The sequence below is a fragment of the Vibrio sp. THAF64 genome, assembly GCF_009363455.1.
GTDB classification, from domain to species: domain Bacteria; phylum Pseudomonadota; class Gammaproteobacteria; order Enterobacterales; family Vibrionaceae; genus Vibrio; species Vibrio coralliilyticus.
This window is the reverse complement of sequence record NZ_CP045355.1, coordinates 1,896,678-2,127,363: the sequence shown is the minus strand read 5'-3', so window position 1 is coordinate 2,127,363 and position 230,686 is coordinate 1,896,678. Positions and strand designations below refer to the sequence as shown.

The following is a 230,686-nucleotide window of genomic DNA, read 5'->3' as shown; positions in this document are numbered from 1 at the left end:
ATGCTCTAGGTGTTTATATTGATGTTGACTGACCGCAATGAGGAGTAAAGCTTTCTCATCTAACTGGCTCAAGCTATGTGAGTTTGGGAGTACTTCGATGGAGTTGTGAGCGCGTAGCGTCTCAAGTTCTTCTTCATCGGGTAGGAAGCTCTGGAAGTAGACTTTGTTTAAGATTTTGTTTTCTACTAACTCAAGTTCTTGCAGGGACTTGCAAATATTTCCTTCAAATAGACCATAGTCGTAAAGCGAACATATCATGCCTGATCGGATGTCGCATAGTGAATCAATGTCTATATCATCCAAAGCAACGTTTTGAAGTTCTTCAATAAAAGCATTTAGTTCATTAGATGAAATGCTTCCTGTTTCAAAATAAAGTGAGCTGCCCATATAGTATAAATGAGTTACCTCATTCTTCGTAGAGATAAAATTTACGTTTCGACTGAGTTTCATTATAAAGCCTTTATATCTTAGGGCAGCTAAGTAATTAAATATTAACTAATATTTAGCAAACACATGTGCAGCACATACCTGCTGCTTTCTTCGTTACTTTCTTAGTTTTAACTTCTGTGTTTCTTTTCTTCTTATTTAGTTTTTCAATAGTAGTCATTGTTTTTCTCCAAAAATTAATAAGGTTATGTTGCGATGATTAAACATCGGGTGAATAAAATCACTCTAATAGGATTGGAGTCAATAAAATAAATCTATTAACTTAGGGTTGATTTTAATAACTCGATATATATGCAAAATATCACTGTTAATAATAATTTTTTTGTTTTTAGTGTTATATTTATTTTTGTTATTAGTATGTGCATGAATTATATTTACAATTTTTATTGGTAAGGTGTGAGCATTTGGTTTTTATATTTTTTGTAAATTAAAATTAGATTTTTATTATTTGTTTTGTTTATTTTATTTACGTTATTATTTTTGAAAGATATAGATGTTTGTAATTAACATTAATTTTTAACCCGTATATTTAGATAAAGGTAATTCCTATGATATTAGTATTAATATCCTTATTTGTTTTTTAACAACTAATCACAGGTTTTATAATAAGCCCTATAAAAATATTATGCCTATGGAAAGATATTTTTGGGACAACAAACCTCATAAGGAAAATAATGAAACGTACTATATTGGCTTTATCCTTCCTGTTTGCTACAGCTGCGCAGGCCGACAATCAATGGTCTAAGTATTTGAGTCTTACCTATGGTGGGTTTTCTAACCTAGACTCTGATGGTTTTATGATGACAACTGGTGAAGGACGTGCACCTTTACCGAGTATGCAGCAAGATACGAACCACCGACGTCATCCCATCTATGACTTTACCTCAAAGATCGATGAAAATGGCGAGGTAAGTTGGCTAAAATCATTTGAGCAAAGCAGCTATTACCAAGGTATGGATATTGTCGAGTCTGGCGGAATATACTACCTAGCACTATCCTCGCATCACAACCTTGACTCTCAGTTACTTCTGATAAGTAAAGATGGGGTTGAGATTGACCGAGTCACTTCTGAGAACGCGGAATATCGTTCTTTAGAATCAGATGGTGCTGATGGTGTGATCATTACAGGTCAATATCCGAGCGAAGGAAATGGCTTTGTCGCGCATTATTCTGCTAGCGGGGAAATGCAAACTTGTACCATTGAGGTTGGTGAAGGTGTCACACTAAATAGTTCTGCTTATCAAGATGGTATCGCTATTTCTGTGGGCCATTCCGATTCAAGAGGCGTTATATATGCGACATCATTTTCTGCCGGCGAATGCTACTCAGAGCTGGTTTATGAGGAACCCGCTGCCTCTAATGGGTTTACGGATATCATTATCAGTCAATCACAGCTTTATGTAGCTCACGATTCCTTCGTTACAAAACTTGATGAAGACTACAACATGATTTGGTCGATAAACTATGAGGGAAATATCATTAATGGTTTATCGCAAGGGAGCCAAAACAACATTCTAGCTGCGGGTATGAAAAATGGGGATTCTTGGCTGCTAACCTTTGATACCGATGGGGTAATAGGTATAGATGAAACCTATGCTTATGATGAGTTTGATGACTACGCCAATAGTGTTCTAGAGCGCCCAAGTGGCGATGGTTATATGCTTACAGGCAAGTTTAGCGATAACTCCTTCTTCTTATCTGTTGATGAGAATGGCTATATCGAAGATCTTACACCAGAAGATATCACTCCAACTGGCGTGAGTCGTTAAACCTATGCTTTATTGATTCATATGGGTACGTGTAAAACGTACCCTTTTATTTGGGATACCTAACTATTGGTTTCTCTTATCAACGTAATTATCTAACTTTCCCAACTGTCTAGTATCAGTGTGTAACCCTGTCTAAAAGCAAATTTAAGAGATCAGAGATTGCTCATCTTGCTCACACCCGACTGTGATCGTCCTGATAGTTTAAGTACTCCACACATAAATCGTGAAACGCTTGTGCCTGCGGAGAAATAGTGCGGTCGCTGAGTGTGAAGATACCGATTTGTCTTTCCAATGGCGGGTCGATAAGTGGTATCCATACCAATCTGGTTTCATTGGTAGGGAAGGCCAATTTCGGCAGGGTTGTGACACCGATGCCCAGTTCTAATACGGAAAACAGCGAGGTAATGTTCTCTACCGAGTAGAGGGCTTGCTGACTTAGAGCTCGGGCAGGCGTCGGATCAAGCAAAGTGCAGGTCCCGTTACGAATAAATGGCTGCTTGAGCAATGTTTGCCACTCAATGCCTTCTCGGCTAGTCGCAATCGGGTTATCACTCAAACACACCACACCAATCGGGTCCGATAATAAAGGCGTGAACGTCATGTTGTCATCATCGAGATGAGACGGGTTTCCCAGTGCTAAATCAACCTCGCCAGAGAGTAATCTCGCTTCGACCCCTGCGGCATTGTCATCGATCAAACTGACTTCTACGTTTGGGTGTTGCTCGCAGAATGCCCCTAAAACGCTCGGAATGAGTTTAGCGGCAACAGAGGGAACACTGGCAATTTTTACCCTTCCTTGCTGGCCGGCTGCAGCAGCTCGCAAATCATTGTCTAGCGCTGTGTAGATATTGAGAAACTGAACGATCTTCGGCAAGCAGATTTCACCAAATGGGGTTAACTTGGCTTTGTTACCCGCTTCGAATAATGCTTGTCCCAATATCTTTTCCAGCTCTTTTATTGATGTGGATAATGCGGCCTGAGAACGGTTGGCTCGATGTGATGCTGCGCGAAAACCGCCTTCTTCGACCACCATCACAAAATGCTTTAATTGTTGAAATTTGATGCTCAACTCGGACTCCTTACCATCCCTTTATTCACCATAGTCTCAGTAAGGTGATAAGTTTTTTTTATCGAATGTAAGAAATTTACCGTTCGATTTATCGTCTGTCAAAGTGCAAGATTTAACTATTGCGAAACAATTTTGTTACAAAAGGTTGAGGGCACGTGAATACTCAAACTCAAAAACACCCAGTCAAAACATCACTGTTCGCCTCTAAGGCTCCTCTGGAATGGGCGATTGTTAATAATGGCACTCTCTATACCGCGCAAATCCCGATTGATGCCACTGGTACTGTCGTGGAAGGGGGTATCGAAGCGCAAACCCGTCAGACATTTAACAACTTGGTGCACACCCTAGAATGCGCAGGCGAGTCACTGGACTCTGTTCTACAAGTGCTGATTTACGTGACTGACCGCGAATATCTCAAAACGGTTAATCAAGTTTACGCCGAGTACTTCAACGCGCCGTACCCAAATCGCGCTGCCATGGTCGTTGCTGGCCTGGCAAGAGAAGAGATGTTGGTGGAGTTTGTCGTTTACGCTTCAGCGAGCCAAGACCAGTAACCCCTTATTACGAATAACAGCCTGATGGCGAGTAAAGCCGTCAGCAAGAACAAAGGAAGCAATCATGACATCATTAAACAACGTTCAGGCCGAAAAATCGCTCTACATTGGCGGCGAATGGCAATCAGGCATCAATACCGTTGCCAACATTAACCCATCCGACATCAGCGAGAATCTGGGTGATTTTGCTCAGGCGAGTGAAGCTCAGGTTCAACAAGCTATTCAGGCGGCTAAGCAGGCTCAACCGGAGTGGGAAAAAACACCCATCGAGCGCAAGCAGGCGGTACTGCAAGCGATTGGTGATGAACTGATTGCCCGTTGCGATGAGCTAGGAAAGCTACTATCGAGTGAAGAAGGCAAGCCGTTTGCTGAAGGTCGCGGTGAAATCTACCGTGCAGGCCAGTTCTTCCAATATTTCGCTGCTGAAGTGTTGCGTCAGATTGGCGATAACGCTGCCTCCGTCCGTCCAGGGGTCTCTGTTGAAGTGACTCGCGAAGCCGTAGGCGTTATCGCCATTATTTCTCCTTGGAACTTCCCGACTGCAACCGCTGCTTGGAAGATAGCGCCAGCGCTGGCATTTGGTAACAGCGTTGTTTGGAAACCTGCCAACTTGACGCCAGCCAGTGCCGTGGCACTGACTGAAATTGTTCATCGTCAAGGGCTGCCAGCAGGCACATTTAACTTGGTATTGGGTAGCGGTTCTCAAGTTGGTAACACACTGATTAATTCAACAGACGTGAATGGTGTGAGCTTTACTGGCTCCGTCGATACAGGGCGCAAAGTGGCGGCGGCAACAGCACCAAACTTTGTTCGGTGCCAGCTTGAAATGGGCAGCAAAAACGCCCTAGTTGTTGCCGATGATGCAGACATTCAAATTGCAGTTGAAGCAACCATCGCGGGTTCATTCTCCGGCGCGGGTCAGAAGTGTACAGCCTCTTCACGTTTAGTGGTGATGGACGGGATCCATGACGCTTACGTAGAAGCGCTGATCAAACGCATGAGCGAACTTAAGGTAGGCCATGCGTTGGAAGAAGGCATCTTTATGGGCCCTGTCGTCGATGGCAATCAGCTAGAGGCAAACTTCGAGTGGATTGAGAAAGCACGTCAAAGCGGTGCTGAGCTAGCGTTTGGTGGCGAGCGTTTGAACCTCAAACACGATGGCTACTACATGTCGCCAACGTTATTCCTCAACACGCAAAACAGCTGGGAAGTGAACCAGGAAGAGGTTTTTGCACCAATGGCGAGCGTGATTCGAGTTGCTGACTTAGATGAAGCGATTGCCGTCACCAACGATACTCGCTTTGGTCTGACTGGCGGGATTGTGACGCAAAGCCTGCGCACGAGTGCCATCTTCAAGCAACAAGCGCAAACTGGCTGTGTGATGGTCAACCTACCGACAGCAGGGACAGACTACCACGTTCCATTTGGTGGCCGTAAAGAGTCTAGTTTTGGTCCTCGCGAGCAGGGTCAGTATGCCAAAGAGTTCTACACCGTAGTGAAAACGGCATATCAACGTCCGTACTAAGTCTGCATTGGGCAACCGCTGCGCTGCCCGACATAGAGCGGTTCTAAGAATTATTGAGGAATGGTTATGTACCAACAACGAATCATCATTGATGGACTTCAGTACTGCAACTGGGACAGAGAGTATTTCCAAACTCTCAAGGCCAGTGGAATCACCGCAGTACATGCGACCATTGTTTATCACGAAAATGCACGTGAAACCCTGAGCCGATTTGCTGAGTGGAATTTACGTTTTGAACAAAACTCCGATCTCATCATGCCCATCTACTCAATGGCCGATGTGGAAACCGCTAAGCGACAAGGCAAGGTCGGTATCTTCTTTGGTGCGCAAAACTGCTCGCCAATTGACGATGAAATTGGCCTGATTGAGGTGATGCGCCGCCAAGGTTTGCTGATTATGCAGCTGACCTATAACAACCAAAGTTTGCTTGCGACCGGATGCTACGAGGCGAACGATACGGGCATTACTCGCTTTGGTAAGCAAGCCATCGCGGAAATGAACCGAGTGGGGATGATCATTGATATGTCCCACAGCGCGGAACGTTCGACGCTGGAAGCGATTGACCTTTCTTCCCGCCCGATTTGCATTAGCCATGCGAACCCGAGCTTTGCTCACGATGCGCTTCGTAACAAATCCAACACAGTGATTAAAGCGCTGACCGAGCGTGGTGGCTTGATTGGCTTCAGCCTCTACCCATTTCACTTGCCAAACGGCAGCCAATGTTCACTAGAAGACTTCTGCCAGATGGTGGCGAAAACGGCCGAGCTATTCGGTGTTGAACACCTTGGTATTGGCAGCGATTTATGCCTCAACCAACCACAACAAGTGTTGGAGTGGATGCGCAATGGGCGCTGGTCTAAGGCGATGGATTATGGCGAAGGCTCTGCAAGCAATTCGGGCTGGCCGGATGCGCTGCCGTGGTTTAGCGGAAGTAAAGGGATGGAGAACATCTACAACGGATTAATTCGTCATGGATTCAGTGAGTCCGAGGCGGGACAAATACTGGGTGATAACTGGTTTAACTTTCTGAAAGAAGGACTTGAGCCTATTTCATAAACCTTAACCCAAACATGGAGCAGCCCACCACAACAACTAAAACAAGGTGGGTCGTTGAATACACTCGTGTAGCTGGCCTGATGGCCACTACCGAAAAACTTCTGGAGTCAGCATATGTCTGATTTAACCAATAGCATGAAAGCTGCCGCAATGAACATGGCATCTGACAAATCACAGGCTAAGCACAATACGTGTGCCAATGAAAATTCGCCTGACAAGCTTGGGCTGAGCAATCCCGCTTTCTGGTATAGCGGTGGGTTCATCGCTCTGTTTGTTGCTTTAGCGCTCTATGATGGCGAACTGCTGTCTAATCTGGTCAATGCAGGATTTGGCTGGTCAGTGAAAGTGTTTGGTCCATACTGGCAGTTGCTACTGCTTCTCACCTTTCTTATTGGCCTTGGGCTCGCTGCAGGGCGAACAGGTAAGGTGATACTCGGTGGCACAACCAAACCCGAAATGGATACTTTCCGCTGGACTGCGATCATCTTCTGTACCTTACTCGCTGGTGGTGGTGTGTTCTGGGCTGCGGCAGAGCCAATCGCCCATTACGTTAGCCCACCGCCTCTCTATGGCCCACAAGATAACCCTCAACAGTTAGCCGTCAACTCACTGTCGCAATCCTTTATGCACTGGGGATTCCTTGCATGGGCCATTGTTGGCAGCCTGACAGCTATTGTGGTGATGCATCTTCATTACGATAAAGGTCTGCCGCTGAAACCTCGTATTCTTCTCTATCCGGTTCTTGGTGAACGTGCATTAAAAGGCCATACGGGTGCGATCATTGATGCGTGCTGCATCATCGCGGTTGCTGCAGGGACGATAGGTCCAATTGGTTTCCTAGGTCTACAGGTTAGCTACGCGTTAAACGCATTGTTTGATATTCCCGACGGCTTTACCACTCAGCTGATCATTATTCTGTTTGCCATCGCACTTTATACTTTGTCTGCTCTGAGTGGTCTGAATCGTGGAATGCAGATGCTTAGCCGTTACAACGTAATTTTGGCTATCGCCCTGATGATCTACATTCTTCTATTTGGCCCAACGAACTTTATCTTCAACGGCTACATTCAGGGTGTGGGCAGCATGCTCGATAACTTCATCCCAATGGCGACTTATCGTGGGGATGAAGGCTGGCTTAGCTGGTGGACGGTCTTTTTCTGGGGATGGTTCCTTGGCTATGGACCTATGATGGCAATCTTTATTGCGCGCATTTCCCGCGGTCGCAGTATCCGCCAGTTAATCTCGACTATTAGCATTGTGGCACCACTGGCGACTTGCTTTTGGTTCACTATTGTTGGTGGTTCTGGTCTGGCATTTGAAATTGCCGAGCCGGGCAGTGTCAGTAAAGCTTTCGAAGGTTTCAACCTGCCAGGTGCGCTATTGGCGGTTACTCAACAACTACCGTTACCTATGGTGGTGTCGGTGCTGTTCCTTATCCTGACGACGATCTTCATCGTTACAACCGGTGACTCTATGACGTACACCATCAGCGTGGTGATCAGTGGAGAAACCGAGCCTAATGCCATCGTTCGCACATTCTGGGGTGTCGCCATGGGTGTGACAGCGCTGATTCTGATTTCACTGGGTTCAGGCGGAATCTCCGCATTGCAGTCTTTTATCGTGATCACTGCGGTTCCGGTGTCATTGATACTGCTGCCATCACTTTGGAATGCGCCACAAATCGCAATCAAGATGGCGAAGGCGCAAGGGTACTAGGGGCTGTTGACCTTTTGAGCTGATTTTTGCAGCAGTTTGTGGGTTCTTTATACAAGGCAGAGGATTTGAAATGTAGTTGCCCTACCTGATAAGCCGATAACGCAGTAGAAAGGAACCACAAACGCTGCCCAGAGGGTTCGGCTAAAAGCGTTTTACTCTTTGTTGAGAGGTGTTTTGCTTAGGTCACTAGGCGACAAACCTCTCGCCGCGACTAAAACGCTTTTATCTCGAACAAAATTTAACCGCAAAAGGTCAACAGACCCTAGTGACTACTTATTAACAACTAATAACGTGAACAGTGTGCGGAAATTGTCCGCACACTCCAACCATTCTTACAATAACAACAGGTGGTGAGCAAAATGGATGCACATCGTTCTACTTACACTGAAACATCGCTGCGCAATGCAGAGGTGGTCATGGCGCCAGAAAGGCTAGGAGCTATGCACCAAAATCGAATCAGTTTTGTACGCAGTCTGATTCGTAAAATGGCTAGACAACAATGGCAGGTGAGTCGTCATGATTGGCAACTTTGCCCGCAAGGGTTTGGCCATGTCATTTACCGACTTAACACCCCACACCATGTTTATCATCTCGTGGTGTTTTGTGATCAGATTGCAGACGAAGAGCGCAATGACAGAGTCATCGCGGAAAGATGGGATGTCACGTTTGCCTTGGTTTACGGTGATGTTGATGTGAGTTTGCTTGAACAGTTGCGTGCCAATGTTCCGCTTCAGGAAGCTGGGCGCAACCCGAACAATGTGTTGGTGCTGGCAAGAGCAAACAAAAGTGTACGAGTGTTCGAACATATTGTCTCGGCGCTGGCTAAAGGCCTTCAACCACAAGGCGAAGAGCTGGCACAGGTGGGTTATATCCTCAGAACAACAGCCGTGTATGGCAACGGTAAGTTTGGGATTGCGGACTTCAAGCTCCTGGAGAACAATCCGGACTTCAGTCTGTCCTTCAGTGCGCAGATGTGTGCTGTGTACCTGCTGCGCGAGTTCAGTCTCGATTGGGTGCATTACCTTGCACGTCAGCAAGGTGGCAATAATGCAGTTGAGCTAGACCGAGGACTGCAACGCTATCTTGGCGTCGGCAATGCCACCGGGTTGGGTATGGCGCCTTATTTGATTAATCACCCATGTATCGTTGATCAATGGATGACGGCGCGTGAAAGTGCTTTAGCGCAGGTTCTAGCAAGCCCATGCGATTCGGAGATGCTTGAACCTTTGAGTCAGCTATTGAATAAAGCCATCAAACATTTAGATCAGGTAGTGACCATCAATCCGCATCAGGATACGTTGAATCAACAGGCGATTGCTGAGCTGACTCTTATTCATAAAGATCTGGCGAACATCACTTCACAGCAGCCCAACTGGCAGAGTGTGATGGAGGGTTTGACGACCTACAGTTTGGAAACTCAAGAGATTGTCACTTCTTGTTTGATTGAGCTTTACCCAGAACTGGTTAACCGTTTTGAAGAGCAAATGAACACCGACGAAACGTTGTCTGTTGCTACCGGCAAAAGCGTTGGTGATTTGCTTAGTGTGTTAAACGATAAGTATCGCTGGGCGATTGACGCCGATTACTCGCTGGCAGAAAACAACTATTGGTTCTGGTATCGCTCTCAGGATAAAGAAGAACCGAGACTTGGGGTTCGTGGGGAGGAATCCGGTGAAGACCGAGAGCTGCCGCTCGATATTGGTCGTCAGGTCAACCGCCTGTTTACCGCAGCCTCTCAGCAGCCGAGTGAGATGTCACTGGCTCAGTTTCTATTACAACACCCTCAATATCGCTCTGTGGCGCGTCGAGTCTGGACCTTGGGCCATCGCCAGATGGGCGATATTCAGATGAACGTGTTACGTAAAGATGCACTGCCTATGCATTTGCTGCGCTGTAAGCTGTCTTTCTTTGGTGCGACGAAATTTGATCCCCGCTCAGATCGCTGGGTACGGGTGACCTTCTTTCAAGGTGCGCCTTTGCTGGACGAAATCGACTCAGAGCAGCACAACGATAATTGGATTTTCCCTTTGATGCCAACCGAAAGTGAGATCCAGAGTCGTCAGTCGAACAAGGTTCAAGGGAGAAACGCATTATGATCGTGTCACACAATGAGCTGGTTGCAGCAGTCAATAAAGCGTTCTTAGGCGCACGTCGTATGTGTGGTGAAGCGGATGTTATTGCCAATATGGTGGCCGATTTACAAATGGCGGGGCTGCATGGTGTTCGTCACTTTAATAATGCCAGTCGTTTTCTCGGTTTAGACTCTGACTGCGCGGTGTCGATTTCACAACGTTCTGATGAGAGCCTAGAGGTGGATTTGCACAATAGCAGTGTGGCTTGTCACTTACCTGCCGTGTTGGATTTTGCGCTGGAGAAAATGGCCCAGTCTAAAACCATTACTATTGAGCTTAAGCAGTGCCATAACCGTTGGCTGGCGTATAGCGAGTTAGTGAAGTTGGCAGCTAAAGGTATCGCGTGTCGTGCCCGCTGGACCAATGGCACCAGCCCTAAAAATGTATTGTACGTGTTAAATCGAGGCCAAGTTGCACCGGAACTGTATTTCTCAGAGGAGAGCCGTGGTTCGATAGAAAGTGAACACTCGATGACGATTGAATTAGCGGTAAGTGATTTTGATGTCAGTGCTAGTTCGCAAGGCTACAACGTGTATGTTGACGCTAAGGAGCTCGTCGATGCACAGCAGTCCTCATGGCGAGAGGGTATTTTCGTTGAAGACGAAGAATGGGAATTACTAAAGCAGACCGCGACTGTATTTCTGGTCGAGAATAGCGAACGTTCAAGGCAGGGTGCCGGAGAGCTGGTCTAATACTGAAAAAGCCAAGGTCAAGACCTTGGCTTTTTCATTCAATCACACATCCAATGGTGGCATGCCATGTAAAGACGCAAGTTGTGAGAGTGAGAGATTGCTTTTCGCCAATGAACTGCGGGAGGCGACTGCTGGTTTTACCGCGGCGGGTTTCACTGCGAATTCGTGTCCATCCAGTATGCCTTTACCCTCCTTGAGTTCATTAAGTCGAGCGTTAACCACGCCATCGGTGCTGGAGAAATCAATTTTGTAACTGCCGACGTACTCCTGAACGTATTTGGTCGAGAGCGATTTAAGCTTATCAATGTAAACCACGGCTTTATCATACTCGCCCTGAGATACAGCATCTAACTTAGGCGTAAGCAATTGTGCAAACTTCATTGGATGGCCGACAAAACCACTGCCCATAACGAGTGCGGCAACAATTGGAGTAGTCACTACCGCATTCTGAAACCACTCAGAAAACATCTTGTGATCACTGACCAAGCTGCCATTGGCGGTGCGATTGTGCCATTCTTTTTTGGCACGTTTGAGGACTTTGTCGAGTAGAGCGCGCTGAACAAAAAAGTCGACCAATTTGATAATACGTTCTAAAACAGCAACGATAAGGCTGATGATAGAACCAATGCCGGCGGCAGTGGCTCCCGCGATCCCAGCGACGCTAAGCGCAACACTTTTGATGCCACCTAGAGCGCCAGTAGCAGAGTGGCGAGCCAACGCTTTGGATATAATGCTAGGGTGGCCGCCCAGTAGCTCGACACCACGACCTTTATAGATTTGAGTAATGAGGTCTTTCGATTTCAGAACTGACTTTTTGACTGCTGAATAAAGAGAAGAAGCACTTCTTACATGCCCCCAACCAGGAATCAGATCCGCGAAATTACCGGCAAATTTACTGATCAGCCAGCTCCCAACCTCGGCTAGCCACTCCAGACCATGCAGTAAATCACCATAAACATGGCTGACTTTGTTGAGCAAGGTGCGGAAAAAATCAGACAAAAGGTCTTTGATACCATTCTTCATTGAAGTGGTGACTTCCGCGACTTTTGAAGCGGCTTTCGAAATCTTTTTCGCTGCTTTGCTATTTTTGAGCTTAGTCATGGTCTCAGTGTTGTTGAGTAGGCCCATGGCAGCATCTTTGAAGTCTGTGAAGGGTTCGGTGCCTACAACAAATGCACTAAAAAAGTGTGCATTCGAAATTTTGGCAACTTTAGTAATTTCTGTACTCGCTAACATGTACATGGCGCCCATGCGAGCATCCGCCATTTGTGCAACCTGAACACCGCGCGCAGTATTAGAAGTATTACCAAAGATTTTGTCTTTGATGAGACGTTTAAGTAGTTTGACTTGCATAGAAACCTCCACTTAACGATGTTGAACGCACCGGGTCATCTTTGAACAGACATAGCCGAGGCTTGGGGATGTATTAACTACATTAACGAAAATGAACTCGGTGATCTTCGACTTTTGGTTGAAACTTTCTAATTAGAGGTACGACCACTAAGTTTCAAGGGATAACCACTCTTTATCCATAAGTGCTGAGAATATAAAACGTTACAGGCAGTGTAAAGATGGCGAGAAAAGTCTGGTGAGCAATGATAGATGCCATAGCGTGGCTGTTACCGCCGAGCTGTTTTGCAAGAATGTAAGCGGAAGGGGCGGTGGGAACTGCCATCATGATGGTAACAATCGCGAGTATCATGCCTTCAAGCCCAAGCGAAAGCGCGAACACAAAAGTCATTCCCGGTTTAATAAGCAGCTGCATCACAGAAGCAACGACGACCATTTCTTTGAATGATTCATTGCGGTCTGTTTTCAGAGCTGCGCCAATAGCAAGCAGTGCTAACGGCAGTGCACATTTGCCTAATAAACCAAGGGTTACATTGATTTCATCGGGTAGAGACAGCGGGCTTAGATTAACCGTTAATCCAATCACGCAACCAAGAATAAGGGGGTTGCGCGATAGGCTGATAAATATCGATTTCCAGCTTTTCACTTCCTGACCATAAAAAGAAAACACCAAAAGACACAGCACGTTTACGGTGATGATGATTACTGACATCGATATAGCGGCGGCAACGATGCCAGACTCCCCAAACAAGTTGTAGACGATGGCCAACGCCACAAAACTATTAAAGCGCACGCCTCCTTGAAATATTGACGTAAAAGACGCTGGGTCAACAGAGCGCACATAGCGTTGCCAGACGATGAGTAAAACACTGCAGATAAGAAGGACGACAACCAAGACGCTAGCAATGCTGAACCATGGCAGATCATCCAATGGTTTGTTGCCAAGCGAGTAGATTAATAAAGCGGGAGTGAGGAGAAAATAGGTCAACTTGGCCAATTCGTCCCAGAATGAATCGTTAAAACGCATTAAGCGACGAATCAAATAACCCAATAATATGATGAACATGACCTGCAGTAAGGCCGAGATAGCAGCTGACATATTTTCTCCTTTCTTCATCCAAGAGTACAAAGAAAGAAGGCGAAAAAATAATTATGGATTTTTAACAAAAACGTAAAATTAATTTATGGGTAACAACTCATCGAGCAAGACTTGAACTAGCTCTTTTCTGCTGTGATGTTCTCTCTGGTACAAACCCATGTTGCGGTGCAGTCGTGGTATACCAAAGGGAACGAGTTTGTATTCTTCTCGTAGTTTGTTTGCTCTGGCTTCCCCTAAAGCCATAACGGTAACTCCCAGTTTTTCCTGCACCATGATCAACGACGCTTGGAGGGAATCCAGTTCCATCACAGTATCTGTGATCAAATTCCTACGTTTGAGTTCGTTATCAATCATTGTGCCAGCCCAAGCTCGCGCGTCCAGCTTTATAAATGGGTGGTTTTTGAGTAAATCGCTATCGGAAGTTTCGGCTGTATCCTTATGAGCGACAACGTAAAAAGGTTCTTGCTCTATGGTCGTCCAGCTAAAGCCAGTCGGTATCTTCCGTTGTGGTTCAGTAATTAAAACCGCGTCCAATTCTCCGGTCTCAACCCGCTCAGCCAAATCGACTGACATACCTCGAAATACTTTAATCGAGAGCTTGGGATATTGGCGACGAATTGAAGCTAGGGCAGGGCCAAGTGCGCCAACCTGAACACTAAATACTGACCCTACCAGTAGCTCGCCGCTGTAGAGACCGTTTTGACCTAAACCGTCGCCGAGAGAATCATACATTGATAAAATTTGCTCCGCTCGTTGCATGACTTTTTCGCCATCACGAGTAAGAACCAAATTGCGACCGATCTTCTCAAACAGTTTGGTATCAAGTTCCGTTTCAAGTTGTTTCATTTGGGTACTGACCGCCGCCTGCGTTAAACCTATTCTGTCACCTGCTGCAGAAAAACTGCCGTGGGCAATAATCGCCCGCAAGGTTTTCAACGCTTTGATGGACATAAATAAAGTACTCCAAACTTTAACCAAAAACGACTTTGAGAATAACATAGCTGGCTGAGATATTGTCTGAACTTGCGAGTAGGTTTATGTGGCTGACTCAGATGATAGTGAAACCAAAACGAACAAGTAGTAACATTTCGGCTGTTTCGCAAAATTTGTTGAAGAGAAAAGAGTCGCCAATGTTGTTACCTACAAAGTACGCCATTACCCGTAATGAGAAGAGTCTAGATGAGTTGGCGCAATTACTTGTTTTGCAAGGCGTTGACAGTTTGTGCCAGGTACGAGCCAAGTCGTACAGTCTATCGTCTCTAAAGCAAGCAATTGCTCCCTATGTGAAAGGGATTGTGTTGGTCAATTCTGCTTCCTATGACGGCTCGGATGTAGCTCCTTTTTATGGCGTGCACTTTACCTCAAAAGACCTCTCAGATAAGGCTTTGATTCAGTCAGTTCGTCACAGCGGCGCGCAATATCTGGCGGCATCGTGTCACAATGAGCAGGAGATTGAGCTGGCGAATAAAGCAGGGTGTGATTTCATTACTATTTCGCCAGTGGAAGCGACGAACTCTCATCCTGATGCCACTCCGATTGGTTGGCAGCGCTTTGCGGAGCTATCCAAATTGGCGAACATGCCAACCTTTGCCCTCGGTGGGCAAAGTACCCATAACGTAGAACATGTACAAAGCTACGGTGCGCACGGCGTTGCTGGGATTTCAGACTTTTGGAAGGTTGAGAAATGAAAAAGGCTGGTGAATTCACCAGCCTTAGCGTTTAGCCTAAATAGCGATTCTTGAGGTGATCTTTAAAGAATTGCGCGTTGAGAGTGTCGCCTGTTGATTGCTTCACTAACTGATCTGTTGTGAGTAAGCTTCCCTTGCTCCAGATATTGTCTGATAGCCAGCTAAAGATTGGCGTTAAATCGCCAGCTTTAATGGCTGCATCAACATCAACTGTTTGCTTCATTGCTGCCATAAACTGCGCGGCATACATGGCCCCTAATGTGTAAGATGGGAAGTAGCCAAATGCGCCGTCGGTCCAGTGGATGTCTTGCATACAACCGTTCTTGAAGTTGTCTTTGGTCGATAATCCAAGGTAAGCCTGCATTTTTTCATTCCACAATTCAGGGACGTCAGTGTGTTTGATCTTACCGTTGATCAGGTCGCGCTCAATCTCGTAGCGTAAAATAACGTGAGCAGGGTAGGTAAGCTCGTCGGCATCAACACGAATGAAGTCTTTTTTCACGCGGGTGTATAGTTTGTGGAAGTTTTCCTGCGAGAATAGAGCTGGGTTATCGCCATCGAAATGCTTGGCCGCAAAACCTGCCAGATGAGCGATAAAGGCGTCGCTGCGCCCGACCTGCATTTCAAAAAATAGCGATTGAGACTCGTGAATACCCATAGAGCGAGCTTCACCAGAAGGTAATCCAGCTAGAGATTTTGGTAGTCCTTGTTCATAACGAGCATGACCCGTTTCGTGTACAATGCCCATCAGCGATTGAACGAACTCGTTTTCGTCGTAGCGAGTCGTAATACGCACATCCGATGGTACACCGCCACAGAATGGGTGCACACTCTCATCCAGACGACCATGTTCAAAGTCGAACTGCAGTAGCTTCATCACTTCGAGACCAAGTGCTTTCTGCTTGTCTGTTGCGAATTTACCTTCAGGTTGAATAAACTGCTCAGAAGATTGCTTTTCAATCACTTCATCAATAAGTTCTGGCAACCAGCTTTTCACATTGCTAAACAAGGTGTCTAGGGAAGCGGAGCTGGTGCCGGGCTCGTAGATATCCAACATGGCATCGTATGGAGTGAGTCCGTTTGCCTCTGCTCGGATTTGCGCTTCTTCCTGAGAAAGTTTCACTACCTCAGCCCAGTTCTTCTCGAACCCAACCCAGTCATTGTCACCACGTTGTGTACGCCATGCATGTTCACATTTGGAACCTGCAAGGGATTTAGCTTGCACCAGTTCTTCTGGGAGAAGGTTGGCTTGCTGCCACTGGCGTTTCAACTCGCGAAGTGTCGCCTTGTCATCTGTATTGAGTGATTCACCTTCGGCTTCTGCAAACCAGTCTGCCAGTTGAGGCTGAGTATGAAGGCCGTGAATATGAACCGAGAGTTCCGCCATGGCTTCAGAGCGAGCTTGGTTACCGCCGCTAGGCATAACTGCTGCTTGGTCCCAACCACAAATAGAAGCAAGGTGGCTGAAATGAGAGATTTTTTTAGAATGTGCTTTGAGTTTTTCGAATGCGCTCATGGGTCGCCTTCCGTGACTATTTAGGAGAAGGAAAGTGTATCAACCTCGCGTAGTCAGACCAAGTACTATCCGGTTACATCCTTTGGATTGAGTCTCTGTTAAATCACACTATTTCGAGCATTTAGTGATTTAAATGTTATTGGTATGGCGGAAAAGAATTCCGTTTCGTTGTTTATTCACTGACGTTTTGATGATAGAAGAGGATTATCAAATGGCCTCGATGAATTCGAGAAGAGGCATAGAAAGGAGTAGATGTGATTAACAATATGGAAGCGTTTCTGATCGCCATTACCATTTTAACGCTAACACCGGGTCTGGACACTGCGCTGGTGCTACGCAATTCTTCCCGAGGTGGAGTGAAAGATGGCGTTGCCACCAGTCTAGGTATTTGTTTAGGTCTGTTTGTCCACGCGACGTTTTCTGCAATTGGTATCTCCGCTATTTTGGCTCAGTCGGCAGAACTGTTTAATGCAGTAAAGATGGTTGGTGCCGCTTATCTTATATGGCTGGGGGCGACAACTTTAAGAGAGGTCTGGAAAGGAGATGTGGCTCTGTCGAATATGGAGTCTCATACGCATAATCTGGATATGAAACGCTCTCTTCGAGAAGGCTTTCTGTCAAATATTCTCAACCCGAAAACAGCAGTTTTCTATCTCGCGTTCTTGCCGCAGTTTATCAATCCCGAGGGTTCGGCATTTTTGCAATCCAGTTTGATGGCGGCTATCCACTTTGTGATTGCCATGATTTGGCAGTGTGGCTTAGCAGGTACTTTGAACTCAGCAAAGAACCTACTTAAAAGCCCTAAGTTTATGCGCCGAATGGAAGCAACAACAGGAGTGGTTCTCGTTGGCTTAGGTGTGAAACTTATAGTGGAAGAATAAAAAAACAGCGGCTTAAGCCGCTGTTTTTTTATTGGTTAGCTCTGCATCTGAGGTTGCTTTAAGTTATCGACAGCGGCTGAGAAATACGCTTTCGTTTCCTCAATCACGACATGACGGAGCAAGATCAAACCGATCAGGTTAGGCACCGCCATCAAGCCGTTAACGATATCAGCGATAATCCAAATCATATCGAGGTGTAGGAAAGCGCCTGATGCCACCAAAGCAAGGAAGATAACCTTGTATGGCAGAACGGCTTTGGTGCCGAACAAAAATACGACACAGCGCTCACCATAGTAGTTCCAACCCAGAATGGTTGTGAAGGCGAAGAAGATCAAACCAACGGAAACCAGAATAGGGCCAAGCGTTTCAGCATTCAGGCCAACAGCAAAAGCGTGAGTCGTCATCGCTGCACCAGCAAAGTCACTTTGCCATGCACCAGTCAGGATCAGTGCAAGACCTGTCATCGTACAAATGATAATGGTATCGAAGAAGGTACCTGTCATCGAAATCAGACCTTGTCTCACACACGAATCGGTTTTCGCAGCCGCTGCTGCCATGGGAGCACTGCCAAGACCCGATTCGTTAGAGAAAACACCACGAGCAATACCCGACTGGATGGCTAGCATGATGCTTGCACCAAGGAAGCCACCTGTTGCCGCCGTTTGTGTGAAAGCAGACACCAGAACTAGCTCGATAGCATTGAACAGTTGATCGCTGTTGATGACAATCACGCTCAAACAAGCCAATACGTAGAACAGCGCCATCGTTGGAACGACTTTGCCTGCAACTTTAGCAATTGACTGAATACCACCCAGCGTGACAAACGCGACTAGTACCGTCAGTACCACTGCGGATGCTTCTCGCGGCACGCCAAAAGAGATCTGGCTGGCGTCTAGAATCGCGTTTACCTGAGGGAAAGTACCAATACCGAAGCAGGCAACACCCAAAGCGAAGAAGGCGAATAGCGAAGCGAGCGTACGAGAACCCACCCCATATTGGAGGTAGTACATTGGTCCACCAACCATCTGGCCTTTGTCATCTACCTTGCGGTATTTAACAGCCAATAAGCATTCCGCGTATTTAGTCGCCATTCCGAACAGAGCAGCAAGCCACATCCAGAACAGTGCACCCGGACCACCGAGTTTTATTGCGGTTGCGACACCAACAATGTTACCTGTACCGATGGTGGCAGAAAGCGCGGTACAAAGAGCGGCGAAGCTTGAAACATCACCTGGTTTTTTGGAATCATCTTTGCTGAAAACCATTTTCAGTGCAGTCGGCAGGTGTCGAAACTGAAGTAAGCCTAAGCGAAAAGTAAAGTAGACACCGGTTCCCACTAACAGGATAAGTAGTGGTGGACCCCAGACAAAGCTGTCGATAGTTTTAAGTAAAGATTGAAGGTTATCCATGATTTCCCCTTAATTGATAAAGCATTACTAAGGAGAAGAGTGAAAGGGCAGAGACGACGAGTCTCAACAAACGCTACAGGCAGCAAAGCGATCATAGCTAGGTTGTTCTTTTCACTCCTCTGTCCTTTTGCCTGAGAGTTTCACCACACACCTGATGGTGTGAGGTTTGCTCCTTCGGCGACCGATTTAACGGTTCTCTCCAGAGGTTCCTCCAACTACAGTCCTCGCTGTTTTCACAGCACCTGAAAGATTTACTTCTTCGGTAGGTTATTTCGTCCAAATGTTAAAATTTGGTTAATAACCACTCTCCTGTAGTCTTCATCGGAACGATTGCTCGTAAAGTGAGCAAAAGTTGGTTGATAGCACTGGTTGCTACCAACGTGTGAACTCTATCATTATTTTTGTGTAATTCAATTAGTTTTTTGCATGAATAACAAAATGGGGGAAATGAGGATAATTAGAGCCTTTGAAAGCTTCAAAGGCTCTTAGTTAAAACTCATTCTTTGTTTTGAGTACGGATGCTAAAGATGGAATTTTCATCCACGAAGTCATACTCAAGTTGCGAAGGGGTAACGTCACAGACTTCGGAGACAGGTGTTAAGGTGCCGCTCGTACCATAGCGAAGATCAAATTGAATAAATCGACTAAAGACATTGTCTTGATCTCCTCTAGGAATCTCCTCTATGTACATTTCAGTATCGCGGCAGCTTCCTGAGATGGTCATGATGGTGGGAAACATAATCGGTTCCGAAATAGTAAAGTCTTCGAGCGTGACATCTCGATATGTTCGATTGAGGTCAATGGGTTGACTGGTGTAAATCGCCCCAGCAAATTTTTCTGCGTAAAGGCTGCCACTCCAACCTCTTGGAACAGGTAAGGTGTATGCGCCATTAGCGTCTGTTTTAGCGCTGGAGAAGTAACCTCTTACATCTGCGTTTTGGACAGGGATGCCATCCTGAGAGTATACGTATCCTTCAATGTTTACTTTTGAAGTAGGGCGCGTAAATAGGTGTGAATTGCTAATATCACCAATCAATAAAGTGCCTGATTCAAACCCAAAACTGGAACCATACCTACTGTTCCCGTCTCCAGTCTGAAAGATTTCAGCCAGCTGCCAAGACAACTCTTTACCTTTTTGGATATCGAAACGATAAACTTTCCCTAGTGCGTCATCACCAATCATGAAGGTGGTCCGATCTAGCTCCACGTCATGACCAAAATAGCCTGTTTCCGTATCGATATCCGCTTGATTGATCGTCTGCTGAAGGCTCCAAGATTCGTAAGGATGACGTCTCATGAAGACATGCACGTACGACGTTGTGTAACTACTTACGACTAAAAAGTGCTTATTCACATCAAAGGCGAAACCAAACTGACTGGATTGAGTTGGGGTCTTATCCGGCGACTCAATAACATCACCTAAGTGCCAAGTATTAAGATCTCGACTGCGGAAAATAAAGATACGCTCTGCTGACGATTCGCTGATGTACAACTCGTTGGCATAACGGCGAACAGTAAACCCTAAAGACTGATAAGTAGGGTCGGGAAAGCTGTTGACGTCTAGCTTATCGACCAGTTGCCATTCCCCAGAGTTTCTGAGGTATACATAAACGCTTCTTTGCTTGGGATCGGAAATTGTGAGTAGCTGGTCATCAAGGTAAACAGACTCACCAAATTGAGAAAGTTGTGGGTCAACGTCGTCCGGCAGTTCGATTGTGCTAGATAACGTCCAGTTTGGTTTGAATGCGTTCTCGCGCTCGTACAGCCAAACTTTGTGCTCAGAGTTGGAACCGATAGCAATAAAGCGGTCTGTGTTGTAGACGTACTTATCGGTATATCCACTGCCGGTAACCGGAAGCTTTGGACCAAACTTCCAAACGCCAAAATCTTTAAAAATAATTTGGTTTTCGATGACGCCGACGTTACGCGAAAGTGACGTTGTTCCTGATACCTTGTCGATTTTTTGATAATCGGATAAATCAGGAAAATTGGGTGATGCATTTGTACCTAATGAAAGTAGGGCAGCGAGTAATGCTAAATATCGCATGGAGGTCTCTCCTCACTAATGAAGTAGTAATTCATGGTGGAATGAGACTTACAACAAGTTGACTACGAACTAACTTAAGTTCTCGATGAACATCAGAGCAGGCGAAAAAGTTGAATCTCGTCGCTCTGAAGAAGTCATACTACATATAAAACAATCATCATATCAATAGTGTTTTGAGTATTTATACTAAGTGATATATATGTAATTTTAACCCATTAAAATAATTGGAATTCAACTGGTTTAAAACTGTTGAGTGGAGTGTGTCGAGGGGGTTAAGTTGAGTTCGGTTTTAAAGACTCTATAGTGTCTTTTTGACTTTATTGTTGTGATGTCTTATTGACACTATTTTTGTTGGTTTGATTTCTATTGTATTGATTATACGGAGATTTTAAAGTTGGCAAGAAGAATGCAATGTAGAGAGAAAAACAAAATAATCTAGTGAGGTCTCTATGTTTGTTCAACCAACTCGCACTACATTCAAAACACTTTTGACTGTTTCAAATATTGGACTGGTCGTCACTTTTCTCGCACTGGTGGTCAGCGTGCTGATTTCGTATCCATACGCTAACTCCTTCAGCCTGAATGCTCAAATTGCTGCGCATATCAGTACCATCGTAATAGCTGCATTTTTGAAAGTGAGTTATGTCACCCGATGCTTGGCGCAATACAATCTAGGTTTAGAAGTGAAATAGATATGACATAGCAATAGCGCCCTAAGTAGGGCGCTATTGCAAAGCTTAGAAGTAGTTCGCGTCAACCAGCTCGCTTACTTGCACTGATTTCACATCAGCGCGAGCATCCAGCCATTCAGCGACTTTTGCTTGTTGTTCTTCTGTTACGCTTTGGTATCTTTCTGAGTGACAGATAAAGCCTTCAAACAACTCAAGACCACCGCCGCCAAAGCTTAGACCAAGCGCATCAATGTAATCAATGAACTCGTCAACAAACGCGTCGTAGTTGTCAAAGTCAGTGATCGTTGTTTCACAGCTGACTTCGAATCCAAGCATCGCGAACTCACCCAAAAATAGCTTCTTCTGGATACGACGTTTCTTATTTTCTAACTTAAATGGTTTCATTATTTTGCCTCAAACTTTCGAGTTAGCTCCTTATACCTCAAATTCTATGCAAGCCCAAATATAATTCTGTTAAAGGGGTAAAATTCTAATGTTGTTTGGGAAAGGTCGCGTTTTGTTACGATTAAACCACGTGGAAGTGGAGGAAGCGGGAATGGGAGTGTATATAATTAAATCAAATGGGTATAAAACAAACCTAACTCTGACCCAATGCTCTTAAAAAATGGTATAAATGAACGAGTTAACAGGCCATTGAGGTTCGCGCAGAGTCTGGCTAAGGAGACGGTATGACAAGATTGATTGCGATTGTTTTTTTGGTGGCATTGGCGTTTGTTCTGATCCGGTATCGAACCAACGAAAAGCTGCAAAAATATGTCGTTGTTACTCTGATCTCCGGCTTTTTAGTTTATACCGCCACTTTGGTGGTAACCGAACTCATGCGCTAAACCAGTAGGAGCAAAGAAGTGAACAACGAGTCTGAAATGGATAACAATGATGATGTGGTGGTTATCGAAGAAAGAGATAAGCGCAGTTATTTATACATCATTATTGCTGGTGTCTTAGGATTAGCACTAGGTGGGTTAGTTGGCTCCGTCGTCACGGCCGGTAAATGGCAAAATGCCTACAATGGGCTGGAAGAAAAATATCAGTTACTTGTAGAAGACAAAAAACAGCTGGTTGTTGAAGTCGAAGATAAAGTGGCGAAAGTGGATGATGAAATCGCAGTTAAGCTGCAACAAGCCATCGAGGAGCAGCAGCAAGAGCACGAAGATGCATTGGCAGCTCTACGTTCAGAGGTTTCTGAGCTGGAAAAAGTCAATTTATCCCTTGAGGAACAACTGAATCAGCAGAAGCAGAAGATTGCTGAAGCGAACCGAGAGAATAATCAACTGAATCGACAGGCTGATATGCAAGCGACGATGTTTGAGCGATCACGAGAGTTATTCCAACAAGAGCTCAAAGTTAAGCAAGAACTGGAAGCACTAGAAAAAGAACGCGAAGAGCTCGAACCTAAAGTCAAACAGCTGAAAAAAGATTGTGATTTGTACCTATCAGGTACGTCATGGGATGCAAAATCTGACTCATGTGATAAGCAAGATGAAGCAAACTCTCGCTTAAGTCAGGTCAATCAGATGATCAGAGTGCATCAGATGGATCTAAAACAAATGAAGGCACTTACAGACGAATTAGGTTTGCAGTAACATCGCGCTGAAATTGTTATTAAACCTCCCACTAGGGAGGTTTTTTTATATCAAAAGTAGGCAATTAATAGATTTGTTACTAATTTTAATGGATAGACCAATAACCTCGACAAACGTGCTTATGCGGTTAAGGAAGCGGCGTGCAGAAGAATAATGGTACAGAGTGGGTAAAAATCATTGCTAACCTTGCCTTTCTCTGTGCGGTAGGGGTTGTCTCCTATGGGTTGGTAAATCAGGACCACAGCTGGTCACGCATTTTCTTTATTTTTCCGATACTCATGATCTTGGCTTTGATTGCAAACGATCTCACGTTGCGCCACTTATTTGCCTTTTCTTCAGTCGCGATGTTCCTAATTGGTGGGTTGGTTCAGCCATTTGAAATCGGTTCTGTCAGAGACGCCTTAATACTCATTCCACTCTGCTACATCGTACTTTTCCCAGGGACTTTGTGGCCAATCGCCGTTGGGGCGGCGCTAGTGAATGGTTATCTATACCAATTAACTTCAACGGACTTACAGCTATTTATTGAGGTAGCGACAGAAGTCAGTGCGATTACTGTGTTCGCGACCATCATGGCGTATTTTTATGTCAAAGTGCGTGAGCAGGCTATGGCTTACAAGCAGGAGAGTGTGACGGATTACCTGACCAAGCTGCCAAACCTTCATGCTTTCTATAGTGATATCAAACAAGTAAACAAAGACAACGCAGAGCATTTTGGCTTATTGCACATTGGGCTTGATGGGTTCAAGAACGTCAATGATCGTTTAGGATATCGCCATGGTGACATATTACTAGTGGCGTTTGCCAACCATATCAATGAACTCATTGGAGGGTACGGAAAACTCTATCGCCTAGGAGGTGACGAGTTTGTTTTAATCGCTGAATCCCATGATGTCGAATTGGTTTTAGATGAGACGATTGAAATCTTGCTTAGACATAAGAAGACTCTTTTCAATGTTAACAACACTTCTCACAGGCTTGGTTTTTGTATAGGTATAGCATTCGCCAGAGACGCAGTCGATAATCTCGATGTTTGGGTTAAAAATGCCGATTTTGCTTTATTTAAAGCTCGCTCTGAAGGCGCGGGTTCTGTGTGTTGGTTTGATGACGAGTTGCTTGGTGAAACAATTAGGCAGCATCAAATTGAAACTGAAATTAAAAACGCGCTGGTTAAAAACCAGTTCTCCTTGTATTACCAACCTAAAGTTTCGGCGACGACTTCAGAAGTGGTCGGGGCAGAGGCGCTGGTCCGTTGGAAACATCCTCAGCTAGGTTCAATCACTCCTGCTGAATTTATTCCAGTGGCTGAGAAAACGGCTCAGATAGTTCCCCTTGGGCACTGGGTTTTACGAGAGGCCTGTAATCAGATCAAAGAGTGGCATGATGCTGGTGTAGATTTGTGCGTGTCCGTCAATGTCTCAAACGTGCAGTTCGATCACACTGACCTGTTTAAAGTGATTTGTGAAATTTTGCGTGAAGTTCGTTTACCTTCACATCTACTTCAGATCGAAATTACCGAATCTGCTTTGATGAGTGACCCAGATGCAGTGACCGATATATGTGGGCAGTTGAGAGCACTGGGGATCTCTGTGGCGATTGATGATTTTGGGGTGGAGTATTCCTGTTTGCGTTACTTGAAACAGCTCCCCGTTGATGTACTTAAAATTGATAAGTGCTTTGTTGATGAATGCGCGATTCATGAAGCGGATCGTATGTTACTCAGAACAATCGTCCAGATGGGTCACAGTCTGAATATTAAGGTTATTGCTGAAGGCGTTGAAGACGAACAGCAGCTAGAGGTACTGCGTCAGGAAAACTGCGATGAGTATCAGGGCTACCTTTTCTCCCAGCCTCTTTCAGGTAAAGAGTTCTTTTCGCTCTTTAATGTCAGCTCTGACTCCAGTAAAGCCTCGGCATGAAGTGGATTGTCAGGTAGAGTATCTCGGTTGTTCGTTAACTGAGCCCTGCAATGCCGTCAGAAAACCTTGTTATATCTCTCCCTTCGCTTATTCACAGAATTGGTGGTGACGCGAACAAGCAGTTGCGTATTGTCGCTAAACAGCACGATTGTGAGCTCAAGCGTGTTCGTCGTTCGAGAAACTGGCAACTGATTGGTCAACCCGAGGCGCTACTCGACCTGTTTAATAATCTATCTGAGCAATCTACAGAATTCGACTTTGTGTTAAGCAAGTTGAATGTACAAATCAGTCAAAGTGTTAAACCACGTGAATCCACTGAAGAGCGCCTTAAGCGCATACTGCTTGCCGACCCGACAATCACGCTCACCGAGTTGATGGAACGCACTGGTTGTTCACTCTCAGAAGCTCGTACCGCTAGATTTGAGTCTGAAATCTTATAACTTAGTTCAGGTTATCTAGAGGGCTGGTGGTTCCTGCATAGTGTTGACCGATAACATGGGTGTAGATCTGTGTCGTCTTTACGTCATTGTGACCCAGCAGTTCTTGAACACTGCGAATGTCTCTTCCTGCCTGCAATAGGTGTGTTGCAAAGCTATGACGAAACGTGTGGCAAGTTACCTTTTTATTGATGGTCGTTTTTGCGACGGCACGACTCAACGCTTTTCTAATCACACTGCTATGAAGGTGATGACGAGAAGGATGATCACTATTGTATTGACTATGCGAAATAGAAGGAGAGGGGAAAATAAACATCCAAGCGAGTTTACGAAATGCGTTCGGATATTTTTTATGGATTGCGTAGGGGAGTGAGGGGCCGATCCCGTGTTTGTTGTCGGCAATTTGAACTTGCTCGGCCTGTTCAATCAACAGTTTCAGGACATCGACACACTGTTTACTAAGTAATGTCTGCCTGTCCTTTTTTCCTTTTCCATCTCTAACTGTAATGGATGGATTACTCAAATCGATATCTTGAACTCTCAGCCTTAAACATTCTGAAATTCGTAATCCACTTCCATAAAGCAGCTCGACGATAAGCTTTTCCTTTCCGTTTAGATGAGAAAGAACCTGCTTGACTTCATTTGGTGTTATTACAACGGGTAACTGCCTTTGCTTGGTTGCGTGGCGAAAGCCCAATTCTCCCAGTTCAATTTTGAGGAAGGCTTGATAAAGGTAAACCAGAGCATTTAGCGCTACTTTTTGTGTATTGATTGCCACATTGCGAGAGTTGGCTAAATAGGACAGAAATTGAATGACTTCCTCTGATCCCATTTGCATAGGGTGACGTTTTTCGTGATAGAAAATATAAGACCGAATCCAGTACAGGTACGATTTTTCCGTTCGAATACTGTAACCACTTAGTCTCATGTGCTCACATACTTCTCTAAGAAAAGGACTTTTCTCAGGCATAACGCTTCATCATCTTTCTAGGCATTGTGTAGATGCGTTCATTTATAGCGTGTTTCCCGACAACAAAAGTATGACTTTAGGATTAATTATGTTGAGTTATCTAGGGTAACTTTTGAAAGGGAAGTTGATGCTTAACATAAAGCACAACCTGCACGGAATGTTTCTGATTTCACTAAATTGCTAATTACCTTTGGTTAAGAAAGGAATCATTTTGTATAATTCCTTTTATTTTTCAGCTACTCAGCACCAATTCTAAGCAAATTATCATGCCTTTCTTTATTCTTATCGCGCTCCTTTTTGTTCTATTAACCCTCTTTGCCTTGTACTTCTATTTTGAAGCTAAACGGAAAAAGGAAGCCCAAGACGCGAAAAAAACACTGACCGTGCGTGTCGAAAAAATGAAAAAGCGATTCAAATCAGAAACTCAGCAATGGGTGTTTTCTGGTGCCTTATCGAAGCAGGATGAGAGCACGATGATTCGATTGCCGAACTATTTTTTTGTTTTTCAGCCGATAACGCCTGAAAATGTAGAACATTACGAACAGTCATTAGAAAGCGTGTTATTGACGGTTAATGAAAAGGTGTTGCTTGTCCCTAATGATAGTGATGACGTCACTGCGCCTTGCGAGCCATTGTGTCAGTTTGTTCAGTCTCTACCATCTGCTGCTCAAGGTTACAATGCAAGTTTTTATCGTAATGATCTGCCTGTTCTCATTCAAAAGCTAAGAGATGCTGAGATTGAGCCATTAGATGAGCAGAGCCAAGAAGAGACAGAAGTTGCCTAAGAGCTTTTCATTCAAATGGAGAGCGCGTTATAGATTAAACCTGTCACATTTTACGATGTAACAACCTATAGCTATTTGTAAATCAATTGGTTTCTTCAATTGAGTATTTACATACCTTACCTGTGATTAATAGCATTCGTTAATTGATTTTAGGTTATTAATAACAAATGGCTATAGGTTGATGTAATGAAAACAAAACTTCTGTTGGCTCTTCCCTTTCTCTCATTCGTCGCTGTTGCGAATACTAATCCTCACTTGGAAACGTTCAATACTCAAGTAAGTCAGACGTTATATAAAGGTCAGCGCTTGAATATCCCTGTTAACCTTTCACTACCTGCAGACAGACGCCACTTGGCAACGTTAGGCTATGACAACAACCAGCCGTCTTCAATGGATTGTAAGATTAGTATTTACGATAGTGCGAGTACGTTACTGCACTATCTAGACTGTCGCGCCGGTATTGGTGAGCACACATTTGCTACGCCTATCGCTTACTGGCAGGATAATTATCGAGCTGTTATCTCTTTGTATAATGCAGATTTTTCTCAATCGAGTCAGCGATTTGAAGGGAATTTTCGTTTTAACTTTGGCGAAAGCTCGCGTATAGACAACGATCATCTACCGACATGGTGGAAGAAAACTTATAACTCAGTTGGACTCGATGCTAATACAGATTATGACGGAGACAGCTTTAGCTTAATTCAAGAGTACTTTGGTAACAGCAAACCGAACGATGCAAGCAGCTTTCCTGACCATGACCCCGTGATTGATTTTGACGAAACACACTCGGCAGGAACATCAATGTATGTCCGTTTTGGTCAGGCAGTGACGGATTGGATTGAAATTACCCCAACTTATAATAAGAAAGTGAAGTCTTTAGAGTTGGTCGTTGAAACAAATGACAACGCTCGAAATCAATCTGTTGTTGCATTCGTTCATGATGAAAATGGTAACCGCGTATATCCAAGCTATCTGAAATTCCCAGGCCGACAGTCTGTTGCTTTGGAACAACCGGTTGATGTAGAGAAGCTGAAGATAAAACTGGTTGCAAGGCACTACTCATCAAACATTTATGCTCACTATAAAGTGAAACTGAATGCCACGTTTACAGAGTAAGCTTTGAACTTCTCGAGAGAGCGCCAATGGGCGCTCTTTTTGATTGTTAGCCCTGCATTGACTTTTTGGAGTACGAGATTTTTAGCATTGTTAATGTCGGGTGATGAAACATCGATAAAACTGAGCTGCAATCTTTTGCTCTGAATTAGAAACAACGATAAAGTGCTGCCTATATAGCCACCAGACTCTCTGCCATGAAGGTGGACCATTAAAATTAAGAAGGAAATTTTGTGTCAGATACCGTGATTAGTATTAGGCCCGCTAAGCCGGATGAGCTGGAAACCATTCATGCTCTTGTGGTATCCAACGATGAATGGACAAAGTTCAATGGACCCTATTTCCCATATTCGCATCCTTCACTTGAACAGTTTGAAAGAGGGTCTTTTCAACGAATGATAAAAGGTGAAGATCTTCAATTGGTGACGGTAAATGATGCCCCTGTTGGTACCGTGAGTTGTTATTGGGAATGTGAAGAAACACGCTGGCTCGAAGCTGGAATTGTCGTTTACGACTCTGCTTTTTGGGGAAAAGGAATAGCAGCGACTGCAATTCCTCTTTGGGTTACTTATTTGTTTAAAAACAAGCAAATAGAGCGAGTTGGGATGACAACGTGGTCCGGAAACCCTCGCATGATGTCACTTGCACTCAAGCTCGGTTTTCAGCAAGAAGCTCGACTGCGAAAAGTAAGATACTTCAATGGCGAGTATTATGACTCAGTTAAATACGGAGTATTGCGTTCAGAGTGGCAAAAACTCCACTCAATAAGTTAACCAATTACTATCTACATGTTTAATGGTGACTTTTATGGAAACACAGAGGATTAAATTAACCCCGCCTTCTTTAGAATATTCAGAATCCATGTTTACTGTTATTGAAGATAGCAAAGAGGAGTTTGCTCCTTTTCTCCCTTGGGTCACAGATTCACTAACATTGGCCGATATCGAAGAAAACACCAAAACTGCGTTAGTGAACTTTGAGCAGTTTGTCGATGAGTTTTGGTTCAACATTATCGAAAAAGCGACTGGGCATTTTATCGGTGCAATAGGCTTTATTGTTAGAGATAAAAGTCTCCCTTATTTCGAGATCGGATATTGGCTACGCACCTCAGAGACAGGAAAAGGGTACGTTACAGAAGCTGTTAGTCTGGTTGAGCGATACGCATTTCAGGTTCGTTGTGCGAGGAGACTGGAAATAAAAATGGCTGAGTCAAATACTAAAAGCCAGGCCGTGGCAACGCGGTGCGGTTATCACTTTGAAGCTTGCTTGGTCAATGGCAGACGACTACCTAGTGGTGATTTGGATAACACCTTAATCTATGTGAAAACACATTTATAGCCATTTTGAGGTCAAGCTAAACTGGCCTTAGCTTGACGAAAAAAGCGATACCAATCTTGGTATCGCTCTAAGAGGGCGTTGCATGAGTCCGTTATCTATCAAGTCCGCAGTGGGGCCCCCAATTTGCCCTTGAGCTAACTTTTAAGAGCACAGACACACGCAACAATCTTTAAATTCAGTTTTCACCCACAAGTCATTACTGGCCGAGGCAAGTGTCACCAATACGGGCAGGTGCGATCTTATCCAGCACTTGGTTGAGCTCTTTCCAATCACTTGCCATCTTGTTGGCTTGCTCTTTCGTTAGAACCGCACCATTTGCAGCTATACGATCTTCTTCAACTTTGGTGTAGTGGAAAATCGTCATGTCGACAGAAGCGTCATCTTTATATGCTTCTTCCATATTCACGATGTTTTTCTTACTGTCATCAATAAATACGACGCTGCTGAAGCTCTGGCCTGTTTTATCCAGAATATAATCCAGCATTGTGCCCTTGTTCATACCTGTCGTCATCATGATGCCGTTGATGTAGCTCAGAGGACGCTTAGGGTTATCAATGTAAACAGGAAGCTGATCAGAACCCTTCTCTTTGAGTGCGGTACGTGTCATGTCGTACTGGTTGCGAATCATTTCACGCTCAGTTGCATAGCGATAGTTTGGTGAACGGGATGTCAGAGCCATGACGGTTAGCCCCTTGTCCTGCCAACCGCTTACCGTTGCTGGAACGTCGTCTTCAATGATTTTCATTGGTACTAATTCGTAGAGTAGGCCAATTGAATCTTGGAAAAGACAGTCGACTTTATCGCCTTCCGCAGGTTTTACATCCAGTTTACCTCGTTGCCATTGGTACCAAATGTCGCCACCGATATCAGAAGTAGAGGTCAGAAGAGTGTTATCTATATCAATAACAATCAGCGGTTTCTCACCTTGTTTCGTCAATTGATTTACTTTCGCAGCCACATCCTGAAACTTGGTTGTTTCCTTCACGACTACGTCTGCCATTGCATTGCTTGCAAATGAAAGAGCACAAAGTGCTGCTACTTTTTTTAGCATCATATGGAAAATCTTCCTTAGATTGGTTCTTCTTTGGCGACCTGATGAACGCCAAGTAATATAATGGTTATGTTATAACATTGCAAAAAATATCGCAGATTGTCGATCGAATCTAATTTTCAAACTAGATCGGCATCACACTAGAAAAGGTTTTCTGGCAAAGAAGCGAAGGAACAAGTGCGCAAACCATTAATCAACACAAAGCGTTATATTCTGAAGCGTTGGTTGTTTTGCGTTTGAAGGGAAATGGTTTAGCTTAGTGGTGAGAAGCCAACACAAGGTGCGTGAAAAGTGAAAATCAACACAATGAGAATCCCATGTCGTTGTTTAATCGAGTCAGAAAAGTTCTACACGGAAAAACTTGGACTTAACAAGGTGTTCGGTTCACCAGAAGAAGGGTTCATCGGTTACCAGTTGGAGAACGTTCAGGTGTTGCTGGAGGGAGAAGAAAGCGGTGAGTTTGAAGCGGGGCGATTTTTAGGTTTTAGCCTGGAAGTCAAAAACATCCATAGCTTCTACGAGACCTTAACAGCAAAAGACGTTGAATTTACGGGGCCGCCTGAAAAACAGCTCTGGGGCGGATTGATGACTCATATCGTAGACTGCAACAAGAATAGCTTCTCCATCGTGCAAGTTGATTTGGCAGAATAATGAGTCGTTGTGTCAGAAAATATTTTTTGGTTAAGGGTTAAGAAATGGAACTTACCTTATACGTGTCTGCTTTACTTCTGATTGCCATTTCGTTCATTCATTCCTACCTTGGTGAACGCTATATCCTGATGCGGCTATTCAAACGAGACAATTTGCCTAAGCTTTTTGGGAGCGATGACTTTACCAAACGCACTTTACGTTTCGCTTGGCACCTAACCTCTGTCGCTTGGATAGGGTTTGCTGCCATTGTTTTCAGCCTCACTCTACCTGGGTTTAGTCAATCGACAGTCGTAAAAATAATCGCGATCACATTTGCTATCCATTGTGTAATGGCTTTTTGGGGCTCGAAGGGCAGGCACCTTTCGTGGATTGTATTTGGAACAGTGAGTGTTCTGCTCTTTTTCTATTTAATGGCTTAGATAAGGAATCTTTATGCGCCAACAATATCATTTTCGCCAATCTGAGCAGGGTTTATTGGCGTGGGATGTTCTTAGGTTAATCGAAATTACTAAAAAGCTTCCCATTATAGACGTGCCTATCTCTGATATTAGTGAGCTGGATGAAGAGTTTTGGTATGAACTCGGTGGGGCGAAACCGACTTGCCGAAGTGTTCTGGAGCATGCTGCTTTAATTAACTATGTGGATTTATCCTATCCAATCATATTGTGTCATCAGGGAAGGATAATGGATGGTATGCATCGAGTATGTAAGGCTCTACTCATGGGGCAAAACTCGATACGTGCGGTTCAGCTTCCTGAATACGTTGAACCTGACTACATCGGTGTAGATCCAGAAGATCTGCCATATGACGACGAAACAACCCGAACCTTCCAATTAATTCTGATTAAGCGCGCTCGTCTCTTGGCGTTCCCTAGCATTACTAATACAATTCTCACTTTTTGAGGGAGAGCACGTATGTTCATTAATGAAGAAGAAAGAGATGCACTTTATAAAGTGATTTTTTCCCGTCGGGATGTACGTCGCGATTTCATTCCTAAAGCGATTCCAGAAGATGTGTTGTTGAGAATTCTTACCGCTGGGCATCATGCACCCAGTGTAGGTTTTATGCAGCCTTGGGACTTCATTCTTGTCACCGAAGAGGAAACCAAGAAGGCGATCAAGCGGGGATATGAGAAGGCTAGGGTCGAATCAGCCGAGCAATTCTCCGAAGAGAAACGTGAACAATATCGTAGCTTCAAACTTGAAGGCATCTTGGAAGCACCGCTTGGAATATGCGTCACATGTGACAGAGAACGCAATGGCCCTGTGGTTATAGGGCGGACAATTAAGCCTGAAATGGACCTCTATAGTACGGTTTGCGCCATTCAGAATATGTGGCTGGCAGCCAGAGCAGAAAACATTGGCCTTGGCTGGGTTAGCATTATTCATGATGAAGTGCTTAGAAACGTGCTGGGTATTCCTGAAGACAAGGATATTATTGGCTACTTGTGCTTAGGTTATGTGTCAAAATTTAATGATAAGCCCGAGCTTGAAGAGTTTGGCTGGCTCAAGCGAGAAGAGCTCAACCAGCTGATTCATAAAGAAAAGTGGTCACAGTAAGTGGCCGCCTCATTTTAATTCTGTATACTTATTCAAGGCTTTAAATGGCCTAGCACTCCAAATTCCTCCATCTCCCCTTGATTTGTCCTTGAACAAATTATGAGCGCTTTACTCGGTTGTCAAACCGATAACTAGCTCACTTATTAATAAGCCTAATAGTTATGCCGATCACAATAATCGTGCTGATTACTTTCCTTGATTAAATTATCACTTCAGGATGGGATCGATCCCATGGGATTGTTCCCATAAATCATAAAATATACAAACTTGAGTGAATCAATTGAGCTTTAACGCTACAAGGAAAGGATTATGAAACTATTACCTATTGCCAGCGCACTTTCCGTTGCCATCCTGTCAACCAGTACATTAGCCGCCACTTCTCCCGTCGAATTTTATGGCTACATGCGTGGTGGTGTCGGGCTGAGTAATGAGGGCGGTTCTAACAGCAAGTGGGAGGTAAACAAAGTCGGTCGTCTTGGAAACGAAGATGATCTGTATGGTGAATTTGGCCTGAAAAAAGAAGTGTATGCAGAAGACGATGTGTCATTCGTTGTTGACTCGATGCTTAAATACTGGGAAGGGCAAGACCAAAACTCCAAAGATCGCAGTGTTGAGTTAGCACAGCTGAACGTTCAGGCAACAGGTTTATTTGAAGATAAAGACATCACTATCTGGGCGGGTGAACGTTACTACCAGCGTCACGATGTTCATATCGTAGATAACTACTACTGGGATGTCAGCGGTATCGGTGGTGGTGTTGAACACATTAATATGGGGCCGGGTAAGCTGTCCGTTGCGCTTTTACAAGATACTGTGGCTGGCGATCTAGATGACGGTCAGGAAACGACGGCTGTTATTGCCGATGTTCGATACGCTGGTATCCCAATGTGGGAAAACGCAGATCTGGAAGTGGGCTTGGATTATCACGCAGGTAACGAACGTAGTGGTCAGTCTCTGGATGCTGACAACAGCCTGATGTTTACGGCAAGCCTTCAACAATCATTAGACAATGGTTTCAACAAAACAATCCTACAGTTAGCGAACTCTGGTTACGCGGAGCAAATGACGACATTTGGTCATGGTAATGGTCTGGTTCGTGATGCTGCAAACAACGATGCGAAAGGTTACCGCCTGATCAACTGGGGTGTCGTTTCTGTCGGAGACAAAATTGAATTTGGTCACTCCATTCGCTATGCCGCAGCTACAGATGTGGATGGCACCGCGACGGATGATTCCACACTCAGCGTTGTGGTTCGCCCGCTATACAAATGGACAGATAGAATGCGTACCATTCTGGAAATTGGTGGTTTCTCAGAAAAGATCAATAACGTAGACAGTGCGGGCAGCAAGTTTACTGTTGCACAGGCTTGGGTACCTAAAGCGGGCTTTTGGTCTCGACCTGAGATTCGCGTATTCGCTACATATCTGAATGATGCAGAAAATGATAATGCTTTTGGTACTGGTAAAGACACAGAAATCAGTGTTGGTATGCAGGTAGAAGCTTGGTGGTAAGCGCTTCGTAATCGACTGATTTTTCTTGCTGGGCGGGATCGAGTTATCCCGCCTAAACTCTTCAAGGTAGCTCTTCTCAGATTTCACTTCTTTCTTGATAACACATCATTGCTGTACCATTAGTTTTTCGCTAAGTCGCAATAAAATAAGATTTATCCTTTCAGCCAATAGGAATTCAATGGAACGTTTTATTGTATTTACAGGTGGGCCCGGATCAGGGAAAACATCGGTAATTGAACACCTGCAAAATCTGGGGTACAAGACCGCTGACGAAATTGGTCGACGAGTGATTCAACAACAGGTTGAGAGCGGTGGCAATGCCCTTCCATGGTTGGATAAAACCGCTTTTCGTGACGCCATGGTTTCAGAAGAAGTCGACAAGTATCGTCGAATCGGTGTTGGGGAAGAGTTCGTATTTTTCGATCGAAGTATTGTCGATAGTTACGGTTATAGCTTATTAGAGGACTTGGCCCTCACTGAGAGTCTCACGCAGCACTGCAATCAACTCAGGCACAATCTACAGGTGTTTGTTTTCCCTCCTTGGAAAGAGATATTTTCCAACGATGCGGAAAGGAAGCAAGACTTTGCTGAAGCCGTGGCCACTTATGAAAAAATGCGCGAAGCGTATCAATTGTTTGGCTACACCTTAACGGAAGTACCGAAAGGTAGCATTGAGCAACGATCACGATTTGTTCTTGAGGCGCTAAGCTCTCGTTAACCTCAATCTATAAGTGACTGAAGAGATAAGTATGACTTACGAGCAGTTTAATCAGTTTTGTTCTGAGCTTCCCGCGACTACCCATATCGTGCAATGGGGGGATTCTCATGTTTGGAAGGTGGGAGGAAAGGTATTTGCTATCGGCGGTTGGGGCAAATCGGACAAACCCGCCTTTACGTTTAAAACCTCCCCGCTAAATTTTGATTTTCTCAGCGATCATGACGGGTATATTCCTGCGCCTTACTTTGCGAACCGAGGAATGAAATGGATTCAGCAAGTGGAAACGTCAGGTGAACTCGATGAAGAGCTGGAGTACTACCTGCGAGAGTCTTATCGGCTGGTGGCTTCAGGTTTGAGTAAACGTAAGCAAAGTGAACTTGGGTTGAATCTGGAAGCGAAAAGTTAGCATCCTGTCATTTCCTTTCTCCAATCTATACTTTGTTTCTCGCGGTTGTTAGGATCCGCATTCGCGGCTGCACATGGATACAACTTACGAATTAAGTGACTCATTATGAATGTAGAAAATGTGCTTCCTGAAAATTTCGCAGAGATGCTGGATGTTTGGGAAAACTCAGTCCGAGCGACTCATGACTTCATAACAGAAGAAGATATTGAGTTTTTTAAACCTATTATCATTGAAGAAGCTTTTCCGGCCGTCACACTGAAGTGTATAAAAAACGAAACCGGCAACATTCTCGGCTTTGTGGGTGTTCATGAAGCAAAAGTAGAAATGCTGTTTGTGTTAGACGCCGCGAGAGGCAAGGGAGTGGGGAAAGCATTATTGCAATATGCCATTAAGCATCTTGGTGTAAACAAAGTAGATGTGAATGAGCAAAACCCAATGGCGGTCGACTTTTATAAACACATGGGGTTCCATGTTGAGTCGCGCTCGCCTGTTGATGATATGGGAAAACCATTTCCAATTTTGCATATGACGCTCTAAGTCTCGGTTTGTCGTCACTCAATCTGTTAGAAGAAACGCTCAAAGCTAATAACTTTGAGCGTTTCCGTATATATTCATTATTTACAGTGACTTATATAGCCTAAGTGATAGGTTATTTACGCAATTTAATTTTCATATAAGGAACCTAATGGCTGTTTTAAAGATTCTTACCGCACCAGACCCAAAGCTAAAGATAAAAGCTGAAAAAGTATCGGACATTCAATCCGTTCAGACCCTAATCGATGACATGCTGGAAACGCTCTACGCGACAAGTAATGGAATTGGTTTGGCGGCAACTCAAGTGGGCCACCGTGAGGCTATCGTGATTATTGATCTGTCGGAGAGCCGAGATCAGCCACTGATATTAGTGAATCCAGAAGTAGTAGAGGGTAAGAATCGAGCGATGGGACAAGAAGGGTGTTTATCCGTCCCGGATTATTATGCTGATGTTGAGCGTTACACATCCGTTGTCGTTGAAGCTCTAGATAGACACGGCGAACCTGTGAGGATTGAAAGTGATGATTTTCTTGCGATTGTCATGCAGCATGAAATTGATCACTTGGCAGGTAATCTGTTTATCGACTATCTTTCTCCATTAAAGCAGCGTATGGCATTGAAAAAAGTGAAAAAACACATCAAAACAATGGCAAGCTAAACATGACAAAATGATAAATACTGGGAGTGTACTTAATGCAGCCTTTTGAATGTGTGTCATTTCTTTTAGTGGATAATAACCAAATACTGCTGGAAAAGAGATCGATACATAAAGCGAGTGACCCTGGCTTAACCTGTATTCCCGGTGGACATATAGAAGATGGCGAAACTCAGCCACAAGCTCTGTGCCGTGAGCTAAAAGAAGAATTGGATATTACCGCCAATAAGTATCACTACTTGTGTTCTTTGTACCATCCCACCTCTGAGCTACAGCTACTGCATTATTACGTGGTGACTGAGTGGCAAGGTGAGATTAAAGCACTGGAAGCGGAAAGCGTAAGTTGGAAAAAGCTTGAATCAGATTCAGTTTCGATTGAGGCCGATAAGCGAGCGATAGAAGAATTCAAACGAGTGAATCATCATCTTTGTTAGTGACTTGAGAGGGGGGACTATGAACCAAGCTGAGGCATTGTTACCTCTCTTCTGGCGTGAATCCCATGAAGAGCTGCGTGAGCTTAAAAATATAGACGAAACGGTGCAGGCTAGTGACCGGTATGAAGCGTGGTTAAATGAAAAACGTCCGCTCACGTTTTGCGATATTCAAGATACGCATTGGATTAAATCCTGCACTGGCGGCTACATAACGGAAGTCGTCTTTCATGCTGATGGAACGTTAGAAGAGTACCGTTTGTTTGACCGATTTCCGACTCAAGGTCATTGGCAACTGCACGACGGTATTCTGCACGTGGAAATTTATAAAGCGGAGAACCGCTACAAATTTGCCGTAGTAGGCTGCCAAGCCGTCAATATTCATTCCGCCATCGAATACAAAAACGGTGAGCTACACTCATATCTCAAGCTCGCTCAGGTTAAGCCAAACTAGTGTTTTAGAGGTAGAGGAATCTTCCCTATGTCAAAAGGCCTCATTCTACTGACTTCTGCCGTATTCTTTTTCTATGGTCTGGCGTTCGCTTTTGCCCCAGTCAGCATGCTTAGCCATGCGACCGGTGGGTATGCGACATCCGCATCTATGTTAGTTGACATGCGGGCAACCTATGGGGGCATGTCTGTCGGTGTCGCGCTTATCCTGTTCCTGCTTTCGCAAAAACCATCAACACTCGCCACTGGCTTGCTGGCCGTCATTTTTGTCAATGCGAGTATGGCAACAGGGAGAATCATCGGCTTGGTGAGTGATGGTGAAGCTAACAGCACGATGCATTTCTATCTCATGTTGGAAGTTGGAGTGTCGCTGCTTGCCCTGTATCTGTTTAAATCGGAAAAAGCTGGGGGCTGATATGCCAATAGCACATTGTACAATCTCGCCAGATTTGGTTTTCAAGGTAGAGACTGGTGAAGTTATGGAACGCTGGGGCAGTTTGTCTGAGCAGCCTACCACAGATATGACTATTAATTTTGTTCGGGCGAATCGACAAGAGGGGAGGCCGTACCTAATCATTGCCAACCTTTTCTTACCGTCAGTCTGGTCAGAAAAATCAGTGAGCGCGCTACAGTTGGGGTTGGCTAAAGCCCTATCGGAGAGTTTTTCTGTCGAGTCCCAAAACGTATTGGTTATGACAACGATTTTAAGTTCAGGCTTCGTGGTGGAAAATGGACGCGAAGTGACTTGGTAACGTCGCGCCCAGATTTTAATCTTCGTTATGAAGTTAGTTCTTCATATTAAGAATGAGTACCGCTGCTAACGCTAGAAAGGCGGTCATCATCAGGAAGACATCGTTGTAGGCCATGATCGCGGCGTCGCGTTGCATTGTACTGAGTAAACTGGCTTCAGCTTGCATCATGGCTGTTGCGGCGTCACTTCCAGATTGCATAAAGAAGGCTTGCTGCTGGTGCAGCGTGTCCCAACCTAATGTACTCACCGACGGCAGAGATTCTTTAATATGTGCGAGGTGTTCACGGGTTTTGTTGTCGAGCAAGGTCGCAATAATAGCAATGCTAAAAGCACCGCCAAGGTTACGCATAACATTGGTCAGTGTTGAGGCATCTGGAGTGTCAAGCTTGCTGATGTTTTTCATCGCGACCAGAGATAACGGCACCATAATGAACGGGCTGCCAATTGCTCGTAGAATCATCGACAGAATGAGCTGGTGACCACCAAAATCCATCGTCATGTGAGTATTGACGTAGCAACTCAAGCCAAACATCGCGAAGCCAAAGGTAACTAAATACTTAGGTTTGATGATTTGAGTCAGCTTCGGAACCAGCGGAAAGATCAGGAGCTGAGGAAAGCCCATCCACATCAGGACTTCACCAATCTCCATCGCGTTGTATTGCTGGATCTGAGTTAGGTAGAGAGGCAGTACATAGATTGAACCTAGTAAGGCCATGCCCAAAATCAGATAAGCAATACACGACATGGCAAATTGCCCATCACGCAGTAATCTCAAGTTCACTAGTGGTTTCTTGTGCTGTAACTCATTGATAACGAAGTACACTAAACTCACGGCGGAGATAATGCTTAGCGTAATGATAAAGCTAGAGCTGAACCACTCTTCACGGTTTCCTTCTTCCAATACTACTTCGAGGCAGCCCAAACCTAACGCCATAGTCACAATGCCGAACCAATCGGCTTTTTTGAGGGTATTTAGATTTAGCTTCTCGTCATCCAAACCATAGCGAATCATTGTAATCACCAGAAGCGCTGGTGGAATGTTGATATAAAAGATGTAATGCCAGGAAAGATTTTCTGTGAGCCAGCCACCAAACGTTGGACCAATGGACGGAGCAAACGTAGCGGTAACACCGAACAACGCCATACCGACGGCTCGCTTGTTAATCGGAAGTAGCTGAATAACCAGAGAGAAGGCGAGAGGAATTAATGCACCGCCACTAAACCCTTGCATTGCACGGAAGACGATCATCGAGGTCATGTTCCATGAGAAGGAACAAAGCAGTGATGACAGTGTGAAGATTGCTGTAGTCCAAGTCAGGTAACGACGCTTGCCTAGGGCTTTAGACAACCAGCCACTGAGTGGAATAGCAATCATTTCTGCGACTAAATAGGACGTCGAAATCCATGAGCTCTCATCCAGAGTCGCAGACAACGCACCTTGTATGTCTTTCAGTGACGAGTTGGTGATCTGTATGTCGAGAATGGCCATGAAGGCACCAATCAAACCACCAAATAAAGCGATCCAGTGGCGTGTTGGCACTTCATTCTCTTGAGCTGAAGGTGCGTTTAAGGTTGCTTCCGACATGGATTAACCTCTTGTGTCTATGGTTGCCACAACCGATAACCCCGGTAGCAGTCGGCCTTTCAACGCTTGTTGGTCAGGGATGGTGATCTTAACTGGTACTCGCTGGACGATCTTGGTGAAGTTACCCGTCGCGTTCTCCGGAGGTAGTAGCGCAAACTTAGCCCCTGTTGCTGGCGAAAAGCTGTCTACGATGCCTTCTAATGGTTGCCCCGGAAAGGCATCCAGCTCTATCTCAACTTTTTGCCCCTGATGAATGCCACTCAATTGAGTTTCTTTGAAGTTCGCTTCTATCCAGACGTCACTTGTCGGTACCAAGCTCATTAATGGTGTACCAGCTTGAACCAACAGACCTTCACGTACACTGCGCTTGCCTACGATACCATCTACCGGCGCGTAGATTTTGGTGTAGTCTAGGTTGAGCTGGGCTTGCTCTACGGCTGTTTGAGACTCAACAATGGATGCTTGAGCTTGTTTAATGTCGCTATCGATGACCGCGAGTTGATCGTGAGCGGCAACCAGACTGGCTTTTGCTTCATCTAGTTCGGCCTGAGTAACTTTTTGTTGCGCCAGCATGTTGTCGACTTCATCTTGCGAAGCGTAATTGCGTTTAAGAAGGCTACGCGAGCGTTGTACTTGCTGAACAGCGCGGTCATATTCTGCTTTTGCTGAATCTACGCGGCTTTCTGCTTGATGGATTTGACTTTGCTGCAAGGTTTGCTGCGCTTTCAAATTTTCAACGCTGGACTGTGTGACGGTAAGGTGCGCCTTCGCTTGTTCGAGAGCAGTGCGGTAGTCACGGTCATCAATTTGGACTAACAGATCGCCCTTTTTGACTTTTTGGTTGTCACTGACAAAAGAGTGTTCAATGTAGCCAGCCACTTTAGGGCTAATCGTAGTGATCTCTCCCTGAAGGTAGGCATTGTCGGTGGATTCGAAATACTGACCGTATCCAAACCAGTACCCACCGCCCAGTAGCCCTAGTGACAGCATAATGGCTGTCGCGATAAGAGGGGCTTTTCTGGATTTTGCTGGCTTAGTCTCGGTATGTGTATTCGTCATTATTTTTCTCGTATTCAGTTTTCGTCTTCGGCAGATGTTACAAATTGTAAATGATTTGAATTGATTGATAAGATAGGAAAAAAGAGAAACACTGTTGCAAAAATTTAACTAATGAAGGCGTGAGGTGATGAGATGGATTTGAATGCGATTGCTGTTTTCGCACAAGTTGTTGATTGTGGGAGTTTTACTCATGCAGCGGATGCACTGAATATGACCAAGTCAACTGTGAGCCGAAAGTTAGTTGAGCTGGAAAAGCATCTAGGCGTGCGCTTGATCACGCGTTCAACGAGAAGTTTAGTGTTAACACCGGAAGGTGAGCGGTTTTATCAATCCAGCCTGCAAATGCTGGAGATTATGAATCAGGCTGAGCTTGAAGTATCTGCCAATCAGGATTTGATTCGCGGGCCTTTAAACGTGGTGTTGCCAGTAGAGTTAGGCCATCAAATCATGGGCTCATACATCAATGCGTTTTTAAAAGAGTACCCAAGTGTGACGATTAACCTTGAATTGTCGAATCGAGAAGTCGATATCATCGCAGAAGGCATTGACTTGTATGCGCAAATTGGTGAGTTAGAAGACTCTGCTTTGGTTTCTCGCCCACTGACGAAATCCCAGCGCGTACTGGTTGCCAGCCCAGAATATCTTGAGGAGCATGGAGGAATTGAGTCTCATCGTGACTTAATTCCACCGCATCAAATGGTTGAGGTATTTAACCGCGCGGTGAGGTTGCCTAAGTGGCATCTGATTCCGGAAGACGGAGACTCCTTGCAAATTGACCTGCCACACCGATTACGAGTCAACACCATTACCGCCTGTCTGAAAGCCTGTCTGGACGGGCTTGGCATCGCAGTATTACCTGAATTCATTTGCCGAGAGCACTTTGCCAGCGGGCGACTTATTCAACTGCTTCCTGAGTATCAAATGCCAGAAGTGCTTGTGAGTTTGGTCTACGCAGATAGGCAACTCATGCCGAAGCGTAAAAAGGTCTTTATCGACTTTTTATTAGAGGCATTCAGCAAAGACCTTGCTGCACGCGGGTGAGCCAAATTCGCAAGCCTCTGTTATATCTGCTGGACTAGACTCTATTTAGAAGGATTGATAAAGGTAAGGTCTGCGAATGAGGTTGAAGCCTTGGCTTGTTAGTGTGGTACTACTGATGGTTACTTCAGTTTCCTACGCCAGTGATAGTAAACGAATTAAAATAGTTAGTCAGGAATGGCTTGGATACACCAATAGCGACGGCACAGGCCTTTACTGGGAGATCGTTAAAGCCGTTTTCCAACCTTTGAATGTTTCCCTTACCCTAGAAGTATTGCCATGGAAACGAGCCAAGCATCTTGTCCGAAAACAGGAAGCCAGCGCTTATTTGGGCGATTACTTTTATCCAAACGCGGATGCGTTTCTATATCCACAGTGGCACCTTAGTGTGGAAGAAGATGTAATTGTTGTGTTTGCTCGAGGCTCGCTTGATTGGGAAGAGCAGCAGCTTTCATCATTGGTAAATAAGAAGGTCGCTTGGGTTCGGGGTTATGGCTTTGAGAAGGGCTTCCTTAAAGATATTCCGCTTGAATTGGTAGAGGTAGACAGCGCCGAGCAAGGGATGAAACTTCTAAAAAAGGGCAGAGTGAGCGCTCTAATAGATTATCCATCAAGCATGGCTAGTTCAGAATTGTTAGCGACAGACGCGTTTGTTACTGAAGTTGCCAAGAAAGGGGAGAAACTTTACGTCGTATTTTCTAACACCGAGTCATCAAACACACTCATTGAGATGTTTGATACCCATATGCCACAACTTATCCAGTCTGGTGAACTAAAACAAATTTATCTTACTCATGGTCAAGATTATGAGGCTTACATGTCATCGATTGGGGAGTGAGTACAAATAAGTAGAAATTGCCCCAGAGGGGACTGAGGCAATCAAAATGTATATGTGGCTACTATATTGTTGTCGCCTTCAATTCACCCACAGAAAGATCGCAAGACTTCATCATGGCTAAATTAGTCTCCCACGCGTTTGCATCTAACTTAACTAGAGAGCTAGATAAAAATGTGGAGTAGATAACTAAACTAGTATCCACAACGGATAACCCTAGCTTGGTCATTTCTCGGGAGATATCCGCACATGCTGTGTTCATATCTTGGATACCGTCGCGGTTTAGGCTTCCTGATGCAAAAGCCGTCAGGTAGGTTTTGTCATTCAACCGTTTTACGCTAGGCAGTTCACCGATCAAACTACTGACTGAAACTTTATTGCTGTCATTAAGTTTGTAGAGTTCGGTATCAAGAACGCGGTGATAATCCCTATTTCGCTTAAACTCACCAAACACTGCTTCCTTAGCTTTGGCGTAACTTTCAAAGCAATTCTTGCCTTTGATGGCATTTGGTTGGCCCGAAGAGTCCTTACCACATACATGGTAAGGGTATATCGCGCTGATTCTTGGAGCGTCGAATCTAACTGACCATATACCTACGGTTGCCAATTTTTCCGCTTCCCAGTCGGTTTTTTCGTCCTTCGGAAGTTTCATCTTCAGCGTATAGGTATCACCGACAGACCAGCTGTCCATTCTAAGCCCGAGCGTTTTCGTTTCAATCAAGCTTTCTGAAAATGCATTCGCTATCGCTTTATCTATTGCCGCAGATTTGTCTGACACAGATTGCTTGTTCAGAGACGTAATCAAACTTGATGTTGGTGACACGATAGAAACAGCGCCAATGGCTATATCTAACGCTTTGGCTGAACTAAAACTGGTATCTTCATTTCCAGTGAAGCTGTAATCGAGCGTAGCGTGAGTGATGTTTTGTGGAACAAGGAATAGTGGCTCAGTAGTATGGTCATCAATGATATAGCGTTCCCAACGAGAGCCGACTTCACTAGAGCTTGTTTCATCAATACTGAGCAGAGACACGGTTGTTTTGTAAACGCCAAGGTCAACTTTGGCAGAGGCATTTAATGTGACGCGCTTGGGGAAGAAAAAACGAGTTAGCCCCCATCGCTTCTTGTATTCGAGGTCTTTAATCACACAGCTTTTATCTTGGCTACAAGTGTCATTGTCATAGGCCGTATATATCAGCAACTTTGTATAAAGACCGTTTAAAGGTATTCGCTCATTTTGTTCGTTAACTGATTTTGACGTATCAATGAATCTGACGGTGTTCAGAAATATGTCGACGTCATGACCACTTGCGGAAATAGGGTTAGGCGTTAGAGGAGCACTCTCTTGTCCATTCTTTTGAGATGTAGGGTTCTGAGGTTCATTTATTTGAGCAGATTTTTGTGCATAGTCGGAACTGGCGCATCCATAGACGAATACCGACAGCATGAGAACTCGTAGAATTGCGAACATAACATGGTCCAGCTTATCATTAACCAAAAGACACCTAAGGCATAGTGCGGTTAATGGTATATGTCAATGGTTGCGCATTTTTTGTGTGAATAAATTGCTACCGAGTAGGGCAGGGCTCTTGCTAAACCAGTAATAATACCGCGCCGTTGCTAAGCGTTGGCGCGGCACAAAGCTTAAGAGCGTTGTAGAGGATGTGCTGTTGTATGAGTCAGAGCGTTGAGACTGCTGCCTTGCGCAGCGAGAAACTGCTCGAAGTGAGGCAGTAAAGGCCCTAAGGTCTCAGCGACAGATGCTTTGATGGTATCGACAACCACTTGAGTTCCACGGTCAATTTCAATGTTAACTCGGTCGCCAACCAACTTGCTACCCAGCGTCGTCTGTCGTCGGGTCTCGGGAATAAGCCAGACTTCAAACCACTGAGCTTGATGATCGACAGCGGACACGGTCAAGCTGGCACCATTGATGGCGATGTATCCTTTTGCAAACACATAAGAGCTCAAGATTTCAGGGAGCCCAAAACGCAGACGATAATTGCTGTCTATTGCTTCGATTAAGACAACCGGAGCTTGCGCATCGATATGCCCGGACAAAGGATGACCACCAATCTCGGCGCCGTCTTTGGCAGCCCGTTCCACATTGACGAGTGAGCCGACCTGCTCGCGACCGAGAGTCGTAATCTGAATGCTCGGTAGGACAACATCAAAAGACGCTCGGGTGTCACTGATTTGGTCTGTGACCGTTAAGCAGACACCGTCAACGGCTACACTTGCTCCGATGGTTAAGTCCTTACAAAAGTCATCGGCAAACTCAAGCTCAAAGGTTCGAATTCCTCCGCGATCGTCAATCCGTTGGATCGTCGCGATGGAGGAGACAATTCCTGTAAACATAGGCGTTACTCCTTACGATCAGCTGGCTAAAGCGCTGGTGTTTTGTAGTCGATAGGCGACGATGTCTTCGATCGTTAATACCGGCATCCCATGCTCTCGTGCGAACTCAACAATCTGTGGAGCGCGAGCCATGGTGCCATCAGGGTTTGTTACTTCACATAGAACGCCAGAAGGAGCTAAGCCCGCTAGAGTCATTAAGTCGACCGTTCCTTCTGTGTGGCCGCGGCGACTTAAAACGCCACCAGAGCGTGCACGTAAGGGAAATACATGCCCAGGGCGCGCCAAATCCTGCGGCTTTGCATCTGGCGCAATAGCGGTCTGGATAGTGGTGACGCGGTCATGGGCTGAGACGCCGGTGGTAACGCCTTTTTTAGCTTCAATTGAAACTGTGAATGCCGTCTGATTCGCACTGTCGTTACTGCTAACCATAGGCGGTAAATCGAGTTGAGTGGCTTTGTCATCCGTTAAGCACAGGCAGACAATCCCGCTGCATTCTCGAATCATTAGTGCCATTTGCTGGGGTGTGAGATGTTCAGCAGAGTAAATTAAGTCACCTTCATTTTCTCTGTTTTCATCATCAAGTAATAAAACGCCTTGTCCGCGCTTTAGAGCATCAAGAGCCGCGTTGACGCGGTCGATAGGAGTGCCAAATTCGGCAAGTAAAGATGTCTGATTCATGGTGTTTCCTTATCGTTTACCAGAATCAGGGCAATATGGGATAGAAGACAACGCAAAATGCACCAGCGTTTCGCAATGAAACATCTGGTGTGCATCAATTCTCTCTCATCCGGACTATAACCGTCGGCTCTGGCATCTCACCAGATCTGCTGACCTCGACGAATCGAGCGCTCGCGGGCTCATCTTGTTAAAGATATACCGCCGGTGGGGAATTTCGCCCCGCCCTGAGAATAAATATATGTATTAAGTACCCATTGTTATGGGCGGCCTTAGCATAGTGCATTTCGGGATTGCAGGGAATGGAAAAGTGACACAGAGTCTTTAGAGGCCGAGTGAGCAATTTGGACTCTTTCGTAAACAAGGTGCATCTAAGAAATTGGTTCTTGATCTCAAGTTAGGTTGAGGTTTTATCCTGCGTTTTCTTAGTTTCAAGGAGGCCCAGAGATGGGCCATCGCTGAGCACAGGATTTTGATAAGGAGCAACTATGATCCCAAGGAACTCAACATTGCGTGTCGCTCGACCAACGAACGATCTAGATACTCTCACCAATATGTATATTAACGGCTTAGGCTTTGAATTGCTGAGCAGCTTTACCGACCATGAAGGCTTTAGTGGAACCATCATCGGTCATCCAGCTCACCCCTATCATTTAGAATTTACACACCACTACGGCAGCCATGTAGGGCCTGCACCAAGTCAGGATAATTTGCTGGTGTTTTACGTACCCGACGAAAGTGATTGGAAGCGTTGCTGTCAGAATATGCTCGGTGCGGGTTTTCAGAAAGTGACCTCATTCAATCCTTATTGGGAAAACGTTGGATGTACTTTTGAAGACATCGATGGTTACCGCGTTGTATTGCAGCGTCAGGTTTGGGAGGCGTAATGGGCAATTTAGAGCATGTAAAATTAGATCGAGATATGCGAATCGCGATTGTACTTGGCTCGTCAAAGGCAGATGGCAATACACATCAATTCGCTGAAGCTGTTGCTGCGGTTTCCGGGGGGCGCGTGTTTGACTTGTCAGATTATGACATCACATATTACGACTACAAACATCAGAACGAATCCGATGATTTTCTTGAGTTGATGCGTACATTGGTGGATGCAGACCATATAGTTTGGGCGTCCCCTGTGTACTGGTATTCGATGTCAGCTCAGATGAAAGTGTTTTTTGACAGGTTGTCGGACTTGACGGAGAACGACAAGCTTTTAGGTCGGCGATGGGCAGGAAAAAGCATGTCGGTCATTTCTACGGGCTATCAATCTACGTGTCCATCGTGTTTTATTGAACCATTTGTGATGACCGCTCGGTATTTTGATTTAGATTTCAGAGGCCACCAATATCTCTCTATTCAAACGGAAGCTGATCTTACGCATATAGAATCGGCTGCTAGAAAAGCGGCAGCGCATATCAACAGCCAGCAAATTCGTGAGAAAGACGTCAGCGTACAATAACTGTGAAAGCGTTCAATCTGGGCGTTGAAACTTTCGCCCAGATTGAAGCCGAGCTATTCGTAGTCGCTAATGATAAGTGACTGTTAAAACGGGGCCCATTCCCAGTTCGCGGGAGCTGATATCAAGACCATTGAGGCTCTTGGGTACAATGATAAGCCCAGTGTTTTCTCCGTTAAGCCAAGATTGAAGTAAGCCCGAGTTGGTCAAATCGATACGGTAAACACCAGTCTCTTTTGGTGAGAAGGTGGTTAGGTAGTCGCCAGAACCGCCATTATCGTAAATCGATTGCCAGGTCGCCGTCTGCTCATTCCAATTTTGATTGACGCGATACAATTCAAAATTGCCAGTCGAAGCATTGGTCACGTGTAATGCCAATATCACTGAATCGAATTCAACGCCTTCAGGTAATGCAGAGACATCAAACTTCATCAGCGCATTGGTTTTTCCATATTTGGTATCAAGCAAGTCAGCAAGTAAGCCGTCTGCATGATTGTTGAAGCTTTCAGAAGCTTTGCTGGAGGCGATAAAGGTATCGTCGCTGGTTGGTAACGATAATGAGTTAACAGGTGCCTCACAGTCTTTGCGTTCGTTGTAGCTCACGACTAGTGCTGGTGGTGTACCTGTTTCGCTTGAATCAAAGTCAAGGCCATCTGTCGTACCGGCTGACGCGATGACTAGGCCAAAATTGCCATCATGCTCCCATAAGTCGAGTAGGTGGCTGTCGGTTAGATCAACATCGACCGTTCCCGTTGATGATGGTATGAATTGGGTCAGTGTTCTTCCGGCGATTTGTTCACCATCCACTGAATTCCAGGTCGCCGATGAGTCTTTCCACTCCTCTGCAGCGACATGAACGCCATACTCTCCATAAGATTTGTTGGTGACTTGCAATTCAAGCTTAACACCGGCTATATCGACACAAGTTGGAATGGATGAAACGTCAAAGGCCATTAGGCTCATAGTTCGGCCATAGGTAGAATCAGATGCATCGGCGAGCAAGCCATCTTCGTGTCCATCAAAGTTAGTGTCTGGCTGTGATTGTGCGACAAAAACATCTTGTGTGGCGGATAAGCGAATGAACGAAGGGGAGGTATCAGGATCTTGATTTTTAAGTATCGAGAGACGATCCGCGGATTGAACCAATTCCATCGTTTCTCCGACTTCGTTGAGTGACCACCAATTCACGTTCTCTGGTAAACGGAGGCTATCCGCTTCTCTCTCCTCTCTTGTCAGCGTTGAAGCTGAAGTATCAAACTGCGCAGTTCGGACGGTCATGGAGTCTTTCAATACTTGAATGACTTTTACTTGCTGAATACTTGCTGCGTCTAGAGTCCAGCTTTTAGGGTCATTAGCAGAGCGGGCTGCTGCCCCCCAACTGCCTTCACCGATGTACACTGTTCCTCCGGTTGGCGAACTAACAAAGTTGTTACCGTCCGGTTTTAGTTCTCGGGTCGCTTTGGTTAAGTGACTATCTGATTCGACAACGAGATTCATACTGTGCTGGTAAAACAACTCTGCCCACCAGCTAAACAGATCTGGGCTATCAGACTTGGATGAAACGTGAGGAAACATTGGTCTGTGGTATTGTGCCACGCGCCAGATATTCTCTTCGCCATGAGTGGCCAAATCCTGTTCTAGCCATTCGTTCATTTGGGAGGCATAGCTTGACCAGCCACTTTTGCGAAACTGGCTGTTCAGTGTATAGATGCGAAGTAATGGCGAAATGTTAACAACGTTGTAGGTATCAAAAGGATTACACTCGCCATTACCGTCAGCATCGACTCCAAACACTTTACACAGCGTTGAGTAATCGTAATCTTCGTGGTTGCCGTGGGTTGGAATGAATGGGTAGGTACGTTTGTACGCTTTGCCATCTATCTGGTCACTGGAAAAGGTCAATGCCCAATCTTCTAAGTACTGAGCCATTTGCGACGCGCTGTTTTGGCTGGTGTAATCGCCGCCGTGAAGGATGAATAAGGGGCGAACCTTCGCTACTAGCTGATTCCCCATTCTTCGGTTGGTCCACCCTGTGCGAGTATCGCCCCCAGCGATCATGACAAACTCACTATTGTCTATAGGAGCGGTGCGGAACCAAAAGCGCTCACCACAACCTTGTTGGTCACAGACACGATAGTAAACGGGGGAATCCGGCATCAGGTTATCCAATCGGACAAAATAGCTGAGTAAGTCGCCAGCAAATACATGATCGTAGCTAGGTTGTTTGGTTAGCCATGTGGCTTCATCGGTTGACGTTCCATATTGCACATAGGGTTGTTCACTCTCGCCGTTAGGCGAGAATCCAATGACCGCTTCTCGCGCAGGGTCACCGTCCCAGACTACTCGATGATATTGTGTCGCGGCTCCCGCATTCAGGCTCGTGAGCCCGGCTACGGCTAAAAGTGACAATGTTGCAATCCTTCGAATCATAATAAAGTCCATAGTTTATGGGTTAGAGTCGGTCTAAACTGACCATGAAAATTCGACTACCGAGCTTGAGTGACCAAGATTAAAAAGGCGGCATTTCGATAGGGGAGGGTTTTCACTTGGCCATCACGAAAGTCAACGGCGTTTGCCCCTTCGCCCAATCGAGAGTAAAAGCCGCTTAAAGGAATCGAATGGTCTGCTGTCCAATAATCACCTTTGCGCACCCTAGGAAAAAATCCGCCACTGATTTTGGCCTGCCCATTTGGAACCGAGAGGTTAATCAGTGTGGAGAGCTCGTCCGTTGTGGGGACTCGCCAATCACTGCGGCCACACAAGGATTCGGCGTTGGTTCGAGTGACATGGTCGAAACTGTCGCAGCGACCATCGTCAAAGAAACAATCGCCGCGATCTGGGACACCTCGCGTGCCATCAAACCATGAGTACGACCAATACGAATCATGGATGTTTTCAGAGTCTGTTTTTACTTCCCAGAGTAATCCCGTTTTCTTATCCAACACGCAGCTCCAAGGCCCACTCCAGATATCGATTGGTTGACCTCCCATAGTTATCTTTTGCCATCGTGATGGTTGTGGTTCTTCTTGCTCAATAGGGTTGAAGTAAGCGATGACTACTAAGCTTGAAATCAAAGTAGCGAGTATCGACAGTCGTTTGATCATTGTGTTACCTCAAGTGCTAAACGTATGCCTTGAGCATGTCGCGTGTGTGCTATTTGGGAATGGTCAAAAGCGGCAACCCAAAGGCATACACCATCACGTATTGCAATGTCCTGAGCTGATCCTGTATCTAATTTTCGAGCGATTTCGAGTGACCATGCTCCGTTGTTCCACTGCCCAAATGCACGGACATCACCTCGGTCACCTTCAAACTGATTGGAGTTATGTAATACCGAAGGAAGGGTCGTCTTGAGGGGAGATTGCTCAATGTTATGTGAGTAAACCTTAGTGTCGTGCCAGCTCAGGTAAGGAGCGTGATTCGTAGATTGGTTGATAGACGAAAAAGAGCCGGTTAGGTCTGTATTAGGCAGTCGTTTCGGGGTGACGCCATTAGGTGAATACCACTGCCAATTCATGACGTAAGCCCCAGATTCTTTGCCGTCAGTCATATAGCCAGCGGTATAGCGCCTCTTAGCTGGGTCAACTTGCTGAGGAGTAGTGAACGAATTGTCATCCGCCTGATACATGCCATTGGTTCGTACAGCCTTCCAATGCCATAGATCACGAAGGCTGTTATCTGGCGAATAGTGATAACCTTTGCCGTGCCAATTGGCAGGTTTTCCTTCTAGTGGCTTAGGCCCAAGGTGAGCGGTTCCATCGGCGCCTAGGTTGCATGAATTGGAGATCATGATTGCAAGTTTGTCTTCATAGAATTGCTTTTCGTCGAAGCGATAAAAGCCGTCTTCTTGGACTTGCCAACCTTTGTCTGTTTTAACCAAAGGGAGGTGATCCAGACTTTCGGTTGGATCATCCCAAGTGATGTGGAAGAAAATATCCTGCTGGTTCTGGAGCGCTTTGATACTGATGCGAGTATACCCATTTTCAAACCCTTCTCCACCATAGGTTTCTACGTAGGTCGACGGTGTATTTTGCCAAATGGGCTCTTCGGCAATGCCATCAATGTTGATAACTTGCTCTGAAGGTAGGGTTGTGGCCGTCAGCACCGCAGAGGAAGTCAGAAAGATGCCCGCCCAAGGGAGAAGGGTAAGCGTTAATACTGCTAATATTTGCAGTATTTCATGCTTGGTTATTCGAGTTGAAAAGATAGTGAGAAATGTCGCCACACCATATTGGAGAAAGTAACCGCCAGCGTGCAGAAATAAGTAAAGTAGTGCCCCGTGTGCAAGATAAAAGTGAAGCTTGCTTGCATCACCTGCGTAACCGCTAAGTAGCAGCCACCCAGTCACAATTAATGCAGGGAAGAGCACGTAGCTCACTTTAATGAAGCGTTTGTTAAATGCGTTGATGCCTCGACGCTGGCTCGATTTAACACTCGGCTTGAGCTTCCAACGATAAATACAATATGAGAGCGCCAAAGCACTTAACGCAATACCGGAATAGATGTGGATGGAATGCAATTGCCCTTGAGGAAGCCACACCGAGAAGAAAAGCCATTGCGGATGGCTTACTGTTGCAATGCGAAAGCCTGTTAAAAGATTCATCAGAACACACAGCATGGCAAAGCCATGCAGCACGACCCAAAGTAGTGTCCGTTTCATTAACCAGATTGAGCAAGTTGATAAGGGTGAGCCAACTTTAAAGTAAATGATTCAAAAGGATAGGATATGAATCACATATGAATAATGTTTAATATGAATTTCTTGTCGTTGTAACAATTGGGCGATGGGGAACCAGTCAATGCTATCACTCAAAAAGGCGGCCAACATCGCGATTTCCATGCTTGGAATCTTTTAGCTCATGGCTTATCTAGTATCAATAACTTATATGCGCTTGATGGGACAACCTATCAAAGGACGCCAGAACTTTCGTTCCGGCGCCTTCCATTTTAGGCAGTGAGATCAGCGGTTTGTTTATGGTTGGAGAAGGTTTTCCATACCATACGCGGTGTAGATCGTCTGCATGGCTTTTTCTGTTGAGGCGTTAATCTCGCCTATTACTGGGTTTAAACCTGTTCCGTCAACAACCGTTCTAAAAGTACGTTCTTCCGGTATGGTTTCTATCAGTTTCAATATTGCATCAGCAACCATTTGAGGGTTTGGAGCGTCTTCTGCATCGTGGCTCTGCTCAGTCCCTGCCCACATCTGCTCTGGTGCATTGGCATGTTCGCCATAACTTTGTGAAACGGCTGTGTCACTCGACTTGAGTAAATTGGCGCCGAAGTCTGTGCCAAACCCGCCTGGCTGAACAATCAGCGATTGAATTCCAAACTGAGTGAGCTCGGCGCGATAGTTTTCGACCAGACCTTCAACCGCATGCTTTGAAGCGTTATAAGAGCCCAGGAAAGGCAAAACGAACTTACCCAAAATGCTGGATATCTGAATAAGAGTGCCTTGCTGCTGTTTTTTCATATAAGGCAAAACAGCTCGCGTTAGTCTTTGAACACCAAAGACATTGATATCAAACACTTTCTTGAAGTCGTCGATGGTGAAGCTTTCCTGCCAACCCAGAGTTCCGACACCTGCATTGTTTATGAGGATGTCTATTGTTCCTGTTTTTTCTAGGGCATGCTGCACACCTCGAGTCACGCTTTCATCATCGGTAACATCAATGTCAACGATCATGACGCCTTTCGCTGCAAACTCGTTGGCGATGGAAGCATTGCGGCCTTGCGGGTCGCGCATTGTCCCAATAACGGTGTAACCATTGTCACTAAGTGTATTTGCGGTCAGGTAACCGAAGCCTGAATTGACACCTGTAATAAGTACTGTCTGAGTCATAATATGGTTCCTAATATATAGATTGTGTAAGTTGTGGACTGAATAATGAACGATTTACTTGTCCAGCAGCTCTAACATGGCTAAAGCGACACCTGTCGATGATTTGTTGTTCTGACCTGTGACTAGCTCTCGGTCGACAACAATATGTGGCTGCCAATCTTCTGCACCACGAGAGTAGTTGCCGCCTGCTTTTATTAATGCGTCCTGCGGCCAGTAGTACAACTCATCGCCTCCTAGGTAATACTGAGTAGCTACTGTTTCTTCGGAGTTGCTGAATGTGGTCATGTTGTAGTCGTCATAGATCCAACCTTTGGCTGGTTTTGCTCCGGAACCACTCTTCATTTGCGTTTCGAATTCTTTGCTGTTGTCTAGTGACGAAAGGAGAGCCACAGGGCCATGGCAAACCAGCCCAGTAGGTTTTGATTCAGCATTGAAGTAGCGTAAAAAATCACCTAACTGATCGTTGGCAACCAAATCGCCTAATGGTGCGTGACCACCAGGTACAAACACTGCGTCATAATTTTCAATCCCAATTTGTTCAACGCGTGAGAAGCTAAGTACTGGGCTAAGCTCGGAATTTGTTAGTTGGAGTTTGTTCAGTAATGCTTTGTGTGCTTCGTAGTTGGCCTTACTTTCATCTAAGAAGTGGCCAGGAGTATCCGAAACGGGATCAAGCGTTGGTGCTTGTCCTGTTGGTGATGCGAAAGTCAGTGTGTGCCCTGCGTCCAAAAAGATTTTCACCGGTTCCATCAGCTCATTGAGATAGAAACCAGTCTGGTAGTCGTAGCCACCTTTTAACTTCATCTCAGATACGTCAGATAGAACGACTAAGATATTGTCAGCCATGGTTACAGGGCTTGCGATTAAGGCTGCTAGGGTAAGAAGCTTTGGTGTTTTCATGTTGTTCCCTCATTAGATTACGTTGGATTCGAGATAAGAATATGTCTGCCCTATTCATTAATGAAATTAATTGGGGTAATCTAGGTATGAGTATTTTTAATGGGATGTAATGGATGTCAAACATTTCGGATATTGAGCTGAGCCAACTTAGGCTGCTGCAAATTATCTTTGAAACCAAAAATCTTACCCAAGCAGGAGAGCGGGCAGGGCTAACGCAATCGGCTGTGAGTCATACGCTTAAAAAGTTGCGTCACAGTTTTAATGACTCTCTAGTTATCCGCCAGGGTAATAAAATGGTCTTAACACCCAGAGCGGAGTCACTTCAAACATCCTTAGGACGTTGGCTGAACGACTTTGAGAGAAACATTCTTTTCCAAGAAGTATTTGATCCCTTGACGTCTGATCGCACTTTTTACATCGCCACCAGTGATCTGGTTGAACATATCCTCGCCCCCCATTTAAGCCGTCATTTTGGGCGAATAGCACCGAATATCCGGATTGTTTTCAGGAAAATTGAAAAACGAGCATTGGCTAGTCAGATAGAGAGTGGGGAAGTGGATTTTGCGATTAGTGTTATAGACTCAACCCACCCTAACTTAATGGTGAGGACGCTTTATCGAGATGATTTCGTTTCGGTAGTGAGAGCAGGGCACCCATTATTAAATTCAAAGATAAAAGCTAAGGACTTTTGCCAGTACCCCCATGTTCTCGCTAGCACAGGCAATGATAATCGTGGCATGGTTGATGATGCACTTGAAGGTTTAGGGCTATCACGAGTGATGCAATACAAGGTCGCGAACTTCTCTAGCGCACCATACATTGTCGAATCAAGCGATGCGATCCTGACCGCGCCCAGAACGTTTGTCGATTTGATTGCAGGTAAGTTTAATGTGTCGTCTTTTACGCCCCCTGTTGAGCTTGAAAGCTACGCCATGAAAATGTACTGGCATATCAAAAATAAAGACGATCAGGCTAACCGATGGTTTAGAGAGCAAATTTCGGAGATTACCGCAGCAGCAGAATGACTAATGAACGCGGCTGATCGTTAGTTTGCATATCGTGACAGTAAAACTGGTACGCGATAGAGAGGTTTTATGATTCAGGTGGCCTCTCAATAGGAAGGCCATCTTAAATGGGGGGATTCACTGATTTATTTTGGTCATCCTCTTTTTCAATTCTCTTTGAAGAGTGTTGATAGCGTAAGGCTTCATTGTTTTCCAGTTTTGACACTCTTCGCGTGTTCGAGCACACCCCAAACACCAACCTTTTGGACCTGAAAAGTCACACATATCAATACACGGGCTTTTTTGTTTCTTCATATCATCCCTTACTTACATGTAGCGGTTCGGTCATAGTCTCTGTAGTACTTTCTCAATGCTGGCTTCCAGCATTCGAAGGCGATTGAACTCTTCAAATAGCCTCTGTTCGAGATTTTTAAAGTTCAGAGGCAGCGTACGCTGGCAAATACCATAGCTATTATCCAGAGCTTTATAACCTTTCCAGCCTTGGATTTGCTCACCTTCTAGCTCCTTTAACTGGCGAATAAATTCAGATTGAGATGGGCAATCTTCCTCAGCGTGAACGCATACCGGAAACTGTTTTTGCTTGATCTGCGGTGCTTCGATGAAGGTCTCAAAATGGACACCGCCTTGGTTGTGATTGAACCAATTTTCTTTGTAAAGCTGAAGGTAATTTCCGCGATTGTAAATTCCCCAGCCGTCATCAAACCAGCTTGCTTGCTGGAGCATTTTCTCAAGGTTACGGAAGACACCTTTAACATCTTTCATCGGTTGATTCTCTTGTTTTACTTCGATAGCAGATACAAAGCTCAGTGCGTTATGGGGGAGAGCCTTGTATCTGAAATAAACTATACTCCCCCATAGTATAATATACTACCCCCTAGTATAATGTGAGTGCTACATTATCAGGTAGAATCTCGCCACTGAATAAAGGGAGTGAGTAAGCCATGTCACACATAGCGAAAGATCAAAAGAAGCTCAAAGCACGGGTAAGCAAGATACAAGGTCAAGTGAACGGCTTAAAAAAGATGTTGGATGAAGAACATGAATGCCAAAACGTGCTCCAGCAAATAGCGGCGATTCGTGGTGCGGTGAATGGCCTGATGCGTGAAGTGATCAAAGGCCATTTACAGGAGCATGTTGTACTTGAAGAAGACACTAAGCAGCGAGAAGAAGATATGGATATCGTGCTGAAAGTGCTGGACTCCTACATCAAATAATCTTGCTCAAACGATCCCATTGAAGCTTTAAACCGAGGCTGCTCGTTACATTCCTCTTCAGAAAATCGCCTTCTTCCTATGTTTGACATAGAAAAAAGCGCTGATTGCGATGAACAGAAACGTAAAGTAATAGAAAAATGAAGAGAGTGAGGCGATGAAGTCGATGTGCTGTTCTATCTCCTGCTCAGTATAATTCTGAGACACCAGCTTATAGTAGTAGGCGTATAGAATACCGATTGAGCCGTATCCTAAGTTGAACATTAAACCTTTGAAACTCAACACCGTTGCTCTGTTGTGAGACTCAGTCTTTTTATTGAGGTGATAACTAATGAAGATGTTCATCGTCATGATAATAAAGATGAGTAACAGGGCAGGGATTACCCCATAGATTGACCACCCTAGGCTGATCCAATAGTACGTTGCCATGCTTGCTAACCCCATGATCGCAATAAACCTTTTGGGGGCGATACGTTCCGCTAGTTTACGACTCTGCCCAGCCAATAGGATTTGCAAGACGCTTATCCCCGCACCGATGAAGCCGAAATAGATAATCGGAATATCTATTGCGCGATAGTATTGGCTGTTCATCGTTAAGAACATCCGCGATGTATGCTCGAACAAGCTGTAGTAGAGCAATATGAATAATACGTAAGGGGTGGAAAGCACCCACTTACCCGTATTCAGTGTTAATTTGAGGCTGGCGATTGTGGTGGCAAATTTGCTGTCGTGCACAGGCAATGCACTGTTGTCTTCTTCCATATTTATTGCGGCATAAAAGGCGATAAGCGCAACGAACAGAGTGGCATAGACTGGAATCCGCATGATGTCTTGTGTCTTTTCTGGAGCGTCGAGGCCAAGGAGGTTAAACACCGACGCCATAAAGTTCACGTCATACATGGCTGCGCCAATTAGGGTGACCAAGATCCCCACGCTAGAGGAAATACGCAGTTGGATCTGCAGTACTTGCGGCCAGACGTCTTCTTTCCCTTGTTCTTTGAGTGTGTCGTAAGCCAAAGCCTCGTCGGCGCCACTCGCTAATGCCATCGCCAAGCCACTCAACACTCGGTTAATCAAAAAGACAAAGAAAACAATAGTAGGGTTACCCGTCGGCACGAAAGCGATCATGGCGATCTCTATAAACATGACCACCGAAGATAACACCACCAGCTTTTTACGCCCCAAGGTATCAGCAAAGGCGCCAGATGGGACTTCTGCAAGAACAATGGTCGCCGCCCAAACGACGTTAAGCATCGCGAACTGAGACAGGGTTAAGCCATAATCGAGATAGAGTAGGGTGAATACAGGGTAGTAAAAACGCGCAAAGTAACTGCTCCGAAAGATTAAGAAGCTGCGGACATTACGGATATGAAGAATTTCTCGGAGCGTCATGAAGCATTCAACATTTTGATGATCTTAAGATTATGTATATACCTTTTGAGGCTCAATGGTAAAGGTTTTGTGCTTGATTTAATTAGATTATTGCCACGTTTAACCCGTAAGTGAAGGAAAGCGCGTTCAGAACTTGTCTCGCGATGAAACCGCTTTCCAGTTGAATGGCCGTTATTCATCCATAGTAAGTGGTGTATTTGTCAGCATAGATAGTAGTCTTGCTACTCGTTTCCTCATATCACGTCTATCGATAATCATATCGATTGCTCCATGATCCAAAAGAAACTCACTTTGCTGGAAATCTTCGGGCAATGTCTCACGTACGGTTTGTTCGATTACACGACGCCCAGCAAAGCCGACTCTTGCCTTTGGTTCGCCAATATTAATGTCTCCAAGCATCGCTAAGCTTGCGGAGACACCACCGTAAGTTTGGTCAGTGAGTATTGAAATGTAGGGTAATTTAGCAATTGAGAGTTGTTTCAATGCTGCACTGGTTTTAGCCATTTGCATTAACGCCATCAAGGACTCTTGCATCCGAGCGCCGCCACAAGCCGAAAAGCAAACCAAACCGCAGTTGTTCTCTATCGCAGTGTTAACAGCTTGAACAAACCGAGCACCCACCACGGAACCCATCGAGCCGGCCATAAATGAAAACTCAAAGGCGCAGGCTACAACAGGTAGGCCCATAAGCTCACCTTTCATTGCGATTAACGCATCTTTTTCGCCTGACTCTTTTTGAGCCAAAGCAATACGGTCTTTGTATCGTTTTTGGTCTTTAAAGCACAGCGTATCTCGTGGTTCATGATGACTCGCAATTTCAACGTTTTCCCCTGCATCTAAGAAGCGATCAAGCCGACAGCGTGCTTTCATTCTCATGTGGTGATTACAGTGAGGGCAGACGTCCAAGTGAATTTCCAGCGTTTTGTAGTAAAGAACTTGATTGCACTGAGGGCATGTTTTCCATAAGCCTTGCGGTATTTCTGATTTTCCAGCACGGACAATATTCTTTTTATGTATTAGCTTTTCAAGCCAACTCATGAGTCACCTTTAGTTGTTTAATCCAGTTCATGCATTGTATAAACCCAAATTAGGCAATAAAGTGTGATTAATGAGTTAGTAAATCCAATTTAATGAGATAATCGATCGTGCTTGAGAAAATTGAACAGCAATGGCTGACAAGTTTTCACTCTGTATATGAAAACATGAGCTTTAAACGTGCATCCGAGTTTCTCCAGTTGCCAACTTCCAACGTCAGTCGCCACATCAGTATGCTCGAAGAGCGGCTTGATACACGACTATTTGATAGGACGACTCGAAAAATAGCTCCGACAAACGCGGGAGAACACCTATATTTGCTGACGCAGCCGTTAATGAGCAAATTGAACGATGCACTTGAAGAGGTCACTCGCCACTCTCAAGAAGCTGTTGGGCAGCTTAGGGTATTGATGCCAGACTCACCGCCATTAGCGAATGCAGTGGTCAGCTTTTGCGAGCAGTACCCATCCATCTCATTGTGTTGTGATACGAGCATCAGCCCTAAAGAAGATTTGTTCGATGGGTTTGATATTATCTTGAAATTCCATCGCGGACGTCTTGAAGATTCAAATCTGGTTGCGAGAGAGATTAAGCGCTGGCCGAGTGTTGTTGTTGGTTCTCCTAAACTGCTAGAGCGGTACCCGACACCTTTTCAGACGACTGATTTACAACACATTCCATGCATCAGCAGCCTGACCGCAATAAACGGAACTCCGTGGGTTTTCAAAAAAGGTTGCGGCGAACTTAGTACTCAGAAAGTACGATCTTCGTTTAAGGTCAACAGTGGTCATCTGGCGAAAACGGGTGCTATATCTGGGTTAGGGCTTGCGATACTACCAATTGAAACGTGCCAAGCTGAAATCAACTCAGGTGCTTTAAAGATCATAGAAATGGAGTACCAACCCGATGACTTGGTGCTTTATGCCTTTTACGCATCAAGAAAACACGTAGCCAATAAGATTCCTATGTTTATTGAGCATATTAAGCAGCATGCGAATTTTGGTAGCTGAACAGCGTTCTAATTCGCATGATGTATTCGAATTTGGCTGGCTGAAAGTAATATGGTCATGAGTGTAAGCAAGGGAACCCCGAAAATCATAGGTTATCCAAACATTGGCGTTCCCAAGCTGAGAGACTATGAAGGGCAGGGGGACATACCTTCAGTCCGCCAAACCTTGTTCATATCATTTTGCCTCACGTAACGAAGTTAAATTAGAATTCGTAGAACAGACGTACACGAGCACCGAAATCATCTTCTTCAGCAAAGACAGATGCGTCTGATTGCTGATCCAACTTGTTGTCGACGGTTGTGTAGTATGTACCTAGAAGAATCGAAAAGTCTTGTACCTCCAGTACATCACGGAAAGCGTAAGATGCATACCATGTTGATACGTTTACGTCGCCTTCAGCCCACGAAGAAAACTCTTTATCTTCATACTCATTTATCGAGTGAATGTAACCCAATCCAAAGTTATTCCACAGTGCATTAACGCCTGCTGATAAGTTATTTTCGTCAACGGCATCTAAGTACGCAACGTTGGCATTTACTGTCCAATCACCGCTCGTCCAGTTACCTGTTAAGCCATAACCTGTACGATCCGAGATATCCACGCCATCAGCGACAACTGCGTTAGAAACGAGGTTGGTTTCAACCGAAGCAGCTACTTTGAAATCACCTATTTGGTAAGCCACAACTGGACGAACTAAAAACGAATCTTTGCTCGATTCGATCTCTTTACCGTGGTACTTGCCGTCAAGGCCGTCATCGAACAAATTAGAACGATCACCAAGCATAGCGCCAACTTCAATGTAGAGATCACCAAATGTTTGGCTATACATGATTTGTCCGTCAGCGCCACGGCCACGGGCTTCTTTTGCTTGGTATGAATATGCAGCTCCATCTGAATACAGATCATTCGCTGTATCACCTGAGTATTCTAGGAATACATCAAGGCCAACAGGGAACATGTCGTAAGCTTCAAATCGCCCCGCTTTAATTGCCCAGCCATCTTTTTTACCAAACTCAAAGTACGCATCATCCAATGCAATATTGCCTGTGCTCTCAAACAGCGGCTGCGCTTTCACACCTACATAGTGTCCCTTACTTGTGTATTTTTCGCCTGCAAACTCAATTAGAACGCGGCCGTCTTGGTTAAACTCACTGTCGTCACTAATGTGTGATTCACGATCTTGGTAGTTGAAGTTCAGCTCCACATTACCACCAACAGAGAAGTTGCCTTCTTCAGTATCAACAATGCTGATTCCAGCGTTTGCTGTCGTTGCGGCCATTACTGCAGCCGCAGCAAGCGACATTTTTAATGTTAAACCCTATATTTTGGCAATAAGAGGCCCTCCCCGACGAGGGCCTTATTTTTTGTTTTGGAATAATTTACTGGTGGCTAGCGAGTAGCCTGTATCGCAGACATGTAATGCAGTGTGCCACTTGCCTGATTGAGAGAGACTAGAGACAACTCATCGATGAAGATTCGAGAGGTGAACACTGTCTTGCCGTTGTCAGCAAAAATTTCAATCGCTGAGTTATCGACAAAGACGCGAATGGTTTGCGCTTGCTCTAGACGATGAGCATAGCGAACCGTGCCGTATGCTTCTGCATGTAGGTGAGAGACTTGAGTACGGTCTAGAATTAACTCATCTTGATCGCCTCGGAACACCATCTGCTCACCTTTCTGGTTAGCCAGAGTCAAAGTGAAAGACTCATTTACATTCAACTCTATCTCGAATGCTCGTGACGTTAGCTCTAGAGCTTCAGAGTCCTCGACATCAATCGAACTTTGGCGCAGTGCTGCAAGCTCTTTCAATGGTTTTTGAATTAGGTAGTCGCCATCGATGATCAACTCACGTGGTAGCGTAAGCATATGCGCCCAGCCGTTTTTATCCGTCGGATAGTCGCTCTTTGAGTTACCCAACCAGCCAATAAGGATGCGACGTTGCTGGTTGTCCAGATACGTTTGTGGTGCGTAGAAATCAAAGCCTTTGTCTAGCTCTCGATAGCCTTGGTTTTTGAATACTTTCGATTCAAAATCAATAGGTTCACCCACCATATAAACCACAGAAAATACGTTTTTAAGGTCATATTTATTCTCTGAGCTCACGCCCTGTGGTGAGAAAATATAAACCCCATTTTCATCCGTCTCGTAGTAGTTTGGGCACTCCCACATGTAGCCAAAATCTTCTAACCCCACATCGATATCACCTTGGTGATGGTAGTCATCAATGTCGCTACCGCGGTAGTATGCCAACGTGCCCTTTTCGTTATGACCTTGAGCGCCAATCAGCATGTGATAATCGTTGTCACGACACACCAACACAGGGTCACGAATCTCTGCGGTATATGCGCTCGGATCGAAGTCAACCACGATACCTTTCTTTTCCACATTACCTTGCTTGTCCATAATCGCGAGAACTTGAGTCGGATGACGTTGGTCATTCTCCTTTTTCAAGTTCGCTGTGTAGAAAATGTACAGCTGGTCATCGTGTGGTACACCAACACCGGTATAACAACCATGATGGTCGTAATCTTGGTCTGGGTACATCGCGATACCGCGGTCAGTAAAGTTCACGAAATCTTTGGTCGATACGTGGTACCAGTGCTTTAACCCGTGCACTGGGCCAAGCGGGAACCACTGGTAGAAAATGTGGTGCTCGCCATTGAAGTAACTCAAACCATTCGGGTCATTCAACAAGCCGTGCTTTGGTGCAATGTGGTAGCTCGGATAAAACGGGTCAGCTTGTGTTTTGTGCTCAATATCCGCCAAATACTCCTCGCTCACCTCATGAATTCGGACAAAGCGGTTTTGACGATTAGAAAAATCCATAACAACTCCAGAAAATGCTATTCACTCAAATTAGTGGTGAAAAATTATTTAGGCTCTTTGTAAAGTAGCTTTGTTAGCGCGAAAGCAGAGGCTGCGCCGACTAGCATCACAAGAACATACATTCCTAGACCGCTGCCAAGATAAAGTAGGACACCCGGTAGCATGGTTGCGCCCGTACCCGCTGAGCCGATACCCGCAATTGCGCCCAAACAGCCACCTAGCGCACCACCAACACAGCCGTATAAGAAAGGTTTTACGCGAGGTAAGGTAATCGCGAACATGGCTGGCTCAGTAATGCCAAATAGAGCTGGCAGTGCGGCACCAAACATTCCCGTGCGTTTAACCTTGTCTGTCTGCATCGACATCACTGCCATTGCCGCTCCAAACTGGCCAGCGATTGCAGCGGTACCCAATGGGTTGATGTAATCAAAGCCTGTATCCGTCACCATGGCGATGGTGATCGGCACGATGGTATGGTGCATACCTGTTACCGCCATAAACTGGATAGCGCCACCGTAAATCAAGCCGCCAATGCCGTATGGGATTTGTAAGAAATAGAGCACAGCTTCGGTAATCAGCTTCTCAATACCGAGTAGGATTGGACCAACGAATACTAAGCCTGCGATCAAAGAGACCAACAGAGTGATAAATGGCGTCAGAATGAGGTCCAATACTTCAGGGATATATTTGCGTGATGTACGCTCAACTAAAGCAGCAAACCACCCCATGAACACAGCGGGAAGAATTGAACTCTGTAAACCAGTAACCGCAATCTCAAAGCCCATAAACGGAATTATCATCGCTTCTGCGTTACCGAAAGCGACATCCCATTTACTCGCCAGTTGTGGAGCGACCAGCATCAAGCCCAATACAATACCGAGCACCGGATTGCCACCAAACACGCGCATCGCCGACCAAGTCACCAATACTGGGATAAAGATGAAGGCAGTATCGGTTAAAACTTGAGACAACGTATTAAGCTGTGGAGAGAGCTCAATCCCGAAACCGTTAACCAACAACCCACGCAGCCCCATAAGCAAACCGGTCGCAACTAGGGCTGGAATAATGGCGACGAAGATGTCAGAAAAAGTACGAGTTACCGTTTGGAAGGTGCTTACTTTGTCATTTTTCTCTTCTGCTTGTGGCGTTTCTTCAATGGCTTCATTGCCTTTTATGATGGCAAAAACCTTACCCACAAAGCCCGTACCCAAGATCACCTGGTGCTGACCATTTTGGAAAAAGTACCCGTGTACGCCTTGCGTTGCGCTGAGTCCTTCAGCGTCGACTTTTTCATCATCCTTGGCCACAACACGCAGTCGTGTTGCACAGTGATTCAGTTGTACGATATTGCCCTCACCTCCCAGTAAGGACATGACTCTATCCGCTACAACTCTCGCATCTCGCGCCATAAATTTCGTCTCCAAAGAGTGCAAAGAAATAACAGCCTGTATTTAACTTGTATTTATGATAATACAGGTAAGATACAGGTTGTATTTTTGGTTGTTGTTTTTTGTTATTCGTCACACTTGTTGTTTACCTGAAATGCATAAGATTGCTTACCTTCAAAAACCTATAGATAAAAAAATAGCCCACAAACGTGGGCTATTCGACATTCTCTAAACTCGGGCGGTTATCTCAAAGTCATACAGACTAGACTTATAATAAACCGTTGAGTATTCGTATATTTTCTGCTCTTCATAGAAGTTCTGAGAGTGGTTGATCAAGATGGGGTCAAGCTCTCCAACATCCAAAAATTGCTGAACCGTCACGTCGGGCAACGCGGGCAACAGTTTCTGTTGCGTCTTGACCATCTCAATACCGTGACGACTCAAATATTCGAACTTTGATCCCTTGAGATCGTCTTTTGTTAGGTTGGGAAGTAGTACTCGTGGGATGTAGAACTCTTCAAATGAGACGACTTGGTCGTTAACCAGTCTTAAACGACGAGCAAAATTAACGGGCTCACCAACAGCGATATTGAGTTTTTGAGCGACAAGCTCATCTGCAGGCTGCACCTCAAAGGCATCGACAATATTGGTCGCTTCTAGACCCGCACCAGCTGCCTCTTGCGCCAATCCAGACATAGATAAGAAGTCATGACGCAGCTTATTGGATTTAACAAAGCTACCTTTGCCCTTTTCGGAAAATATATAACCGCCATCATTGAGCTGTTGCAACGCTTTACGCACCGTAACACGACTGACTTTCAACAGCTCCACCAACTGATTCTCAGACGGTAGCTTACTGCCTGCTGGATAAGTGCCTTTATCAATCTCGCGCTTTAACTCTCCCGCGACTTGAATGTACAACGGTTGCAAATTTTTTTGCTCAAATAACTCAGTCATAATTCCATAAAAACTAAGGGGGGTAGGGGCATCTTACTTAAGGTACGAGGGAATACCAAGTCTACCCGGTGAGAGAAAATGACGTGTATCCTAACAAACAGTGGGTAGATTACCTGAAGAAAGTATATTTAAATCAAAATTGTTCTGACTCAGAGGTGCCTTGGTAAGGGGGGGCATTTCCTAGCGGTACCACGCTGAGTTTGCTTTACGATGACAAAGACATGGCTACTAAATTGGAAATGTGAGATTGTGAGGGGCCAAAAACGGTGAAACCCCGATGTTGGTAGTAAGCACAATTGTAGGGGATTGATTTTAAATGTTTTCATTACTTTATAGAGCATTTCGTATCTTAAAGTGACGTCTTAAATGCGAAAATGCTCTAATTAGTAAAAGCTTATAAATCAATCGGTTGTAATTTTGCTATTACTGTATAAGTCCACCCTATAGCGACTGGCATCGGCCACTTTACGCATCTCTTCTTCATTTGCTTTTGTTGCCAATTGCCGCGCAAAACAAATCTTACCGAAAATTTCATGCATAGTTTTTCTTAAGCAATTTTCATTATTTGAAATGTGAGGAGAAGAACATGGCAATCCGATACTTAAGACCGAGTCAGTACATTGAGGAGTTTTATCCAGGATCTGGTATGTGCAGCGCCACGATCATTAATTGGATAAAAATTGGGAAGTTGGGCGGTACGAGAACCCCAACGGGCCGATACCTAGTTTGTATAGACGAGGATGTTGGGAACCCAGCCGATCGAATTTCAGAATTAGTCAGATTTCTGGAGTCGTGATGGTAGGTCGAGCAAGAAGTAAAGAAACGGCTCACTACCCAGCATTTCTTGTACGAATGAGCCACAGGGGAGAGCTGCGCTTTCGCTTTACAACAGTTGAAGGTGTTAAGCGACTTTTCCCTAGTGGCACAACTGAGCAAGAGGCGATTCAAGCGGCGTATGTTTATAACATGCAGAACAGGCCAGAATTGACGCAAGACTTCGATCTTAATGAGCCAACCCAATTTCAAAGAGCTATCTCTAAAGGGCGTAGAGATAAGTTTAATAAGCCATTAAAAGATTGGCTTCCTGTCGTGTTGGCCCGTGTCAAAGCGGAAGAGAAACTCTCAAAAGACGTATTTCGAAACTTAGAACGTGACTGCGAAAGATTGGAAGAGCACATGGGTAAGTGCTTAACAAAATCGCTGAAGTTACAGCATATCAATGAGCACATTGGTAAATACTATGCTGAGCTTAATAATCGACAGCTAAATGGAAAAATCAGCAATCTGAAAAAGATATTTTCCTATTTGGCTGATGAGAGTGCGATAGAGAGTAACTTTGTTCTTAACAAGAAACAGAGACGTTTATCGAAAGAGGATTACACCAAAGCGCGTCACAACTTAGACTACGAAAGCTATCTTCAAATCTATGAAGCGGCGCCACTGTTCTTGAAGGTCGCGATGTCTTTAACCCTAGAGACAACTCATGCTGTACGTGAGATTTACCGATTGCGTTATCGAATCAAGAAGGCCAGAGAAGGCGTATGCGGCATCCTTTGGAATCCAGAGGGTAGGGTGGAATACATTGACGGCCAACCCATCTATGGCACGCTGTATATCCATCGCCAGAAAGTCCAAAAGTCGGAGACTTCTGCGGTAGCGATTCCAGTCACGCAGGCGATCAAAGATATTGTCGATCTATCGAAAACCTCAAGGTTGCACTGCCCATACGTGGTACATAGAAAACCTCGCCAGTTGCAGCGAGGTATCTCTAAGGAAACGGATCATCTTTATCAGGTTCACCATCACAATATCAGTAAAGAGTTCAGCAAAGTAAGGGACTCATTGGGCCTATACGATCACCTTAAGAAAGCCCTTCGACCAACCTATCACGAGATTCGAGGTTTGTCGGCCAGAATGATTGAAGAGCAAGGCATAAGCGCAACTGAGCGGATGGCCCATGCCAATGCTGATACAACGAAGATTTACACGAGAGAAAATGATATTCGCTGGAATCAGGTTCCAGCGATCGAGGTTCAGCCAAAAGTGAGTTAGTGCAATAGCGCTCTTCATCTAAGTAGATCAGAAAGATTATATTGAAGAGCTGACTAGGAAAAATGGCGGTGTAATTTTGCCAATTGTTGTTGCACTTCAAACTTGATACTAAGCTTGTTCTATCAGTAGGCACGGTTAAATGCCAACGCCATATACAGTTAGCCTGTTGCCTAAAGAGGTCTTATTTATGATGTTCTTTACTACGCGAATGCTCGGTATACCTTTTGGAAATGAGTTGATGTATATGAAGTCCTGTTTTACGAACAAGATACCAATCTATCGCTGCTAAAATAACCAAGCCTATTATAGTTCCCATCTAAACCCCTCCTTACACATCGAATCATAACTCTATCAAACCACTGATAAGTTAGATAAGACAGAACGCAATTTTTGATGAGCTGCGATGTTTTTCAGAAAAGTTAGCGTCTATTAAGGGATAAAAGCCTCATTTTTAGTAAAGATACATGGTGATATTCGTTGAATACCTAAAGTGTCCATACTTACAAGTTTGAGAAAAAGCATAACGCCCTGTTAAGGTGTGAGCAACGCAATGCCTAAGCTCCCGCATGCCACCTAAAACACAAAACGCAACGCATAGCAAAAATGCTAAGCGTTGCGAATCACTCTTAAACAGTTTGTTATAGCTCGGAGTTAGTCCTATTTACCTGAAAAAACCCTTACAATTAACCTCTTATACAAAGAGAACACCCTACCCATTGCTTTTCTTGTTGGCTCCATTCCTGAAAATGTAGCCAAAAGCATCAACATCAAAATTATTACTGTGTCAAATTCTTTAAATGGGCTATAACCTAATTGATTGGTATAAAATAAATAAAAACCAAGCATTAGTGATGAAAACGATAGTATCATACCTCCGATAAGGGAGTCGTCGTCCCTTAAGCTGAGCCCTCTGAAATCATTAAAGCTAAGTTGTCTACGTGAAGGGCTTCTTATAAGCGAAGGATATAGTTTGAATAACCCATGCCAAATTTGAGTTGCAAACATGCTATTAATATTCGGGAGTTCACCGACCAAAAAACTTTTGGTCGCATCAAGATCAAAAGGTACTGAAGATAAGTATTGAGATTTAAAACTAGCAGTTCCTGAACGAGCAATCGTACTAGGGTCATCAAAAACTTTATTTACAAAAAAACCAGACAATTTACTGGATAGTTCGTTATCATATAGTGTATCAACTAGGTATTGGGTGGCTTGAAAAGAAGTAGTGTCAGTTTCAGCTACTATTATTATATCGTCTACAGCTGAGCAAACAGCTAATGATTCACGATCTATTCCTCCGCGACAGTCTACTATTATAAAATCATAAAGATTAGAACCATACTCTATTAGATTTTCAAAAGTAACAGATAAGCTATGACTTTCGTAAAAGTCTCCACCATTTTTTAAGTATCTTCGATGGTCTCCAACGCCTAAAAACTTAGAACGTTCAAAATTATTCATATCTTGAACGACGCGCTCAATCATAGAGAAGTCATAATGATATTCTTCTTGAGTTAAGTTGGTAAGCCCAACACTAATATTTGAAACTGTATTAAGTCCCATATAATAAGTTAAACCAGCAGTCCCCAAATCACCATCAACGAGTAACGTTCTATAACCTAAGGAATCTAAGATTGTCGTCATAGTTGAGGCAATCATTGTTTTGCCACTACCACCTTTTCCACTAACCAAAGCAATCGTTCTACATGGTGCGTCATGAAGTTTAAGGTCATTCATTATTTATCTCCGCCGTTGGCTAGCTTCTCGATCATTTCATTATACTTATCTTTGTCTACAAAAGTGCTTGAAGAACATTGCTTGAATACATAGTGGATAATAAACAACGCTCCGGAAATTGAGACGCTAAGTAATGAGGAAAAAAATACTATTGAATGAAATTGTCCAGGATCTACACCAAATTTTGTCTTTACAATTGTATGTACATCAGCGCCACCAATCATAGCCACAGATAAAAAAACGATAAAAAGACATGCAAAGCCTAATATCACCTCGCCTCCGCTTGCTTCAACATTGAATATTCTAAGAGGTATTTTGAGGAGTTGCTTAGAATCAGCGCCGTAATTAATAGGCTTACTTAAAAGCTTACCTGTCACAATGACAGCAACGGGCATTAAAATCACCCAAGAGAAAATAAACTTAATCAGTGTTTCTATCCACTGTAAGTCAAAGTCACCTATCGTATCTTTGGGCATGTAAAGCTCAATTTAACTATTTAAAAAACAATACCTTACCATCAAAGATAACGAGTATCAATAACACCAGTACAATTTGATGCATAGAGCTATAACTATTGTTAGTTGTCGCTTCGTAGGTTTAATCTTTACATTTAGGAAGTTATGCGCCACGACGCGTGCTAACAATCAATATGCACATGGATTCACTTTGTGAAAATTTGGAATGAAATTCCGTATAAGGTTTTGTTATCAGATTCAGTACGGAGTTTGTTCACTAGTCCTGTCACTCCAAGCATGGAGTGACAGGACGGATAGCGCCCGCCATTACTACTTTCCGAGCCGATTCTCAGAATTATCAGCGAATGACGCCGAACCCAAACTGGCGCTGAGAGCGTCATTAAATTTGAATACTCAGCACTCATCGCACACAATGAAATGGAATTAAATACGCAGCCATTGCTGCATAGCCTACTTGTAAAAGAAACCAATTAATTACCAGCGCATTCTTATCTCACCAGCCCTACGGGCTTCTGGGGATTAAGCAATTGCACATGGCTTACAGTCATTCAATTGTTCGGAATTTCTGACCGCACAGTAGTCTCACTCCATTACCTAATTGTTTCATAGAAGTGATAGGCGTTTTGTCGAAATGAACGGGAGTAACAACACTAATCTGAAATCGCATTGATAACTAACTACTGCACCCGTGAAATAAGAACCTTCGAATGACAAGAGAAAGAGCCGACAACACACGGCTCTTTATTTTTCATTTAACAAGAAGAGGGTTAGCGCATGGCTACTAATTTCTATTACCAAATTACCCGTTTACTACACCGAAACCCAGATGGCTCGAAAGCCACTCAAGCAGAGAGAAAGAAAGTGCTCAAGCTGGTGGACAGTCAACTGAAAGAGCTGAATGTACGAAACTTAGAGCTAAAGAACTTTGGCCATCGACACGCTGTGAAGCTATTAACTCATTGGCAATCGCAAGGCTTATCGGCAGGTACAATAAAAAACCGAATGTCTCACCTAAGATGGCTATCAGAAAAAATTGGTAAGCCTGGCCTTATACCCGCTAACAATGCATCTCTCGGTATTGAAAAGCGCCACTACGTTACAAACATCAATCGGTCCCGCCATATATCAGATGAGCAGTTATCTAGGCTCAATAACCGCTATTTAGAAGCGAGTTTCAGATTACAGGCCGCCTTTGGTCTTCGCCGAGAAGAGTGCATGAAGATAATACCGCGCTTTTCGGATAAAGGTGATCACTTAGTCCTGACTAAAACTAAAGGCGCTAGACCCCGAGCCGTACCAATCAGAACCCAAGCGCAGCGTGAACTCATCGACTCGATAAAAAAGTGGGTGGGGGATGGATCACTTATACCGAAAGAGGATACGTATAAAATTCATCTAGGTAGATACGAACGAGCGTGTATCAAGATGGGGCTCGCTCGTGCACATGGCCTGAGACATGCGTATGCGCACCAGCGATATCTTGAGTTGACGGGTAATAGCGCTCCTGCTGCGGGAGGCCCGTCAACGAAAGGGATGCGTGGTGCAGACAAGCAGCGTGACTATGAAGCCAGAATTATCATTAGCGAAGAGTTAGGGCATAGCAGAGAGGAAGTGACTGCTGTTTATCTAGGGCGTTGAATTAACGGTTAGATCCCAACAACCGATCTTAAAAGTGTTCTAGGTTAGAACACTTTTTATCGTTTTCCGGAGTAGCAGGGTGTTCAAAGTCAGAATGTTTTAGCTGTTTATCTCAGTTTTTCTAGCTTGTTCTTGTCCCAAAATGGTTTGGAGTAAATGATCAATTGATTCATCTCCCTCTTATTTTTCATGACTACGACTTATCTAAATGAATCGCGAGTCATTCTATAAAAGACGCAAAAAAACTAAGCGTTGACCCACTGCACGCCCTTTAACTTTCAACAATCGTACACAGAAGTACATCAGCATTAATAACCATTAGTATCAGTGCATTTTTGTTCATAATAATGTAATCTGAGCGCAGTTTGACAAACAATACAATAGTTCAACTGGTTCAATGTCGAATCCGGTTATGTATTGTTCAGAGAGTTATCAGAGTAGCGAGCAGCATGTCACTAAAAATCTATCCAGAATACGCCCTAATCAAACGTTTAAAAAAGCACAAAGGCAGTATTACATTTGTTCTTGGCTCTGCTTTTAGTCAAAAAGACAAAAGCGGATGCGGTATCCCAAACGTAGACGGTGTAATCCAGTTCATTGAAAATTTCATCGAGCGTGAAGACCCAGAAGATCTAGAGTATTTTAGAAACCAGTTAAGCACGAGCAAACATCAAGAGCGCTACCAGGTAGCATTTGACACCGTATCAAGTATTTATGGTCAAGATGCTGTTAATGAAATCATTGCAGATGTTATAAGGAGCAATGAGGACGAAAGCGGCAAACAAAGAATTCCCAAAGCCGTCAGTGACTTCGTAACAGCGATTAAGAATAAAAACATCAATGTTACGAACATAGTAACAACAAATTTTGATACTTTGCTGGAAGAAGAATTCAAGAACCAAGAGATTAAATGCAACTCTTACAGTCTTGTTAATGACACTCTCTTTCCATCTAATGCGAATGACTTTGTCAATATTTTCCATCTTCATGGCAAGTGGGATCAAGATACTATGCACACGGTGAATCAACTACAAGTAGTTCGCGAGCGTATCGAAATCTCGCTACAAAACCTTGTAAAAGATGACCTTGTTGTTGTCATGGCTTATGGCGGATGGGAAGATAGCTTTACTCGCTCTCTTGCTAGAGCTGTAACTAATCCAGCACTCGATTACCAAATCCTTTGGACGTTCTATGAACCTCAAGAAGAGATTATACAGGCATCACGTCAGGAGTTATTTGCAGAATTAAACGATGCGATAATTCGTGCCCGAGTACATTTTTATAAGGGCGTTGATTGCAACTCAACGTGTGACAAACTTTCTGAAGTTAATGAAGTAAAAAAAAAAGAAATGCTAAGCACGAGTTAGATCGCCAACTGCTTGAAGATCTGAATTTTTATCCTATCGAGAACAGGGGATATAACCGCAAGGTTAGAAATAAAACATATTTGGATGCGATAGAGCATTTGAACAATAATAATGCATTATCGATACTCGCTCCTTTAGGGTATGGCGTGTATGATTTTATCTCGTCTTTCAAGCATGATACTGCACTGCATAAGTTCAAATTTCTTCGTATCGATTGCTCTGAGGCACTAACAAAGGCACAAATTGAAAGTCAGATAAAAACCGATACTTATCAAACACTTTCTCAGCTCATTCTAATTTGTTGCGCTAATGCACAAGACGAAGCTTACTTCGTCATCTTTGATAACATCAAAAGTAGCATAAGCGCAGAGGCTTTGAACTACCTAGCAGGACTACCAGACTCACTCCCTGAATTTGGTAAAAATATTTTCTTCATCTTTACATCAAGAGTGGGGATTAAGCAATTTCGGAAATTTCATGTAGAACTAGAAGCTTTAACCCTTCACGAAACAGAGTTAATCTTGAATGATAGGATAGACCTGTCGGAATATACGCAATCTCAAGTCACTCTGATTCATGAAAGATCCGAAGGGGTGGTCGATAAGCTAGAGCAGATCATGGATCTAATTGAAAATAGCTCTGTAGACGAAGTATTAGAGCACGATGAGATATTTGATGATGAGTTTCACATTGATCACATTCCTGCCACAACATTAAGTCAACTAGATTTGTTGTTTACAGATTCTTCTAAAAGGTTGACGTTAAAGATGCTTAACATTCTGTCTATATTAAAGAATGGCGAGACGTTAACGAACCTCAAAGCAGACCCTATGGGGAGGAACCTGAATCCCAAACATGTACAAGAGTTGGTTAGATTCGAACTGGCTACAACGACCCAGATTGATGCATCTACCAAAGTTATTAAGATTAACCCAATAATCAAAGATTATGTTCTTAGCAAGATGTCTAAGGAACAGGTGTACGAGATCTCCAACGCCTATTTAAATGTAACCGTGATTCCAATGAAGAACGGAATCAAGTTAAGTTCACTCAATCGCAAGGTGTATCAAAAAGGTTATAGTACCGAAGAAGACAATACAGGTACTTTGCTCCTTAATTCAATTGAATCATGTTTGGATAACATCCGAATCAACACCGAACAAGGAGAAAGCAATGAGATGAATGAAAGGCGGTTAACGAAATTACGCCAATATTGCCGAGCCTACGTATACATACTTCGTAGCTCTAGCCGCTACGCAGAAACGATATCCGCTGTTGATCTTTTACACAACACCATTGAGAAGATCGACCCAGATTCACTTTACAAATATTACCTCAACCTAGCTTCATCTTATCGCATTAGATCTAACTACTCTGAGGCGAAAAAATATCTTGACCTTTGCATAGAACGTTGTCCAGAGAGTGATAAAGGGACGTTAGAAGATATTTACATCGAACGGTTACATTTACTTGAACATACAGATATGGATGCTGCAATCGCTTTAGCTAAATCAAGTAAAAACAAACACTTCAAAAAATCAGTTGCATATTTAGTTTCGGAAGTGGTTCTAGCCGAAGATAAAGCCCCTGATGACCGATTTAAGTCTTTAGTAAGGTTGGAAAAAAAAGCTAGGAGACATAAACATTTCACCCTAGCAAACAATATTCTCTTTACGATTAATAAGGAGCGAACCAACGTAGATAAAATCAAGAATCTGGATACTGCACTTGAGTCTGAAAAGAGTAGCTATAACTTCTGCCGAGCAACAATTTACAAAAATCAAGCTCTTGTAGAAAGCAACCTATTTGAACGAATTAAAGAGAAAGATATCCAAGATTTATCATACATCTATAATTACCTATTTCGACAAAAGTTTGATACCTTGTTTGTTCAATGCCATAAGCTACTCTGGGACATTGCATCGCACCGACAGCGTGGGGATATCATAACAATGATCTATATTAGAGGAACCATTGTTTGGAGACTGAACGATGATTCCGAAAACGAGCAGAAATATGAAAAGCTTATACAAGACTTCGATGATCCTAGTCTAGTTAATCGCTTAGTTTATAAAGCCTAGCCATTCGGCTTTCAAAAATGCCCACTAGCTGAAACGCTCTGAGGCTTTGCGTGATCAACTAACCACTAGCATCATTGATACATAAACAAATCCGTATTTGGCTAATTTAGCAAGGCCCCTGAAACACTTTCGTCCAAAATTGACTTAGTCCTTCAGGCCAATTTAAAGATAAGCAGCTGCGAATGATCACTTTAGTCGTGGCTGCCTTCTTCCTCGACTTCATCTAAACCTAAATCAACCTCTGCCTCAACCAGTTCCGCTAATTCATCAGCATGTGCAGTATGAGCATCTAACCCTTCGAGTAGCTCCTGCTCGGTCAAAGTCTTCTTATTCATTTCTGTAGCCTCACTAGCTAGTAAGCGATTTGATAGAAAGTATACCACCGATATAGGTTTTACTCGGAAGCTCGTCAGAGGCTCTTTGAGGCATTTTCAGATATGTTCTAGAGTGAAGAATAAAGTAGGGGAAGCAGGGCAGTGATTTGAGTCGTGGTGAAAATGGGTCTAAGATAGTTGAGAGAGAAACTACTGTATAAGTCCACTATTCGTCCACACTTAATCCACCCAAAAATGATGTGGTTATAGTGGGGTTGGGTAAAGTGGCTAAGTTTCAGTAAGTTGAAGAGAATAGAGAGCGTTTTTGAGGGCTCAAAAACGGTGAAACCCCGATGTTGGTAGCATCGGGGTTTCGAATTTTTAGAAGTCTCGGTTGGTAAGGCCGATATTCTTTATGCAAAAGGCTGGATGTAATCCGATTTAATTCCTTGGTAGGGAATTAGATGCGGATGAAGTCCATGTGCTCAACTTTTGGCTTGTAAGCGTGACGTTGAACGTCTTGTGGCTTAACTTTAACTTCAGCGCCGTCGATCACTAGAACGATACCTTCGTAGAACTCAGGCTTGTCCATTTGGTTCACAACGTCGTCGTGGTTAAGAACGATAGATACTGGCGCAGCCTCACCACCGTAAACGATAGCAGGGAATTGACCAGCGTGACGTAGGCGGCGGCTCGCACCTTTACCTAGTTCAGTACGTACTACTGCTTCAAATTTCATAGTATTTACTCTCAAATATGAAAAAAATAACGTCACATTCTGCGATGCGACCTCGCGTGAATGTGGTAAACGCTTTCGAGTAATTGGTAGTAACTCTTCAAGCGAGCGCGGATACTATCACTCTCTCGATTTTCCCGCAATAGAAAACCCGTTTAACTGGCTATCTTTTGAGTAAATATTTTCAGTCGCTTACCGTTGTTTGAGGTGGGCACAAGATACTTACATTTTTATAGCTAAACAAGCGTTCAATATGAACCGAATCTGAACATTCTTCTCACGCTTGATTAAGTCTCACGACGGTATTGTTCATATCGTGAATGATAGATTGATTGAGGAGTTCGTTATGGGACCAGTAAGTATTGTTGTCATTACCTTGAATGAAGAAAAACGCATTGGGCGTTTGATGGAAGATTTGAGCAAACAGACACATCGCGATTTTGAAGTGATTCTCGTTGATTCAGACAGCGAAGACGCGACTAGAGAAGTGGCGAGCGCGTATGAGGCTTCTTTACCTGCATTGACCGTGCATAAGATGGATACTCGTGGTGTGAGCCTAGGGCGTAATACGGGCGCGTCCATGGCAAAGCATGAGCGTTTGTTGTTTCTCGATGCGGATGTACGACTAGCGCCAAACTTCTTAGCTAACGCCGTCAGCCAGCTGGAAGAAAAGCAGCTTGAGGTAGCTGGTGTGTATATGGGCGCCAAAGATCTGCCTGTGGTACACAAGCTGGGTTACGGTTTGTTTAATTTAGGTCTGTTTACAACTCAGTTTATTTTCCCCACAGCGGTTGGGGCGTGTATTTTCTCGACCAAACGCGTACATGAACAACTGAATGGCTTTGATGAGCAAATCGTATTGTGTGAAGACTGTGACTATGTGAAGCGTGCCAGCAAAACATGGCGGTTCCGCTTCTTGAATCTGACGTTCGGCTTTGATCCTCGCCGCTTAGATCAAGATGGTATTTTCAAAATGGGTATGACTTACTTTAAAGCCAATGTTCGTCGTTTCTTCTTTGGTGAAATGCGCAATAACGAAATGGATTACAAGTTCGGCCACTATAAAGAGCAGTAATACTCAGGGATTTTGGTTATGTTTGAAGGAGCTAGCCTGTTTATTGGGGCCTTACTGGATGCGTTAATAGGCCCCAATCTATTTGTGCCGGGAGAGCCTTTCCTTATCGCAGCGGGTTATCAGTTGCATCAGGGGATTATTACTGGCGTCTTCGCGGTACTGCTTGGTGGCTTGCTTGGCGATCAGGCGAGCTATTTCATTGGGCGAAAAGTAGGCGTGCCTGCTCAGAAAAAATTGGTTAAGTGGCAGCCTAAGACCAGGCGCCCAATAGCCCGATGTCGCCATCTAATGGCAAAGCGAGGTAACGCGGTATTGGCGTTTGCTCGTTTACTTGGGCCTGTAGCATGGGTCGTCCCGTTTATTGCGGGCACCAATAAGATTACCTGGGCGCGATTTAGCGTTTTTTCTTCTATTGGGCTGGTACTGGGCGTTGGCCAGTTTGTGATGTGGGGTTATCTGCTCGCTTATGGCATCGATAAATTTCCAATGATCGCTGAAGTCAAAGCCGTCATTGTTGAGCACCAAGCCAGCCTCATTGCCGTTGCTGCCAGTCTTGTTTTTCTGTTTATTGGTAAACGCTTAAAGTGGCGTTTAATGTTGCCTAAATTCTCGTTGTTTCTGCTGGGTGCGATGCTGTACGCCAACTACACGCACTTTTTCCATATGTCCGATGACTTTGTTGAGCAGGCAGGGCCGGCTCCAAAAATTGCACCCACTGCGCTGAAGTTCAAAGCGTACCCAGGGAGATCATCGGTATTCGATGCACAGGCTATCAATGTGCTCTATTTTGGCGACTCACCACGTGAGTTAATGTTGCAGCTTGGCTGGATTGAGAATCACACATTTTCACGTCATGACATTGACCCATCCGTATATTTAGATTTGATTAATAACCAGACTCCGCCAGTGTCTGATTTATTTTGGAACCAAACCCCTCAAAATTTGGCATTCCAGCTTCCCGGAGATTTGGTTCAACGAAGCCACATTCGCTGGTGGAAAGGGGGAGTGGACCCACAAAGTCATCAGACGATTTGGCTCGGTGCAATAAGCTATGACAACGGATTAAAATTCACTGCCTATTCGGGCATTTTCACTGTACTGCACAGCATTGATCCAAATGTGGATAAAGAGCGGGATAAACTTGCCCAACAGGTAAAGTCGGTATTGCCGCAGCAAGCAATCGCCTTTCAGCCGCTATCTGCACCTACTGCAATCGATGACCAACATGACTATTTTACTGACGGTCAGATATTGGTCATTCAAGAAACAATAATCCCTCAGACTGGAAGCTAGATAACAAAAAGCCTAACGAAAACTCAGTCTTAATCGGTTGAGTTTTTCTTTTTTATAAGTTTTAAGATATGGTTAAGGTATAGAAAGTACCTATATTCAGTCTATTACGATGCTGATAATTAATAATAATCATATTCTCAACTTGCTTGCTGGTTCAGTGGAAGACGCTGATTCCGGTCAGAAAACTATGCTTGGTGGTAACGAAGTTGCACTACTTCAATACATGATTGAGCACCCCCATAAGCCCCTCTCTAAATCAGAACTTTTGGAACAGGTCTGGCATAAAAAAGGCGTTATTGTTGAAGAGAGCAGCTTGCTGCACTGCGTATCAAGCTGCCGAAAAGCACTTCAAGATAAAAACAGCGAAATCATCAGTACGATTCGTGGTGTTGGTTATCAATTTAACGGTGAAGTCAGAGATTACGAACCTGAGGCTTTAGCTGATAACTCTGTTTCATCTTCTTCGGCGGAAATCGAAGTTCTCTCCGATGTATCTTCAACGGTATTGAAAAAGCGCAATGCACGCTATCTGGTTATGTTTAGCCTGAGCGCTTTGGCGGGATATCTGCTTGTTTCTACTCTACGTACGCCTTGGGTTGAAGCTGACTATACTGAAACCCGTTACTTAGGGTGCACGGTTCAGACAGACGAGCCTGTTACATTGGCTAATGTCCGTGCTTTCCAGACCGGTAATCAGGTGATCTTGGTTGATCAGGATGGAACGTCAGTCAGTTACCTACCTGAAGAAGTGGAGGTGATTTGTGAATAAGACGATGACGATCACCAGCGTGTTAGCGGGTTTAGCGATTGGTGGAGTGGCAGCTTACGTCAACTCACCGACCATGAATCAGAACTTTGAAAGTCATACGCAAATAGTTATACCCAAGCGAGAAGGTAGTGAGCTGGTTAAAATGCGTGCGTCACTGAACCTGAAACGTTCTGGCCAATACGAACTGTATTTCTTGACTGGGAATCTGGTTGGGTTTAATACCACAGGGCATTATGACTTTGACTCATATGGTTTGTCTCTGATGCCAATCTCTGCTGAGCAAGTTGTGCCAGAGGGTAAAAAGTTGAACATTATGGAGACTATGTTCAGTCAACGAGGAATGCATTCAATGGAAGAGTTGAAAGTCATTCGTATCGGTAAGGAGCAAACGATTCTGGTTGCACCAAGATACTCCTACCTGTTTGTCACTGCCGAACAATAATGTTCAAAAATAGTGCAAAAGCCAGCATTTAGATGCTGGCTTTTTTTGTGCATTTTTTCTTTTAAAAACATGGTTTTGAGGTTTTTTAATAATGGTTCATGATTAAATATCATCCACCTGACAAAGCCCTAACTTAGCAAGGAAAATCTTAGGTATAACAAGCGGCAAGTTTCATCAATTAGAGACAAATCATGAAAAATTCTAAGGCTCTGCCGCTGTCTATTTTATGCACTGCTAGCTCCGTTTATGCCGTTAACGTGATCGCAGAAGATCAAGTTCCTGCGACTCCGGTAACCGTCGAAGTAGTTGCCGAGCAATCAAGTGCAGCTTCACTTAACGAAGTTGGCAAAATTAAAGCAACAGATTCTGCCGCGCTGACGTTCAGTGCTGGTGAAAAACTTAAGTCGCTAAAATTCAGCGATGGTGATGTGGTTAAGAAAGGCGAGCTAATTGCTCAACTTGATGATGACCAAGCTAAAGCTGAACTCGATAAAGCAGAGAGCTCACTGGCATTAGCTGAGTCTAAGCTAGACCGTGTGTTGGCATTGCTAAAGAAACAACCAGATTCCATGTCTGCTCAGGATGTAGAAGAGCTTAAACAACAAGCGAATCTTGCGCGTGCAGACTTCCGTCAAAAGAAAACCGACATGCAGAACTACCAGTTGGTTGCACCATTTGATGGTCAACTGACTAACTTTACCCATTCTGTTGGTAGTCGTGTTGAAGCAGCAACGGCCTTGGTTAGCCTGATTAAACTTGATCCGGTTGAAGTACATTACTCAATTAGCCAGTCAGAAGTCGGTAAAGCGAAGTTAGGCCAGGCAGTCTCTCTAACCGTCGATGCATACCAAGACCAGACGTTCACTGGCAAGGTAAACTATATCGCTCCACTTGTTGATGAAAGCTCTGGCCGTGTAGAAATTCACGCGCATTTTGATAACCCAGAAAATGCTCTAGTGCCGGGCATGTTCGCCAAGGTTTCTCAAACAATTGGTGAGGCAAACTCACATCTTGTGGTTTCTCAGACGTCTATTGGCGCTGACGGAGACCAGCGCTTCGTTTGGGTCGTTGAAGACAACAAAGCGATCAAGCGTCCAGTCGAGCTTGGTGAAAACACCAACAATGGTTACGTAACGATTGAATCTGGTCTCAAACTAGGCGAAACCGTTGTTGTAACAGGCCGACAAAACCTCAATCACGAGTCTCCTGTATCTGTTCAAAACACTAAATCACCAGTGACTTTGCCGTCACGCACTTTACCTGCTCAGCCAGTCAAAGAAGCGGAGGCAGAGAAACCTGCCGCTGAACTTCCGACCGAAGTAGAAAAAGAAGAAAAAAAGGTAGCTGAGCCGGCAAACGAAAAGCCAGCGGAGGTAACGAATGAAGCTGCCTGAAATATGTATTAAACATCCAGTGCTCGCCTCAGTGCTGAGCATTGCGATTGTGCTACTGGGGATAGTCTCCTACCAAAAACTTGCGATTCAATATTTTCCAGAGCGCCAGACTGCATCGGCTACAGTGAGCGCTTCAATTACCGGGGCGAGTGCTGAGTTTATGTCACAAAATGTGGCAGAAGAACTCATCACGGCAGTCACAGGTCTCGATAAGATCAAAACGATGACAACGGATTGTCAGGAAGGCAGCTGTTCTCTCAAGATCCAATTTGAAGATGGAGTCAGTGAGGTTGAGTACGCAAGCCTGATGAACAATCTGCGCAGCAAGGTGGATGGTATCTCTGACTTCCCGCCAGCGATGACAGATAAACCGACAGTAACGGATGACTCTTCTGACACGGCAATGCCAAGTAACATTATCACATTCGTTAACCGTGGTGAGATGGAGAAGCAAGAGCTGTTTGACTTCATCAGTCAGCAGATTGCTCCTCAGTTCAAAAACGTACTGGGTGTTGGTGGTGTGTGGGGGCCATATGGTGGTTCCAACCGTGCTATTCGTGTTTGGTTGCAACCTGAGCGTATGGCGGCTCTGAATGTCAGTGCTTCTGACGTAGTAGGTACGCTGAGCACTTACAATGCGACGTTTACTGCAGGTACGATTAAAGGTGAAGTTCGTGACTTCTCAATCAACCCTGTCAATCAGGTAACGTCTATTGAAGATGTGCGTGACCTCGTTATCCGTGTCGATAATGGCAACATCGTTCGTGTTAATGATGTGGCTGACGTTCAAATGGGTGAGGAGAGCCTTGAGCCAAGCATGCTTCATGTTGATGGCGATATGGCGATGTCTCTTCAGGTGTTACCACTTAAATCTGAGAACCCGGTTACGGTTGCGAACCGCGTAAAAGCGGCCATGGAAACCATGGAAGTACCGGACAATGTTGAGATGAAGATGGTCTACAATCAGGCTGACTTTATCGAAGAAGCAATTGACCAAGGGTTTATGACGTTGGTTGAAGCGATTGTTCTGGTATCGGCAATTGTAGTTTTGTTCTTAGGTTCACTGCGCGTTGCAGCGATTCCTCTGATAACCATTCCTGTCTGTGTGATCGGCGTGTTTGGTGTAATGGCAATGCTAGGCTTTAGCATCAACGTGTTGACTATTTTGGCTATTATTCTTGCGATTGGTCTGGTGGTTGATGATGCTATCGTTGTGGTGGAAAACTGCTACCGACATATTGAAGAAGGTCTTTCACCATTTGAAGCAGCACTTAAGAGCTGTAAAGAGATTGTTTTCCCTGTCATCGCAATGACCTTAACGCTGGCTGTGGTGTACTTGCCGATTGGTTTGATGTCAGGTTTGACGGCGGATCTGTTCCAACAGTTTGCCTTTACGCTAGCAGCATCAGTCATCATCTCAGGATTCGTAGCATTAACTCTGTCTCCGATGATGAGTGCCTACATGCTGAAATCAGTGACAACGTCACCAAAGTGGTTCCAGTGGGTAGAAACCAAACTGAACGCCATGACTGACAAGTATATGGTGTACCTGAATGCATGGTTCAAGCGTCCACGTCAGGTTTTAGCGGGTACTGCAGTGCTGACTATTTTGTCTGTTGTTGCTGTATGGTTTATGCCAAAAGTTCTTTTGCCTACAGAAGATACTGGTTTCATTGAAGTGACTTCTCATGGCCCTGCTGGTGCTGGTCGTCTATACGACTTGGATAACGCTGACCAAATCAACGCAGTGTTTGAAGGTAACAAAGAGATTGAAGCTAATCTTGCTTACATTGAAACTGCACCGACTAATCACGTGTTGTTGAAGCCATGGGAAGAACGTAATAAGAGCGCCGATGAAATCATCAATGAGATGATTGCTAAAGCGAAGGAAACTATCTCGGCGTATACAACGTCTTTCTCTGTACGTTCTGCTGACAACCTTGATGTGGCAGATAATCTGATTCTTCAAGTGACCACCGTTAACCGTGACCTAGACGAGCTGTCTGATACTGCAGCGAAAGTCGTTGAGTTACTTGAGGATTACCCAGGTCTATCGAACGTTGATAACTCAACGCACCGTGACCAGCTACGATTTGATATGTCGATTGACCGCAATGCGATTGTATTGTCGGGCGTTGATTACGGTAATGTAACCAATGCAATCTCTACTTTCTTAGGCTCTGTGAAGGCTGCCGATCTGCAAGCAGATGACGGATTTACCTACCCAATTCAGGTACAGGTAAACCGCCAAGCGTTAGGTGACTTTAAAGTTCTAGATAAGTTATACGTTAGCTCTGAATCTGGTCAAAGGTTGCCACTGTCTCAGTTCGTATCGATTAAGCCTGTGACGGCAGAATCAAATATTAAAACCTATGGCGGTAAAGACGCTGCAGAGATTACTGCAGACTTGGTACCAGGTTACAGTGCGGATGATGTTCAAGCATTCCTCGATGAGAAGCTTCCTGAGTTACTGAAAGCGGGGCAAAGCTACGAATACGATGGCGTGATTAAAGAGCTTAACGAGTCATCAGCGGGTATGCAGATGCTGTTTGGTCTGGCGCTGATCTTTATCTTCCTGATCCTTGCTGCTCAGTTTGAGAGCTTTGTAGACCCATTGGTTATTCTGATCACCGTTCCTCTGTGTCTGGTAGGTGCGATACTGACGTTAAGCGTCTTTGGTCAAAGCCTGAACTTGTACTCTAAGATTGGTTTGCTGACTCTGGTTGGTTTGGTGACCAAGCACGGCATCCTGATGGTGGAATTTGCCAATCTTAAGCGTAAGGAAGGTGTGGAAGTGATGGAAGCGGCGTTGATGAGTGCACGCTCTCGTCTACGTCCTATCCTGATGACGTCTCTGACGATGATCATCGGTTCACTACCTCTTGCTCTGGCAGAAGGTCCGGGTTCGTTAGGTCGAGTAAACATTGGTCTGGTTCTGGTCGGCGGTTTGACGATTGGTACTTTCTTCTCGCTGTTCTTTGTACCAATGGCTTATGTTGCGGTAGCAAAGCTTCGCGAAAAAAGCGTATTGCGTAAGCAGCTTGTTGAGGGGTAAAACATGTTACTGATTAATGAAAGCCATATTCTCGATGTTGAGCAAGGTTATATTCACAGTCAGGGAAGTAATGTTCGTCATCCGATAGGAATCAATGAGATTGCGCTACTGAACTATATGATCGAGCGCACTGGTGAAACACTGACAAAGCACGAATTGATGCATGAAGTGTGGCTAAAGCGTGGCATCGTAGTAGAGAGCAGTAGTTTATTGCACTGTATCTCCAACTGTCGCCGAGCGCTGGAAGATCGCGCTGGTGAAATCATCCGCACGGTTCGTGGTACTGGCTATGAATTTGTGGGTCGGGTCGATGCCTATCAGCCAGCAAACGAAGTTGAGCAAGTTGAAGCAGTCATTCCTGAGGTGGTGGAAATACCTGTCCCTCAGGAACCCAAAGAGACGCTACGCAGTCGTTTGGTGAAGTACCGCTCCCAGCTTATTGCAACTGGATTGTTTGTTTTCGGCGCAGTCGCCAGCTACTCAATCATCGAAAATTCGAGCTCACCATTGGCTTATGCATCTTTTGAGCAGCAAGAGTTTGCCTCTTGCTGGTTTACGCCGGAAAACAACGGAGCTAAGGTGCATTACCAGAACTCGACTTTATACGATTTTGGCGAACTAACGTTATTAGTGGACGGCCAAGGTCGCTCTTTGAGTTTCAGTTCAAATAGTGGAGTCATCAGTTGTGAATAAGTTATTAGCCATTGTTCCGCTTATTGCGGGCGTTGCTGTCGGGGCTGCGGTTTCGTACATTGATGACAACCAGCTTAACCGTCATATGATCAGCCACACGGTAGCACATGTGTCATCCACTGATCCGGATGATGATTTTGCTACCACGCTACCAATGAGAATTGAACTGACTCTTAAAGAGAACAGCAGCTACGACGTTTACGCGGTATTGCCTAAAAGTCGTGTTGGATATACCGGTTCAGGCCGATACGAGCTTGATAGTGATGGTGTGTTTTTTGCGATGGAAGAACATCAACCGCTAGATATAGAACCGTTACGTAAGGGTATTATCGAGCAACTGTTCGTCAGACCTGGTTCCTTTGACGGTCACATGAAAGTGGCCAAGTTGGGTGAAAACAATGCGGCACTTGTGGGGCATAAAGTCATATTGCATATGACATACTAAATCGGCGTTAATCGCAGACAAAAAACGGCAACTTGTTAAGTTGCCGTTTTTTTAACTTGAAGAAGTGCTGGTGGAGAACCGATAAACGATGATACCGGGTTTGCTTTTCAAATATTCCAGCATTGGCGTGTCGACGACTTTACCTTCGATAGAGGAGGCATGGCGGAAAATGGGTTTGTCACCATTTTCGACAAAGATACCTGTATGAGAGACGTCTAATCCGCGTTTATGGCTGTATATACCGATTAAATCACCGCTTTTCAGTTCTTTAATTAAAGAATCATCGACAAATTCTCGTGGGATAAAACTGATGTTCTTGTCTTTAATCGGAACAGAAGGGATCCAACGTTCACCTTCAGGTGTTTTTTGATTAATATGCTTAACGGTCGTGACCGCTCGACTATCAAGATCAAGCGTAATGTCTTGAACATTAAATGGGCTGTTTTCCAACCAATCAGAAAAGAAATGACGGCGCATGAGAAAGTCTACGTTACCGTATAAGTAACGCGCTAGCTTAAGATTCTTATCGAACTGGCCGAAGGAGTCTGAAAAGGCGAGGGAAGTAACGTAGTCGAGCAGAGTAAAGCAATCGACGTGGTTGAAGTTTTTAACCAGCACTTCTTTATCTGAATTGATGGAAGTAAGTGTATTTGCTTCATAGTCGACTCCGATAAACATACCGGAGGTTTGAACGATGCGATCAGGTGTGCTGAGTTGGTTGTCGTTCTGAATCGTTGTCAGAATCTCTTGTTCATCTACGAGTTTGTCCTTCTCCATTCGCAAGTAACTGGAGAAAAGGCTGCCACCGGCAATGGTGGTGGCAGTAATTGACAACACTACGAGGGCTTTTTTCATACAATCATCCTTGTTTAGCCTCTTGCTTTTATGAGTTTTGACGTTGTTTCCTAACTCAAACCTACCTGACCGCAAAGCTAATTAATAAATGAAATAACCTTAAAAATCGTAACTAAGACTCATCGTCGAGTAGATTTCATCATTAGATTGATCGTCAGCGACGGTGGTGTTGTAGATGTATTCCACATCGAAAACCAGCGCCAAACTGCCCATCAGGATGTTCTTTACGTATGCTTTGGTGTTGTAGTGAGTATTCTCTTCACCGTGTGCTACGTCCATAACTGCACCGACAGAAAATGTTTCTGAAAACGATACAGATCCATCCAATGTTGAGGTTGCGATGACTTCGTAGTTGCGTAAGGAGGGGAATTCACTATCGGTTGGTTGACGTTCAGAAATTCGGTAACCCGGACCGAGTGACACAGACAGTTTGGCTGTATCGGTATTATGTAAATAGAAACCGAGGCCACTCATTAAAACCCATTGTTTGCGATATGTGCCGTATAGGTCGTTCTCAAAACGGGTAGCAGCTCTTAAGAAGCTGGTTTCATTATAGTCATAGGTTGACCCTGCATTAATAGTGTAGCGGTTGGCACCATCGTCGGCGTTGTCGGCGTCCGTATAGTAGCTTTCAAAACCACCTTTGTGTTCCCATTGGTCTTTGCTATAGCCTAAAATCAACGCGGTATTGTAAGACAGCGATGAACTAGTGTTTTCGGTGTAGATAAAGCCCAATTTTGTCTGAGCCGAAAAAGGGTCTTGAGGAAGTGTCTCTTCTTCCTCTGCGTGTGCTGCACTCGTAGCCAGAGCAACAGCCAGAGCAATCATTGATTTTGTTTTCATTTGAATAAAGCGGACTTTGTACAATGTTTGCTCATTATGTTTACATGTCCGCAAATGTTAACTGAATCATCATAAATCATGATTGACTTAGTTTTAGCCTTCTCAAATGTTGTCAAAGGAAGTTCGTTGGTGTTCTGGACAGTATTGTTACTGAGTCAAGAAGATTGAATGAAGTTTAATGAATCGCTTTAGCTGGAATTGAAAATAGAAAAGCAGGTAAAAATGCCTGCTTCGTGTGGTAGTGTTTTGTTGAGAGTTTGTTAGTGAGTGGTTTTCATCGATAGAATGGCTTTTAGTCCGCCCATCGAACTGCGATCTAACGTTAACTTACCGCGATAACTGTGGGCCATTTCGCTGACGATATTCAAGCCTAAACCTGTTCCTGGGGTCGTCTCATCTAAGCGTACGCCACGTTTAATAACCTGTTTGAGTTTCTCCTCGGGGATACCTTGGCCGTCATCTTCAATGATGATGTCGATGGTTTCGGCGTCTTCGCTATTGGCAGTAGCATGAACGCGGATGATGCTGTCTGACCATTTATAAGCATTTTCCAGAATATTGCCGACCATTTCGTCAAGGTCAGTTTCTTCGACTGCAGTGACCAAGTCAGAGTCGAGCTCGTTGATCAGTGTGATATCACGCTCTGCATAGACTTTATCGAAAGCCATTGAGATTGCATCAACGCGCTCAGACGGGCAGGATTTCACAGAAAGGATGTTCTTAGAACCCGCCATTCGGGCGCGGCCTAAGTGATAATCTATCTGGCTTTGAATTTGGTCGAGCGAAGGTTGCAGTTGCTGCTTGGTTTGTTGGTCTTGGTTGGCAACTTCATTCTTTAATACTGAAAGAGGGGTCTTTAGCGCATGAGACAAATTACCCGCATGGTGACGAGCACGTTCTAACAGCTCCTGATAGTGGAACACAAGAGCATTCAAATCCGACACGACAGGCGCGACTTCGCGTGGATAATCTTCTTCGAGCTGGGTCTTCTTACCTGAACGAAGTTGAGAGAGCTCTTTGTGCATCTTGGTCAATGGGCTCAGAGACCACTGTACCTGAATAACAATGAGTGTCAGGACGCCAAGGTAAAGTAGTGCAAGTATGACCCAAAGTTGGCCCATTAAGCTGCGAACAGTGTCTTCTATCGGTTGCTCGTCAATACCAATAGTGACTTCGATAGGGCCATCGTAATCAGGGTAATAGAGTGTCGATTCGATATAGATGAGCTTCTCATCCCGTGCCCCCAGCAGATCGTGATCGCCTTTTTCGGTCAGTGCTTTGTCCCAGAGAGAGCGAGAACGTAGTAAATCTTTATCCGTTTTGGCGGACCAGTATAAGCCACTGTAGGGGCGGTTGAAGCGCGGGTCGGAAAGGGGAGTGCCGATGGTCACATTGCCTTTTTCATCCGCTTCAATTGTCGCTGCAATCTCGTCCATGTAAGTTGCCAATTGTGCCTTGGCATCATCTTCCATGTAGATATAAACCTGAGAAGGGACCATGACACCGGCGGCGATGATCATCGCGGTCAGCCAAACAACCGCCGCCAGAACGAGGCGGCTTTTAAGGCTGAGCTTTTTAAGTAAATGCGCTTTTTTATTCGGCATTAAGCTGGTATCCCAGTCCTCGAACAGTTTTAATCACTTTAGGTGCGATTTTCTTGCGTATACGCCCGATAAATACTTCGATGGTGTTGGAGTCGCGGTCAAAGTCTTGTTTGTAGATGTGTTCTACCAACTCGGTTCGCGAGATTACCTTTTCTGGGTTATGCATGAAGTAAGCAACGACTTTATATTCTAGTGCGGTTAGGTCAATTGCTTGGCCTTGCCACATGACTTTAGAAGAGCGGGTGTCTAAGCTTAGGCTTCCCACTTGCATCACAGGAGAGGCGTTACCTGATGCGCGGCGAAGCTGGGCGCGAATTCGAGCGATCAGTTCAACCATTTCGAACGGTTTGGTCTGGTAGTCGTCTGCACCTGCGTTAAGACCTTCAACCCTCTGAGTTAAGGTATCACGTGCACTGAGAATAATGACGGGCGTATTGATGTTCTCATCTCGGATACCTTTTAGGACGGTCAAACCATCAAGCTTTGGCAGGCCAAGGTCGAGTACAATAGCATCCCATTCTTCGGACGTCGCACGATAGAGTGCATCAATGCCATCTGCTGACAGTTCTGGTACCCAACCATTCTGTTCAAGGGCTTCTATGATTTGTTCCCCAAGGCGAGGTTCATCTTCCACTACAAGTATTTTCATGGCGTTCTTCTTCTAATTCTTAAGGGCTTGTTTGAAATTGCGACCTTTGATGAGCATCATTTCCAGCGTTTTGGCGTTGTACTCAACTTTGATGATGTTGTTGTTGTAATTTAACTTTAGTTCGTAAATCCAAATATCATCGTCTTCTTCAAGTTCGACTTTGATAATGCGTCCGTGAAGGTCTTGTTCCACCGCAGCGTAAAGATCGGAGAATGGGCGAATATAGCCTTTACGAACAGCGTCGTATACCTCGTCCTGATCTTCTTCAAATTCAATTTCTGTCCCTGCTTTATGGACATCCTGTACCAGAGCATGGCCATCTTTATCATCGTGTCTGTCAGCGTAGGTAGGGTAAGCAAGCACCATACAAAACGTGACAGCAAGGGAGCAAATTAACTGCTTATGAAACATAGCGTTACCTTCTCGGAAATTCTATGACTCAGTATAATGAATCTTTTCTGAATACAAAGTGAATATTAAGAGTGAGCTGATAGAGTGCTTAGGGTCTGTTGACCTTTTGAGCTGATTTTTGCAGCAGTTTGTGGGTTCTTTATACAAGGCAGAGGATTTGAAATGTAGTTGCCCTACCTGATAAGCCGATAACGCAGTAGAAAGGAACCACAAACGCTGCCCAGAGGGTTCGGCTAAAAGCGTTTTACTCTTTGTTGAGAGGTGTTTTGCTTAGGTCACTAGGCGACAAACCTTTCGCCGCGACTAAAACGCTTTTATCTCGAACAAAATTTAACTGCAAAAGGTCAACAGACCCTAGTTGGTTAGCTCATCCTCAAAAATTTTGTCACGCATTTTCCAGAATCGCCCAGCTTTACGCGCGATCACAAATTGTGGCGGTCTGAAACGATGCTGATTATTGACCACCTTGGTCGGAGAAGCATCGTCAAACGGACGATGTTTGTCAGCGAGATGAGGCCGAACAAACATATCTTTGAATGTCTGCTTCTGTTTCTTGGTCGTTAAAGACCAGAATTCGTGCACCTGAGCTTGATTTTCCCCCACATAAGAGACCTTGAGGCTGCTTTTGCCTTTGTCATCTTTGTGAACACTCAAATCCATCGACAGGCACTCGAATACCAAGGCGTCTTTTAAGTTTAACGCCTCTTTAAGCTTCTTGTCAGGATCCACTAAGGTCGCATCGCATTCGTGACAAATTCGCGCAGCAATGTCATTGTCTGCGCCGCATTCCCCGCAGTATTTGGCGCGGAAACGATAATTACAATGCTCTCGTTCACCAGTCTCTTCGTCTTCGAAAAAGCCCTGACATTTTCGACCGTAATGCTCAATTAAGAAGCCATTGTTATCCAGCTTTCCCCAGAAGTTGTTGTTGAAGCCACAAGCCGGGCAGGGGATGGTAATGATTTCGCTGTCGGAGTCAGGTTTGGCATCACCCACTTCAGGCTGATAGAGATCGTAGCTGTTACCTGCATAATCCAATACCAGACACTCTTCTTTGCCCGGAGAAAGACGCAGCCCTCGTCCAACGATCTGTTGATACAAGCTGATTGATTCTGTTGGTCGCAAAATTGCTATCAGGTCGACATGAGGGGCATCAAATCCTGTGGTTAACACAGAGACATTAACCAAGTACTTAATTTTACGGTCTTTAAAATCTTGGATGATAGTGTCGCGTTCAGGTGTTGGGGTGTCGCCAATCACAAGAGCAGTTTGACCTTCTGGGAGCAAACCATAAATTTCTTGAGCATGTCTAACCGTTGCGGCGAAAACCATGATGCCTTGTTTGTCTTTAGCAAGATGAATGATTTGCTCGACAATTTGAGGCGTCGCCCGTCTGGCCCTGTCAATCACCATGTCCAGCTCCGCCTCTTTATAGCGACCTGTGGTTGCGGGTTTGAGCTGTGAGAAGTCGTAGCTCAGTACGGGGGCGTCCATCATGCGAGCTGGGGTGAGGAACTTTTCATCAAGCAAGTAACGAATAGGTAGCTCGAAAATGCAGTCTCGAAAGAATCTTGGTTCCTCTGTTCTGACTAGGCCGCGCGTGTGATATTGGTAAATCCAACCCATGCCAAGCCGATAAGGCGTGGCGGTTAAGCCGAGCACTTTGATGCCTGGATTCAGCTCTCGAAGATGAGAAATCACTTTCTGGTAGCTAGTGTTTTTGTTATCCGGAACGCGGTGGCACTCGTCAATCACGAGTAGCGAGAATTGGTTTTTGAAATCATCGAGATTCCTGACCACAGACTGCACTGACGCAAACACCACTTGTTGGTCGGTTTCTTTACGGCCTAAACCCGCAGAGTAGATTGCCCCTTTGAGATCGTACCCTTCGTATTTAGCGTGGTTTTGTTCAACCAGCTCTTTGACGTGCGCCATGACCAATACACGACCTTTAGCCAGTCTGGCGAGTTCAGCAATAACCAGACTTTTTCCTGCTCCAGTTGGTAGCACAAGGACGGCTGGGCTGGAGTGTTTACGGAAATAGTGAATAACGGCTTTCACCGAGTCGGCTTGGTAAGGTCGGAGTGTATACATAAATTGTGTGAAATAGCTCAACTATTTAGTCTAGTGGCTCTATAATACCTCACCTGATTGAGATGAGGTATTCATGCGTTTAGATAAATACTTGTGTGATGCACTGGGTGCGACACGTAAAGAAGCAACAAAAATCATTAAAAGTGGTGACGTCACCGTCAACGATATCGTCCAGAAAAGTGGTGCGGTGAAAGTGACGGACGATTGTATTGTCGAATGGCAAGGACGTGAGATCCAAAAGCCAGGTCCTCGTTACATCATGCTGTTCAAACCAGATGGTTTTGTCTGTTCGCATGAAGATGGATTTAATCAAACAGCCTTTATGTTACTCGACGAAGTGAAGATGGAAGATCTTCATTTTGCAGGGCGCTTAGATGTCGATACCACGGGTTTAGTGTTGATCACCGATGATGGTCAGTGGTCACACCGCATTACTTCGCCAAAGCACAAATGCGAAAAGACTTACCGCGTTTGGCTGGTTGACTCGATTGGGGCTGATTACGTGGCACAGTTTGAACAGGGCATCGAGCTTCGTAATGAAAAGGCGGCCACTTTGCCAGCGAAACTGGAAATCGTTGATGAAGAAGAAAAAGAAGTACTGCTGACCATAACGGAAGGGAAATACCATCAGGTGAAACGCATGTTTGCCGCACTGGGTAACAAGGTGGAGCACCTACACCGTGAACGTATCGGCAATATCATTCTGGATGATGAGCTGGAACCGGGTGAATACCGCTACTTGACGCAAGAAGAAATTGAATCAGTCTGGAACTAATCATCTAAATTGGAAATAGTTTAGTTCCAATTAGGAACTAGTCTTTTATAGAGATATCGCTCAATATAGATCGGCTACAGACTCGTGGATGCGAGTCTCTCTTTTCTGTTTGGTTGCAGCACGGAAGCTGCATATCTAACGCAACCGAGTAGGAGATTTATGTCTGATACTGCATTAGAGCAAACCAAAGCACCCCAAATCACTTTTCTTCTTTTTCTTGTTCTGGGTGCCATCGGCGCATTGACGCCACTAGCCATCGACATGTACTTGCCAGCGATGCCGACCATCGCCCGTGATCTGGGTGTTGCAGACGGGGCAGTGCAAATTACCTTAACCGCGTATACCGCAGGTTTTGCCATTGGTCAGTTGATCCATGGTCCACTCGCTGACAGTTATGGCCGTAGGCCCGTTCTGATCTTAGGCGTTTTGTTTTTTGGTCTTGCTTCCGTCGTCAGCGCAACTACGACCGGCATTGAGGCGTTGACTTGGGTACGCACAGCTCAAGGTTTTGCGGGCGCAGCAGCGGCTGTCATCATTCAGGCTGTGGTTCGCGATATGTTTGATCGAGAGGATTTTTCTCGCGCAATGTCGTTTGTGACCTTAGTTATTACGATTGCTCCTTTGATAGCTCCTATGATTGGGGGCTATATTGCAGTTTGGTTTGGCTGGCGCGCGATTTTCTGGATTCTGGCCGCGTTTGCTGCGGTGGTGATCGCTTTGGTTTTCTGGAAAATTCCAGAAACGTTGAGCGAAGAGAACAAACAGCCCCTTCGCTTTGGTACGACGATACGTAACTATTTCCGCCTGTGTAAGAATTCAGTCGCTATGGGCTTGATTTTATCTGGCGCATTTTCTTTTGCTGGTATGTTTGCCTTTCTGACCGCAGGTTCGTTCGTCTACATTGATATTTATGGTGTACAGCCGAATCACTTTGGTTATTTGTTTGCGTTAAACATCGTCGCGATGATCATTATGACCATGATTAATGGCCGTCTGGTGAAGAAGGTCGGCTCCCATGCCATGCTCAGATTTGCTCTGTTGGTTCAACTTGTCGCTGGATTAGGGTTATTTGTTGGTTGGATGCTTGACCTAGGGCTGTGGGGCACTGTACCTTTCGTGGTCCTTTTCATTGGTACCTTGTCGACAATTGGTAGTAACACCATGGGCTTATTGCTCAGTGGATACCCAGCGATGGCAGGTACGGCTTCTTCTCTGGCAGGAACGCTGCGTTTTGGCACGGGTTCTGTGATTGGCGTTGTCGTCGCTATGTTGCCTGATGGGGCGACTTGGCCAATGATTACTGTTATGACGGCGTGTTCAATTCTGTCCGCCGCATTTTACTGGATATTTGGAAGAAAGGCGTAATGTCTCAGTACACTGTTGAAATACAAAACTTGGTCAATACTGCTCTAGAAGAATTGGCCGCCGATCATAAATCAGGTAAAGCCGTGGATGCACCTGTGGCAAACAATCATTATCTGGTGCGTTGGGTAACCCGTGCTCTCAAGTCACAGCGTTTTCATCGCTGTGTGGTTGATGATCTCATTCGTTGGCAAAAAGCGGGGCGCTCGAAAGGTAACGAAGCCGGGTTGATGTTCACATTCCAGCGTATTTCTAAGTTCTACGCTGAGTTTTTCCCTCAAGGGGAAGCGGAGCGAGTGATTAAAGACAGTGAAATTAATGCATTTCTCGACCAGATGGAAGAAGGTGGTTGGGAAGTGTCAACGTCAGAGCCGCTTCTTAACTGCGGTAAAGTTCAGATTTTTACTGAAGGCCCAAACTCTTTCGCACTATGTACCAACCAATGTGACGACTGTTTTGACGGGGAAACTCTTATTAAACCTATGAGTTGGTTTGTTCGTGGTAACCACGCGCAGTTTGTTGAAAAAGCATCAGCCGCAGGATTCATGCTACATAAGATTACCGACTACAAATCAAACGTTAAGTACCATGGGGAATATCTGGTTTATCCAGGCAACCAAGGAAATCATTTAGCTGAGATTCCAATCGGATATCAAGTTTAGCTTGCAGTGTTTATTTTATTTGAAAAGAGCTTCCATTATGGAAGCTCTTTTGCTTTTCGGACAATGGCTTTCACCATGCCTTTAAAGATAAATAGATGTGCAGGCATCATCGCGAACCAGTATAGTAAGCCTCTTAACCCTTGCGGATGCCACCAGGCTTTGACAGTAAGTTTGCTCTTGCTGCCCAAGTCTTCCAATGAAAATTCCAAGCGGCCTAGGCCAGGGCCTTTCATACCAAACAGCAGGGACAGAAATTGTTCTTTTTCGCAGCGAATCACTTTCCAAGAGTCAATATAATCGCCCACTTGCAACTCTGGCCCGGGAGGAGAGCGCCGCTTAGGTCGCCCTCCGCCAAAAAACAGATCGAGCCACTCCCGTGTTCGCCACATCAGGTTGGCGAAGAAGTAGCCCTCTTTTCTACTACCAATTTGTTTGACTATTTCCCACAGTTGTTCTGAACTTAAATCTGTTTCTATACTTGCACCTGTTTGTTTTGGGTAATAGCCATAGCCAGCTTGCCAGCGCTTTAGAGCTGCAGGGTCGAACCCCCAAACTTCGCTGCGAACAAAATGACCTTCTTCGTCGATGCTTTTTCTGACCATTTGTTCGTAGCTGACAAGTGCTTGAGGGTAGCGTTGGCGAATGTCGTCGGAGTTGGCAATAAAATCGTGCTCTAAGCCAGATAGCAGAGCAGCCCCAATACTGGAAGGAACAGAAGTAACAATACCCAGCCAGCGCGATGCGAGTTGAGGCGTCAGTAATGATGTTGACCAGAGCTTGATGGGCTTTCGAATTACAGTGCTGATGGTTTCGAATTGCTCACGATAACTGAGAGTATCCGGTCCTCCCACTTCGTATAGAGCATGACTGGTAGGGGATTCCTCAATAAGCGACAACAAATAGTGGTTGAGGTTTTCCAGCGCGATAGGGTTGGCTTTCGAGTCTACCCATTTCGGAGTGACGAGTAGAGGCATGTTGTAGACAAAGTCTCTCATTATCTCAAAAGCCGCTGAGCCGGGGCCTATGATGACCCCCGCCCGTAGTTCAGTGACGGGTATTCCCGCTTTGCGAATAATGTCGCCCGTCATTCGGCGTGCTTTAAGGTGTTCTGAATTGCCAGTCTGAGGTTGAATTGCGCTGAGATAGATGACGTGTTTAGTATGACTGTTCTTTAATGCCGATTTGAAGTTTTCAGCAAGGGATATTTCATACTCAAGGAAGTCATGGCCGTGCGCCATTCCGTGAACCAAGAAATAGACGACTTCATATTCTGGAACAATGCGCTGTGTTGTCTCTTGGTCAGCGAGATCGAGATAAATCAATTCAAGGTTAGGGTGGGGGGTGACTCGGGCTTTCAAATACTCGATTTGCCGAGCTGCTGCCGTTACCTGATAGCCTTTGCTACACAGTTGAAGCAGCAATTGCGAACCTACATAGCCGGATGCGCCCAGTACTAGCACTTTTTTCATCTCGACCCCTTATTAATAATATGGTTTATGCGCAAGGCTGATCATATAATAAACGGTATATTTTTTCCCTTCCTATCATAGTGTTGTCGTTTGAGGTGAGTAATTGAGCACGGTCTCACAGATTCTATTCCATACGCGCGGTGAGTTTTTGCGACGAATGATCGCTATCGCTTTACCTATTACGTTGCAAAGTATCATGTTCTCTAGTCGTGGTTTAGTGGACGTGTTAATGCTTGGCCAATTAGGTGAAGCAGAAATTGCAGCAGTGGGCGTTGCGGCCAGAGCAACCTTTGTTACAACGATTATGCTGGTAGGCGTGACGACAGGCGGAGCGCTGCTTACAGCCCAATATTGGGGTGCAGCTGACCGTCAGGGCGTCAAAGAAAGTACTGCCCTGACTTGGTTGGTATCAATGATTTTTGCTGTGTTTACCGTAGCGATTTTTGTTTTGTTTCCAAGTGAAATTATGGCTCTGACCACTGAATCTCAGGAAGTCAATCAGTTAGGTAGTCAGTACTTGGTGATTACAGCAGTGACAATGTTTGCTGTCGCGTGCGTTGCCAGCATGTCTGTTGGTCTCCGCTCGATGCACAAACCCGGTATCAGTACCTTTTTTAGTGGTATTGGTATTGTGTCCAATATTTTTCTTAACTGGGTACTTATCTTCGGTAAGCTGGGTTTTCCCGCGATGGGGATCAAAGGTGCCGCAATCGCCACAGTGCTAAGTGGAGCGATTGAAGTTGCAACACTATTTGGCTACATCTACGCAAAAAATCACTTGCTGGCTTTCGGAGCTAAAGATCTTAAAGCGGTAATCCAATGGAAAAGGGTTGTACGTTTTTTGAAACTTTCTTTACCCACCACGTTTAACTTTCTCGCTTGGGCTGGTGGGTTGTTTGCCTATCACGCGATCATGGGGCAGTCCGGAGTTCAGGGATTGGCTGCGCTGTCGGTCATGTCGCCGGTTGAATCGATCGCTTTGGCACTGTTGATCGGAATGTCCAATGCCGCTGCTGTGCTAGTGGGTAACCAGATTGGCGCCAAGAATTATGAGGCAGTCTATTATCAGGCGATTGGCATGACCATACTGAGCTTGATTGTAGGCATTGTTGTCGCTCTGATTTTGTACTTATGTCAGGGACTTGTTCTTGATGCTTTTAGTGCATTGACTGATGAGACTCGTGCTTTGGCTGAGAAGTTCATGGTTATTCTGTGCTTTGGCATTATTTTACGCTCAATTCCTATGATGGTGATCGTCGGTGTACTAAGAGCTGGCGGTGATGTGAAGTTCTGCCTCTATCAAGACTTGATTGCTCAGTGGCTGATTGGTATACCGCTCGCCGCGTTCGCGGCCATTGGCCTAGGATGGGAGCCTGAGTGGGTTTTCCTACTATTTTTGACCGAGGAAGTCATTAAATGGGGCGGTTCGCTTTATAGGATGAAAACACAGCGTTGGATGAAAAATTTGATCGAAAATTAGACATGAATCGTCCAGGAGGTGTGTTTAGATGCATATCTTGTGATCTAGTATCCAAAATACTTCCTCCCAGCGTGGTTTTAGTGTAGATTCACAGTCCAATTTTGAACGATTGCGAGACTTTTAATGCTTCAGCTAACAGACCTATGTAAAGGCTATGTAGATGGTGGTGAATTTCACCCTGTCTTGCAAGGTGCTGAGTTGTCATTAGAACAAGGTGAGCAAGTCGCTCTGATGGGTGAAAGTGGTTCAGGAAAGAGTACGTTACTGAATTTGATCGCGGGGTTGGATACTGTCGATTCTGGCGAAATTTGGTTTCCGAATTTCTCTATGCATGAAATTGCCGAAACCAAACGTACTGCATATCGTCGTAACAACATTGGCCTTATCTTTCAGCAATTTAACTTACTTCCAACACTCAACGTCGCTGATAATATTCGTTTTTGTCGCCAGCTTAAGGGGCTCCCTGAAGACAAGGGACTGTGGCGTCAAATCCTCTCTGCATTAGATCTAATGCCATTGCTGGGTCGTTACCCTGAAGAAGTCTCAGGTGGCCAGCAGCAACGAGCAGCTATCGCCCGTGCGCTTTACATGGAGCCCAAAATCCTCCTTGCCGATGAACCAACCGGCAGCCTTGATGAGCGAAATGCCGAAGCAGTGATGCGCCTTCTTACTACGTTGACTCGCCAGCTAGAGTGTACATTATTACTGGTGACACACAGTGAGCGGGTAGCGGAACACATGGAAGGTCGAGTGCGTCTTCAAGGAGGGCAGCTTCATGTTATGGCCCGTAGTTAAAGCACTACTCGGCCATTACAGACGCTACCCTTTTCAAATCCTTCTTGTCTGGCTCGGTCTTACGTTAGGTGTGTCACTTTTAGTGGGTGTGACCTCTATTAACGATCATGCGAGGCAAAGCTACGAACACGGTGAAAAACTTTTTTCTAATCCTCTTCCTTACCGTATTCGCCCTAAACACATCACCAATAAGATCCCTCAGGGCTTCTATGTCCAACTCCGTCGCGATGGGTTCAACCAGTGCGCACCATTTGAAAGCCTACGAGTAAACATGGCCAATGGGACGGATCTGATGCTAGTTGGTGTTGATCCCGTGGCTATGTTGCAATTCAGGCCCGCGACGATTCTGAAAGATTTCTCTTCTCTGCAATTAATGAACAGCCCATATCCGATTTTGGTCAGTTCCGATCTCGCCGCACATATGAAATGGCAGGACAATGACTTTATCCCGCTCAGTGATGGCAGTAAATTAGGGCCGATTGTTGTTGATACCCAAGACCGATTGAACGGTACTCGGATTATCGCCGATATTTCATTGCTTAGAATGTTAGAGCGTAGTTCCGGAATTTCAGTCATTGCCTGCGGTGAAATGCCTCCGGAAAAACTAGCACGTCTCAAAGAGTACTTACCCAACGGCATGAGCATTATGCGTAATTCACGTGCTGAGCTTGAATCACTGACGCAAGCCTTCCACATGAACTTAAGCGCTATGGGGATGCTGGCGTTTCTCGTTGGTCTATTTATCTTCTACCAAGCGATGTCACTTTCGTTGACTCAAAGGCAGCCGTTAGTCGGTGCGATGCGTCAAACCGGCGTTTCTGGTTGGCAACTGGCTAAGGCACTCTGTTTAGAGCTTTTGGTGTTGATCACGATCAGCTGGTTGTGTGGTAACGTGCTCGGCATTTTGCTTGCTAATCAGCTTATTCCTGCTGTTTCGGCCAGTTTGGGCGACCTTTATGACGCGAATGTTGGCTTGTTGATCTCGTGGAGCTGGAAATCCAGTATATACAGCCTATACATGACGATCATTGGTGCTTTTGTTGCTTGTGCTTGGCCTTTGGTACGTTTGTTGCGTTCACAGCCGATTCGATTAACAGCACGTTTATCTTTAGTTCGTTTTGCGGGCACTGAGTTTACGATCCAAGCCTTGCTAGCTTGCGCGTTGTGTGTGGCAGCAATCGCCATTTATCAGGCGCCGCAAACACAGGAATCTGGCTTTGCGATCGTCGCTTTGATGCTTCTGAGTGTCGCGTTGTTTACACCGTTCCTAATCTGGAAGGTATTCGATAGTCTTTCCTATTCGCTTAAATGGGTGAAGACACGCTGGTTCTTCGCTGACGCGGCAGCCAGCATGAGCTACCGAGGTGTAGCGACCATGGCGTTTATGTTGGCAATGGCAGCCAACATTGGTGTTGAAACCATGGTTGGTAGCTTCCGTGATACAACCGACAAATGGCTGAGCCAACGTTTAGCCGCTGATTTGTACATTTACCCGAATAATAGTGCAGCGGCTCGCATGAGTGGTTGGTTGTCTAAGCAGCCTGAAGTCGATTCTGTTTGGTGGCGTTGGGAAAAAGAGGTTAACTCTAATAAAGGAGTTCTTCAGGTTGTCAGTACAGGTGCCTCAGAAGGGGAGTTGGACTCCTTAACTGTCAAGCTGGGCATTCCTAACTACTGGTATCACTTACATCACTCTAAAGGTGTGATGATCAGTGAATCGATGGCACTGAAACTAAGTATTCGCCCGGGCGACTCTATCGATTTATCTGGCAAGCTTGGTAAAGGCTGGCAGGTGGTTGGTGTCTACTACGATTATGGTAACCCCTATAATCAAGTTCTGCTTTCACACCGTAATTGGCTGTATGCCTTCGCTGGCGGAGGTACGGTTGCTTTAGGCGCTGTATTGAAAGATGGCGTTAATTCTGTTGGTCTTAAAAGGCGAATGGAGTCGGTGTTCCGTTTGAATTCGGAAAGGATTTTCGACAATAGCCATATTCATAAGCAGGCGATGAGGGTGTTTGACCGGACCTTCTCAATAGCCGATACACTCGGCAATATCACCTTGATCATCGCAGTATTTGGTATTTTCTTTGCCACGGTCGCTGGTGAGGTATCACGTCAACGTCATGTCTCGTTGCTGCGTTGCCTAGGGATGTCTGGTAAAGAATTGGTTGTTATGGGTGGTCTACAACTGTTTGTCTTCGGGGCAATATCGATTCTAATTGCGTTACCGCTTGGCTTGGCTCTGGCTAATTTAGTGGTTGATATCGTCATTAAGCAGTCTTTCGGATGGACACTTGAGCTTCAGTTAATCCCTGAAGAATATCTTCACACCAGTTTGATGGCGATGGGCTCGCTGATGCTGGCTGGTGCTTTGCCAGTATTGAGGATGATTCGAAACACACCAATGAAATCACTAAGGGACGCATTGTAAAATGAGGAAGTCCATTCAAGCGAAAACCCTTGTGAGAGCTTTGCTATTGCTCATAGTAGTAGGTGTGCTCGTTTGGGCTGCTTATCTCAGATACTACGTTATGCCTCAGACGGCGAAAAACAGCTCGGTGAATCACGTGATGCAGTCAGAGCCGACTCAGGTGTTTGAACCCGTCCTGCCCAATAACCCGGTTAAGATTCCAGTGGATTTTCGATTCCATAATGAATATCAGCATGAGTGGTGGCATTTCTTCGCGAATGTGAAAGATCAAAATGGTGAAGAATATGGTATCCAATGGAGCTACTTTCGAGTCTCAATGGATGATAGAGACGGAATTGGATGGCAAAGCCCTCAACTCTATATCTCTCACGTGGTGGTCTCCAATAAAGATGAGGTCTGGAAAGAACAGCGGCTCGCGAGAGGTGGAATCGGTCAGGCAGGTATGACGAATCGACCGTTTCGTATTTGGATTGATAACTGGTTTTGGCGTTCGCTTGGCAAAACGCCATTCCCAGGGCAACTAAGTGCTGCAAGCGATAGCTTTAATGTCCAGCTTCAAACTATGGCTCACGGCCCTTATGTATTACCGGGCGACAAAGGGTACGTCGAAAAACACGATTTACTGCCAATTGCTTCCTATAACCTCACCAATCCGTTTCTGAAAGTGAAAGGGATGCTTCAACTGGGTTCGCGCAAGTTGATTCCTGTCGAGGGGGAAGCTTGGATGAGTAAAGAATGGGGCAGTGGATTGATGGCAGAGGGCCAAAAGGGCTGGGACTGGTTTGTACTCCATCTAGATAATGAGACCACACTCTCCATCAGTCGCTATCGGCATGCCCAACAGTTGCCATATCTGTTTGGTACCTTGTCCCGTAAAGATGGTAAGGCAGTGAAACTGTCAGCCGAGGATATGTCGATTGAACCCCATGAATCTACGTTGTTCAATAATGGCAAACATATCCCGTTGCAATGGGATATCAAAATCCCTGAGTACGATATTAACCTTACAACTCAAGTGCTTAACCAGGAGCTTTGGTTGCCATTTGTTGTTCCGTATTGGGAAGGGCCTGTTCAAACTTCGGGTAGCCATCAAGCGAAAGGTTTCATGCAGTTGACAGGTTACTAAATTAAAAAAGCGGTGCTAAGTGACTAAAAACGCAGTTTCTCATTTAATGAGAAACTGCGTTTTTGTTTGTGTTGGTAATTCTCTGAATTTACCTATACTTACGTAAGGAATAAACGTTGCATTAGAATTTTTATATCGAAAATTCCGAAGTTAAACATCCAAACAAGCGATTTTTCCTTAAGATTCGATATATATAAACTCAACTCTATTCTTTGTTAATCGTTTATTAACATAATAAATATAAGGACGATATCATGAGTGATATTATTCGCGATTTCTTCAAAATGGAGTCAGCAGGGGGGATTCTTCTAGTAATCGCTGCTGCAATCGCAATGACCATTGCCAACACGCCACTGAACGAATCTTATCAGGCAATATTGCATTCTTATGTGTTTGGCATGTCTGTATCTCACTGGATTAATGACGGCCTAATGGCTGTATTCTTCCTTCTCATCGGTTTAGAAGTAAAACGTGAACTTCTAGAAGGCGCGCTTAAATCCCGCGAAACTGCTATTTTCCCTGCTATTGCTGCTGTTGGTGGTATGTTAGCGCCGGCATTGGTTTATGTCGCATTCAACTACAGCAACGCTGAGGCAATTCAAGGCTGGGCGATTCCCGCTGCTACAGACATCGCATTTGCACTTGGTATTATGGCGTTGCTAGGTAAGCGTGTCCCTGTCAGCCTGAAAGTATTCCTACTTGCGCTGGCAATCATTGATGACTTGGGTGTTGTTGTCATTATCGCTTTGTTCTACACAGGAGACCTGTCGACTTCAGCTTTAGCCGTCGGATTTGCCATGACCGCAGCCTTGTTCATTCTCAACTCGAAGAAGGTCACCAAGTTGCTCCCCTATATGATAGTAGGTGCGATACTCTGGTTCGCTGTTCTGAAATCGGGAGTGCACGCAACACTAGCTGGTGTAGTGATAGGTTTTGCGATTCCTCTTAAAGGAAACAAAGGTGAGGGTTCTCCGCTGAAGCACATGGAACATGCGCTGCACCCATACGTTGCTTTTGGTATTCTTCCAGTGTTTGCGTTTGCCAACGCAGGTATCTCTCTTGAGGGAATCTCGATGGAAGGGCTGACTTCGATGCTACCACTGGGTATTGCATTAGGGTTGTTGGTCGGTAAGCCTCTAGGTATCTTCAGCTTTAGCTGGGTTGCGGTTAAGTCAGGTGTAGCCAAATTGCCAGAAGGGATAACGTTCAGACATATTTTCGCAGTCTCAGTGTTGTGTGGTATCGGTTTCACCATGTCGATTTTCATCTCTTCGTTGGCCTTTGGTCCGGTTAAGGCTGAGTTTGATACCTATGCGAGACTGGGCATCCTGATGGGCTCGACGACAGCTGCGATTATAGGATACGTGTTACTGCACATTTCTTTACCAAAAAAGACAATGCTGGCAGATAAGCCAGCGACCGAAGCAAACCACTGAGTTTAAGACAAACAAAACAAAGCCCCGATGTGAAAACATCGGGGCTTTTTCTATTGGCTAGATTATCGGTCTATGGCAGAAAATATGGTCCACTCTTCAACGACCGTCTCTGTTAAGCCGACGACCGTTGCAGTTACTCTTCGATTTAACGCGTGGTCCGTTTCCTCTTCACCAGTCGATTCCAAATGGGTTGCCCCAAAGCCTACGATAGTCACTCTCTCAGGGTTTATGCCATATGAGAGTAGCAGCTCCTCTACAGCGACTGCCCGTTTCTTTGAGAGTTCTACATTGTAATCCGAGTTACCTGTTTTGCTAGCATAGCCTTGGATTTCAATTGAAGCGGAGCGGTACCTATCCATGAAATCAGCCATTGCGCTGATTTGATCGGAAAACACTGGGCTTACATCATAAGAATCATTGGCAAACAGAATCCTGAGTTGCCGCTCTTCTTCTTTGGTGACTTCCAAGCTACAGCCATCATTATCGATTTGAGCACCTATTGGTGTATCTGGACAGAGGTCTCGCGCATTGACGACACCATCCCGATCATCATCGGTTAAATCAGAAATTTGCTCGGCATCCGGCGTTTGAATGTATTCGTACTGATCATCATAAGCGAGGACCGGAAAAGCCAATGAAGCGCCTAAAAATGGTAAAGAACAAAGGATTGTGCGTTTCATAATCAGTACTCCACCTTTTCAGTCCACTCTTTAGGGATATCAACAAGCAAAGCGTTCAGTAAATTTCCGGTCGCATTCATGACTCTATATTTGGCGTATTGCTCTGAATAATGGGCGTCTAAATAATCTTTACGCGCTTCGAAAAGTTCATTCTCCGTATTGAGGAGGTCAAGTAAGGTTCTCTGCCCGATACGGTATTGCTTTTCGTAGGCAATGACCGTCGCAGACGCTGAGTCAACGTGGTCGGCGAGAAAGTTTTTTTGTTGTAATGTTAGGTCAAGTGCACTCCAAGATAAACGTAGGCTCTCTTCCACTTGGCGGTAGGAGTTATCTCTCAGGTCTTTGGCCTTGTTGAGCTGGTACGCGGCCCTCTCGGACAAATCACTATCAGACCCACCGTTAAACAAGTTGTATCTTAGCCTTAACATTGCCAGAGACTCGTTGCTACTACCTACATCCCCCCCAGCATCGTCTCGCCAAGTCTGGCTAGCTTCTACAGATAAAGTAGGGTAGTAGTTGCCTTTTGACTGTTTGTATTGATAACGGGCGGAGTCGACATCGGCTTTAGATACTTGTATGACTGGGTGTCTTTCAAAGGCAATACTGATGGCGTCTTCTAAGGTGATAGGAAGTTTGGATTCATCCGCCCTCGGATATATCAGTCCAAGAGGTTGCTGTCCTACAAGGCGCCGAAACTGTGTGTGGGTGTCAATGAGGTTGTTTTGAGCTGCCAGGAGGTTACCGTGTGCTTTAGCCAACCTTGCTTCTACCTGAGATACGTCAGCTGTGGAGCCTATTCCGGATTCTGCACGTCTTTTAATATCCCGATATATATCTTTGTGTACGGCTAGGTTGTTCTCGGATAGCGTCAGCACTTCAGTGGCTTTGATCGACTCTAGGTATATATTGGTCACTTGAAGAGCGATATCAGACGCATCAGCTAAAAGTTGTAGTCTAATAGATTCAGCTTCTGCAGCGGTTCTACTCATGTCATTTAAAGTGGCATTTCCATCCCAAAGCAATTGAGTCAGGCTCAATGTGGCTTCTTTTCTGGTTAGGTCTGTATCGTCTTGCGCGGTTGAATCCGCAGGATTGATACCTTCATAGCCAATACCAGCATCTAAATCTAATGATGGCAGGTATGCGCCTTCGGAAGCGTCTGCTTGTTTTACCGCACTTCTGTACTCGTTGAATGAACTCTTAATTTCTGGGTTGTTCGCCAACGTGAGAGCGACGGCTTGTTCAAGTGTTTGTCCAACAGCATAGCCGTGGCAAACGGCGAGCAGAGCAACGATTGGTGCAAACTTGATGGTAGACACATCGTCCTCCTTATTGAAAGGCATTCATGGAATATCGATAGATTATTAAAATCGTAGTACATGAAGACTCAACACGGAGAAATTATTGTTAATTTAGTACTATAAGGCGAGTTTTGATACTTGAACTTTAACTGAATATGGTGAGTTGTAACGTTCATTTGGTCAGTACTATGTATTGCTACTAATATTTATGTTGATAGTAGTAATTGCAAGAGAAGGTGAGCTATGGGATTCAGTGCGCTCGCTTTAATCGCTTTGGCAAACACCACTGTGGTTATCGATATCAACGGACAAGTTCGTGAACTATTGCCCGGGGAGATACCCAACCCCGGAGAAGTTATCGTCATTATGGGAAGCGGAGCAACCGTCTATACTGACGTAGAAGCACTGCAAGTTGAAGATGATGGTACGACTGTTCCCATCGCTATTAGTGATGAACTTAAACCTCTCATTGATGCGATTGATCAGGGAATCGATCCGTCAAAAATCGAAATACTGTCTCCAGCTGCTGGCTATGAAAGTTCCAAAAAACCTATTAATGATAATGATGATAATTAGAAGGAGTTTTACACAAGTTGGGATTTGACGTGCTCGAATTCAAAAAATGTTGCGAACCGTTTTCATTTTGTGATAACTTCGCGCGCAATCTCGGAGGTGAGTCGCAAAAAGACATTCTGGGGGATACGCGTAGTGAGCATTCAGGCTGAGTGAACACTCCGTAGGGTAGGTATCGGCAAGTCCTTTTGTCGATAGACGGGATACTGTTGTCGCTGTAGCGGCATGTTTATAGGAAACCCAACATTGAACTCACATAACAAACAACCATTAATCAGCTTAGTTCTTCCTAAATGCCCTGTTTTACAAAACAGCAGCATTACTGAACCTTGATTTACCTATTGAACATGTAGTCCATCGAAATGATGGAGCGATTTCGTGTACGCGCTATTTGAGTTGCTAACACGAAATGGGTAACTGTACCTGCTATTTGCATTTCACGTATGGCAGGAGAATTACATTTCAAAGGGATTAAATCATGAGCACAGCCTTTGAAGTCGATAATGCAGTGAACGACACTGTTATCGCAACACCATTTTCCACCCAGATTCCTGCTGTAGAAGGCGTTTATGATCTGACACCTGATCTGGTATTACAAGATCAGGCCGAGCACGAATCAGCGGTACGTTCTTATCCTCGTCGTCTTCCTATTGCGATCAAACAAGCTTATGGCGCACTGGTTGAAGACACTCGCGGTCAAATATTTTTAGATTGTCTTGCCGGTGCGGGTACGTTGGCTCTGGGTTACAACCATCCAGAAATCAACCAAGCACTCAAAGATCAGCTCGACTCTGGTCTTCCTTATCAGACACTGGATATCGCAACAGAAGCAAAAACGAATTTCATTCGCTCGGTGAAGAATTTTCTTCCTCAAGAGCTGAGTGATAACTGTGTACTCCAGTTCTGTGGCCCTTCAGGTGCGGATGCTGTAGAAGCCGCAATCAAACTCGCAAAGCAAACAACAGGTCGCAATACTATGTTTGCTTTCCGTGGTGCTTATCATGGCATGACAAACGGCACGATGGGCATGATGGGTAATCTAGGGACAAAAGCACGTCGCACAGGCCTAATGTCGGACGTACATTTTATGCCTTTCCCATACAGTCTGCGCTGCCCGTTTGGTTTGGGCGGCGACGAAGGCGCCAGAGCGGGTATTCGCTATATTGAACGCCTACTCAATGACGATGAAGCTGGAATCATGAAACCAGCCGCTATAGTTGTCGAGCCTGTTCAGGGCGAGGGCGGTGTTGTACCTGCTCCTGCATTTTGGTTGAAAGAATTACGTCGTATCTGTGACGAGCACGGTATCTTACTGATCTTTGATGAGATTCAGTGTGGTGTAGGTAAATCAGGCTACAACTTTGCGTTTGAAGAAGCGGGCATTGTGCCAGACATTCTTTGCTTATCGAAAGCGATTGGTGGCGGTATGCCAATGTCGCTCCTAGTCATCAATAAGAAACATGATACTTGGCTGCCAGGTGAGCACACGGGCACTTTCCGTGGCAATCAGCTGGCTATGGTGTCTGGCGCTAAAGCATTGGAAATCATCGAGCGAGATAATCTTGTTGAACACGCGAATGTTGCTGGTCAGTACTTGCGTTTGGGACTCGAGTCGATTCAGAAACGCGTCAACTGTATTGCTGAAGTTCGTGGCAAAGGTCTAATGCTTGGTGTGGAAATCCGCAAACCCGGTACAGAGCGCAATAAGTTTGGTGAGCCAGTCGCTGATGGTGAATTGACCTTGGCGATTCAGAGAGCTGCCCTTGAACGCGGGCTGATGGTTGAAAAAGGTGGACGTGACGGTTCGGTGATTCGATTCCTGCCACCATTGATTATAACCTTTGAGCAGATCGACTTTGCACTTCGAGTGCTGGAAGAAGCGATTCTGGTTGCTGGTGGGAGCCATGTTGAGCCACAAGACACCAATCAACAATGGAAACAGCATTTCATTCATACCGGTGAGTCTGGCAGTGATGAGTTCTGCAAAGTCATGAACCACACAACAGCGACAATGAAACAGGTCTTTGAACAAGTCGATGCGCCTTATTCAGGGCTTGACCCAAAGCAGTTAGAACAGGCGATTAATGCCGTTGATCTAAACAACAAAAATGCCAGCCTGACGGATGTGATCACGGATACCGCTGAACTAGTCGCAAAGAATGCTATTTTCACTCAGCATCCTGACTGTATCGCTCATCTTCATACTCCGCCGTTAATGTCTGCAGTGGCAGCAGAAGCGATGATTGCCTCTCTAAACCAGTCAATGGACTCCTGGGATCAAGCCTCTTCTGCGACTTATGTTGAGCAGAAAGTGGTGGATTGGCTGTGTGAGATATACGAGCTTGGCACACAGGCTGACGGCATATTTACCAGTGGTGGTACCCAAAGTAATCAAATGGGTTTAATGCTGGCTCGTGATTGGGTTGCAGACAAGCTATCAGGACACTCTATCCAGAAATTTGGATTGCCGGATTTCGCCGACAAACTTCGTATCATCTGCTCGAAGAAATCTCATTTTACGGTTCAGAAATCTGCATCTTGGATGGGGTTAGGTGAGAAAGCGGTGCTAACCGTTGATGCTCATAGTAACGGTACGATGGATGTCGCTCAGCTTGATGAAGTGATTAGCGAGGCGAAATCTCAAGGGTTGATTCCATTTGCCATCGTTGGGACGGCAGGAACCACTGACCATGGCGCAATTGATGATTTGAATGTGATTGCCGATGCAGCGCAAAAACACCAGATGTGGATGCATGTTGATGGTGCTTACGGTGGTGCACTGATTTTAAGCTGCCACAAAGAACGTCTAGCGGGTATTGAGCGCGCAGATTCAGTCAGCGTCGACTTCCATAAGTTGTTCTACCAAACAATCAGTTGTGGAGCTTTGTTACTTAAAGACAAACACAACTTTAAGTATCTGCTGCATCATGCGGATTACCTCAACCGTGAGCATGATGAGTTGCCTAACTTGGTAGATAAGTCGATTGCGACGACGAAGCGATTTGACGCATTGAAAGTCTTTATGACGATGCAGAATGTCGGTCCAGATACATTGGGTGCAATGTATGACCATCTTCTCGAACAAACTCAGCAAGTGGCGGATCTCGTTCGTAGCGACGACAACTTAGAATTGTTGTCTGAGCCATCATTGTCGACCGTGTTATTCCGCGTAGCAAATGCTCAAGTAGCGGATCTGGACGAGCTGAACAAAGTCGTAAGACTAGAAGCGTTGACTCGTGGCGTTGCGGTATTAGGTGAAACCATTGTTGATGGTAAAACCGCATTGAAATTTACGATTCTTAATCCGTGCCTGACGATGGCTGATTTTGAATCTTTACTAATTAAAATCAATAAGCTAGCTGCTGAGCTGGCGTAATTAAGGTAACGGAAAACTATGGCAATTCTACAGATTGGTGCAGGCGGCGTTGGCTGGGTAGTTGCACATAAAGCTGCGCAAAACAACGAAGTACTGGGTGACATCACCATTGCATCGCGTACCGTGAGCAAGTGTGAAAAAATCATCGAATCTATTCAGAAGAAAAACAACCTGAAAGATCCATCGAAGAAACTGGAAGCGCGTGCTGTTGATGCGGATGACGTTGATGCATTAGTTGCTCTTATTAAAGAAGTTCAGCCTGACCTTGTCATTAACGCAGGCCCTCCTTGGGTTAACATGACGATCATGGAAGCATGTTACCAAGCAAAAGTGAACTACCTAGATACCTCTGTTGCTGTTGATCTATGTTCTGAAGGCCAGCAAGTTCCTCAAGCTTACGATTGGCAGTGGGGCTACCGTGAGAAGTTCGCTGAAGCGGGCATCACAGGTATTTTGGGTGCTGGTTTCGATCCGGGCGTGGTTTCGGTATTTGCAGCTTACGCAGTGAAGCATCTGTTTGATGAAATCGACACCATTGATGTAATGGACGTAAATGCTGGCGATCACGGTAAGAAGTTCGCAACCAACTTCGACCCAGAAACCAACATGTTAGAAATCCAAGGTGATTCTTTCTACTGGGAAAATGAAGAGTGGAAACAGGTTCCGTGTCATTCGCGCATGCTTGAGTTTGAATTCCCGCTAGTGGGCAAGCACAAAGTGTACTCTATGGCGCACGATGAAGTTCGTTCTATGCAAGAGTTCATTCCAGCTAAACGTATCGAGTTCTGGATGGGTTTTGGTGACAAATACCTGAACTACTTCAACTGCATGCGTGACATCGGCTTACTAAGCCCAGATCCGCTGACGCTTCACGATGGTACGGTTGTACAGCCTCTACATGTACTTAAAGCACTGTTGCCAGACCCAACTTCTCTTGCTCCGGGTTATACTGGTAAAACTTGTATCGGTACTTGGGTTCAGGGTACGAAAGATGGCAAGCAGCGTAGCGTATTTATCTACAATAACGCTGATCATGAAGTCGCGTACGAAGATGTTGAGCATCAAGCAATTTCTTACACCACAGGTGTACCAGCGATCACCGCTGCACTTCAGTTCTTCCGCGGTGAGTGGGCGGATAAAGGTGTGTTCAATATGGAACAGCTAAATCCAGACCCATTCCTTGAGACTATGCCAAGCATTGGTCTTGATTGGCATGTTCAGGAACTAGAGCCGGGTCAACCTGTTATCCACAAACTAAAGTAAGCACTTATTGTTCTTAATTTGGATTTATAAGATTAAGCCGATGCACTAGTGTCGGCTTTGTTCGATTTTTACGGTAGTAATTAGGTCAGAATATAAAATGCAAAAAAACGAACTGAAAACACCATACTTTATGATCAATGAAGATAAGTTGGTCGAAAATCTAGAAAAAGCCAAGCAACTCAAAGAAATCTCGGGTGTGAAGTTGGTATTGGCGTTGAAGTGTTTTTCTACATGGGGTGTTTTCGACATCATTAAGCCTTACTTAGATGGCACAACGAGTTCTGGCCCATTTGAGGTTAAACTGGGGCATGAAACTTTTGGTGGTGAAACTCACGCGTACAGTGTCGGATACAGTGAGGATGATGTACGTGATGTGGCTGATATTTGCGACAAAATGATTTTTAACTCACAAAATCAATTGGCTGCGTATCGACACATTGTAGAAGGAAAGGCTTCACTTGGTTTACGCCTTAACCCAGGTGTGAGTTATGCAGGGCAAGATTTAGCAAATCCAGCACGTCAGTTTTCTCGCCTTGGTGTGCAAGCGGACCATATTGATCCAGAAGTCTTTGAAGATATTGATGGTGTGATGTTCCACATGAATTGTGAGAACAAAGACGTCGATGCGTTTATCGATCTGCTGGACTCTATTTCTGAGCAGTTTGGCCACTACTTGGATAAGCTTGACTGGGTCAGTATGGGCGGAGGTGTGTTTTTCACATGGCCGGGATACGACATCGAAAAACTTGGCTTAGCGCTTAAAGCGTTTTCTGAGAAGCACGGTGTTCAGATGTACCTTGAGCCGGGTGAAGCTATCATTACCAAGACAACAGACTTGGTTGTGACAGTGGTGGATATTGTTGAGAACGTTAAAAAAACCGCGATTGTAGATTCTGCAACGGAAGCTCATCGTTTGGATACGCTAATTTACAATGAACCCGCTTCTATTCTAGAAGCTGTGGATAAAGGTGAGCATGAGTATGTGATTGGCTCTTGTTCATGCTTGGCTGGTGATCAGTTCTGTGAGGCTAGCTTTGATAAACCTTTGGAAATAGGTCAGCGTCTACATATCTTAGATAGTGCGGGTTATACAATGGTGAAGCTCAACTGGTTTAATGGTTTAAGAATGCCTTCCGTGTACTGTGAACGCTCAGGTGGTGACATTCAGAAGCTCAATGAGTTCGATTATTCAGACTTTAAACGCTCGCTCTCACAATGGAGTGTTGAGTAGTTCAACGAAAAAGAGCAGCCGAAAAGCTGCTCTTTTTGTTACACCTCAACCATCACTCGTGTATCTTCACTGAGAGCTTCGAGTTCTTTGGCTACATCGTCTATTTGAACTTCGGTCGGTAATTTCAATGCGATATTTGCCGTGAACAAGCTGGAACTCACTCCTCCACCACCTGCGATGAACACACGTTGGCAGTCCATATCCAGAATGTTGATGCCTTGATTGTCCAGAACGTGCGTAATCTCATTAACAATGCCGGCTCGGTCATTGGAGTCTAACCGGACCTGATATATGGCATCGGCATTGTGTGTGTGGCTATCTGAATCGACAAACTGGACCAGTAGGTCGTCATGGTTGCGAAACGCTTCTTTAACGTACTCCGCTTTTTCCTCTGGCATTTCGACTTTGATGACTGCCGCGACTTGATCTTCGATAAAGTTCACTTTACTGATCAGCCACTTCCCTCCATTTTCATGAGTGATAGCCGCCAGCTGCTTGATTGTGGCAGGTGTTGCTTTACCGACGAAATTGACGATAAAAGTGCTATTCATAACGGGCCTCCTAAATGCAAGCAATTCTTTTTATAGGGCTAAATTTAGTGTAGGAGTAGGGCGGAAGTTAGGTTTGATTCAGGTCAAGTTTTTGACCTGATAGCGGATTGTCTTGACCATTATGGTATGGCAGACACAAAAAAAGCGGCAATTCGCTGCCGCTTTCTTTGCTCAAGTGTCAGATTAAAAACTGATTTTCATCTCGACACCATAAAATACGCTGTCATAGCTAGCGCCAGCATCCATTGCAAACTTCGCTGCGTCTTGGTTACCAAACCAAGGTTTACTGTTGTATTGGAAATCTGCGCTACCGCCCCAAGCATCGCTTACCCACCCGTGGATGTGCCCAACAGGGTTAAGGAAGAATAAGGTTACGTCACCCATGGTTTGAGAGCCCCAGACTTCACCGCCAGTCGCAACGATTTCTTGTTCAGCCTCAAACATCATCTCACCCACAACAGCCCCGAAGAAAGGCGTAATGAACAGATCCTGCCAAGAAGGAACTTCAGCAAAAGCCTCAACACCATACTCCCAGAAGAAGGTCGACAGAGTTGCAGAATACAGGAAAGATTCGAATTCATTGAAGCCAGCGTGACGGGCTGCTGTATAGTAAACACCACCAAAGTAAGGGTGCATCACATAGTTTAGGAAATGGTCATCTCGGTCCCAAACCGGCCCTGAGGTTACGTTATCCTTCCACTTAGTGCCTAAGCCACTCAAATCGCGGTCTTCTTCATCCCATTTTGTAATAGATTCTGGAAGGAGAGTCATCAGGCCTACGGTCGCAACACTAAGACCCAAAATCGTGTAAGTTTGGCCTTTAAGGTAGTCCCAATCTTTCTCACTTTGTACGGTGAGGTATTTAGGCAACTCAGGCTCTTCCAGTTTTAATTCGCTTTCAGTTAAACCTAAGGCATAACTATTGCTAGGCTTATAAGAATAAGAGTTGCTGAAAAGACTGTAGTTTTCTGTGTTATCTACGGTGTATGAAAACTCAATGTGTTTCGGAGAATCGTAGGTATTGGCATTGGCGCAAGCAGAAGCCGACAACATCAAAGCGGTGATGTGTTTTTTGTACACGGATAAACTCCACAGTCTATTTCTAATAATGATCAGGCTCACAATTATCCACCAAAGCAAGAGGAATGGAAACCGGAAATTGTCCTAATTAAGAAACTTAGTTTCTAAAAAACACTCAAACAATGAAAATGATCAGTTTGATTGTTCATGTTTGTGACTCAGGACCAGAGGTTTCCTGAAAAGGAAAATAATTATGTTGAAAATAGCGATGTTAAGTACCGGTGAAGAAGTGCTTCACGGCGATATCGTTGATACCAATGCGGCGTGGTTGTCTGAAAAGTTTTTTCAGCACGGTTTTTCCCTGTCGAAACGTTCAACCGTTGGTGATAGTCAGTCAGCGTTGGTGGAAGAGCTGATGATGCTGAGCTTCAACTGCGATGTAGTGATTGTGAATGGTGGACTTGGCCCAACATCCGATGACCTGAGTGCCGAAGCGGCAGCTCAGGCGTCAGAGACTGAGTTGGAGCTTTACCCTGAGTGGTTAGAAAGGCTGGAGCAGTTTTTCGCCGCAAGAGGGCTTCCTATGCCGGAAAGCAACCGCAAGCAAGCGATGCTTCCGAAAGGCTCACTCATGCTAGACAACCCAGTGGGTACGGCCTGCGGATTTTTAGTGAATTTCAATGAGTGTGATTTTTACTTTACGCCTGGCGTACCGAGTGAATTTAAGTTAATGGTTGAAGCGCAAATTATTCCGCACCTCAAGCAAAATCACAGTGATGTTGTTGGTTATGAATGCAGTAAGCTACATACCTTTGGCACTTCTGAATCTGCGCTTTCAGATAAGCTGGACAAAGTACAACTTCCAGAAGGCTACTTTTTAGGTTACCGCTCCTACATGCCTTACATTGAGGTCAAGCTGTTTGGCCCTAAGGATGACTTGGACAATCGCGTTAAGTTACTCCAGCTAGTCTACAACTTGATTGAAAGTAACGTAGTGAGTGTTGATGAGTCTATGCAAGACAATGTTGGTCATTTGATTCTCGAGAAGAAATGGTCAATTTCAACCGCAGAACAGTCTACACACGGTAACTTATCATTATGGCTTCACTCCAACGAAGAAGCGGCAGACTACTGCGGACATGGCTGGGTTTTGGGCAATAAAGTCGATGTCGGTAATAGCGATAACGATGACTTAGCGGCTGCATTTGCTTTAGCTGGAGCCACGAAAGATAAATGTGCGACCGATGTAGCGATTGCAACGGGAAAAGTTAAAGAACGCACATTCTCAGTAGCGATTTCTGCAAGAGAAGGTGAGTGGGGGCAGACGTTGACCTTTAATCGTCATTTCTCTAGAGCAGATCAAACCACGATTATTACCACGGTGGCTGCGGACATGTTAAGGCGTTATTTGTCAGGCAAAACCATGTTTCCTAACTACAGCTCACTAACTCGGGACAAAGAAATGTATGTCCCTCAAAACGTTATTTCTGGCTAGAACAGAGCCGAATATCTGTCAAACTCCTACCGAGTGGCATGCAGTAATAAGTGAATGAATATGTTTGTTATTACTCGCATGCTTTCATAATTATTTCTTAGAAGAAAATCATCTATAGCTTAAATGGATGATTTTAAATAGATGCCAACTTTGTCTCCTAATTGCAACGTGCATTTGTTGCAATTGTGCTTAAAATGATAGTTCGTCGCAGGTTTTGCTCAGGGAGGTTAGCATGTTCCATCATTCAAAAATAATGGTTTGGTATCAGGTGGCGAGTCAGAAAGTTGTTTTGGGAGAAGCACTTAGTGATGATAAACAGGACGTTATCTCTATGTGGCTTCATGCTCCGGAAGAAAAAAATCAAGAAAATTCATTAGGCTATCGCTTGTCCCTATTTGACGATGATGGGCGAGAGATTGCCGACAAAGCAGTGTCTATGTTGACCGCCGATGAGTTCTTATCCGGTATTCAGATTCGTGCCTAAATAATAAAAGAAAACCCGGCAATGCTAGCCGGGCTTTTTATAATTTGCATATTTATGCGCGTTTTTCCTTCAGGGAATAGTTGACATCTTCAATTTCAATGTCTGACTTTGCTTTACAAATGCAAGGCAAAATTTCATCACTCTGAGTGTACGCCATCGCAAAACCAACATATTCTACTTCACCTTTGACGAGCTTACAGCGGCATGCACCACAGTGGCCATCTCGGCAGTTATATTCAGGTTCAATCCCCGCTTGTTCCATCGTCTCTAGGATGGTGTTTGAAGGATTAGACTGAATCGCAGTAATACCGTTGATTTTTATGTTGGGCATTACAGTTCGAAGTCCTTGAAGTCGTCCGCTTGTACATCGCTGTCAATCTGACCAACAAGGTAAGAGGAGATCTCTGCTTCCTGCGGTGCTACCTGTACGTTATCTGAAGATAACCAAGCGTTAATCCATGGAATCGGGTTAGATGTTGCCTCTGGGTAAGCGGCATCTAGTCCTACTGCCTGCATACGGATGTTAGTGATGTACTCAACATACTGGCAAAGGATATCTTTGTTCAGGCCAATCATTGAACCATCTTTAAACAGGTATTCCGCCCATTCTTTTTCTTGCTCAGCCGCATCTTTAAACAGGTCAAAACACTCTTGCTTACACTCTTCAGCAATTTGCATGAATGAGAAGTCATCCTGGCCGTTGCGTAGAAGGTTGATCATGTGCTGTGTACCCGTCAGGTGAAGGGCTTCATCACGCGCGATAAGCTTGATGATCTTCGCATTACCTTCCATCAGTTCACGTTCTGCAAATGCAAATGAACAAGCAAAGCTGACGTAGAAACGGATTGCCTCTAGTGCATTTACAGACATCAAACATACGTACAGTTTCTTCTTCAATTCGTGAAGGCTGATTTTAACGTCTTCACCATTGATAGTATGCGTACCTTCGCCGTAACGATGGTAGTCATTCGTCATTTGGATCAGATCGTCGTAGTAGTGTGAAATGTCTTCAGCACGCTTCAGAATATGCTCATTTTCAACGATGTCATCAAACACTAGGCCTGGATCATTCACGATGTTGCGGATGATATGGGTGTACGAACGTGAGTGAATCGTTTCAGAGAACGACCACGTTTCAATCCACGTTTCTACTTCTGGTAGTGATACTAGAGGAAGTAGGGCAACGTTCGGGCTACGACCCTGAATGGAATCCAGTAGTGTTTGGTACTTCAGGTTAGAAATGAAAATGTGCTTTTCATGTTCTGGTAACTTGTTGTAATCGATGCGATCGCTTGATACGTCGACTTCTTCTGGACGCCAGAAGAAAGATAATTGCTTCTCTATCAGTTTTTCGAAGATCTCGAACTTCTGTTGGTCGTAACGAGCAACGTTTACTGACTGACCTAAGAACATTGGCTCTTTTAGTTGGTCATTTTTGTTTCGGTTAAAAGTACTGTAAGCCATGATGCCTCAATTCCTTTTAAGCCCCTCAAGCGAGGGGCAGATAATCTGTTAAGCCTTGCTAATCCTATTGTCGGATTAGTGATTAGATCTTACAACCGCCGCCTGCACAATCGTCGTCTTGTGGTTGTACAGCGTCTTTCTGGTCATCGCTCGCACCATCGCGAGTGTTATGGTAGTAAAGTGTCTTCACACCATACTTGTACGCTGTTAGCAGATCTTGTAGCAGTTTCTTCATTGGCACTTTGCCACTCTCGAAACGGCTTGGGTCATAGTTAGTGTTGGCTGAAATTGCCTGATCGACAAACTTCTGCATGATACCAACCAAATGTAGATAACCGTCATTAGAACCAATATTCCAAAGAAGCTCGTAGTTATCTTTGTATTCAGTGAACTCAGGAACAACCTGCTTCAGGATACCGTCTTTCGATGCTTTTACAGATACGTAGCCGCGTGGAGGCTCGATACCATTTGTCGCATTTGAAATTTGAGAAGACGTTTCTGAAGGCATTAGCGCCGTTAGCGTTGAGTTACGCAGGCCGTGAGTCATGATCTCTTCACGAAGACCGTCCCAGTCGTAATGAAGGGGTTCATCACAAACTAAGTCCAGATCTTTCTTGTAGGTGTCGATTGGTAGCAAACCTTTCGCATAGTTGGTTTCACCAAATAAAGGACACTTACCTTGCTCTTTCGCTAGCGCCACAGACGCTTTTAGCAAGTAGTATTGAATCGCTTCAAAAGTACGGTGCGTCAGGCCATTAGCGCTGCCGTCTGAGTATTTCACGCCATTCTTAGCTAGGTAGTAAGCGTAGTTAATAACACCAACACCCAGAGTACGACGGTTCATCGTTGACTTGTATGCCGCTGGTAGAGGGTAGTCTTGATAATCTAGTAGGGCATCAAGCGCACGAACAACCAGATCAGATAGCTCTTCAAAGTCATCAAGAGACTTAATAGCACCCAAGTTGAATGCTGAAAGCGTACACAGTGCAATCTCACCTGAGTCGTCTTCTACGTTTGTCAGAGGTTTCGTTGGAAGAGCGATCTCCAAACATAGGTTAGACTGACGAACAGGTGCAACTTCAGAGTCAAATGGGCTGTGAGTATTACAGTGGTCAACGTTCTGAATATAGATACGACCTGTAGAAGCGCGTTCCTGCATCAAGATAGAGAACATCTCGATAGCTTTAACGGATTCTTTCTTGATTGATGGATCGTTTTCGTATTTAACGTACAGACGTTCAAACTCATCTTGATTCTCAAAGAACGCATCGTATAGGCCTGGCACGTCTGATGGTGAGAACAGCGTAATGTTTCCGCCTTCAACCAAACGCTGATACATCAGGCGGTTTAGCTGAACACCATAGTCCATATGGCGAACACGGTTTTCTTCGACACCGCGGTTGTTCTTAAGCACCATTAGTGCCTGAGATTCACCGTGCCATAGAGGGTAGAATACGGTTGCAGCACCACCACGCACGCCACCTTGCGAACAACATTTAACGGCAGTTTGGAAGTATTTGTAGAATGGGATACAGCCTGTGTGGAACGCTTCACCGTTACGGATTTCTGAGCCCAGCGCACGAATTCGACCAGCGTTGATACCAATACCTGCACGTTGCGAAACGTAACGTACGATAGAGCTTGCTGTTGCGTTGATAGAGTCTAAGCTATCGCCACACTCGATCAGAACACATGAACTGAACTGACGAGTCGGAGTACGCACACCAGACATAATTGGCGTTGGCAGGGAAATCTTGAATGTTGACGTCGCATCGTAGAAGCGCTTGATGTAATCAAGACGCGTTTCTTTTGGATACTTAGCAAACAGACATGCCGCTACAAGGATATACAGGAACTGAGCACTTTCGTAGATTTCACCAGATACACGGTTTTGAACGAAGTACTTACCTTCTAGCTGTTTAACTGCTGCGTAGGAGAAATCGAGGTCACGTTTGTGATCTAGGTACGCATCTAGTTCATCCAGCTCAGCTTTTGTATAGTCTTCCAAAATGTGCTGATCGTATTTGCCCATGTCGATAAGGCGGGACACATGGTCATGTAGCGTCGGCGGCTCGTATTGACCATAAGCTTTTTTGCGCAGGTGGAATACGGCTAGTCGAGCGGCTAGGTATTGATAATCTGGCGTTTCTTCTGAGATCAAATCGGCCGCTGATTTGATGATTGTTTCATGGATATCAGTAGTAGTGATTCCATCGTAGAACTGAATGTGAGCGCGCAGTTCTACCTGAGATACAGAAACATTGTCTAGACCTTCAGCAGCCCAGGTAATTACTCTGTGGATCTTTTCCAGATCAATACTTTCTTTGCGGCCGTCACGTTTGGTAACGGTTAGTTGTTGGTTCATTCTGCTTAATTTCCCTAACAAAACTGATAAAAGCCGTGTTTTCGTGTAATTCTTGTAAAAAATGTTCCGGCTTTGTGATCAAAGTCTATCTATATATTGTAGTACAAACACAACATATAGGGGTGCATTGCTGTGCGAGTTACAAGATAGTGCTATCCATGCCCCTTTTCAAGTTGCAGATCTGGGATGACTTGTGGATAACTAACAAAAATGAAAATTTCAGTAAGTGGACACTAACCGATGGGGTTAGAGTCTAATTGATTGTATAAAATTACCGTTTTGAGATCGGTTTATAAGTAACCACAAACAAAAAAAAATTCCTTGATCTTTCAGGAATTCTGAGCGTGATTTTATGGCTGTATATTTTGGAATCAGAGCCCCAAAAATGGGCGAAAAAATAACAAAAAAAGCGGGGCAATATGCCACCGCTTTCTATATGTTAGACTTATGAATGATACGTGTTGTTATTAAAACTTTTGCGTATGAACAATATAATTCACATCAACTTTATTGCCGAGCTTATAGCTATCCGTTAATGGATTATAAAGTAGGCCCGTTATCCCCATTTCTGTTAGGTCGGTATGATCAATCATCTTAATTAGCTCTGCTGGCCGAATGAACTTTTCATGATCGTGTGTACCTTCTGGAACAATACGTAGTAGCTTTTCAGCCCCAACAATAGCGAATAGGTAAGACTTAAAGTTTCGGTTTAGTGTTGAGAAAAACACGTGACCACCGGGCTTGACCAATGCAGCGCAAGCACTAATGACAGATTGAGGGTCGGGAACGTGCTCAAGCATTTCCATACAGGTGACGACATCATACTTGCCTGCATTGTCGCGAGCATGGTCTTCAATTGTACTTTGTATATAGGACAACTCAGTGCCTGTCTCCAGTGCGTGCAATCGAGCTACCTCTAGTGGCTCCTTACCCATATCAAGGCCAGTCACTGTTGCGCCTTCTTTCGCCATGCTTTCAGCAAGAATTCCACCGCCACAGCCAACATCTAGAACGGTTTTTCCAAACAAGCCATTCGTGTTATCCAATACGTAATTCAGTCGTAGTGGGTTGATTTGATGCAGAGGCTTGAACTCACCCTCTAAATCCCACCAGCGAGAGGCCATCTCTTCAAATTTTTTGATTTCGTTTGGATCGACATTTTGTGACTGGGTCATAACTACTCTATTTACTTAACGACTTCCTTGAAACAGGTGGGCATTATAACCCTTAACTCTCAACTCTCCATAGAAGGGATCACTTTTCTCAAGAGGTGGTGAAAATATAACCATTAATCAGCGAGATAAATTCAGAGTGTGCAATTTCTCAGCATTTGATTCACAACCAAGCTCACAACCTGATAAAAGGAGAGGGAAAGTAATGCCGAACTGTTGATTTGTGTGTTATATTTTTGCACCTTAAACGTATTGTACATACGATCTATAAATAGAGGGATATTGGCTCTATGAGCGATCTAGCTAAAGAGATCACGCCCGTAAACATTGAAGATGAGCTTCGAGGTTCGTACCTTGACTATGCGATGTCCGTTATCGTTGGTCGTGCTCTTCCAGATGTGCGTGATGGCCTAAAGCCTGTACACCGCCGCGTTTTGTTCGCGATGAATGTACTAGGTAATGACTGGAATAAACCATACAAAAAATCTGCCCGTGTAGTTGGCGACGTAATCGGTAAATATCACCCTCACGGTGATAGCGCTGTGTACGACACTATCGTACGTATGGCTCAGCCGTTCTCACTACGTTACATGCTTGTTGATGGCCAAGGTAACTTTGGCTCCATCGATGGTGACTCAGCGGCGGCAATGCGTTATACCGAAGTCCGCATGGCGAAAATCGCCCATGAACTTCTGGCTGACCTAGACAAAGAAACTGTCGATTACGTACCTAACTATGATGGTACGGAGCAAATCCCGGCAGTTCTCCCGACAAAAATTCCTAACTTACTGGTGAACGGTGCTTCTGGTATCGCGGTAGGTATGGCAACCAACATTCCTCCGCACAACTTGACTGAGGTAATCGATGGCTGTCTGGCTTACATCAATAATGAAGAGATCACTATTGATGAGCTAATGGATTATATTCCTGGTCCTGATTTCCCTACGGCAGCGCTTATCAGTGGTCGTAAAGGCATTGTAGACGCGTACAAAACAGGTCGCGGTAAGATCTACATGCGTTCTAAAGCGGAAATCGAAGCAGACAAGAATGGCAAAGAAACCATTGTTGTCACAGAGATTCCGTACCAGGTTAACAAAGCTCGCCTAATCGAAAAAATTGCTGAGCTGGTTAAAGATAAGAAAGTTGAAGGCATCAGTGCACTACGTGACGAGTCTGATAAAGACGGTATGCGTATTGTCATCGAATGTAAGCGTGATGCGGTAGGTGAAGTTGTTCTGAACAACTTGTACGCAAATACTCAGCTACAGACGACTTTCGGTATCAACATGGTTGCGCTGAACAATGGTCAGCCACAACTGTTTAACCTGAAAGATATGCTGAAGTGCTTCGTTGACCACCGCCGTGAAGTGGTGACTCGTCGTACTATCTTCGAATTACGCAAAGCTCGTGAACGTGCTCATATCCTTGAAGGGTTAGCACTTGCACTTGCAAATATTGACGAAATCATTGAATTGATCCGTCGCGCTCCAACACCTGCTGAAGCCAAAGAAGGGTTAGTAGCTCGCGGTTGGGACTTAGGCAATGTTGCAGCAATGCTTGAGCGTGCAGGTACAGATGCGGCTCGTCCAGAGTGGCTAGAGCCTCAGTTTGGTATCCGTGATGGTCAGTACTTCCTGACTGAGCAGCAAGCACAAGCGATTCTAGATCTTCGTCTACAGAAACTGACTGGTCTAGAGCACGAGAAGATTCTTGATGAGTACAAACAGCTTCTAGAAGAAATCGCAGAGCTAATGCACATCCTTGCAAGCACTGAGCGCTTGATGGAAGTGATCCGCGAAGAGCTTGAAGCGGTTCGTGACGGTTTCGGCGATGCACGTCGCACAGAAATCACTGCTGCAATCCATGATATCGACATGGAAGAGCTTATTGCTCGCGAAGACGTCGTTGTAACGCTTTCTCACGAAGGTTACGTTAAGTATCAGCTACTGAGCGACTACGAAGCTCAGCGACGTGGTGGTAAAGGTAAGAGTGCAACCAAGATGAAAGAAGAGGATTACATCGAGCGTCTGCTTGTTGCTAATACTCATGACAACATCCTATGTTTCTCTACTCGTGGTAAAACATATCGCTTGAAGGTATACCAATTACCGCAAGCTAGCCGCACTGCACGTGGCAAACCAATCGTGAACATTCTTCCGTTAGAAGAAAATGAGCGTATCACAGCAATTCTACCTGTTTCTGAATTCAGCCCAGAGAAGTTCATCTTTATGGCAACGGGTGATGGAACGGTTAAGAAGACTTCTCTCGATCAGTTTGCGAACGTACGTTCTAATGGTCTGATTGCGGTTAACCTGCGTGAAGATGACTCACTGATTGGTGTTGATATCACCGATGGTGACAGTGACATCATGCTGTTCTCTAAAGCAGGTAAAGTGGTTCGATTTAGCGAAGATAAAGTTCGTGCTATGGGTCGTACTGCGGCAGGTGTACGTGGTATGAAACTGGCTGATGATGATCAGGTTGTTTCACTGATTGTTCCTTCTAACGAAGGTGACATTCTGACAGTGACGCAAAATGGTTACGGTAAGCGTACAGAGCTGGCCGAGTATCCAACGAAAGGTCGTGCAACTCAGGGCGTTGTGTCTATCAAGGTTTCTGAGCGTAACGGTAGTGTCGTTGGCGCGGTACAGGTAGAAGAAGGCGATGAGATGATGATGATCACCGACGCTGGTACTCTAGTCCGCACACGCGTAGCGGAAGTTAGGCAAGTTGGTCGTAACACGCAAGGTGTTACTCTTATCCGTACTGCTGAAGACGAAAACGTTGTAGGTTTGCAGCGTATTGACGAAGTTGAAGAGTCTGATTTGCCTGAAGGCGAAGAATTAGAAGGTCAGGAAGGTGAAGTATCTGAAGCCGCTCCAGAATCTACACCAGACGCTGAGGTTGATACTGACGCAGACGAGCAAGAATAATCGTTGACGTTATGTTTAAAAGCCGGGTTTGAACCCGGCTTTTTTGTGTCTGAAATTCAGAGATCTTGCCTTCCCAAATCACCATGTTAGAAACAAACTAATAGTAATCAGTCGCTTAAGTTGAGAGTGATAAATTTCATCAATATCTAATTGATAAAATTATCTCTGACAAAGGTATGACGCCAAAAAAATAACGTTATTACAAATAGTTACAGGTAAATAATATTTCAATAATATTGCGTGCATGAATGCGAAATTGCCTATAAAATTCGCAGCTTCTGTCTGTTCCACAACCAATATTAACTATCATGAAACTGTCACTGAAACAAAAACTCATCGGTGCCAGCTTATTAGCCGTTGTGCTAATGGCGAGTGCATTGACTTGGCTTTCTGCCGACCAACTTTTCCAGCAAACTCGCAATGGCGTAAATGCCAGAGCAGAAAGTCTAGCTACCGCTGCCTCGGAAGGTATTTCAGATTGGATTACCATCCGTGAGGATATTGCTAAAGCGTTTAACGATTACAGCCAAGAGCAAGACGTTGTTCCTTATCTTCAGCAGGCCCGTAAAGCGGGCGGCTTTGATGATATTTTCCTAGGCACGCCAGAAGGTGGTATGTTCCGTTCCCACCCTGAGCGCAATCGTGCGGATTACGATCCGCGCGTTCGTCCTTGGTATAAAGATGCGAACGCAGCCGGTCGTCAGATCATTACCACAGCGTATAAAGATGCAATCACTAATGCACTGTTGGTTACTATTGCAGAACCTGTTCGTCGCAATGGCAAATTGGTAGGCGTAGTGGGTGCTGATGTATTGATTGACCAGCTTATCGATGATGTTATCAACCTAGATGCGGGTGAAAATGCCTACGCAATGCTGATTGATACGCAAGATGGCACATTCCTAGCACATCCGAACAAAGATCTTTCTCTCAAACCTGTGACTACGCTATCTAAAAAGCTGACAATGAGCGCGATTGAAAACGCTGCGAATTCAGGTGCAATGGAGATCATTGAGCGCAAAGGTCAGGAGAAATTCTACTTCTTCAAAAAGGTTCCTGGTACGCAGTGGATTTTCGCCATTGAGATGGATCGTCAAACAGAAGAAGCGGCGCACACCGCATTGCTGGAAAACCTGCTGCTGACGGCAACGATCATCACAATCATTGTTATCGCGGTTGTTTCTTGGCTGGTGAGCTTCTTGTTCCGCGATCTTGGACGCGTATCTCACGCTCTTGAAGAAATCGCATCTGGTGAAGGGGATCTCACACAGCGCCTTGAACCTCGCAGTGATGATGAAGTGGGCCAATTGGCAACGAACTTCAACACCTTTGTTGGCAACATGCATGCGATGGTTTCCAAGCTAAGTCATGTATCGGCGTCACTCTCAGAGCAAGCTAAGCAGACGGCGGAACATGCTGAAGAGCGCAGCGCACGTATTCGTCTCCAGCAAGATGAGATTAATATGGTAGCGACTGCAATCAATGAAATGGCAGCAGCAACCCAAGAAATTGCTGGCAATGCAGATAACACTGCGCAAAACTCAACGGAAGCGGTGACAGCGTGTGTTCACGGTGGTAAGCAAGTTGTTCAGACTCAGTCTTCGATTCAGAATCTGGCCCAAGAAGTACAAGTTGCTACAGATGTTATCCAAGAACTTGAAACGCACGGTAATAGCATCAGCACGATTCTATCCACAATTCAGGATATCGCTGAGCAAACGAACCTGTTGGCACTGAATGCTGCGATTGAGGCGGCACGTGCTGGCGAACAAGGTCGCGGTTTCGCTGTTGTCGCTGATGAAGTTCGTGTTCTTAGCCAACGCACCCATGCGTCGACGCAAGAGATTCAGCAAATGATCGAAACATTGCAAAGTACCACGGGTAAAGCGGTGAGCATTATGGGCGATAGCCGTCAGCTTGCAGACACCAGCGTCACCGATGCGGACTCAGCAGCGGTCAGCTTAACTCAGATTCAATCAGCGGTTGAGCAAATCAGCGATATGGCGACACAGATTGCTTCTGCCGCGGAAGAACAAGCCTCGGTAACCTCTGAGATCACTCGCAATACGGTTGGTATTCGCGATGTATCAAACGAGCTTGCTGATGAAGCTCACGACGCTGCAGCACAAGCCGCTCAGCTTTCAGAGCTGTCTCACGAACTAGAACAGGAAATTGGCCGCTTTAAACTGTAAGTGTCTAATTAAATGACGAAAGGCTCGGAATACTACCGAGCCTTTTTTATTGTCTTTGTATTTCCAAATTGGAAAAGAGGGATTAAATATATTTCAATTGTCGACAAGGAGAGCTCGGGTCTAAAATCCTTAAAAACAATAAGGAATATACAATGTCTGAAGCTCTCAACTCTTTCCAGCAACGCGTACAAGAAATTGTCACTGATGCCAAATTAAACCCTAAACAGAAGAATCAATTCTTAGCCTTAGAAGCAGAGGCTAGCCTCCCTTATATGCCTGTCTCAGAGCCTGTTCGTCTTGCAATGGAAGAAGGCATTTTATGCGATATGTTTGAAGGTCATGCACCATTTAAACCGCGATATGTCTTGCCTGATTATGCCAAGTTTCTTCAACAAGGTTCTGAGTATCTAGAGCTAGAGCCAGCGAGTGATTTTGACGATGCGATTAACCTGCTGACAATCATTTATCATCATGTGCCGTCAGTGACTAATATTCCAGTATATCTAGGGCAGCTTGATGACGTATTGCTTCCCTATGTGGGTGAGTTAAGTGAGCAGGCGATCTATCAGAAGCTCAAGCGCTTTTGGATCATGCTAGACCGAACACTGCCTGATGCATTTATGCACGTTAATATTGGTCCTTCGGATAACATCATTTGTCGAACGATCTTAAAAATAGACGCTGAGCTCAAGCAAATTGCACCAAATCTGACTTTTATGTACGACCCGACTGTGACACCGGATGATTTGTTACGTCAGGCAACGAGTAACATTTGTGAATGCAGTAAACCTCATATTGCTAACTACCCAATGCACGCAAGCAGCTACGGCGAAAAACGATTTGGTATTGTGAGTTGCTACAACTCTCTGCCTCTGGCTGGTGGGTCGAATACTCTAGTCAGAATGAATCTTAAGCTGCTGGCGAACCTAGCATCAGACACCGAAGACTTTCTCAATCAACTGTTGCCTTATTACAGTGAATTAATGGTCGAGTTGATGGACTCACGCAGCTCACATTTACATGAGAAGTCGAATTTCTTTAAAGGCTTTTTAACCAAAGAAGGTTTGATTGACGAAGAGCGTTTTGCACCAATGTTTGGCATCTACGGTATGGCTGAAGCGGTTAATCTTCTTATGGATAAGTCGGGAGAAAAGGGTTGCTATGGACATGACCTAGAAGCGAACGAGCTAGGCCATCTAATTTCTGAGAAACTGGCTGAAATCGTGCAAGGTTCAGAGGTGAAGTACGGTCTTGAAGGTAAGGCGCTTCTACATGCTCAAGGGGGGATTAGCCTCGATGAGGGAGTGACCCCAGGAGTTCGCATTCCTTATGGCACCGAGCCAGACCCAGTTGCTTATGTACAAGCAACCGCCAAGCACCATCAGCATTATACCTCTGGTATTAGTGATATTTTGACGATAGATGAAACGGTGAAGTCAAACCCGGAAGCGATGTTTAATTTGTGTAAGGGGGCGCTGAGTTCAGGGTATAGAGAGTTCACGGCCAATGTTGCTTCAAATGACTTGGTGCGAGTTACTGGCTATATGATCAAACTGTCAGATATAGATAAGTTCTCAGAGCAAGGTTCGCGCAAAAATACGACTTTTCTTGGCGCTGAAGCGGCTAATAATACAGGGATTTTGGATAGAGCTCCGCGAGTTGTGAGTATGGAAAGTCAGCCGGTTTACAAATAGGGTAAGCATATGAGCGAAAGGCAGGCCATTGTGAGCCGTATCCTCAAGTTCTCGTGCGTGGATGGACCAGGTAATCGACTGGTCCTTTTCCTACAGGGGTGCAATTTTAACTGCATTAACTGTCATAATCCCCATACGATTAATTATTGTAATCACTGTGGGGATTGTGTCGCAGGGTGCCCAGAAAATGCGCTGTCATTCGATACGAAGCGGAAAGTCGTATGGGATGAGAGCAAATGTACGCATTGTGACCAGTGTGTTGATCTGTGCACACATCGTTCTAGCCCTAAAGTGCGTCACTACTCGATACCAGAAATCATCGAGCTGATAAATGAGCAAAAGTGGTTTATCAGCGGTGTCACGATATCCGGTGGCGAAGCGACAATGCAGTTGCCTTTTATTATCGAGTTATTTAAACGCATCAAATCAGACAAAGAGCTTTGCCATCTTACCTGTTTCATTGACAGCAATGGCTACCTAGGTGAGTCTGGTTGGGATAAGGTTCTGCCTTATCTTGACGGTGCAATGATTGACCTTAAGTCTTGGCAGGAAGAGACACATCACTGGTTGGTTGGGCGTGATAATCACAAGGTGGTTCACTCAATACGCTATTTGGCAGATAAGCAGAAGTTGCATGAGCTTCGCTTACTACATATACCGTACAGAAGTGATTTGGACAAAGAAGTCACAGAAGTCGCACGCCTTATTAATACGCTGCCTGACAATGTTAATGTGCGGCTAAATGCGTTTCAGCATCATGGCGTGATGGGTGAAGCGCTAGAGTGGCCGAAATGTACAGAATCGCAAATGTTGCAGTTTCATGATGCTTTGCGGCCACTGATTCACCAAAACATTCAGCTACCCAGTGTTTATGTCTAAACTGGTTTAATCAGTTGAGAGTGCAACCACTTCAGAGCTGGGTCGTTTAGGCTCGCTTGGTTCCAGACCAAGCTGTAAGTAACCTTTCCATAGGAAAACGGCAGAGGCTTTTGGATCAGAGTTTCTGCCTGCAGCGATTTCTCTGCCCACATTTTCGAACAAGTCAGTAACAACTCAGTTTGGTGACAGATAACCGCTGCCGAACCAAAATCAGCGACGGATATGGCGATGTTTCTCGACGTATACTGTTGGGTGAGTTTCTGCTCAAAGTAGGGAGCGGACAGATCCTTATCCAAAATACCGATGTGCTGGTAAGCTAGATACTGTTCAGTGTTCATCGATTGGTTAGCCAGAGGGTGCGTTGGACTCATCAAACAGACCATTTCATCCTCCTGAATCTGCTCCCAGACTAGGTCGCGACTGCGTGTTGGCGGTTGGCTGATATCGTGAGGTAAAATCATAAAATCAACTTGTCCACGCAGCAGGGCATCAAAGCTGAGCTCTTCTTTGGCGAAAATCTGGATGTTAGCTGACGTTAACTCACGACCGATTTCGGTAATTCGCTCGGAAAAAAGCTCGAAGGTACTCTCGCGCATCGATAGCGATACCGTTCCGGAAAAATTCTTCGGTTCAAACTCCCCTTGATGGAGAATTCCGTTCATACAAGCAAGGATCTTGTGTACGTCTTTGGCAACGGACAGCGCAAAGGGGGTGGGGACCAGTGACGTTCCTTCCCGATAAAAAAGTTCATCCTTAAGTTGTTCTCTAAGCTGACTGAGTGTTTTACTGACGCTTGATGGGGTAACACATAGAACTTGAGCGGTACCACTGACACTGTGCGTACTTAATAGTACATGTAATACCGTCAGGTGCTTTAAACTGATTCGAGAAAGGGCAACGTAATCCATTGAAAAGGCCGGAAAAGAAAGACGGGCAAGTTATACCTTTGATGGCTTAAATTAGATACGAGCCTGATCAAAAATTCTGTCAGTTGTAAGTGGTCGATTTATCTAGGAACCGTTTAACCACGTCATGCTAGGATTAGGCAGAATGAGAAATTCAGAAGAATGAAATGGAAAACCACAGCGACCAGATAATCCAATGGATTGAAAAAGACAGTTTTCGGATGCGCGCTTTAGCGTGTGTTGCTGAATCTGAGATCCCCCATGTTTTCTTAGCCGCAGGATTTGTCAGAAACCTAGTGTGGGATGCGTTACATAACAAAGAAACCCCGACACTACTCAACGATCTTGATGTCATCTATTTTGATTTGGATGAATCCGACCCAGAACGATACAAGGCCTACGAATTAGAGCTTCAGGAGTTGATGCCGGACGCGAACTGGCAGGTTAGAAACCAAGCCATGATGCATGAGCGCAATGGTGATCGCGCGTATACGGATTTGATTGATGCCATGAGTTTCTGGCCGGAAAAAGAAACCGCGGTGGCAATTAGACAGCTTGCGCGTGGAGAATACCAGTGCCTTTCATCATTTGGTTTTGATAGCTTGTTCGCTTTGAAAGTGACGCACAACCCTAAGCGCTCTCAAGCATTGTTTCATCAAAGGGTGAAAAGTAAGCGCTGGATGGAAAACTGGCCTCGATTACGAGTTGTGACAGACACTGATACGCCACTACTGTGAACCGAAATACACACTGGGAGTGACGCCAAAACGTGCTTTAAAAGCAGTGATAAAGCTGCTGGTGTTACTGTACCCACAAGACAGTGCGACGCAAGTGATACTTAAGCCTTTTTCCAACATAGGCAATGAGCTGACGAGTCTGGCTTGTTGTCGCCAGAACCCAAAAGCCATCCCGGTTTCTTTCTTGAACAGCCGACTCAAAGTCCGTGTGCTGGTACCAAAATCATGCGCTAATTCTGTTTGCGAGCGGGCGTCATCTGGTGTTGCTAATAGGGTATCGGCGATTTGGCGCATTTTTGCCTCCTTGGGTAGAGGTAAATAGAGATTACTCGCAGGGGCAAGGTGAATCTCATCCAGCAGAACTTGAAACTGTCGCTGTTGAGGCTCTGTCATCGCCGATAAGTTGAAATGGGTAATTCGCTCAATGAGAGCTTGAATAAGAGTGTTGGATTGAATGACCTTCGCTTGTTGCGGAAAGGCATTGAGCCAAGTTGAAGGTACGTAGATCATGACAGCTTCTATGTCAGCCACAACATCAGATCTGTGTTGTAAATGGGGAGGAATCCAGCCAAGACATGCGGGAGTAATCGTCCATTGCTGATCACTTGTTTCAATCGTAAATATACCCTTGCTCACCCAGTAAAGCTGCGCATACTCATGCTGGTGCCATTCGGTTTCGGATGCCGCTGGGTGATGAATCTTCAATATTTCAATGCAATTCATATGGCGTAATAAGTAAATATTATGTCTATTTAAAGAAATTATGCCTATTCGTTAGCCGTTATTCTATCCCTGTGTTTGAGGTTTCAAGCGTTATGACTTGGCAACCCCACGTAACAGTAATCAAAAGAGGATTGAAAAATGGATAAGAATACATCTCTAGCGCAGCAGCTTTCGGCGGTTAACCACAAAATAGTTGCCGAAGGTCAGGTACTGCCGATCGTAACATTGAAAGATGGCACTATGATTCCAACCGGAACCGTTGGGGCGATGCTGCACAATATAATCAGATACAACGAAGGGGAGCGTGGCGAAGTTGTGCAGGATTTAAAATTAGCCATTCCAGCATTGGCAAGCTTTGGTTTGTTTGAATTGTTTACGCCGGAAGAATGGATACTAGGAGATAATCCGGGCCGTTGCTTTGTAGGGCATTTGGCTCAGGCTTACATTGAACAGGGAACCGTAGAAGGTTTTAAGGGATAGTAAGTTAGAGAAAGACGCCCAAGTGATGACTTGGGCGTCATTGATTAGTCAACCAAGCCGTATTCTCTGCTCAGTACATCGATAATTTCTTGTTTCGGATTGGCACTCAGTTTGATCGGTTGCCCGGTGATCTTCTCTGCGATGCCTGTATAGGTCTGTGAAATCTCCATCAGCGCCTCAAGCGGAAGCTCGTTATCGCGCGCTAAAGCTTCACGCTCAGGCATACGTTCTTTGTTAAGCAGAATATCAGGATCAGGGAAGTGGTTAAGTAAGAACTGGCGGAAGCCTTCTTTAGAGTTTTCAACAATATGACCGTTTTTGTATTCTTGCTCATCCCAAATACGAGAAGAGTCTGGTGTGCCCACTTCATCCATGTAAATCAGCTTTTCATTGCCTGAGGCATCGTGCACATAACCAAATTCAAACTTGGTATCAACGAAGATTTGCTCAACTTGAGACAGAGCATTACTGATCACAGCAAACCCTTCGCTCAGCAGTTTTTCATACAGGCTGATATCGTTCGCGCTAGAGAAGTTGAACGCAGCAAAGTTATCTTCAATGTTCTGACGCGTGATATTCACATCGTCAGCTTCCGGGACACCGGGAATGCCTTTCAGAATGCCTTTAGTTGACGGTGTCATCAAAAGCTCAGGTAACGCGGTGTCTTTCTCTAAGCCTTCTGGTAGCTGGATTCCGCAGAAGTCACGTTCGCCTTTGTCGTAAGCGCGCCACATTGAGCCAGTAATGTACTGACGACAAATCGCTTCAATCATGATTGGTTTCGCTTTCTGAACGATCCAAACCAAAGGGTGAGGAATATCCAAGATATGGCTGTCCGCCAGACCGTTCTCTTTGAAGAGCTTAAACCAGTGATTGGAAATCGCGTTGAGTGCCGCCCCTTTACCGGGTACGCCCTTTAATCCGCCTTGTCCGTGCCAGATACAGTCGAATGCAGAGATGCGGTCGCTGATAACCATGATGGCAAGCGGTGCATCTTCCGCAACATCGTAGCCTTTTTCCTTAATCAGACGTTGGCTGTCTTCCTCTGTTAGCCAGTATACAGAGCGTACTTTGCCACTATGAACGGGTTTGTTGGTACGAATGGGAAGATCATCATTAACAGCAAGAACTTGATCAGCGAGACTCATTTAGACATTCCTATCTTTGTCAAAAATGGAAGGTTGCCGGCGAGAGGCAATCGATTTGCAGAGAATCATACCAGAACTAAATTAACCTTCCAGAGAAAAAGCAAACGTTTGCTTGTAAATGTTCTTTAGGAATTAGAAATTAGCTAAAAACAAAAAAGCCTCTCGAAAAGAGAGGCAGAAGACAGTGCAAATGAAATTAGTGGAATTGATTGTGGCTTTCAACAAAGAAGACTTCGCAATGGTATTGGCTCGCGAGATCACGAAGCAATGATTGTTCTACGAGTTCAATATTATCTGATGCGACAACAGCGCTGGCATTACCGGATTTAATTGCTTTGACTACGATTTCAAACTCTGACTGTGTTTGCGAAGACTTCATCTGAATGATCTTTTTACAGCTGACATTGTATGAAGAGAACTGTTCGTAATCTGGACGAGGGCATTCGGCAGTGAACAAGATCCATTGTTTCTGGTTAGACAACCCTGCTAAACGGCTGAGCGTCGAGTCTGCAATGTTCATTGGTTGAGTTGGTTGAGCCAATACATTGAATTTAGAAACTGAGCGATTTGTAGTGTGTACCTGAAACATAATTACTGTCCTTACATACATGCTGTATGTCTATACAGTAGTTTAATTGTGTCAGTTGATCAAGCAATATTTGTTGTCTTTTTGTACGTTTATTTTGCGTGGTATCTGAAGTTTTTTGTTTAACTGTTTGTTTTTAAGCATTAATTTTTATTTCTATTCTAGCGTTGCGATGAGATAGAAGTATGAGGAAATGTGATCTAAAACACAATTTTTCATACAGTGTTATACAGTGGTTGTCGAGGTGCCTGAATAACGTCTAGTGATGCGGCAAGTAAAGAAATGCACATGTTGAGTACCATGAGACTTTGGTATCGGGGATTTTTTTCATCAAGTGCCACCATATTCTCTGTATATATAATATTGGGCACGAAAATAGGATTAGACTTTTCTTGGTAATTCTTGAACAAATCTGCGACTATCGGAAATTCCCGAATTAACAGAATAATAATTAAAGAGAATTTGTATTGAACTCAGAAAGCAAAGCCGCTTGGATTCTTGTTGCCACTACCGCATTGGCCGGTTTAGGGTGGATTTTTTCCAAAGAAACGATTCAAGGTTTACCGCCATTTGGCTTTGTCGGTTTACGCTTTGTGGTCGCTTCAATATGTTTACTTCCTTTCTGTTTCAAATCACTCAAACAACTCAGCCTAAAACAGCTTGCTCAAGCAATGGGTGGCGGTTGTATTCTGGCGCTTGCGCTCCTTGCTTGGGTACATGCTATCGCAGTCAGTGAAACCCTTGGTGAAGGGGCGTTTATTGTTAGCTTATCTATGATTATTGTTCCTATTGTTGCTTGGGCGCTGTACAAGGAACGGCCAAAGCGTGCGTTCTGGATTGCGATGCCGATTGCGGTATCCGGTCTGGCATTTCTTTCTTTACAAGGAGAGTGGAACAGTTCAGCTGGACAACTTTGGTTCTTAGCCAATGCCTGTCTACTTGCTTTGCATTTCAATGTGAATAGCCGACTAGCACAAAACCTACCGGTACTGACACTGACTTGTATTCAGCTATTTGTTACTGGCGTTATTGCTTTAGTGGCTTCCGCTTTATTTGAGACAGTACCTGTTAGTGTGGATGCCAGCATTTGGGGATGGTTTGCTGCCAGTGCCGTTCTTGCAACTAGCTTGCGATACGTGATGCAGACGCTTGGCCAGAAACACAGCAATCCAGGCAATGCCGCCCTTATCATGCTACTTGAACCGATCTGGACCGTGATACTCAGTATTATCTGGTATGGCGAACAGCTCTCGGCCAACAAACTGCTAGGATGTAGTTTGATTTTACTCGCTCTGATTTTCTACCGCACAGATGGACGTCTCTTGAGACTCAAACGCTAATCCCCATATTTGACCAACTGGTCCGATGTCACATCATGGAGTATTTACTCTGTTCATTTATTGGCTTATTGCTAAATTGGAAAATGTAAATACATTGTTAAATTGGCAGTTCAAATGAAGCTTCATACCATTGATGGTTATATTCAGAAAATGTACTTAGCCGAGTATCCAGATAAGCTGATGCTACTGGATGGGGCGAGTAGGGCAGATGTTCCATATTTAGAGCGCTACATCACTGAAACGCTCGGGAAGCCTTTTCATTCCCTTAAGGTGGTGGTGGTGACCCACATGCACCCAGATCACGCTGGAGCTGCTCACAAGCTGAGAGAGCTGACGGGCTGCAAAATTGTATCAGCTGAGAAAGACAAGCAATGGTACGGTGGTTGGGATGGCATCTTAATGCACTTGACAGATCTGGCTTTAGCTCGCTGGGTCGCAGGGAGAATGAAGCGTCCTAAGCGAAAATTATGGTATTCGCGAAACCTGCACCCTGATATTAAACTCACCGATGGGCAAGCCATTCCCTGTTTTGAAGATTGGAAAGTGCTAGAGACCCCAGGTCATACTGATCGGGATTTATCTCTTCATCATGAACAACAAGATATCCTTTATGTTGCCGACTTAATGGTTGAAGTGAAGAAACGACTGATCGCCCCTTTTCCTATTTTTCATCCGAACAAGTACCGCCATTCCCTTCATCGTGTTTACGAAATGGAACCTAAAACTTTGCTACTCGCTCACGGAGGCGAGGTCCAGTTTGATCAAAGCGCTTATGATCATTTACTCAAAGTCGCGCCGCGCACTCCTGCCACCCATTGGCGAGCAACGAAAGTGAAGTTACGTGGTTTACTCGGTGCGTTGTGGGCATTTGGAGTGAAGAAAAAGCGCTGAATGACAGCGGATTTGAACAAGAAATAGCATAACAATGGGAGTGGATACAGAACGGTATTGTCACTGATAATAATGCAGATTAGAATGCGAAATCTTTTCATTTGCAATATAACAAGATGTCCCGAATTCTAGTCGTTGATGATGATATTGAACTGTGTGCACTGCTAGTGGACGTGCTCTCTGCAGAAGGCTATCAAGTAGAGAGCGTTCATTGTGGCGAGAGCGCGCTGCAATACATTGAGAAAAAGCCTGTTGATCTCGTCCTCCTTGACGTTATGTTACCCAAACTCAACGGCATGCAGGTCGCGAAGCGTATCTGCCAACGATTTGCCACGCCGATATTGATGCTAACTGCACTGAATGATGAAGCGTCGATGCTCGACGGTTATCAGGCGGGTGCAGACCAGTACATTGCTAAACCTTTTAAAGTGCCTGAGTTGTTGACTCGTATTAAAGCGATTTTCCGTCGAGTTGGATTGGAAAAACAGCGTCAATCAGGCTGTCAGAGCAGTGTAGGTTTTGCTGAACACTTGTCCGGTGTGCCACTGACTGGCACAGAATCTGATTTACTCAACTACCTTATGCGTAATGATGGTGTGGTTGTCTCCAAAGCGGAGCTTCAGATTGAAGTATTGAAAAAAGAGCTCAGTCCATTTGACCGCAATCTGGATATGCATATCAGCAATGTTCGGCGCAAGTTGGTTGAAGCGGGCTTGTCGAAACAACACATCAAAACAGTGCGCGGCAAAGGCTATAGCTTTGTCGACTCTGTCAGGGGCTAGCCGTGTTTTCTCTTCGATGCCCAGAAGCTATTGCAACACGTAAGGATGCGCTGGTCTTTCAGTTATTTAGCTACATGTCCGCTGTTATCATTTCAATATTGCTTCTTCAAGCTGTCGCGGAGCAAGCATTAATGAAAGCGGTACTAAAAGTGCCGCCAGCACTGAAAGCTCAGATGTTAACGTTAGCTGAAGAGGCTAATGTATTGATCGAAGAAGGAGACATGGACGATTTAGCTGACTGGGCGAATGCGCAGCCTTTTTATCTGTTCGTTTTGAATGAAGAGAATAAGCCGCTTTCTCATCGTCAGATGCACCCACATTTTGAATTCAAGCTGCGTTTCTTGCGTGAGCTCGATGGACCACTCAATGATCAAGTCAGCAAACCCCTGATAGGTATTCCGCTAATAGAAAGAAACACTTTGGTTATTCAGCTGCCTAGTGAAGTGCATCCGGCTCACCGTTTTATTGTTTATCTGACGGTGAGCAAAATTATCATCGCCATTATCATGCTGATTCTTTTTTCTCAGATATTGGCGCGCAAGTTACAAAGGCCTCTTGATCGATTACGTGAAGCAAGTAACAAGCTTTCTCTGGGCAATTTTCGAGTCAATGTCGTTAGTGAGCTGAACTCCAATATTACCGAGTTTAACCAGCTCGCCCATGATTTTGATGGCATGACCCAAGAGATTCATTCACTGGCTGAGAAGCAGAGAAGGTTGATTCGAGACGTGTCTCATGAGCTGAGAACGCCTTTAGCTAGGCAAAACTTAGCGCTGCATCTACTACGCAGAAAAGCGGGCGAAGAAGAGCAAGCTTTGGTTGACCGATTAGAAAAAGAGGTCGATGAAATGGATAAGTTGGTGGGTGAGATCTTAGAGTTCAGCAGACTAGAGAACTCTCGTTACGTGACCGACGTTCAGCCTGTCTGCCCAGAAAGCATTGCGAACACGCAAGTAAATCAAAGCCGACTTCAGCTGGGAGCGGAGCAACAACTGGTTCTCAATGTAGCGCCATCTCTTCCTATGTTACATGCTGATGAACGTTTAATTTTGCGCTGTCTTAGCAATCTAATATCAAACTCAATGAAATACGCCGGTTCGGATGCGCACATCGAGGTGTCGATTAAAGCCTCTTCTGAACACGGCAATCAGTATTTAGTGTTTGACGTCGCGGATGATGGTCCGGGTATTCCAGAAGCCGCGTTAGAGGATATCTTCAGCCCATTTACTCGGATGGAGTCAGCACGCGACAAGCAGTCTGGGGGCTACGGTTTAGGATTAGCAATTGTCAAAGAAGCCATGACTTTGATGAAAGGCGAGGTCAGGGCGCAGAATCGTTTGCCCCATGGCCTTAGTATTCAACTCTATTTCCCAATAAAAACAAAGCCTTAATGGCTGTGCTTTTCATTATGGATGTCAGTGTTTTCTGCATTGATACCCTTATAATCAAGAGTGTTGCCGATGTTGCGGTAAGTTTGACTGCTCTCAGAACAACATTATTATTCCGCAAGCCTGCAGAGGCATTCATTCACCAGTAAACTTAATATTTCTGCATCGATAAATTTACGAATGCAAAGAATGTAAATTTAATGCAAATGATATTGGTTATCACTTATATTCTCGCCGAAATAATTAGTCAGGCGGCTTTTGGGGTCGTCATTTAATTCGGAGATGAATATGTTTACTAAGAGTCAGTTAGCACTGGTCATCGGTGCTGTATTAGCTGCACCTTCAGTTAGCGCGCAAACCACTCAGACTGATGAGCACATGGTTGTTGAAGGCCGTGAGTATGGTTATAAGGCTGACACAAACTCGACATCAATGCGTATGGAAGTGAGTCAGTTGGAAACGGCTGGTCAAGTGACCGTCATTGATAGTCAGGTAATGGAAGAGCAGCGTGCTACGACTCTTGGAGATGTTCTGAAAAACGACGCTAGCGTGAGCGCAGGTGGTACAGGTCGGAACCGTGAACGCTTTGCACTGCGTGGATTTGATGTAGAAAGCTCTTCTGGTTTCCTTCGTGATGGCCACCAACACTGGTCTCACTACCGCCAGCCTGTCGAATTACTGGAAAGAGTAGAAGTACTAAAAGGACCATCTGGTCTTCTTTACGGTATTTCGGCTCCGGGTGGCTTGATCAACATGGTGGCAAAGAAGCCAACATACGATACACAAGTTCAAGTCAGTCAAGATATCGGTTCAGATGACCAGTCTCGTACCATGGTAGATGTGAGCGGGTCACTCAATGACGCTCAGACGCTGCGAGCTAGAACTATTGTATCGAAAGAGAGCTACAGTTCATGGCGCACGTATGGTGATGGTTCAAAACCTCAAACTGAGCGACTTGTCGCTGGTCTGTTCGTTGATTACGACGTCAACGACGATATCACAGTTTCTGTTCACTACGACAAAACCAACGATAAAGGCAGCGTTGACTCGGGAGCAGTTTATACGCTGGACGGCCAACTGGTTGGCAGCAAAGAGCACATCTGGGACGCACAATGGTCTGAGATTGAAAATGACGTAGAAAACATTGGTTTCAACGTCAACGCAACACTGACGGACGTATGGAGCCTGAAAACAGGTTACAACTATCAGGATTTCGAGCGTGTAGATATTGAAAGCTACCCGGGATTCTCTAACCTAAATTCTGATGGAACAGGTACTGTATCTCATGGTGGTAGCAACCGTCATGATAAATGGCGATTCCGCACCGCTTATGTTGACCTAGTTGCGAACACTGAGATGTTCGGTGTCGAACACCAATTCCTAATGGGGTCTAACTGGTTAGGTTACAGTTATGATCGCAACCAGAAAGGGTTCAATAGTCAGGATGTGGCGCCGGGCGAATCCGTATCTGTTCCAACATTTAGCGGGAGCGATAAAGTCAGCCACAGCGCTTACGATACTTGGGGTTTCTACGCTCAGGATATGGTGACGCTGAACGAACAATGGCAGGTTATTGCAGGCCTGCGTTTTGACCGTAAAGTCGCAAATGGTGTTGCAGAAGAACACGTCGCTCCAAAATTGGGTGTGATTTACCACCCAGCTGACAATGGTAGTGTTTACCTGTCTTACTCAGAAAGCTTTGAGCCTCAAGGTCAGGTATCAAGCGGAAGCCGTACTTACCTCAACGATGGTGCTTTGCTGGATGCGAAAACAGGCGTTTCCTATGAGCTAGGGACTAAGTGGGAGCTGCTGGATAATCGTCTGTTTGTTTCTGGTGCTGTATTTGATATCACTCAGGAAAACATCTCGATGGATGTTGAAGACACAGCAACAGGGAATTACATCAAGACTCAAAACGGTCAGCAAGAACACCGCGGCGCGGAATTGTCAGCACAAGGCTTTGTGACAGAGCGTTTATCGCTAACGGGTTCGGCTATGTACTTAGATGCTGAAATCACACAGCACGAGACTTACGCAGGTAATCGCCCTGTGGATGTACCTGAGTTTGCGGCGAGTGTTTGGTCCAGCTACGCGGCAACCAACGAAGTTGATCTCAATGTCGGTGTGATTTACGAAGGTTCTCGCTACGGTGACGATGCGAACACGTTCAAGAAAGACGCTTACACACGTGTCGATATGGGTATGGCCTACACGCTTAAATACGATGAAAACCTTGATATGGTGGCTCGTCTGACGGTCGAAAACGTGTTTGATACAGATTACCTTGCTGGTGGAGGTTCAACATCTTCAAAACACGCTTATGCCGAAGACGTTGTGATTGGTGAAGGTCGAAACTATATGGCGACTCTACAAATCAAATACTAAAACACAATACGGTTAATCAACTTTGATACATTAGGGGAAAGGCATGGTCTTTCCCCTAAATGCATATTGAGCATATGGTTGATTGAAATTTTATGTAATCGCGTTACTATGTCGTGCGAGTGAAAATGAGATTGCTTCTCACTAATCAGTTTGACATCATTGAAAATTACACGTTATGAATCTATTTAAAACCAGTTTGGCGTTGATGGTTGCGACAGCAGGCTTCAGTGCAACGGCCTCGAGCCTTGATAGCGCTCAATCCATTCAAAGTAAAACCAATTCCTCATCCGCTGCGAGTCAGAAACGTATTGATGTCAGTGCTGAAAATACACTTAGCCTTCAAGCTGAAATTGAACAGCTTCAGGAAGAGGTCAAAAACCTTGAGGTTTATCGCTCTCACCTGACGGCGTTAGTTAAAAGCCAAGAGCAGGAAGCGGGTAATCTTGAAAATCAAATTGATGAGATAAAAACCACTCGTCAGGGTGTGGTTCCGCTGATGTATCAGATGATCGCAGGTCTAAAAGCGTCGACTGCTGATGATATGCCGATCAAACAAGAGCAGCGCCAAGAGCGTGTCGCGAAGTTGGAAAAAATGATGACTCGCGCTGATGTGAGCGATGCAGAGAAGTATCGTCGTATTCTAGAGGCGTATCAGATAGAGCTTGATTACGGTACCAAACTTGGCTTGTATCAAGACCAGATTGCGGTAAGTGAGGGCTCGCGTGAAGTTGACATCCTTCATCTTGGTCGCGTTTCACTGGTAGCTCGCAGCCTGAACGGCACGAAATTTTGGTCATGGAACCAGTCTGATAAACAGTGGCAGAGTGTCGATAGCTCGATGAAATCAGAGTTAGACAAAGCGTTTAACATCGCAGCGAAGCAAGCGGCGCCAAGCTTGATTACTCTCCCAGTTTCTCTAAACGTTGCGGAGGCAAAATAATATGAAACGTACATTAATTGCTTCCCTTATCGCGCTTGCTGGCCTGTCGTTTAACACTCAAGCTTCTTCTGAGCTGGTCAACAAAGCTCAGGCTGAAAACCAACAGCAGGCTCAACATAACGTCGCGCGCGAGTCAGGTTTTAAGCAAACAGAGAAAGAACTTAAAGCGCTCAAAGCACAACTGATCAAGCAGCGTGACGATTTGCAAACGCAAAATGACAAACTAGCGGCAAAGTTCAGTGACAACGAAAATACCTTGGCTCGCCTGGAAGAAAAACTTCGCTTAGAGACAGGAAGCCTAGGTGAAGTATTTGGCGTTGTGCGTCAAAACGCCAAAGAGTTGGAGTCTGAACTGCAGTACTCAGTGACCTCAGCAGATGCACAAACTCATGCCAGTGTGGTTAATGAGATTGTCGCAGCGACAAAACTGCCTTCTATGTATCAACTTAATGGTCTTTGGAAAGCGTTGGAAGAGCAGATCAAAGCCAGTGGTGAAGTGGCATCAACTGAAGTCCGTTTTGTTAACGGTGACGGGGTGGCTCAAAGCGAATCAGCCCTTCGACTTGGTTCGATTGGCTTAGTTGGAGCGCAGGGCTACTTAAACTGGAATGCCGCAAAAGGTGAAGCTCAGGCTTATATTAAGCAACCCGAGCAAGCGCCAACCATTTCATCTCTTTCTCCTTTAACAAATGGGCAGGTTGAGAACATTGTTCTTGATCCTTCTCGTGGTGTGATGCTGGAGCAACTGGCGCACAGCCCAAGCCTGATGGACAGACTACAAGCTGGTGGTGTGGTAGGTAAGATCATTCTTGGTCTGCTTGCGATTGGCTTGATCATAGCTGTAGTACGTGGCGTGAGTTTGTCTATTGCTCGCCAGAAGATTCGTGCTCAACTGAAGTCACCTCAAAATCCGGGTAATAACCCACTTGGCCGTGTGTTATCCGTTTACGGCAAAGAGAAAAACCTCAGTGTTGAAGCGCTTGAATTACGTTTGCTTGAAGCTGTCGTTGATGAGCAAGCAACGCTGGAAAAAGGATTGTCCATGCTCAAACTGTTGGCTGCTTTGGCACCAATGCTGGGTCTTCTGGGTACGGTTACGGGTATGATTGAAACGTTCCAGGTCATCACTCAGTTTGGCAATGGCGATCCTAAAGTCATGGCAGGTGGTATTTCGATGGCACTTGTGACCACCGTACTTGGTCTTGTTGCCGCTATGCCTCTTCTTCTGGCTCACAATATTCTGAGCTCGCAAGCTGAAACGATTCGCAACATCCTTGAGAAACAGGGAATCTCTCTAGTCGCTGAACAAGCGGAGAAAGATCTCAAGCCATCTCAGGAAGCGCTAGGGAATGTTGCCTAATGGATGCAATATTTGCATTGTTACCTGAAGCATTAGCTGGCAGTGACTGGCTACTCTCGTTGCAAAACTTTATGCAGCAGGGTGGTCAGGTGCTGTGGTGGCTGTCTGGTGTGGTAGCGTTATGCTGGCTATTGATTCTAGAGCGCATCATCTATCTGTTTGTCGAATTTCCCAAGCATAAAGCAAATTGGGTCGACGCTTGGCGTGAACGGAGCGACCAAACTTCTTGGTATGCTCGCTCTATCCGTGAAGGGTGGTTATCACAAGCGCACAGCCAGTTATATCAAAACCTGAACATCATTAAGGTTCTGGTTGCCATTTGTCCAATGTTGGGTTTGCTGGGCACAGTGACGGGTATGATCTCCGTTTTTGATGTCATGGCTAACCAAGGTAGCAGTAACCCTAAATTGATGGCTTCAGGCATCTCACTCGCCACATTACCAACAATGGCAGGTATGGTCGGCGCATTAACAGGCATGTTTTTCTATGCGCGATTAGTGAAAGCCTGCCAGTTGAGAGAAATTAAATTAGAAAAATCTTTAAGGAGTCAGCGATGAGACTCGGTCGACGTCACCATAAACAAGATGAAGCTCAGGTTGACCTTACTTCTATGCTTGATATCGTTTTTATCATGTTGATCTTCTTCATCGTTACCAGCTCGTTCGTACGTGAATCTGGTGTTGAAGTGAATCGCCCTCAGGCATCTAATGTGGTGAGTCAGAAGGACGCTGGCATTTTTGTCGCGGTCACTTCTGCAAACGACATTTATATTGATAAGCGAAACGTTGATATTGAACGTGTACAAGCGACACTAGAGCATTTGTTGCTGGATAAACCTGACGCTTCGCTGGTTATTCAGGCCGATGAACATGCCTACAGCGGTACTGTAGTGAAAGTAATGGATGCGGCGAAAGGTGCTGGTGTTAAGAACATAGCGCTGGCAGCGGAGAAGAAGTAGTGGGACGTTTGTTAATTGCAACGCCACTGGCTGCCGTATGTGCGTTAGCTATTTTCAGCTTTATGGCATGGATGGTGGACAGCGGTCATCGTAGAGCTCCTGATCCAAGTGAATCGCTGAGCTTTAATATGGTGATGGTGGAAAATGAGCAGGATGTTCAACGTCGCCAGCGAACGGTGCCAGAGCAGCCGAAAGCACCAGAAGTACCAGAGCAGATGCCAACTTCTCAAGCCAATACTGAATTGTCGCAGATTTCACCGATTTCACAGCCGTCACTTGGTCTGAATACCAGCATTGAAGGTTTGGCTATAAGTGCTCCAACGTTTGGCGACTTTGGCGTTAATCAAGAGGCGATACCTTTGTATCGTGTTGAGCCTCGCTATCCGACAAAAGCAATGAAGCGTCAAGCAGAAGGTTACGTGGTGTTGAAGTTCACCATTGATCCCACGGGTAGGCCAACAGACATTGAGGTTGTGGAAGCCAGTCCGAAACGTATGTTTGAGCGTAACGCTATACAGGCGCTTCGAAAATGGAAGTATCAACCTAAAGTTGTTGATGGAGTTGCGGTTTCTCAACCTAACAAAACTGCTAGAGTGGAGTTTAATTTAGCCAAATGATGAAACGATTAGCCCTTATCGCTTTGCTTCTGGCTTCGCCATTAACCGCGGCTCAGGAGCTGACTCAATACACTGCGGTTCGTGTTCAGAAAGCCAATGAACTCGCTCAGAAAGAACAGCTGAAAGAGGCGATTACTTTACTTAAGGAAATCGACACCTCGCGCGACTACGACAAAGCGTTTGTCGCTCGTATGTTGGCAGTGTTCTACTGGCAAGACGGCAACACCAAGCAAGCCATTTCGAAAATGGAGTATGCGGTTGAAAGTGGTCTACTGCGTGATGAACAGGCGTGGATCAGCCAACGTATGCTGGCTGATCTGTACCTTAATGACCAGCAGTTTGCTAAGGCACTTAAGCACTATTACCAGTTAGTTAAGTCGGTTCCTGAAACTCAAAAAGCTCAGGATTTGTGGTTGCGAATTGCACAGTCGCACTATCAACTAGAGCAGTGGGATAAAGTGGTTCCTGCGGTCGATAAGTATCTAAAGGTCGAGGAAAAAGAGATTCTTCAACCGCTATCACTCAAGCTGGGAGCACAGCTTGAGCTGAAACGCTGGAGCAGAGCTATTCCGACCCTTGAGTTACTCATCGGTATCCAGCCGGAGAAACTGAGCTGGTGGCGCCAACTGGTTGGCTTGCAAATGAAAGTCGGCAAAGACAAAGAGGCGCTCGATACCTTGGCTCTTGCAAAGATCAATGGGTTACCGTTGAGCCAGAGCGACAGACGTATGCTGGCCCAGATGTATGCCAAACGTGGTATCCCAGAAAGGGCCGCGATTGAAATAAGTGAGCTGGATGAAGCGCAAACGGATGTTCAGTTGCTGTCAGAACAGGCAACATATTGGCAGTTGGCGAAAGAGTGGGATAAATCTTTATCTATTTGGAAGTTAGCAGCCAAGAAAGACGCTAAGTATAACTGGAGTGTCGCTCAGCTCATGGTTCAGCAAGGCTATTACAAAGATTCGTTGTCGGTGCTAGATAAAGTGAAAGGCCGTGATGCAGACGTGGCGCTGGCCAAAACGCGTGCTTTGTACAAATTGAATCTGCTTGAGAAAGCGCTGGTACAAGCGAAAAGAGCCAACAATATCGAACCATCAAACCAGGCGAAGAGTTGGATTAAATACTTGTCTCAACTTAGGGCTGCCGCTCAACAGACGACAGGCTAATCGATTAAAAAAGGGAAGCAATTTGCTTCCCTTTTTGTTGCCGCTTACTTTTGATTTAAGCAGACATATTCCGCTCGCCATAGTAATTGCTTGGAGGATTGAATTGTCGTTAGCAGCTCCTGACCGGATAATTGCGGAAAGGCATGCAGAACCTTTACGTCGTTATCTAAGTCGGACTTTTCATAGGCCCTTACGTGAGTAAAGGTGCTGGATAGATTACGTGACAGCATAGATTTTGACAGGCAGATACCAAACATATCCCGTTTCATCGTCTTTCCCTCTGACATTGTATTGTGGACGGTTATTTATCGTGTTTTTATTATTACTCACTGCCCACTTCTAACGTTCCTACATTTTTCATGCTCAATAATTATACAGTCTAAATAAGTAAGTAGTACAAAAAATGTTCTAAAACTCTTGTGATCAAAATCAATTATTCCACTGGTTTTATATCAAAGTGTGTTTAAAACTATCAAACAACACATAAGACGAATTGTTGGGAGTGACTCAATAACAGGAGGGAATGGTTAGGATAATAGGCCTCACAAAATAGCGCCCAGTAACTCGTATAAATGTTAATTGGATGTTAGCCTCGATAGGATAAATGGGAGAGTTTATGAAATGGAGTAGTATCAGCTTTCGCAAGCGAATGCTGATTATCATGACGCTTTCTGGCTTGATTGAATTGTTGTTGCTTGCTGCCGCAGGCTTCTTCTACGTTAAACAAGAGCAGGAAGAAAAGATGGGGAAGCAAGCGCTTGGTGTCGCCTCATTTTTGGCAAACTCTCCATTCGTCGTAAAAATGATAGAAGATGGTGGTGGTTCAGAATATCAGCTTCGTTATCGTAATCTTACCGAGTTAATTGGCGCTGCGTTTATTGTTATTGGCGATAAGGACGGTATTCGCATCATCCATCCTATTGATGAACGCATTGGTAAACCAATGAAAGGGGGCGATAACGATCGTGCTCTGATAGAAGGTAAGAAATACGTTTCTTTCGCCCAAGGCTCGTTGGGTTACTCCGTTCGAGGGAAAGCGGCCGTTTTTGATTCGGATGGCAATATCATAGGTGTGGTGTCGGTTGGCTATCTCATTGACCGCCTTCAGGACCGACTTGAACCTTTTCTGATATTTTTGATTTTAATGGCGTTATTGGTGGTTGCAGCGAATGCTATTGTCTCAAGCTATGCATCTCGGCGTTTCCAGAAAGCGATCCTTGGTTTTGAACCTGAAGAAATCGGTCGTTTGTACGTTGAGTTAGACGTGACGATGGAAACGCTCAAAGAAGGCATTTTGAGCATCGATCAGTCGGGCAAACTGCGTTCAATTAACAAGAGTGCGTGTTATATATTGGGTTTGGAAAAGTCTCAATGCCTGAATAAGCCGTTAAAAGAAGTATTGCCTGAGAGTGACCTTCACACTGTTCTTACGACAGCCCGCACCGATCACGACATAAACCTTTATCTCAACAAACAAAGATTAATTGCAAACCGTAGCCCGATAATTGTTGAAGGAAAAGTGGTGGGGGCCGTATCGAGTTTTCGCTTGAGGGATGAGCTTAATGAGCTATCGGAGCAGCTAGCGAAAACAAAAGAGTACGCAGAGATGCTTCGCTCTCAGACTCATGAACATCGCAATAAGTTGAACACTATTAGTGGTATGGTTCAAATGGGTGAGCTGGACGCGGTTCAGCATCTGATTGGCCAGGAAACCGCGCATTACCAATCTTTGATTGAGTTCTTACGTGAAACCGTCAAAGAGCCATTGATCGCAGGCATGCTGCTGGGCAAGACGGAGCGTGCTCGAGAGCTTGGGCTTGAACTTATCGTCGAAGAGGGCTCCCGACTTGAGCCTCTGCCTGAGCGGATTAATGCAGAAGATCTTGTGACTATTTTGGGCAACCTTATTGATAACGCTTTTGATGCCACGCGCAGCGCGATTACTTTGGATGCCATGTTTGCCCCAGTACGAAGACAAATTGAAGTTTCCATTGGTGATTTCGGGAATGAAATCATTCTCGAAGTCACGGATCAAGGTTGTGGTTTACCCGAAGATCTTTCAGTAGAGCATTTGGTTGAACGGGGTGTGTCAACCAAAGACAAGTCGACCAGAGGAGTGGGCCTCTACTTGGTGAATGAATTAGCAGTGCGCTATCACGGCGCGCTGGAAATCACGAATAACGAACAGCATGGAGCTAGAATGACAGTGTATTTACCGAAGGAAGAGCAGGTATGACATCCGTAACACGAGTGATGATTATTGAAGACGATCTCAACATTGCTCAATTACATCAACGTTATCTGGAACAGATGGAAGGCTATGAGGTTATCGGGATTGCCACTACGAAAGTCGAAGCTGAGATACAGCTTGATGTGTTGAACCCAGATCTCCTGTTACTTGATGTGTATCTTCCGGATGGAACAGGGTTGGAGCTTTTACAGGAACTGCGTGCCCGCAACCAAAGCTGCGATGTCATTCTTATTACCGCAGCTCGTGATGTCGATACACTGCAACAGGCGATGCGTGGTGGTGTTGTCGACTATCTACTTAAGCCTGTTGTATTCCCAAGGCTGGAAGCAGCATTGAAGAAATACGTAGTACAAAAGCATCAGTTCACGAGCGCTTCGGATCTTGACCAAAATTTGGTGGACAAGATGCTACAGAGCCCATCTACTGCAGAATCCAGTGTTCAAAGGTTGCCTAAGGGTATCGACAGTGTCACTCTCGACAAAATACGTGCGTTGTTTTCTGGTGCAGAAAGTATCACAGCAGATGAAGCAGGAGAACGCATTGGTGCGAGCCGTACAACAGCTAGACGCTATCTAGAATACCTTATCAGCTCTGGTGAACTAGTGGCTGATCTTAACTACGGCACGGTCGGGAGACCCGAACGCTGCTATAAGCGATCGTAACTACAACTTTCGATTAGAAAATTCTCGCCCAAATTACCTAGACGTATTTTGCATCCGCCTCTAAAGTTTATTGATAGATGTGACACTATTTACTGTTAGAGGCGGCTATGAAATCTTTACTCAGCCTGTCTCTATCGCTCTTGTTGTTTTCATTTCCGATTGGAGCGATAGAGCTCAATGAACTTCAGTTTTTGACCGAAGAATACCCACCATACAACTTTACCCAAGATGGTGAAACAAAAGGCATTTCGATCGATTTGCTGATTGCTGCTGCTAAATCTGAGGGGATAGAAATCAAGAAAGAAGATATCAAGGTTCAGCCGTGGGCTAGGGCATACCGAACCACACTGATTAAGCCTGATGCGGTACTGTTTTCGACTACTAGGACAAGGTTGCGTGAACACCTGTTCCAATGGGTGGGACCTTTGAGTGAAACGCGGATCGTCGTTATGGCGAAAAAGTCCCGTCAAATCAGTATCGAGAACACAATCGACTTTGCTCAATATCGGATTGGAGTCATTCGGGACGACGTGGGTGAACAGCTGATGTTAGAGCTTGGCGTGCCGAGAGATTCAATGCAGGAGAACTCTGTAGCTGAGACTTTAGCTCAGCAACTGGCTAAAGGGCGTATTGATCTTTGGGCATATGAAGAAAACGTCGCTAAGTGGTGGATCAAGCAAATCGGATACGACACCAGCGATTTTGAGGCAGTGTTTGTGCTCAGAGAAGGGGAACTCTACTATGCTTTTAATTTAGCGGTAGATGAAAAATTAACTGAGAAGCTACAACGCGGTATCGATGAAATGAAAAATACCATCGGTGAAGCGGGTATGTCTAAGTATCAGGAGATTGTTGATACCTATCGCTAAAGCACTTTGGTTGAAATCAAATCAGGAAGCGGCGGTATGCGTATAATCGTCATTTTGCTGTGCATGATGTGCCAGCACGTTTTTGCAAAAAATGAAATTGAACTTACATTGCCATCTCAGATGGATGGCGGTCATGTCTTCTATCATGAGTTGCTTTACAGAGCATTAGGCGATGCAGGTTACACGGTCACAATATCAGTTCCCCAAGATCATATTCCTCAAAAGCGTGCGACTAAAATGGTTGAAAGTAATCAGCTATCTTTAACTTGGCTGATTGAGACAGAAGAAAGAAATCAGCAGTATGTACCAGTCAAGGTACCGCTAACCAATGGTCTGATAGGTAAACGTGTGTTGCTCATTCCACCTCAATTGCAGAATGAGTTTAACACTATAAGGAACTTGAAAGACTTGCAGGATTCAGGTCTGATCGCAGGGATGGGAATGCAATGGTACGATGTGGCGATTTGGCAGGCTAATCAATTGCCAGTGCATTTAGAAGATGGTGAGTGGAGGGCACTTTACTCCAAGCTCACTCCAAAAGGCGATGTGAACTACTTCCCGAGAGGGATGACCGAAATTCTAGGTGAAGCAGCACAAAACCCCCACCTAGCGATAGAACAACGCCTACTTTTAAATTACGAGAAAGACTTTTATTTCTATCTATCTCATGAAGCTGCGGGTTATCGCCAGATTTTGGAGCAAGCGTTAAAGCAGGCCAAAAACAGTGGCCTGATAGATCGATTGGTGCGTAAATACTGGCAGCAGACGTATGAACAAATTAAACCCGATGATCGGGTGGTGATCAATCTGGCTTTACCCGAGGCTGGATCCCACAAACAATAAGCCATTCCTACATAAACACTGACATATCCCCTAAGTTAGCGTATAAATTCTTTAAGAGTTTCATACATTTCCTAAGTGGTGGAGTAGATAAAGCGAAATGGAAAGTGTTTTCATCGTTGTCGTTTTGTTGGTTTTATTTTTTGTCTTTGTGCAAAAACGTTATTTGAAACAAGATGAGCTGAAAGACAGTGCCTATAAGAAAAAAGGCCCCTTGATGAATATGCAGGAATCGGCATTTTACAATGCCCTGATGACTGCAGTAGGTCAGCATGGCATTGTTATGGCAAAAGTAAACATGACAAATATTGTTGCCCCACTGGCTACTGATAAAAAGCAGTGGTTTATCGCCAATAACCGCATTGCTAAGAGTTACTTTGATTACGTGGTTTGCGACCCGCGTACACTTCAGGTTCGTGTAGCAATCGAATTGGATGATGGCAGGACACTCGATAAAGGCAAAATAGAACGCCAAAAGCTATTAATGCACGTGTGTAAGTCGTCAGGCATTCCCTTAATCGGCACTTCCGTTAAACACAGCTATCAGGTTGGCAAGTTGCGTCGTCTTCTGGCGTCTCATATCGATTTGATCGAACCAGAGAAAGAGATACGTTTCTGTAAGCGTTGTGGTAGCCCTATGGTGATTAAGACTGCTTCTCAAGGGGAGTTCAAAGGTCGTCGTTTCTTTACCTGTAGCCGACAACCTCAGTGTACTTATACAGAAAACTACAATGTTGTGTTTGATGAAGATGACTCAGAAGGCTAATGACTAAAAGTAACTGTTATCAAGAGCAGGTCATCATGGCCTGCTCTTTTTGATTGCATACCATGACTTGGTTACGCCCGTTCTTCTTGGCCTTGTAAAGCTCTTTATCTGCTTCTTTCAGTACGCTTTCGAGATCGTTGTAGAGGTCACACTGATAAATCCCAATACTCGCCGTGAGAGATATTGGCTGCTCATTGTTGTTGAATCGGTAGCGTTCAATGGCCATTCGGATTTGTTCAGCCTTAATCATGGCATGTTGAATATTAGTGTTGTGTAGAGCGATGCAGAACTCTTCTCCACCAATGCGATACACCAAGTGTTCATCGCTTAATCCATCAATGAGTGCTGCTGTCTGAACGAGCACCTTATCACCAATGTCATGGCCGAATTCGTCATTGACTTGTTTAAAGTAATCCAAGTCCAAAACCAGAAGCGACAAAGGTAGTGTTTCACTTTCTTGTCGGTAGCGGTCAAAGTTATGAATTAAGGCGTGGCGGTTATAGACACTAGTGAGAGCATCACGTGAAGCAAGCTGCCCCAGTGATGCCTCTGATGTCTTACGCTTGACCTCGAGAATGTGGCTGGCGAGCCAGACACTCAGATAGGCGAGGGCAAAATTAACGATGAGCTCAAAATAGCTAACAACACCATCGACGAACGATTTATCAACCACAAGGAATAGCTGGCTAATGAAGCCCATCATGGTCGCAACAAATCCATACCGTTTACCCAGAATAAGGTAAAACAGAACCGGGTAGAGGAAACTCCAGAGGAACAAACCATTTTCTATCGGGTATGTCAGCGTCGTGAAATAAACCAAACCTATGATGCTATAGACGTAGCAGTTTGAGAGTAAAAGGGAAGCAGTGCTTCGGTAGCTATTGAAAGCGACATAGAGAGAAAAGCTACAAAAAAGACTCTGAATGATCGCCAAGAGATGATAAACGCCAAAAAACACATTAAGAGTGGCAATAATCAATGACATCAGGGCAAGAAGCATACTTAGCCAGAACAAGACTGCTCGACGTAACTGTCTGGAAGGATTAAATATGTCAAGCTCCATCTTGAGTAGCCTTTGTAGGAATATGCCTAAGTATGAATATCAGACAATAGTATGCTTTTCGTATGGGGAATCAAGCATAAGACTGAACAAGGATCACACTTTAAAGACTATAAATGATACAGCGTATTAAAACTATACAGGTATTATGTGCGCAAGTTAATGTAATGTATAAGAAATAGTCAATTTATATCATCTTTTTACCAGTCTATACTTAATCAGAAAATTATCAAATAGTGGAACTAGTATCACTTTTATTAATGGTTTTGATTTCGTATTTAAAGTCACAAAAATGCGACAAAATGTAGAGAAATACCACTTCTGAGCCCTAATAGGCCTAAGCCTGTATCATTGATAAGATTGTTAAACAGATTTGACCTTATTTTAGTGATCTTTTTGTAGTTATCAGGGCTGGATGATGGAGAGGAAAAAGAGCCCGAAGGCTCTCCAATTATTTCTGGAACTGTTTCATTAAACGTTCCAGACCTTCCAGGTTGTCAACCAAATGACTGGTTCGTTCGATTGAAGATTGTGATGTTTGGGAAGTGTCATCGGCGAGTTGTTTGATGTTGATGATGTTGCGGTTGATCTCTTGCGTAACGCTCGCCTGTTGCTCGACAGCAGTGGCGATTTGGATGCTGCTGTCGGTGACTTGATTCAATTTGTCTGAAATTGTACTGAGAACATCACCCGTTTCATCCGCGCGATGCTTGCAGCGGCTCGAAAGAGCAATACCTTTTTCCATCGCACCTACTGCACTTTCGGCCGTTTCCTGAAGCTGGCGAATCATGGTATGAATTTCACTTGCGGAAGAACCGGTTTTTGACGCCAGATTTCGTACTTCATCCGCTACTACAGCAAATCCGCGGCCAGCTTCTCCCGCTCGCGCTGCTTCGATAGCGGCATTTAGGGCAAGTAGATTCGTTTGTTCTGAAATAGCAGTGATGACCTCTAAAATGCTGTCGATCTTTTGGCTGTCTTGAGATAGCTGATTAATGATTGTCTGTGCTTGCGCCAGCTCAGCTTCAAGAGCAGTCACTTCCGCAATGGTGGAATGTATGCTGCTTAGCCCTTTTTCAGATTCGTGATCTGCTTCTTCAGCGAGCATTGAAGCAGCAGATGCGCCGCTTGCGACTTCATTGATAGAATGGGTGAGTTGTTCAACAGCTGCGGCAACTTGCTCCGTTTCATGACATTGTTGGTCTAGGCTTTGTCCGATTGATTGAATCGTGCCAAATTCGTCTTCTGCTGAAATCAGGATTTCTCCGGACGTTTCCGTTGCCCTAGCGGTCACTGCTCGCAGTTCGGCTTGTTTCATTTTCAGCGCTAATTCGACTTGAGAGTAGTCATCGAAGTGGTTGGTGTAGGGCTTTTCCATCAATGGGTTACTATAGGCTTGCTGGGCGAGAGCTGCCATGCTTTTACTGCGTCGGTACTGGTACGCGAGGCCAAATGTCATCATTGCCGCAACTAAGGTAATTGCAGCGCTGAGAACACTCGGGGTCGTACCCAGCATTAAAAGCGACAATAATGCCAGTAACGTAGAATAGCCTAATGTGAGTTTGTGCAGTGGCAGCCTAGGTTTTGTTGCAGATTTGTTCTGTTGTAGCCGACGATAAAGAGCTTCAGCCCTTTCAACCTGCCCTGAATCGGGCTTAGAACGAACCGACTGATATTCAACGATGTCACCGTCAGGGTTTTTAATGGGAGTTACAAAGGCGGATACCCAATAGTGAGCTTCATCTTTACATTGATTTTTTACTAGACCCATCCAACTTTTCCCTTGTTTAAGGTAGGTCCACATCTGTTCGAATGCTTGCTTGGGCATGTCATCATGACGAACCATATTGTGGGGGTTGCCCACTAATTCGTCAGTTGAATAGCCTGCAATATCACAGAAGTCTTGATTGGCATGAGTTATAAGGCTGGATCGATCCGTGGTAGATATTAGATTGGCATTAGCGCAATAGTCTTTGTTGAGCTGTTGATTGTTCATTTTTATTGGTTATCTCAAATAGTATGGCGGCGTATTTCAGCTAGCGGTCTATTACCATTTGCTAAATTACTTCTGGTTTTTCCTTGACTTACCGCGCCATGCTATCCCTAGGGCAAAAGTTCTATAAATGACCTAAATCAATTTGAGGTAACTATTCACAAACTGCTCAGCGAAGTTTGACTGTTCGCAAATAATTGCTGCAAAAATAACCTTGTTACATGTTGTTTCTTTTTGTTGAGATATTAATTCCAATTATTAATATGTGCTTGATTGCAATTGTATTTAATTTGTTAACCCGAGCTTTACCGTTCAGAGCTCCTGTGAACAAGTGTTTACATAAAGCACACATTACTAAGTCTTATAGAGGATTAGGAATTCATTATTGTAATTTTAATACATAAATAGGCTGGTTAAATCTTGCTTCTACCCCTTTAGGGTAGTTTAATTTCGTAATTGATTTACATCATATATTAATTTTCTTTCACATTTAACAATGCACATAGTGATAAGAACCTAACCCTTAGGAAGTACTATGAGCAAGTTGAAGCTGGTCATTATAGGTAACGGCATGGTCGGGCACCGTTACATAGAAGACCTCGTTGAGAAGACGGATGTTTCTCAATATGAAATATCTGTCTTCTGTGAAGAACCGCGTGTCGCTTATGACCGTGTCCATCTCTCTTCTTACTTTTCCCATCATACTGCAGATGAGCTTTCGCTTGTAAAGGAAGGCTTTTACGAAAAGCATAATATCAACATCTTGATGGGCGAACGCGCTATCAACATCAATCGTGAAAAGCAGACCGTTTATTCAAGCACTGGACGTGAAATTCAGTATGACAAACTTGTCATGGCCACGGGGTCTTTTCCTTTTGTTCCACCAATTAAGGGCCACGAGAGCAAAGACTGTTTTGTCTACCGTACAATCGAAGATCTTAAAGCGATCGAAGCATGTGCCAAGAACAGCAAAGTTGGCGTCGTTATTGGTGGTGGCTTACTTGGCCTTGAAGCTGCAGGTGCACTGAAAGCACTAGGTGTGCAAACTCATGTAGTAGAGTTTGCTCCGAAATTGATGGCTGAGCAGTTAGATCAGGCTGGTGGTGACCAATTACGTCAGAAGATTGAACGTATGGGCGTAACGGTACACGTTAGCAAAAATACCCTAGAGATTGCACCGGAAGGCAAAACAGCAAGAAACGTAATGCGATTCGCTGATGGTAGCGAGTTAGAGACGGACTTTATTGTTTTTTCTGCCGGTATCCGTCCTCAAGACAAACTTGCTCGCCAAATGGGGTTAGGCATAGCACCACGTGGCGGTGTAGAGATTAATGATTGCTGTCAGACAACTGATGAAAATGTTTATGCTATCGGTGAATGTGCATCTTGGAATCGCACGTTTTATGGCCTTGTGGCACCGGGTTACAAGATGGCGACAGTCGCCGTTGACCACTTATTAGGTAACGACAGCAAGTTTGAAGGCGCGGACATGTCTGCGAAACTGAAGCTGCTTGGTGTCAAAGTAGGCTCAATCGGTGATGCAAACGGACGTACACCGGGATGTAAGAGCTACGTTTACCAAAACGAAGAGCAGGAAGTGTACAAGCGAATTATCGTTTCTGAAGACGGTAAGAAGTTGCTTGGCGCGGTGATGGTAGGTGACACATCTGATTACGGTGATTTGCTGCAGCTTAAACTCAATGAGATCGAGCTTCCAGAACATCCAGATACGCTAATTCTTCCGGCTCATGCTGGGGCAGAAAAGCCAACACTAGGGGCTGATGCGCTTCCCGAATCAGCGGTTATTTGTTCTTGCTTTGATGTTACTAAAGGCAAGATTGCTGAAGCCGTGGCTCAAGGCCATCACACTATTGGTGATATCAAAGCGGTAACTGGCGCTGGAACGGGTTGTGGTGGTTGTATTCCACTGGTGACATCCGTGCTAAACGCTGAATTAGCCAAAGCAGGTGTCGAAGTAAAAAATGATGTGTGTGAGCATTTTGCTTATTCTCGCCAGGAGCTGTTCCACCTTATCCGTATTGAAGAAATCAAAACATTTGATGAGCTGTTGGAAAAATACGGTAAGGGATACGGCTGTGAAGTGTGTAAGCCACTAGCAGGCTCAATCCTCGCATCTTGCTGGGGTGAGCACATTCTAAAACCTGAATTGGTCAAACTCCACGATACCAACGACAACTTCCTCGGCAACATGCAAAAAGACGGAACCTACTCTGTGATTCCTCGTATGGCTGGTGGTGAAGTGACTCCTCAGGCACTTAAGGTATTGGCTGAAGTTGCTGCCGAGTACAACCTTTACACCAAAGTTACTGGTGCTCAGCGCATTGGTCTATTTGGCGCTCAGAAAGACGACCTACCTGCGATATGGAAGAAGTTGATCGCGGCAGGCTATGAAACAGGGCAGGCCTATGCCAAAGCGCTTCGTATGGCAAAGACTTGTGTAGGCTCAACTTGGTGTCGTTATGGCGTTCAAGATTCTGTTGGCCTTGGTGTGATGATCGAAAACCGCTACAAGGGCATCCGTACCCCGCATAAGATGAAATTCGGTGTATCGGGTTGTACGCGTGAATGTGCAGAAGCACAAGGTAAAGACTTAGGCATCATAGCGACAGACGCAGGCTGGAATATGTACGTGTGTGGTAATGGCGGAATGAAGCCAAGACATGCTGACCTTCTAGCGAGCGACCTCGATAAGGACACCCTCATCAAATACATCGACCGTTTCATGATGTTCTACATTCGTACGGCAGCGCCACTGCAACGCACTTCTGTGTGGATGGAAAATCTGGAAGGTGGTGTTGATTACCTGAGAGAAGTCATCGTCAACGACAAACTTGGTATCAATGCACAACTGGAAGCCGATGTAGCCAAGTTAGTAGAAGAGTTCCGTTGTGAATGGACTGATACTATCAACGACGAAGCTCAGCTAAAACGTTTCGCACATTTCATAAACTCAGATGAACGCGATAGCAATGTTGTCTTTGTCCAAGAGCGTGAACAGCATCGTCCGGCGACGTACACAGAAAAACATCCAGAAGAGAAGGGTGACATCCTTCACGTCGAGTTAGTTTAGGGAGACAACATCATGGCATTTACAAAAGTATGCAGTATTGAAGATATCATCCCGGGTACTGGCGTGTGTGCGTTGGTTTCTGGGGAGCAGGTTGCCATTTTTCGCCCTTCTCACGCTGAAGAAGTGATGGCTATCGGCAACACTGATCCGTTCTACCAGTCAAATGTCCTTTCCCGTGGATTGATCGTTGAACACAAGCAGGAGTTGTGGGTCGCTAGTCCTCTGAAAAAACAGCGTTTTAACCTATCAACGGGTGTATGTATGGAAGACGAAAACTTCAGTGTCAAAGCATACAAAACACGCGTTATTAAAGGTCAAGTTGAAGTTTCTGCTTAGCCGGGTGTTTGAAGAGATTTAATAGCTTAAAGGCTTGTTGCTTTTCCATAGGGGAGCAGGTGAAGCAACGAGCCTTTCACTATTCAATTTCAACTTTTAACTTTCAATTTTAAAAAGGACGTAGCTATGTCTTCAGCATTAAAACCTGCCGAATTCGTACAAACCATGATCAATGTCGGCGAAGCGAAAACAAAAACGAGTACGCGTGACTTGATTTTGCGCGGCACAATGGCGGGTATCATCTTATCTTTGGCTGTTGTAGTCGCCATTACGACTATCGTACAGACAGGCATCGGCATCGTGGGTGCTTTAGTGTTTCCGGTCGGCTTTTGTATCCTAAGTCTGATGGGCTACGATCTGGTCACTGGTGTTTTTGGTCTCGCACCTCTTGCCAAGTTTGACAACCGACCAGGTATCACCTGGAACCGTATTTTCCGTTGCTGGGGATTGGTTGGCCTTGGTAACTTGATTGGCTCGCTGATTGTTGCTTATTTGGTTGCTATCTCTCTGACGGGTAATTTCTCTTTAGACCCAAATGCTGTGGTTAAGAAATTTATCGCAGTATCAACAGCGCGTACTGTTGGCTTTGAAAACATGGGAATGGACGGATGGATTACCTGCTTTGTGCGTGGCATTTTCTGTAACCTGATGGTCTGTCTTGGTGTGATTGGTAACATGACTGCCCGAAGTGTTGCTGGCAAGATCGCAGCCATGTGGCTACCGATTTTCATCTTCTTTGCCTTGGTGTTTGAGCATACGGTTGTGAACATGTTCTTGTTCCCACTGGGTATGATTCTTGGTGCAGATTTCGGTATTGCAACTTGGCTGAACTTCAACCTTATTCCAACGATTCTGGGTAACATCGTTGGTGGCTTGTTGTTCACTTGTATTCCTCTTTACCTGACTCACGCGAAAACTGCTCCATCAATTGATTCTGAGCAGGAAGTTAAAGCTAAGCCTGCAATGGCGAAATAAATTGATGTGGCCTCATGGCGCAGCATGGGGCCTTCGCAGAGTCCTTTTATATGGTTAAAGGTTTGGCGATAAAAAGTCGTGATTCGATGAGTACTTTGATTGAGCGCTACTTTTTATATCCAAATTTGAATCAGCAGGTACGGCTATGAGTGCTCACCCTAACTCTTCTCCAAAACGTGGTTTTGTTTCTCTTGTTGGCGCTGGTCCCGGTGATCCAGATTTACTAACCTTGAAAGGTTACCGAGTGATACAGCAAGCAGAAGTGATCGTTTATGACCGCCTTGTTTCTAAAGAAATATTGGCGTTAGCCAATCCTCAAGCTGAGATGGTTTATGTCGGCAAGAAGCTTGATTTTCATTGCGTGCCTCAGGATCAAATCAACCAGATTTTGGTGGAAAAAGCACTGGCAGGAAAACGTGTTGTTCGGCTCAAGGGTGGGGACTCATTTATTTTTGGTCGTGGTGGTGAAGAGCTGGAAGAGTTGGCTGCCCATGGAATTCACTTTGAAGTGGTACCGGGCATAACAGCGGCTGCTGGCGCAACTGCATACGCAGGTATTCCGTTGACACACCGTGACCACGCTCAGAGCGTTCAGTTTATTACTGGTCATGTGCAGAAAGATGGTCGGGAAATTGAATGGCAATCATTGGCCCAATCTAACAACACACTGGTATTTTATATGGGTCTAAAGCAGAGCCAGCGAATTACTACCAAGCTTATCGAAAATGGTCTGGATGAACAGATATCTTGCGCCATTATTGAAAACGGAACACGCAGCGAACAGCGTGTCTTCACTGGGCCACTAAAAGACTTACCCAAGTTGGCAGAGGGAGCAGTCAGCCCTGCTCTTATTGTTGTTGGTAGCGTGACCTCGCTGCACGATAAGCTTAAATGGTTTAATTAAAGAGTCTTGCCTTTCGCATCAGAATCCATAGAAAACCAACAGCTTGAGTTCAATAACTGTTACTATGCCTGCGTTATTGATTAAACAGGATTCCTGATGGAAAAAGTCGCCATTTTCGTTGATGTCCAGAACATCTACTACACAACACGAGAAAAGTACCGCGCAAACTTTGACTACAATGAGTTTTGGTACGTTGCAACGGAAGGTCGAGACGTCACTGAGGCTCATGCGTATGCGATTGCTTCACATGACCCTAAACAAAGACAGTTTCATCATATCCTTCGCGGTATTGGCTTTAACGTTAAACTGAAGCCATTTATTCAACGACAAGATGGCAGTGCCAAAGGCGATTGGGATGTGGGTATTGCTTTGGATGTGTACGAAGCTGCCAGCAAGGTTGACCGAGTTATTCTGTTATCTGGAGATGGCGACTTTGACGTGTTAGTCAAAAGAGTCCAAGAAAGGTTTGGCACCAAAGTGGATGTATTTGGTGTGCCGGGCCTTAGCGCACAGTCACTAATCGACGTGTGCGATAAGTTCATCCCGATTGAAGAGGAATTATTGCTCAGACGAACCTGAGTCTACGCTTTCTTCATTTTCTGCTTGTGCAGCGGTTTGCTGTTCTTGCTCTTCTGTTTCAAGCTTTGCTCTTTCCGCTTTAGAAATGTAGCGAGGCTTGTTGCTTTTATGTAGCTTAGCGTTTTGCTTTTTCTGCTTCGCTTTTAGGATCTGGTTAATTTTCTTCTTACGGTTCATCGTTGTCGCCCAGTATTCAGAGGGGCGCGCATAGTAACAGACTTTGTACCACACTTCACCTTAACAAGATTATCTGCGTTTTTGATGAAAGAGATCTGACGTTAGTACGGTCTGGTTAAATCATTGAACAATCGATTTGTTTCTTGCTCAGTGAGTAAGTCGTATCAGGGGAAGACTATGTGGATAAAGAAAAATCATCGCTGGGCGTTATCTGAAAACGAGGCAACACCAGAGTCGGTGTATAAAGAGCGAAGAGACATATTAAAAAAACTGGGTATTGCTGTTGTCGGTGTGCCGTTGGCGGCGAACTCTCAAGCGGGTGTTTTGGATCTGTTCTCCTCAAAAGAGGAGCCTGTTCAAGACCGCCGTATTGATTTATCTGCCTCAAAGCCGGATAAGTATCAAGCTGACCTTTCATTAACACCTGAAGACAAAGTACTGAAGTACAATAACTTTTATGAATTTGGAACAGGGAAGTCTGATCCTGCGGAAAAATCAGGTGGTTTTGTTTCCGATCCTTGGAGCGTCAAAGTTGATGGGTTAGTCGGTAATCCGATAACGTTGAATTATGAAGATATTTTCAACAAGTTCACTCTTGAAGAACGTATCTATCGCCTGAGATGCGTAGAAGCATGGTCAATGAATATACCTTGGATTGGCTTTCCGCTATCTGACATCATCAAAATGGCCAATCCGAAGAGTGAAGCGAAATACGTTGCTTTTGAAACACTCTATGACCCTGAGCAATTCCCTGGACAAAACTCTTGGGGTGGTAGTATCGATTACCCCTATGTTGAAGGCCTGAGATTGGATGAAGCGATGAACCCGTTAACGCTTATCTCAGTAGGTTTGTATGGCAAAACCTTAGCTCCCCAAAATGGCGCACCTTTGCGCTTAGTTGTGCCATGGAAATATGGCTTCAAGAGTATCAAGTCTATAGTGTGCATTCGTTTGACAGCTCAAGAGCCACCAACCACTTGGAATAGACTCGCGCCCCACGAATATGGGTTTTATGCCAATGTGAACCCGCAGGTCGATCATCCACGATGGAGTCAGGCGAGCGAACGTTTTATTGGTGAAGGTAACTTATTTAGCAGCCGCAGACAGCCTACATTGATGTTTAATGGCTATGAAGAAGAAGTCGCTCATCTCTACAAGAATATGGACTTGAGGAAGTTCTATTGATGAGGTTGTCTCCGAAGGCGATTACCGGGCTGAAGGTAGTTATCCATGGCGTGTCTTTGAGTTTCTTGCTGATGTTGGTGCTCAAGGCTTTCGCGGGTGATTTAGGTGGAGACCCAGTACAGGGCATCATCCACTACACGGGTATCAGTGCACTCAATACGCTATTTGTTTCTTTACTGGTTTCGCCATTAGCGAAATGGACTAAGCAAGGGGCGTTGGTCAGAGTCAGACGATTGGTAGGGCTGTATAGCTTTTTCTGGGCGGTATTACATTTAGTCGCCTATGCGACGCTGGATCTGGGTTTGGACTGGAGTCTACTGGCTTCGGAGATCATCAAACGTCCTTACCTCACCGTTGGTGGAGCTGTGTGGCTGATATTATTGTCGCTGTCTGTAACATCGACCAAAGCGATGCAGCGTAGATTGGGAGCAAAATGGCAAAAGCTACATAATTGGGTTTATTTAGCCTTGCTGCTTGCACCGATACATTTCTACTGGTCGGTAAAGTCAGAGGTCACTGAACCAACGATCTATATTCTGATAGCTCTCGTGTTGCTTGCGATTCGCTGGAAAACACTTAAGCAGCGATTACTTCGCTAATCGTGTAATCGCAATGTTGAAAGGCCAGCAAACCAAACGGTTTGCTGGTCTTTTTATTAGTCGGAGATAATGGCGTAGCCGCGGTATCTGTCGACATCGATTGTATTCATCGCTTTGATCATGCTGGTGGCATCGACCCAATGCCACAAGTAGTCAGCGTTATTAGGATCTAAGATGAGAAATGAATCCGAATCTCCATCATAAGCAGCCACTGGCGCGTAATGTCCACCACCTTTTTGCTCAACGCCTTTTCGAGCGTAGTTTACCACCAGGTAATGTTCTGGCTGACTCAGTGCCGTGACCATATTGGCCTTAATTGTGTCGATATCGTCAATGTTTTGTAGTTCGTAGCTGACGACTTTAGCGCCATTGGATTTAACCAGATCGACGAATTGAGAAAGTTGCAACCCATAGTCGTTAAACTGGCTGCCTTTCGCGGGCTTGCCTAGGATTTCAATTCTGGATTTCGGTGAGTGGATTAACACGGTGTTTTGAGTATAACGGTGAAATAGTGGAGACCAGCTGACATAGGATTTATCTGAGTGCTCGACATTGCCACCGCCATTTGGCAGGTAGCCGGACTCCAACGTAGAGAACTGACTTGAATCAAGTGGGATTTGCTCTGGTGTTCTATCAACACGCAGTGCATTTAGCACCATCGCAGCCGATGCGACACCACAGAACATTTTGTTTTCTTGCGGTTGGTAGTAAACCGAGAGTCGCGCAAAGTCTGTCTTGTTTTCTGACGAAACCAAACGTTCAAAAGATTCAGCATCGTCCCAATAGACAATTTTTGCCGCCAGTGCGTTAAAGCTGCAGCTAATAATCAAAGCTGCCAGAGACCATTTAATAGCGTGTTTCATGAGATTGTATTCCGATGATGATTGGGGGAATTTAGAAAAGAACGGCGCAAACGAATGCACCGTTCTGAGTCATTTGCGAGTGACTAGAATGTGTATTTCAGGCCAACTGAAACGGTTGAGTTGTGGTTATCCAAGCCAGCGCCATTGGGTACTACTCCAGAGTCACCAGAGCTGTTGTCAACGATGGTGGTATCTGCCTTCGCTTCAGAGTATTTGGTATAAACATATTCGGCATATAGCTTCATGCTTGGCGTAAAGTGGTAACCATAGTTGAGCGACAACGAGATAAAATCAGAATTACGATTGCTTTGCTCATAGAAGGTCAGATCGCGCATGTTGTGATGGTCTACATCTTTCGCATCAACCCATGGGCTCCATTTAAGTTGTGCACCAAAGTCCGATTTATCCAGCTTGTATTCTCCAGCTAGTCCAAGATATAGCACGCTGAATTCCTGCTTATAATCTATGCCTACGACGTTTGGGAATGAGCCTACGTCAGCCCCATTATTGTAGGAATAAGTGCCACCAATGCCGTCCCACTTGAAGAGGTTATATTGATAGCCCGCTAGAGCACCGACTTTGTAATTGCTTTGGCTAAGCAGCCAGTAGGTTGCATTGATGTCAATCTCATGAGCATCTCGCAACTTAGTGTCTGGGCTTATGGATATGTCTGTCGGTGATGATTGATTAGCATTAAGCCAATCGCGGTCCTCCATATGAGCGTCGCCATCATCAGTCAGCACAGACCAAAAGCTACCCCTTAGCGTCCAATTCTCATTAATATCCCAAGCAGCACCTAGCTTGATTATCGGGACATTATCGATCTCCCAGTCAAGCTGACTCAGCTTCCTTCCTGTACTGTCGTAAACCAGTTCCGTTGATGAGCCATTCAAGACGCCAAGAGATCCTTCTAGCGTGACATTATTCGTATCGCCTGCTGCCATAGCTTTAGGAGCCAGAGCGAGCGGAATTAGCATCAAAGTTAACTGTTTCATAAGTGTTTTAAATACTCCGGTATGGGCAAGTGTTTAGCCAAATGATAGAAATAGTGGTGAATTCCAGAGGCTTACTAGCTTGACTAATCAGCATGAAATTGGAGTGGAGTATAAAAATTGGACGAAAAACGAAATATCAGGTGATTACCTGAGATTGAGGTCAATACAGAGGAATGAAAATCAGAGAGCTAGTTTGTGTTACATCAACCCCCTTTGTATCAAGGAGAATTCGCCGCGAATAGTAATTATGGACATTAAAGAAATGAACTATAGACAATAAGTCTATAATCATTATGTAACTCTTTGAGTTAACATATCTGCCTTATCAATAAGTAAGCTTGGCTTTTAAAGGCAGCTTTAAACTGGAGGTAGTATGGACTTTGCAAATCGGCTGGAAATGTTACTTGAGGTCTCGGAGTCAGGGTCATTTGCAAAAGCTGCTGAACGTTTACATATGGATCGCTCTGTCTTGTCTAAGCAGATCAAAAAACTGGAAGAGACACTGGGTGTGCGTCTGCTCAATCGCTCGACACGTTCTTTAGCGCTGACATCAGCAGGGCAGGATATTGTTCATCAAGCCAGAAAAGTCAGAGAGTTATTGGCTGACACCCGCAATATTGCAGATACTTACCACAATGAGCCCAAGGGCCACTTAAGAATTTCAAGCGCGACAGTTTTTGGTCGTATGTACCTTCAGCCTGCTATCGAAAAGTTTATGGCTAAGTATCCGCAAATCACCATTGAACTGATTTTGGATGATCGTAGGGTGGATGTGATTGGTGAGCGCTTTGATGTTGTGTTCCGCATCGGCAAACTTCAGGATTCAAACCTTGTAGCCAAAAAAATCGCACCGAATGACTTTTCACTTCTCGCCTCTCGAGAGTTTGTTGAACTTCATGGCAACCCAGAAACGCCGGAGGAGCTCGTTTCTCTACCTGCGATTGTGTATACCAATGGCAGCATGACCGCAGACCGATTCCAAATGCCTAGCGGGACAAATGGGGATGAACTCGCCTCATATGAAATGAACGGTAAGTACTTCGTTAACGAAGCCGAACTGATGATAGAAGGTATGAAAGCAGGTATCGGCTATGGTTTAATCTGTGATTTTATGCTGCCAGAACCTCTCAATGAGATGGGGCTGGTGAAGCTGCTACCCTATGCTGATATTTACACGCAGAGCGGTATTTATGCCATGTATTCACATCGAAACCAGCCGCCTTTGGTTAAATTTTTCATTGAAGCTGTTGAAGAAATCATAGGTTCTCCGCCAATTTGGGAACAACGGTTTCATTGATACCCAGTTCGATCTAGAGCGCCTATCAGGCGCTCTTTTTTTCTTCACTCTAGCTGCAAAATCCAACCATTTAGTTACATTGGGGTGACATCTATTGGTGCAATATTTTCCACAATGAATAGACAGAATACCTATTTACTGCACGGTTGTGCAATATAAAATGAGCTCTGTTGATTGGAGAAACATTCTGTTTAACCAATGTTAATAAATACAAAATGTGAGGAAATAATTATGAAACGTTTAATTACTCTTACTTCAACTATGTTACTAGCAACTTCTGCTTTCGCTTCTTCTTTTGTTAACATCAGCGGTGAGCAAAACATTTCTGCTGGTTCATTTGATAGCAAAACGGCAGCTTATGAAGCTGGCTTCAATTTGAAAGATTCTATGCAGGACATGTCCCAAGCAGAGCGAAAAAACGAGTTTGCAACATTAGGCTATTCACATGTAGGCGACATCAAATTGGATGACTTCAAAGTGAAAGTAGAAGAGTACGCAAGCAATCGTGGAGAGGTGAAGTATCGCTCTATCCTGAATTTCGATTACCAATTTAAAGCGAAGCAAAAAGACTAATATGAGTCTATTTACTGCCTTAAGCCTAGGAGATAAGGATTTCCCTAGGGCTTACATTCCTTTTCGATTCCCTTACCATAAGTACCCAGAAAAACCTCTCCAATAATTTAGCTGCAGCCTTGACTAAAAAGTGTGTTGCCTCGCATCAGTGATAAATCAGATTGCTCTACTACTGGTGAAGCGGATACTTCTTTAATAAAGATGGCAACCAATAAGAAACCGAACCTAATTTTGCTCCAGCAGCGAACAATCGCATTTCGTCATCAATAACCAAACTAAGATAAAAACATAAAAGCAGGTATTGTGAAGAGCCGCTTTCCAAATGAAGTGCTTTTGTCGACATGCATTTCTAAAGGAATGCGATTGAGAAAAAAGTGGGGTGAGAAGAGTCACCCCAAAGCACACAGCTAATCACGTCTAGATGTCCAAACTAGCTCTGTAGGGAAATGGAGTAACGATAAGCTACAAGACGCCGTAATAGAGCCAAAATTCGTCACTCCGCACCTCGAACTTAACGTGTTAATCCGCTTCACGTTAGTTATTAAGGATGATTTATATTTCTAAATATTTTTGATGATCTAAATAGCGGTGGTTTAATGGACTGGGTTTCTTCCCTGTAGCTCTGTCAGCTCATTAAGGATAACTCTCGTCTCATAATTGAACTGTGTTCAAAATAAATCTATTGGGCTCATCTTTGTTACGGTAATCCTTATAGCTTTAAGCTAATATTACTCAATCTCAAATTCAGAACTCTGGTTATATAGTCGATGAGCTCTTTGCAATCCTTATTTATTGTTGAAGACGACGTAAAGCTTCGCTCAATGCTGGAAGAATACTTCGTTAAACAAGATTTTGAAGTCACTACTTTCGAAGACGGTAGCAGTGCTGTTGATGCTATTGTTGAGCAACAGCCGGATCTACTTTTACTTGATCTGATGCTGCCGGGAATGGATGGCCTGACAATTTGTAGACAGATTCGAGCGAAATACTCCGGTAAAGTCTTAATGTTGACGGCAAGTGATGATGATTTTGACCATGTTGCGGCACTTGAAATTGGTGCCGATGATTTTGTCAGCAAACCGATAAAACCACGCGTATTACTCGCTCGCATGCGGATGCTATTAAGGCGAGGCCCAGTTGGGGAACAGTCTGCTGAGGTAGATTCCAAACCAGTGAATACTCTGACATACGGCCAACTAAGCCTGAATCAAGCGCGCAAAGTGTGTGTTCTTGATGGTGCTCAGGTCAGCATGTCTGACAGCGATTTTGATCTGCTTTGGATACTGGCTAGCACTCCGGATGAAGTGTTATCGCGCGACTTTCTGACCCAAACGTTGAGAGGTATCGAATACGATGGTTTGGATCGTACGATCGACAACAAAGTGGTCAGTTTGAGAAAAAAACTGGGTGACAATTCCGCGACACCTAAACGCATCATCACTGTCAGAGGTAAAGGTTATTTGTTCGTACCAGATAGTTGGTAAAAATTTTTGAGGATAATGATGTATGCGCCGAATCTACATTGAGGCATTTTTCGGGTTGTTGGTGTTGTTCACCCTGAGTCTGGTGGCGTATGAAATCATTATTTATCAACTTAATACAGACTATGACTATGTTCTAGAAGACTTAGAGGGCGCCGCATTCAGGGACGTCCTAATGACAATTTCAGACCATCAAGGTAAAGATCAAGCTTTGATAGTTCTGAATGAGTTTATCGCCAATACTGCGAAAACATTGACGGCTTTTCCGAGTTCAGATGTGCCAGATGAAGTGAAAAACTACTTCACCAATGATCGTATTCACCCATTCACATTTTATGACGACGAGCGTGATTTCTGGTTCATGTTATCGTCACCAGACACCATCTACCGAGTTCAACCTGACGTCGAGTCTGACCTTCGCAAAGCTATAGAGTTTGATGACGATATTCTCTGGGGATTTATTCTGGGCGGTTTCTTTATCTACACCTCGGGACTTATTTGGTTCTTAAGCAGGCGAGTTCGTACTCTTGAAGAGGTTACCATGAAATTCGCGCAAGGTGATTTCAACTCTAGAGCGCCAACGGGCAGTAGACATCGTGTAGGCTCTCTCAATGATAGTTTTAACTACATGGCCGATAAGATTTCCGATCTTATTACCAGTAACCGCTCACTTACCAACTCCGTTGCCCACGATTTAAGAACTCCCGTTTTCCGCATTCAATGGCAGGCTGAAATGCTCCAGGATGAGAGCCTAACTAAGGATCAGCACGATAAAATCGCCAGCATCATTGAAGATACGGAAGAGATGGAGCAAATGGTCGATGAGCTTCTCTATTTCGCCAAGGTAGAGCGCCCAGACTCAGCGCTTAACATTGAAATAATTGAGCTCGCCCCGTTTATGCACGGACTGACGAACAAATTGCCTGAAACTAAATTGAACTTGGTATCGTTAGAGATTCAAGATAATTTGTTTGTCGAGGCAGACAGCGCACTGCTCAAGCGGGCAATCAATAACCTGCTTTCTAACGCGTTGCGCTATGCGGATGAGAAAATCCAGCTTTCGGCGAAGTTAGAAAATGAAACCATCCTATTTACTGTTGAAGATGATGGACCGGGAATCCCAACCGATCACTGGAACTTTATCTTTGACCCTTTCTATAGTGCAGACCCCTCTAGGAACAAAGCCAATACTGGCTTTGGATTAGGACTAGCGATTGTCAAATTGATCGTTGAACGTCATGGTGGACGTGCCGAAGTGGGTGCAAGTTTACTTGGTGGAGCTAAATTTACTCTACAAATCCCACGTATGTCAGATGAGTCTGACAAACGGTGACAAAGGCGTGACAAAGTAAAGATATTGTCAGGATGAATCGTTTTGTACAGTGTTCATAACAAGTTAACACAAGGACAAAACGATGAAAAAGCTAACGATTCTAGTTTCAACTTTAGTAGCGGCAACAGCGGCACATGCCGCCGGTGATACATACATTCGAAACGGTAACATCTATACCAAAGAAAATAGCTGGATTGCTGAACTAGGTGGAGCAGGCGTAAGCGATCTCTACAAGGATCAGAAGCATAACGCGACGCTTCTTGGTAACTTTGGTTACCAAGGCGAAGATTTCAATGCGAGCCTGCAAGGGATCAACTACCGATTCCTTGGTAATACTGGTGATATGTTCAACATGAGTGCCTACTTGGGTTCCTCTGGCTTGATGTATGACCATGACACTTCAGATTTCCTGAAAGGTATGGACAAGCGTAAAGCGAGCCTGGACCTTGGTATCAACGCTGACTTCCACTTATCTCAAGGCACCATTTCTACTTACGCTCAGCATGATGTTACCGATACTTACGATGGCTACCTAGCGGGTGTAACTTACTTCTTGCCAATGAGTGTTGGCAGCATGGACTTAGTCCCATTTGCTGGTTTGACTTATCAAAGCAAAGATTACGTGGACTACTACTTTGGCGTAAAAGACAAAGAAGCGACTCAAGCACGCAAGGCGTACAAGGGAAGCGGTGATGTGTCTTACAACTTAGGCTACAAGCTTATCCTTCCAATTAATGACAGTTGGGAACTTACCCAGACGACGGCTTACACTCGTCTTGGCGACAACATTGCGGACTCCCCAATTGTTGATAGCGCAAACCAGTGGACCGTTGGCGCGACCGTCGCATACCGCTTCTGATCTTAGCGACTATCTCCTAAGGCCTGACTGACCGTCAGGCTTTCCTCCTTCTATTTTTAACCGCTGCGTTTGAGTGTTAGTGAATCTATGTCTGCCAACTACTTCCATTTTGTTAAATCCCTCCCTCGCGTTGCTGAGAGTGTTTACCCAGATATCCGTGGGGTGAAAAAGCTTCGCTATAACGCCCGTTTTTGTTTGTGGTCAATGTTCAAACCTAATGTGTTGAAACAAATGCAGCAGTTGTTTGATCAGCCGGAGTTTCGTCCGATCAAAGAGACAAACCCAAGGATGTTTGAAAAGCCCCTAAAACCATTCGTTTGTCTAAAGTGGCGCCCTCAACAAAGGGCTGCAAAAATCTATGAGCACTTTCAGACGCTACACCAAATGTACGGACGCGCATTCCTCGACTTTTATTCTGAAGAAGGTTGGTGCTTGATGGATATTCAGGATTGCAGACTCAAGTTGTGTGCGGGTCCTGAAAGGGAAGGGTCTTTGGCTTTGAAGTTGGTCGATGAGAACAAACAGGACTTATTCACTTTAGCCTTCAATATTTCATCTTCGCCAAAACGCGAAATCCACATTGGTGCCTTACAAGGGCCAGGTGAGCACATCATTGACCGTGGTGAAATCATTAAACACCTGACGCGTGGAATGCATGGACTTCGCCCAAAAGCCCTTATGCTAGAAGTGCTTTTGATGCTTGCTCGTGAGTGGGGTGTTGAGGCTGTGTATGGCGTGACGAACCGAGGTCATATTTACCAAGCGCTCAGGTATACAGGGTCTAAGCGCTCTAGTATTACGTACAATTACTCTGAACTGTGGTCTGAATATGGCGGCGTAGAGGTATCCAAATATTTGTATCAGTTGCCTCTTAGCACTGCGCGTAAGGATCCTAGCTCATTAAAGAAAACGAAGAGGCGCCTTTACACTAAACGCTATGCCTGGCTCGAAGAGACGCATACGAACATTCAACAGCGCCTTAGCGAGCTGGCTTCCTAGTTACGTAGCGTAGACGCGTCGCGAGCATTTTATCCACACAACTTTGAGTCAAATTAATTGCAATGAGCACTATGTGAGTGCTCATCTTTCTGAAATAAATCGATTGGCCACTTCGGCTTCTTGTTGAACCATTAGTTGATGTGCGGTCAACATGTGTTGTTGCATTACCTGTTTTGCTTTCACTGCATCCCCGGAGCGTAACGCATCGACTAGCGAACGCTGGCTTTCAATTCCGGTATGCCATAATTTATGATTCCCTGCTTCATACAATTTCCGGTATATGGTGAGTTTTGTCAGCATTTGCGCAGTAAAGCGGACAATAAACTTGAGCAGTTCATTGTCTGAGTAGCTTGCAAGGAGGCTATGGAATTCAATGGAAGCGATGTGGTGCTCTCTCTCTTGATAAACATCTTCGGGAGGCTTCTGATATTTGTCGATTTGCTTATCGAGGGCGTTCAGTTGTGACTCGTTTAGCTTACCCGAGAGTGACGCAGCGATTTCCGGTTCAAGTGATAGACGTAGCTGGTATAGATCCGAAATAGATATATCTTTAAAGAACAAATAGTTGCTCATCAATGACTGAGCTTTGCTCTCAGACATTTCACTGACGAAAACGCCACCTTTGGGGCCTGTTTTGGTTGCAAGAATGCCTTGTGCCTCAAGGATACGCATACTTTCTCGAACGGTGCTCTTTGACGCTTCAAAGGTCTCCATGACTTCTGCTTCGTTTGGAAGGCGGTCTCCTGGTTGGAGTGCTTGCTCCACAATCCAATCCTTTATGGACTCCGCTAATTGTTGCGTTCTTCGTCCTTTCGCGCTGCTTACCACTTTAACCTCGCTGCACTTTATCATTTCTCACAAATTTTGAAGCATTTCTGCCGAAAGTCATCTGTTTTCTATCGAAATACTGGACTAAATCGCCCCTAAGTTTCGTTATGAAACTATCCGATTAATGATCTTATCGTACTCACAAAAATGTAATTTATCATGATAAATGTATTTTATTTGCTATTTATCATGATAAATTAAAGTGAGATATGGTCAAAAGTAGAGCGAAAAATGAAGAATTTTAAACAAACAGCTGACCTTGCTTGGGAATGGCTTGAGTCTATTGCTCAATGCAGCCAAACAAGTAATCCCGATAAAGAAGGTGTGACTCGACTATGTGCCACTCTGCAGCATGCGGGTGCCAATCGAAAACTTCGAGATTGGATGACGGCTTCTGGGATGAATGTACATATGGACAATGCCGCCAACTTGATCGGACGTTACCCAAGTTCAAATCCAGATGCCAAAACGCTTATGTTTGGTTCGCATCAAGATACGGTTCCAAATGGAGGCAAATACGACGGTATTCTTGGCGTTATTCTGCCTATTGCATTGGTGAACTACTTTCATCAAAACCAAATTGAGTTCCCCTTTCATATTGATGTCATAGCATTCAGTGATGAGGAAGGGACTCGTTTTCAGTCCACATTGCTTGGCTCCAAAGCGATATCTGGCACCTTTGATCCTCAAATGCTTGATGCGAAAGACGCTGATGGAGTGAGCATGCGAGAAGCGCTGATCTCATTTGGCTGCCAGCCGGAGTTGATCAGTGAAGATGCTTACGATGAGAACAGTGTTCTTGGTTTTGTTGAGCTGCATATAGAGCAGGGGCCGCAGCTAGAGCAGGCTAATTTGCCTGTAGGTGTTGTTACGGCGATGACAGGTATCGAGCGTCATACCTTGTCGATAGTGGGTAAGGCGAGTCACGCTGGTACCGTTCCTATGCACATGCGCCAAGATGCGCTGGTGGGAGCGTCTCAAGTGATTCATATGTTTGATCAACTATGTAAGCGCGAAGAGGACTTGGTGGGTGTTGTAGGCAAAATTGCCAACTATCCAAATGGCGTGAATGTGATTCCCCAACAAACGGATCTTACAATTGAGCTGCGGTCACCAAACGACGCCTCGCGTATCGCAGCAAGAGAAGAGATGTTATCAAACATTGAATCTTTGATGCGCCAATACAATCTCGCATACCAGCATGAGCAAACCTATGAACAGTCAGCGGTGAAGTGTGCAGATTCACTTTCAGCCACGTTAAGTGAAGCAGTGCAATTGGCTGGAATTGAACCTAAGCATATATACAGCGGCGCAGGCCACGATGGATTGGCTGTGAGCAAGCTTACTGATATCGCTATGCTATTCCTGCGTTGTACTGATGGAATCAGTCACCATCCTGAAGAAGCCATATTGCAAGAAGATTTAGTCGCAGCGGCGGAAGTTCTTAATCACTTCTGTCTGTTAATGAAGCAACAACCAGATATTGGCAAGTGAAAACATCAGCCATAGTCGTTGATTTGGCTTTGCTTGCAAGCAAGAACGCTCTTATCTAGCAGCGTTTATCCCTATACTAAGGAGATATTTTGTTATGGACATGACAAACAACATGGAAACCGCTCAAAAGAGGCGATGGTATCAAAACATTCCAGACCCGATGGTTCTAATTTTTATGATTTTGGTCGCAACCTATTTGTTGACCTTTATTGTACCAGCGGGTCAGTTTGAACGTATTGTCAGTAATGGTAAAACGTCCGTGGTGGCGGATTCGTTTACCTATTTGAAAGACGTTCCTTCGGTTCACTTCTTTGATGTTTTCGTTGCTATCCCCAAAGGTTTGATCAGTGCTGCGCCTTATTTGTTCATCGTCTTTATTGCTGGTGGTTTGTTCCACATATTGCAACGAACCGGTGCACTAGAGAACGCGATTGGGGTTGCAGTCAACCGCGCTGGCGTGAAGAAACGCAACATGATCATTACCATCGGGACGTTCATTTATGGTTTCTTCGGTGTTGCGGTAGGGTTTGAAAACAACATTGCGCTTGTCCCTGTTGCCGTTCTGATTTCTGCTGCTGTCGGGTATTCGAGTTTAGTGGGTACGGTGATGGCTGTCGGTGGTATTGGCGTGGGCTTCGCCTTGTCTCCGATTAACCCATATACAGTAGGTGTCGCTCAAGGTATTGCTGAACTGCCAACATTTTCGGGGGCTTGGCTGCGTGTTGTCATGGTGCTCTCTTCACTAGCGCTTTTGTCTTACTATATCTGCGCTCGAGTGACCAAGATGGAGTTTAAAGAGCCAGAATCGTCGGAGGGATTAAGCAAAGATCTATCTGATTACCGTTTAGGAAAAAAAGACAAACTGACGCTTTGCGTTTTCCTTGCGGGCTTGGGTGTGATGCTTTATGGCGTGTTCGTTAATGGCTGGTACATCAATGAAATCGCAGGTCTATTTTTGTTGATGGCCATCGTGATTGGTGCAGTCAACGGCCTGAATGCCAACGCTATTGTCAAACAGATGATGGAAGGCGCTTCAGGTGTCACCGCTGGTGCGTTAGTGATTGGTGTTGCTGCTTCCATTCAGGTGATTTTAGATCAAGCACAAATCATCGACACTATCGTTCATGCGTTGAGCTCACTGATCAAAGATATGCCAATTGCGATCTCGGCAATTGTTGCCAGTGTTGTTCAAGGTGTGATCAACTTGTTTGTTCCTTCTGGCTCAGGTCAGGCAATGGTGACAATGCCAATTCTCATTCCTGTTGCGGATCTGGTCGGAATGAGCCGTCAGTTAATGATTACCGCTTTCCAGGTGGGTGACGGTTTAACGAATCTCATCGTGCCAACTTCTGGTGGAACACTTGCGATGTTAGCTCTTGGCCGTGTCTCTTATGAGCAATGGTTAAAAGCGATCTTACCTTTCATGGTGTTTGTGTACGCATTGTGTTGGGTTGTCCTGTTTATAGGTCAAATGGTGGGCTATTAAGCCTTTTTACTGCAGAGAATTTATGACGATTTCACTTATACATGTAAACCCTAAAACGGGGTTATCTGCATCAATAACAGCAACAGGTGGTGTTGCTGTCGGAGGCTATGTTAATCATAGCTGGCGCAATCTAGGTGGTTGCGCCACCCAAGGCTTGTTCACTAACCCATGGTATGCAGATCTGGCTCGAAAGTGTTTAACCGAAGGCATGAGTGCTGCAGAGACAGTCGATGCTCTGAAAGCGGGGGATGCTGAGTTTTCAAAGCGTCAGTGTCTGGTGATGGATAAAAATGGTAACAGTGCTTTTATCCATGGTAACGACAATGTTCCAGTGACAGGGTCCATTGCCTTTCCAACGTTAGCCGTTGCCGGAAATATGCTGGAGAGTAACTCTGTTCTGGCGGCCCTTGCTGACAGCTTCTTAGAGCAAGTAGCCATTAACGTGGAGTCAGTTAAGGCAGGCGGCGTTCCCAAATATCGTCATGATTATGAAGACCAACTGCCTGAAACCTTGATCTCCGCATTAGAGAAGGCGTTACAAGCTGGCGGGGATAAGCGAGGAACATTTTCTGCGTCATTAAGAGTAGAGAGTATGACGAAGGCGCCCGTTGATATTCGAGTTGATTGGGCGGATGGAGACTTAATTGAAGCACTGCGAAAGGTGTTGCGTCATGTTCGGGGCGCTGAGTTTCAAGAGTTTCTCAACAACTTGCCAAATCAGTAACTACTTAGGTTATGAAGGCAAAGAGGGCCAAGCGGTAACCTGCCGCTTGGCTCTCTCATTTATTGAAGCGCTGTTTCCCGTCTGTTTGCTGCATTAATCAGCAATACACCTACAAGAGGGACAACAATGGCTGCGTAAGGAATCATACTTGCTCCCAGTTGGCTATCCAAAATCGTCCCACCGATAAAGCCTCCAAACGCGTTAGCTAAGTTAAAAGCGGAGATATTTGCTGTTGCCGCTAGTTCCTGTCCTTTACCGCCGTGCTTCATGACTCGCAGTTGCATTGCTGGCACATTGGCGAAAGAAGCAATGCCGAAAATAAAACTTGCGACAACGAACAGCCATTGATTCTCTGATACCAGACCAACAACGATTAGTGATAGAACCATGGCAACAGACCACCAAAGTGACGCCTTTGCTAAATCTTTATCTGATGAGCGGCCGCCAAGGTGGTTCCCGACAATCAGACCAAAGCCGACAACGACCAGAATCCAAGTAACGGCATGTGAAGAGTAACCAGCGACATGCTGAGCAATAGGGGCGATATAGCCGTAAAAGGTCATGAAACCTGACCATGCAAGTACAGTAATAGAAAGGCTGATCAGTAGCATCGGGTTCTTAAAGGCCATGATCTGGTCTTTCACATCAGACTGAGAATGAGCGTGATCGGACTTGATGAACATAAAAATGGCCAAGAATGCAACAATGCCGAGTATTGAAACCGTAATAAACGTTGTGTGCCAGCCAAGCTCAAGCCCTATCCACGTACCTCCGGGAACGCCAAGCACATTCGCGAGTGTTAAACCTGCGAACATTTGACCTACAGCACGACCTGCCATTTTTTCTGCCACCAGGCTAGTTGCGACAACGGAACCTATGCCGTAAAAAGGCCCTTGTACCAATCCAGTAATGACTCTGCTCACCATCAATACGGTATAGTTTGGCGCAAATGCAGAAATTAAGTTGCCTGCGATGAATAGCAACATTAAAAACAGCAAGACGAGCTTTTTATTAAATTTAGCCAGATAGATAGTAAGAATCGGTCCGCCGAACACGATAGCAAGAGCGTAGGCGCTGATAAGATAACCTGCTTGTCCTTCGGTGATTCCCATAGAGCCGGAAACTTGGGTGAGTATCCCGGCAATTACAAACTCTGCGGTGCCGATAGCAAATGCAGAGAGAGTGAGTATCCAAACCTGCAATGGCATTTTCTGATTCGTCATAAATGTATCTCGGTAATGAAATTGATGATTCCATTTTATGTATTTGCTCATTTTTGATAATTGAGTGAGAATTGAATTTATAATTCACTATTTCTGAATAATGCTGGTGAGGAACAATGAACAAACTAGCGGATATGGAATTGTTCACTCTGATCGTCAAGCATCAGGGGTTGGCAAGTGCAGGCAGGGAACTTGGTCTGTCGCCAGCGAGTGTGACATCAAGGCTTCAAGCGCTTGAAGAGAGGTACGGAGTGAAGCTTCTCAACCGCAGTACGCGGCATATTGCGCTAACAGATTCCGGTCTCAATTATTATGAGTCTTGTCTGCAGATATTAGAAAGTGTCCGTGAAGCGGAAGCAAAACTGCATAACACTGCTGTTCAGATAGAAGGGCAAATTCGAATTTCAGCCCCTAAAGATATTGGTAAGCAGTTTGTGATGCCAGCTATCGATACTTTTCAGCAGCAGTATCCCAAAGTTGTGCCTCACTTGCTATTGCATGACAACCTATCGAGCTGGTCGGAAAGCAACATTGATCTCCAGATACGTTATGGTTCTCCTCCAGATAGCGGCATGATTGCCAAAAGGCTAGCCGTAAGTGAGCGTGTTTTAGTCGCATCTCCTGCTTATATTGATAATCACGGCTTGCCAAACGATCCTGAACAACTTCGCTCACACCAATGTTTATCTTTGCTGAGAAATGAACAGGAAATGAAGCTTTGGTACTTCCAGCACAAGGAGTCTGATGAGACATCATCGCATCAGGTGCTGAGCTTTCGTTGTTCAGATGATGGTGAGGTGATTCGGCATTGGGCAAAGCAAGGTGTGGGTATCGCACTTAAGTCTCGATTAGATGTTGAGGCTGATGTTAAGGCTGGCACACTGCAAATCCTACTGCCGGATTTTCGCGTCGACTTTAAACCATTTTCTTCGAACAATGATTCTGAGCTTTATGCGGTGTACCGCGATCGTAAATATCAGCCTAAACGTCTCACACTGTTTTTGAAGCATCTGATTGACGCATTTGCCACGGCTGCAAGGTGAGGGGACGGTGCGGATACCGTTCTACTCGCTCACTCTCATAAGTAGTATCAATAAGGCTCGTTTGTCACTTTTGTGCAAAACAATGAAAATCTTGTAGGAGCAAGGTTAGAGATCTGTCAGACTCTCTAAAGTATAAGAAATCAAATAGTTCAGGGACGATCATGCTAGATGCTCAACTCGCTCAACGAATTGTTGATCGCACAATGCCGATTATTGGCTACAACATTAACGTGATGAACAATGCAGGTCTTGTGGTCGCAAGTGGAGAAAGCTCGCGTATTGGTCAGACACACGACGGGGCATTGTTGGCATTAAGCAGAAAGACTTCAGTTGAAGTGACCTCAGAAGACTGCAAACTGCTTTCTGGCGTCAAACCCGGTGTTAACCTTCTGCTCAAACATAAAAATGCCATTTTAGGTGTGGTTGGCATCACTGGTGAGCCTAATGAGATTCGTGGTGTAGCTGAACTTGTGGCAATGACGGCTGAACTTATCATCGACCAAGCCGACTTATTAGAAAAAGTTCAACGTGATAGACGATACAGAGATGAGTTCATCTTAGCTTGTTTAACAGGGCGCTTGTCTCCCTCCGAAATGCGAGATGGTGCTGAACAAATCTCAGTGAATCCGAGTGATTCGTGGGAGCTGTTGCTGGTAGAGATGCCTACTCAAGATAGCTCCACAGCAACACTCACAGAACGTCTTTACCAAAAACCGGGTCATCACCTTTGTGCTCATTTGTCAGCACGCCATTTAGTCATTTTTGTTCCGACAGAACAGCCCTTGAGTGCAGATAGCGTCAATGAGTGGCTTCACTGGCTAGAGCAGACACCATGTCGAAATCTAAAGGTTTCCACGGGAAAATTTGCCCACCGTCTTGAGGAATGGCAAACCGCTTACAATTCGGCGCTTCAGGTAATGAAAATAGGGAAGGCGGCACGTCCGAAGAATACAGTGTACCTTCTCGATGATTATCAACTGCCTGTTTTGTTAGCACCATTACATGGTACTTGGCAGGGGGAGCAACTGTCACAAATGACAGCGACCTTGGTCGAGCATGATAAATCAGGCCAGCTTATCGCGACCTTGGAGGCCTACTTTGATGCAAATGGCAGCGCAAATGAGACGGCATCCAAACTGTTTATTCACCGAAATACTCTGAAATACCGTTTGGACAAGATCACTGAAATTACAGGATTTGAGACAACAGATTTCTCTCATATGGCGCAGCTTTATCTGGCGATTCAGCTTGGTAAGCTTAGTTGAGTTGTGCATATTTACCGTAATTAGGTTTTATTTAGCTATTATTTTGTTAATTTGCACAATGATACGGTTCTTGTTTTGTTCCATAATGTCTACAGTCATCAGTGGAAAGGAATAGGCCAGTATGAAGATTGTTATCGCTCCAGACTCATTCAAAGAAAGTTTGTCCGCAATAGAAGTCGCTCAATCAATCCAGGCGGGGTTGGAAAGAGTATGGCCTGATGCTGAGTTTTTAAAAGTGCCAGTGGCAGATGGTGGTGAAGGGACGGTTCAGTCTTTAATTGACGCCACTTCAGGACAAAAAGTATTCACTGAGGTAACAGGACCATTAGGTCAACCAGTGCAAGCTTTTTATGGCGTTTTGGGTGACAACAAAACCGCTGTGATCGAAATGGCTGAAGCAAGTGGTTTACACCTAGTCCCAGCAGAAAAACGAGACCCTAAGATTACAACCAGCTTCGGAACTGGTGAGCTGATTAAGCACGCATTAAATCAAGGTGTAACCAAGCTGATTGTTGGGTTGGGGGGCAGCGCGACTAATGACGCTGGCGCTGGGATGCTTGCCGCATTAGGTGTTACTTTCTTAGATAAAACAGGCGAAGAGTTTGTGCCTGTTGGCGGTGCAAGTCTAGCAAACCTAGAAAGTGTTGATACTTCCAAGCTGGATCCGCGACTAAAGCAATGTGAAGTGGTCGTCGCGTGTGATGTAGATAACCCTCTTTGTGGTGATAAAGGTGCATCCGCTGTCTTTGGACCACAAAAAGGGGCAACTGAGCAAGATGTGGCCCTGCTGGATAAATCTCTAGAGATTTTTGGCCAAGTAACAGAAAAAAATGCTGGCGTTGATGTGCTTACTGCGGCTGGTGCCGGTGCAGCTGGTGGAATGGGTGCGGCTTTACTTGGTTACGCTAATGCAGTGTTAAAGCCGGGTATAGAGATTGTTCTGGATACGGTTGAGCTAGAATCGAAACTGATAGGCGCGAATTTAGTGATCACTGGTGAAGGCAAAATTGATGACCAAACGGTTCATGGCAAAACTCCCGTAGGCGTATCAAAACTGGCTAAGCAACTTAATCTTCCTGTTATTGCGATTGCGGGTTGTACTGGAGATAATTTCCAAGCAGTCTATGAGCACGGTATTGATGCTGTCTATGCCTGTTTACCTAGGCCAATGTCGCTGCAAGAAGCATTTGATGAAGCCGCAAGCAATCTAGCAAACGTTGCGGAAAACGTGGCTCGGACTTATCAGATAAGTCACTAGGTTTCAGCGAATACGGCAGTGATTAGCACTGCCGTCATTATGCTGCCACTTTAGATAGACAAATCACACACTGTTGAAACCATGCATAGTGACTCTCCAAAGTCCTAGAAATTCCTTTCGAAGTCAGATAATGGTTCGATTCGAACCTTAAACTATTTTTACCACTTTTCACTAAACGAACGACATCGAACTCAAGGATCTCCTGAACTTGAGGGTAGATAGCTTTGTAGAGTGATTCTTTCGCTGAAAACAATAAAGTGACCGCTTCATTTCGGCTCAGACCTGTTTGAGCAAGCAGATCTATCTCCTCTTCTCTAGCGATAAAAGCGTGAGTATCTTTTACTTCCTGACCTGAAAGGAGACGTTGGATGTCGACACCGATATGATGATCTGCCAGCTTTTCTTTCCTCTCGACCACTGCAACCGCGTAGTTTTCACAGTGAGAAATTGAGCCGCTAAGGTGAGGTGGGAAATTGGGAGAACGATCTAAATTTATGCCTATTTGATGAGATTCTCCAAGGAGAGCAAGAGCATTGTGAGCCGCAGAGCGACCTGCGACAAATTCAGCCTGACGTGAAAAGTGCGCCTTCTGTATGGAATAGGGTAGCTCTTTTCTCGGATAAAGTGACTTAGGGAACAGTGACTTATCGTATGACACGATGCAAACCACCAGTTCCGTTTGATTAACAGTGAATGGCAGGTTTGGAAGCCCTTGAAGCCAGTTTTGTTTATTTTTAGTACTTTCAGTCAGCGTGTTCATTTCTTAAATCTACCGCTCTTAACCTATGCCCAGGCCTTATATATCAACCAAATACCTTAACAATTGTGTATATAATTGCAAATGAAAATGGTTTGCATTTATATATTTACTGTTATATAACTTCCACCTTGTTAATCAGTCGTTTTTTATTGATTAACCCTATGTAAAAAGAGAGTTTAAGGGAACGGATATGCTCGAAGCTAGAAAACTAGCATTTAGCGTTGGCGACAGAAGCTTGTTGTCAGATTTTGATATGAATTTTGAACCAGGCAAGATTTACGCTCTGGTTGGCCATAACGGCTCAGGTAAATCAACGCTACTTAAACTTCTCGCACAGCAACAAAAATCCACCAGCGGAGATGTCTTGCTACAAGGCAAATCAGTTTCCGATTGGTCAGATAAGAAATTCGCTCAGCAAATCGCCTATCTTCCTCAGCATTTACCACCTACCGATAGCCTTTCAGGAAAAGACCTAGTGAGTTTTGGCCGTTACCCATGGCACGGCTTACTTGGGCGTTTAGGTACGAAAGATAAAGAATTCATCCAACAAGCGATGCAGATGACGGATACGGAAAAGTATGCAGACCGCTTGGTTGATACATTGTCGGGTGGTGAACGTCAGCGAGTGTGGTTAGCCATGCTTCTGGCTCAGAGAACTCAATATCTGCTTTTGGATGAGCCCTTGTCAGCTCTGGATATCGCTCACCAAGTAGAAATGCTTGAACTAATAAAGAAACTGGCAACTGAACTCGAATTAGGCGTTCTTATCGTGATACACGATATCAACATGGCCGCTCGCTTTTGCGACCATATAGTGGCACTTCATAGCGGTAAAATGATCGCTCAAGGCTCTGTCTCTGAAGTGTTTAACGAACAGCAGCTAAACGATATTTATGGTATCGAAATGCAGATCACCGACCACGCTGCAGGTTATCCGGTTGCAATGCCATGCTAAACATCAAACGAATGACAATCGCCTGTATTACTACGTTGACGGTAATCATGCCTGCCATGGCTGGAACAGAGGTGTCACAAGATAAATTACGAGTGATGTCCATTGACTGGTCTCAGACGGAAACCATGATTGCTCTTGGCGTTACGCCTGTGGCATCGGCTCAACAGTCGGATTACAACGACTGGGTGAGAAGTCCGAAAATACCGGATGAGACTGTAGATGTTGGCCTGCGCACTCAACCCAACCTAGAAAGATTATCTGAGCTAAACCTAGACACCATATTCCTGTCTCCTCGTTTCGCTTCGCTTGAGACTCAGTTATCTCGTATTGCACCCGTAAAAATTCTTGGCCTGTATAAAGTGGGTGAGGTTAACTGGGAGGCCGTCACTGATTTCACTCGCCGCATGGCAAAAGAGGTTAACGCTGATAAGCAAGCTGAACAGCTTATCGCCAATAGTGAAGCTGAATTGAATGGCCTCAAGGCAGCACTGCCTGACAACCTGCCTCCAGTGCTTTTAGTGCAGTTTATGGACACCAAACATGTTCGAGTATTTGGTGAGAACAGCATCTATAAAGTGGCATTGAATCAGTTAGGCATTCAAAATGCTTGGGACAAAGCCACTAACGCGTGGGGCTTTGCTCTCACAGGTGTTGATAAGTTACAGGGTATCGATGCGCAATTTGTCGTCATAGAACCTCTTCCTGTTGGCGTAAAGGAACATTTAGCGCAAGACCAATATTGGCAGTATTTGATTGGGCAAACGGGTCGTCCGGTAATCACTGTAAAACCAACATGGAGTTTTGGTGGTTTACCCTCAGCGATGCGTTTCGCTAATTTGGTCACCTCTGCTCTGGCTGAGGAGGTCAAACGATGAGAATCTTATCCCTGAGTCTTGTTGCGATACTCGCGGCATTTATGCTGACCATTGCAGGCTTTCAGTTGAATGCCTCTGGCAATTTCTCAGCAGGCATGAATAGCCTGTTCCAAGCAGATTGGATGTCGCCAGAATCGGTTAGATTGCATTTAACTTGGTGGCCTAGATTTTTCACGACACTGATTGCAGGTGCTGCTTTGGCTGCTGCTGGCGTACTGATGCAGCAAGTGTTGCGTAACCCTTTGGCGTCACCATCCACTTTAGGTGTGGCAAGTGGTGCCAGTTTTACTCTGATGATGGCAACCTTGTATGCCCCTTGGTTACTGACATTTTCTAAATCACTGATTGCTTTGCTTGGTGGCGTGGGAACAATGGCGCTGGTATTTGCACTGTCATGGCGTCGTGCTCTTTCACCGACAGTTGTGGTGGTTTCAGGTCTGGTCATTAACCTCTACTTCGGCGCCGTCAGCACTGTCCTGTTGATGATGAATCAGGATAAGCTAGCAGGCTTAATGATTTGGGGAGCGGGTTCTCTCGTCCAGACAGGGTGGTCTGATATTGCTTATCTCGCGCCAAGACTCGGGTTAGCGATTGGTATTTCATTCCTATTTGTTAAGCCGTTAACCTTGCTGGAATTATCTGAAGAAGGCGCGAAAAGTCTTGGCGTGTCTTTGGCTAAGTTGCGCGTTATATGTCTTGGTCTCGCAGTGTTACTGACATCTTGGGTGGTCGCTAAAGTTGGCGTGATTGGCTTCGTAGGTCTCGCTGCTCCAGCGATTGCTCGTGCAACCGGTGTGCATCGTCTTGTGCCTAAGTTAATCGTCTCCATGCTGTTAGGTGGTTTACTACTAACGCTTACGGATCTGCTTATCCAACAGCTCCCAGGTATTGCCGCCATGATTGTGCCAACTGGTGCCGCAACTGCCGCATTAGGTGCACCTCTCTTATTGTGGCTGCTGCCAAGGTTGTCGATGCGTAGTCAAACCCAGACGCAAACAGTCATGACGCGTCATAGTGAGCAAGTTAAGAGCCTCAACCGCCATGCCATTGCATTGGTTGCGCTCGTTATTCCAGTTGCTCTATTTATCTTTAGTACCACTTCAATTCAGAGCTCTGGCTGGCAGTGGCTAGTGTTCTCAGGTGAGTGGAACCTGCTTGAGTGGCGTTGGCCCCGACTTGTTGCCGCCGCCTTAGCTGGTGTGATGTTGGCTACCGCAGGTACGCTGATCCAGCGTTTAAGTGGTAACCCGATGGCGAGCCCTGAAGTAATCGGCATCAGTTCGGGTACCGCTTTGGGTTTGATCATTGCCATGTTCTCTGGCATTGGCGTTAGTCTCGTTGGTTTGTATTTAGGTGGACTTGTGGGCGCGATGGCGTCGCTATCTGTGATTGTTCTTTTGAACCGTAAGTCTGGATTCCAACCAGAACGAGTACTGCTTACTGGTGTGGCTATCACAGCTCTGATGAATGCGGTACAAAGCTTCGTATTGGCAGGTGGAGACCCACGTAGTTACCAAGTTCTAGCCTGGCTTTCTGGCTCAACTTACTTTGTTACAGAGGCGACCTTACTTCCTTTAGCAGTCGCGACTTTCGTGCTTGTTGGCTTTAGTTTCTTAACGGCTCGCTGGTTGGACATATTACCTTTGGGAGAGGCCAGTTCTCGCGCACTTGGAGTGAAAGTAGGGCAGGCGAGAGGTTTGCTATTACTGCTGGTGGCATTGCTGACAGTTAGTGCCACTCTCGTTGTTGGCCCATTGAGTTTTATTGGTTTGATGGCGCCGCATCTCGCTCGTTTGTTTGGTTTTAGCCGAGCTAGAGAACACCTGATTTGTTCAGCGCTTGTCGGTATGGGGCTAATGCTTCTCGCTGATTGGCTAGGACGCCAAATGTTGTACCCACAAGAAATCCCAGCCGGTTTGGTGGCGTCTTTGATTGGCGGTATGTATCTGATGTGGGGGCTTCGCAGACTCTAATTTTTAGTCGTGAGGGAGGCAATGCTCATCTTCCCTCAATGCTGTTTTAAAATTTGTTGATAATGATAATCACAATAATAATTAATACATGGATTTGAGATGAAATTACTTTTTCAGTTGGCCCATAAACAACATAAAGCGCTCGCTTTGGTTATTTTGCTGAGTGTGGCAAGTGCCTTTCTCAGTATTGGCGTGATTGCTTTTATTCAATATGAACTGTTGAGTCAGACAACCAGTGTCCATAGTGCTATTTGGCAATTTGCTGGATTGCTGGTGCTGCTATTGATCACGGCTACCGTCGCGCAGGTGTCACTGCACAAGTTAGGCCACCAATTTGTCTATTCAAAGCGTTGTCAATTGGTTAAGCAACTGATCAACACGGATATTGAACAAATAGAAGATGTGGGTAGTGCTGGCGTGCTGGCATCGCTGAATACCGACATTCGCAACATTACGATTGCCTTCGTTACCCTGCCGGAAATGATTTACGGCTTGGTACTTACCGTAGTGGCATTGTCTTATCTCGCCTTTCTATCACTACCACTGTTTGGTGTAAGCCTTCTGATGTTAGGGGCGACTGGCATCATTGGATATGGATTGGTGACACGCATTACGTTTCACGTTCGCAAAGTTCGTGAGTTGGAAGACAAGCTTTATCACGACTATCAGGCCTTGATTGACGGCCGCAAAGAGTTATCACTCAACCCAAATCGCGCTCGTCGTTATTTTGAGGATGAGTTTGGTCCAAATGCCGCGGGTTATCGAGACGAAGTCACAAGAGCGGATATCTACAACGGTTTTGCTGCCAATATGGCTAACACGATTGTGCTGGCACTTATTGGTCTCAACTTTTATCTGGCGCTGGGTTTAGGCTGGGCTGGATTTGACGTTGCTTCTACCTTTGCTCTGGTCATTCTTTTTATGCGCATGCCACTTATGGCCGCGGTCGGTGCGCTGCCAGGTCTGATTAGCGCCAATATTTCTATGCGCAAGCTTGAATCTCTCGATTTAAGTGACAATGAAAACCTTGTTGAGGCTAACGAACAACCAGAAGTATTTGAAGGCATCGATCTCCAACAGGTGACTTACGAATACCGCGCTGATGGCGATGACCGTCCGTTTAAAGTTGGCCCAATCAATTTTAAAGCCTCAAAAGGTGAGATGATCTTCATCATTGGAGGTAATGGCAGCGGAAAATCAACGTTTGCTCGTTTACTGACCGGCCTTTATCGCCCGCATACAGGTAATGTTCTCTTGAACGGTCAACCTATGAGTGAGCTCAACTGGCCTCACTATCGCCAGCAATTTTCTACCGTATTCAGTGACTTCTACTTGTTCCATCAGATTACCAATGGACAAGGTCAAGACGTTCCAGAAGCCGATATCAAAGAGTGGATGGACCGTCTGGAAATGAGCCACAAAGTGACTCAAGAGAATGGTCGCTTGTCAGATGTTCGCTATTCACAGGGGCAGCGTAAGCGTCTGGCGTTGCTGATGGCCGTTGCTGAACAGCGAGGCTGCATGCTTCTCGACGAATGGGCGGCAGATCAAGACCCTCGCTTTAGAAAAGTCTTTTACCAACAGTTACTGCCTCTTCTTAAAGAGCGTGGCGTGACTGTAATCGCTATTACCCATGATGACCGTTATTTCGATGCGGCTGATCGCATCTTCAAAATGGACAGTGGGCAACTGACGGAACTGGATACTGCAGATAAATCACAAGCTCAACAAGCAGTAGAAAGTGTCGTCGCTTAACGAAACAACAATCCAGAAAATCAAAACAATAAAAACAACGATCTAGTTGAGGATATTATGAGTATTGACAGCCCAAACACAGAATTTACCGTCGTTATCAACCCGCAAGAACAGTACAGCATTTGGCCTACTTATCATCCAATTCCAAATGGATGGAAAGCCGTTGGTGTTACTGGCAACAAAGAAACTTGCCTTGCCCACATTAATGAAGTGTGGACTGACATGCGTCCGAAAAGCCTGCGAGAAGCGTTAGCTGAGTAATGTCACTCACTTTTGCTTAATTTTGGTGCCTACTGTTTAGGTACCTGACATTTAACAGTTTTTAGGTATATGTATGTCAGTGGATGATATCACGATGACTCCGGCCAATGGTGGTTGGGGTCCACTTTCTCATTCTCAGCAACGTCTGTGGTTGTTCCAGCAGCTCATGCCAGAAAGTATTGCCTACAATACGGGTGGCTTATTACGTTTGTCTGGAGAAGGTATCAGCAAAGAAGCCATATTTGAGGCATTCGATGCGCTGGTAGAACAGCAAGATGTTCTTCGGCTAAGACTCAAAGAACATGATGGCGTGCCTCTTCAACGAGTCTCAGATTCTGGTCCAAAACTGGAATTTGTTGACGCACAGAAATATTCTGACCCTGAAGCATTCGTGTTAAAAGATGCAGAAAGACGGGTTCGAGAGCCTTACATCATGGTCGGTGAAGCCTTGAATAGGGTGTGCCTATATCAAGTGAGTGACCAAGAGTTTGTGATGGGAGTAGCCGCTCACCACATTACAACGGATGCTTGGTCTTTACAGCTTGTTGTTCGCGCGTTGGTTGATCGCCTCGCTGGCAAGCCAAAACGTAAACTACGAGGCCAAAGCTTCGTTGAATTCGCTTCAATGCAAGGAAGTGAAGAGCATGAGGAGGCGATGCAGCAATGGCAAGCATTGAATCTAATCAGCGATGAACCTTGCGTATTGCCGGCTTCCAATCAGATCGACGCCAGTGCTTATACGGCTACACATATTGAAGAGTCATTGACTCTGGAAGAAACTGAGCGCGTGTCTGAAGCTGCGAAATCTTTTGGTGTCACACGCTTTGAAGTGCTTTCTACGGCTCTATTACTTACTCTGTCTAGCTACTCAAATCATGCGCATCCTTCGATCACTGTACCTGCCCTAAACCGAAACTCGAAAAGCCGAAGAAACATTGGTTTTTATGTCAATAATGCTGTACTAGGTTTGCAAGTTTCTCCTGAAAATACGCTTGCTGAATTGGTTGAGAGTGTCCGAACAAACCTGACAGAGTCAATGAAGTTCGAGCATTTACCTCTAGAGAAATTAGCAGGGCAACTTCCATTACCGACTGTTGCATTCAACTACCGCAGTCATGGTGACAAGCTGGTCGTAACTTCTGGAGAAATTCAGGGCTCATTCACAGAGTTCCCTCTCGCTGAAACACCGTTTGAATTGGTGTTGGATGCAGTAACGGGTGAGCAACTATCACTGCGACTTGTTTATGCACAAGAGAAGTTCACTCAAGCTCAAATTGACAGCATTTTAAGCACATACAAAAACGTTCTGAACCAGATCTGCCAATCTCCTCAACAGTCTCTAGCACGGACTAACGCGCTTTCTAGCTCAGACACAGTGGCCTTGGAAGCGCACTCAGCGGTACAACAAACATGGAATCCAGTGACCTTTATGGCGCTTGTGGCTGAGCAAGCAAAACTGCGTCCTGAAAAAGTTGCCTTAAAACATGGCCATAACACGCTGACTTACGCTGAGTTAGATGCTCAATCGAATTTAGTTACAGATTCACTGCATCAAAGAGAGGTTCAATCAGAAAGTGTTGTCGGTGTGATGATGGAGCGTGGTACCGATATGTTGGTCGCCATGCTTGGCATCATGAAAGCAGGCTGCGCATTCCTGCCACTTGATCCGGATTACCCTGCTGAGCGCATCAGCTTTATGCTTGAAGACAGCGAAGCTCAGCAATTACTGACTCAGCAGAACTTGATGGATAAGGCTCAAGATCTTTTCATCCGATCTGAAAATACTCAAGAGTGTATCGCTATTGAATCTTTGTTAGCAGCTGAGGTTCCAGTATCTGAGCCTAGTGAGTGTTCATATCAAGATATCCATTTAGACCAGTTGGCGTATCTGATCTACACCTCTGGTTCAACAGGTAAGCCTAAAGGTGTGGCAGTCAGTCATCGCGGACTGACAATGCATGTCCAGACGATTGGCGAGCAGTATGGCATGACGCCTGAAGACACAGAGCTGCATTTTGCCTCTATCAGTTTTGATGGTGCTGTTGAGCGTTGGACTGTGCCACTGGCGTTTGGCTCAACACTTATCATTCGAGACCAACAGTTGTGGACACCAGAAAAAACGACTCAAGTATTGGTGGACGAGAAGGTCACCATCGCTTGTTTCCCACCAAGTTATGCAGGCCCTTGGCTAGATTGGGTTGAACAAACTCAGCCAGACTTGTCTTTGCGCTCATTGACACTGGGTGGTGAGGCATTTACCCGAGATACGTTTGAACGAATTCAACGGGTGGTTAATCCACCTCGCATCGTCAATGGTTACGGCCCGACAGAAACGGTCGTTACTCCGATGATCTGGCGTGCTTATCCAGAAGATAAACTGGAAAGCTCCTACGCACCGATTGGTCAGCCTGTGGGTGACCGTAAGTTGTATGTGTTGGACGAGAACCTTAAGCAGGTCCCATTTGGAACAGTTGGTGAACTATACATTGGCATGGAATCTGGCCTTGCTCGCGGTTACTTGAAACGACCTGACTTGACCGCTGAACGTTTTATTCCGGATCCATTTACCGCTAACGGCGAGCGTATGTATCGCACTGGTGATTTGGTCCGATTCAGACAAGATGGTGTTGTTGAATACCTTGGCCGTGCCGATCAACAAGTAAAAATTCGTGGTTTCCGTATTGAGCTTGGAGAGATTGAATCTCGCCTACAGACGCTTGCTAATGCTGAGTTTTGTGCTGTTGTCGCACACGAGTCGCCAACAGGAAAGCGCCTAGTCGGTTACGTTCAATTGAGTGAAACAGAGCAAAAATCTGAATCTCAATGGCGTATAGAGTTAGCCTCCCAGTTGCCAGATTATATGGTGCCGTCACGCATCATTGTTAGCCAGACACTCCCTCTGACACCTGCTGGTAAGGTGGATCGTAAGCAACTATCTGCACCGGATTGGGATGAAGAACAGAAAGCGGGTGCACCGCTGGAAGGGGACATCCAATATCAGTTGGCAGAAATATGGCGTGAGCTCCTAAAAGTAGAGTCTATTGGTTCTGACAGCCATTTCTTTGCACTTGGCGGAGATTCAATTACCGCTTTGCAAATGGTAGGGAAGCTTCGTCAACGAGGTTTGATGCTGACACCAAAGCAAGTGTTTGACCATCCAGTACTCGATGAAATGGCGTTATGTGTTCTCGATAGCCAAATCAAACCAGCTGAACAAGGTGAGCTGAATGGCAAAGTAGCCTTGCTACCAATGCAGAAGCGATTCATTGAGAATTATCTGGATAAGAATGGTCAGCTAGAACTGTGCAACCAGTACGCAAAACTTAACTTGCCAGCTCCGGTTAATGCAGACGCGATTGTCCGAGCACTTAAGCAAGTGGTGCAGCATCACGATAGTTTGCGCCTTTCTTTCGAGGCTCCTAATACCACAACATCTGATGTAGCAGAGTGTCTAGCTGAATATGTGACTACCGCAGATTTTGCATTCCACCTTTATACCGAGCAGATAGACATCGATGCTGTGCAGAGTGCGATTAATCCGTCTGCTGGTAAGCAATTGTCGGTCGGCTTGAATATTGAGACGGGCGAAATGCTGGTTGCCGTTCACCACCTTGTCATTGATGCGCTTTCTTGGCCTGTGCTTATTCAAGATTTGCTGGGCAGTTATCAGCAAGAAATGGGGGTCGACTCTTATGCCTTCGCTTCTAAAACGCACAATCAGGCTGACTGGTATGAGGCATTAGAGAATCTACATATCAGTCATAAACAGTCCGAATTCTGGAATGCTCAGCGAGCAGAACGAGCTTTTGCTGAAGGTTCTGCTAAGGAGGGCGAAAGCAAAGGAATTCATAAGCACAGTTACCATTTAACCAAAGAGCTCGCCGAGCCACTGCTTGCATCGACTCAGGCCTTTGCCAGAATGAGCAAGGAGCAGACTTTGATGGCATTGTCTGCACTTGCAGTAAAACAAATAACCTCTGCAAATGAGATCGTCATTCATCGTGAAAGCCATGGTCGATTCAGTGAGTCGTTTGGATTGGATCTTTCACGCAGTGTTAACTGGCATACTGCGCTGTTCCCGCAAAAAGTTGTGCTAAGTGAGAGTATTAGTGAACTGTTAGCGAGTGTAAAAGATGGCTCACATGCAATCACCGATGGTGGCTTGAGTTACTCAGCTGGCGTAGCTCAGCAGCAATGGCAGTATCAAGACAATGTTGATGTGCTATTTAACTTCCTAGGCCGAGCAACGAAGGCTGATGTAAAAGGGGCTGAACTGGGTGAGTTTGGCTTATGGCGACCAGAAAATGCCAAAGCTGATGCCGCAATTGTACTGAATATCAGCGAAACTGATGATGGCTTTGACGTCGATTTGGAGTTTTCACTTTCTGCTCTGTCGAAATCTGAATGTGATGCTTATGTTCATCACTTAGAAGCGGCAATCAAAGCAATGACGGAACATTGCACGTCTAACTCAGCCGTTTTGACACAAGCTGATGCGCCAAACACTAACCTGAGTCTTGCTACGCTAAGCCATGTAAGTGATAACGCTCATCAACTTCCGAATCAAATACTACCGCTGTCTACGCTACAGCAAGGTTTGTATTTCCACGCTCAGCTATCGCAAGACACAAGTACCTACGTCAACCAAATTACCTTACCAATATTTGGCGCTGATGCTGGCCAGTTAGAAGAGGGTTGGAAAGCCTTGATGAAGCGTCATTCGATTCTACGTAGTACGCTGCATCAAGTAGAAGGTCAGACACACCTTTATGTTTGGGATGACCTTCCTATCACGAGCAGAGTCTTTGATGGGCGAGAGGAAGTAGGCTTTGAACTAGAGTCGTATAAACGTTCGCTCATTGAACAAGGTTTCGAACTGGAACAAGATGCGAGCGTACAGCAGCTAAAACCTTTGTGGCGAGTAGATCTAGTGACAACGGGCGACAATGAGATCGCTTGTATCTTCACGATTCACCACATTCTGATGGATGGTTGGAGCACTGGTGTTTTGCTCAGCGAACTGTTTGCCCACTATCAAAACATGAGCCTGCCTGTTGTCAGCCATAATTTTGCGGATTATTTAGAATGGGTTGTACAGCAAGAACCAGAAAGTGCTCAAGAGTACTGGCGTGGTTATCTGAATGGTGTAGAAGCGCCAACAATCTTGGTTGAACAATACGGTTCGAACACAGATAAACTAGGGCATGTGCGCCACAACGTGGACTTCAGTGCTGAGGTACTAAGTGGCTGGCAGTCTCAGTTGAAGTCATCTGGCATCACGCTGAATACTCTCATTCAGGGCGCATGGTTACTAACGCTTCAACGCTACACGGGTCAGTCTCAGCCTGTTTTCGGCAATACGGTTGCAGGTCGGCCATCGTCACTGGCAAACAGTGAAGCCATGGTTGGTCTTTTCATTAATACCTTGCCTGTTACATCAATGGTGAACTGGCAAGCGAAAACCGGTGAATGGCTTGCCGATATACAAGAGCAGGCGAGTGCACAGCGTGAATTCAGCCACGTCTCTTTGTCAGAGGTACAAGCACAATCTCCACTGGCTGGTGAGAATCTGTTTGATTCGTTGGTGGTCTTTGAAAATTACCCATTGGATGAGAGCCTGTTTAGTGAAACTGGCCTTAAAATTGGCGAGCCTGACAGTTATGAGTTTACGCATTACCCGTTAACGCTGGCGGTATTGCCAAGTGAATCATTACGTATTGTTTTTGCGTACGACTCAGCGAAATTCTCGCAGTCAGATATTGATGCGCTGTCAGCAACGATGTCTCATTATCTTGAGCAGCTTGTCGATAAGTTGACTCATAGCCTGAGTGATATTGATGTATTGGACGCCGAGCAACAGTCTCGCTTGTCCGGTCATGTAAAAGAGCCTGAACCCTGGGCTTACAAACCCTTCGCTGAACTGTTAAAAGAGCAGGTGCTTGCACAACCAGATAGTGAAGCGCTTGTGGCGAATCCTCTTGGGGGAACGGCCTTATCAACTAATGGCTCGGAACGGCTTGCTTTGACATACCAACAGCTGGATAACTTCAGTGATGGTGTGGCTGCTGAGCTAATTGCGCGCGGTATTCAACGAGATCAGCGAGTTGGTGTAATGTTTGCCCGTGGCGCAGACATGCTGGTGGCAATGATCGGTGTCTTGAAAGCCGGAGCTGCATTCCTACCTTTAGATCCTTCATACCCTCAAGACCGACTGGCCTACATGGTTGAAGATAGCGATGCTCAATGGCTGATTTCTGACGGTAGTTCGCAACAATTGGCAAGTGAGATTTGTCAGCCAGATAACATCATTGCGTATTCTGAAATCGACCTTCAGCAGCCTCTTTTAAATCGCCCTGAAATTTTGGAAGAGCAGCTGGCGTATGTGATCTATACCTCCGGCTCAACGGGTAAACCTAAAGGTGTGTGTGTTTCTCATTCAGGTCTGAGTATGCACGTTCAAACTATTGGCCAACGATATGGCATGACACCAAAAGACATCGAGCTGCACTTTGCTTCGATCAGTTTTGATGGTGCCGTTGAGAGATGGACTGTCCCTCTGGCCTTTGGTTCAAAGCTGGTGATTCGAGACCAGCAGCTTTGGAGTGCTCAAGAGACATGTGAAGTGCTTGAGCGTGAAGCCGTGACCATTGCGTGCTTCCCGCCAAGCTATGTTGGACCACTGCTAGAGTGGATTGAGGTTGAACAGCTAACATTAGCCGTACGCTCTTGGACTCTGGGTGGTGAAGCCTTTACACGAGAGACCTATTTCAAGCTTCAGCAGGTACTGAATCCGAAGCGCATTATCAACGGATACGGCCCGACGGAAACAGTCGTGACGCCAATGATCTGGCAGGCTTATCCTGAAACGCCACTAGAAAGTGCTTATGCGCCTATCGGTACTGCTGTCGGTGCACGTAGTCTGTATGTATTGGACAGCAACCTTCGTCCGGTTCCGTCTGGTGTCAGTGGCGAACTGTACATTGGTGAAGAAGTTGGCTTAGCTCGCGGTTATCTAGATCGTCCAGATTTAACGGCCGAGCGTTTTGTTCCCGATCCATTTGCGAATAATGGAGAGCGCATGTACCGCACTGGCGACTTAGTTCGCTGGCGCGAAGATGGTGTGATGGAGTATCTGGGGCGGGCAGATGACCAAATAAAAATTCGAGGCTTCCGTGTCGAATTGGGTGAAATCGAGTCACGATTACAGAGTATCAGTGGCAGTAAACTGAGTGCTGTCACCGCCTTTGAAGGTTCAGCTGGAAAATACTTGGTCGGCTACGTAGAAGGTCAGGCTGACCTAATAAACGGCGATGATATTCTCGCTCAAATGGCGAAAGTACTGCCTGACTATATGGTGCCTTCACAGCTTGTAGTCATGGAGTCAATGCCGTTGACGCCAGCAAGTAAAGTCGACAAGAAAAAACTGCCGCAGCCTGACAACCATGTTCAGCACAAAGCCTATGAAGCGCCAGAAGGTGAGGTTGAACAGCTTCTGGCACAAGAATGGCAAGCCTTGTTCGGGCTAGAGAAGGTAAGTCGTAATGATGATTTCTTCGCTCTGGGCGGTCAGTCATTGCTCGCTACCCAGCTCGTTGGACGTTTGCAGCAAAAACACCAGATTCGTCTTTTACTTCAGAGTGTCTTTGATTCTCCAGGACTAGATGTGATGGCAACTCAGTGTACATCGCTCAAAGAACCTGCAGTCACGATCAAAGCAGTGCCGCGCATGGAATACATGCCAGTGAGCGCTTCACAGAAGCGTTTATGGTTTGTTCAACAGCTGATGCCTGAAAGCTCTGCTTATCACATGCCGCTTGGACTTAAGTTAAAAGGCGAAGTGAATAGAGAGTGGCTAGAGCAGTCGTTGCGCACTGTGATAGGCCGCCATGAAGCTCTGCGTACCAGCTTCATGCAGGTAGATGGCGAGCTGATGCAGTCTATCCATTCTGATGACGATGTAAGTCAATTTGCATTAGAAGAATACTCAGCTGATGAGTTCTCTAGCATAGAGGAGCAGCGCCTTAACTGGATCGGTGAAACCTTTGATTTGTCATCGCCTTCATTATTGAGAGCATACTTAATCAAGCATTCAGAACAGGAATTTGAGTTACTTCTGGTTGTCCATCACATCGTCTCTGATGGCATTTCGATTCAAAACCTAATGCGAGAGCTGTCGGCTGTTTATTCGTCATACAGTCATTCTGGACACTTTGAGTCAAGCGTAGAGACTGTCGCGCTGGATTACGCCGATTACGCTAGCTGGCAGCAAGAATGGTTAAAGTCAGATAGCGCCAAAGAATCACTTTCATGGTGGAAAGCGACGTTAGCGAAAGATATTGAGCCGCTTGTTCTCCATAGCGATGTCGCGAGAGACCAGCTCGAAACCACCGGTCAGCGTCATCACTTCACTCTGACCAAGCAGCAGGTCAACGCGATTGAGACTCTTGCTGCACAAAGCGCAACGACTCCTTTTAACGTTATGTTAAGCCTGTGGCACTTATTGCTTCACAAGTATTCTGGGCGTGATGAAATTCGAGTTGGTATTCCTGTCGCAGGTAGAACACAGCCAGATACTCAGCAGATGCAAGGCTGCTTCATTAACAACTTGGTGATCCCTGCGCAGTTAGACGCGGCAATGAGTTACGACAATCTGCTCCAAGACACAAAACGTTTTACTGAGCAGGCGTTGACGCATCAGGATGTGCCATTTGAGGTATTGGTAGAGTCACTTGGCGTGACGGGTAATTTGCAGCACCATCCGTTGTACCAGACGAGTTTCAACTTCCAACGTATTGAGCGCTCAATTCTCGCTGAATGGGGAGGATTACAAGCAGAAGCGTTTGATCCGGGCGTGGTTGCGGCTCAGTTAGAGTTGAGCTTAGATGTTCAGGCCTATGATGACGGCGAATGGAGTGGTTTTGTTAACTACGCAGCACCAGTATTCGATCAAACGTTTGTCGAAGCGTTACTTGGTCACTGGCTCAAGCTGCTTGAACAAGTTGCCTTGAATCCCAACGCGACGCTGTCTGAACTCAAGTTGGTTGATTCTGACGAGTTCGCACAAATTGAAGCATTCAACGCGACGAAGAAATCATGGGGTGAAATGCTCCCTCCGCCAGTCGCTGTTGAAGCTCAAGCACAGCGCACCCCTGAGGCGATTGCTTTGTCCATGGGTCAGCAGTCAATGACTTACGCTGAATTCGACAGCAAAGTTAATCAGTTGGCTCAGTGGCTACGCCAACAAGGTGTGGGCGAAGAAACCAGAGTCGGCCTTGGTTTACCACGCTCGTTTGAACTAGTAATTGGATTACACGCGATTACTCGTGCCGGTGGTGCTTATGTGCCATTAGACCCAAGTTATCCAGCAGAACGTTTGAATTACATTCTTGAGTCTGCGGACGTATCCATCTTACTGACCGATAGTGAGACCTTGCCACAATGGCCAGAAAATCCTCAATGTCAGTATGTGGCGCTAAATCAGGCTGAGATCTTACAGCAAGTCAACGAGCAGAGCACTGAGGCTCCAGTGGTAAATTGGCAGGCTGAACAGTCGCTGTATGTCATCTTTACTTCCGGTTCTACAGGACTACCAAAAGGCGTGGTAAATACCCAGTCGGCACTGCACAACCGTTTGGCTTGGATGCAAAACGAGTATCAGTTAGATGCCAGTGACTGTGTCCTTCAGAAAACACCGTTTAGCTTTGATGTCTCTGTATGGGAGTTCTTCTGGCCGCTTATGTATGGTGCAAGACTAGCGATTGCTGAGCCAGATCATCACCGACAACCTGAGTTATTGCATAACACCATTCGCGAGCAGGGCGTAACGACGATCCATTTCGTTCCTTCGATGCTTCATGCGTTTGAAAGTGAAACGGATATTGGAGAGTGCAGCAGCCTGCGCCGTATTATTTGTAGCGGTGAAGCCTTACCTGCTGAGTTGACAGAAAAAGTGTTGACGGGTGCGCCAGATTGTCAGCTGCATAACCTTTATGGTCCGACTGAAGCGGCTATCGATGTGACTTACTGGCAATGTGAATTGCCTGTCGGTAAGCGCATCCCGATTGGTCATGCGATTAGCAACACTCAACTTCATGTATTGGATGATTGTTGGAATCCAGTCCCAGTCGGTGTACCTGGTGAGCTATACCTTGCGGGTGATGGCCTCGCGCGTGAGTACCTATCCAGACCGGATTTGACCGCCGATCGCTTTGTGCCAAATCCTTTTGCGTGCGAGCAAGATGGAAACATCGGTTCTCGTATGTACCGCACCGGTGACCAAGTGGTCCGCATGCCAGATGGCAGACTTGAATATCTGGACCGATTAGATCATCAGGTAAAAATTCGTGGGCTTCGTATTGAGCTGGAAGAAATTGAGAATGTTCTTAACCAACATGATGACGTCGATGAATCGGTAGTCATTGCTTATGAACATCAAACAGGTACGCAGCTTGTCGCTTACGTGGTTTGCGGTGAGTGGAATTCAGAAAAAGAAACCGCTGCTAAAGCGCACTTGAATGATCACCTTCCCGACTACATGGTTCCTGCCATCTACGTTGCACTGGATGAAATGCCTCTTTCACCAAATGGCAAGCGTGATCGCAAAGCGTTGCCTTCTCCAGAGTGGAGTAAGGTGGAATATCGCGCCCCAGAGAGTGAATTGGAAATTTGGTTTGCCAATACATGGCAGCAAGTCCTTGGCTCAGAAAAAGTCGGCTTAGACGATAACTTCTTTGCGCTCGGAGGCCATTCTCTGTTGGCTACACGTATCGTCGCTCAAGCACAAAAAGAGCTCGACTTAGCGATCTCATTAAAAGACTTCTTTGCTGCTGGGACGCTACAGGCGCTAACGGATGCACTTCAGTCTCAGTATCAGGCAAACAATGAACAAGAACAGGATGAACTCGACGCCATGGCAGCACTAATGGACGAGTTGGAATTGTTATGACCCAAGAATCAAATTCAAAAGCACAACAAAAACCAAAAATAGACAAATTTGCATTAGCAAAACGTTTTCTAAACCTTGGCGAGCAAGAGCAGGCGAAATTTATCGCTCTGCTTGATGCCAAAGGAATGAGCTTTGAAAAGCTACCGATTGTCTCAGCAGAAGAGGTGCGTGATGTGCCTCTTTCTCCGGCGCAGAAACGACTTTGGGACATCTACCAGCTTGATGCTGGTAATAGTGCTTACCATATCAGTGGTGGTTTTGAGCTCACTGGTGATCTCTCTACCGACAAAATGGAACTGGCGCTTGCTGAAGTCATGAGCAAGCACCACGCCTTGAGAACACGCTTTGTTGTTTCGGACCAAGGTGAACCGAAGCAACATGTTGACCAGCACTGTATTGCTCACGTTGAGCTTAAAGATGCTAGGCACTTAACGGAAAGTCAGCTGGGCGAATGGACAGCTGAATTTATCGCTAAGCCGTTTGATTTGCTTCATGAGATGCCAGTGCGAATGGCGTGTATTCGTGCATCTGAAGACAAAACCCATGTGATCATCGTGATGCACCATATCGTCTCTGATGGCTGGTCTATCGGATTATTTATGCGGGATCTGGTCACCGCCTATCAGGGTGAGTCTCTAGAGCCATTGAGCATTCAGTACAGCGACTTTTCTGTCTGGCAGGATGCACTGCTAAAAGCGGGCAAAGGGGATGAGGATCTTCAATTCTGGCAGCAAGAGTTAGGTGAGAAGCAGCCACAAAAACTGTTTGAATGGACGGGCGATATTACGCCTAATCAGCGTCGAGAAGCACAGCAGGTAAGCCTTAAATTTGATAGTAATGTTTCTGAACATATTGCGCGCCTTGCAAGGCAAAATAACGTCACCACTTCGAGTTTCTGGCTAGCCATTTGGCAGGCTGCGCTGTTCAAGTTGACAAGACGTAACGATATCAACATTGGTATGCCAATGGCTAACCGCGCCCGACCAGAAGTATCTAATGTTATTGGCTTTTTCGTAAACACTAATGTGGTTGCGCAAAACGTACAACCTGAGCAGAGCTTTGGTCAAATCATGGCTAGATCTCACAGCAAAGTGCTAGAGATTCAGGAACATCAACTATTGCCGTTCGATCGTGTGGTTTCTTCATTGCTGACGGAAAGGTTGGTTGGCGAAACGCCTTACTTTCAAGTGTTGTTTAATCATCAGGTCAATCAAACCGAATCGGTCGAGTTTGCTCCGGGTGTAGCGGTAAAGCCGCTGGCACTTAAAGGCAACTTCGCACTGTTTGATGTCGCTTTGGATGTGTTGGAATCTTCGAGCAGCACTCAGGTAACGCTGACCTATGCCAAAGATCGTATCGACCCCGAGATGATGGTTTCGCTTACTAGTACTCTGAACCTGTTGGTCTCGCAAGCAGAACAAAACCTGAATACACCATTGGCTGCGCTTAACTCACTGGATCAGGCTCAACTTGCCAGATTATCGGAACTGTCGCAGCCAGAAGGTGAGTGGCGTTATCAACCAGTCACTGAGTTGTTCGATCTTCAGGGTTTTGAGCAACCGTCAGCCATTGCATTAAAACACGGCCAGCAAAGTGTCTCGTTTAAACAGCTGGAAGAAAAATCGAACCAGCTGGCGAGCCAGTTAGTGGAACAGGGTGTCGTTCGCGACCAAGCTGTGGGCGTTCTTTTCGAGCGCGGCAACGATATGATCATAGCGATGATCGCCATTATGAAGGCTGGTGGGGCGTTTCTACCACTTGACCCTGATTATCCGACCGACCGATTGGCTTACATGATCGAGGATTCTGCTGCGAGCTTGGTCATCAGCGATCAATCATTGCGCTCACGTTGGGAAGAGATTAACTCACACGTCCTCTCACATTCGGATCAGGCGGCTTCAGTTTCACCGCTTTATATGGATACGTTAGATTGGCAAGGTCTCTCAAAAGCCAAGCCAGAAGTAAAACTCTTGCCAGAGCAGTTGGCTTACATCATCTACACATCAGGGTCGACGGGTAAACCTAAAGGCGTCGCGATTGCCCATGATGGCCTGAGTATGCATGTGCAGACGATTGGTGCTCAGTATGGGATGACGCAAGATGACGTTGAACTCCACTTTGCTTCAATCAGTTTTGATGGAGCAGTAGAGCGCTGGACAGTGCCATTGGCGTTTGGTTCTCGTTTGGTGATTCGCGATCAGCAACTTTGGAGTGCGGAGAAGACCTGTGAAGTCCTCAAACAGGAAGGGATTACGATAGCCTGTTTCCCTCCAAGTTATGTCGGGCCTTTATTGGACTGGATTGAGACGACTCAGCTTCAGTTGAATGTACGTTCCTGGACTTTGGGTGGTGAAGCCTTTACTCGGGAAACCTATGACCGGTTGCAATCTGTTGTAAACCCACCGCGTATTATCAACGGCTATGGGCCAACAGAAACTGTGGTGACACCAATGATCTGGCGTGCTTACCCACAGGATAAGCTGACCAGTGCCTATGCACCTATCGGTCAACCTGTTGGGGCTCGTAGACTTTATGTGTTAGATGGTTTGCTTAACCAAGTTGTCGAAGGCTCAGTCGGGGAGTTGTACATTGGTGAAGAAGTCGGCCTAGCACGTGGTTATCTGGGTAAGCCCGATATGACCTCAGAAAGATTTATGCCGGATCCATTTGCCAATAATGGCGAGCGCATGTATCGCACGGGTGATTTAGTTCGTTGGCGAGAAGACGGTGTCATGGAGTATTTTGGCCGTGTTGACCAACAGATAAAAATCCGTGGATTCAGAATCGAACTGGGCGAGATTGAATCAAGGCTTCAGCAAATATCCGGTGTCGAGACTTGCGTGGCTGCGGCGCATCGTCATGGTTCTATGACCCACCTTGTGGGGTATCTACATGGCGCAAATGCAAACAAGGCTGATAGCGTTTCGATATTATCTGAGCTTGCTGAGCATCTGCCTGAGTACATGGTACCAGCGCATCTCGTGGTGCTAGATGATTTGCCGTTAACTCCAGCAGGTAAGGTGGATAGAAAAGCACTGCCGGAACCAGAATTCAAATCTGAACTGTCGCAAGGTTTACCACCAGAAGGAGAAAAAGAAACTCTCCTTGTTGAGATTTGGCAAGAGCTACTGGGTATTAATTCTGTCAGCCGAGAAGACAGCTTCTTCGCGCTAGGTGGAGACTCTATATTGAGCCTTCAGCTAGTGAGCAAATTGAAACTAGCAGGCCTCAACGTATCTCCAAGGCAAGTATTCCAAGCGCCAGTACTGAGCGAGTTAGCACAAGTACTTGAAGCAGCAGTTGAGCAAGAGCAAAGAGAGTTACCAAAAGAACCATTTGGTCTGATGCCAATTCAGGCTCATTTCATGGCGCAAAACTTTGCTCAGCCAAACCACTGGAACCAGCACGTGTGTGTTGAGTTGAAGCAGGATATGGATATTCAGGCACTGGATACTGCGCTTAAAGGGTTAGTAGAGCATCATCCTGCGTTGAGATTGTCGTTTTCTCAAAATGAGGGTAAATGGCAGCAGCAATACGTCGAGAATGTTTCCCATGCTCTTCTATGGAAAACTCAGCTAAACAGCTTAGAAGCATTCGAAGTGTTCGCTCACGAGTTGCAAGCAAGCCTTGATATCGAAGCAGGCCGACTGATTCAAGCAGGCTACGCTCAAATCGAGGGGCAGAAATCTCGCTTGATGATCGTAATTCATCACCTGGCTGTAGATGGCGTCTCATGGCGAGTCCTGATGGATGACTTATGGCGTGCTTATCAGCAAACGCTTTCAAGTGACGAAAAGTCAAAGAAAACAGTTGAGCTACCACCTGTTTACACCTCTTTGGATATGGCGGTAGATAGCCTCAACAACTGGGCATCAACAGAACAGGGCAAAGCTAGGAAAGCCGTTTGGAACGAACAAGCTTTCCATGTGGAAAATACACACGCTAAAGCAATCTATGGCAACAAGCGCTCACTCAAGGTTGAGCTAAGCCGTGAGGTGACGTCGGCTTTACTGAGTTCTGAAAACATCACAGTTGAACTTGTTTCTGCTTTGGCAGCAATTGTGGGAAGCAACGAAGATGGTCAAAGCGTGTATCTAGAAAGTCATGGTCGTGACGAGTCTGTCTTTGAAGGGTTAGATCTAAGCCGCATGGTGGGCTGGATGACGAGCCTCTATCCGATGACTTTGAATACCTCAGATTCTCGAGATGATATCGCCGAGCGTATGGCGCTATTGAGCCAAGACTCAGGCATTGGCTATGGACTGCGCTACTTAGAGGATGAGTCTCAAGAACAAATTACGCAGCTAACATTCAATTACCTAGGGCAGTATCAAGGCAATAGTTTTGCTCATTGGTGCCAACCAGTGTCGTCAAACTCGCGTGATCAAGCAGATGATAATACTATGTTGACGCCCTTGGTCATCAATGCCCAAGTTGTGGATGGTGTATTAAGCGCTGATTTTGAATATGCAACGAGTCATTATTCGAAATCAGATATCGAGATCAAAGCAAATGCATGGCAAGAAAAACTTGAATCGATACACTCGGCATCTAAATCGCAAAAAGGCGAGGGGATAGCAGCCAAAGCTGACCTTAAATTGATCGAAAAGCTTAATACCGATGTTGAAGGTAGTGCTCCTGTATTCTGCATTCACCCAGTGACAGGCCGAACAGTTGGCTATCAGAAACTGGCTCAAGCATTGGCGGGCAAACGCACCGTTTATGGTGTTCAGTCTCAGAGTTTCGTCTATCCAAATCGCTTTGACATTTCGTTTAGCGCAATGGCTGATACTTATTGCGCGACTATTCGTCAAATACAGCCATTAGGGCCTTACACATTGATTGGTTGGTCGCTTGGTGGCGCGCTCTGTCAAGAAATCGCAGCTCGCCTCGAAGCAGCAGGTGAAAGTGTTGCTTTCCTCGGGCTATTGGACTGCTATGTGCCGGGCACTGAAATTGCCGAAGATCAATGGGAATCACCAACAGCAAAAGCCAAGCTGATTGGGCATCTAGAATTGCTCTTGGGTAAGTTATCGGAAGGGCAAAAGCAAAGCTGTCTTGCAGGGTTTGACCAATCATCACCGGATAAATGGCCAAACGTGTTCTCATCATGGTTAGCGTCACAAAACTTTGATCACTACCTGTCGGAAAGTGCACAGCAAATGCTTTACAGCTGGGCGGTAGAGCAGCACATGAGAGCGCTGTGTCATGAGTATCAGTTACCTGAAATCAATACCAAACCAACCGCATATTGGGCAGGGCAACCTGAAGGTCGACACAAACTGCTGAGTTCGGAATTGTCGAAAGTTAACGCTCAGTTAAGCAGTGAAGTGCTGGATACGGATCATTTAGGAATAGTGCAAGACAGTACGCTTATCGAGAAATTACGCCACTTATTAATAATCAATACATTATAGATCCATAACGACTAATTTATAGATTCCATTTTTCTATAAAACTCGTTACACTCCATTCGCACTCGAAATGCTAATGATAATGGTTATCATAATTATTAATATAATATTCGGTAAAACCGAGAGTTAAGGAGAAAGACATGAATCGGCAGTTTATGCTGAGCCCGGCTTGTTTGGCAGTAGCGTTCGCTCTGTCTGCTGGCGTAGTTAACGCAGCGGAAGACGAAACAGTAGTGGTAGTAGGTCAAGAGCACGATAGTGCCGTAGGACCAGATTTCAGTTATCTAGGACAAAAAAGTCGTACAGCAACCAAAACAGATTTAGCAATCCATGAAACGCCACGAGCTGTTTCTGTTGTTACTCGCGAACAAATGGATGACCGTGCGTCAATCAGCATCTCAGACGCACTTCAGTACACCCCAGGTATTCAAGCTAATTTCTATGGTGAGGATAACAAACAAGATTGGTTTGTTATTCGTGGTTTTACACAGGCGAATAACGGACTTTACCAAGATGGCACACGTCTATATTCAGCAGGTTTCTACAGTTGGCAAATTGACCCGTTTGCTCTAGAGCGAGTTGAAATTCTTCGTGGTCCTGCATCTGTTCTGTACGGACAAAACCCTCCGGGTGGCTTAATCAATACCGTCAGCAAACGCCCTCAATTTGATGGTGGTTCCGGTCAGGTTGCTGTTGAGTATGGCTCTTATGATAGAACTCAAATTAGCTTGGATGTAAATCATGAGCTCAATGAAGATGTTGCTTTTCGTCTAGTCGCTATGGGCCGTAAGAACGGCACTAAAGTGGATAATGTCGATGCTGAGCGTATTTTAATTGCTCCTTCCTTAGCGTGGAATATCAACGACAAGAGCAGTATTACATTCCTAACTAGCTATCAAAAAGATGATTCTGATCCATATCTACAGTTTTTGCCTGTCGAAGGTACATTAACAAGCAACCCTAATGGCAAAATTGCTGATGATGTGGCTCTGGGCAACCCAGACTGGGAAAAGTTTGAACGTGAACAGTTATCCTTGGGCTATGAGTTCGATCACCAGTTCAATAGCGCTTTGAGTTTTGGGCAATCTGCTCGCTATAGTCGAATGGATATTGATTTACGTCAGATGTTTTTTGCCGGCTATTCAGCGGATGCTACTTTCCAAGGCCTTAATATCGGTGCTCTATTGGACCCCACGGGATCACGCCAAACTATTTCACGAGGTGCATCTATTGAAAAAGGGCAGTCTGATGCTTTCAATATTGATAACAGGTTAGTTTATGAGTTTAAAACTGGTGATTTTAGCCATACTTTACTAACAGGAATTGATTATCAGAGTATAGATATAGACAGCAAAACGTTTGCAGACAATCCAACTATAGCTAATGGTAATGAATCTAAAACTATACCTGGCGTGGGGAGCATACCTGACCCAACCTTCAATATCTTCAACCCTAGTTATACAAATAACATTGTATTGCTTAACGGCGTAACCCAAGTCACCGAAGACGATATGCAAACAACAAGTACTAAGAACAGCCAGCTTGGTTTCTACGTACAAGATCAGATTAAATATCACAACTGGGTGTTCCAAGCCGGTCTACGATATGACGATACGTCAAACGAAGATAGTAACCAGTCCACAGGAAAAACTTACAAAGCTGATTACGAAGAATGGACCTCTAGTGCGGCCGTTGCCTACGTTATGAACAATGGCTTCACTCCATATGTGACTTACGCGCAATCTTTTGAACCAGTCATTAAGACAGTGGACAATCAAGCTGCTAAACCAGAACGGGGCGAAGCAATTGAAGCAGGTGTGAAGTATCAACCGAGAAGCTTTGATGGTTACTTTAACTTTTCTGTCTATGAAGCCACTAAAAAGGATGTTGTCCAATCGGTTAATTCAGAAATCAAGCAAATCGGGGAAATACGTAACCGAGGTATGGAACTTGGTGCGGTAGCGAATGTTACTCAGGCTCTTACTTTGATTGGTAACTTATCTTACGTTGATTCTGAAATCAAAGATGATACAAACTCGGCCATAATAGGCAATCAACCCCAGCAAGTGGCTGATACTACAGCTTCGGCTTGGGCTAAATACCAGTTCTTTGGTGGTACTTTTGAAGGCCTTAGTATAGGCGGTGGTTTGCGTTATACAGATGACACATATGCTGGTAATGATAACGTAAACACAGTTCCTTCATATACACTTTACGATGCAACGGTTAGCTACCGAATTGATGACTATAAGTTTCAAGTCGCAGCGAAAAACATCTTTGACAAAGAGTACATAGCAACATGTACGAGTAATACTTGGTGTTACTACGGTGACCGCCGCAATGTTATCGCGAGCGTGAGCTATGACTGGTAACAGCGATGCCCTCAACACTCTGCCCTTTGGGCAGAGTGTTCAGCAACAAGGGGATACATGTTGCGTTGAGATGCCAAGCGGTCAGTTAACACTTAGCAAGGAAAGTGGTGGTTATTGGCGTGTAACCAGCAGTGCCATCAACGATAAGGAAGTAGTTCAAGCTTTTGTCCTTATGCTTGAACACCGAACGGATATTCGTTGTATTGATCTTGGCGAGTTTACTTTCTCATCATTAAACGACTTCACTCATGTTACAGGTGAAGGTATTCGCTTGGTTTGGCGAGAAGCTTTGCTGCAGTTGCCAGAACTTTGGCTAAAGCAGCAGCGTCGCGCTATTCCACATAAGCAGATTCTTGCTTCTAATGGCTACCATCCTCTTCGCCCAAGACCTCAAAAAGGTGAGCTATACAGCCGCTACATTCCTGAGCTAGAGCAGACGCTGTCTCTGGTTGGGCTAGATGTAGAGCAGCATGCTGAGCTGTTTTCAAAATGGCAAAACAGTGAACGAGTGGCTGCGTTTTGGGAGCAGACAGGCACTTTAGAAGAGCATAAAGCTTATCTAGAGGAGCAGTTGGTCAATGATAAAAACCAGCTCTTGATTGTGTGCCTCAATAACGAACCCTTTGCTTATATTGAAGCCTATTGGACGAAAGAAGATCGCATCGCGCCGTATTATGCAGCAGGCGATTACGATCGCGGTATTCACATGCTTGTTGGTGAAGAGCATCACCGTGGCAGTCACAAGGTCGCCGCTTGGCTTCCTTCAGTATGCCACTTCCTTTACCTGTCCGATCCAAGGACAGAGAAAATCGTCAGCGAACCAAGAGCAGATAACGCCAAGATGATTGGCTATCTGCAGAAATTCGGTTTCGCCAAGTTAAAAGAATTCGACTTCCCTCATAAGAGGGCAGCTCTAATGTGTCAGTTGAGAGATACCTTCTTTAGCGATTGCTTTTAGTATCGCAACCCAGTTTTAGGGTGTCTCGGGGATAGAGAGCCAAAGAGCTCAACGGAAAAACATGAGGTTACAAAAATGACAGACCAGATTAAGGAATATGATGTGCTTGGCGTGGGCTTCGGCCCTGCTAACCTGTCAATTGCGATTGCGTTAGAAGAGACGGCGCAGAACCAAGAATTAAGCTACTGCTTCCTAGAGCAGAAATCTCATTTCGAATGGCATGGTGGCATGTTGCTAGATGGCACTCGAATGCAGATTTCTTGTTTGAAAGATTTGGTGACGCTGCGCAATCCAACCAGCCCTTATTCCTTTGTGAACTACCTACATTCACATGACCGCTTAAGTTCGTTCATCAACTTGGGCTCTTTGCACCCTTCACGCGTCGAATTCAATGACTACCTGACTTGGGTTGCAAACCAGTTTGATTCTGTCGTGACCTATGGACAACGCGTTATCGACATCGAACCGATTGAAGTCGATGGCGAAATTACGAAAGTTCGCGTTGTCTCAACGGATATCAACGGCAACCAAACAGTACGTATTGCGAAAAACCTATTGATTGGTATGGGTGGTATGCCGAAGCTTCCAGAGCTGTTTAACGGCCTGAGTGACGAGAAGGTGATTCATTCATCGAAATACAAGGTGTGGCGTGAACAGTTTAATGCTGGTACGGAGACACCTAAGATTGCGGTTGTCGGTGCTGGTCAAAGTGCTGCCGAGATCTTCGTTGACCTGACAAACCGTTATGAAGAAGGTGAAGTTCACTTAGTGAACCGTAATTTTGCTCTACATCCAGCAGATGACAGTGCATTCGTTAACGAGATCTTTGACCCTGAGTTCACAGATCACGTATACAAGAGCACCGATGAAGAGCGTAAAACCATCCTTTCTCGCTTCAATGGTACAAACTATTCAGTTGTCGATACAGAAGAGCTTAGCGCGATTTATGAGCGTCTATACCTTCAGCGCGTGACTGGCGAAGGCAAGCACCAACATCTACGCTGTCATGATATTCAAGAAGTAGGGCAGAAAGAAGGTAAGATTGCGCTTCGTTATAATGATCGCATTCATAGCGAGCAAAACTGGCACGACTACGATGCGGTTGTCCTTGCTACTGGCTATCGCTACGATCAGTTCAACCAAATGTTGAACAAGCTAGAACCACTAATGTCGGACAAGCAGGTTGAGCGTCATTATCGTCTACCAATGCAGGAGTCTTGCAAAGTGAATGTATTCCTTCAAGGCTGCTGTGAATCATCACATGGTCTGAGCGATACTTTGCTTTCTGTTCTGGCAGTGCGTTCGAAAGAGATTGTAGACTCGCTATTTGCGAACTTTGAAACAGAAAAAGTCGCAGAAGAAGCATAAAGCATCAAACAGACTATAAGGGCCGTAACATAAAGTGTTACGGCCTTTTTGTTTTTGGGTTACTTATTGATAATTAGGAGCTTAATGAACAAAAATATGCCTCATAACTAAGAGGAATCAAAGAACTGTGAGCGAGCTCTGACGGTTGTTTCTTTATCACGCCTATGTTTGTGCTGGTTGTAAAACCACTACTTTAAACACAACGTTGGTCCAGAGGCTTTTATGAAGAAGAAAATAATAACTACCGTTCTACTTAGTGCTCCTATTTCGCTCAATGCAGCAGAGTTCCCACGATTGGATGAAGCACTACCCAGTTTGATTGATATATCGGCTCAGGTTCCTGTTTTCGATTGGGATGGTGATGGTTGCTATCCCGCTGCGGGTGTAAGCCGTAATGGAGAGATGAATCCGGGGTTGAAACCAACTGGTGCGCTCAATGGAAGTTGTAGAGATGCAGGCTTTCTCGATATTTCAAATACCCTTCACCGTTACGCTTGCATACAGGGAAGTGATGGGCAGGAGTACTGTGCTCAAGCCTATGACACCTATTATGAAAAAGATCAGGCAATTCCGGGGATTGGATTAGGGGGCCATCGCCATGACTGGGAATCAGTCATCATCTGGACAATTGATGATGCTGTCGCATATGGTTCAGTGAGCTGTCACGGCGATTTGGAAACTAAGCCAAGAGAACAATTACCAATGGAAGGCGAACATCTAAAAGTGGTTTACCACAAGGATGGTATTTTGACCCATTGCATTCGTTTTGCCAAAGACAATGAGGTTGCAGAAAATCACTATGGACAATTTGTAACGCCGCCAATAACTTCTTGGTATGAACTGTCAGGTGACAACCTCTCCAATGAAGCTATGCGCAATAAACTCAATAGCTTTGACTATGGAAAAGCGTCAATTAAAGTGAAAGACAGCTCTTTTCTGACCCACATTAATCAGTGGCGACCAGCTGGGTTCCCGCCATTTACCCAGCAAAGTGTCGAAGCGTCCAATCCTTATTAAACGTAGTAAATTGAATGGCCTAATTCGTATTAGGCCATTTCTCTTCTTCTATGCGTGATTCAGCATGTTCGGTCAAATTGAAAAATTGACACAATCTTCATGAAGCAATTAATCAACGTGTTACTTTCGGTTGGGTTATATCTCAACGTATTGCATGAGGAAGTTGAATAGATGCAAGTACAAGCGAAACCAGGGTTAAAGCTGATTGCGATTCTCGAAGCACTGAAAGGGCTGTTGTCATTTGCGGTTGCGTTGGGTCTGCACCTTTTAGCCGGAAAAGACTTGCAGCAGTGGGCTGAGTCTTTAGTGCTGCATGCTCATTTAAACCCTGCCCATCATTTACCGGGTGTGTTTATAGAAGCGATGGGGCGATTTCCGCAAGGCAATGTTCAATGGTTTATGCTGGGTGCATTGGCATACACGATTATTCGATGGGTTGAGGCTTATGGCTTATGGAAAGGGCTTCGTTGGACGGAGTGGCTAGCACTGATAGGCTGTGTGATCTACGTGCCTTTCGAAGTGTATGGCCTGATTCATCACCCGGGCATAATTGGAGCTGTGATACTTATCGTTAATCTCTTGATCATTGCCTATATTGCAAGAACGTTACAAGCCAAGCCTGAATTTGCAATAGAAAGTTAGCTTGTGCTGGAAATCATGTTTGTTATGCAAACATGATGATGAGTACAGCAGATACTGTAATAGAGTGTAAAAAGCTGTAAACCCGAGAGCGGTATCGCTGGTTTCGAATCTGAAAATAGCTAGAGTGACTAGTGCAGGGTTATGAACCTGTATGTACAAGGCAGACAACGTCAGGAGGTTGCCATGGATAGATATTGCCCGAACTGTGGAATAGAGATGATCGATAAGAATCATGTTTCCATATGTCCGAGAAACGATATTGGAGAGTGTTCTTATGATGGATATCAGAACACGCTAGAGCAGGCTAGCCAAGAGTACACGATACTCGGTAATGAAAAACGGCTAGAAGAAGCGCATTAGATTAACTCAATCTAATGAGGTATCTCCAAAAACAACAAAGCCCGCTATAAGCGGGCTTTGTTATAAAATTTGGTGGGTCCGGGCGAACTCGAATCGCCGACCCCTACCATGTCAAGGTAGTACTCTAACCAACTGAGCTACGGACCCAAATTTTTGTTCTTAGTGCATTTAAGCAAGGAGTGGTGGGTCCGGGCGAACTCGAATCGCCGACCCCTACCATGTCAAGGTAGTACTCTAACCAACTGAGCTACGGACCCATTCCTTAAGAACGAGATGGATATTACCGAGACTTTTTGGGTCGTGCAAGAGCAAATTATTGGTTTTTAAACTGTTTGCTTCACAACTAATCGAATTGGCGTTTTTTTATACCAAAATAGAAAAGGAGAGCATGATTTCTCTCCTCTAAATGATTGATTTATCGTCCTCGTCCGTCGACCATGACGATGAGTGTTTTGGTAATGATGCTGATATCCATCAGAATCCAAGATTTTAGCGAACGCAGTGATAAGGCATAACTATGGTCAAAGCCGACTTTTCTGCGAACGTCATCGATACAGGTGTCATAGCCTTGATTAACCTGCGCTAGCCCTGTAATGCCTGGCATTACTCCATAGGTACGGTCAGCAAAGTAAGGGATGGCCGTTTCTAGCTTGTTATAAAAGCTAGGGCGTTCAGGGCGCGGGCCGATCAATGACATATCGCCTCGGATGACATTAAACAACTGCGGGATCTCATCTAGGCGTGTCTTTCTCAGGAAACGACCAACTGGAGTAATTCGTGGGTCGTTCTCTGTCGCCCAGACTGCACCTGTACGCGTTTCTGCATCGACATACATGGTGCGAAACTTAATGATTTCAAAGAACATCATTTGTTCTGGTGTCGATTTGCCCACACGCAGCTGCTTATAGAAAATAGGTCCTTTGGAGTCGAGTTTTATGGCTAAGGCAATCGCGGGCAAGATGGGTGACAGCATCAAAAGCCCGATTACAGCGCATAGAAAATCGAAGATACGTTTTGCTAACCAGATTGAATATAAAGAAGATACGTTGCTCATAAGATGCTCCTTATCATTGAATTCTTGTCCAACGAGTGGCTTCGAAACCGAACAAATAGCGTAAGCCACCAATTAGGTTGGCAAAGTGCCCTGCTACTATGTATGTGATTAACTGACAGTATTTATGGCTAAATATGTGTGGGAACACATGCCCCAGAATCGCAATTGAGTAAACAGCGAGCTGTGCAATGGTCCCGATGAAAAATAGTGGATGGTGAATAAGTACGACAGAAAGCGCCAGACACAGAATCATGAGGTATGGTGTTATTAGTCTTAAACCTTTGCCTGAAAAGAAAGCAAAAGCGACGCCTTTGTATCGTGGCAAAAACAATTCCGCCAATTGCAGGGCTTGCTGCATGTTGCCAGCAGAAATTCTGAGCCGACGTTTAAAATCGTTGTCGGTGTTGGTTGCTTCAAGCTCTAATGCAATCATGTCCTTGTCGTAATCCACTCGATATCCTTTACGAATAATCTCCATTGGAATGATGAAATCGTCGTTGATAACGTTTTGCTTGAGCGGTTCAAACAAGTGAGTTCTGAACAAATAGAAAGCCCCATGAGCGCCAAGTGTGCTACCCAAACTGGCCTCATGCAGTTTCATTCTGCTTTGGTATTGCCAGTATTTGCTTTCACCTTCACTACCACTAGAAAGTAATTGGTAATGTCCGTTAACAGCACCTACAGTTTTATCTTTGAAGTGCTGGTTGGCTACCAGCAGGGCATCGACAGAAATCAGAGCTGACACATCGCTCAATGCTGTAATGTCACTTGATATCGTTAGCATCTGCTCATTCACTAGTGCAACCTTTCCGCGGTTCTCTTCAAAGACTCGAATTTCAAAATGTGTATCACAGCAAATGGCTTCTTGAATCGTGTTCTGAGCCACTTGAGCAGTATTGTCGGTACAACCATCACAAGCGACGATGACTTTATAGTGCTCTTTCGGGTAATCCAGACAGGCTAAGTTGCGAATTTTGTCTGCGATCCACTGTTCTTCGTTATATGCAGGGATAAGAATGGTGATGTCAGCTAATTGTCTATCTGAACGAGCGATCTTGTAACCACGTTCGATTGGTTTTACTTCTTCCACAGGGTGGCGCTTAGAATACCAAGCAAGTACAAGAGGGTAGCCAACATGGTGATAGACGATGAGCCCAGCACAGATTGTGAAGAAAATTCCAATGGTCAGATCAATCATGCGTATTCCTCCTGTGTTATTGCGCTATAGGCATCCACCATTTTTCGAATGTCGTTATTGTTGACAACAAACTGGCGTGGTGAGGATTGAGGGGACTCAAGCAACATTTGGGATAGCTTCAAAGCAAGCTCGCTACTATTTTCTGCTTCCGCGAGCTGACTTGTTATAGGACATAACGTTTCATTGGTGCCACCAACGTTTGTCGCGACTGTAGGAACGCCACACGCTTGAGCTTCCAGTGGAGCAAGGGGGAAACCCTCGCACCTTGATGGCATGCAAAATACATCGAGAGCACGATAAAAGGTTGGCATGTCCTCAACTAAATCGAGAAACCGTACTTGATGAGAGATAGATAAGTCTTCAGCCAGTCGTGTTAATGCGTCCTTTTGGCTTCCTATGCCTGCAATAGCGAGAGTCACATTGCTATTAATGAGAGGGAGTGCCTTGAGAAGGATATCATGACCTTTTACTTTTTCGAGGCGTCCAGCGGAGCCTATGATTTTTCCATGCGCAGGTAGGCCAAGCTCACAGCGTGCCTGTGCCTGAGATCCCGGCTTGAATCTTTCACAGTCTATGCCGTTTTTTATTACAGTGATATTGGCATAGTTGAGTTTCTCATCTAATTGCTCTTTAACTAGCCCAGCATCTGCCACCAAATTAGGACGGGATAGCTTTAAAGCAAGGCTTTGCAACAGAAGATGTTTTTGATTGTTAAGATGCCAAGCGTCATGTTCTGTGTGGACTATGTGTTGAACACCTGCCAGTTTAGCTGCAGTCGCTCCATAAATCAGAGGCCCAATGTGGTGAGTGTGAACGACTCTAGGTTTAATTTGTTTGAATAATTTACGCAGTTTAGATATCGCCTCGAAATCAAAACCGGGCTTCTTTGCTAGAAAGATAAGTTTACCTTCAACGTTCTTTAAGCTAGGCCAGTTTGCCAATGTTTCGCAGCGACTTCCTTCGAGACTGATCAGGAAAACGCTCTCGTCTGGTTTAGCAAACTTGAGCATGTTGATGGCTAATGTTTCTAATCCACCTGGTGCCAAATGCTGAACAACATGTATGGTTGTTTTCGGTTGACTGGTCATGCGATTTCCTTGGTGTGCGATGGTTTAAATTAGAAATTGCATAACCTGTGCCAAAAAAAAGTCCTTATATAACAGTGTATTAGGTTTTCATGTGTGAGGTGTTTTATTTTGAGATTCTTTATGATTGAAACGGTTTTATTTTAGGAATTGCAGTGATCACCTGTTTGCCTGTTAGAGACTGCAACTCACTCGCGCTTCGAACCGAAGTATCAAAAAGCTCAATGAGCGTAGCGATACCACAGCCTAGGCCAATGCCTGCGACGAACCCTGCGATAATGAATATGACTATGGGTAGGTTAGCTGGTGAACTTGGCGTATAAGGTAAATCAATGATCTTGACTCGCTTGTTTTGCTCAAAGATACCTAGTGAGCCAGTAAGTTGAGCCATCTCATACCTTTGAATCAACTCATCGTAGAGTTGTCTTTTGATTTGAACATCCCTCTGCAACTGGAACATGTCTTTTGCGTTGTCGCCGAAGCGGTTCGCTTGTTGCTCAAGCTCTTCAATCATTTTACGCAAGCTTTTGGTTTCTTCACTCAAGGATTCAAACCTTCCCCGCACTAGCTGAAGGCTGTGTAGTTGGGTAACAAGCAAAGGTTGAATTTGGCTGATGTCAGATAAAGTGTTGCTACTCGCGATATCCCAAAGCTGGTCGCTGCTGATATTTGGCTGCTCAACTTTAAGAAGTTCCGAACGTTCGTTTTCAAGTCGACGAAGTTCCCGCTGTTTGCCGAGTACAGCACTATGACTATCAGTATATTTAGCTCTTAGTAAAGTTAGCTCACTGCGAATTTCAATGATTTGGTCTTCAATTTTACCAACGACGGGGTTGGTTTTAGACAGTTGCTGATCGAGCGAGCCCAGACTCCGCTCAACCCCAGCAAGTTCTGCCTCTTTCTCGGCTAAGTTTTGCTTCAGGCTAGCAAGCCTCGCAAGACTCTGACTTTGCATTTCAGGTGTAACGGAGGCGTTTTTGTTCTTAAAATCAGCAAGCGCTGTTTCTGCTAAGTCGAGATCTTCTCTTCGCTTATCAATATGCATGGTGAGAAACTCACTTGAATCTTTGATTGAAGAGCGTTCTGGGGCCAGCATTTGCTCTATAAAGTGCTCGCTGACAGATTCTAATAGTTCTTTCATGCCTTGAGGTTGAGTAGAAGAAAGCTGGATTTTAAGGAAATCCTTTCCAGGCTGGGTAACCGTTAAGCTTGCTGCGAGCTCTGCGATGACTTGATCCACTTGAAAAGGGGACATTGAATCGTCAATCAGTCCACGCTCTTTGGCAACGGATCTTAAAATATGTCGACTCTTGAGCAATGTACTCAGAGCTGCCAAACGCTCCTTGAGCATGGTTGAAACTGCGATATCTTCCAGAAACGGGTTCATTTTTGCCGTTTCCTGAATCAGCATACTGGTATGGGAAACGTATTTCTCCGGAGCCATTTTCCCGACGAAGTATCCAGCAAAAGGCATGATCAGCATTGGTAGAACAATTACGTACCTCTGTCTCCAAGCTGCATTAAGGATAATGATAAAGCGCAGTTTCAGTTCATTCATAGTGACTCCAGAAGCTGATTGACAACTCGACTTCGAGCATCCCAGCTGTCGCGACGAACAATCTCGGTATCAGTGTTTCCTATACTGAGAACCTGATTAAGTGATTGGCTAAACTGTTTCGCATCGTTGGCAATACTGACGTGTGATCGATAAGGAGCAAGTGCTGGAAACGGCGTTGTAACTACAGGTGTTCCGGCTGCTAGGTACTCCATCAGTTTTAAAGGGCTACAGGCTTGAATCTGATCATTGGACAAGAAAGGCAGCATGCTCGCATCCCAGTGCTGACTGTATCGAGGCAACTCTCGGTGTGGTTTGGGGCCCAAGTAAAATACATTTGGAAAATTCGGCAGAGGATTATGATCTAGCTCCAATGGCCCGATAAAAACGAAGTTCCAGTGAGGATTATCCAAACAGACTTGAGCTATCAATTTATAGTCTAGCCATTGGGATATGCTGCCGTAAAAACCAGCAATAGGCTTACCGTCTAAGGGAAGGTCTAGGGCACGGCTTACTGAGGTGTTAAATAATTCATAGTCTACGCCATGAGGGATGTGCGCGGTTTTTAATCCGTCAAACTTTTTGCAGATTTCCTCGCTTGCACCCAAGATAAGGTGAGCTTTCTCAGCCAGCCTTCTCTCATGATTACTCACTGTTTCATGATCAACACCAGCAAGCGAGTTGAAATCGTCTCCACAGTAATAAACAACCGCAGCTTCATCTAGGTTGCCACATAAATCTGCTGCAGTCGGAAGAGAAGTCCACAAAATCGGTTTTGTTAGCCCCAGCTTTTCGATGATGGGCTTGAGTTGAACTAGTAGCATGGACTTTGCTATTTCCCTTGCCCACGAAGATTTTGGAGCAGGGATGGTTTTTAAGTTTACGACAGTGATATTTGTACTCAGTTGCTCATTTTTCGACGAGTAGCCTTTTTTGCTTTGGCCTAGTAGTTTGGCGAAAGCACGAGCAAAATCTTTTTTATTAAGCTTAGGCTGACGTAGGCCGATTGAGTTAACCCAAAGCACTTTTCTATTCGCAGCTAGTCGAGAAACGATGTGTTGTGTACTTGAAGGTAAGCCTCCAAAGTCTTCGCCAAATACGATGAGATCACGCATTATTCCATCTCCTTACTCGTTAGTTTACGAACCACTTTGGCGGGGTTGCCAGCTGCAACAACATAGGAAGGAAGGCTTTTCGTTACGACACTGCCAGCCCCTACGATGGTACCTTGACCGATAGTAACGTTCGGGCAGACGGTAACATTTGTGCCTAACCAAACGTCTCTTTCTAAGGTGATGTTGCCAATATCTCTTTCACTATCGCCAGCCCCCAAGGCTCTTTTCCCCGCGTGTAAAGAATGGCCAGAATAACCAAAGAGAAACGCTCTACCGGCCATTCTTACGTTGTCGCCAATAACAATGCGTTTACCAACCGCTATTGTAGTTTGCCATCCGATGTCGACGTTATTGCCAACGATAAGCTCTGTTTCTAATGATTGGGTGCGACCGCTGAATGTGCTTTGTCCTGAGATCCTGCAGTCGTCTCCCAAATAAATTTTAAGGGGCCCGGTTACGAGTGGAACACCACCAAATAGATAAAGTCGTTTGCCGAATTGGGTGAGGCGGCCTTTAAAGGCTGGCGTGTGAATCAGAATTCTAACCATATTGGCAAAGAGGGATTTGCTTCCGTTGTAGAGAAAAGCAGTTGTTTTATTGAAGATACTTGGAGTTGGAAGGTCGCAAGCGCGAATGTTTTTCAAAATGACAAACAATTTGCGATAAACAGGGTTTGGGTTCTCTTTTAACCAAATCTTGACCTCGTTAATGTGTGTAGCCAGCATAAGCGCCTCCGCATTTTTATATTTCAATAGGAGGTGTTACACGTAACGTGCCAAAAATTAAAGTTATTGAAAACAATTGGTTATGTATTAATCTTGTCGCTTATCTGCGTATTCTCATTTTGAGAATGGTTTTGAACAATACGATTCAGGGCGATACATAGAGCGGCAAGGATATAAATAGGCCAGGTAAAGCCTTGAGTGAGGAATGTGCCCGACACTATTGTCCCCATAATGCCAGCGTATACTGCCGCGGCTGTTGCATGAAGGTAAGGAGAGTAATTATCTGGCACTGCATCTAGAAGTGACAGCGTTTGTTTGCTGGTTTTGACCAGTGAGTAGATACACCCAATGAATACTAACAGGCCAAGGAAACCTGTTTCTGCAAGTACACCAAACCAGGTCGAATGTACGGCATGGTTTAGTCCATCCCAGTGAGGGCTATAGAAAAAGTAATTGGCGTAGAAGTTGTTCAGTCCAACGCCTGTTAAAGGATTGGCGACAGCCATACCAAAAGCCGCTTCCCAAGCATAGAGTCGACCCATCGCCGAAGCATCAATGCCTTCTTCAGCGGCGCCTCCTGATTGTCTGTCAGAAATCCCCGCTGCTGCAAACAGAACAAGTAAACCGATAGTTCCAATCAACGCGAGTAGAAACTTGGAACGTATTATACGCAAGCCGAATATTCCGAATACCGCGATTGAACCGAGTAATCCACCTCGGCTTTGGGTTGCGATAACAGCACTCAACGCCAATATCGTAGCGACTATACCTAGAAGTCGAACGCTGCCAAGATTTTTTGTGGTCATCAAACTGATGGCAAAGGCAAGGGGGAACATAAGCACTAGTGACAAATCATTTGGGTCACCCAAAACTGAACCAAGTTGACGGCCAATGGTGACACGTGTTCCTTCTACTAGGCCAATGCCATTAATGGAGTTGGATAGGGCTACAAATGCAATCAGACTTCCTGCTAATACGATTAGAATACTAATGCGTTTGACATTTTGAACGCTATTTACGAGCCATGCGATTGCCAGAGTCATGACGATGATCTTCCAATAGATCGACTTGAAGTAGGTAATAGCTAAACCGGGATTGGATGATAATACGGCTCCAACGAGCACCAACAGCCAAAACACTGCGAACCAAGTCAGGCTTTGATGCCAGAACATCTGAAGATTCTTGCTGATTAAACTGTGCCACAACAGAGCACTTAAGGCTCCTACTGAAAGTAACAAAGGGATTTTTAGCGAGTAAAGAGCAGGGATGGCTTCGTGAATTCTGAAAAATGAAAACAGGACAAATAAGCTGACCAACCAAAAAGTTTGGTTTAGCACGAAAAGTATCCCAAGAGGCATCATGCTAAGCACAATGGCAACAGCAGGATGAGGGACGAGCTTCCAAACCAGTGCAATGAAGATACATACGCCAGAGGTAATGATGGCTGGATAAAGCTTATCCGCATGCATCATAGCGTACGCTCCACATGATTATGACGATGAGTTTTTTGGACAGAACTTGCAGAAAGTGAAATAAATCTTAGTTTGTGCAGCAATGCGATTAGCGCCATAGGTTGCAATACAAGCATTACCCCAGCCGTTTCTAATGAATGATTGAACCACCCACTGATCGTGAATATTGAACTAATAAGGACAAACGCCAACAATGCGCCATATCTATAGGGAATATGGCATAGTGACTGGCTTAGGTGGTATATCAAAGTAAGGCGAATAAATTGGCCCATACACAGGCAGAGTAGGATAGCTGTCACGCCTGTTTCTTTAGTCAGCCAAGCACTGACGAGTGCCACTGCTGTCGCAACAATATTGATAATAAAAAGCTTGCTTGTCTGCTTTGCATACAACACTCCGATATTGAGCATTTCTACCATTTCTTTGAGCAACATTATTACGATACACAGAACAACAAGCTGACCAGCGAATTGGTAGTCACTGGGTAGCGCAAGGCTGATAAAACATTGGCTCATCCACATAACAATGACACTCAGGAAACACAAAGCGATAATGCCGTGTTGAGTGTTAAGCGCGACTTTTTCTTTGCCGAGGGTTTCAAGTACTTCGAAGCGCTTTGGCATCCACCACATATGGAAGGGTTGAATCAGAATCCCCAACGCAAGGGCAAATTTAGCGGCAACTGCATAGATACCTAAGGTTTCTAATGTGTGCGCTTCGGCAATGATCCATCGTTCGGCACCAGAAAGTCCAAATGCGACTGCGGCTGATAACATCAAAGGGAACGAGTATTGGATGTAGCGTTTGTAGTGAACAAGTGTAGGCAGTTTGAAAGAAAGCTTGTTGTGGAAATGGAGATAAGTTACCTGGAGTACAGCACACAGAACGCCAACGCTAAATAATAAAGTAACATCTGGATTGTTGGTGAGTATCAAAATGACCAGAGAGACCTGAATGAGCAAAGTAACAAAACTGATTTTGAAAAAAGTTACCGCCTTGTTGTTTAGTCTTAACCAAGCTAAGCAGATTGCGAGAGGGGCCTCAACTATTACTACGATCGTTATCAGTGCCATTTGTTCAGTGTTGATGGTTAACGCTGCATGATACACGGCAAAATAACCTGCGAATACTACCCCTGCGAGTAGCAAGGATGTCGAAAAAGAACTGGAGTACAATTCGCATACTCGAGCAAAGCGAGTTGATGCTTCCTTTATCGTACCAATGAAGCGATAAAGATTTTCGTGCATTGCTAAACCGACCATCAGGCTGAAAAAAACAGTGGTGATAGAAAGTAATTCAAGGTGGCCAAACTGTGATGGTGTTAAGTAACTTGCCATGAAGGGGAGCATGAGTAGTGATGTCCCTTTCATCATAAGCAGGCTCAGAGTATAGAGCGCCATACTGGTGACGTTGTCTTGTTTAAACCACTGCAATATTCTATGTCGCATAACATGTTCCTTAGTGGCTCTGAGGTTTAGGCTCACGAGATAGCTTTAGGTACGGATTAGGGTCTATGGTTTTAACAAAGTCTAAGTAGCGCTGTTCTGCTCTATACTCTTCAGCAATCATCATTCCATTATCAATACAGCGTTTGAAGTTGGTGCGATCTTTAACGGCATATAACAGGGCATCACACAACGAGTTAGCATCATCAGGTAAATATTTGATGCAGTTGAGATTGTGTGTCAGGCGTTTATCCCAGTAAGAACCATCTTGAGGGATAACGACACACATCCCCGCAGCTAAGGCTTCTAAAATGGACAAACCAAACGGTTCTTTGTGGCTGGTGGAAACAAAGATGTTGGATTGGCTTCTAATCGTGTCTAATTCTTGCGGGTCTTGGTACCAATTCGTGTATTTAATTACAACGGGCGCGGTACTTGTCGGAATGGCTGTATCAACGGGCCTGATGTAACAGATGTTAGATGCGATTGGTTTGATATGTGCAGCATGTTTAAGTGCCTCGACAAACAAGTCCAGTCCTTTCCATTTTAATAAAGATGCAGCCCAAAAGCAGACGGGGAAATCTGTTTGGCAACGTGTTGGCCATCTGTCCTCGGGTAAACCGTTAACGAAGGTATGGTATTTGCGAGACGTCAAATACATCTCCACAAGGGAACCTGAGTCTTCTATGGACGTTTTGCGCTCCAGATATGTTCTCAGCGCGACAGAAATACTTGGTCTGCAGGAGGGCAGATAAAACACTTTGTCAGCAACAGTTAAGCAGTAACCGATAGACATTGAATTTCCAACGTGTCCATGAATAAACTGAACTAATTCAATGTTTTTTAATAACTTTACAATGTAAAGTGGCATGTCCATACCGGGCCCAGATGCGCCGATAGCTCTGTCAATACTCTTGTACTTGATCAAGAAAAATAGAAGGCATAAGGCGGTATAACACTGGCTTAGCCAATATAGGAGGCCGTAATGCTGCTTAGCCAATGGTTTTATAAGAGGCAATGCAACTATATCTACTGAGTGTGATGCTGTAAGCTTACTGCTCTTCCAGAATTCCACATCAGCTGTGGCGATAACAAAGTGGTTGATATCGGCTCGACACAAACTTAACGCTTCGACAGTGGCGATTTTTGATCCACCTTTGAATGTTATTGGGTCGAAGATCAGTGTTTTTGTCACGTTTGAATTAACCATGCTGACCTCCCATTGCAATGCGCTTTGCCAAATAGGTTTTTAGCGGAATAAATGTGCGCCAGAAAGAGACTGAAGGTTGGTGGGATACCATAATTTTCTTGTAAACACCGATGATACGATGGCTTGATAGCGAAACATTGAATTTGGTTCCGATGTGTTCACTGGCATTACTGGCGAGTTGTCGCCCAAAGTCAGGGTTGTCGACTAATACTCTCATGGCCTTGCTTAATGGACCCACACCACTGTTGGGGTAGAGAATACCGGTCTCGCCATGTTGAACAAACTCTGGGATACCACCTTCAAAAGGTGCCACAACTGGAATCTTGGCGACAGCGGCTTCAGCAATAACGAGTCCAAAAGCTTCGCTTCTAGCACCGCTTACAAAGGCATCACAGCCTTTTAACCAACCTACTGCATTGTTTTGTTCACCGACAAAGTGAACCCTGTTTTCCAAATACAACTTCTTGGCGTGTTTTTCTAGCTCGTTTCTGAGTGGACCGTCGCCAATGACTAAAAGGTGTGTATTCGGATATTCAAAGTTCAAATGTCTTAACGCTACGATAAGCCGATCGATACCTTTGCGGTGAATTAGAGAACCGACTGTCGCATAAAGGAAGTCGTCGTCGTTAATGCCGAGTACTTTTTTTGTTTCGACAGTCTGTTGCTCGTTGAGTTTAGAAACATGCAATCCGTTATGAATGACTGACAAATGCTCACGTGGGTACCCCTCAGATTTGAGCTGGCTGGCAACATATTCACTTACAGAGATGATGTGTGGGGATAAATGCAGGCCTAGTGTTAATCGGTCTCTTGCAGGATAGGGGCTGTGTAGCTGAGTCACCATTGGAACCTGTTTAATTCGGGCTGCGAGTACCATCCATTGACATGGAGCTCCACTGTTGACATGAACGACGTCAATGCTTTCTCTTTGGAGGATTTTACAAGCTTTACGGACCAGATAGCCCCAACCTAGAAAATCGAATCTGGGGGCGAGCCATCCAAGTAGGAGAGGGAATGCATCGGCTTCGGATGAGATGTTGTTACGCAAGGCATAACGGTGCAAAGAAGAGTTATTGGTCCATAGATGTACAGAGAATCCCTGGTCAGAGCACTGTTCCATTAGGTCAATGAGGCACTGCTCGCTTCCGCGAATCCAGTCATTTCCGTAGTGAACAAACAGTATTTTTTTCTTCATTGTTATTCCCCTTTGCCATTTGTACGAGGAACAACGCAATTGAGATGCCAAGATTTAAGGCTGGCTAACTTTATGAAAAGTAGACAAAAAAAATATTAACTATTTTACGAGAGTGTTTTTCTCAATATGAGAATCAGATTGACGACCAGATTTTTTGTAGAGTTGTAGCAATTTAGGAATGACTGCAGAAGAGGAAAATTGTTCTCGAACTGTGCAAATCGCTTGCTGAGATATCTTTTGTCTTTCGTCGTCTGTTAACTGTTCTAGAGTTCGTAAAACATCAGCAATCTGAGCAGCCGTATCGACCAAATATCCATTCTGACCACTGGTAATCAGTTTAGGAAGATCTCCAACCTTTAACGCGATGATAATACACCCTCTGGACATGGCTTCAAGCGCCGCCATAGGCAAACCTTCAAATCGAGAGCAAATGATAAGTACGCCTATGTGTCCCCAAACCAAATCCATGTTGCTTTGATGACCATGGAGTTGAACATTTTGCGGCGCTAATTGAGAAATCTCTGCTTCTAACGGACCTGAGCCATAGATGTGAAAGGATAAATCTGGGCGGCTTTTAGCGCATCGAATGAACCTGTCCGGTCCTTTTTCATGGCTTAGGCGACCAACAAAGGCGATCTGCTCTCCTGTGCTTACACTGGCTTTTGAATCATCAATGAAATTATTCAACCTAAGGGTGGTAGCAGGGATCTTTTGGCTCACTTTCTCACTGACGGCAAGTGAGAGCGTAGAAATAAGCGCCGTGTAGCGGTCGACAAAATCATAAGCCCAGACTTTACCTGTTGGTGTTTCGCCAGCGTGATAGGTGGTTATTTGTTTGGCTCCAGTCAAAACACGTGCACATTTAGACAGCAGACTAGCTTTGTACCCATGAGCATGGATAAGAGTTGTTGGTGAATGTTTAATTTTTTGGATAAGTGCGAACAAAGGTTGAGTGGCCAGGTCAGATAAGTACTGGTAAGGGATAGCTTCTTTCTCCAGTTTTTCTACGAGGGGAGAACGCTGTTGATACCGTTTTATCAGCAACACCTCAACACTTGTGTTGTGATGCTTGAGCCCTTTAGCGAGCTCAAGCACGTAGGTTTCAATGCCGCCAAACGTCAGGCTATCGATGAGTAGCCAAATATCAATCCGCGTATTGTTGCTCATCTTCTTCGGCTTCCCAAGCCTGTTTTTTACGATAAACGGTTGATGGGCTCAACTCGAGTAATACCGCTGCGTTGAGGACATTACCATCACAAAAATCAATGGCTTGCTGAATGGTTTCTCTCTCTACCTGCCACATTGGACGTATTGTTATCGGCGTAGAACTTTGTGTGTTAACACTCTCAATCACTGGAGTTGATGCTTGTAATGCCGCATCCGCCGCTTCTACTGGTGACGCTTGCGCAGGAGCTTCATAGCGGATTGCTGCTTGGGCTGCTCTGGGCTTAGTCGATTTATTACTTTTTGAAATCTGATCAGGCAGGTGAGCGACAGAGAGCTTTGATTCGTCGTTGAGAACAACTATATTGCGAATGACATTTTGTAGCTGTCTCACATTACCGGGCCAGGAGTAGTGCTTGAGTAAAGATTCTGCATCTCGGTTGATACCATTGAACTTCTTACCGTCTTCTTTAGCGAACAGCTTAAGGAAATGAGTCGCTAGCGTTGTGATGTCATTCCCACGCTCTCTCAAAGGAGGCATCTCAATCGGCACAACATGAACGCGGTAGTACAAGTCTTCTCGGAATCGGCCTTCTTCAACTTCTAGCAATGGGTCACGGTTGGTCGCACAGATTATCCGCACATCGACCTTCATTTCTTTCGAACCCCCGAGTGGGGTGAAAGTACCTGTCTGCAGGAAACGTAGCAGTTTCTTCTGCATTTCCAGCTCCATCTCACATAACTCGTCAAGGAAGAGCGTTCCTCCATGAGCTAAAGATGCCGCGCCTTTTCTGTCCGTAGTCGCCCCTGTGAATGCACCTTTTACATGGCCAAAAATTTCGCTTTCCATAAGATCTTTAGGAATAGCACCACAGTTGATGGCGATAAAAGGTTTATCGTTTCGTTTACTTTCTTTGTGAATTGCTTCTGCGCACACTTCTTTACCGGTGCCGCTTTCTCCAATGATGAAAACACTCGCTGTTGTCGGTGCAACAGAGTCGATGATTTTGTATACGCCCTGCATAGGTAGACAAGAGCCGATGAATCCATGGAAGCGATTTCTGTCGAATTTCGCTTCGATATCTTCGACTAAGTGTTCGAGTTTAGCTTGTTGTAAGTGGAGATTTATCGACGTTTTGAGTCGGTCTGCCTGAATCGGCTTTTCGAGAAAGTCTTTAGCCCCTTTCTGGAGCAAGCTTACCGCGATATCCACGGAACCGTGTGCGGTTGCAACGACGACGGAGGTTGGTACTTGATTCTCGTTGATCCAGTCCAGGATATCTTCGCCGTTCATGTCCGGAAGCTTGAGATCTAAAATCACAAGTTGTGGTACGTTTCTTTCTATGAATGCTTTGGCATCACGACCTGTTTCAACATGAAACAGGTCAAACGCTTCATCTTTTACGTACTGTTTGTAAAGGACTGCCAGAGATGTGGAGTCTTCAATCAGTAGTACTTTTGCTCTCATGTGACGTCATCCTTGTTGTATCTAGCCAGCTGGTTCGATGAAGCCCAGCGTTTTTCTATATTCAAGAGCAGCGAGCGACTTTTCAGCTAGCTCTTTTAATTCTTCAGAGAGTTCAAATGCTTGTTGTTCATGATTCTCCAAACACATACACTCAATCTTTCGTGCAAGATTGGACAACACTCGATTTCCTAACGCTAGAGAAGAGCTGCCTAATGTGTGGCTTTCAAACTCTAGAGTTTCTTTGTCTCGGTCTTCCATTGCTTGATAAATCTTTCTTAAGCGCTCATTAGATTCTTCGATGTAATGATCAATTAGCATAGGAAGAACATCAGCACTTGTGTCTTCTATCATTTGCTCTAAGACTTCTTCGTCGACGAGTTCTAAATCCACTTGTATGTCCTGATTCATAGAATGATTGATTGCAGCCTGCGTAAGAATTTGCGATTCACTCTCTAAATTATCAGATTTTTCAGCAGAGTTGATCGCGCCATCACTTAAGAATAGATTAATTTTTTCAATTAGTTGTGACAAGCGAATCGGTTTTGACAAATAGTCGTTCATCCCTGCATCAAGGAACTGCTCTTTATCTCCAGATAAAGAGTGGGCTGTCAGTGCAATGATAGGTATCTGACATGTCTTCTCATCAGTCATTGAACGTATGGCTCTGCAGGTCTCCATTCCGTCCATCTCTGGCATAGATATGTCCATAAAGATAAGATCGTAATGGTATTGTTCGACCATCTCGATGGCACGACGACCATTTTCTGCGATGTCCATCGAGAGCCCCATGCGCTTAAACATCTCTCTTATCACCAATTGGTTCGCTTTGTTGTCTTCTGCCACTAATATGCTGGCATCTGATACCAGCAATTCGGTATTGTTTTGGCTCTGGTGAGTTGAGCTAATGAGTTGGTCTGCGAGTTCCAGTTTGATTGAAAAGGAGAAAGTGCTGCCAATTGATGGCGTACTCTCTGCCTCAATGTAGCCGTCCATCAACTCACATAGGCGTTTGCATATAGCAAGACCCAGCCCGGAGCCTTCCTGACTTCTAGAATAGGTTTGATCGACCATGGTGAACTCATCAAACAGATAATCCATTGCGCTGCGGTTGATGCCGACACCGGTGTCTATGACTTTGCAAACTATTTTGACTTGATTTCCTTCATGGGTGTCTGCGTGTACCTGAATTGTCACGCTGCCTTCTTTGGTGAACTTCATTGCATTACCAATCAAGTTGTGAAGGATCTGTTTAACGCGGTTTTCATCGCCTTGTACATTGGCGGGTACTGAACCATCAAGAATACAGTTCAGGTCAAGAGAGCGGACTTTCGCTGATGGTTGAAATGTTTCAACAACATTTTCGACACACTGACGAAAATTAAACGGCTTGTGTTCTAATCGTAGTGTGTTGGACTCCATTCGCGTGAAATCCAAAATGTCATTGATGATACTAAGGAGGAATTGGCCTGACTCAGTTGCTGTGTTGACTAGTTTTTTCTGTTCACGAGAGAGTTTTGATTCTTCAAGAATGTTCAAAATGCCCAACACACCGTTCATCGGTGTACGAATTTCGTGTGACATCGAGGCTAAGAAGCGGCTTTTAGATTCGTTTGCCTGTTCTGCTTCGAAGCGAGCGCTCTTAAGGTCATGATAGCTTTTTTCGAGTTTTACAGACATATCGTCAAATGCTCGTGCAACGTCCCCCAACTCGTCTTTAGACTGATCATTAAGCTGGAAACCAGGCCCTTGTTCACTGACGGTATTCGCTGCCTCGATAAGCTTGACCAAGCTTTTGGTTAAGTAGGTTCCAAGGAAGAACGAAAAGATTGCTACTAACATGACTTCGATGGAAGCTATACCTATTATTGCTTTCTGGGCACTGGTCAACATAGAGTTGATGGCGGAGACTTCGAAACCAATGTCTATAGTGCCATAGTTTGCTCCTCCGTTAGTGACCTGAACCTGAGTGTCAAAGACTCCATCAACGACAGAATCTAAGTTGTAGTCGATCAACATTGTTCGTTGCAGCAATGCTTCATTACCGTCACTCGAAAGTTCTTTGTCACCGCGCATCACCCTAATGTATGTGATGTCTTCGATGGTCATAAACTCTTGTACCAAGTCGTCTAAAGTCGCAATGTCGGTGGCGATCATCGCATCCTTGGCTGCGTGAGCAAACATTGAAGCGGCTGAATGAGCTCGCTGGATTAGCTGTTTTTCATTTGACTCAGAGAGAAAGCTCATCGCGCTGAATGTGAGCGCTATCAGCATAACGACCTCAATAAAAGCGATCCCAAGTATGGTTTTCATTCTAAATGACATAGCAAGGTACTCCCGTCGATGACTAATCCAATAGTGTTATGTTGAGCGCTCTAACGTCATTCCAATCGCTATCTTGTGCCGAAATAAAACCCTTGAGTTTAAGTTTCTCTAGATGAGCGAGGCCTTCTGGGGAGTCGTCAAACTCTATAAGCGCTTGCTGAATTATGCTTTTCACGTTGCTATTGAGATTGGGGTGAGCTGCGATAGCGTGGGGGGTATACCCTTTGGTGGTCCAAATCGGAGTCAGTTGATCACGAGTTTCCTCAGGTAACGCCATATAGGTTCTTATTATTCCACCACCTGCGGGGAAGAAGCCTTTCGCGACAGCTAAGTAGACGGAATCATGAGATGATACGTAAGACGGCTCAAACGTTATGTTGCTTTGTTTCAGATAGGCTTGAGTCAATACAGTTGCCGCGAAGGCCGCAGGTGAGGGGAAAGCAAGTTCTGTATTTTGCAGTTGTTCAGGCTTGGAAATATCACTGTCTTTTCGGACGACAATGATACCTTTAAGCCGTTTGTCTTTAGCTTTTGCAATCGCTTTGTAGCCAGGCAATTCGCTGAAGACGGTGTAATGGTAGGGGTTCATATAAGCGAGATCATACTCCCCGTTTTTCAGCCGCTGTTCGAACGTTGGAATGTCAGATGCTGTGCTAAATATGATCTTTTGCCCTGTTCTTTCGGAAAGGTACTCGATGATAGGGGCCCATTGTTTGGCAAGCTTGCTCGCAGAGTGCTGGGGAACAACACCAAAAGTGATGGATTCAGCATGTAAGGACGCCGAGAGGAGTGTAAGCAGAGCAAGATAAGTAAATTTTTTCATAATCAATCCTTAGGCTGAATGAGCCAGAAACTCGTTAGTAAGGAGTTTTTGTGCCCATTTTTCTCTCCATGATTGAGGAAGAAACCTCAGTCTTCTTATCTCTCTCGCCATTTCCTGCCCCAGTGTTGCTTGGTTCTTCAAGTTCAAAATGGAGCCTAGTAGTGAGATTTTCGGGCTTTGGAGGAGCTCTTGCGATTTCTGGATTTGACCGGTTGATGTTTTCCCTCCCATGACCACTAATACAGTTTGGTCACATGCGCTGGCGACGACCTGGGCGGGAATATTCCCTCGGTTTACATGAAGCAGAGGCGAGGTGTCGCAAATGACTCTATCGTAGTGCTGTAACCATTTATCTACTGAGTTGCTCAAAACACTTGGATCTTTATAAGCTAGAAGCGTGGAAGTCTGTTCCGGCACCGGTAAGCCAGTGAAAAGCTGGTGGGATGATTTGTGTTCCAGTAACACACCTATGTCATCACCCTGGTCAGCGTTGACTAGTGCAGGTTCAAACGCAGGATGGAATAGGTTTAGATCCACCAGAAGGGTTTTATGCCCACCGAGTAAGTATCTTTCCGCCAAAGCAGAAGCAATTGACGTGACGCCGTCACCTGAATTGCAGCCTGTGAGACAAACTGAACGCGCCTCGGCCAATTCGGCCGCGAGGTAGATTTGCTCTACCTCGGTTAATGTAGCAGGAATAATCATTACAGCGCTCCTATCAATACGATGGTGGTTGTCAATCGTAGGATGTCTTCAAGGCCTACTCGTGCTCGTTCAAGAATGCTTTCGCTGCGGTCTGGGATGTAAATCGTGTCACCTGCACGAAGCACTGGAAGCTTATAAATATTGGCAGTTTTGCTGAAGTCTATTAGGTCAAAGGTACGAGCCTGTCCTTGGCAGCAGGACATATTGACGATTGAAATCTTTTCCAAATATGCACGCTCAGAGGGGCCACCAGCTTCAGCTAGAATGTCCAGAATCGTCATGTTGTCATCAAAGACATAGCGACCAGGGCTGTTAACTGCACCCAGCACTCGAACTGTTGATTCTTTGCTAGTATCCAACCAAATCTTATCTTTCTCAGGGATGTAAATGGTGTCACCCATGGTTATCTTTGGTAGAAGGCTCTCATCCCCAGTTTCGAAATACAGGGACAAGTTAAGTTTGCTAACTTTTGAATAGGTTTTGTCTCTATGAGTGATTTTGATGTTATGGATATCGGCATCTTTAGTTGGACCATCAGCTGCAGACAGGATGTCCAGAAAATGCATTTCTTTTGTAAAGCGGTAGCGACCAGGAGCATTAACCTGACCGAAGACGTATATAGAAGCATCAGAGCTTTGACGTACCCATTGTGATTTGTTGTCAGATGGATCTTGAGGTAAATCGTGAACACGAATAATAGTACCAGCGCTGATGACAGGTAGCTCCGCCATAGGTGCTCCGTTTAAAATGAACTCGTCAAGATTGAACGTCTTCATTTTTCCGTTAGGTGTCACCACTTCTATTTTTGACGTGTCGGCGCGAAGAGTAGGTCCTCCGACATGTGCCAGCAGGTGCATCATGTCCATTTCATCAGACCATTCGATGCGTCCTGGGCGAACCACTTCACCAATGACATTAACAGCACGGTCTGGCGAGATCTTTAGCCACGACTTCTCATTCATGTCGGTTTTCTCTGGAACAAATATCGCATCACCGGGATTGATTTGAGGTGGAGCTTTGGTAGTCAAACCTTCTGTGTAAGCCGTTAAATCAAATTTGATAACTTGCCCATTCGCTTTGATAAGGCGAATTTGACGAGATTCTGCGTAACGGGTTGGACCGCCGGCGTTGGCCAGAATGTCCATAAAAGAAGCACCTTTTTTACCTTCGTAGGCGCCAGGGCTCTTCACCTCACCCATGATGTAGATAACGTTCGAACCTGCGCGGATTTCCTCTTCCTGTTTAGGTACGAAAATCGTAGTGCCTGGTTGAAGGTTAGGGAGCAGAGAAGTATCCCCACTATCTAAATACTCTTTCAGATTGAAAATCTGAGGCTTGTTATTGCTGATAACACGAATCTGCTCCACAGAAGCGTAACGTGTCACGCCGCCGGCGCGCATGAGGATATCAACCAAATCTGCAGTATTTTTGAAAGTGAAAGAGCCCGGTGCATTTACTTCACCAAATACCTTGATCGCAGTTCTGTTGTCAGCACTATCACCAGAATTAGCTAACTTACTGGCATCAAACTGTTGCTCGATGTTACCCACCAAGGGTGAAGCTGGTACAAATATAGTGTCTAGAGATTTGAGCTTAGGTAGCAGGGACTCATCACCTGTATCTAAAAAGCTTTTGTAATTAAAAGGAAATTTGTCTTTTCCGCGCTTAAGAAGCAGATTATTTAACTGCGCACCCGAACGTAATCCACCAGCAGCGTGAATTGCCATTTGTACATCTGCACTCTTTGATAAGGTGTATTCGCCGGGGGAGTTTACGTACCCCTGAATAGAGATAAGAACTTGCTGCTCTGAGATGTAAACCGATGCAGTAGAAAGATCTCGATAAACTTTGCTTAATGCATTTAGGACTGACTGCTGAAGCTGGTTCTCTGTATATCCTGCGACGTATAGTGCACCAACTTCAGGTAGGTTGATTCGGCCTCGTTTATCAACTTGGAATCCTTTATTTAATGTTTCTTCGCCTGGTAGATTCACCTGAATCATGTCACCGACTTGAACACGTTCCATCTCGGCATTTACTGAAGCTGCAAACAGGAATACAAGGGTGATTAATATGAGTTTATTCCACATGATAATAGCCTCCATTCAACTTGTTCTCTGCTAGCTCGTTGGTTTCAACAACTTCGATGCTAACCCTACGGTTTGTGAGTCGAACTCCGTCTGACTCACCTTCGAAAAGAGGTAGGGATTCACCAAGCGATTTTGCTTCTATTCTTTTCGGCTCAAGGCCAAAAATGGTCAGGTAGCGTTTCACTTGTTTTGCTCTGCCCATTGCGAGCTGCTGGTTCTGGAGTTCATCGCCAACCGAATCGGCATGACCAGTGACTGTTAGGTTTAGTGACTTATGCTCTCGCAGAATGTTGGCTGCTTGGGCAAGGTGCCCCATATATTTGGGGTTCACTTCTGTAGAATTGAACGCAAACTGATTATCAACGTTTAGCAGGTTGTAGAGCTTGTCGATGATTGCCAATTGTTGTTGGAAAGAAAACTCATCATGTGGTGGGACACATTTAGCTTGAGATGTCACATAATCAAGCTGCCTCTCAAGTTCATCCAGGCGTTTACGCTGAATAACAATGTCGTTCGCGGCGTCTAACAACAAACCACCTTCTAGTTCTCTTGCTATTCGATTTTGTTTTTCAAGAGCTTGGACGACAGCTGCCGGGAAACACCAACGAGCACCTTCACGAATGAGTGCATCAAGGTGGAGTTTTGCTAATTGCCAATCGAAGCGCAGACCATGCTCTGGGCCAAGAGGCTCGTCTGGCATGACTGGAGTGAAATTAGATTGGATGTACTGTTCAGCAAGGCCTCCGCGACCCTCTTCGGGGTAACTGCTACAGCCAATCGAGCTTACTATAGGTACAATTAGGGCTATGTGTTTGATGTAATTAACCATGCCAACTTCCTCTGTTAGTGGGTGAAATCTCGTTTATTGTTTTAGTGAGTGCGAGAGTTCACAGGGATTGCTTTGTCGATACGAAGCAGATTGATGATTTCAAGTGGTTGGCCAGTGACATTCTCGATGCGCATCTGACGCTCACGCTCGACTAGACGTTTGTATAGGTAAACCAGTGCACCAACACCTGAAGAATCAAGAAAACGAACATTGCGGAAATCAATTTCAACTTCGCCATGTTGATCAGCGATAATTTCATCAATGTGTTGTTGAGCGTATCGACTGCCGTCAGCATCTAAGTTGCCATCAATTTGAAGGGTAAGAATTTCATTTGTTAGTTCAATTTTACGTAGTTCCATGACGATATCTCCTCAGATAGTTTTCTTAAATAAGGCACTTTGTGTGCCAAAAAATATGCACTTTAAAATCAATTGGTTAAGTTGATGGTTCTTATATTTCTCAATTTGAGAAACGTGTTTTCTCAGACTGAGAATCATGTCTATAAATGAAAAATGGCGCTGGAGGCTGTAACTGACACATCTGTAGGAGGAAAGAACTTTTGATGTTACTCGTATTGTTAGCTGGCATTGATTGAACTTATGCATCGAGCCTTGAAAATCACTTCGGATGGAAATGTCTGGAGTTAGGGATGCAAATTAAGTTAACCAGTGTCGCGATTGCTGTTGCTATATCTTTCAACGCTTGGTCAGAGAGTCATTCTTTGAGTTATATGCCTTTGGTTCAGGCCAATGACTACGAGTATGGAACGAATATTGAGGATTACTGGAAAAGTGAAAAGCTAGATGGTATTCGTGCTATTTGGGATGGATCTCAATTAACTACACGCAATGGTAAAGTCATACATGCGCCTGATTGGTTCATTAAACCTCTACCGAGCTATGCCGTCGAGGGGGAGCTATGGGCGGGGAGAGGAAAGTTCCATATTGTCCAACAGACGGTTTTAGACAAAGTACCCGTTGAACCATCTTGGAAGCAGATCGATTTCATGCTGTTTGATATGCCGCAAGCGGCGGGAGACTATCAAAAGCGCTACTACAATATTCGATATTTGGTTGACTCAATTGACGCGCCACACATCAAGTTAGTCGAGCATACGCCGATTCGCTCTGAGCAGGAGCTCTTTCATTACTTAGACAACGTCAGCGAGCAAAAAGGCGAAGGGTTGATGTTAAGGAAGGTGACCAGTCGTTATCAGGCTGGTCGTAGTAGTGACTTGCTGAAGATGAAGAAACATCAGGACGCAGAAGGCTTAGTTGTTGGCTACAAAGTCGGTAAGGGAAAGTACAGCGGGCAGATGGGGGCGTTACTTATCCAGCTGGATTCAGGTATAGAATTTTATATAGGTAGTGGCTTTACTGATGAGCAGCGGCGCCAGCCCCCTAAGCTCGGTTCAATCATTACATTTAGATACAATGGCTATACGCAAAACGGTATTCCTAAATTTGCGCGCTATATGAGAGAAAGGCCAGAATATACTAGCGAGTAGGGGATGCTCCGCAACGTTTGAACAAGGCTTGCCAATACTCAACATGCTCTTTTGTAGCAGCTCTGAAAGCTTGGTGATATTGCTTAATCGGGTATTGGTAATTGGCGTGGCTTGTATCAACAAAATCTATTAAAGGGTTCAGTTCATTGTAAATGCTATCGATTTTGGCGAGGTATGGCTGTATTTGACCAATGAAAAACTCGTTAAACACGTTTCTGAGATAGCGAAATTTAGTTGTATTTCTTCCCTGACCGCATAGGATAGCCTCATCGTGAGCTTTTAGTTGTTGAGTGATGACGCTCAACTTGTTTCCAGCGTTGAGCAT

General features: G+C 45.0%; 201 protein-coding genes, 2 tRNA genes, 1 pseudogene and 2 riboswitches (2 of these 206 only partly in view). Of the genes and pseudogenes, 120 read left to right on the top strand and 84 right to left on the bottom strand.

The features are described 5' to 3' along the window. Window positions 1-450: the 5' portion of a hypothetical protein gene (locus FIU99_RS09725; protein WP_006962606.1), read on the bottom strand. Its footprint begins 372 nt before the window's first position; the window shows 450 of its 822 coding nt (coding positions 1-450); it begins with the start codon at window positions 448-450; its stop codon lies off the left edge, out of view. Between the two features lie 671 nt (window positions 451-1,121). Between FIU99_RS09725 and FIU99_RS09720 the strand changes: the two genes are divergently transcribed. Next, window positions 1,122-2,216: a hypothetical protein gene (locus tag FIU99_RS09720; protein WP_006962605.1), complete on the top strand. Its 1,095-nt coding sequence runs from the start codon at window positions 1,122-1,124 to the stop codon at window positions 2,214-2,216. Between the two features lie 172 nt (window positions 2,217-2,388). Here the strand turns inward: FIU99_RS09720 and FIU99_RS09715 are convergent, their stop codons facing one another. Beyond that, the gene (locus tag FIU99_RS09715) at window positions 2,389-3,285 is read right to left on the bottom strand and encodes a LysR family transcriptional regulator (RefSeq protein ID WP_006962604.1); all 897 of its coding nucleotides are present in this window, start codon (window positions 3,283-3,285) and stop codon (window positions 2,389-2,391) included. A 155-nt stretch (window positions 3,286-3,440) separates the two neighbouring features. On the opposite strand from FIU99_RS09715, the gene FIU99_RS09710 reads away from it, so the two are divergent. From FIU99_RS09710 to FIU99_RS09680, 6 genes are all read left to right on the top strand, one after another. Further along, window positions 3,441-3,839, top strand: a complete 399-nt coding sequence (locus FIU99_RS09710) for a RidA family protein (RefSeq protein ID WP_006962603.1) — start codon at window positions 3,441-3,443, stop codon at window positions 3,837-3,839. A 64-nt stretch (window positions 3,840-3,903) separates the two neighbouring features. After that, a complete protein-coding gene (locus FIU99_RS09705) occupies window positions 3,904-5,364 on the top strand; it encodes an aldehyde dehydrogenase family protein (RefSeq protein WP_006962602.1) in 1,461 nt (486 codons plus the stop codon). Window positions 5,365-5,430: 66 nt separating this feature from the next. Continuing rightward, entirely contained in the window at window positions 5,431-6,420 is a 990-nt protein-coding gene (locus FIU99_RS09700) for a membrane dipeptidase (RefSeq protein WP_045984795.1), read from the top strand. A 114-nt stretch (window positions 6,421-6,534) separates the two neighbouring features. Continuing rightward, window positions 6,535-8,136, top strand: a complete 1,602-nt coding sequence (locus FIU99_RS09695) for a BCCT family transporter (RefSeq protein WP_152472238.1) — start codon at window positions 6,535-6,537, stop codon at window positions 8,134-8,136. 359 nt (window positions 8,137-8,495) lie between these two features. Next, a complete protein-coding gene (locus FIU99_RS09685) occupies window positions 8,496-10,232 on the top strand; it encodes a hypothetical protein (protein ID WP_152472237.1) in 1,737 nt (578 codons plus the stop codon). Next, the gene (locus FIU99_RS09680) at window positions 10,229-10,960 is read left to right on the top strand and encodes a DUF3726 domain-containing protein (RefSeq protein WP_152472236.1); all 732 of its coding nucleotides are present in this window, start codon (window positions 10,229-10,231) and stop codon (window positions 10,958-10,960) included. Before FIU99_RS09685 ends, FIU99_RS09680 begins: the two co-directional genes overlap by 4 nt. 42 nt (window positions 10,961-11,002) lie before the next feature. Here FIU99_RS09680 and FIU99_RS09675 read toward each other — a convergent pair whose 3' ends face one another. From FIU99_RS09675 to FIU99_RS09665, 3 genes are all read right to left on the bottom strand, one after another. Beyond that, window positions 11,003-12,313, bottom strand: coding sequence for a hypothetical protein (locus FIU99_RS09675; protein ID WP_006962597.1), 1,311 nt, complete (start codon window positions 12,311-12,313; stop codon window positions 11,003-11,005). A gap of 172 nt (window positions 12,314-12,485) precedes the next feature. After that, the gene (locus tag FIU99_RS09670; protein WP_152472235.1) at window positions 12,486-13,409 is read right to left on the bottom strand and encodes an AEC family transporter; all 924 of its coding nucleotides are present in this window, start codon (window positions 13,407-13,409) and stop codon (window positions 12,486-12,488) included. A 78-nt stretch (window positions 13,410-13,487) separates the two neighbouring features. Next, entirely contained in the window at window positions 13,488-14,360 is an 873-nt protein-coding gene (locus tag FIU99_RS09665; protein ID WP_152472234.1) for a LysR family transcriptional regulator, read from the bottom strand. A gap of 179 nt (window positions 14,361-14,539) precedes the next feature. On the opposite strand from FIU99_RS09665, the gene FIU99_RS09660 reads away from it, so the two are divergent. Further along, window positions 14,540-15,097: a thiamine phosphate synthase gene (locus tag FIU99_RS09660; protein ID WP_152472233.1), complete on the top strand. Its 558-nt coding sequence runs from the start codon at window positions 14,540-14,542 to the stop codon at window positions 15,095-15,097. 31 nt (window positions 15,098-15,128) lie between these two features. Here the strand turns inward: FIU99_RS09660 and FIU99_RS09655 are convergent, their stop codons facing one another. Next, entirely contained in the window at window positions 15,129-16,613 is a 1,485-nt protein-coding gene (locus FIU99_RS09655; RefSeq protein WP_152472232.1) for a carboxypeptidase M32, read from the bottom strand. 266 nt (window positions 16,614-16,879) lie between these two features. Between FIU99_RS09655 and FIU99_RS09650 the strand changes: the two genes are divergently transcribed. Beyond that, a complete protein-coding gene (locus tag FIU99_RS09650; protein WP_172974072.1) occupies window positions 16,880-17,494 on the top strand; it encodes a LysE family translocator in 615 nt (204 codons plus the stop codon). A gap of 35 nt (window positions 17,495-17,529) precedes the next feature. On the opposite strand, the gene FIU99_RS09645 is transcribed toward FIU99_RS09650, so the two are convergent. After that, on the bottom strand, window positions 17,530-18,903 hold the full coding sequence (locus tag FIU99_RS09645) for a sodium:alanine symporter family protein (protein ID WP_006962591.1): 1,374 nt from the start codon (window positions 18,901-18,903) through the stop codon (window positions 17,530-17,532). A 109-nt stretch (window positions 18,904-19,012) separates the two neighbouring features. Next, window positions 19,013-19,116: riboswitch (glycine riboswitch) on the bottom strand. Between the two features lie 283 nt (window positions 19,117-19,399). Then, window positions 19,400-20,950: a carboxypeptidase-like regulatory domain-containing protein gene (locus tag FIU99_RS09640; RefSeq protein WP_006962590.1), complete on the bottom strand. Its 1,551-nt coding sequence runs from the start codon at window positions 20,948-20,950 to the stop codon at window positions 19,400-19,402. Between the two features lie 449 nt (window positions 20,951-21,399). Between FIU99_RS09640 and FIU99_RS09635 the strand changes: the two genes are divergently transcribed. Further along, window positions 21,400-21,642 carry a hypothetical protein gene (locus tag FIU99_RS09635; protein WP_006962589.1) on the top strand — a complete coding sequence of 81 codons (243 nt, stop codon included), beginning with the start codon at window positions 21,400-21,402 and terminating at the stop codon, window positions 21,640-21,642. A gap of 45 nt (window positions 21,643-21,687) precedes the next feature. On the opposite strand, the gene FIU99_RS09630 is transcribed toward FIU99_RS09635, so the two are convergent. Next, complete coding sequence (locus FIU99_RS09630; protein ID WP_006962588.1) at window positions 21,688-22,026, bottom strand: YggL family protein; 339 nt, start codon at window positions 22,024-22,026, stop codon at window positions 21,688-21,690. Between the two features lie 284 nt (window positions 22,027-22,310). Between FIU99_RS09630 and FIU99_RS27340 the strand changes: the two genes are divergently transcribed. From FIU99_RS27340 to FIU99_RS09615, 4 genes are all read left to right on the top strand, one after another. Beyond that, window positions 22,311-22,469: a hypothetical protein gene (locus tag FIU99_RS27340; RefSeq protein ID WP_006962587.1), complete on the top strand. Its 159-nt coding sequence runs from the start codon at window positions 22,311-22,313 to the stop codon at window positions 22,467-22,469. An 18-nt stretch (window positions 22,470-22,487) separates the two neighbouring features. After that, on the top strand, window positions 22,488-23,225 hold the full coding sequence (locus tag FIU99_RS09625) for a hypothetical protein (RefSeq protein WP_006962586.1): 738 nt from the start codon (window positions 22,488-22,490) through the stop codon (window positions 23,223-23,225). 140 nt (window positions 23,226-23,365) lie between these two features. After that, complete coding sequence (locus FIU99_RS09620) at window positions 23,366-25,144, top strand: bifunctional diguanylate cyclase/phosphodiesterase (protein WP_006962585.1); 1,779 nt, start codon at window positions 23,366-23,368, stop codon at window positions 25,142-25,144. A 50-nt stretch (window positions 25,145-25,194) separates the two neighbouring features. After that, the gene (locus FIU99_RS09615) at window positions 25,195-25,584 is read left to right on the top strand and encodes a ribosome recycling factor family protein (RefSeq protein WP_006962584.1); all 390 of its coding nucleotides are present in this window, start codon (window positions 25,195-25,197) and stop codon (window positions 25,582-25,584) included. 1 nt (window position 25,585) lies between these two features. On the opposite strand, the gene FIU99_RS09610 is transcribed toward FIU99_RS09615, so the two are convergent. Continuing rightward, complete coding sequence (locus tag FIU99_RS09610; protein WP_152472231.1) at window positions 25,586-26,551, bottom strand: integron integrase; 966 nt, start codon at window positions 26,549-26,551, stop codon at window positions 25,586-25,588. 266 nt (window positions 26,552-26,817) lie between these two features. On the opposite strand from FIU99_RS09610, the gene FIU99_RS09605 reads away from it, so the two are divergent. From FIU99_RS09605 to FIU99_RS09590, 4 genes are all read left to right on the top strand, one after another. Further along, complete coding sequence (locus FIU99_RS09605) at window positions 26,818-27,336, top strand: hypothetical protein (protein WP_006962580.1); 519 nt, start codon at window positions 26,818-26,820, stop codon at window positions 27,334-27,336. 186 nt (window positions 27,337-27,522) lie between these two features. Beyond that, complete coding sequence (locus FIU99_RS09600) at window positions 27,523-28,452, top strand: hypothetical protein (RefSeq protein ID WP_006962578.1); 930 nt, start codon at window positions 27,523-27,525, stop codon at window positions 28,450-28,452. Window positions 28,453-28,682: 230 nt separating this feature from the next. Continuing rightward, window positions 28,683-29,222 (top strand): GNAT family N-acetyltransferase, encoded by a 540-nt coding sequence (locus tag FIU99_RS09595; RefSeq protein WP_039952510.1) that lies wholly within the window; start codon window positions 28,683-28,685, stop codon window positions 29,220-29,222. Between the two features lie 34 nt (window positions 29,223-29,256). After that, complete coding sequence (locus FIU99_RS09590; RefSeq protein ID WP_039952508.1) at window positions 29,257-29,787, top strand: GNAT family N-acetyltransferase; 531 nt, start codon at window positions 29,257-29,259, stop codon at window positions 29,785-29,787. Window positions 29,788-29,983: 196 nt separating this feature from the next. Here the strand turns inward: FIU99_RS09590 and FIU99_RS09585 are convergent, their stop codons facing one another. Further along, window positions 29,984-30,841 carry a DUF2608 domain-containing protein gene (locus FIU99_RS09585; protein WP_006962574.1) on the bottom strand — a complete coding sequence of 286 codons (858 nt, stop codon included), beginning with the start codon at window positions 30,839-30,841 and terminating at the stop codon, window positions 29,984-29,986. A 288-nt stretch (window positions 30,842-31,129) separates the two neighbouring features. Here FIU99_RS09585 and FIU99_RS09580 point away from each other — a divergent pair, with 288 nt between their 5' ends. From FIU99_RS09580 to FIU99_RS09520, 13 genes are all read left to right on the top strand, one after another. Further along, window positions 31,130-31,489, top strand: coding sequence for a VOC family protein (locus FIU99_RS09580; protein WP_039952506.1), 360 nt, complete (start codon window positions 31,130-31,132; stop codon window positions 31,487-31,489). Window positions 31,490-31,533: 44 nt separating this feature from the next. Further along, on the top strand, window positions 31,534-31,908 hold the full coding sequence (locus tag FIU99_RS09575) for a hypothetical protein (protein ID WP_039952504.1): 375 nt from the start codon (window positions 31,534-31,536) through the stop codon (window positions 31,906-31,908). A gap of 13 nt (window positions 31,909-31,921) precedes the next feature. Beyond that, window positions 31,922-32,392 carry a hypothetical protein gene (locus tag FIU99_RS09570; RefSeq protein ID WP_236612200.1) on the top strand — a complete coding sequence of 157 codons (471 nt, stop codon included), beginning with the start codon at window positions 31,922-31,924 and terminating at the stop codon, window positions 32,390-32,392. A gap of 12 nt (window positions 32,393-32,404) precedes the next feature. After that, the gene (gene bluB / locus FIU99_RS09565) at window positions 32,405-33,049 is read left to right on the top strand and encodes a 5,6-dimethylbenzimidazole synthase (RefSeq protein ID WP_006962571.1); all 645 of its coding nucleotides are present in this window, start codon (window positions 32,405-32,407) and stop codon (window positions 33,047-33,049) included. A gap of 309 nt (window positions 33,050-33,358) precedes the next feature. Beyond that, window positions 33,359-34,561 carry a maltoporin LamB gene (gene lamB / locus FIU99_RS09560; RefSeq protein WP_006962570.1) on the top strand — a complete coding sequence of 401 codons (1,203 nt, stop codon included), beginning with the start codon at window positions 33,359-33,361 and terminating at the stop codon, window positions 34,559-34,561. Window positions 34,562-34,739: 178 nt separating this feature from the next. Beyond that, window positions 34,740-35,279, top strand: coding sequence for an AAA family ATPase (locus FIU99_RS09555; RefSeq protein WP_006962569.1), 540 nt, complete (start codon window positions 34,740-34,742; stop codon window positions 35,277-35,279). Window positions 35,280-35,310: 31 nt separating this feature from the next. Next, entirely contained in the window at window positions 35,311-35,685 is a 375-nt protein-coding gene (locus FIU99_RS09550) for an MmcQ/YjbR family DNA-binding protein (RefSeq protein ID WP_038510982.1), read from the top strand. Window positions 35,686-35,790: 105 nt separating this feature from the next. Beyond that, window positions 35,791-36,222 carry a GNAT family N-acetyltransferase gene (locus tag FIU99_RS09545; protein ID WP_006962567.1) on the top strand — a complete coding sequence of 144 codons (432 nt, stop codon included), beginning with the start codon at window positions 35,791-35,793 and terminating at the stop codon, window positions 36,220-36,222. A 148-nt stretch (window positions 36,223-36,370) separates the two neighbouring features. Further along, on the top strand, window positions 36,371-36,877 hold the full coding sequence (def, locus tag FIU99_RS09540) for a peptide deformylase (RefSeq protein ID WP_006962566.1): 507 nt from the start codon (window positions 36,371-36,373) through the stop codon (window positions 36,875-36,877). 35 nt (window positions 36,878-36,912) lie between these two features. Next, window positions 36,913-37,308 carry an NUDIX domain-containing protein gene (locus FIU99_RS09535; RefSeq protein WP_006962565.1) on the top strand — a complete coding sequence of 132 codons (396 nt, stop codon included), beginning with the start codon at window positions 36,913-36,915 and terminating at the stop codon, window positions 37,306-37,308. 19 nt (window positions 37,309-37,327) lie between these two features. Then, entirely contained in the window at window positions 37,328-37,759 is a 432-nt protein-coding gene (locus FIU99_RS09530) for a hypothetical protein (RefSeq protein WP_006962564.1), read from the top strand. A gap of 27 nt (window positions 37,760-37,786) precedes the next feature. Next, on the top strand, window positions 37,787-38,170 hold the full coding sequence (locus FIU99_RS09525; protein WP_006962563.1) for a DUF4345 domain-containing protein: 384 nt from the start codon (window positions 37,787-37,789) through the stop codon (window positions 38,168-38,170). Window position 38,171: 1 nt separating this feature from the next. Further along, window positions 38,172-38,507: a hypothetical protein gene (locus tag FIU99_RS09520; RefSeq protein WP_039952503.1), complete on the top strand. Its 336-nt coding sequence runs from the start codon at window positions 38,172-38,174 to the stop codon at window positions 38,505-38,507. 33 nt (window positions 38,508-38,540) lie between these two features. On the opposite strand, the gene FIU99_RS09515 is transcribed toward FIU99_RS09520, so the two are convergent. Then, window positions 38,541-40,091 carry a DHA2 family efflux MFS transporter permease subunit gene (locus FIU99_RS09515; RefSeq protein ID WP_006962561.1) on the bottom strand — a complete coding sequence of 517 codons (1,551 nt, stop codon included), beginning with the start codon at window positions 40,089-40,091 and terminating at the stop codon, window positions 38,541-38,543. 3 nt (window positions 40,092-40,094) lie between these two features. After that, window positions 40,095-41,150 carry an HlyD family secretion protein gene (locus FIU99_RS09510; protein WP_006962560.1) on the bottom strand — a complete coding sequence of 352 codons (1,056 nt, stop codon included), beginning with the start codon at window positions 41,148-41,150 and terminating at the stop codon, window positions 40,095-40,097. 132 nt (window positions 41,151-41,282) lie between these two features. Here FIU99_RS09510 and FIU99_RS09505 point away from each other — a divergent pair, with 132 nt between their 5' ends. Together FIU99_RS09505 and FIU99_RS09500 are read left to right on the top strand one after the other, a co-directional pair. After that, window positions 41,283-42,191 (top strand): LysR family transcriptional regulator, encoded by a 909-nt coding sequence (locus tag FIU99_RS09505; RefSeq protein WP_006962559.1) that lies wholly within the window; start codon window positions 41,283-41,285, stop codon window positions 42,189-42,191. 76 nt (window positions 42,192-42,267) lie between these two features. Next, a complete protein-coding gene (locus FIU99_RS09500) occupies window positions 42,268-43,026 on the top strand; it encodes an ABC transporter substrate-binding protein (protein ID WP_006962558.1) in 759 nt (252 codons plus the stop codon). Between the two features lie 61 nt (window positions 43,027-43,087). Here the strand turns inward: FIU99_RS09500 and FIU99_RS09495 are convergent, their stop codons facing one another. From FIU99_RS09495 to ribB, 3 genes are all read right to left on the bottom strand, one after another. Further along, complete coding sequence (locus tag FIU99_RS09495; protein WP_006962557.1) at window positions 43,088-44,494, bottom strand: hypothetical protein; 1,407 nt, start codon at window positions 44,492-44,494, stop codon at window positions 43,088-43,090. Between the two features lie 173 nt (window positions 44,495-44,667). Beyond that, complete coding sequence (locus FIU99_RS09490; RefSeq protein WP_006962556.1) at window positions 44,668-45,381, bottom strand: riboflavin synthase; 714 nt, start codon at window positions 45,379-45,381, stop codon at window positions 44,668-44,670. An 18-nt stretch (window positions 45,382-45,399) separates the two neighbouring features. Beyond that, complete coding sequence (ribB, locus tag FIU99_RS09485; protein WP_006962555.1) at window positions 45,400-46,059, bottom strand: 3,4-dihydroxy-2-butanone-4-phosphate synthase; 660 nt, start codon at window positions 46,057-46,059, stop codon at window positions 45,400-45,402. Window positions 46,060-46,152: 93 nt separating this feature from the next. Next, a riboswitch (FMN riboswitch) is annotated at window positions 46,153-46,295 on the bottom strand. A 249-nt stretch (window positions 46,296-46,544) separates the two neighbouring features. On the opposite strand from ribB, the gene FIU99_RS09480 reads away from it, so the two are divergent. Beyond that, the gene (locus FIU99_RS09480) at window positions 46,545-46,943 is read left to right on the top strand and encodes a VOC family protein (protein WP_006962554.1); all 399 of its coding nucleotides are present in this window, start codon (window positions 46,545-46,547) and stop codon (window positions 46,941-46,943) included. After that, complete coding sequence (locus FIU99_RS09475) at window positions 46,943-47,515, top strand: flavodoxin family protein (protein ID WP_021456819.1); 573 nt, start codon at window positions 46,943-46,945, stop codon at window positions 47,513-47,515. Before FIU99_RS09480 ends, FIU99_RS09475 begins: the two co-directional genes overlap by 1 nt. Window positions 47,516-47,581: 66 nt before the next feature. On the opposite strand, the gene FIU99_RS09470 is transcribed toward FIU99_RS09475, so the two are convergent. The 5 genes from FIU99_RS09470 to FIU99_RS09450 all read right to left on the bottom strand — a co-directional run bounded on the left by FIU99_RS09470 (window position 47,582) and on the right by FIU99_RS09450 (window position 54,251). Next, window positions 47,582-49,942 (bottom strand): DNRLRE domain-containing protein, encoded by a 2,361-nt coding sequence (locus FIU99_RS09470; RefSeq protein WP_006962552.1) that lies wholly within the window; start codon window positions 49,940-49,942, stop codon window positions 47,582-47,584. 56 nt (window positions 49,943-49,998) lie between these two features. Continuing rightward, window positions 49,999-50,616, bottom strand: coding sequence for a DUF1566 domain-containing protein (locus FIU99_RS09465; protein WP_019274642.1), 618 nt, complete (start codon window positions 50,614-50,616; stop codon window positions 49,999-50,001). Then, entirely contained in the window at window positions 50,613-52,172 is a 1,560-nt protein-coding gene (locus FIU99_RS09460) for an ethylbenzene dehydrogenase-related protein (RefSeq protein WP_039952501.1), read from the bottom strand. The genes FIU99_RS09465 and FIU99_RS09460 overlap by 4 nt, the downstream gene beginning before the upstream one ends. A gap of 312 nt (window positions 52,173-52,484) precedes the next feature. Next, the gene (locus tag FIU99_RS09455) at window positions 52,485-53,351 is read right to left on the bottom strand and encodes an SDR family oxidoreductase (protein WP_006962548.1); all 867 of its coding nucleotides are present in this window, start codon (window positions 53,349-53,351) and stop codon (window positions 52,485-52,487) included. 54 nt (window positions 53,352-53,405) lie between these two features. Then, window positions 53,406-54,251: a type 1 glutamine amidotransferase domain-containing protein gene (locus FIU99_RS09450; protein WP_006962547.1), complete on the bottom strand. Its 846-nt coding sequence runs from the start codon at window positions 54,249-54,251 to the stop codon at window positions 53,406-53,408. A 113-nt stretch (window positions 54,252-54,364) separates the two neighbouring features. Here FIU99_RS09450 and FIU99_RS09445 point away from each other — a divergent pair, with 113 nt between their 5' ends. Next, window positions 54,365-55,276: a LysR family transcriptional regulator gene (locus tag FIU99_RS09445; protein WP_152472230.1), complete on the top strand. Its 912-nt coding sequence runs from the start codon at window positions 54,365-54,367 to the stop codon at window positions 55,274-55,276. 117 nt (window positions 55,277-55,393) lie between these two features. Here the strand turns inward: FIU99_RS09445 and FIU99_RS09440 are convergent, their stop codons facing one another. After that, complete coding sequence (locus FIU99_RS09440) at window positions 55,394-55,570, bottom strand: DUF1289 domain-containing protein (RefSeq protein ID WP_081261491.1); 177 nt, start codon at window positions 55,568-55,570, stop codon at window positions 55,394-55,396. 30 nt (window positions 55,571-55,600) lie between these two features. Further along, the gene (locus tag FIU99_RS09435) at window positions 55,601-56,038 is read right to left on the bottom strand and encodes a hypothetical protein (RefSeq protein ID WP_152472229.1); all 438 of its coding nucleotides are present in this window, start codon (window positions 56,036-56,038) and stop codon (window positions 55,601-55,603) included. Between the two features lie 179 nt (window positions 56,039-56,217). On the opposite strand from FIU99_RS09435, the gene rcnR reads away from it, so the two are divergent. Continuing rightward, window positions 56,218-56,490 (top strand): Ni(II)/Co(II)-binding transcriptional repressor RcnR, encoded by a 273-nt coding sequence (rcnR, locus tag FIU99_RS09430; RefSeq protein WP_152472228.1) that lies wholly within the window; start codon window positions 56,218-56,220, stop codon window positions 56,488-56,490. 57 nt (window positions 56,491-56,547) lie between these two features. On the opposite strand, the gene FIU99_RS09425 is transcribed toward rcnR, so the two are convergent. Both FIU99_RS09425 and accD read right to left on the bottom strand, forming a co-directional pair. Next, window positions 56,548-57,879, bottom strand: a complete 1,332-nt coding sequence (locus FIU99_RS09425) for an MFS transporter (protein ID WP_006962542.1) — start codon at window positions 57,877-57,879, stop codon at window positions 56,548-56,550. 171 nt (window positions 57,880-58,050) lie between these two features. Further along, complete coding sequence (accD, locus tag FIU99_RS09420) at window positions 58,051-58,917, bottom strand: acetyl-CoA carboxylase, carboxyltransferase subunit beta (RefSeq protein ID WP_152472227.1); 867 nt, start codon at window positions 58,915-58,917, stop codon at window positions 58,051-58,053. A gap of 107 nt (window positions 58,918-59,024) precedes the next feature. Here accD and FIU99_RS09415 point away from each other — a divergent pair, with 107 nt between their 5' ends. Further along, window positions 59,025-59,924 carry a LysR family transcriptional regulator gene (locus FIU99_RS09415; protein WP_152472226.1) on the top strand — a complete coding sequence of 300 codons (900 nt, stop codon included), beginning with the start codon at window positions 59,025-59,027 and terminating at the stop codon, window positions 59,922-59,924. A 202-nt stretch (window positions 59,925-60,126) separates the two neighbouring features. On the opposite strand, the gene FIU99_RS09410 is transcribed toward FIU99_RS09415, so the two are convergent. From FIU99_RS09410 to FIU99_RS09395, 4 genes are all read right to left on the bottom strand, one after another. Continuing rightward, complete coding sequence (locus FIU99_RS09410) at window positions 60,127-61,227, bottom strand: carbohydrate porin (protein WP_152472225.1); 1,101 nt, start codon at window positions 61,225-61,227, stop codon at window positions 60,127-60,129. Window positions 61,228-61,313: 86 nt separating this feature from the next. Next, window positions 61,314-62,750 carry a sucrose-6-phosphate hydrolase gene (locus tag FIU99_RS09405; RefSeq protein WP_152472224.1) on the bottom strand — a complete coding sequence of 479 codons (1,437 nt, stop codon included), beginning with the start codon at window positions 62,748-62,750 and terminating at the stop codon, window positions 61,314-61,316. A 44-nt stretch (window positions 62,751-62,794) separates the two neighbouring features. Further along, a complete protein-coding gene (locus FIU99_RS09400; RefSeq protein ID WP_152472223.1) occupies window positions 62,795-64,159 on the bottom strand; it encodes a PTS transporter subunit EIIC in 1,365 nt (454 codons plus the stop codon). A 207-nt stretch (window positions 64,160-64,366) separates the two neighbouring features. After that, window positions 64,367-65,095, bottom strand: a complete 729-nt coding sequence (locus FIU99_RS09395) for a GntR family transcriptional regulator (protein WP_006962537.1) — start codon at window positions 65,093-65,095, stop codon at window positions 64,367-64,369. Between the two features lie 586 nt (window positions 65,096-65,681). Between FIU99_RS09395 and FIU99_RS27765 the strand changes: the two genes are divergently transcribed. Then, window positions 65,682-65,891, top strand: a complete 210-nt coding sequence (locus FIU99_RS27765) for a hypothetical protein (protein ID WP_152472222.1) — start codon at window positions 65,682-65,684, stop codon at window positions 65,889-65,891. Beyond that, complete coding sequence (locus tag FIU99_RS09385) at window positions 65,891-67,147, top strand: integrase (protein WP_152472221.1); 1,257 nt, start codon at window positions 65,891-65,893, stop codon at window positions 67,145-67,147. The genes FIU99_RS27765 and FIU99_RS09385 overlap by 1 nt, the downstream gene beginning before the upstream one ends. A gap of 657 nt (window positions 67,148-67,804) precedes the next feature. Here the strand turns inward: FIU99_RS09385 and FIU99_RS09375 are convergent. After that, window positions 67,805-68,884, bottom strand: coding sequence for a ParA family protein (locus FIU99_RS09375; protein ID WP_152472220.1), 1,080 nt, complete (start codon window positions 68,882-68,884; stop codon window positions 67,805-67,807). After that, window positions 68,884-69,360: a hypothetical protein gene (locus FIU99_RS09370; RefSeq protein WP_152472219.1), complete on the bottom strand. Its 477-nt coding sequence runs from the start codon at window positions 69,358-69,360 to the stop codon at window positions 68,884-68,886. The genes FIU99_RS09375 and FIU99_RS09370 overlap by 1 nt, the downstream gene beginning before the upstream one ends. Window positions 69,361-70,134: 774 nt before the next feature. On the opposite strand from FIU99_RS09370, the gene FIU99_RS09365 reads away from it, so the two are divergent. The 3 genes from FIU99_RS09365 to FIU99_RS09360 all read left to right on the top strand — a co-directional run bounded on the left by FIU99_RS09365 (window position 70,135) and on the right by FIU99_RS09360 (window position 74,446). Further along, window positions 70,135-70,998 (top strand): phage integrase N-terminal domain-containing protein, encoded by an 864-nt coding sequence (locus FIU99_RS09365; protein WP_152472218.1) that lies wholly within the window; start codon window positions 70,135-70,137, stop codon window positions 70,996-70,998. Between the two features lie 449 nt (window positions 70,999-71,447). Then, window positions 71,448-72,365 (top strand): SIR2 family protein, encoded by a 918-nt coding sequence (locus tag FIU99_RS27515; protein WP_253899441.1) that lies wholly within the window; start codon window positions 71,448-71,450, stop codon window positions 72,363-72,365. A gap of 80 nt (window positions 72,366-72,445) precedes the next feature. After that, window positions 72,446-74,446: a hypothetical protein gene (locus tag FIU99_RS09360; protein WP_253899440.1), complete on the top strand. Its 2,001-nt coding sequence runs from the start codon at window positions 72,446-72,448 to the stop codon at window positions 74,444-74,446. A 191-nt stretch (window positions 74,447-74,637) separates the two neighbouring features. On the opposite strand, the gene FIU99_RS27335 is transcribed toward FIU99_RS09360, so the two are convergent. After that, window positions 74,638-74,781: a hypothetical protein gene (locus tag FIU99_RS27335; protein ID WP_172974062.1), complete on the bottom strand. Its 144-nt coding sequence runs from the start codon at window positions 74,779-74,781 to the stop codon at window positions 74,638-74,640. A gap of 439 nt (window positions 74,782-75,220) precedes the next feature. Then, window positions 75,221-75,499 (bottom strand): 50S ribosomal protein L25, encoded by a 279-nt coding sequence (gene rplY, locus FIU99_RS09355; RefSeq protein ID WP_006962536.1) that lies wholly within the window; start codon window positions 75,497-75,499, stop codon window positions 75,221-75,223. A gap of 343 nt (window positions 75,500-75,842) precedes the next feature. On the opposite strand from rplY, the gene FIU99_RS09350 reads away from it, so the two are divergent. The 8 genes from FIU99_RS09350 to FIU99_RS09315 all read left to right on the top strand — a co-directional run bounded on the left by FIU99_RS09350 (window position 75,843) and on the right by FIU99_RS09315 (window position 84,662). Then, on the top strand, window positions 75,843-76,571 hold the full coding sequence (locus tag FIU99_RS09350; RefSeq protein ID WP_019275453.1) for a glycosyltransferase: 729 nt from the start codon (window positions 75,843-75,845) through the stop codon (window positions 76,569-76,571). Window positions 76,572-76,589: 18 nt separating this feature from the next. Then, complete coding sequence (locus FIU99_RS09345; RefSeq protein ID WP_152472217.1) at window positions 76,590-77,864, top strand: LssY C-terminal domain-containing protein; 1,275 nt, start codon at window positions 76,590-76,592, stop codon at window positions 77,862-77,864. A 109-nt stretch (window positions 77,865-77,973) separates the two neighbouring features. Continuing rightward, entirely contained in the window at window positions 77,974-78,633 is a 660-nt protein-coding gene (locus FIU99_RS09340) for a winged helix-turn-helix domain-containing protein (protein WP_152472216.1), read from the top strand. After that, the gene (locus tag FIU99_RS09335; protein ID WP_006962532.1) at window positions 78,626-79,075 is read left to right on the top strand and encodes a hypothetical protein; all 450 of its coding nucleotides are present in this window, start codon (window positions 78,626-78,628) and stop codon (window positions 79,073-79,075) included. Before FIU99_RS09340 ends, FIU99_RS09335 begins: the two co-directional genes overlap by 8 nt. A 191-nt stretch (window positions 79,076-79,266) precedes the next feature. Next, window positions 79,267-80,469, top strand: a complete 1,203-nt coding sequence (locus FIU99_RS09330; RefSeq protein WP_152472215.1) for an efflux RND transporter periplasmic adaptor subunit — start codon at window positions 79,267-79,269, stop codon at window positions 80,467-80,469. Next, the gene (locus FIU99_RS09325) at window positions 80,456-83,524 is read left to right on the top strand and encodes an efflux RND transporter permease subunit (RefSeq protein WP_019275448.1); all 3,069 of its coding nucleotides are present in this window, start codon (window positions 80,456-80,458) and stop codon (window positions 83,522-83,524) included. Before FIU99_RS09330 ends, FIU99_RS09325 begins: the two co-directional genes overlap by 14 nt. Before the next feature lie 3 nt (window positions 83,525-83,527). Then, the gene (locus tag FIU99_RS09320) at window positions 83,528-84,217 is read left to right on the top strand and encodes a winged helix-turn-helix domain-containing protein (RefSeq protein ID WP_099607272.1); all 690 of its coding nucleotides are present in this window, start codon (window positions 83,528-83,530) and stop codon (window positions 84,215-84,217) included. After that, on the top strand, window positions 84,210-84,662 hold the full coding sequence (locus FIU99_RS09315) for a hypothetical protein (protein WP_006962528.1): 453 nt from the start codon (window positions 84,210-84,212) through the stop codon (window positions 84,660-84,662). The genes FIU99_RS09320 and FIU99_RS09315 overlap by 8 nt, the downstream gene beginning before the upstream one ends. A gap of 51 nt (window positions 84,663-84,713) precedes the next feature. On the opposite strand, the gene FIU99_RS09310 is transcribed toward FIU99_RS09315, so the two are convergent. The 6 genes from FIU99_RS09310 to FIU99_RS09280 all read right to left on the bottom strand — a co-directional run bounded on the left by FIU99_RS09310 (window position 84,714) and on the right by FIU99_RS09280 (window position 91,118). Next, window positions 84,714-85,517, bottom strand: coding sequence for an N-acetylmuramoyl-L-alanine amidase-like domain-containing protein (locus FIU99_RS09310; protein WP_095572697.1), 804 nt, complete (start codon window positions 85,515-85,517; stop codon window positions 84,714-84,716). Between the two features lie 99 nt (window positions 85,518-85,616). Next, complete coding sequence (locus tag FIU99_RS09305) at window positions 85,617-86,360, bottom strand: YdiY family protein (RefSeq protein WP_251768288.1); 744 nt, start codon at window positions 86,358-86,360, stop codon at window positions 85,617-85,619. Between the two features lie 260 nt (window positions 86,361-86,620). Beyond that, the gene (locus FIU99_RS09300) at window positions 86,621-87,964 is read right to left on the bottom strand and encodes an ATP-binding protein (protein ID WP_152472214.1); all 1,344 of its coding nucleotides are present in this window, start codon (window positions 87,962-87,964) and stop codon (window positions 86,621-86,623) included. After that, the gene (locus FIU99_RS09295) at window positions 87,954-88,613 is read right to left on the bottom strand and encodes a response regulator transcription factor (RefSeq protein WP_021456799.1); all 660 of its coding nucleotides are present in this window, start codon (window positions 88,611-88,613) and stop codon (window positions 87,954-87,956) included. Before FIU99_RS09295 ends, FIU99_RS09300 begins: the two co-directional genes overlap by 11 nt. Window positions 88,614-88,625: 12 nt before the next feature. Next, window positions 88,626-89,024, bottom strand: a complete 399-nt coding sequence (locus FIU99_RS09290) for a PepSY domain-containing protein (RefSeq protein ID WP_019275441.1) — start codon at window positions 89,022-89,024, stop codon at window positions 88,626-88,628. Window positions 89,025-89,378: 354 nt separating this feature from the next. Continuing rightward, a complete protein-coding gene (locus tag FIU99_RS09280; protein ID WP_152472213.1) occupies window positions 89,379-91,118 on the bottom strand; it encodes a DEAD/DEAH box helicase in 1,740 nt (579 codons plus the stop codon). Between the two features lie 73 nt (window positions 91,119-91,191). Here FIU99_RS09280 and rsuA point away from each other — a divergent pair, with 73 nt between their 5' ends. The 3 genes from rsuA to FIU99_RS09265 all read left to right on the top strand — a co-directional run bounded on the left by rsuA (window position 91,192) and on the right by FIU99_RS09265 (window position 93,917). After that, window positions 91,192-91,893, top strand: a complete 702-nt coding sequence (rsuA, locus tag FIU99_RS09275) for a 16S rRNA pseudouridine(516) synthase RsuA (RefSeq protein ID WP_152472212.1) — start codon at window positions 91,192-91,194, stop codon at window positions 91,891-91,893. 159 nt (window positions 91,894-92,052) lie between these two features. Beyond that, entirely contained in the window at window positions 92,053-93,258 is a 1,206-nt protein-coding gene (locus FIU99_RS09270; protein ID WP_006962519.1) for a Bcr/CflA family multidrug efflux MFS transporter, read from the top strand. Beyond that, complete coding sequence (locus tag FIU99_RS09265; protein ID WP_006962518.1) at window positions 93,258-93,917, top strand: DUF2913 family protein; 660 nt, start codon at window positions 93,258-93,260, stop codon at window positions 93,915-93,917. Before FIU99_RS09270 ends, FIU99_RS09265 begins: the two co-directional genes overlap by 1 nt. Before the next feature lie 35 nt (window positions 93,918-93,952). Here the strand turns inward: FIU99_RS09265 and FIU99_RS27760 are convergent, their stop codons facing one another. The 3 genes and pseudogenes from FIU99_RS27760 to FIU99_RS27750 form a co-directional block, all read right to left on the bottom strand. Beyond that, complete coding sequence (locus tag FIU99_RS27760) at window positions 93,953-94,519, bottom strand: DUF2867 domain-containing protein (protein WP_353056630.1); 567 nt, start codon at window positions 94,517-94,519, stop codon at window positions 93,953-93,955. Between the two features lie 71 nt (window positions 94,520-94,590). Beyond that, a complete protein-coding gene (locus FIU99_RS27755; protein WP_353056631.1) occupies window positions 94,591-94,641 on the bottom strand; it encodes a hypothetical protein in 51 nt (16 codons plus the stop codon). Window positions 94,642-94,756: 115 nt separating this feature from the next. Continuing rightward, window positions 94,757-95,386 (bottom strand): annotated as a pseudogene (locus FIU99_RS27750) (NAD(P)H-binding protein); the annotation flags it as partial. A gap of 103 nt (window positions 95,387-95,489) precedes the next feature. Here FIU99_RS27750 and FIU99_RS09255 point away from each other — a divergent pair. From FIU99_RS09255 to nhaA, 5 genes are all read left to right on the top strand, one after another. Beyond that, window positions 95,490-96,866, top strand: a complete 1,377-nt coding sequence (locus FIU99_RS09255) for an MATE family efflux transporter (RefSeq protein WP_039952497.1) — start codon at window positions 95,490-95,492, stop codon at window positions 96,864-96,866. A gap of 123 nt (window positions 96,867-96,989) precedes the next feature. After that, window positions 96,990-97,661, top strand: coding sequence for an ABC transporter ATP-binding protein (locus FIU99_RS09250; protein ID WP_006962515.1), 672 nt, complete (start codon window positions 96,990-96,992; stop codon window positions 97,659-97,661). Next, entirely contained in the window at window positions 97,642-100,095 is a 2,454-nt protein-coding gene (locus FIU99_RS09245) for an FtsX-like permease family protein (RefSeq protein ID WP_152472210.1), read from the top strand. Before FIU99_RS09250 ends, FIU99_RS09245 begins: the two co-directional genes overlap by 20 nt. A gap of 100 nt (window positions 100,096-100,195) precedes the next feature. Continuing rightward, window positions 100,196-101,221, top strand: coding sequence for a lipocalin-like domain-containing protein (locus tag FIU99_RS09240; RefSeq protein ID WP_006962513.1), 1,026 nt, complete (start codon window positions 100,196-100,198; stop codon window positions 101,219-101,221). Between the two features lie 254 nt (window positions 101,222-101,475). Beyond that, entirely contained in the window at window positions 101,476-102,657 is a 1,182-nt protein-coding gene (gene nhaA, locus FIU99_RS09235; protein ID WP_006962511.1) for a Na+/H+ antiporter NhaA, read from the top strand. Between the two features lie 62 nt (window positions 102,658-102,719). Here the strand turns inward: nhaA and FIU99_RS09230 are convergent, their stop codons facing one another. Beyond that, the gene (locus FIU99_RS09230; protein WP_006962509.1) at window positions 102,720-103,337 is read right to left on the bottom strand and encodes an OmpA family protein; all 618 of its coding nucleotides are present in this window, start codon (window positions 103,335-103,337) and stop codon (window positions 102,720-102,722) included. 2 nt (window positions 103,338-103,339) lie between these two features. Then, on the bottom strand, window positions 103,340-104,647 hold the full coding sequence (locus tag FIU99_RS09225; protein WP_050778655.1) for a TolC family outer membrane protein: 1,308 nt from the start codon (window positions 104,645-104,647) through the stop codon (window positions 103,340-103,342). Between the two features lie 234 nt (window positions 104,648-104,881). On the opposite strand from FIU99_RS09225, the gene FIU99_RS09220 reads away from it, so the two are divergent. The 4 genes from FIU99_RS09220 to nspC all read left to right on the top strand — a co-directional run bounded on the left by FIU99_RS09220 (window position 104,882) and on the right by nspC (window position 111,081). After that, window positions 104,882-105,214 (top strand): hypothetical protein, encoded by a 333-nt coding sequence (locus FIU99_RS09220; protein ID WP_006962505.1) that lies wholly within the window; start codon window positions 104,882-104,884, stop codon window positions 105,212-105,214. 475 nt (window positions 105,215-105,689) lie between these two features. After that, window positions 105,690-108,587: a pyridoxal phosphate-dependent class III aminotransferase gene (locus FIU99_RS09210; protein ID WP_006962503.1), complete on the top strand. Its 2,898-nt coding sequence runs from the start codon at window positions 105,690-105,692 to the stop codon at window positions 108,585-108,587. A gap of 18 nt (window positions 108,588-108,605) precedes the next feature. Beyond that, a complete protein-coding gene (locus FIU99_RS09205; protein WP_006962502.1) occupies window positions 108,606-109,850 on the top strand; it encodes a carboxynorspermidine synthase in 1,245 nt (414 codons plus the stop codon). 97 nt (window positions 109,851-109,947) lie between these two features. Next, a complete protein-coding gene (gene nspC / locus FIU99_RS09200) occupies window positions 109,948-111,081 on the top strand; it encodes a carboxynorspermidine decarboxylase (RefSeq protein ID WP_006962500.1) in 1,134 nt (377 codons plus the stop codon). 38 nt (window positions 111,082-111,119) lie between these two features. On the opposite strand, the gene FIU99_RS09195 is transcribed toward nspC, so the two are convergent. Together FIU99_RS09195 and FIU99_RS09190 are read right to left on the bottom strand one after the other, a co-directional pair. After that, complete coding sequence (locus FIU99_RS09195) at window positions 111,120-111,632, bottom strand: glycine cleavage system protein R (protein WP_006962498.1); 513 nt, start codon at window positions 111,630-111,632, stop codon at window positions 111,120-111,122. A gap of 183 nt (window positions 111,633-111,815) precedes the next feature. Then, window positions 111,816-112,712 carry a DUF3943 domain-containing protein gene (locus FIU99_RS09190; RefSeq protein ID WP_006962496.1) on the bottom strand — a complete coding sequence of 299 codons (897 nt, stop codon included), beginning with the start codon at window positions 112,710-112,712 and terminating at the stop codon, window positions 111,816-111,818. A gap of 193 nt (window positions 112,713-112,905) precedes the next feature. On the opposite strand from FIU99_RS09190, the gene FIU99_RS09185 reads away from it, so the two are divergent. Together FIU99_RS09185 and FIU99_RS09180 are read left to right on the top strand one after the other, a co-directional pair. After that, the gene (locus FIU99_RS09185) at window positions 112,906-114,147 is read left to right on the top strand and encodes a CinA family nicotinamide mononucleotide deamidase-related protein (protein ID WP_006962494.1); all 1,242 of its coding nucleotides are present in this window, start codon (window positions 112,906-112,908) and stop codon (window positions 114,145-114,147) included. A gap of 232 nt (window positions 114,148-114,379) precedes the next feature. After that, window positions 114,380-114,631: a hypothetical protein gene (locus tag FIU99_RS09180; protein WP_006962492.1), complete on the top strand. Its 252-nt coding sequence runs from the start codon at window positions 114,380-114,382 to the stop codon at window positions 114,629-114,631. 52 nt (window positions 114,632-114,683) lie between these two features. On the opposite strand, the gene yfaE is transcribed toward FIU99_RS09180, so the two are convergent. From yfaE to ubiG, 4 genes are all read right to left on the bottom strand, one after another. After that, window positions 114,684-114,962 (bottom strand): class I ribonucleotide reductase maintenance protein YfaE, encoded by a 279-nt coding sequence (yfaE, locus tag FIU99_RS09175; RefSeq protein ID WP_006962489.1) that lies wholly within the window; start codon window positions 114,960-114,962, stop codon window positions 114,684-114,686. Next, window positions 114,962-116,095 carry a class Ia ribonucleoside-diphosphate reductase subunit beta gene (nrdB, locus tag FIU99_RS09170; protein ID WP_006962487.1) on the bottom strand — a complete coding sequence of 378 codons (1,134 nt, stop codon included), beginning with the start codon at window positions 116,093-116,095 and terminating at the stop codon, window positions 114,962-114,964. The genes yfaE and nrdB overlap by 1 nt, the downstream gene beginning before the upstream one ends. 82 nt (window positions 116,096-116,177) lie before the next feature. Continuing rightward, window positions 116,178-118,460 (bottom strand): class 1a ribonucleoside-diphosphate reductase subunit alpha, encoded by a 2,283-nt coding sequence (gene nrdA, locus FIU99_RS09165; RefSeq protein ID WP_006962486.1) that lies wholly within the window; start codon window positions 118,458-118,460, stop codon window positions 116,178-116,180. A 467-nt stretch (window positions 118,461-118,927) separates the two neighbouring features. Continuing rightward, window positions 118,928-119,635 (bottom strand): bifunctional 2-polyprenyl-6-hydroxyphenol methylase/3-demethylubiquinol 3-O-methyltransferase UbiG, encoded by a 708-nt coding sequence (ubiG, locus tag FIU99_RS09155; RefSeq protein ID WP_006962484.1) that lies wholly within the window; start codon window positions 119,633-119,635, stop codon window positions 118,928-118,930. A 287-nt stretch (window positions 119,636-119,922) separates the two neighbouring features. Between ubiG and gyrA the strand changes: the two genes are divergently transcribed. From gyrA to FIU99_RS09135, 4 genes are all read left to right on the top strand, one after another. Continuing rightward, window positions 119,923-122,565, top strand: a complete 2,643-nt coding sequence (gene gyrA, locus FIU99_RS09150; RefSeq protein WP_152472209.1) for a DNA topoisomerase (ATP-hydrolyzing) subunit A — start codon at window positions 119,923-119,925, stop codon at window positions 122,563-122,565. 308 nt (window positions 122,566-122,873) lie between these two features. After that, entirely contained in the window at window positions 122,874-124,757 is a 1,884-nt protein-coding gene (locus tag FIU99_RS09145) for a methyl-accepting chemotaxis protein (protein ID WP_006962480.1), read from the top strand. A 152-nt stretch (window positions 124,758-124,909) separates the two neighbouring features. Further along, window positions 124,910-126,451 carry a YjjI family glycine radical enzyme gene (locus FIU99_RS09140; RefSeq protein WP_006962478.1) on the top strand — a complete coding sequence of 514 codons (1,542 nt, stop codon included), beginning with the start codon at window positions 124,910-124,912 and terminating at the stop codon, window positions 126,449-126,451. Window positions 126,452-126,460: 9 nt separating this feature from the next. Then, window positions 126,461-127,330 (top strand): YjjW family glycine radical enzyme activase, encoded by an 870-nt coding sequence (locus tag FIU99_RS09135; RefSeq protein ID WP_006962476.1) that lies wholly within the window; start codon window positions 126,461-126,463, stop codon window positions 127,328-127,330. On the opposite strand, the gene FIU99_RS09130 is transcribed toward FIU99_RS09135, so the two are convergent. After that, window positions 127,327-128,238 carry a LysR family transcriptional regulator gene (locus FIU99_RS09130; protein ID WP_038511112.1) on the bottom strand — a complete coding sequence of 304 codons (912 nt, stop codon included), beginning with the start codon at window positions 128,236-128,238 and terminating at the stop codon, window positions 127,327-127,329. The two genes, FIU99_RS09135 and FIU99_RS09130, sit on opposite strands and share 4 nt — an antisense overlap. A gap of 164 nt (window positions 128,239-128,402) precedes the next feature. Here FIU99_RS09130 and FIU99_RS09125 point away from each other — a divergent pair, with 164 nt between their 5' ends. Then, window positions 128,403-128,972, top strand: a complete 570-nt coding sequence (locus FIU99_RS09125; protein ID WP_152472208.1) for a nucleotidyltransferase family protein — start codon at window positions 128,403-128,405, stop codon at window positions 128,970-128,972. Here the strand turns inward: FIU99_RS09125 and FIU99_RS09120 are convergent. Then, window positions 128,964-129,677, bottom strand: a complete 714-nt coding sequence (locus FIU99_RS09120) for a helix-turn-helix domain-containing protein (protein ID WP_301339510.1) — start codon at window positions 129,675-129,677, stop codon at window positions 128,964-128,966. The two genes, FIU99_RS09125 and FIU99_RS09120, sit on opposite strands and share 9 nt — an antisense overlap. 156 nt (window positions 129,678-129,833) lie before the next feature. Here FIU99_RS09120 and FIU99_RS09115 point away from each other — a divergent pair, with 156 nt between their 5' ends. Further along, entirely contained in the window at window positions 129,834-130,175 is a 342-nt protein-coding gene (locus FIU99_RS09115; protein WP_152472206.1) for a hypothetical protein, read from the top strand. Between the two features lie 44 nt (window positions 130,176-130,219). Here FIU99_RS09115 and FIU99_RS09110 read toward each other — a convergent pair whose 3' ends face one another. Both FIU99_RS09110 and FIU99_RS09105 read right to left on the bottom strand, forming a co-directional pair. Further along, window positions 130,220-131,323 carry a phosphoribosylaminoimidazolesuccinocarboxamide synthase gene (locus FIU99_RS09110; protein WP_099607255.1) on the bottom strand — a complete coding sequence of 368 codons (1,104 nt, stop codon included), beginning with the start codon at window positions 131,321-131,323 and terminating at the stop codon, window positions 130,220-130,222. A gap of 196 nt (window positions 131,324-131,519) precedes the next feature. Further along, window positions 131,520-131,912: a SulA-like leucine-rich domain-containing protein gene (locus FIU99_RS09105; protein ID WP_006962466.1), complete on the bottom strand. Its 393-nt coding sequence runs from the start codon at window positions 131,910-131,912 to the stop codon at window positions 131,520-131,522. A gap of 464 nt (window positions 131,913-132,376) precedes the next feature. Here FIU99_RS09105 and FIU99_RS09100 point away from each other — a divergent pair, with 464 nt between their 5' ends. The 11 genes from FIU99_RS09100 to FIU99_RS09050 all read left to right on the top strand — a co-directional run bounded on the left by FIU99_RS09100 (window position 132,377) and on the right by FIU99_RS09050 (window position 143,736). Beyond that, the gene (locus tag FIU99_RS09100; protein WP_152472205.1) at window positions 132,377-133,249 is read left to right on the top strand and encodes a DMT family transporter; all 873 of its coding nucleotides are present in this window, start codon (window positions 132,377-132,379) and stop codon (window positions 133,247-133,249) included. Window positions 133,250-133,363: 114 nt separating this feature from the next. Continuing rightward, window positions 133,364-134,140 carry an MBL fold metallo-hydrolase gene (locus tag FIU99_RS09095; RefSeq protein ID WP_006962462.1) on the top strand — a complete coding sequence of 259 codons (777 nt, stop codon included), beginning with the start codon at window positions 133,364-133,366 and terminating at the stop codon, window positions 134,138-134,140. Window positions 134,141-134,256: 116 nt separating this feature from the next. Next, on the top strand, window positions 134,257-134,922 hold the full coding sequence (locus tag FIU99_RS09090; RefSeq protein ID WP_038158988.1) for a response regulator transcription factor: 666 nt from the start codon (window positions 134,257-134,259) through the stop codon (window positions 134,920-134,922). Between the two features lie 74 nt (window positions 134,923-134,996). Then, on the top strand, window positions 134,997-136,313 hold the full coding sequence (locus FIU99_RS09085) for a histidine kinase sensor domain-containing protein (RefSeq protein ID WP_251768362.1): 1,317 nt from the start codon (window positions 134,997-134,999) through the stop codon (window positions 136,311-136,313). 285 nt (window positions 136,314-136,598) lie between these two features. Further along, the gene (locus FIU99_RS09080; RefSeq protein WP_152472203.1) at window positions 136,599-138,695 is read left to right on the top strand and encodes a TonB-dependent siderophore receptor; all 2,097 of its coding nucleotides are present in this window, start codon (window positions 136,599-136,601) and stop codon (window positions 138,693-138,695) included. A 175-nt stretch (window positions 138,696-138,870) separates the two neighbouring features. Next, window positions 138,871-139,635, top strand: coding sequence for a DUF3450 domain-containing protein (locus tag FIU99_RS09075; RefSeq protein ID WP_152472202.1), 765 nt, complete (start codon window positions 138,871-138,873; stop codon window positions 139,633-139,635). A gap of 1 nt (window position 139,636) precedes the next feature. Beyond that, window positions 139,637-140,995 (top strand): MotA/TolQ/ExbB proton channel family protein, encoded by a 1,359-nt coding sequence (locus FIU99_RS09070; protein ID WP_152472201.1) that lies wholly within the window; start codon window positions 139,637-139,639, stop codon window positions 140,993-140,995. Further along, complete coding sequence (locus tag FIU99_RS09065; protein WP_006962451.1) at window positions 140,995-141,552, top strand: MotA/TolQ/ExbB proton channel family protein; 558 nt, start codon at window positions 140,995-140,997, stop codon at window positions 141,550-141,552. The genes FIU99_RS09070 and FIU99_RS09065 overlap by 1 nt, the downstream gene beginning before the upstream one ends. Continuing rightward, complete coding sequence (locus FIU99_RS09060) at window positions 141,549-141,953, top strand: biopolymer transporter ExbD (protein WP_006962449.1); 405 nt, start codon at window positions 141,549-141,551, stop codon at window positions 141,951-141,953. The genes FIU99_RS09065 and FIU99_RS09060 overlap by 4 nt, the downstream gene beginning before the upstream one ends. Then, window positions 141,953-142,570, top strand: a complete 618-nt coding sequence (locus tag FIU99_RS09055; RefSeq protein ID WP_152472200.1) for an energy transducer TonB — start codon at window positions 141,953-141,955, stop codon at window positions 142,568-142,570. Before FIU99_RS09060 ends, FIU99_RS09055 begins: the two co-directional genes overlap by 1 nt. Further along, window positions 142,567-143,736 (top strand): lipopolysaccharide assembly protein LapB, encoded by a 1,170-nt coding sequence (locus FIU99_RS09050; protein ID WP_152472199.1) that lies wholly within the window; start codon window positions 142,567-142,569, stop codon window positions 143,734-143,736. Before FIU99_RS09055 ends, FIU99_RS09050 begins: the two co-directional genes overlap by 4 nt. Window positions 143,737-143,780: 44 nt before the next feature. On the opposite strand, the gene FIU99_RS09045 is transcribed toward FIU99_RS09050, so the two are convergent. Further along, a complete protein-coding gene (locus tag FIU99_RS09045; protein ID WP_021457094.1) occupies window positions 143,781-144,005 on the bottom strand; it encodes a hypothetical protein in 225 nt (74 codons plus the stop codon). A gap of 347 nt (window positions 144,006-144,352) precedes the next feature. Here FIU99_RS09045 and FIU99_RS09040 point away from each other — a divergent pair, with 347 nt between their 5' ends. From FIU99_RS09040 to FIU99_RS09020, 5 genes are all read left to right on the top strand, one after another. Further along, window positions 144,353-145,972, top strand: coding sequence for a sensor histidine kinase (locus FIU99_RS09040; RefSeq protein WP_006962439.1), 1,620 nt, complete (start codon window positions 144,353-144,355; stop codon window positions 145,970-145,972). Continuing rightward, complete coding sequence (locus tag FIU99_RS09035; protein WP_006962438.1) at window positions 145,969-146,649, top strand: response regulator; 681 nt, start codon at window positions 145,969-145,971, stop codon at window positions 146,647-146,649. The genes FIU99_RS09040 and FIU99_RS09035 overlap by 4 nt, the downstream gene beginning before the upstream one ends. Window positions 146,650-146,756: 107 nt before the next feature. Further along, window positions 146,757-147,518 carry an ABC transporter substrate-binding protein gene (locus FIU99_RS09030; protein ID WP_006962436.1) on the top strand — a complete coding sequence of 254 codons (762 nt, stop codon included), beginning with the start codon at window positions 146,757-146,759 and terminating at the stop codon, window positions 147,516-147,518. A 36-nt stretch (window positions 147,519-147,554) separates the two neighbouring features. Further along, window positions 147,555-148,361, top strand: coding sequence for a hypothetical protein (locus FIU99_RS09025; protein WP_152472198.1), 807 nt, complete (start codon window positions 147,555-147,557; stop codon window positions 148,359-148,361). A gap of 97 nt (window positions 148,362-148,458) precedes the next feature. Further along, window positions 148,459-149,124 carry a DUF2726 domain-containing protein gene (locus FIU99_RS09020; protein ID WP_152472197.1) on the top strand — a complete coding sequence of 222 codons (666 nt, stop codon included), beginning with the start codon at window positions 148,459-148,461 and terminating at the stop codon, window positions 149,122-149,124. A 19-nt stretch (window positions 149,125-149,143) separates the two neighbouring features. On the opposite strand, the gene FIU99_RS09015 is transcribed toward FIU99_RS09020, so the two are convergent. Beyond that, the gene (locus tag FIU99_RS09015; RefSeq protein WP_045984721.1) at window positions 149,144-150,187 is read right to left on the bottom strand and encodes a GGDEF domain-containing protein; all 1,044 of its coding nucleotides are present in this window, start codon (window positions 150,185-150,187) and stop codon (window positions 149,144-149,146) included. Between the two features lie 448 nt (window positions 150,188-150,635). Then, window positions 150,636-152,180 carry a PAS domain-containing methyl-accepting chemotaxis protein gene (locus tag FIU99_RS09010; RefSeq protein ID WP_152472196.1) on the bottom strand — a complete coding sequence of 515 codons (1,545 nt, stop codon included), beginning with the start codon at window positions 152,178-152,180 and terminating at the stop codon, window positions 150,636-150,638. A gap of 532 nt (window positions 152,181-152,712) precedes the next feature. Between FIU99_RS09010 and nirB the strand changes: the two genes are divergently transcribed. The 5 genes from nirB (at window position 152,713) to FIU99_RS08985 (ending at window position 158,062) form a co-directional block, all read left to right on the top strand. Then, complete coding sequence (gene nirB, locus FIU99_RS09005) at window positions 152,713-155,268, top strand: nitrite reductase large subunit NirB (RefSeq protein ID WP_021457102.1); 2,556 nt, start codon at window positions 152,713-152,715, stop codon at window positions 155,266-155,268. A gap of 12 nt (window positions 155,269-155,280) precedes the next feature. Beyond that, on the top strand, window positions 155,281-155,604 hold the full coding sequence (gene nirD / locus FIU99_RS09000) for a nitrite reductase small subunit NirD (protein ID WP_152472195.1): 324 nt from the start codon (window positions 155,281-155,283) through the stop codon (window positions 155,602-155,604). A gap of 126 nt (window positions 155,605-155,730) precedes the next feature. Next, window positions 155,731-156,579 carry a formate/nitrite transporter family protein gene (locus FIU99_RS08995; protein WP_152472194.1) on the top strand — a complete coding sequence of 283 codons (849 nt, stop codon included), beginning with the start codon at window positions 155,731-155,733 and terminating at the stop codon, window positions 156,577-156,579. Window positions 156,580-156,724: 145 nt separating this feature from the next. After that, a complete protein-coding gene (gene cobA / locus FIU99_RS08990) occupies window positions 156,725-157,483 on the top strand; it encodes a uroporphyrinogen-III C-methyltransferase (protein ID WP_095560245.1) in 759 nt (252 codons plus the stop codon). 96 nt (window positions 157,484-157,579) lie between these two features. Then, a complete protein-coding gene (locus FIU99_RS08985) occupies window positions 157,580-158,062 on the top strand; it encodes an NYN domain-containing protein (RefSeq protein WP_006962420.1) in 483 nt (160 codons plus the stop codon). Here the strand turns inward: FIU99_RS08985 and FIU99_RS08980 are convergent. Continuing rightward, window positions 158,042-158,239: a DUF2986 domain-containing protein gene (locus tag FIU99_RS08980; protein WP_152472396.1), complete on the bottom strand. Its 198-nt coding sequence runs from the start codon at window positions 158,237-158,239 to the stop codon at window positions 158,042-158,044. The genes FIU99_RS08985 and FIU99_RS08980 overlap by 21 nt on opposite strands. Window positions 158,240-158,416: 177 nt before the next feature. On the opposite strand from FIU99_RS08980, the gene msrP reads away from it, so the two are divergent. Next, a complete protein-coding gene (msrP, locus tag FIU99_RS08975; protein WP_152472193.1) occupies window positions 158,417-159,424 on the top strand; it encodes a protein-methionine-sulfoxide reductase catalytic subunit MsrP in 1,008 nt (335 codons plus the stop codon). Then, window positions 159,421-160,023, top strand: a complete 603-nt coding sequence (gene msrQ, locus FIU99_RS08970) for a protein-methionine-sulfoxide reductase heme-binding subunit MsrQ (protein ID WP_285897044.1) — start codon at window positions 159,421-159,423, stop codon at window positions 160,021-160,023. Before msrP ends, msrQ begins: the two co-directional genes overlap by 4 nt. Window positions 160,024-160,079: 56 nt before the next feature. On the opposite strand, the gene FIU99_RS08965 is transcribed toward msrQ, so the two are convergent. After that, a complete protein-coding gene (locus FIU99_RS08965; protein ID WP_043008233.1) occupies window positions 160,080-160,886 on the bottom strand; it encodes a phytochelatin synthase family protein in 807 nt (268 codons plus the stop codon). Between the two features lie 83 nt (window positions 160,887-160,969). After that, on the bottom strand, window positions 160,970-161,881 hold the full coding sequence (locus FIU99_RS08960; RefSeq protein WP_006962409.1) for an omptin family outer membrane protease: 912 nt from the start codon (window positions 161,879-161,881) through the stop codon (window positions 160,970-160,972). Between the two features lie 373 nt (window positions 161,882-162,254). On the opposite strand from FIU99_RS08960, the gene FIU99_RS08955 reads away from it, so the two are divergent. The 6 genes from FIU99_RS08955 to FIU99_RS08930 all read left to right on the top strand — a co-directional run bounded on the left by FIU99_RS08955 (window position 162,255) and on the right by FIU99_RS08930 (window position 168,423). Then, window positions 162,255-163,178 carry a LysR family transcriptional regulator gene (locus tag FIU99_RS08955; RefSeq protein WP_006962407.1) on the top strand — a complete coding sequence of 308 codons (924 nt, stop codon included), beginning with the start codon at window positions 162,255-162,257 and terminating at the stop codon, window positions 163,176-163,178. Between the two features lie 231 nt (window positions 163,179-163,409). Beyond that, window positions 163,410-163,751, top strand: a complete 342-nt coding sequence (locus tag FIU99_RS08950) for a DUF3316 domain-containing protein (RefSeq protein ID WP_006962405.1) — start codon at window positions 163,410-163,412, stop codon at window positions 163,749-163,751. A gap of 767 nt (window positions 163,752-164,518) precedes the next feature. After that, complete coding sequence (locus FIU99_RS08945) at window positions 164,519-165,235, top strand: response regulator (RefSeq protein WP_006962401.1); 717 nt, start codon at window positions 164,519-164,521, stop codon at window positions 165,233-165,235. 22 nt (window positions 165,236-165,257) lie between these two features. Then, the gene (locus FIU99_RS08940; RefSeq protein WP_152472191.1) at window positions 165,258-166,565 is read left to right on the top strand and encodes an ATP-binding protein; all 1,308 of its coding nucleotides are present in this window, start codon (window positions 165,258-165,260) and stop codon (window positions 166,563-166,565) included. Between the two features lie 82 nt (window positions 166,566-166,647). Continuing rightward, the gene (gene ompV, locus FIU99_RS08935; RefSeq protein WP_006962397.1) at window positions 166,648-167,424 is read left to right on the top strand and encodes an outer membrane protein OmpV; all 777 of its coding nucleotides are present in this window, start codon (window positions 166,648-166,650) and stop codon (window positions 167,422-167,424) included. Between the two features lie 87 nt (window positions 167,425-167,511). Further along, window positions 167,512-168,423 carry a VirK/YbjX family protein gene (locus tag FIU99_RS08930; protein WP_152472190.1) on the top strand — a complete coding sequence of 304 codons (912 nt, stop codon included), beginning with the start codon at window positions 167,512-167,514 and terminating at the stop codon, window positions 168,421-168,423. 81 nt (window positions 168,424-168,504) lie between these two features. Here FIU99_RS08930 and FIU99_RS08925 read toward each other — a convergent pair whose 3' ends face one another. Next, complete coding sequence (locus tag FIU99_RS08925; RefSeq protein ID WP_039952622.1) at window positions 168,505-169,251, bottom strand: FadR/GntR family transcriptional regulator; 747 nt, start codon at window positions 169,249-169,251, stop codon at window positions 168,505-168,507. Between the two features lie 231 nt (window positions 169,252-169,482). Between FIU99_RS08925 and FIU99_RS08920 the strand changes: the two genes are divergently transcribed. From FIU99_RS08920 to FIU99_RS08910, 3 genes are all read left to right on the top strand, one after another. After that, window positions 169,483-170,745, top strand: coding sequence for a M20 family metallo-hydrolase (locus tag FIU99_RS08920; RefSeq protein ID WP_065739989.1), 1,263 nt, complete (start codon window positions 169,483-169,485; stop codon window positions 170,743-170,745). Between the two features lie 94 nt (window positions 170,746-170,839). After that, entirely contained in the window at window positions 170,840-172,231 is a 1,392-nt protein-coding gene (locus tag FIU99_RS08915) for a YfcC family protein (RefSeq protein ID WP_006962390.1), read from the top strand. Between the two features lie 22 nt (window positions 172,232-172,253). Continuing rightward, window positions 172,254-172,955: a DUF1028 domain-containing protein gene (locus FIU99_RS08910; protein WP_006962389.1), complete on the top strand. Its 702-nt coding sequence runs from the start codon at window positions 172,254-172,256 to the stop codon at window positions 172,953-172,955. A gap of 59 nt (window positions 172,956-173,014) precedes the next feature. Here FIU99_RS08910 and FIU99_RS08905 read toward each other — a convergent pair whose 3' ends face one another. Next, the gene (locus FIU99_RS08905; RefSeq protein WP_039952470.1) at window positions 173,015-174,178 is read right to left on the bottom strand and encodes an MFS transporter; all 1,164 of its coding nucleotides are present in this window, start codon (window positions 174,176-174,178) and stop codon (window positions 173,015-173,017) included. Between the two features lie 116 nt (window positions 174,179-174,294). Between FIU99_RS08905 and FIU99_RS08900 the strand changes: the two genes are divergently transcribed. The 3 genes from FIU99_RS08900 to FIU99_RS08890 all read left to right on the top strand — a co-directional run bounded on the left by FIU99_RS08900 (window position 174,295) and on the right by FIU99_RS08890 (window position 177,744). Further along, complete coding sequence (locus tag FIU99_RS08900; RefSeq protein WP_006962387.1) at window positions 174,295-175,221, top strand: LysR family transcriptional regulator; 927 nt, start codon at window positions 174,295-174,297, stop codon at window positions 175,219-175,221. A gap of 161 nt (window positions 175,222-175,382) precedes the next feature. After that, on the top strand, window positions 175,383-176,486 hold the full coding sequence (locus tag FIU99_RS08895) for a sugar diacid recognition domain-containing protein (RefSeq protein WP_006962386.1): 1,104 nt from the start codon (window positions 175,383-175,385) through the stop codon (window positions 176,484-176,486). A gap of 121 nt (window positions 176,487-176,607) precedes the next feature. Further along, window positions 176,608-177,744: a glycerate kinase gene (locus FIU99_RS08890; protein ID WP_006962385.1), complete on the top strand. Its 1,137-nt coding sequence runs from the start codon at window positions 176,608-176,610 to the stop codon at window positions 177,742-177,744. Between the two features lie 37 nt (window positions 177,745-177,781). On the opposite strand, the gene FIU99_RS08885 is transcribed toward FIU99_RS08890, so the two are convergent. Next, on the bottom strand, window positions 177,782-178,504 hold the full coding sequence (locus FIU99_RS08885) for a 4'-phosphopantetheinyl transferase (protein ID WP_006962384.1): 723 nt from the start codon (window positions 178,502-178,504) through the stop codon (window positions 177,782-177,784). Window positions 178,505-178,694: 190 nt separating this feature from the next. On the opposite strand from FIU99_RS08885, the gene FIU99_RS08880 reads away from it, so the two are divergent. From FIU99_RS08880 to FIU99_RS27330, 13 genes are all read left to right on the top strand, one after another. Further along, window positions 178,695-179,459, top strand: a complete 765-nt coding sequence (locus FIU99_RS08880; RefSeq protein ID WP_006962383.1) for an ABC transporter ATP-binding protein — start codon at window positions 178,695-178,697, stop codon at window positions 179,457-179,459. Next, the gene (locus tag FIU99_RS08875) at window positions 179,453-180,334 is read left to right on the top strand and encodes an iron-siderophore ABC transporter substrate-binding protein (protein ID WP_039952466.1); all 882 of its coding nucleotides are present in this window, start codon (window positions 179,453-179,455) and stop codon (window positions 180,332-180,334) included. Before FIU99_RS08880 ends, FIU99_RS08875 begins: the two co-directional genes overlap by 7 nt. Next, window positions 180,331-182,307, top strand: coding sequence for a Fe(3+)-hydroxamate ABC transporter permease FhuB (gene fhuB, locus FIU99_RS08870; RefSeq protein WP_006962380.1), 1,977 nt, complete (start codon window positions 180,331-180,333; stop codon window positions 182,305-182,307). The genes FIU99_RS08875 and fhuB overlap by 4 nt, the downstream gene beginning before the upstream one ends. Before the next feature lie 99 nt (window positions 182,308-182,406). After that, a complete protein-coding gene (locus FIU99_RS08865) occupies window positions 182,407-184,062 on the top strand; it encodes a multidrug ABC transporter permease/ATP-binding protein (RefSeq protein ID WP_006962379.1) in 1,656 nt (551 codons plus the stop codon). Between the two features lie 57 nt (window positions 184,063-184,119). After that, window positions 184,120-184,323, top strand: coding sequence for an MbtH family NRPS accessory protein (locus FIU99_RS08860; protein ID WP_006962378.1), 204 nt, complete (start codon window positions 184,120-184,122; stop codon window positions 184,321-184,323). A 73-nt stretch (window positions 184,324-184,396) separates the two neighbouring features. Continuing rightward, window positions 184,397-195,268 (top strand): non-ribosomal peptide synthetase, encoded by a 10,872-nt coding sequence (locus FIU99_RS08855; protein WP_152472189.1) that lies wholly within the window; start codon window positions 184,397-184,399, stop codon window positions 195,266-195,268. Then, window positions 195,265-200,685, top strand: coding sequence for a non-ribosomal peptide synthetase (locus FIU99_RS08850; protein WP_039952460.1), 5,421 nt, complete (start codon window positions 195,265-195,267; stop codon window positions 200,683-200,685). Before FIU99_RS08855 ends, FIU99_RS08850 begins: the two co-directional genes overlap by 4 nt. Before the next feature lie 137 nt (window positions 200,686-200,822). Continuing rightward, on the top strand, window positions 200,823-203,054 hold the full coding sequence (locus FIU99_RS08845; protein ID WP_152472188.1) for a TonB-dependent siderophore receptor: 2,232 nt from the start codon (window positions 200,823-200,825) through the stop codon (window positions 203,052-203,054). Continuing rightward, the gene (locus FIU99_RS08840; protein ID WP_006962376.1) at window positions 203,044-204,012 is read left to right on the top strand and encodes a GNAT family N-acetyltransferase; all 969 of its coding nucleotides are present in this window, start codon (window positions 203,044-203,046) and stop codon (window positions 204,010-204,012) included. Before FIU99_RS08845 ends, FIU99_RS08840 begins: the two co-directional genes overlap by 11 nt. A gap of 75 nt (window positions 204,013-204,087) precedes the next feature. Next, window positions 204,088-205,380, top strand: coding sequence for a lysine N(6)-hydroxylase/L-ornithine N(5)-oxygenase family protein (locus FIU99_RS08835; RefSeq protein WP_038159101.1), 1,293 nt, complete (start codon window positions 204,088-204,090; stop codon window positions 205,378-205,380). A gap of 222 nt (window positions 205,381-205,602) precedes the next feature. Further along, complete coding sequence (locus tag FIU99_RS08830) at window positions 205,603-206,397, top strand: NPP1 family protein (RefSeq protein WP_006962374.1); 795 nt, start codon at window positions 205,603-205,605, stop codon at window positions 206,395-206,397. A 171-nt stretch (window positions 206,398-206,568) separates the two neighbouring features. After that, window positions 206,569-207,039 (top strand): DUF2127 domain-containing protein, encoded by a 471-nt coding sequence (locus FIU99_RS08825; protein ID WP_006962373.1) that lies wholly within the window; start codon window positions 206,569-206,571, stop codon window positions 207,037-207,039. 183 nt (window positions 207,040-207,222) lie between these two features. Beyond that, window positions 207,223-207,399 carry a hypothetical protein gene (locus FIU99_RS27330; protein ID WP_019277768.1) on the top strand — a complete coding sequence of 59 codons (177 nt, stop codon included), beginning with the start codon at window positions 207,223-207,225 and terminating at the stop codon, window positions 207,397-207,399. Between the two features lie 70 nt (window positions 207,400-207,469). Here FIU99_RS27330 and FIU99_RS08820 read toward each other — a convergent pair. The 20 genes from FIU99_RS08820 to FIU99_RS08725 all read right to left on the bottom strand — a co-directional run bounded on the left by FIU99_RS08820 (window position 207,470) and on the right by FIU99_RS08725 (window position 229,213). Continuing rightward, window positions 207,470-207,546 (bottom strand) — tRNA-Val (locus FIU99_RS08820). A gap of 33 nt (window positions 207,547-207,579) precedes the next feature. Further along, window positions 207,580-207,656, bottom strand: a tRNA-Val gene (locus FIU99_RS08815). Between the two features lie 158 nt (window positions 207,657-207,814). Next, window positions 207,815-208,453 (bottom strand): sugar transferase, encoded by a 639-nt coding sequence (locus tag FIU99_RS08810; RefSeq protein ID WP_006962371.1) that lies wholly within the window; start codon window positions 208,451-208,453, stop codon window positions 207,815-207,817. Between the two features lie 13 nt (window positions 208,454-208,466). Next, a complete protein-coding gene (locus FIU99_RS08805; protein ID WP_152472187.1) occupies window positions 208,467-209,651 on the bottom strand; it encodes a glycosyltransferase family 2 protein in 1,185 nt (394 codons plus the stop codon). Beyond that, window positions 209,648-210,739, bottom strand: coding sequence for a glycosyltransferase (locus FIU99_RS08800; protein ID WP_152472186.1), 1,092 nt, complete (start codon window positions 210,737-210,739; stop codon window positions 209,648-209,650). Before FIU99_RS08800 ends, FIU99_RS08805 begins: the two co-directional genes overlap by 4 nt. A 118-nt stretch (window positions 210,740-210,857) precedes the next feature. Then, a complete protein-coding gene (locus FIU99_RS08795) occupies window positions 210,858-212,294 on the bottom strand; it encodes a chain-length determining protein (RefSeq protein WP_095572066.1) in 1,437 nt (478 codons plus the stop codon). Further along, window positions 212,291-213,406 (bottom strand): glycosyltransferase, encoded by a 1,116-nt coding sequence (locus FIU99_RS08790; RefSeq protein ID WP_152472185.1) that lies wholly within the window; start codon window positions 213,404-213,406, stop codon window positions 212,291-212,293. The genes FIU99_RS08795 and FIU99_RS08790 overlap by 4 nt, the downstream gene beginning before the upstream one ends. Further along, on the bottom strand, window positions 213,406-214,131 hold the full coding sequence (locus FIU99_RS08785) for an acyltransferase (protein ID WP_152472184.1): 726 nt from the start codon (window positions 214,129-214,131) through the stop codon (window positions 213,406-213,408). Before FIU99_RS08785 ends, FIU99_RS08790 begins: the two co-directional genes overlap by 1 nt. Window positions 214,132-214,211: 80 nt before the next feature. Next, on the bottom strand, window positions 214,212-215,603 hold the full coding sequence (locus tag FIU99_RS08780; RefSeq protein ID WP_152472183.1) for an O-antigen ligase family protein: 1,392 nt from the start codon (window positions 215,601-215,603) through the stop codon (window positions 214,212-214,214). Beyond that, on the bottom strand, window positions 215,600-217,051 hold the full coding sequence (locus FIU99_RS08775; RefSeq protein ID WP_152472182.1) for a lipopolysaccharide biosynthesis protein: 1,452 nt from the start codon (window positions 217,049-217,051) through the stop codon (window positions 215,600-215,602). Before FIU99_RS08775 ends, FIU99_RS08780 begins: the two co-directional genes overlap by 4 nt. Before the next feature lie 10 nt (window positions 217,052-217,061). Further along, window positions 217,062-218,258, bottom strand: a complete 1,197-nt coding sequence (locus tag FIU99_RS08770) for a glycosyltransferase (RefSeq protein WP_152472181.1) — start codon at window positions 218,256-218,258, stop codon at window positions 217,062-217,064. Next, entirely contained in the window at window positions 218,251-219,453 is a 1,203-nt protein-coding gene (locus tag FIU99_RS08765) for a glycosyltransferase (RefSeq protein WP_038159125.1), read from the bottom strand. Before FIU99_RS08765 ends, FIU99_RS08770 begins: the two co-directional genes overlap by 8 nt. Window positions 219,454-219,552: 99 nt before the next feature. Further along, complete coding sequence (locus FIU99_RS08760; RefSeq protein ID WP_152472180.1) at window positions 219,553-220,620, bottom strand: glycosyltransferase family 4 protein; 1,068 nt, start codon at window positions 220,618-220,620, stop codon at window positions 219,553-219,555. After that, complete coding sequence (locus tag FIU99_RS08755) at window positions 220,598-222,085, bottom strand: sigma-54 dependent transcriptional regulator (protein WP_152472179.1); 1,488 nt, start codon at window positions 222,083-222,085, stop codon at window positions 220,598-220,600. Before FIU99_RS08755 ends, FIU99_RS08760 begins: the two co-directional genes overlap by 23 nt. Before the next feature lie 21 nt (window positions 222,086-222,106). Continuing rightward, entirely contained in the window at window positions 222,107-224,407 is a 2,301-nt protein-coding gene (locus FIU99_RS08750) for a response regulator (RefSeq protein WP_039952450.1), read from the bottom strand. Between the two features lie 22 nt (window positions 224,408-224,429). Beyond that, entirely contained in the window at window positions 224,430-225,230 is an 801-nt protein-coding gene (locus tag FIU99_RS08745) for a phosphate/phosphite/phosphonate ABC transporter substrate-binding protein (RefSeq protein ID WP_006962357.1), read from the bottom strand. Between the two features lie 9 nt (window positions 225,231-225,239). Next, the gene (locus tag FIU99_RS08740; protein WP_006962356.1) at window positions 225,240-225,935 is read right to left on the bottom strand and encodes a chromosome partitioning ATPase; all 696 of its coding nucleotides are present in this window, start codon (window positions 225,933-225,935) and stop codon (window positions 225,240-225,242) included. Beyond that, window positions 225,935-228,040, bottom strand: coding sequence for an SLBB domain-containing protein (locus FIU99_RS08735; protein ID WP_172854819.1), 2,106 nt, complete (start codon window positions 228,038-228,040; stop codon window positions 225,935-225,937). Before FIU99_RS08735 ends, FIU99_RS08740 begins: the two co-directional genes overlap by 1 nt. Next, complete coding sequence (locus tag FIU99_RS08730) at window positions 228,015-228,854, bottom strand: OmpA family protein (protein ID WP_006962354.1); 840 nt, start codon at window positions 228,852-228,854, stop codon at window positions 228,015-228,017. Before FIU99_RS08730 ends, FIU99_RS08735 begins: the two co-directional genes overlap by 26 nt. 41 nt (window positions 228,855-228,895) lie before the next feature. Then, window positions 228,896-229,213 (bottom strand): STAS domain-containing protein, encoded by a 318-nt coding sequence (locus FIU99_RS08725; protein ID WP_006962353.1) that lies wholly within the window; start codon window positions 229,211-229,213, stop codon window positions 228,896-228,898. A 290-nt stretch (window positions 229,214-229,503) separates the two neighbouring features. On the opposite strand from FIU99_RS08725, the gene FIU99_RS08720 reads away from it, so the two are divergent. Then, window positions 229,504-230,361, top strand: coding sequence for a DNA ligase (locus tag FIU99_RS08720; protein ID WP_006962352.1), 858 nt, complete (start codon window positions 229,504-229,506; stop codon window positions 230,359-230,361). Here the strand turns inward: FIU99_RS08720 and FIU99_RS08715 are convergent. Beyond that, window positions 230,351-230,686: the final stretch of a DUF3080 domain-containing protein gene (locus FIU99_RS08715; protein WP_006962351.1), read on the bottom strand. It continues 594 nt past the right edge of the window; the window shows 336 of its 930 coding nt (coding positions 595-930); its start codon lies beyond the right edge, outside the window — the gene reads right to left on this strand; it ends in the stop codon at window positions 230,351-230,353. The genes FIU99_RS08720 and FIU99_RS08715 overlap by 11 nt on opposite strands.

What these genes read in the sequence shown, in the direction of transcription:
- FIU99_RS09720 (WP_006962605.1), top strand. Translation starts at nt 1,122, where the DNA reads ATGAAACGTACTATATTGGCTTTATCCTTCCTGTTTGCTACAGCTGCG.
- FIU99_RS09705 (WP_006962602.1), top strand. Translation starts at nt 3,904, where the DNA reads ATGACATCATTAAACAACGTTCAGGCCGAAAAATCGCTCTACATTGGC.
- FIU99_RS09700 (WP_045984795.1), top strand. Translation starts at nt 5,431, where the DNA reads ATGTACCAACAACGAATCATCATTGATGGACTTCAGTACTGCAACTGG.
- FIU99_RS09695 (WP_152472238.1), top strand. Translation starts at nt 6,535, where the DNA reads ATGTCTGATTTAACCAATAGCATGAAAGCTGCCGCAATGAACATGGCA.
- FIU99_RS09685 (WP_152472237.1), top strand. Translation starts at nt 8,496, where the DNA reads ATGGATGCACATCGTTCTACTTACACTGAAACATCGCTGCGCAATGCA.
- FIU99_RS09680 (WP_152472236.1), top strand. Translation starts at nt 10,229, where the DNA reads ATGATCGTGTCACACAATGAGCTGGTTGCAGCAGTCAATAAAGCGTTC.
- FIU99_RS09675 (WP_006962597.1), bottom strand. Translation starts at nt 12,313, where the DNA reads ATGCAAGTCAAACTACTTAAACGTCTCATCAAAGACAAAATCTTTGGT.
- FIU99_RS09670 (WP_152472235.1), bottom strand. Translation starts at nt 13,409, where the DNA reads ATGTCAGCTGCTATCTCGGCCTTACTGCAGGTCATGTTCATCATATTA.
- FIU99_RS09665 (WP_152472234.1), bottom strand. Translation starts at nt 14,360, where the DNA reads ATGTCCATCAAAGCGTTGAAAACCTTGCGGGCGATTATTGCCCACGGC.
- FIU99_RS09660 (WP_152472233.1), top strand. Translation starts at nt 14,540, where the DNA reads ATGTTGTTACCTACAAAGTACGCCATTACCCGTAATGAGAAGAGTCTA.
- FIU99_RS09655 (WP_152472232.1), bottom strand. Translation starts at nt 16,613, where the DNA reads ATGAGCGCATTCGAAAAACTCAAAGCACATTCTAAAAAAATCTCTCAT.
- FIU99_RS09650 (WP_172974072.1), top strand. Translation starts at nt 16,880, where the DNA reads ATGGAAGCGTTTCTGATCGCCATTACCATTTTAACGCTAACACCGGGT.
- FIU99_RS09645 (WP_006962591.1), bottom strand. Translation starts at nt 18,903, where the DNA reads ATGGATAACCTTCAATCTTTACTTAAAACTATCGACAGCTTTGTCTGG.
- FIU99_RS09640 (WP_006962590.1), bottom strand. Translation starts at nt 20,950, where the DNA reads ATGCGATATTTAGCATTACTCGCTGCCCTACTTTCATTAGGTACAAAT.
- FIU99_RS09635 (WP_006962589.1), top strand. Translation starts at nt 21,400, where the DNA reads ATGTTTGTTCAACCAACTCGCACTACATTCAAAACACTTTTGACTGTT.
- FIU99_RS09630 (WP_006962588.1), bottom strand. Translation starts at nt 22,026, where the DNA reads ATGAAACCATTTAAGTTAGAAAATAAGAAACGTCGTATCCAGAAGAAG.
- FIU99_RS27340 (WP_006962587.1), top strand. Translation starts at nt 22,311, where the DNA reads ATGACAAGATTGATTGCGATTGTTTTTTTGGTGGCATTGGCGTTTGTT.
- FIU99_RS09615 (WP_006962584.1), top strand. Translation starts at nt 25,195, where the DNA reads ATGCCGTCAGAAAACCTTGTTATATCTCTCCCTTCGCTTATTCACAGA.
- FIU99_RS09610 (WP_152472231.1), bottom strand. Translation starts at nt 26,551, where the DNA reads ATGCCTGAGAAAAGTCCTTTTCTTAGAGAAGTATGTGAGCACATGAGA.
- FIU99_RS09605 (WP_006962580.1), top strand. Translation starts at nt 26,818, where the DNA reads ATGCCTTTCTTTATTCTTATCGCGCTCCTTTTTGTTCTATTAACCCTC.
- FIU99_RS09600 (WP_006962578.1), top strand. Translation starts at nt 27,523, where the DNA reads ATGAAAACAAAACTTCTGTTGGCTCTTCCCTTTCTCTCATTCGTCGCT.
- FIU99_RS09590 (WP_039952508.1), top strand. Translation starts at nt 29,257, where the DNA reads ATGGAAACACAGAGGATTAAATTAACCCCGCCTTCTTTAGAATATTCA.
- FIU99_RS09585 (WP_006962574.1), bottom strand. Translation starts at nt 30,841, where the DNA reads ATGATGCTAAAAAAAGTAGCAGCACTTTGTGCTCTTTCATTTGCAAGC.
- FIU99_RS09575 (WP_039952504.1), top strand. Translation starts at nt 31,534, where the DNA reads ATGGAACTTACCTTATACGTGTCTGCTTTACTTCTGATTGCCATTTCG.
- FIU99_RS09570 (WP_236612200.1), top strand. Translation starts at nt 31,922, where the DNA reads ATGCGCCAACAATATCATTTTCGCCAATCTGAGCAGGGTTTATTGGCG.
- bluB (WP_006962571.1), top strand. Translation starts at nt 32,405, where the DNA reads ATGTTCATTAATGAAGAAGAAAGAGATGCACTTTATAAAGTGATTTTT.
- lamB (WP_006962570.1), top strand. Translation starts at nt 33,359, where the DNA reads ATGAAACTATTACCTATTGCCAGCGCACTTTCCGTTGCCATCCTGTCA.
- FIU99_RS09555 (WP_006962569.1), top strand. Translation starts at nt 34,740, where the DNA reads ATGGAACGTTTTATTGTATTTACAGGTGGGCCCGGATCAGGGAAAACA.
- FIU99_RS09550 (WP_038510982.1), top strand. Translation starts at nt 35,311, where the DNA reads ATGACTTACGAGCAGTTTAATCAGTTTTGTTCTGAGCTTCCCGCGACT.
- FIU99_RS09545 (WP_006962567.1), top strand. Translation starts at nt 35,791, where the DNA reads ATGAATGTAGAAAATGTGCTTCCTGAAAATTTCGCAGAGATGCTGGAT.
- def (WP_006962566.1), top strand. Translation starts at nt 36,371, where the DNA reads ATGGCTGTTTTAAAGATTCTTACCGCACCAGACCCAAAGCTAAAGATA.
- FIU99_RS09535 (WP_006962565.1), top strand. Translation starts at nt 36,913, where the DNA reads ATGCAGCCTTTTGAATGTGTGTCATTTCTTTTAGTGGATAATAACCAA.
- FIU99_RS09530 (WP_006962564.1), top strand. Translation starts at nt 37,328, where the DNA reads ATGAACCAAGCTGAGGCATTGTTACCTCTCTTCTGGCGTGAATCCCAT.
- FIU99_RS09525 (WP_006962563.1), top strand. Translation starts at nt 37,787, where the DNA reads ATGTCAAAAGGCCTCATTCTACTGACTTCTGCCGTATTCTTTTTCTAT.
- FIU99_RS09520 (WP_039952503.1), top strand. Translation starts at nt 38,172, where the DNA reads ATGCCAATAGCACATTGTACAATCTCGCCAGATTTGGTTTTCAAGGTA.
- FIU99_RS09515 (WP_006962561.1), bottom strand. Translation starts at nt 40,091, where the DNA reads ATGTCGGAAGCAACCTTAAACGCACCTTCAGCTCAAGAGAATGAAGTG.
- FIU99_RS09510 (WP_006962560.1), bottom strand. Translation starts at nt 41,150, where the DNA reads ATGACGAATACACATACCGAGACTAAGCCAGCAAAATCCAGAAAAGCC.
- FIU99_RS09505 (WP_006962559.1), top strand. Translation starts at nt 41,283, where the DNA reads ATGGATTTGAATGCGATTGCTGTTTTCGCACAAGTTGTTGATTGTGGG.
- FIU99_RS09500 (WP_006962558.1), top strand. Translation starts at nt 42,268, where the DNA reads ATGAGGTTGAAGCCTTGGCTTGTTAGTGTGGTACTACTGATGGTTACT.
- FIU99_RS09495 (WP_006962557.1), bottom strand. Translation starts at nt 44,494, where the DNA reads ATGTTCGCAATTCTACGAGTTCTCATGCTGTCGGTATTCGTCTATGGA.
- FIU99_RS09490 (WP_006962556.1), bottom strand. Translation starts at nt 45,381, where the DNA reads ATGTTTACAGGAATTGTCTCCTCCATCGCGACGATCCAACGGATTGAC.
- ribB (WP_006962555.1), bottom strand. Translation starts at nt 46,059, where the DNA reads ATGAATCAGACATCTTTACTTGCCGAATTTGGCACTCCTATCGACCGC.
- FIU99_RS09480 (WP_006962554.1), top strand. Translation starts at nt 46,545, where the DNA reads ATGATCCCAAGGAACTCAACATTGCGTGTCGCTCGACCAACGAACGAT.
- FIU99_RS09475 (WP_021456819.1), top strand. Translation starts at nt 46,943, where the DNA reads ATGGGCAATTTAGAGCATGTAAAATTAGATCGAGATATGCGAATCGCG.
- FIU99_RS09470 (WP_006962552.1), bottom strand. Translation starts at nt 49,942, where the DNA reads ATGATTCGAAGGATTGCAACATTGTCACTTTTAGCCGTAGCCGGGCTC.
- FIU99_RS09465 (WP_019274642.1), bottom strand. Translation starts at nt 50,616, where the DNA reads ATGATCAAACGACTGTCGATACTCGCTACTTTGATTTCAAGCTTAGTA.
- FIU99_RS09460 (WP_039952501.1), bottom strand. Translation starts at nt 52,172, where the DNA reads ATGAAACGGACACTACTTTGGGTCGTGCTGCATGGCTTTGCCATGCTG.
- FIU99_RS09455 (WP_006962548.1), bottom strand. Translation starts at nt 53,351, where the DNA reads ATGACTCAGACAGTACTTATTACAGGTGTCAATTCAGGCTTCGGTTAC.
- FIU99_RS09450 (WP_006962547.1), bottom strand. Translation starts at nt 54,251, where the DNA reads ATGAAAACACCAAAGCTTCTTACCCTAGCAGCCTTAATCGCAAGCCCT.
- FIU99_RS09445 (WP_152472230.1), top strand. Translation starts at nt 54,365, where the DNA reads ATGTCAAACATTTCGGATATTGAGCTGAGCCAACTTAGGCTGCTGCAA.
- FIU99_RS09440 (WP_081261491.1), bottom strand. Translation starts at nt 55,570, where the DNA reads ATGAAGAAACAAAAAAGCCCGTGTATTGATATGTGTGACTTTTCAGGT.
- FIU99_RS09435 (WP_152472229.1), bottom strand. Translation starts at nt 56,038, where the DNA reads ATGAAAGATGTTAAAGGTGTCTTCCGTAACCTTGAGAAAATGCTCCAG.
- rcnR (WP_152472228.1), top strand. Translation starts at nt 56,218, where the DNA reads ATGTCACACATAGCGAAAGATCAAAAGAAGCTCAAAGCACGGGTAAGC.
- FIU99_RS09425 (WP_006962542.1), bottom strand. Translation starts at nt 57,879, where the DNA reads ATGACGCTCCGAGAAATTCTTCATATCCGTAATGTCCGCAGCTTCTTA.
- accD (WP_152472227.1), bottom strand. Translation starts at nt 58,917, where the DNA reads ATGAGTTGGCTTGAAAAGCTAATACATAAAAAGAATATTGTCCGTGCT.
- FIU99_RS09410 (WP_152472225.1), bottom strand. Translation starts at nt 61,227, where the DNA reads ATGTCGCTTGCTGCGGCTGCAGTAATGGCCGCAACGACAGCAAACGCT.
- FIU99_RS09405 (WP_152472224.1), bottom strand. Translation starts at nt 62,750, where the DNA reads ATGGATTTTTCTAATCGTCAAAACCGCTTTGTCCGAATTCATGAGGTG.
- FIU99_RS09400 (WP_152472223.1), bottom strand. Translation starts at nt 64,159, where the DNA reads ATGGCGCGAGATGCGAGAGTTGTAGCGGATAGAGTCATGTCCTTACTG.
- FIU99_RS09395 (WP_006962537.1), bottom strand. Translation starts at nt 65,095, where the DNA reads ATGACTGAGTTATTTGAGCAAAAAAATTTGCAACCGTTGTACATTCAA.
- FIU99_RS27765 (WP_152472222.1), top strand. Translation starts at nt 65,682, where the DNA reads ATGGCAATCCGATACTTAAGACCGAGTCAGTACATTGAGGAGTTTTAT.
- FIU99_RS09385 (WP_152472221.1), top strand. Translation starts at nt 65,891, where the DNA reads ATGGTAGGTCGAGCAAGAAGTAAAGAAACGGCTCACTACCCAGCATTT.
- FIU99_RS09375 (WP_152472220.1), bottom strand. Translation starts at nt 68,884, where the DNA reads ATGAATGACCTTAAACTTCATGACGCACCATGTAGAACGATTGCTTTG.
- FIU99_RS09370 (WP_152472219.1), bottom strand. Translation starts at nt 69,360, where the DNA reads ATGCCCAAAGATACGATAGGTGACTTTGACTTACAGTGGATAGAAACA.
- FIU99_RS09365 (WP_152472218.1), top strand. Translation starts at nt 70,135, where the DNA reads ATGGCTACTAATTTCTATTACCAAATTACCCGTTTACTACACCGAAAC.
- FIU99_RS27515 (WP_253899441.1), top strand. Translation starts at nt 71,448, where the DNA reads ATGTCACTAAAAATCTATCCAGAATACGCCCTAATCAAACGTTTAAAA.
- FIU99_RS27335 (WP_172974062.1), bottom strand. Translation starts at nt 74,781, where the DNA reads ATGAATAAGAAGACTTTGACCGAGCAGGAGCTACTCGAAGGGTTAGAT.
- rplY (WP_006962536.1), bottom strand. Translation starts at nt 75,499, where the DNA reads ATGAAATTTGAAGCAGTAGTACGTACTGAACTAGGTAAAGGTGCGAGC.
- FIU99_RS09350 (WP_019275453.1), top strand. Translation starts at nt 75,843, where the DNA reads ATGGGACCAGTAAGTATTGTTGTCATTACCTTGAATGAAGAAAAACGC.
- FIU99_RS09345 (WP_152472217.1), top strand. Translation starts at nt 76,590, where the DNA reads ATGTTTGAAGGAGCTAGCCTGTTTATTGGGGCCTTACTGGATGCGTTA.
- FIU99_RS09340 (WP_152472216.1), top strand. Translation starts at nt 77,974, where the DNA reads ATGCTGATAATTAATAATAATCATATTCTCAACTTGCTTGCTGGTTCA.
- FIU99_RS09330 (WP_152472215.1), top strand. Translation starts at nt 79,267, where the DNA reads ATGAAAAATTCTAAGGCTCTGCCGCTGTCTATTTTATGCACTGCTAGC.
- FIU99_RS09325 (WP_019275448.1), top strand. Translation starts at nt 80,456, where the DNA reads ATGAAGCTGCCTGAAATATGTATTAAACATCCAGTGCTCGCCTCAGTG.
- FIU99_RS09320 (WP_099607272.1), top strand. Translation starts at nt 83,528, where the DNA reads ATGTTACTGATTAATGAAAGCCATATTCTCGATGTTGAGCAAGGTTAT.
- FIU99_RS09310 (WP_095572697.1), bottom strand. Translation starts at nt 85,517, where the DNA reads ATGAAAAAAGCCCTCGTAGTGTTGTCAATTACTGCCACCACCATTGCC.
- FIU99_RS09305 (WP_251768288.1), bottom strand. Translation starts at nt 86,360, where the DNA reads ATGAAAACAAAATCAATGATTGCTCTGGCTGTTGCTCTGGCTACGAGT.
- FIU99_RS09300 (WP_152472214.1), bottom strand. Translation starts at nt 87,964, where the DNA reads ATGCCGAATAAAAAAGCGCATTTACTTAAAAAGCTCAGCCTTAAAAGC.
- FIU99_RS09295 (WP_021456799.1), bottom strand. Translation starts at nt 88,613, where the DNA reads ATGAAAATACTTGTAGTGGAAGATGAACCTCGCCTTGGGGAACAAATC.
- FIU99_RS09290 (WP_019275441.1), bottom strand. Translation starts at nt 89,024, where the DNA reads ATGTTTCATAAGCAGTTAATTTGCTCCCTTGCTGTCACGTTTTGTATG.
- FIU99_RS09280 (WP_152472213.1), bottom strand. Translation starts at nt 91,118, where the DNA reads ATGTATACACTCCGACCTTACCAAGCCGACTCGGTGAAAGCCGTTATT.
- rsuA (WP_152472212.1), top strand. Translation starts at nt 91,192, where the DNA reads ATGCGTTTAGATAAATACTTGTGTGATGCACTGGGTGCGACACGTAAA.
- FIU99_RS09270 (WP_006962519.1), top strand. Translation starts at nt 92,053, where the DNA reads ATGTCTGATACTGCATTAGAGCAAACCAAAGCACCCCAAATCACTTTT.
- FIU99_RS09265 (WP_006962518.1), top strand. Translation starts at nt 93,258, where the DNA reads ATGTCTCAGTACACTGTTGAAATACAAAACTTGGTCAATACTGCTCTA.
- FIU99_RS27760 (WP_353056630.1), bottom strand. Translation starts at nt 94,519, where the DNA reads ATGGTCAGAAAAAGCATCGACGAAGAAGGTCATTTTGTTCGCAGCGAA.
- FIU99_RS09250 (WP_006962515.1), top strand. Translation starts at nt 96,990, where the DNA reads ATGCTTCAGCTAACAGACCTATGTAAAGGCTATGTAGATGGTGGTGAA.
- FIU99_RS09245 (WP_152472210.1), top strand. Translation starts at nt 97,642, where the DNA reads ATGTTATGGCCCGTAGTTAAAGCACTACTCGGCCATTACAGACGCTAC.
- FIU99_RS09240 (WP_006962513.1), top strand. Translation starts at nt 100,196, where the DNA reads ATGCCTCAGACGGCGAAAAACAGCTCGGTGAATCACGTGATGCAGTCA.
- nhaA (WP_006962511.1), top strand. Translation starts at nt 101,476, where the DNA reads ATGAGTGATATTATTCGCGATTTCTTCAAAATGGAGTCAGCAGGGGGG.
- FIU99_RS09230 (WP_006962509.1), bottom strand. Translation starts at nt 103,337, where the DNA reads ATGAAACGCACAATCCTTTGTTCTTTACCATTTTTAGGCGCTTCATTG.
- FIU99_RS09220 (WP_006962505.1), top strand. Translation starts at nt 104,882, where the DNA reads ATGGGATTCAGTGCGCTCGCTTTAATCGCTTTGGCAAACACCACTGTG.
- FIU99_RS09210 (WP_006962503.1), top strand. Translation starts at nt 105,690, where the DNA reads ATGAGCACAGCCTTTGAAGTCGATAATGCAGTGAACGACACTGTTATC.
- FIU99_RS09205 (WP_006962502.1), top strand. Translation starts at nt 108,606, where the DNA reads ATGGCAATTCTACAGATTGGTGCAGGCGGCGTTGGCTGGGTAGTTGCA.
- nspC (WP_006962500.1), top strand. Translation starts at nt 109,948, where the DNA reads ATGCAAAAAAACGAACTGAAAACACCATACTTTATGATCAATGAAGAT.
- FIU99_RS09195 (WP_006962498.1), bottom strand. Translation starts at nt 111,632, where the DNA reads ATGAATAGCACTTTTATCGTCAATTTCGTCGGTAAAGCAACACCTGCC.
- FIU99_RS09185 (WP_006962494.1), top strand. Translation starts at nt 112,906, where the DNA reads ATGTTGAAAATAGCGATGTTAAGTACCGGTGAAGAAGTGCTTCACGGC.
- FIU99_RS09180 (WP_006962492.1), top strand. Translation starts at nt 114,380, where the DNA reads ATGTTCCATCATTCAAAAATAATGGTTTGGTATCAGGTGGCGAGTCAG.
- yfaE (WP_006962489.1), bottom strand. Translation starts at nt 114,962, where the DNA reads ATGCCCAACATAAAAATCAACGGTATTACTGCGATTCAGTCTAATCCT.
- nrdB (WP_006962487.1), bottom strand. Translation starts at nt 116,095, where the DNA reads ATGGCTTACAGTACTTTTAACCGAAACAAAAATGACCAACTAAAAGAG.
- nrdA (WP_006962486.1), bottom strand. Translation starts at nt 118,460, where the DNA reads ATGAACCAACAACTAACCGTTACCAAACGTGACGGCCGCAAAGAAAGT.
- ubiG (WP_006962484.1), bottom strand. Translation starts at nt 119,635, where the DNA reads ATGACCCAGTCACAAAATGTCGATCCAAACGAAATCAAAAAATTTGAA.
- gyrA (WP_152472209.1), top strand. Translation starts at nt 119,923, where the DNA reads ATGAGCGATCTAGCTAAAGAGATCACGCCCGTAAACATTGAAGATGAG.
- FIU99_RS09145 (WP_006962480.1), top strand. Translation starts at nt 122,874, where the DNA reads ATGAAACTGTCACTGAAACAAAAACTCATCGGTGCCAGCTTATTAGCC.
- FIU99_RS09140 (WP_006962478.1), top strand. Translation starts at nt 124,910, where the DNA reads ATGTCTGAAGCTCTCAACTCTTTCCAGCAACGCGTACAAGAAATTGTC.
- FIU99_RS09135 (WP_006962476.1), top strand. Translation starts at nt 126,461, where the DNA reads ATGAGCGAAAGGCAGGCCATTGTGAGCCGTATCCTCAAGTTCTCGTGC.
- FIU99_RS09130 (WP_038511112.1), bottom strand. Translation starts at nt 128,238, where the DNA reads ATGGATTACGTTGCCCTTTCTCGAATCAGTTTAAAGCACCTGACGGTA.
- FIU99_RS09125 (WP_152472208.1), top strand. Translation starts at nt 128,403, where the DNA reads ATGGAAAACCACAGCGACCAGATAATCCAATGGATTGAAAAAGACAGT.
- FIU99_RS09115 (WP_152472206.1), top strand. Translation starts at nt 129,834, where the DNA reads ATGGATAAGAATACATCTCTAGCGCAGCAGCTTTCGGCGGTTAACCAC.
- FIU99_RS09110 (WP_099607255.1), bottom strand. Translation starts at nt 131,323, where the DNA reads ATGAGTCTCGCTGATCAAGTTCTTGCTGTTAATGATGATCTTCCCATT.
- FIU99_RS09105 (WP_006962466.1), bottom strand. Translation starts at nt 131,912, where the DNA reads ATGTTTCAGGTACACACTACAAATCGCTCAGTTTCTAAATTCAATGTA.
- FIU99_RS09095 (WP_006962462.1), top strand. Translation starts at nt 133,364, where the DNA reads ATGAAGCTTCATACCATTGATGGTTATATTCAGAAAATGTACTTAGCC.
- FIU99_RS09090 (WP_038158988.1), top strand. Translation starts at nt 134,257, where the DNA reads ATGTCCCGAATTCTAGTCGTTGATGATGATATTGAACTGTGTGCACTG.
- FIU99_RS09085 (WP_251768362.1), top strand. Translation starts at nt 134,997, where the DNA reads ATGTCCGCTGTTATCATTTCAATATTGCTTCTTCAAGCTGTCGCGGAG.
- FIU99_RS09080 (WP_152472203.1), top strand. Translation starts at nt 136,599, where the DNA reads ATGTTTACTAAGAGTCAGTTAGCACTGGTCATCGGTGCTGTATTAGCT.
- FIU99_RS09075 (WP_152472202.1), top strand. Translation starts at nt 138,871, where the DNA reads ATGAATCTATTTAAAACCAGTTTGGCGTTGATGGTTGCGACAGCAGGC.
- FIU99_RS09070 (WP_152472201.1), top strand. Translation starts at nt 139,637, where the DNA reads ATGAAACGTACATTAATTGCTTCCCTTATCGCGCTTGCTGGCCTGTCG.
- FIU99_RS09065 (WP_006962451.1), top strand. Translation starts at nt 140,995, where the DNA reads ATGGATGCAATATTTGCATTGTTACCTGAAGCATTAGCTGGCAGTGAC.
- FIU99_RS09060 (WP_006962449.1), top strand. Translation starts at nt 141,549, where the DNA reads ATGAGACTCGGTCGACGTCACCATAAACAAGATGAAGCTCAGGTTGAC.
- FIU99_RS09050 (WP_152472199.1), top strand. Translation starts at nt 142,567, where the DNA reads ATGATGAAACGATTAGCCCTTATCGCTTTGCTTCTGGCTTCGCCATTA.
- FIU99_RS09045 (WP_021457094.1), bottom strand. Translation starts at nt 144,005, where the DNA reads ATGAAACGGGATATGTTTGGTATCTGCCTGTCAAAATCTATGCTGTCA.
- FIU99_RS09040 (WP_006962439.1), top strand. Translation starts at nt 144,353, where the DNA reads ATGAAATGGAGTAGTATCAGCTTTCGCAAGCGAATGCTGATTATCATG.
- FIU99_RS09035 (WP_006962438.1), top strand. Translation starts at nt 145,969, where the DNA reads ATGACATCCGTAACACGAGTGATGATTATTGAAGACGATCTCAACATT.
- FIU99_RS09030 (WP_006962436.1), top strand. Translation starts at nt 146,757, where the DNA reads ATGAAATCTTTACTCAGCCTGTCTCTATCGCTCTTGTTGTTTTCATTT.
- FIU99_RS09025 (WP_152472198.1), top strand. Translation starts at nt 147,555, where the DNA reads ATGCGTATAATCGTCATTTTGCTGTGCATGATGTGCCAGCACGTTTTT.
- FIU99_RS09020 (WP_152472197.1), top strand. Translation starts at nt 148,459, where the DNA reads ATGGAAAGTGTTTTCATCGTTGTCGTTTTGTTGGTTTTATTTTTTGTC.
- FIU99_RS09015 (WP_045984721.1), bottom strand. Translation starts at nt 150,187, where the DNA reads ATGGAGCTTGACATATTTAATCCTTCCAGACAGTTACGTCGAGCAGTC.
- FIU99_RS09010 (WP_152472196.1), bottom strand. Translation starts at nt 152,180, where the DNA reads ATGAACAATCAACAGCTCAACAAAGACTATTGCGCTAATGCCAATCTA.
- nirB (WP_021457102.1), top strand. Translation starts at nt 152,713, where the DNA reads ATGAGCAAGTTGAAGCTGGTCATTATAGGTAACGGCATGGTCGGGCAC.
- nirD (WP_152472195.1), top strand. Translation starts at nt 155,281, where the DNA reads ATGGCATTTACAAAAGTATGCAGTATTGAAGATATCATCCCGGGTACT.
- FIU99_RS08995 (WP_152472194.1), top strand. Translation starts at nt 155,731, where the DNA reads ATGTCTTCAGCATTAAAACCTGCCGAATTCGTACAAACCATGATCAAT.
- cobA (WP_095560245.1), top strand. Translation starts at nt 156,725, where the DNA reads ATGAGTGCTCACCCTAACTCTTCTCCAAAACGTGGTTTTGTTTCTCTT.
- FIU99_RS08985 (WP_006962420.1), top strand. Translation starts at nt 157,580, where the DNA reads ATGGAAAAAGTCGCCATTTTCGTTGATGTCCAGAACATCTACTACACA.
- FIU99_RS08980 (WP_152472396.1), bottom strand. Translation starts at nt 158,239, where the DNA reads ATGAACCGTAAGAAGAAAATTAACCAGATCCTAAAAGCGAAGCAGAAA.
- msrP (WP_152472193.1), top strand. Translation starts at nt 158,417, where the DNA reads ATGTGGATAAAGAAAAATCATCGCTGGGCGTTATCTGAAAACGAGGCA.
- FIU99_RS08965 (WP_043008233.1), bottom strand. Translation starts at nt 160,886, where the DNA reads ATGAAACACGCTATTAAATGGTCTCTGGCAGCTTTGATTATTAGCTGC.
- FIU99_RS08960 (WP_006962409.1), bottom strand. Translation starts at nt 161,881, where the DNA reads ATGAAACAGTTAACTTTGATGCTAATTCCGCTCGCTCTGGCTCCTAAA.
- FIU99_RS08955 (WP_006962407.1), top strand. Translation starts at nt 162,255, where the DNA reads ATGGACTTTGCAAATCGGCTGGAAATGTTACTTGAGGTCTCGGAGTCA.
- FIU99_RS08950 (WP_006962405.1), top strand. Translation starts at nt 163,410, where the DNA reads ATGAAACGTTTAATTACTCTTACTTCAACTATGTTACTAGCAACTTCT.
- FIU99_RS08945 (WP_006962401.1), top strand. Translation starts at nt 164,519, where the DNA reads ATGAGCTCTTTGCAATCCTTATTTATTGTTGAAGACGACGTAAAGCTT.
- FIU99_RS08940 (WP_152472191.1), top strand. Translation starts at nt 165,258, where the DNA reads ATGCGCCGAATCTACATTGAGGCATTTTTCGGGTTGTTGGTGTTGTTC.
- ompV (WP_006962397.1), top strand. Translation starts at nt 166,648, where the DNA reads ATGAAAAAGCTAACGATTCTAGTTTCAACTTTAGTAGCGGCAACAGCG.
- FIU99_RS08930 (WP_152472190.1), top strand. Translation starts at nt 167,512, where the DNA reads ATGTCTGCCAACTACTTCCATTTTGTTAAATCCCTCCCTCGCGTTGCT.
- FIU99_RS08920 (WP_065739989.1), top strand. Translation starts at nt 169,483, where the DNA reads ATGAAGAATTTTAAACAAACAGCTGACCTTGCTTGGGAATGGCTTGAG.
- FIU99_RS08915 (WP_006962390.1), top strand. Translation starts at nt 170,840, where the DNA reads ATGGACATGACAAACAACATGGAAACCGCTCAAAAGAGGCGATGGTAT.
- FIU99_RS08910 (WP_006962389.1), top strand. Translation starts at nt 172,254, where the DNA reads ATGACGATTTCACTTATACATGTAAACCCTAAAACGGGGTTATCTGCA.
- FIU99_RS08905 (WP_039952470.1), bottom strand. Translation starts at nt 174,178, where the DNA reads ATGACGAATCAGAAAATGCCATTGCAGGTTTGGATACTCACTCTCTCT.
- FIU99_RS08900 (WP_006962387.1), top strand. Translation starts at nt 174,295, where the DNA reads ATGAACAAACTAGCGGATATGGAATTGTTCACTCTGATCGTCAAGCAT.
- FIU99_RS08895 (WP_006962386.1), top strand. Translation starts at nt 175,383, where the DNA reads ATGCTAGATGCTCAACTCGCTCAACGAATTGTTGATCGCACAATGCCG.
- FIU99_RS08890 (WP_006962385.1), top strand. Translation starts at nt 176,608, where the DNA reads ATGAAGATTGTTATCGCTCCAGACTCATTCAAAGAAAGTTTGTCCGCA.
- FIU99_RS08885 (WP_006962384.1), bottom strand. Translation starts at nt 178,504, where the DNA reads ATGAACACGCTGACTGAAAGTACTAAAAATAAACAAAACTGGCTTCAA.
- FIU99_RS08880 (WP_006962383.1), top strand. Translation starts at nt 178,695, where the DNA reads ATGCTCGAAGCTAGAAAACTAGCATTTAGCGTTGGCGACAGAAGCTTG.
- FIU99_RS08875 (WP_039952466.1), top strand. Translation starts at nt 179,453, where the DNA reads ATGCTAAACATCAAACGAATGACAATCGCCTGTATTACTACGTTGACG.
- fhuB (WP_006962380.1), top strand. Translation starts at nt 180,331, where the DNA reads ATGAGAATCTTATCCCTGAGTCTTGTTGCGATACTCGCGGCATTTATG.
- FIU99_RS08865 (WP_006962379.1), top strand. Translation starts at nt 182,407, where the DNA reads ATGAAATTACTTTTTCAGTTGGCCCATAAACAACATAAAGCGCTCGCT.
- FIU99_RS08860 (WP_006962378.1), top strand. Translation starts at nt 184,120, where the DNA reads ATGAGTATTGACAGCCCAAACACAGAATTTACCGTCGTTATCAACCCG.
- FIU99_RS08855 (WP_152472189.1), top strand. Translation starts at nt 184,397, where the DNA reads ATGTCAGTGGATGATATCACGATGACTCCGGCCAATGGTGGTTGGGGT.
- FIU99_RS08850 (WP_039952460.1), top strand. Translation starts at nt 195,265, where the DNA reads ATGACCCAAGAATCAAATTCAAAAGCACAACAAAAACCAAAAATAGAC.
- FIU99_RS08845 (WP_152472188.1), top strand. Translation starts at nt 200,823, where the DNA reads ATGAATCGGCAGTTTATGCTGAGCCCGGCTTGTTTGGCAGTAGCGTTC.
- FIU99_RS08840 (WP_006962376.1), top strand. Translation starts at nt 203,044, where the DNA reads ATGACTGGTAACAGCGATGCCCTCAACACTCTGCCCTTTGGGCAGAGT.
- FIU99_RS08835 (WP_038159101.1), top strand. Translation starts at nt 204,088, where the DNA reads ATGACAGACCAGATTAAGGAATATGATGTGCTTGGCGTGGGCTTCGGC.
- FIU99_RS08830 (WP_006962374.1), top strand. Translation starts at nt 205,603, where the DNA reads ATGAAGAAGAAAATAATAACTACCGTTCTACTTAGTGCTCCTATTTCG.
- FIU99_RS08825 (WP_006962373.1), top strand. Translation starts at nt 206,569, where the DNA reads ATGCAAGTACAAGCGAAACCAGGGTTAAAGCTGATTGCGATTCTCGAA.
- FIU99_RS27330 (WP_019277768.1), top strand. Translation starts at nt 207,223, where the DNA reads ATGGATAGATATTGCCCGAACTGTGGAATAGAGATGATCGATAAGAAT.
- FIU99_RS08810 (WP_006962371.1), bottom strand. Translation starts at nt 208,453, where the DNA reads ATGAGCAACGTATCTTCTTTATATTCAATCTGGTTAGCAAAACGTATC.
- FIU99_RS08805 (WP_152472187.1), bottom strand. Translation starts at nt 209,651, where the DNA reads ATGATTGATCTGACCATTGGAATTTTCTTCACAATCTGTGCTGGGCTC.
- FIU99_RS08800 (WP_152472186.1), bottom strand. Translation starts at nt 210,739, where the DNA reads ATGACCAGTCAACCGAAAACAACCATACATGTTGTTCAGCATTTGGCA.
- FIU99_RS08795 (WP_095572066.1), bottom strand. Translation starts at nt 212,294, where the DNA reads ATGAATGAACTGAAACTGCGCTTTATCATTATCCTTAATGCAGCTTGG.
- FIU99_RS08790 (WP_152472185.1), bottom strand. Translation starts at nt 213,406, where the DNA reads ATGCGTGATCTCATCGTATTTGGCGAAGACTTTGGAGGCTTACCTTCA.
- FIU99_RS08785 (WP_152472184.1), bottom strand. Translation starts at nt 214,131, where the DNA reads ATGCTGGCTACACACATTAACGAGGTCAAGATTTGGTTAAAAGAGAAC.
- FIU99_RS08780 (WP_152472183.1), bottom strand. Translation starts at nt 215,603, where the DNA reads ATGATGCATGCGGATAAGCTTTATCCAGCCATCATTACCTCTGGCGTA.
- FIU99_RS08775 (WP_152472182.1), bottom strand. Translation starts at nt 217,051, where the DNA reads ATGCGACATAGAATATTGCAGTGGTTTAAACAAGACAACGTCACCAGT.
- FIU99_RS08770 (WP_152472181.1), bottom strand. Translation starts at nt 218,258, where the DNA reads ATGGTTAATTCAAACGTGACAAAAACACTGATCTTCGACCCAATAACA.
- FIU99_RS08765 (WP_038159125.1), bottom strand. Translation starts at nt 219,453, where the DNA reads ATGAAGAAAAAAATACTGTTTGTTCACTACGGAAATGACTGGATTCGC.
- FIU99_RS08760 (WP_152472180.1), bottom strand. Translation starts at nt 220,620, where the DNA reads ATGAGCAACAATACGCGGATTGATATTTGGCTACTCATCGATAGCCTG.
- FIU99_RS08755 (WP_152472179.1), bottom strand. Translation starts at nt 222,085, where the DNA reads ATGAGAGCAAAAGTACTACTGATTGAAGACTCCACATCTCTGGCAGTC.
- FIU99_RS08750 (WP_039952450.1), bottom strand. Translation starts at nt 224,407, where the DNA reads ATGTCATTTAGAATGAAAACCATACTTGGGATCGCTTTTATTGAGGTC.
- FIU99_RS08745 (WP_006962357.1), bottom strand. Translation starts at nt 225,230, where the DNA reads ATGAAAAAATTTACTTATCTTGCTCTGCTTACACTCCTCTCGGCGTCC.
- FIU99_RS08740 (WP_006962356.1), bottom strand. Translation starts at nt 225,935, where the DNA reads ATGATTATTCCTGCTACATTAACCGAGGTAGAGCAAATCTACCTCGCG.
- FIU99_RS08735 (WP_172854819.1), bottom strand. Translation starts at nt 228,040, where the DNA reads ATGGAGGCTATTATCATGTGGAATAAACTCATATTAATCACCCTTGTA.
- FIU99_RS08730 (WP_006962354.1), bottom strand. Translation starts at nt 228,854, where the DNA reads ATGGTTAATTACATCAAACACATAGCCCTAATTGTACCTATAGTAAGC.
- FIU99_RS08725 (WP_006962353.1), bottom strand. Translation starts at nt 229,213, where the DNA reads ATGGAACTACGTAAAATTGAACTAACAAATGAAATTCTTACCCTTCAA.
- FIU99_RS08720 (WP_006962352.1), top strand. Translation starts at nt 229,504, where the DNA reads ATGCAAATTAAGTTAACCAGTGTCGCGATTGCTGTTGCTATATCTTTC.